We start from the raw sequence: 225,531 nt of genomic DNA on the forward strand, positions 1-225,531 counted from the left end.
ACTACATCGAGATGTTCTACAACCCGGTTCGTCGGCATGGTTCCGCTGGCGATGTCTCACCGGTAGAGTTCGAAAGGCGCTACGCGCAAAGCGGCCGATGAGTGTCTATGAAAATCTGGGCGGTCCACAATGCCGTAAGGAGCTTCCGGTCAACTCCGAGTGCATGAGCGCCGCGCCTGAGCGTTGAGGCATTTGCTGTTTTCCTGTTGTCGGTATTGCAGGAACACTCGCCAGAGTGATGGGTGATCGAAGCGTTGCCAGACTGCATTTCCGTAATCGGTCTTGCTGGATCGGTGTTGCTGATCCGGACCAGGGTAAAAACCGCACCCGAAGGCCTCTCTCATTCATCGGATTCGCCCATGCACGGGGATCAGCCGTGCCATGCGGGACGGCATTCGCCCGCTGCAAGCTGCTTCTCGCCCTGGATCAGCAACGTGCGCAGGTAGCTGTCGCCGCGGCGGCTGATCTCGCCCAGCCGTTGTTTGCCGCCGCTGGAGTGTTGCGTGGGGGTCAGGCCCCGATGCCGCCGGCATGCCCGCTTTCCCAAGCCCTCGGGCTTGCGCGAGGTGATGCCCGGAGGCTGGTGGTGCCCGGCATGCAATGCGAGGATTGCTCGGGATGGCCTGCTGCTCCCGGACTGACGCGTGTTCGACGGCCCGGGTGCCGGGCCAACTGACCGCCTCCGCAATCCAGCCTCGCGCATGAACCAGACACTCGTTCTCATCTTCTTTTTCGCGACCGCGCCGGTCGCGCTGATGCCCAGCGTGATCGCACTTGCAACCCGTCACCGCTCCCGCTTCCTGATTGCCGCCGCGAACGTGGCCCTGTGGGCCTGCATTTTCTTCCTGGCGCGGAGTTTTTCGCTCGACACATCGAGTGTGTTCCGTCTGCCGACCTATCTCGCGCTTCTGTCGTGGCTGGTGCTGTTGGGCTGGTCTGTCCGCCAGCGCCCGGCTGCGCCGCGGGGCGGGAAAACGTAACGCTGGGCCCGGGTTCGCCATGCAGCAGGCACTTGCCCACGTCTCGCTCCTGGTCCGTGATTACGACGAGGCCTTGGCGTTCTACGTCGGCACGCTCGGGTTCCGTCTGGTCGAGGACTCGCCACGCCCCGACGAAGGCAAGCGCTGGGTGGTGGTGGGACTGTGGCCGTATTCCGGGATCTGTATGGCAATCTCCGGGATCTGTTGCAGTACAACGGGTCGGCTGCGTCGAGCGTATCGACGGGGTGACCTCCCATCAGACCGGTGCCATGCATGGCGCCGCGGATCAGAGACCAGACCCGGGAGCCTCCATGTCATCGCCAGAGAAGCGTCGACTGACCCGGTCCCGGGACAAGTGGTTGTTCGGCGTCTGCGGTGGAATCGCCAGCCACTTCGGCTGGCGGCCCGGAAGCGTCCGGATCGCATGGTGTTTCGGCACACTGCTTACGGCCGGCGCCGGCGGAATCGTCGTCTATCTGTTGTTGGCGGCTGTCATGCCACCGCCGCCGCGGGGATTCGATATCAATGACTTCCGGGTGCAGTAGGCCGCCGCGATGAACCTGGCCAGACCACGTCGCTTTCCCGGACTCGCAGCACTCGTCCTGGCCGCGGGTATCGCTCTCACCGGCGGCATTGCCTCGGCTGCCGGCTACCAGCATCTCGAGATCCCGGGGTCGGATGGACAGCCGCCTGTCGAAGCCATCGTGTGGAGCCCCTGCGCGGCCGCTGCGGAAACGCAGCAGCTTGGGCCCTACGTGGTTCGAGGCATCCGGGATTGCGCGGTGTCGGGCGAGTCGCTGCCCTTGATCGTCGTGTCGCATGGACAGGGGGGCACGTCCCTCGGGCACCACGATACGGCGGAGGCGTTGGCCGATGCCGGTTTCGTGGTCGTGACCCTCAACCATCCCGGAGATACCTTCGGTGACGACTCCGGGGCGCAGCGACTGGACATCTTCGAGTCGCGGCCACGCGATGTGAGTCGTCGCCTATCTGGCGCCATGTCCACCTGCCTTCGAACACTCGGCGCGACGCATCTGCGAGGATCCGGACGGCTTCGACCGGCATGCGTGGCACCAGGCGATGAATGCCGCGGTGACGGCGTTCTCAGGCATCATCTGCAGGCCGAAGCCAGTCCATAAGCCTGCGCGTGGCATGCCCGTCTGACGGCACGGGCTGATTTTCCCGGGGAGGTGCGATGGACACGTTCTGGTTCGACGGCAATTCGCTCGCTGCACTCGCGATCGCTGGTGGTTTCATTTTCGCCGGCGCTCGGTTCCTCACTGCGAGGCATGCGTCGCGATCGACGCGCGTCGTGCTCGGATTGGCGCTCCTGGGCATCGGCCTGGGTTGCTGTTATCACCTGATCCATGTGATTGGCGATCCGACCGGCCGCCCGGTGTACCTGGGACTGGTTGCCGGCCTGGTGGGGCTCGGCATCAACCAGGCAATGGCGCCGCTGCGGGCAGCCGCCGGCCATGCCGACTGACCGTCCCGCCTCTGCGCACCACGACCCCGCCACACCTCCAATCCAAAGGTTCGACGATGGGAATTCTTGATGGGCTGCTCGGCAATGCGTCGAAGATCGACCCTGCGCGGATCCAGCAGGAGTTCGGCCGGGTGCTGGCGCCGGGGGAAACGGTGGAGCACGCGTACAAGCTCATCCGCGACTACTTCGTGTTCACCGACAAGCGCCTGGTGCTGGTCGACAAGCAGGGCCTGACCGGAAGCAAGGTGTCCTACCACTCGATCCCCTACCGCAGCGTGGTCCATTTCAGCGTGGAAACCGCTGGCTCGTTCGACCTCGATGCGGAGCTGAAGATCTGGCTGTCGGGCAATCCGGTGCCGATCCAGAGGCAGTTCAACAAGCAGCTCGACATCCACGAAGTGCAGAGCGTGCTCGCTTCGTATGTGCTGCGCTGACGCCTGCTGCGGGGCCGCCCGGCACCGCCGACTTTGTCAGCGCGTGCCGGCGCCGGCATCATGCACGGGCTGCCCCGATCCGGAACCCCGATGCGCCGCCTGCTGCTGTTGCCGCTGCTGATCCTCCTGTCCGCCTGTGCCGGCCTGCCGAAGCCGGGGTCGGACACCGTGTTCATCGTGGTGCGCCACGCGGAAAAGGCCGAGGCCCCGGCCGAGGATCCACCGTTGACCGCGGCCGGGCGCGCACGCGCGCAGGCGCTGGCGACACTGCTGGCCGATGTTCCGCTGTCGGCGATCTATTCCACGGCCACCCGCCGCACCCGCGAGACGGCACGCCCGCTGGCGGATGCCAAGGGGCTCGAGGTCCGCGAATACGACGGCAGCGCACCGCCCACGGAGACGGTGACGGTGATGCACCTGCGCCACGTCGGCCAGCAGGTGCTGGTGGTCGGCCACAGCAATACGGTGCCGATGCTGGTGTCCACCCTGTGCGCGTGCCCGGTGCGGCCGATCGACGAGAGCGTGTACGGCGAGGTCTACGAGGTCCGCATCCGCGCCGATGGCGATGCCCGGCTGTCGAAGCGCGAATTCTGAGTTGAGGGCGGCCGCGCGGCGCGATCCCGCTTCCGCGCCATGACGATGCTTGAAGGCCTGCCTGCGGTCGCCGCCGCGGATGCGCGCGTGCTGGTGCTGGGCAGCATGCCGGGCGCCGCCTCGCTCACGGCGCAGCAGTACTACGCGCATCCGCGCAACGCGTTCTGGCCGATCATGGGTGCGATCGCCGGCGCTGGCCCGCAACTGCCGTACCTGCAGCGCCTGCCGCGGCTGACCGATGCCGGTATCGCGCTGTGGGACGTGCTGGCCCACTGCGTGCGCGACGGCAGCCTGGATGCGCGGATCGACCCCGGCAGCATCGTGGTCAATGACTTCGACGCCTTCCTCGCCGCGCATCCACGGATCACGCTGGTGGCACTCAACGGCGGGACGGCGGCTCGCATGTTCGCCCGGCATGTGGCGCCGTCGCTGCGGCGGTACGTCACCACCACCACCCTGCCCTCCACCAGCCCGGCCCATGCCGCGATGCGCCTCGAGGAGAAGCTGGCCGCATGGCGGTCGGCGATCATGCCGCATCTGCAACCACGCTAGCGGCGGTGTCCTGCGCTCACGTGTGACCGATCTGGCCGAAAGTGCGACGCAGTTCGCAATTTGTAATGGCGCCCGCACAGGTCTAAGGTCGTGAGCGGGAAGGTCCGATGCGCGATGGGGATCGCGCGGTGACCAACAAGGGGGAATGTCGAATGACCAGAACCACACGCCGGCTGCCGCGCGCCGCTGCCGCCATCCTGCTGTCCACGCTGTTCGCGCCGCTGGCATACGCCCAGCAGGCCGACGAATGCCCTCGCCTGCCCGGCGATGCGGCGCTCACCTGGACGCAGCGCAGCAGCGATTCATTCCTGATCTGCCGGGCCACCGATGCCGACGGCCGCGAGGCATTCGGCCTGTACCTGGCCGGCAGTTCGCCGTTCGAGCCGGCACGCAGCAACCGCGAGGAGCGCGGCGTGGTGGCCGGGCAGGAGATCCGCTGGTATCGCGGCGAGGTGGCGGCGGACCCGTCGACCCTGGTGCGCGAGACGCTGGTGGAACTCGACAACGGCCAGGTCATGCACGTGTGGCTGCATGCGCGCACCAGCGAGCAGCTGCAGGAGAACCAGCGGCTGGTGGAATCGCTGCGCTTCGACGAGGCGCGGTTCTCGGCGAACTGAGGGCTGCGGCGACCGCGATACGGTCGCCTTGCAGCCCGCTAGAAGCGGCCTTCCTGGAAGTCGACGAAGGCCTGCATCAGTTCCTCGCGGGTGTTCATGACGAAGGGGCCGTGGCGGGCGACCGGCTCGCGCAGCGGCCGACCGGCGACGATGATCGCGCGCGTCGCGACGTCCGCCCGTAGGCGCAGCACATCACCACCGCCCAGCACCGCGAGTTCCTGCGCCGGCAGCGGCCGCGCGTCATCGCCCTCGCCCACGGTCAGCGCGCCTTCGTAGACATAGACGAAGGCGTTGTGGCCTTCCGGCAGCAGGTGCGTCCAGTCACGGCCTGCGTCCAGGGCGAGGTCGAGATACAGCGGGTCGGTGGCCGGCTGGGCGATCGGGCCCGCGACACCGTCGACCTCGCCGGCGATCACCCTGACCTCGACGCCTTCGGCCGGGCGCACCAGCGGGATGCGCTCGGGGCCGAACTCCTGGTAGCGCGGAGCGGTCATCTTGTCCCTCGCCGGCAGGTTCACCCACAACTGGAAGCCGCGCATGCGGCCGGCTTCCTGCTCGGGCATTTCCGAATGCACCAGGCCGCTGCCGGCGGTCATCCACTGCACGCCGCCGGGTACCAGCAGCCCCTCATGGCCCTTGTTGTCGCGATGGCGCATGCGGCCGTCGAGCATGTAGGTCACGGTCTCGAAGCCGCGGTGCGGATGTTCCGGGAAGCCGGCGATGTAGTCCTCGGCGCGATCGGTACCGAATTCGTCGAGCAGCAGGAACGGATCGAGGTCGGGAAGCTGGGGGCTGCCGATCACGCGGGTCAGGCGTACGCCGGCGCCGTCCGAGGCGGGCATGCCGCGCAGCCGGCCGGCAACACGGGCGTAGCGGATCGGGTCGATGGCGCTCATGTGCGGATCCGGTGGATGGACATGCCGCAAGGATGGGGTCGCCCCGGGTCTTGGGCAGGGGCAGGCATGGAACGCAGGGTTGCAGAACGCGGGCCGACGCAGCGTGACCCGTGCCGTCAGTGCCCACCGGCGCTGGCGAAGCGCTCCATGGCCTCGCGCAACAGCGCGCGCGCCTGCGCTGCGTCGCCCCAGCCGCCCAGCTCGATACGGCGACTGTCCTCGCGCGAGGGCAGATCCTTGTAGACGCGGAAGAAGCCCTCGATCCGCTGCAACTCGGCAGACGGCAGGTCGCCGAGGTCGCGGATGCCGGAATACGTGGGATCCACCGCGTCGACCGGAACGCCGATGAGCTTCTCGTCGTCCTCGCCACCGTCGCGCATGCGCAGCACGCCGACCGGACGCATCCGCACCAGCACGCCGGGCTGCAGCGGAACGCGGGTGAGGACGAGCGCGTCGAGCGGGTCGCCATCGCCGCCCAGCGTCGACGGCAGCGATCCGTAGTTGGCCGGATATGCAACCGCCATCGACATGAAGCGGTCGGCGTACAGGAGGCCATCCCCGCCCAGCTCGTACTTGACCTGGCCACCGGTGGGGATCTCCACCGCCAACAGCGCTTCGGCCGGAGCCGCTTCCGGCTGCGCCACGTGCAGCGGGTGCGCAGCCTGCGCGGATGCCAGCGGTGCGGCCAGCGTGACGAGCAACGCCAGCACGACACCGGCTGGCGTCACTCCCAGCATCGGTCCGCCCGGCCCTTGGGCGTTGCGTCGCGCGGGCAGTCGCGCTGCGGAATGCGCGCGTCCGGATGCTCGACCAGGCGCGTGTGGTCGCCCTCGCGGTGCAGTTCGAACGCGTCGTAGAGGCGGCCGGTGGCCGTGCGTGCCTCGTACGCCAACCGGGCACCATCCATACGCAGCACCTGGAACAGCTGGGTATCCTCCGCCACCGGATCCATGTCGCGACGCGCCTGCGGCGAGACCCGGTACTGCTTGGCGCCGGCCACGCTCACCACGTACTGCGGCGTCGCCTGGTCAGTCAGCCCGCCGCGGCGCCCGTAGACATGGTCGTGGCCCTGCAGCACCAGATCGACGCGATGCGCTTCCAGCACCGGCAGGATGTGCTCGCGCAGCAGCGCGTTGTCGCGGTCCTGCCGCGGCGAGAACATCGGCTGGTGGATCGTCACGATCGTCCACGTGCGGGTGTTGGCGCGCAGCACGCCGTCGAGCCAGGCCGCCTGCGCCTGCGCGGTCCCGAGGTCGAGCGCCGAGGTGCCGTCGAGCACCACCACGCGTGCATCGTGGGCATCGAACCAGTAGGTCGTCGCCTCCGTCCCCGGGGCGCCATTGTCCGGCAGAACAAAGGTGCGCGGCCAGTGCGCGCCAAGCACGCGCCGCTCCTGCGGGGTGTCCTCGAACTCCTTGAAGTACTCGTGGTTGCCCGCCGTCGGTGCGATGGCCGTGGTTGAGGCCACCGGCCCCACGGCATCGAACCACTCTCCCCATTCGTTGTCGTCCTCGCCGCCGCCGCCGCTGACCAGGTCGCCTGCATACAGCGCGAGCCGCGCGTCCGGTGCGTGCCGCAGCGCTTCGAGCATTACGCGCGAGACCAGGCTGGCGTTCTGGTTCTGGGTGTCGCCGAAGTAGAGGAGCGTGAGTGGCGCGCCGGGGTCGGCCGCGGTGCGCATCTGTCGCCACGGGCTCCACGTGCCCTGCCCCTGCACGCGCCACGCATAGAGCGTGTCGGGTTCGAGGCCGTCGATGTGAACTTGGTGATGGTGCGCGGGGCCGTTCTCGGTCGCCAATGCCTGCGTCGCGGCGCGCACCCGGCGCACCGCGCCCGGGTCGGGCGAGTCGGTCGCGACCGCAAGCTCCACCCACGGCGATTCCACCCCGGCGCCGGTCCGCCATGCGATGCCGAGCCCGCGCGCGGCATCCTGCGAGGGCGCGGCGATGATCCGGTCGGGAAAGGCACCTGGGGCATAGCGCATCACGCCCTTTGGCACCAGCGTGTTCGGTTCCGACCGCGGTGCAGCGTCCTGTGTCGCCGCCTGCAGCGGCAACACCGCCAGCAGCGCCACCGCGAGCGCATGGCGAATGCCTCGGGCGCGGATCATGGCGCCACCTCGCAGGCCGGCAGGTCGAGCGCCGAGGCGACGTCACGCCAGTCGAACGCGACCAGGCCCTGGTCGTCGTGCACCGCGTACAGCGCGCCCTGCGGGAAGCGCTGCGTCGCGCGCTGCTCGAGCCAGATGCCGTCGGTGTTGGCCACCGTGCCGCCGACGAAGCCGCCGGTGTAGTCCAGCGTGCGGCGGTCGAACAGGTGGAACACGGTCGCGTCCCTGGCCTGCTCGGTGGTGATCCACCAGCCTTCTCCATCCGCACATCGCGCCAGCGCGATGCCCTCGGCCTGCGCGGAGAAACGTTCGCCGCCCAGCCGCTGCCCGCTGTAGTGGCCGTCGAGCGAATAGACCTTGAACTCGTTGGCGTAGCGCTCGTCCTCCTCGGCGATCAGCAGTCGGTCGTTCTCCGCGTCACCCCAGATCGACTCGACCACCCGCAACGCACCTTCCGGCGATGTGTCGCCGAACGTGCCAGCCAGGCGCGCATGGTAGCCCTCGCCCTCGCGGCGCAGTTCGTAGCGCTTCACCCGGCGATCGAGCTCTTCCAGCGGCGGCAGGATGTCCTCGCCGTCGGCGTCCTCGCCGGCCATGTAGGCGTCGGTGACGTAGAGCACGTAGCCGCCATCGCCGGGCACCACCAGCTACCGCTTCGACAGCGGATGGGCCGTGTTCGGCGAAGTCAACAACATCACCGACACGCGCCAGGTCCGCTTCCAGGGCCAGCGCAACCGCGTGCTGGAGATGGAAGGGTTCGGCCGGTCCTGGCTGGCGGGCGTGCGTTACCAGTTCTGATCCACGTCCGGCGACGCGGAGGGGCCGGGAGACCGGCCCTTCCGCGACGGGGCGGGAGAAAGGCGGCATGCGGGGATGCAATCGGCCGGAGTCCTGCGCCACACTGGCGGCCGCACTCTCGTCGGGCCGTCCATGAAGATCGTCGAAATCCGCCATCCCCTCGTCCAGCACAAGATCGGCCTGCTGCGCGATGCCGACCTGCCCACCAAAGGTTTCCGCGAGCTGGTCACCGAACTGGGCATGCTGCTGGCCTACGAGGCCACCGCCGACCTCGAGACCGAGCCTGCGGTACAGCGCGGATGGGCGGGTGAGGTGGAGGTGCGGCGCATCGCCGGTGCCAAGATCACCCTGGTGCCGATCCTGCGTGCCGGCCTGGGCATGTTGAACGGCGTGCTGTCGCTGATTCCGGCGGCCAAGGTGAGCGTGGTCGGCCTGCAGCGCGACGAGGAAACGCTGCAGCCGGTGCCCTATTTCGAGCGTCTTACCGGGCGGCTGGACGAGCGCGATGCGCTGATCCTCGACCCGATGCTGGCAACGGGCGGCACCCTGATCGCCACCGTCGACATGCTCAAGCGCGCCGGCGCGCGACGCATCCGCGCGATCTTCCTGGTGGCGGCGCCTGAAGGTCTGCGCGCCCTCGAGGCGGCGCACCCGGATGTGGAGGTCTACACGGCAGCGATCGATGAGCGCCTCAACGAGAAGGGCTACATTCTTCCGGGCCTCGGCGACGCGGGGGACCGCATCTTCGGGACGCGGGTGGGGTGAGCGGACGGCGTCCAACGCAGGCCCGCGCGCACTCTTGCGGCGGCCCGGCATAACGCATGCGCTGAACGCGAGGGTATTCACGCGCAGACGCGGTCAGGGATTCCGGTGTGGGCTGCCGTCCGTACGACCGGGACCGCAGCCCGTGCTCGTGGGCCTGGTCCCTTTGCTGCGATTTCACCGTCGCCGCTGCTGCCGCCAGGCCAGGGCGGCGAGGATTACGAGCAGCAAGGCCGCGGCCAGCCAATAGCGGCGCGGTCCCGGATCGTTGAGGGGCGCGGGCGTCGCTGGCGCCACGGAAGGGACCGTCACCTGCTCGCTATCGGCCGCAACAGGAATCCAGCCGCCGTCTCTTTCGATGAAGCCCACGCCGTCGGGCAGCACCAGCTCCGACCAGCGCAGTCGCAGGTCGCCCGGTTGCGGCGCCATCGGATCGGCCGCGGTGGTGAGCACTTCGCCGGCGGACTGGAAGGTCGCCGCCAGGTTCGGTGGCAGACGCGCCGTATCCGGATGCAGCAGCCGCCACTCGCCCAGCTCTGCGACCAGCGCATGCGGCAGCTCGCCGCCATCGGGCATTCGCGCATCCGCATGCCATTCCACCGCGACGAACGGCAGCGCGGCGGGATTGCGGTGCCCGGCCGCGAGCCCGGTGGACGGCACCACGGCGTCGCGCCAGTCGAGCCGGTCGCCCTGTGTGCCCGGCACCCACTGCAGCATCTGGACTTCGCGGCGCAACGCGTAGGCGTCGCTGGTGATGCCGAATTCGGGATCGACCAGCCGCTCCGACGACCGCGGCCGGACCGGCGTATCCGGCGCCTGCGCCTGCGCGGTGCCAAGCGCCACCAGCAGGAGCAGGCAGGCGATACGCATGCTCAGCCGCCGAGCGGCCGCGCCTGCAGCGAGGCGACCTCGTTGCTGGTCGCGTAGCGGCCACGTTCGTCGCGCACCACGCGCGCAAGCGCGATATCCGGATCGTGGGTAAAGAACAGATGCACGTTGCGCGCCAGCGCGTCGGCCAGCAGCGCATCCTTTTCGTCGATCAGGAGCTCGGGATTGCGGTCGTATCCCATGGTGATCGGTACATGCACCCACGGGCGACCGGGCACCAGATCGGCGCAGAACACCACGCCACCGTGCGGCTGGCCGTCGACGCGCTCGGGACCGACGATCTCGGCCAGCATCATCCCCGGCGTGTGGCCATCGCTGTAGCGGAAGCGCACCGCATCGCCCAGCAGCGGCGAACGATCGCCTTCGACGAACTGCAGGCGGCCGCTGGCTTTCAGCAGGCCCGGCAGCTCGGGAATGAAGCTTGCGCGGTCGCGCGCGTGCGGCTTCGTGGCGCGCGCCCAGTGCGGGCGGCTGGTCAGGAAGGTGGCGTTCGGAAACAGCAGCTCCGGCGCCCGGCCTTCGCTCCACGCCGACAGCAGGCCGCCGGCGTGGTCGAAGTGCAGGTGCGACAGCACCACCACGTCGATGTCCTCGTGCGAGAAGCCGGCATCGGCCAGCGAATCGAGCAGCACGTGGTGCTCCTCGACCACGCCGTAGCGGTCGCGCAGTGCGGGGTCGAAGAACGCACCGATGCCGGTCTCGAACAGCACGGTCTTTCCGTTGAGCGGCGTTGCCAGCAGCGCGCGCGTGGCCAGCGGGATACGGTTGCGCTCGTCGGGCTGCGACCAGCGCGTCCACAGCGCGCGCGGCGCGTTGCCGAACATCGCGCCGCCATCGAGCTGCTGGGAATTGCCCTGCAGGGACCAGAGCTTCATGGCGCAGGCGTGGTCGCGCGCAGCTCCACCCTCGCCTCGCCGACTTCGTTGCGTGGGTCGGTGCCGCCTTCCAGGGTGTTGTCGACGCGGTTCCACAGCACCGTCTGCAGGTTGCCCCACACATGGCTGGAGCCGCGACCGCCTTCGGCCTCGTCGGGCGGCAGGTTGAGCTCGTGGCCCATCGCGCGCAGCGCAGTCGCGGTCGGGGCATCGAACATGCCGCGTTCGGCCGAGACCACGTCGGGCATCCACTGGTGGTGGAAGCGCGGCAGGGCGGCCACCTCCTGCGCACCGAGGCCGGCGTCGTAGCCGAGCATGCCCAGCAGCACCATGGTGATGATGCGCGAGCCGCCCGGCGTGCCGAGCACGGCGATGCGGTCCGGAAGCACCATGAAGCTGGGCGTCATCGAACTCAGCATGCGCTTGCCCGGTGCCGGCGCATTGGCCTCGAAACCCATTACCCCGAACGCGTTCGGCGTGCCGGGCTTGAGCGCGAAGTCGTCCATCTCGTTGTTGAGCAGCACGCCCGTGCCCGGCGGGATCAGCCCGGAGCCGTACAGCAGGTTGACGGTCTGCGTGCCGGCCACGCGGTTGCCGTCGGCATCGATGATCGAGAAATGGGTGGTTTCCTCGTCCTCGAGCGGGGTGGGCTCACCGGAAAGCAGGTCGCTGGGCGTGGCCTTCGACGGATGGATGGTGGCGCGCAGGCCGGCGGCGTAGTCGCGACTGGTCAGCACGCCCTGCGGGATGTCGACGAAGTCCGGATCGCCCAGGTAGAAGGTGCGGTCGCGGAACGCGCGACGCATCGACTCGATGGTGAGGTGGGCACGGGTGGCCGGCTCGAGCGCGGTGAGATCGTAGGGTTCGAGGATCTGCAGCATCTGCGCCAGCGCGATGCCACCCGATGACGGCGGCGGCGCGGTCACGATCTCCCAGCCGCGATAGCCGAAGCGGATCGGCTCACGCTCGACCACGTGGTAGGCGGCAAGCTCGTCGGCGGTCCACTCGCCGCCTTCGGCACGCACGCCGTCGATCAGCAGCTTCGCGGTTTCCCCGCGGTAGAAACCGTCGAAGCCTTCGACGGCCAGCCGCTCCAGGGTGCGGGCGAGATCGGGCTGGCGGAAGATGTCGCCGTCACGCAGCGGCCGGCCGTTGGCGAGGAACACCTCGCGGGTACCGGGGTAGCGCTCCATGACCGCCCGGCGGCGCTCGTAGCCGCGGGTCATGCGCCCGTAGGCGGGGAAACCCTCGCGCGCGGCGTGGATGGCCGGCGCCAGCGACCGCGCCAGCGGCAGCTTCCCGTAGCGCTCGGCGAGGTGGACGAAGGCGGCGGGAAGCCCCGGGATGCCGGCAGCCCACGGGCCGTTCTCGGCGCGGTCGCGGTCGAATTCGCCATCGGCGGTGAGGTAGCGGTCCGGGGTGGCCGCGGCCGGCGCGGTCTCGCGCGCGTCGATGAAGATGTCGCGGCCGCTGGCGGCGTCGTGCAGCAGGAAGAACCCGCCGCCGCCGATGCCGGAGCTGATCGGCTCGACCACCGACAGCGTGGCCGACACCGCGATCGCGGCGTCGAACGCATTGCCGCCCTCGCGCAGGATGCGCAGGCCGGCGTCGGTGGCCAGCGAATGCGCCGATGCCACGGCGGCGCCGGGCGGGCGCTCCGCGAGCGGCGTACGGCTGCCGTCAGCGGCGGCCAGCGGGGCGACGAACAGGCACAGCGTCAGCAGCAGCCACCAGGCTGCCGGGCGCCGGATGGCGTGGGTCATTCGGAATCCTCCAGCCGTCGCAGCTTGGCCAGCAGCTGCTCCGGGGTCTCGGGAAATGCGGGGTCCGGGTCGATGCATTCGACCGGGCATACCATCACGCACTGCGGCTCATCGTGATGGCCCACGCACTCGGTGCACAGGGCGGGGTCGATCACGTAGATCGCCGCACCCATGGTGATCGCCTTGTTGGGGCAGACCGGCTCGCAGACGTCGCAGTTGACGCAGAGCTCGTTGATCTTCAGCGCCATGGCGGCGCCTCCGTGCTCACCCGCCGCGGGCGGGCGGTGCCGACCTCCCCGGCGCGGGCCGGGGAGGCGACAGCGGATGTGGGACGGTGGCCTGCGGTCACTTCGCCTCGACGAAGCGGTACTCGACGCCGGCCGGCGCCACCGCTGCCTCGACGCGCGGGTTCTCTTCCGCGGAACCGAGATACACCACGCGCACGCCCTGCATCGTGTTCTCCGGAACGCCCTCGAACGCGGCGACCACGAGATCCGCGACGCGGTTCGGGTTCGGACCGGCATAGGCCAGCAGGTTGCCGCGGATGATGCCGCGCTGCAGGTCGAGGCGGGCCTTGTCGAGCAGGCGCTCGTAGTTGCCCTCGAAGTCCTCGGTGGTCTCGCCGGGGACCAGGTAGATGTAGGGCTGGTTGGTGATGCCTTCCATGTGGCGCGGCACCTGGTCCTGCAGGTAGGTGCGCCAGGACGCGCTGTCCTCGGTGGTCGGCACCGGCACCGCGGCGCGCTCGACCTGCTGCGGCGCCTCTTCCTTCTGGCACGCGGCCAGCGGCAGGGCCAGGCAGGCGGCCAGCAGCATGTTGTTGATGGTCTTCATGGTGGAGTTCCCCGTGGATGGATGGTTCGGCATGTGGGTGGTGATCACTTCTCGTTGCGCCGCCATTCGGCCTGCAGCGCGTCGGCCACCGCCGCCGGCACGAACCCCGAGACGTCGCCGCCGAGGCGGGAGATCTCGCGTACCAGCGACGAGGAAATGAAGCCGTACTGCTCGGCCGGAGCCAGGAACAGCGTCTCGACCTCGGGAATGAGATGCCGGTTCATGCTGGCGAGCTGGAATTCGTACTCGAAGTCGGACACCGCGCGCAGGCCCCGCAGCAGCACCCCGCCCTCCACCTCGCGCACGAAATGCGCCAGCAGCGAGGCGAAGCCGCGCACTTCGATGTTGGGAAACTGCGCCAGCGCCTCGCGGGCAAGGTCGACGCGCAGCGCCAACGGCAGTGTCGGGCCCTTGGCCGGGCTTTCCGCCACGCCGACGATCACCTTCTCGAACAGCAACGACGCCCGGCCGACCAGGTCGACATGGCCGTTGGTGATCGGGTCGAAGGTGCCCGGATAGACCGCGGTGCGGCTGCGGGGCGCGCTCATGACAGGCGGGGCTCGGCGTGCGGCGACAGGGCCGTCAGTGTATCAGTGTCGCTGCGACCGCCGCCGCTCAGCCGGCGCCGCGCCGGTACAGCGCGTGGCGTGCGTCGCGGGTGCCACCCTCGCGATGCAGGTGCCAGTCGCCGACGGGCTCCACCGGCGCCACAGCCGCTGATTCCACATACAGCCAGGCATCGTCGGCAAGCCACGGCCCCAGCCGCTCCAATGCGGTGGCCCACAACCCGGCGTCGAACGGCGGATCGCAGAACACCCCGTCGAAACGGCCGAAGATCGGCGCGCGCAGCAGCTCCAGCGCGTCGGCACGCACCACCTGCACGCTGTCGGCTGCATCGAGCCTGCGCACGCTCGCCTCGAGCGCCCCGGCCAGCGCGGGGTCGCGTTCCACCAGCATCGCGTGCGCGGCGCCACGCGACACCGCTTCGAAGCCCAGCGCGCCGCTGCCCGCGAACAGGTCCAGCACGCGCGCGCCGGGCAGCCACGGCTGCAGCCAGTTGAACAGTGTTTCTCGGGCGCGGTCGGACGTGGGACGCAGGCCGGGCGCATCGGGCACCGGAAGCCGGGTGCCCCGCCAGCGCCCGCCAACGATGCGCACCGAGCCCATTCCCGGCCCTCGCGCTAAGCGCGACGCACCGGAACCGGGACTGTTTCGATGGGCCATAAAAGGTCCTGCTGACGCGACGGAGCAGGATCATAGACCAGCCATCACGTGCGCCCGCCCTTGATTGCGGCGGCAGCGGCCCTCATCTGCCCGCTGTCGCCGTGCCCTGCGCGGCCCGCACACCAACCCTTCTGTCGACGGAACCACGATGACCACGGACACCCACAAGGAAACCCTGGGCTTCCAGACCGAGGTGAAGCAGCTGCTGCACCTCATGATCCACTCGCTGTACTCCAACAAGGAGATCTTCCTCCGGGAGCTGGTGTCGAACGCGGCCGACGCCGCCGACAAGCTGCGCTTCGAGGCGATCGGCCAGCCGGCGCTGCTCGAGGAAGACCCCACGCTGCGCATCCGCATCGACTTCGATGCAGACGCACGCACGGTCACCATCGATGACAACGGCATCGGCATGAGCCGCGACGAGGCGATTGCGCATCTCGGCACGATCGCGAAATCCGGCACCGGCGACTTCCTCAAGGCGCTGTCGGGCGACCAGAAGAAGGACGCCAACCTGATCGGCCAGTTCGGCGTCGGCTTCTACAGCGCCTTCATCGTTGCCGACCGGGTTGACGTGTACAGCCGCCGCGCCGGCCTGCCCGCGTCCGAAGGCGTGCACTGGTCGTCGGCCGGCGAAGGCGAATTCGAAGTCGCCACCATCGACAAGCCGGAACGCGGCACCCGCATCGTGCTGCAGCTCAAGGACGGCGAGGACAGCTTCGCCAATGGGTGGACGTTGCGCAACATCGTCAAGAAATACTCCGACCACATCGGCCTGCCGATCGAGATGCGCGCCGAGCGCCACGGCGAGGACGACAAGGATGCGGCAGCGCCGGAATGGGAGGCCGTCAACGAGGCCAGTGCGCTGTGGACGCGACCCAAGACCGAGCTCGAGGACGAGGACTACCAGGCCTTCTACAAGCACATCGCCCACGACTTCAGCGACCCGCTCGCCTGGAGCCACAACCGGGTCGAGGGCAAGCTGGAATACACCTCGCTGCTGTACCTGCCCGGCCGCGCACCCTTCGACCTCTACCACCGCGACGGTGCCAAGGGCCTGAAGCTCTACGTGCAGCGCGTTTTCATCATGGACCAGGCCGAGCAGTTCCTGCCGATGTACCTGCGTTTCGTGCGCGGCGTGGTCGATTCGGCCGACCTTTCGCTCAACGTCTCGCGCGAGATCCTGCAGGCCGGCCCGGTGATCGACTCGATGAAGGCCGCGCTGACGAAGCGCAGCCTCGACATGCTGGAGAAGCTGGCGAAGGACAAGCCGGATGCCTACCGCACGTTCTGGCGCGAGTTCGGCCAGGTGCTCAAGGAAGGCCCGGCCGAGGACTTCTCCAACCGCGAGAAGATCGCCGGCCTGCTGCGCTTCGCGTCCACGCATGACATTACCGGCGAGCAGTCGGTGGCGCTTGCCGACTACGTGGCGCGGATGAAGGAGGGCCAGGACCGCATCTACTACCTCACCGGCGAAACCCATGCGCAGGTCAAGGACAGCCCGCACCTGGAGGTGTTCCGCAAGAAGGGCATCGAGGTGCTGCTGCTGACCGACCGCATCGACGAGTGGCTGATGGGCTACCTCACCGAGTTCGACGGCCGGCAGTTCGCCGACATCGCGCGCGGCGACCTCGACCTCGGCAAGCTCGCCACCGACGAGGAGAAGCAGGCGCAGGAAGCCTCGTCGAAGGCGAAGGAAGCACTGGCCGGCCGGCTCAAGGCGATCCTGGGCGAAGACGTGCAGGAAGTGCGCGTCTCGCACCGGCTGACCGATTCCCCCGCGATCCTCGCGCTCACCGACGGTGCCGTGAGCCCGCAGCTGCGGCAGCTGCTCGAAGCCAGCGGACAGCAGGTGCCGGAGTCGAAGCCGGTATTCGAGTTCAACCCGGAGCATCCGCTGATCGCCAAGCTCGATGCCGAGCAGGATCCGCAGCGCTTCAGCGACCTGTCGCGGGTGCTGTTCGACCAGGCCGCGCTCGCTGCCGGCGACGGCATCAAGGACCCGGCCGCCTACGTGAAGCGGCTCAACAAGCTGCTGCTGGAACTGGCCGGCTGACGCTGCCGGGGCGCCGGCTGCAGACGCCGGCGCCCTCTTCCCGCCCTCCCGTCGCCGGGTCGTCGCGGACCCCGGTGATAGCATGTCGCCCCCACGTCGAGCCCCCACGCATGGCCAGTTTCTTCCGTCGCAAACCCGAGGAAAGTCCGAAGCCGCGCCGCGGCTTCAGCGCCGAGGAGCTTGCGGCCGCGTTCCCCACGACGGCGCCGGCGGACAGCACCAGCAACCGTGTCGACGAGGTGGCGTCGCAGTCGCCCGCGCCGACGCCGGCGGTCGATCCTGCCGTGCAGGCCGCTGCCACCAGCGACACGGCAGCAGTGCCATCGTCCGCCACGGAAGCACCGGGCAGCGGCGCTCCGACGTCCACGGCAACCGCGACGCCGGCTCCGGGCGCCGCGCCCGCCACCGCCGCCGCCGCCGCCGCTCAAACGACGGCAACACACGCGCCGGCCAGGGCCACCGCTCAGGCGACCGCCGCAACGCCAGCCGCAGGTGCGGCGCCCGCGTCGCCGATCCCGCATGCATCGGCGTTGCCGACGGCTGCCGCCCCTTCGCCTTCCCCGGCGGCTGCGGCCAGCGCCCCGATGTCGCCCGACGCGATCATAGCCGCGATGTCGGCACCGCGCCCGAAGCCGGAACCGGCCCCCGCGGCAGCCAGCTGGCGTGAGCGCCTGCGTGGTACCGGCTTCGCACGCAGCCTGGGCGGCGTGTTCTCGCGCAACCCACGGCTGGACGACGACCTTCTCGACGAGATCGAGACCGCACTGCTGACTGCCGACGTCGGCGTGACCGCCAGCACCGCGCTGGTGGAAGGCATGCGCAAGCGCATGAAGGCCCGTGAATTCGCCGACGCCAACGCACTGCTCGCGGCCCTGCGCACCGAACTGGTGGAGATGCTCAAGCCGGTGGCACGTCCGCTGGAGATCGACCCTGCCGCCAGGCCGTTCGTGATCCTCACCGTCGGCGTCAACGGCGTCGGCAAGACCACCACCATCGGCAAGCTGGCCCACCGCTACAAGGACGAGGGCCACAGCCTGATGCTGGCCGCGGGCGATACCTTCCGCGCCGCCGCGGTGGCGCAGCTGCAGGCCTGGGGTGATCGCAACGATGTCCAGGTGATCGCCCAGGGCCAGGAGGCCGACCCCGCCGCGGTGGCGTTCGACGCGCTGCAGGCCGCGAAGGCACGCGGCACCACCGTGCTGATCGCCGACACTGCCGGCCGCCTGCACACGCAGCAGGGGCTGATGGCCGAACTCGGCAAGATCCGCCGCGTGCTGGCCAAGGTCGACCCCGCCGCGCCGCACGAGGTGCTGATGGTGGTCGACGGCACCACCGGCCAGAACGCGATCTCGCAGCTGCGCCAGTTCAATGCCGCGGTGAACGTCACCGGCCTGGTGGTGACCAAGCTCGACGGCACCGCCAAGGGCGGCGTGGTGTTCGCACTCGCGCGCGAGTTCGGCATCCCGATCCGTTATGCCGGCATCGGCGAGCGCCCGGAGGACCTGCGCGTATTCGATGCCCAGGCCTTTGTCGACGCGTTGCTGCCGGCATCGCTGGGCAGCGAAGGCACGGCCACGCAGTGAGCCGCCGGCGCGCGGTCGCGCTGGTCGTGATCGTGGCGCTGCTGCTGGTGGCGCTGATGGCGTTGCGCTGGGCCACGCGGGCCGAGACCGTCGGTCGCTTCCTGCTGGAAATGGCAGGCACCGCCAGCGGTCTCGAAATCGAGGCATCCGGTTTCGAATACCGCCTGCGCGGCACCCCGGAGCTGGTGGCGCGCGACGTGGTGGCGCGCGTACCGGGAAACCCGACGCCGCTGCTGGGCGCCGACCGCGTGCGGCTGTCGGTGCCCTGGTCGACGCTGCGCGCCCGCGGCGCGGTGCTCGACGTGCAGCGGCTGGAACTGGATGCGCCGGTGCTCGACCTTCCCGCCTTTCAGCGCTGGTGGTCGCAGCGCCCGCCCGGAGATGGTGCAGCGCCCGTGTTCGTCGACGGCATCGGCATCACCGGTGGCCGCATCGATGCCGATGGTTGGCGGCTGGACGCGCTGTCTATCGAGCTGCCGGAGTTCGCGATGAACGCCCCGCTGCGTGCGCATGTGCGCGGACGCTATGTGGCGGCTGCGTTGCGTGCGCCGTTCGACCTGCGCGTGGCGATGACACGTGCTTCCGCGCAGGCCGGCATCGGCATTGCCGGCACGGTGGCGCCCACGGCTGCGAACTGGCGGTTGCCGGCGTGGCTGCGCCTGTCCGGCCGCCTCGACACGGTCGGTGGGCGCATCGCGGTGAAACGCACGGCGCTGTCCCTGCGCGGCAATCTGCAACTGGACGATTCCACCCATCCGCTGGTGGTGGGGCTTGCCGGCGAAGTGCTGATCGCCGCGGGCGGGCTGCGCATCGATCCGCTGGCGGTGACCCTGCGCGGCCAGGGGCTGCTGCCGCGGTTGCGCGCCGGTGGCGGACTGGTGCTGCGCGACGGGCTGTCGCTTGCCATGCATGGCAGCCTCGCCGAATGGCCGTCTGCCTGGCCGGTGCTGCCGGCGCCGCTCGACCGCGCGCAGGAGCCGACGCCCTTCGCGATAGGCTATGACGGCGCACCCGACCTCTCCACACCGCTGGCGCTGCGGCTGTCACGCGGCGACGCCCGTTTCGAAGGCCATGTGCACACCGACGCGATCCCCGGCTGGCTCGCGCAGCTCGGTGCCGGTACCCCGCTGCCGCCGGTCTCCGGCACCGTGCACGCACCGGTGCTGGAAATCCCCGGCGCGACGCTGCACGGCGTGGAGATCCGCATCGACGACCAGCCGTCCGACGACGACAGACGGATGCAACCATGAGCGCCGACGCCTTCGCCACGCGTCTGCTGGCCTGGTTCGACCGTAGCGGCCGTCACGACCTGCCCTGGCAGCACCCGCGCACGCCGTACCGCGTGTGGCTGTCGGAAATCATGCTGCAGCAGACCCAGGTCGCCGTGGTGGTGCCCTACTTCGAGCGCTTCGTTGCAGCGTTGCCGGATGTTCGCGCGCTCGCCTCCGCGCCGCAGGACGAGGTGCTCGCACTGTGGTCGGGCCTGGGCTACTACGCACGCGCGCGCAACCTGCACGCGGCCGCGCGCGCCTGCGTCGAACTGCATGGCGGCGACCTGCCGCGCGATTTCGCCGCCCTGCTCGCCCTGCCCGGCATCGGCCGCAGCACCGCCGGGGCGATCCTGTCGCAGGCCTGGGGCGACCGTTTCCCGATCCTTGATGGCAACGTCAAGCGCGTGCTTGCCCGTTGGCACGGCGTGGGCGGCTGGCCGGGGCAGCCCGCGGTCGAACGCGTGCTGTGGGCGCACGCCGCCTCCCACCTGCCGGATGCGCGCATGGCCGACTACACGCAGGCGCAGATGGATCTCGGCGCGACGGTGTGCGTGCGCCACGCCCCGCACTGCCTGCTGTGCCCGGTGGCCGACGGCTGCACCGCGCGCCGCGAGGGCCGCACCGCGGAGCTGCCGACGCCGCGGCCTGGCAAGGCATTGCCGGAGCGCCAGACCCACATGGTGGTGCTGGAAGACGATCAGGGCCGCATCCTGCTGCAGCGACGTCCGCCGATCGGCATCTGGGCAGCGCTGTGGTCCCTGCCCGAAGCCGGCGACGCGCATGCGGCACACGCGCTTGCCGACAGCCATGCACGGCTTGCATGCGGCGAAGCACTTGCGCCGGTGCCGCATGGCTTCAGCCACTACCGGTTGCTGATCCACCCTCACCGCTGGCGCGGCGTCACCCCGCGCACCCGGGTGGGCGACAATGACGATCTGCGCTGGGTGCCGCCCGCGGCGTTCGATGCCATCGGCCTGCCGGCGCCCATCCGCCGCCTGCTCGATGCCGCCGCCCAGCGCCCATCCCCCGCCCCAGGAGCGACCCGATGACCCGACAGGTGTTCTGCCAGTACGAACAGCGCGAGACCGAAGGTCTGGATTTCGTGCCGTGGCCCGGCGAGCTCGGCAAGCGCGTGTACGCCGGTGTCGGCAAGACCGCATGGTCGGCGTGGCTGGCCCACCAGACCATGCTGATCAACGAGAACCGGCTGTCGCCGCTGGATCCCAAGCACCGCGCGTTCCTGGAAACCGAGATGGAGAAATTCCTCTTCGGCGGCGGCGCGGAAAAACCCGGCGGCTACGTGCCGGCGTCCCCCGAGGGCTGATCCGCCACCACCTCGCCCTCGCGCAGCTCGCGCTCGGCCGTGCGCAGCGCGCGGGTGTCCAATGGCCGGATCGCCGCGATATGGCAGGGGATCCGGTGCGGATTGCTGCTGAGCGGGATCACCTTGTCGAAGCGCGCATGCACGCGGTTCTGCGTGCTGGTCAACGAGATCGCCTGCGCGAAATCGAGGTCCGGACAGCGGCCGGTGAGCTCGAGCAGGAACGCCTCGCCCGGTCGCGTCCATACCGCCAGCGCGCTGTCGCCCAGTGGCGTCCAGCCATTGAGGCGGCCGAAGAAGTTGAAGCTGCTGACCGGCTCGCCGGCATGGCTGCGGTGCAGGTCGAGCTTCTGCGCATCGGGAATCGAGCCGGTGGCGCAGCCGGCGAGTACGAGCAGCGCCAGCGCCAGCGCCGGGGCGGGAAACGGTGCGGCCTTGCGGATCGTCATGGCGTGCTCCAGCAACGTGGCAATGCGGTAGCCGCAACATGCCGGTGCGACTGGCGGGCTGCAAGCATCGCCACATGTTGATTCAGCCGCCGGAACGCTTGCCGCGGACGCCTGCGATCCGTATCATGCCGCCCTCGCACACGGCTCGGCCGCGTCGCGTGACCTGGCCGGGTAGCTCAGTTGGTAGAGCAGGGGATTGAAAATCCCCGTGTCGGGGGTTCGATTCCCTCCCCGGCCACCATCGCTTCACGGGCGGTTAGCTCAGCGGTAGAGCATTGCCTTCACACGGCAAGGGTCGCAGGTTCGATCCCTGCACCGCCCACCAGCGTACGAACAGCCACCTCCGGGTGGTTTTTTCGTTTCTGCGGCCGGTAGTTTCCGTGTCCCGCCTTCGGACTTTTCCTACCCGTAGACGCGTCCTGCGCCGACGGCGCCATCGCGCGCCAGCGTCCATGCTGCTTCGACCGCAGCAGCCTGTCCATGCGATGGCAGGCGACGCCACTCTGCAACGGAACGGCCGGGGATCCCGGGCAGATCCCTGGAGCTGGCCGGGGCACTTCAAACGGGGCCTTGATGAAACGCACGTTGATCATGGTGGAACCGGACCAGCCCGGGTGGCTGATCCGCATCGGCGGGATCGCGCTGGAGCGCAATCTCGACAAGATCATCGCCATCGACCGTGCCACGCGCCTGGCACGTTCCCGCCACGACTCGACGGGTCACCCCACCGGCGTGGAAGTGCACATGTTGTGCGGCAAGACCATCGCCATCGGCCTGCATGGCTGAGGCCCCGCAAGGCGGGTTGCCGACCGTTGCTTCCCGCACCGCCAGCAGCACAGCCGCTCGACGCGCACTGCGCTACCGCTGCGGCCCAGATGCTGTGACGCAATACGCTACCGGCACGCACCCACGCGCCGGAACGCCAGGTCCTCGAAGTCGTAGCTGAAATCCGCTTGCGGATCGACCTTTGCCATCGTAATGCCGGCGACGTCGCCATCCATGGTGAACTCCACCCAGGCATCGGTGCCGATGCTGTCGTCGAACCAGTCCACGAACATGCGCCCGTCGAGCCGCATGAGCAGCCCGGTGAGCGTGGGCGACTGGGCCGAAGCAAAGACCACCCCACGGGGATCCGGACAGAGCCGGGCCTCGCCGAACCACGGGTCTCGGTAAAGCCCGGTCGGGACGGTGGGATCATCGGCTGCGACCGTGGTCCGCGCGGAGGTATCAGGGGCACGTCGTGCCGGAGGCGCCCCGTCGCGCTCACGCTGCAGCACCTCCGCATACGCGGCCACCGGCATGGCCCCGCCCGGGCGCACGAGCAGGTCGGAGAGCGCCTGCACCAGCACCGTGCGCGCATCCTCGCCCGAGCCATTGGTCATCATGACGAAGCCGGCGTCGAGTTCCGGAAGCAGCGTCAGTGCGGAATACATGCCCGACAGCGTGCCGGTATGCGAGACCTTCAGGTGGCCATGCGCGTCGTTGAGGCGCCAGCCGTAACCGTACCCGTAGAAGCGGCTGCCATCCCACTCGCGCATGCGGCTGCCCAGCGGCATCGGCATGTGCAGCGTCCACAGTTCGCGGCGGCGCGCGTCCGACAACCACGGGTGCCCGTCGACAAGGCCATGTTGCGCGGGCTGCAGCCACATGCGCGTCCACACCAGCATGTCCTCGAGGCTGCAGCGCACGCCGCCGGCCGCGGCCATCGGCACGGCGTCGACGATGGCCCCGTCCTCGCGATACACCAGGTTGCGCCCGCCCGCGCGCCGGTGCGGCTGGGCGACATCGCCGACCACGTCGCGGTCGAAGCCACCGGCCTCGCAACGCGACATGCCCAGCGGCGCGAACAGCTCGCGCTCCATCAACTCCTCGTAGGACGCACCGCCGACAGCAGCGGCGACTTCCCCGGCAACGATGTAGAGCGTGTTGTCATAGGCGTAGCGCGAACGGAAGCTGTGCAACGGCTTGAGATGCGCGAGGCCGGCGACCACGTCCGCGCGGGTGAAATGGTTGGGTTCCGGCCATAGCATGAGATCGCCCGCGCCGGGCCCGAGGCCGCTGTTGTGGATCAGCAGGTCACGCACCTGGATCTCGCGCGTGACCCACGGGTCGTGCATGCGGAATTCCGGCAGGTGCCTGATCACCGGGTCGTCCCAGGCCAGCAGGCCGCGATCGACCAGCCGCGCCAGCAACGCGGTGGTCATCGCCTTGGTGTTGGAGGCCACCTTGAACAGCGAGCGCGGGGTGATCGCCTCGCCCTCCCCGGCCCGCAACTCGCCGGCGGTGCGCTGGTAGACGACCTTGCCATCGACCACCACGCCCACTGCAAGCCCGGGCAGGTGGTAGCGCGACATGGTGTCGTCGAACAGGGTGTCGACGGCTGCCGCGTCCACGGTGATGGCGGGCCGGTCGCCGGCAGCGCCGGCCGATGGCGCCAGGTATAGCGCCAGCAGGCAGGCGAGCGCCGGGAAGGATCTACGGGTGGTCATGGTCTACGTCGTTTCCGTCTGCGATGCGCGGTTGCCGTGACGCCACGCCCGCAGGCGCATATCGACGTCATGCGGTGCGCATGGACATGCGGCGGGGCCCGCGATGTTCCGCGGACCCCCGCAGTGGAGGCGCAGCACGGCTGCGCCGCGGTTGACCGGTCCGCCGCGGAGGCGGACCGGGTACATCCGGCGGTCAGAAGTTCCAGGTCACGACCAGCTGCGCCGAACGCGGTGCCTGCCAGCCGGTCGCAGTGCCGAAGTACGGACGCACCACGCCCGGGTTGCCCTCGTAGCGACCACGCACGTTGACCTCGCGCTGGTGGTTGAGCAGGTTGAACACCGAGAAGCGCGCGCGCAGGTCGATGCCCTCGACCGGCAGCGTCCAGGTCACGCTGGCGCCGACGTCGAAGATCCACGGCATGCGTCCGAATGCGCCACGCGGCGAGAACTCGTAGACGCGCTGGTCCCAGGCGCCGGCACAGTTCTGCACGCACAGCCAGCCGGTGCCGCCGCCACTGCCTTCGCTGGTGTAGCCGGCGACGGCGAAGTTCTCGTCCGGCCAGGTCACGCCGAACGCGGTGATCGGGCCGCCCGACAGCGCGGTGAAGGTACCGCCCACCGACCACATCTCGTTGAACCTGTAGCTGCCGCGCAGCTTGAGCTGGTGGCGGCGGTCGTTGAAGAGATAGCCGTAACGGTCGTTGTTGGCAGGATGGTCCCAGTGCTGGACCATGCCGGTGTCACCGTAGTTGGTGTCGGAGTTCACCGGGCCCTCGTGGTTGCCCTCCGACTTCGACCACAGGTACGACGCGTTGAAGGCCCACTTGTCGTCCCAGGCGCGATCGATCTGGAACTCGAGCGCCTTGTAGGTGCGCTTCGGATCGGCGTAACCGATGATCCGGTTGCTGCCGACGGTGATATAGCCCTCCTTCGAGGTGTCGATGGTGACCCAGCCATCCTGCGCGCAGCCCATCTCGGTGGTGCCCCACAGGGTGAGCTCGTCGCCGGGGTTGGCGATCGGCCACAACGTGCCGTGGCGCTGCCCGCACAGTGCGTTGATGCGCACGTCGTCCATCGCGTTGGGCATGCGCCGGTAGGTGGCATTGACGCCCCACGACCAGGCCTGGTTGATCATCGACTGGAAGCCGAGGATGGCCTCGTCCTGGTACACCGCGTCGATGTCCTGGTCCACGCTCTGGCGGTAGTCACGCACGCTGATGTTGAACTGGTCATCCACCGGGCCGATCTGCGCGCCCATGATCGGCGCCATGTACGTCGCGCCGGTCACCGGATTGGTCTCCTGGCGCCAGCCCTCCAGCGGATAGAACCGGCGCTCGTCGAGCAAGCCGCCGGCGAAGTTGTAGCTGATGATGCTGGTGACCGGCATGTAGTAGCGGCCGAGGTTGCCGAACAGCTTGGTGGTGCCGTCGCCACGGGTATCCCAGGAGAAGCCGAAGCGCGGCGACACGAGGTTGTCGAGCTCGATGAAGCTGTCGCCTGTAGCGGTCTTGTTGTTGAAGTTGTCAACGCGCACGCCGAGGTTGATCAGCAGGTTCGGCGTGATGTTCCAGATGTCCTCGAGGTAATACGCGGTGGCGGTGATGTCGAACACGCCGCCATCGGCGCGCTCGCGCCCCATCAGGAACGCATTGACGCCCGGCGGCAGCGGCACGCCGTTGTCGAGCACCTGGGTGGCGCTGGTGCGTCCATAGGCGGTGTACTGCACGCCGCTGCCCGGGTATGCGGTGACGCGGTCGGTGGTCATCAGCTCGTGGTCGACGCCGAAACGCAGCAGGTGGTCACCCAGTGCCCACTCGAAATCCAGCCGGCCGACCTCGCGCTCGTCCTCGTGGGAGACCACCGATGCGCCGGGGTGGCAGCCCAGCACCGGCGAGCCCATCGCACGGTAGGCGGCGCCGTACGACGCGGTGTTGTAGGTGACCCAGTCGCAGGGCGTGTCCGCGGGTGAGCGCGAGTAGCTCTGGCTGCGGTTGATGCCGTACATGGCCTTGGCGGTGAAGTTCTCGCCGAAATGGCCGGTGTAGGTGACCGAACCGCTCTTGCCGCCGGTTTCCACCGTGCGCTCGCCGGACAGGGCACCGCGTTCGTTGGTGTCCCAGTTGTAGCCGAAATTGTCGTAGCCGGTTTCGCTCTCGTCCGAGAACGCCAGCAGTTCGAGCGAATGGTCGTCGTTGATGTTCCAGTCCATCTTGGCGCCCCAGAACCCGTCATCCGCGCCGCTGTTGGTCCAGGTGGAACCGGTCGAGTTGGTGTAGCGCGACTCGTTGTCGCGCTGCTCGTACATCGCGAACAGGAACAGGCGGTCGCGGATCAGCGGGCCGGACGCCCACACGTTGGCCTTGGTGAAGCTCTGGCGGTCGCGGCTGCCGCGGGTGTTGATGGTGCCGTCGTCGTAGTAGCGGTCCTGGAAGTCGGCGCGCCATGCGTCGGGCTGGAAGGTCACTTCAACGCCGCCTTCGAGCTCGTTGGTACCGGAGCGTGTGACCGCGTTGATGACACCACCGGTGCTGCGGCCGAACTCCACCGAATAGCCACCGGTCTTGACCTGGAACTCGCGGAAGAATGCGAATGGCGCGGTGGAGAAGCTCTGGCGACGGTAGAAGTCGGTGACGTTGAGGCCGTTGATGAAAACCGAGTTCTCGGCGATCGACGAGCCGCCGAAGGACATGCCGCCCAGGCTGGAGTTGCCGCTGATGACGCCGGGCGCAAGCATCGCCACCGAACTCAGGCTCTGCGCTACCGGAAGCCGCGCGATCTCCTCGCGGTTGACGGTGGTGGCGGTCTCGGTCGAGCGCACGTCCACGCGGTTGACCACGCGTGATCCCACGACCTGCACCGCGGCAAGGTTGGCCACCCCGCCGCCGGAACCCAGGTTCACCGTGGTGGTGCCGCCGAGCGCGACGTTGACGGTGACCGGCTCGCCCACTGGCCGGCCGTCGCGCAGGGTCTGCAACTGGTAATCACCCACCGGAAGCTGGCCGAGACGGTAGCTGCCGTCGGCCGAGACCGTGGCTGTCCGGGTCAGGCCGGTGGCGCGGTGGGTCACGCTGATCTGGTCGCCCGCCGTGGCACGGCCGGCGACCGCACCAGTGACCTGCTGCGCCATCACCGAGGGCGCCATCGCGCCCAGGCAGGCGCCCAGCGCCAGATACAGGGCCGCCTTGCGAATCGTCTTGCTCCCCATGCCACTTTCTCCCCAGCGTGATAGTCGTTGTGTTGAATCCATTCCGGATGTCACTCGACGGCGGGCAGCATCTGCCAGTCGAATGCGTAGTCCCATTGATCGAAGTACAGGTTGCCGCCGCGCCACTCCGCCTCGCCGCGCTGCGAGTCGACGGTCTCGGAACGGAAATGGGTCTTGGCCGGCACGAACGGCCGGCCGAAATCGTCGTTGAACGCGATGCGGTAGGCGTCCAGTCCACCGAGATAGAACCAGCGCAGGTCCTCGTCGTCCGTCGCCAGCAGGCCGGTGGTCACGTCCATCGGCACCCAGCCGTAGGGCGCGAGATACAGCCAGCCCCAGTCGTGCATGGTGTCGTGGCCTTCGTGGTCCTCGGAATACACCCAGCCCGACTGCCAGCGCGCGGGAATGCCGTTCATGCGCAGCAGGGTCATCAGCAGCAGGGTCACCTGGCCGCAGTCGGCGTGACCGGCGTGCAGTGCGTGTTCGCCGAGGTTGCCGATGGTCGAGTACTCGCGCGCAACCCCCCAGGGGATGTCGTCGACCGCCGCGAACAGCTTCTGCGCGATCCGGTAGGGATTGGTCTCGTCGCCGACCACGCGCTCGGAGAACGCGCGCATCTCAGGCGAGAACACGATATGCGGCGCGCGCTCGGCCACGTGCGCCGCAAGTTCGGGGTGGGCGGCGGCGTCGATGCGCTGCACGCGCTCCGGGTCGATGTGGACATGCCGCGCGTGCACGCTGAGGTCGTAGCTCACCGAGAAGCGCGTGGGTTCGCCGGCGACCGCCTCCTGTTCCATGTACACGGTGCGCTGCAGGGTGTCGGGCGGGGCGATGTGGTGCGACGTCGGCACGCTCGCGACCAGCCGCAGGTCGTCCTGCTGTCCGTCGATCTCGCGCGGATACGGGATCCAGGCGCGGATGGTCTCGCCTGCTGGCACCGCGTCCGGCTTCACCGTCAGCGACTGGGTGACGCGCACGCGGCGCGGCGCCACGCTGGTGCTGCCCGACGCGTGCGCGGCCCCGATGACGTCGCGATGGTGTGGATGCGGGCGTGCGTACGGGCCGGAACCGAACGTCCGCGCGGGTGGTGCGCGCCGCGCGGCGATATCCGGGTGCAGCCGGAACATGTTGGAGACCGAACGGTTGAAGTAACGGGTCTCGCCATCGATCCGCATCGATTCGAGTTTGCCGCCGGCGGTCCACTCCGCGAATTCGGCGTCCGCGAGATCGGGCACCTGGCGGCGGATGGATTCGCGCGCGGCCGCGGTGTCGAGGCTGAAATCCAGGCGGATGCGGCGCATGCGTTCGCGCTGGAACTCGAGGCCGCGGCGCTCTTCCGGCAACAACCCGTCCGTCGCCAGCAGTGCGGCGATACGGGCCTCGGCGGCAGCGAAATCACCACGCTCCACCAGTGCATGGACCTCGGGAGCTGCCGGCGGCGGGAGGTCATCCTGCGCATGGCCGGCCAGCGACAACAGGCACAGGATGCCCGTGACCACCACCAGAACCGGAACTCCCAGGCGTACCCTGACCTGCAGCATGCTGCCCCCTTGCCGGACCTATCCCCTGTGAGGCGGTATGTAGCATGGGCGTCACAACCGGTCAATAATTTATTCTGTTGGCCTTGATATCGGGAAGAATCTATTCCATAACTTCCGGACAGGGCGTGCACCGGGCACGCCGGGGAAATGCCCATGAGCCTTCGGCCGACCATTCCGTTGCCGGCGCGCGCGCTGTGTATCGCACTGCTGCTGGTCACCGGCGCGCTGGCGCACGCCCGCGCTCCGTCGCCCCCGACACCTTCCGTGCCGACTCCCGCGCACGGCATCGTCGGCGTGGAGGACCGCCACCTGGACCCGGAATACTGGGTGCAGCAGGCCGGAGCGCATGCCCATCGTGCGTATCTCGACCCCGACGCCATCCAGGCGCAGAACGCCCGCCTGTTGGCCGAGGACGAGAGCGTGCGCGACATGGCCGCGTTCCCCGGCGAACTCGACGGGGCGCAGCTTCGCGCATGGATCGAGGCGCTGTCCGAGCGCCCCACTGCCCAACGCTTCGACGTCCAGGGCGCTCCGGTTGAACCGGCTTTCTTCGACACGCTCGAACGCGAAATGGCGCTCGATGCCATCCCGCCCCGGGTGCAGCCACGCTTCGGACTCGCGGTGGAGCGCGCCGACCTGCGCGCCTTCCCGACCACGCGGCGCATCTTCTCCACTGCCGGCGATATCGACATCGACCGCCTGCAGGAAAGCGGGCTGTTCCCGGGCGATGCGCTGGCGGTGCTGCACACGACCGCGGACGGCAGCTGGTCGTTCGTGGCGAGCGACCGCTACCTCGCGTGGATGGAGACCTCGCGCCTTGCCACCGGCACCCGCGAGCAGATGGCCGCCTACCGCACCCGCACGCCGTCGCTGCTGGTGACCGGCGCCACCGCGCGCACGGTATTCAATCCGGTGCGCCCGGACATCTCCGAGTTGCAGCTCGACATGGGCGTGCGCGTGCCGCTGCTGGAGGACTGGCCGGCACAGGACCAGGTCCATGGCCAGCACCCTGCGTTCGGCCACGTCATCGAACTGCCGGCGCGGCGCGCCAACGGCAGCCTGGAGTTCGTGCCGGCGCTGCTGCCGCGTACGGCAGAGGTCTCGGCCGAGCCGCTGCCGCTGACGCCGGCCAACCTGATCCGCCAGGGCTTCAGGTTCCTGGGCGAGCGTTACGGCTGGGGGCATTCGTTCAACGCCCGCGACTGCAGCGGCTTCGTGTCCGAGATCTATCGCAGCATGGGCGTGCAGCTGCCGCGCAACACCCGCGACCAGGCGGTGAGCCCGGCGCTGGCCAAGACCGTGCTGACCGCTGAATCCACCCGCGACGAGCGGCTGGCGGCGGTGGCCGACATGCAGGTCGGCGACCTGATCTACATCCCTGGCCACGTGATGATGATGATCGGCCGCGACGACGGCATGACCTACGTCATCCACGACACCTCGGGTACCGGCTATCGCGGCGCCGATGGCGGATACGTACGCATGTCGCTGTCGGGCGTGGTGGTGACCGCGCTCGAACCGATGATGTCGGGCCGCGATACCGACACCATCGACCGCATCACCAGCATCGTGCGCATCCGCTGACCTCCGAAGAGACCCAATGAAGATCGAAAGGATCGAGCTCGGCCTGCTGCGCGTGCCGCTGAAAACCCCGTTCAAGACCGCACTGCGCACCATCGACGCGGTCGAGGACGTGGTGGTGCGGCTGCATACCGACACCGGCCATATCGGCCATGGCGAGGCCGCGCCCACCGCGGTCATCACCGGCGAGACACGCGGCTCGATCATCGCCGCGGTCGAGCAGGTGATCGCGCCGCGCATCATCGGCATGGAGGTCGCCGACCTCAACCGCATCCTGCAGCTGATCCACACCAGCGCCGAGCGCAACACCAGCGCCAAGGCGGCGGTGGAAATCGCCGTCTACGACCTGTGGGCGCAGCTCTACGACGCGCCGCTGTACCGCATGCTCGGCGGTGGCGACCCGGTGATCACCACCGACATCACCATCAGCGTCGACTACATCGACAAGATGGTCGCCGACTCGCTGGCGGCGATCGACCGCGGCTTCGAATCGCTCAAGATCAAGGTCGGCAAGGAGATCGGCGTCGACATCGAGCGGGTCAAGGCGATCTACGCCGCGGTCGAAGGCCGCGCCCGCCTGCGCCTGGATGCCAACCAGGGGTGGAGCGCCAAGCAGGCGGTGTGGGCGATCCGCAACCTCGAGGATGCCGGCGTCGAACTCGAACTGGTCGAGCAGCCGGTGCGCGCCCGCGACATCGAGGGCATGCGCTATGTCACCGAACGCGTGCACACGCCGATCATGGCCGACGAGAGCGTATTCGGGCCGGCGGAGGTCATCGACCTGCTGCGCATGCGCGCGGCCGACATCGTCAACATCAAGCTGATGAAGACCGGCGGCATCTCCAATGCGATCCGCGTCGCCGACATCGCCGCCCTGCACGGGGTGGAGTGCATGATCGGCTGCATGATCGAATCCAGCATCAGCGTGGCCGCAGCGGTGCACGTGGCGGTCGCCAAGGCCGACATCATCCGCAAGGTCGACCTCGACGGCCCGTCGCTTGCGCAGTACGACCCGGTCGATGGCGGGGTCACGTTCAACGAATCGGAAATCTCGATCGGCGATGCGCCGGGGCTGGGCATCCGCGAAATCCGCGGCCTGCAACCCCTGGCCGCCTGAGCGCGATGTCGGCGCTGCTGAAGATCCGCTCCGAGCGTGACCAGATGTCCGCGATCGAGCGACGCATCGGCGACTTCGTGCTCGACAACGCCCACCTGCTGCGCGACTACTCCTCGCTGCAGTTGGCCAACGCGCTGGAGATCAGCCAGTCGAGCGTGGTGAAGTTCAGCCAGAAGCTCGGCTACAAGGGCTGGCCGGACCTCAAGTTCGCGGTCGGCGAGGATGTCGCCCGCGGGGATGGCAACGGTTCGTCGGAAGTGCCCTCGGCGGCGCCGCCGGCCGGGCGCCACGCCGCACTGGCCGAGGCGCTGTGGCAGGCGAAGTCGGCGGCGGAGCAGGAAACGCGATCGCTCAATTCGCCGGAAACGCTGGATGCGATCGCCGCCACGCTGCGCACCGCACACACCGTCTACGTGATCGGGCTGGGCGAGGACAGTGTCGGTGCGCGCGCGTTCGCGCTGCGGCTGGTGCAGGCCGGGGTGCTCGCGGTGTACCTGTCGGATCCGGCGCTGATGCCGATCGGGCTGTCGCGGGTGCGTCGCGAGGACGTGCTGGTGGTGCTGTCCGAGCACGGCCGCCGCAGTGCGCTGTGCGAACTCGGGCGCATCTTCCGCGAACGTGCCGGCCGCGTGGTCAGCATCACCCGGCACACCGCCAACCCGCTGCGCACGCTGGCCGACCAGGCGCTGCTGGTATCGGCCCATGACGACCGCGCCCATGTGGAGCCCCTGCTCTACCAGGCGGCCCTGCAGCACCTGCTGGACCTGCTGTTCCTGCTGCTGTGCGCGGACGGGGACGAGCGCATGCCGCTGCTCGACCGCGGCACCGCGCGGATGCGACAGTTGCTCGAATCCTGACCGGTGCCGTCCACATGCCGATGATCCGCCAACAGCTGCTGCTGCCCCTGCTCGCCTTCGGTTGCGCCGTGCTGTCGGCCTGCGGCGGACGGGTGGCCGAGGAAGATCCCGCGCCACTGACCGTCGCCAACCAGCTGGTGCTGGTGGTGACGCCCGACTGGAACGCGACTACGGGCACGCTGCGCAGCTACGAACGGCTGGCCGACGGTGGCTGGCGCGAGGTCGACCGCGCTGCCGACGTCACCGTGGGCCGCAACGGTTCGGCCTGGGGCCGCGGCCTGCATCCGCAGCAGCCCGGCAAGATCAAACAGGAAGGCGATGGCCGCGCACCGGCCGGTGCGTTCGCCATCGGCATCGCGTTCGGCTATCCCGGGCAGCTGCGCACCGCCCTCGACTACCGGCCGATGCAGGCCTCGCACTGGTGTGTCGACGTGCCGGCCTCGCCGCACTACAACCGCATCGTCGATAGCCGCGACGTTGGCGAGGACGCGGTCACCGGCTCCACCGAGCCGATGCGTCGCGACCTGCATGCCAACGGCGACCAGCGCTACAAGCTCGGCTTCGTGATCGAGCACAACGCCGATGCGCAACCCGGCGGTGGCAGCTGCATCTTCGCGCACCTGTGGGATGCCCCCGAGGTGCCCACCGCCGGCTGCACCGCGATGGGCGAAGGGCGCATGCACGAGCTGCTGGACTGGCTGGATCCGCAGCTGCGCCCGGTATTCGTGCTGCTGCCGGCCCACGAACACGCCCGCCTGCGCGAAGCCTGGGACCTGCCGGCGGCCGCACCGTGACGCCTGCGGTCTCCGGCGCGTTGCGCATTCCCCAGCCGCCCCCGCCTCCGGGATTTCCCGACGCATGACCACGCACGACACGCCGCCCCGCCGTCGGTTCCGCCTGTCGGCCCCGGCACGGGTACTGATCGGCCTGCTGGCGGGTGCCGCCGTCGGCCTCGGCCTGGCGGCACGCGATCCGGCAACCGCCGTACAGGTGGCCGATGCGGTGCAGCCGATCGGCCGGCTGTGGCTCAACGCCCTGCAGATGACCGTGGTGCCGCTGGTGGTGGCGCTGGTGGTGGTCGGCATCAACTCCGCAAGCGATGCCGCAGCCTCCGGGCGCACCGCGCGCATGGCGATGATCGTGTTCGCGGTCCTGCTGGTGGCATCCGGCAGCTTCGCGGCGGTCGCCGCGCCCACGCTGCTGTCGCTGATGCCGCGCGCCGACACCATGGCGGAAACCTTCCGCGCCGCGATCGCGGGCCCGGCCACGCTGTCCACGCCGCCGCCGCTGGGCGAGTGGCTGTCGGCGGTGATCCCCAACAATGCGCTGGCAGCCGCTGCGGCAAGCGCGATGCTGCCGCTGGTGGTGTTCGCGATGTTCTTCGGCTTCGCGCTGACCCGGCTCGAGGCCGACCGCCGTGCGCGCATGCTGGAGCTGGTGCGCACCGTGGGCGACGCCATGATCGTCATCGTGCACTGGGTGTTGTGGGCGGCGCCGGTCGGCGTGTTCGCACTCGTGCTTGCGGTGTGCGCACGCGTGGGCCTGAGCGTACTTGGCGCGCTGGGCACCTATATCGCCGTGCAGTGCCTGCTCTACATCAGCGTGACCATCGCGCTGTACGCGGTGGCGGTGCTGGTGGCCGGCGAGAAGCTGCGACGGTTCGCGAGCGCGCTGGTGCCGGTGCAGGCGATCGCCGCCAGCACCCAGTCCTCGTTGGCCTCACTGCCGGTAATGATCGATTCCGCACGCCAGCGCCTGGGCTATCCGCTTGCGGTCACGTCGCTGGTGCTGCCGATGGCGGTATCGCTGTTCCGCATCACCAGCCCGGTGCAGTACATCGGCGTGGCCTGTTTCATCGCCTGGATGTACGGCGTCGACCTCACCGCGACACAACTGGCGACTGCGGTGGGCTTGAGCCTGGTGATCAGCATGGGCGCGGTGGGCCTGCCCGGCCAGGTGAGTTTCATGACCAACAACATGCCGGTCACCCAGGCGATGGGCCTGCCGGTGGAACCGCTGGGCGTGCTGCTGGCGGTCGATACGATCCCGGACGTGTTCTCCACCGTCGGCAACACCACCGCGCAGGTCACCGCCACCGCCATCGTGGCGCGGCGCAGCGGTGCAATGCCCGCCCCAGGCGACGACCCCGCGATCGCCCCTTGAAGATCTCCGCGTGCGCCCGGGTACCTTGGCCCACATCATCCTGGAGGCCGCGATGAGCGAGTATGTGCTCTACCACAACCCGCGCTGTTCGAAATCACGCGCGGCGCTCGATCTGCTGCAGACGCGCGGTATCGCACCGCGCGTGGTGCATTACCTCGACACACCCCCGGACGCCGCCACGCTGCGTGCCGTGGTCACTGCACTGGGAATCCCCGCACGCGCCCTGCTGCGCGCCGGCGAGGAGGAATACGCCGCGCTCGGCCTGGGCGACCCGGCCCTGGATGACGCGCGCGCCGTCGCTGCGATGGTCGCGTACCCGAAGCTGATCGAGCGGCCGATCCTTGTCCACCGCGACCGGGCGGTAATCGGGCGACCGCCGGAACGGGTGCTGGAGCTGGTCCAACCGCAGGGCTGAGTGCCGGCGGCTACGGGTCATGGCTGCCGGGCCGGTGCTTGACTGCATCCCCGCCAGCACCGATACCAGCGTGATGACCAGTTCCCCCGAACGCGCCATGCGCGCGGCGCCCTGTCCATCGCGGAGCCGTCGATGAGCGCCCCGCGGCCCCCGGCGTGGCGGCGCGAGTTCGAGCCCAAGCTGTGGACCGTGCTGCGCGGAGGCTACGGCTGGGGCGACCTGCGTGCCGATGCGGTGGCTGGCCTCACCGTCGCCATCGTCGCGCTGCCACTGGCGATGGCGCTGGCGATCGCCTCGGGCACGACGCCGGACAAGGGCCTGCACACGGCGATCGTTGCCGGCTTCCTGATCTCGGCGCTCGGCGGTTCGCGGGTGCAGATCGGCGGGCCGACCGCGGCGTTCATCCCGGTGGTGTTCGTGGTGATCGAGCGCTTCGGCTATGGCGGGCTGATCCTGTGCACGCTGCTGGCCGGCCTGATGCTGATCGCCGCGGGGCTGCTGCGGCTGGGCGCGCTGATGCGCTACATGCCGCAGCCGGTGATCACCGGCTTCACCGCCGGCATCGCAGTGAGCATCTTCTCAAGCCAGGTCAAGGATGCACTGGGCCTGCGGATGGGCGAAGTGCCGGCCGGCTTCGTCGAACGCTGGACCGCCTACGCGCAGCACCTTGCGACCACGCAGCCGGCGGCAGTGGCGCTGACGGCGATCGGCCTTGCAGTGATCATCGCGCTGCGGCGCTGGCGGCCGCGCTGGCCAGGGTTCCTGTTCGCGCTGCTCACCTGCACGATGGTCGCGCTCGCGTTGGCCCTGCCGGCGGAAACCGTGGGTACGCGCTTCGGTGCCCTGCCCTCGTCGCTGCCGGACTTCGCGATCCCGCATATCCCGCTCGAGCGCACCTTCGAATTGCTGCCGAGCGCGTTCACCATCGCCTTCCTGGCCGGCGTGGAATCGCTGCTGTCGGCCGTGGTCGCCGATGGCATGACCGGCGGCCGCCACCGTTCGAACGGCGAGCTGGTCGCGCAGGGCGTGGCCAATGTCGGCTCGGCGCTGTTCGGCGGGCTGCCGGCGACCGGTGCGCTTGCACGCACGGCCACCAATATCCGCGCCGGCGCACGCTCGCCAGTGTCGGGGATCCTGCATGCAGGGTTCCTGCTGGTGTTCATGCTGGCGCTGTCGCCGCTGATGTCGTACGTGCCGCTGGCGGCGCTCGCCGCCGTGCTCCTGGTGGTGGCCTGGAACATGAGCGAGGTGCAGCAGTTCCCCCACACCCTGTCGGCGCCATGGGGCGATCGCGTGGTCCTGCTGCTCACTTTCGCGGTGACCGTGCTGGTCGACCTCACCTTGGCGATCCAGGCCGGCGTGGTGGCGGCCGCCTTCGTCTTCATGCACCGCATGGCGCAATCGGTGGACGTCGGGCCCGGCGCCCCGGAGGACGAGGACGAGGGACAGCGCACGCTGTTGCCGCCGGGCGTGGAAGCGTTCCGCATCAACGGTCCGCTGTTCTTCGGGGCCAGCAACCGCGTCGACACCCTGCTCGACCGCCTGCCCGACACCCCGCGGGTGTTCATCCTGCGCATGCGGCTGGTGCCGATCATCGATGCCAGTGGCGTGCATGCGCTGGAGAACCTTGCCGCACGCTGCCGTCGGCAGGACATCGCGCTGGTGATTTCCGGCCTGCAGCCCCAGCCGCGACGGATCCTGGCCGACATGGGCTTCGAGCGGAGTGCCGGCGATGTCCGCTTCGCCGACGACTACGCCGAGGCGATCGCGGTTGCACGTGCCCTGCTGGCATCGGCGCGCGCGGCCGGGCCGGTGACGGACGCCGGATCGTAGAATGCGCCCCATGCAGACCCCATCGATCGTTTCCGCACTCACCATCGCCGGTTCCGATTCCGGCGGCGGCGCCGGCATCCAGGCCGACCTCAAGACCTTTGCCGCGCACGGCGTGCATGGCCTGTCGGCGATCGCGGCGCTGACCGCCCAGCACACCCGCGCGGTGACCGCGGTGCACGCGCCGCCACCGGAGTTCCTGCGCGCGCAGATCGATGCCTGCTTCGACGACTTCGACATCGGCGCGGTCAAGCTGGGCATGCTCGCCCACCCGGGCCTCATCCATGCCGTCGCCGATGCGCTGGATGCACATGCACCGGCACACATCGTGCTCGATCCGGTGATGGTGGCGACCTCCGGCGCACGTCTCCTCGAATCCGACGCGCTGGACGCACTGCGCACCCGGCTGATTCCCCTCTCGACCCTGGTCACCCCCAACCTGCCCGAAGCCGAGTTGCTTCTGGGACATGCCATCGCATCGCGCGAGGCCATGCATGCGGCCGCAGCCGAACTGCTGGCGCTCGGCGCGCGCGCGGTGCTGCTCAAGGGTGGCCATATCGAGGACGCCGCGGACGACGTCATCGACCTGTACGCCGATGCCAACGGCGTGCGCGTGCTGCGCCATCCGCGCCTGGCCGAGAGTGCCCACGGCACCGGTTGCACGCTGGCATCGGCGGTCGCCGCGCGGCTGAGCACTGGCATGGCAATGGCCGAATCGGCCGAAGCGGCCACCGACTACGTGCATCGTGCGCTGCGCGGGGGCTACCGGCCCGGCCGTGGCGACGTGCGCGTGCTCGACCATTTCGGCGCCGGCCTGGCATGACCCCAGCGGCGTTCGAGGTGCACGCGCTCGCGGTCCACGCCGAAGATGGCCATCGCAGCGAACTGCTGGCCTGCGTGCCCGATTCGCCGCGCGCGAGCCTGCTGTGGCTGCCGGCGCTCGGGGTGGCGGCGCGCCACTACCTGCCGTTTGCCGAAGCGCTGGCCGCGCGCGGTGTCGCGGTGTTCCTGCACGAATGGCGCGGCCATGGCAGCAGCAGCGTGCGCGCGACCCGCGGCTGCGACTGGAACTACCGCACCCTGCTGTGCACCGACCTGCCGGCCGCCGAAGCCGTGGTCGACGCCGCGCTCCCGGGGCGGCCGCGCATCGTCGGCGGCCACAGTCTGGGCGGGCAGCTGGCGTGCTGCCGTCTGGCGATCGCGCCAATGCCGGCATCCCGCCTGTGGCTGGTGGCCAGCGGCGCACCCTGGTGGCGCGCCTTTCCGGCGCCGCGACGGTACGTGTTGCCGCTGGTCTACCGTTTCCTGCCATGGCTTGCGGCGCGCCGTGGCGCACTGCCGGGTCGCGCCATCGGCTTCGGTGGCAACGAGGCGCGCGGCCTCATCGCCGACTGGGCACGCACCGGGCTGAGCGGACGCTACGCGGCCGCCGGGCTCGAAACCGATCTGGAAGCCCGACTTCGCGACGTGGACGTGGACGCCACCGCGGTGGTGATGGCGCAGGACTGGCTGGGCCCCGAGCCGTCGCTGCGCTTCCTGCTCGACAAGCTCGGCAGCGGCCACCGCGCGCAGGTCACGACCCTCGACGCCGAAATGCTTGGCACCCGTGCGGACCATTTCGCCTGGATGCGCACGCCCGCAGCGGTGGCGGCGGTGCTGGCCGGCCCATTCGGGCATTTCGACGACTGACGCCACGTGTGAGCTGCCGGCCGCGAACGACACGCCCGTACGCGGCGCCGCGCCGGATGCTCGACAGCAAGCACGCGATGGCAAGGCCCGGTGGCCTCGGATCAAGCGGCAGCCGGGGCCGGACGACTCGCGCACGCAAGACGGGTCGTCCCGACCCTGGCGTCCATGACTGCATCGACGCTGCGCACCCGCCCGGTACGCATCGCAGGCACCTGCTGCCGCTGCTATGGCGTGGACGCAACCGTGCGGTGTCCGCGGCCATCGGCCCCCGCCAGCTGCCCGTAGGCCTGGCGCACCATCTCCGGCCCGTACTTGCGCTCCAGGCGGCGCACGCTGAAATGCCCGTGTGCCGCGCGCTGGAAGTGGCGCATGAACAGTGTATTGAGAGTCGCCCCGGTGGCCGCGCCGATCACCGGCACGCTCTGCGCCGCCAGCTTGTGGCTGATCCGGACCGAGAATCCCGACGCCACCGTACTCATCAGCTGCACCAGTGCCGGTGCGCCGCTGCTGACCAGCCCGTGCGCCGCCACGTACTCGGTCGCCGCCACCACCTGCTGCGCGAGCACCGCACGCGCGGCGAAGTAACCCGACTCCGCGCCATCATCGGCGGAACTGCTCCCGCCCATCGTCAGCACTTCATAGCAGGCGAGCATCGTCTCCGGATCGTCGAGCCGTTCGCCCTCGCTGCGTGCGATCTCCGCCACCGAGCGCAGGATCAGCGTGGTGGTGAGCGGCAACTCCGCCACCAGGCCGACCAGCCCGAACGCACCTCCGGCCGCACCGGTGGCAGCCACCGCGGCCGTATGCAGGCGCTCGTGGGTGGGGCGCACCTGTCCACCATTGCCCAGGGTGGCGGTGGCCACGCGCAACGACTGCCGCAACGCAAGGCGCACGGCGGTGTTGATGGCACGGCTGGCACCGCGCGGAAGCCTGTACGCCAGCAGATATTCCACCGGCGCACCCACCAGGTTGGCCAGCTGCGCGGCGATACCGGGGCTTTCGAGCAGTGCGCGTGCCCCGGCCAGGGTGGCGAGGTCCTGTGGCGACATCGCGCCGGATGGTGCGGGTACGAGAGCGTGCATGCGTCGACGATAGCGCGCGCACCCCATGCCTGCGTGAGCGGAGGATGTCCGCCGCAGCCATCGGCCAGCATGCAGGCACAAAAAAAGAAGCCACCCGTGAGGGTGGCTTCTTCGATATGGCGCGCCCGGAAGGATTCGAACCTCCGACCCCCAAGTTCGTAGCCTGGTGCTCTATCCAGCTGAGCTACGGGCGCGTGAGGCGCGGAATTATGACCGCCGTGTCCGATGTCGTCAATGCATTCATCGCATCGATTTCATCGTCATGACGCTCGTTCCACGCTGCGGAAAAACAGCCCGGATGAGCGGTTTTTCCAGCCGACCCGATGCACGGATGCACAGGATCGGGCGGAACACATTTCCCTTGCACGAGTGCTGTGGAAATGGCGGAGAGTGAGGGATTCGAACCCTCGATGGAGCTTTTGACCCCATACTCCCTTAGCAGGGGAGCCCCTTCGGCCTCTCGGGCAACTCTCCGTTCACCGGGCCGGCACGTTGGCCGTGCGACCCGGGCGGTGAAGGATACCGGTTCGGCCCGGACGCGGCAAACTCAATTTTCGTCCGTGTCGCCTTCCATGCCCTCGGCGCCTTCGCCACGGCGGATGCGCTGGTAGATCTCTTCGCGATGCACGGCGACGTCCTTCGGTGCAGTGATGCCGATGCGCACCTGGTTCCCCTTCACACCGAGCACGGTCACGGTGACGGAGTCGCCGATCATCAGGGTTTCGCCGACACGCCGGGTCAGAATCAACATGAGTACTTCTCCATGGACTGGCAGGCTTTCCTGCCAGCGGCGATCCGGGCGATCCAGCCCGACCTCGCACTTGCAATTTGGTTACGACAATCCGACATGATACCGGCCGCTGGCTGAAGGATAAGTAGGTCGGAAGTCACGCCTGCGCTTATTGCAGGCGCGACGACACCCACGCCGCCACGCCCGCGAGCGCCGTTGCAAGACCCGGGCCATCGTCGCCGCCGCCTTGGGCGAGATCCGGACGGCCGCCGCCCTTGCCACCGGCCTGGCTGGCCACGTGCGCGAGCAGTTCGCCCGCCTTGATGCGGCCGGCCGCGGCGCCGCTCACGCCTGCCACCAGCGCGGCCTTGCCGCCACTGGCACCGGCAAGCACCACCACGGCATCGCCGAGCTGCTGCTTGAGGCGGTCCATCGCATCGCGCAGCGCGCGCGCATCGAGGCCTTCGATGCGTGCAGCGAGGACGCTGATGCCGCCCACGTCGACCGCGGCACCGGCAAGGTCGGCGGTCGCGCCGCTGGCGGCTTTCGCCTTCAGCGATTCGAGCTCGCGTTCGAGCTTCTTCTGCCGGTCGAGCACGCTCTTCAGCTTGTCGGCCACCTCGGCGGTGGTGGTGCCGAGCAGGCCTGCCACCTGTTGCAGCTGCCGCTGTTCGGCCGCCACGTGCTCGAGCGCGGCCTGGCCGGTGAGTGCCTCGACGCGACGCACGCCGGCCGACACGCCACCTTCGGACACCAGCTTGAACAGGCCGATCTCGCCGGTGCGCGCCACGTGCGTGCCGCCGCAGAGTTCGACGGATTCGCCCATCGTCACCACCCGCACGCGTTCGCCGTACTTCTCGCCGAACAGCGCGATCGCGCCGGCGTCCAGCGCTTCCTGCATGTCCATCTCGCGGATGGTCACCGCGTGGTCGCCACGCACCTGGGCGTTGACCTCGCGCTCGATCGCGATCAGCTGGTCCGCAGTGAGCGCTTCGAAATGCGAGAAATCGAAGCGCAGGCGATCGGGCGCCACCAGCGAACCCTTCTGCGCGACATGCGTCCCCAGCTGGTCGCGCAGCGCACCATGCAGCAGGTGGGTCGCGCTGTGGTTGAGGATGATCGTGCCGCGACGTGCCGCATCCACCCGACCGCCCAGGCGCTGGCCGCGTTCAAGCGCACCGCTTGCAAGACGGCCGATATGGCCATGGAACTGCCCCGCGAACTTGCGCGTGTCGGTGACCTCGAAGCGCAGCCCGCCCTCGCCTTCCAGCGCCCCGGTATCACCCACCTGGCCGCCGGACTCGGCATAGAACGGCGTGCGGTCGAGGATCACCACCGCGTCCTCGCCTGCTTCGATGCGCTCGACCGGGCGGCCGTCGCGCAGCAGCGCAACGACTTCCAGGCCTTCGGCCTCGAGCTGCTGGTAGCCGAGGAAGGTCGTCGGCAGGATCTGCGCGACGAGGTCGGCGGGCAGCCCTGTCCCGGAACCGAACTTGCCGGCGGCGCGTGCGGTCTCGCGCTGCTTCTCCATCGCCGCGTCGAAGCCTGCGGTGTCGACCTGCAGGCCGCGCTCGCGGGCGATGTCGGCGGTGAGGTCGAGCGGGAAGCCGTAGGTGTCGTACAGGCGGAATGCATCCTCGCCCGGAATGGTGCCGCTGCTGCGCGCGGCGACGTCGTCGAAGATGCGCATGCCGGCATCGAGGGTCTCGGCGAAGCGTTCCTCCTCGGCACGCAGGCTGCGCTCGACCAGGTTGCGCTGCGCGCGCAGCTCCGGATAGGCGTCGCCCATCAGCCCGTCGAGCGTGGCCACCATCGCCGAGAAGAACGGCTGGCGCACGCCGAGCATCCAGCCATGGCGCAACGCGCGGCGGATGATCCGCCGCAGCACGTAGCCACGGCCTTCGTTGGATGGCAGCACGCCGTCGACGATCAGGAAACTGCAGGCGCGGATGTGGTCGGCGATGACGCGCAGCGACTTGTTGGAGAGGTCAGCGGTGCCGGTGAGTTCGGATGCCTTGCGGATCAGCGCATCGAAGACATCGATCTCGTAGTTGCTGTGCACGCCCTGCAGGATCGCCGCCAGGCGTTCCAGGCCCATGCCGGTGTCCACGCACGGCGCCGGCAGCGGCAGCAGGGTGCCGTCGGGCTGACGGTCGAACTGCATGAACACCAGGTTCCAGATCTCGATGAAACGGTCGCCGTCCTCGTCGGGCGAACCCGGCGGCCCACCGGCGATATGCGCGCCGTGGTCGTAGAAGATCTCCGTGCACGGGCCGCAGGGGCCGGTGTCGGCCATCTGCCAGAAGTTGTCGGACGCGAACGGCGCACCCTTGTTGTCGCCGATGCGGATGATGCGGTCCTCGGGCAGGCCGATCACGTCGCGCCAGATGGCGTAGGCCTCGTCGTCGGTGTGGTAGACCGTCGCCAGCAGGCGTTCCGGTGCGAGCTTCCAGACTTCGGTCAGCAGTTCCCACGCCCACGCGATCGCGTCCTTCTTGAAGTAGTCGCCGAACGACCAGTTGCCCAGCATCTCGAAGAAGGTGTGGTGGCGCGCGGTGTAGCCGACCTGGTCGAGGTCGTTGTGCTTGCCGCCGGCGCGCAGGCAGCGCTGCACGTCTGCCGCGCGCACGTAGCTGCGCTTCTCGGCACCCAGGAACACGTCCTTGAACTGGACCATGCCGGAGTTGGTGAACAGCAGGGTCGGGTCGTTGCCCGGCACCAGCGGGGCGGAGGGCACGATGGTGTGGCCCTTGCCCAGGAAGAATTCGAGGAAGTCGGAACGGATATCGGCTGTGGTCTTCATGCGTGCGGGCTGCGGCGTGGACGGGCACCCATCCGGCGCCAGCCACAACGCATGCGGCCACGACGAGGAACAGACAACCCGGGGCCGGGAAGGTTAACAGGGCGACAGGCACCGATGCAGGCGTGCGCATGCCCGCGCCTGCCGGCAGCGGGCCACAGGTCAGTTCCGGTACACGACCTGGCTCCGGTCTGCCCGTGCCTGGGTCAACGCAATCCCTGTCGAACGCCCGGCGCACCCGGATGTGTGGAGCAAGGAAATCGCGCAACGGCAGCCCCGCTGCCATGACCCGTTCGCGCGACACCAGGAGCAGGCCGACGCTCATTAATCCTCGAGCTCGAACGCGCTGGCGCGGCGCACGGTGTCCATGTCGAAACCGCGGCGGACCAGGAAATCGGCCGCCTTGCGACGCCGCTTCCACATGGCCTCGGTGTCCTCGTCGGCGGCGACCGGGAACCGGCGCCGGACCTGGTCGCAGGCCTGTTCCAGCCAGCCGTCATCGCCGGCCTCGGCCAGCGCGCGGAAGGCATCGTCGATCACCTCGGCACCCAGGCCGTGGCTTTCGAGTTCGACGCGGATGCGCAGCGGCCCGTATCCGGAGACCGCCCGCGAACGCGCCAGCAACGCGGCAAAACGTCCGTCGTCCTGCCAGCCCGCCTCGGCCATCCGGTCCACCGCCGCCCTGGCGTCATCGCGCTCGACCCCGCGGGCCGTGAGCTTGCGCTCCAGCTCACGACGCGAGTGCTCGCGACGTACCAGCAATGCCAGTGCACGCTGCGCCGGTGTCTGCTCCCTGCGCGGGCGGGACTTCTTCCGTGCCGATGCATCGTCCGTTGACACTGCATCGGGGCCCTGCGCCGGCAGCACCGGGTCCGCGGACCCGGCGTCTTCAGCAGGCGTCGCCGGCGGGCGGCGTGGCCGCCCCATGGTCAACGCTTCGTCCGCCGGCGCTTCGGCGCGGCGGCATCGGCGTCAGCGACAACCGCGCCCATCGTCGTGCGTGCGGAATCGTCAGCGTCGTCAGTCGTCCTCCGCGGCGTCTTCGGCTTCCTTGCGCGGAATCTCCGCCGGCACGAACTGTGCACGCAGCGCGGTTTCCAGACGCACCGCGACCGTGGGGTTCTCCTTCAGGTACTGGCGCGCGTTCTCCTTGCCCTGGCCAATGCGCTCGCCGTCGTAGCTGTACCAGGCACCGGCCTTGTCGACGATCTTGGCATCCACGCCCATGTCGATCAGCTCGCCCTCGCGGCTGATGCCCTCGCCGTACAGGATCTCGGTGATGACCTGCTTGAAGGGCGGCGCCATCTTGTTCTTGACGACCTTGATCTTGGTCTGGTTGCCGATGATCTCGTCGCCCTTCTTGATCGCGCCGATGCGGCGGATGTCCAGGCGCACGGAGGCGTAGAACTTCAGCGCATTGCCGCCGGTGGTGGTCTCCGGGCTCTGGCCCGGCATCATGATCCCGATCTTGTGTCGCAGCTGGTTGATGAACACCACCAGGGTGTTGGAGCGCTTGATGTTGCCGGTGAGCTTGCGCAGCGCCTGGCTCATCAGGCGCGCCTGCAGGCCGGGGAGCTGGTCGCCCATCTCGCCCTCGATCTCCGCCTTGGGGGTCAGTGCGGCGACCGAGTCGACCACCACGATGTCCACCGCGGCCGAGCGCACCAGCATGTCGGCGATCTCCAGCGCCTGCTCACCGGTGTCGGGCTGGCTGAGCAGCAGGTCGTCGACGTTCACGCCGAGCTTGGCGGCGTAGATCGGGTCGAGCGCATGCTCGGCGTCGATGAAGGCCGCGGTACCGCCGTTCTTCTGGCACTCGGCGATCGCCTGCAGCGTCAGCGTGGTCTTGCCCGAGGATTCCGGGCCGTAGATCTCGACCACGCGGCCCTTGGGCAGGCCGCCGATGCCCAGCGCGATGTCGAGCATCAGCGAACCGGTGCCGATGACCTCCGCGGCCTCGACCACCCGGTCCCCCATACGCATCACCGAGCCCTTGCCGAACTGCTTTTCGATCTGGCCCAGCGCGGCGGCGAGCGCGCGCTTCTTGTTCTCGTCCATCGTGGTCTCCGGAAAGTGGGAAATCTGTTGAAGAGGAACTGTTGAAGAGGATCTGTCGGGACGCAGCCTAGGTGGCGGCGGTCGCACAGGCTGCGACCACGTCCGCCTGCCCTGCATCGTCGGCTGCTGGCCCGGGCACCGCGATCGGCCGGCGGCGACCGCGACTGTCAGGAAACGCCCCGTGAATCGAGCGGAAAAGGTGCAACTCGCTTCGCATCAGCGGTTGGGCCGGACCAGGCCGCAGTACAGGCCCTCGATCGCGAAGTCCTGCCCGGGCTGCACTTCGATCGGCGCGAAATCGGGATTGCGCGGCAGCAGGCGGATGCGGTCCTTGCCGATGCGCAGCAGCTTGACGGTGATCTCGTCATCGATGCGCGCCACCACAATCTCGCCGGAGCGCGCCTGCGGCGTGCGGTGCACGCCAATGAGGTCGCCATCGAAGATGCCCTCGTCGCGCATCGAGTCGCCTTTCACCTTCAACAGGTAGTCGGGCGCCGGCGAGAACAGCACGCGGTCGAGGACCACGTGATCCTCGGCCGCGGCAAGCACGTCGGGTGCACCTGCGCCGATCGGCAGGCCGGCCGCCACCTGCCCGAGCACCGGCAACCGCAGCGCCTGGGATGCGAGGTCACCGGCGAGGTCGAGGCTGTCCTGGCGCGGCGCCGGCGCCTGCACCAGCAGGCGGATCCCACGGGCTCGGCCGCGCACGCGCTCGATCGCGCCGGCGGCTTCCAGTGCTTCGAGGTGGTACTGCGCCGCGCGCACGCTGCTGAAACCCAGCGCGCGGGCGATCTCGGTCTGCGAGGGCGGCATGCCTTCGGCCTCGATGCGCTCGGCGATGAGCGCGAGAACGGCGTGCTGGGTGGCGGTGAGTTTCATGGTTAGTAGTATTACTACTAACCCGGCCACGGTCAACGATGACGACCGCTGCGCCAGATCGACAGCACGATCCAGATGCCGGTGATGGCGGCACCAATGAAGCCGAGCACGCCGATCGCCATCAGCCAGCGGTTGGGCACCCCGCCGACGCTGTTCATGACGATCGACGAGCCGATGATCAGCGCAGCGGTGATCACGCCGATGGTCAGCCGGTTCGCCGCGGCATTGAGCTGGTCGCCGAAGGCCTTGAGCGAGGTGATCTCGATCTGCCCGCGCAGCCGACCGTGCCGCGCGGCCTGCATCACCCGCCGCAGGTCGCGTGGCAGGTCGCCGAGCAGATCCAGCGCGCCGGACACCGTGCGTCGCCCGCGCCGGGCCAGGATCCGCGGCGACCAGCGTTCCAGCATCGCCCGGCGCAGGAACGGCCGCGCCTCGGTGGCCATGTCGAAGTCCGGGTCCAGCTGCCGGCCCAGCCCTTCCAGGGTCAGGAAGGCCTTGATCATCAGCGCGAGGTCGGGCGGCAGGGTCAGTGCGTGCCGGCGCAGCAGGCCGGCGACGTCGGCCAGCATCGAGGCGATCCGCAGTTCCTTCAGCGGCAGGCCGCGGTACTGGTCGATCAGGGTGCCGACCTCGACCTGCAGCCGGCCCTCGTCCACGCCGCTGGTACCTTCGGTCCAGTCCAGCAGGATGTCGGTGACCGCCTCGGTGTCCTGGTCGACCAGACCGTACAGCAGCTGCGCCACCTGCATGCGCCGGCGCTCCGAGACATGACCGACCATGCCGAAATCGATCAGGCCGATGCCGCCGTTCTCGAGATAGAAGATATTGCCGGGGTGCGGATCGGCGTGGAACAGGCCGTCCTCGAGCACCATCTTCAGCACGATCGCCGCGCCGGCACGCGCAAGCGCGTGGCGGTCGAGGCCCAGCGCATCGACGCCGGCGAGATCGCGCCCGGCCACCCCGTCCATGAAGCCCTGCACGTTGAGCCGCTCCGACGTCCAGTGCCAGTACACGATCGGGATCTCGATCCCGTCGTACCCGGCGAAGTTGGCGGCGATGCGCTCGGCGTGGCGGCATTCCGCGGCGAAGTCGAGCTCGCCACGCAGCGAGGTGGCGAACTGCGCGACCACGTCGCCCGGGCGGTAACGGCGCAGGTCGGGCGCCTGGGCCTCGATGATGTCGGCCAGCCTCGCCAGCAGGCGCAGGTCGGCTTCCACCACCTCGCGGATGCCCGGCCGCCGCACCTTGAGCACGACCGGCGTGCCGTCCTCGAGCCAGGCGCGATGGGTCTGCGCCAGCGAGGCGGCGGCCAGCGGGCGCGTGTCGATGCGCGCGAAGATGTCCTCCGGCTCGGCACCGAGGTCGGCGACCAGCTGCGGGCGGATGGTCTCGAACGGCAGCGCCGGCACCGCGTTCTGCAGTTCCGACAGTTCGCGGATCCACTCCGGCGGCAGCAGGTCGACGCGGGTGGCCAGCACCTGGCCGAGCTTGACGAACGTCGGGCCGAGATCCTGGAATGCGTGGCGCAGCCGTTCGGGCGGCGACATCCGTGGCTTCTCGTTGGCGTGTTGCCGGTGCAGCAGGCGCCCGGCGCGTTCGAGTGCGCCAGCCAGGCCGATGCGCTGGACGACATCACCGAACCCGTAGCGCACCAGCACCACGGCGATCTCCTGCAGACGCCCGAGATCGCGCACCGTGCCGAGGGTCTCCCACATCAGCGGCGACCTCCGGCAGCGACGGGCATCACAGCGCTTCCAGCCCGTGCAGTGCGGCGGCCACGGTCTGCCGCCGCACGGCTTCGCGATCGCCATCGAAGTGGAACAATTCCGCGCGCGGGTAGCCGCCACGCCGCTTCCAGGCGATCCATACCGTGCCGACCGGCTTGTCGGCAGTGCTGCCGCCCGGGCCTGCAATGCCGGTCACCGCGACAGCGAGGGTGGCGCCGGAATGCACCAGCCCGCCGGCGACCATTTCCAGCACGGTCTCGCGGCTCACCGCACCGTGGTCTTCCAGCGTCTGAGGGCGCACGCCAAGGAGCGCCTGCTTGGCCTCGTAGCTGTAGACCGCCATCCCGCAGTCGAACCAGGCCGACGAGCCGGCGATATCCGTCACCACCTTGGCGATCCAGCCACCGGTGCAGCTCTCGGCGGTCACCAGGGTGTCGTGCGTGGACGTCAGACGCTCGCCGGTGGCGGCAGCCAGCGCCTGCAGCTCGGCATCGGAGGGAACGGGCATCGCGGATCCGGGTTCGGCGGGGAGGCCTGTTGTAAACCATCCGCCGGGCGAAGTCTTTCCGCGGCCGGTGCGTAGCCGATGCCGGGCCCTGGAAACAGGAAGGCCCGCCATCGGGCGGGCCTTCCACGGCGGTGCGGATGGATCAGTAGCGCATGCGCAGGGTCATGCCGTAGGTGCGCGGCGCGCCCAGGAAGGCGTTCCACGAACCGGCCTGGATCGGCGCATCGATGCCGACCTGCGTATAGGTCTCGTCGGTGAGGTTCTGGCCCCAGAATTCCAGCATCCAGCGCTGGTCCTGGCGACCGAAGCCGACGCGCGCGTTGACCAGCGCATAGCCGTCCTGCAACTTTTGCGGGTCAAGGTCGGAGCCGGTGTTGTATTCCGACATGTACTTGGCACCGACGTTGAAGCGGCCCAGCAGGTTGGAGCCGATGTCCCATTCGTAGGTCACCGAGGCGTTGCCCGACCACTTCGGCGCGAAGCTCATCTGGTTGCCCGGCAGCTCCACCAGTTCCGGATCCGGCAGCAGGTCGTTGCCGTACTTGGTGTCTGCATAGGTCACGCCACCCTGCACCATCAGCCCCTCGATGGTGGGCTGCCACAGCACCTCGGCCTCGATACCGGTCGAGGTCACCTTCGGGATCGAGCGCACCACGAACGCGGTGCCGAGGAAGCTGTTGAGCTGGAAGTCCTCGTACTCCTGGTGGAACAGTGCGGTGTTGAACACCAGGTTGCCGTCGGCCCAGGCGGTCTTCAGGCCCAGCTCGTAGCTGTCGACGAACTCGCCCGGGAACGAGGTGTCGTCGACCGGGGTGATGCCGCCGACACCCGACGACAGCCCGTTGGAGGACTGCACGCGGTCAAGATTGAAACCACCGGACTTGTAGCCGCGTGCGGCGGATACATAGCCCATCACGTCGTCGGAGAAGTCATAGGCGACCTTCACCGTGCCCGACCATTCCTTCTCGGTGCGCTCCTGCCAGGTGCTGCGGCCGTTGTGCTGCACGTTGGCCCAGGGCAGGCACATGAAGCCCGCCACCTGCGGTGCGACCACCGGAACCAGCTGGCCCAGCAGCTGTTGCTGCAACCCCGGCGGCAGGCTGGCGAATCCGTTGATGCGTTGCGCGAGCGCCCCGCCCACGCGAGCGGCCGGATTGGACAGCGCCGCACCGCAGGCCAGGCTGCCGTTGGGGTTGGAGAAGTCGGACTGCAGCGTCTTCTTCTCGCGGGTGTAACGCAGGCCCAGGGTGACGTCGAGCTCGTCGTTGATGTGGATGGTGTTGTTGGTGAACAGCGCCGCGCTCTTCGCGTTCTGTTCGTAGCGGTCGAGCACACCGACACCGGTGTAGTTGGTGCCGAACGGGCGGCCGCTCACCTGCGAGAGGAAGGTCGCGGGGTTGGCGGTGTTCACCGTCAGCCCCAGCGGCGCCAGCTGCTGCGCCAGCCCGCCCAGCACCTGTGTGCCGACGAGGGTCGACAGGTAGGGCTCGTACGCGGCTCCCATGTAGTAGGAATCGTTGCGGGCCAGGTCCTCGTCGGAATAGAACAGGCCTACCATCCAGTCGACGCGGTCGCTGGAGCCGGTCAGCCGCAGTTCCTGGCTGAAATTCTCTAACGCCGCCAGCGAGACATCCTCCTGCGGCGGGCGGTACATGATGTCGGCGCCGCTGTAGTCGAAGTCGATGCTGGTGATCGCATCCCAGTTGCGCAATGCGGTGATCGAGGTCAGCACCGCCTCGTTGGCCCAGGGCGAGGTCCAGTTGACCTCCATCGACACGCCCTTGTCCTTGATGTCCTGCTCGGTGGTGCGGTTGGCGTAGGACAGGCGACGGTCGATGTCCGGCACCGGGATGATCCCCTGCCCGCCCGGCGTCAGCGCATCGATGATCGCCGCGGTCGGGCCGCGGTGGGTGGTGACGGTGACGCAGCAGTTCTCCTCGCGACTGGTGTAGTCGGCGATGAAGTTGATGTTGAGCGCCTCGCTGGGCTCCAGCAGCAGCTGGCCGCGCAGTGAGTGGTAGTTCTGGTCGCCGTCGTCGGTCTCGCGGCGCGGGCCGCCGGCGGTGTTGACGTCGTCCACGCCATCGCGCGCGCGCTTGGTGGCGTAGATGCGGAAGGCGGCATTGTCGTTGAGCGCGTCGTTGTAGGACCCGGACACGCCCACCAGCCCGTAGTTGCCGACGGTGACCTCACCCTCCACGGCCTGGGTGTAGCTCGGGCGGCGGGTGATCACGTTGATCACGCCGGCCGAGGTGTTCTTGCCGAACACCGTGCCCTGCGGGCCCTTCAACACCTCGATGCGCTCCATCTCGCCGAGGTCACCGAAGCCGACGCTGTTGCGTGCGCGGTAGACGCCGTCGATCACCACGCCCACCGACGACTCGAGGCCCGGGTTGTCGCCGACGGTGCCGATGCCGCGGATACGCGCGGTGGTCTGCGCGGCGGACTGCGTGCTGGTCACGGTGAGGCCGGGTACCAGCACCTGCATGTCCTTGATGTCGCGAACACCGGTGTCCTGCAGCAGCTGCTCGGGCAGCACGTTGACCACGATCGGCACGTCCTGCAGCGCTTCCTCGCGCTTCTGCGCGGTCACGGTGATGGTCGAAAGGGTGGTGGGGGTTTCGGCGGGCGGCGCGTCCTGCGCCAGCGCGGTGCCGCTGAACGTGAGCGAGACGAGTACGGCGAACACGGCGGTGCTGAGCGGATGGCGTTGCAGGTCGCAAGAGCGCATCGGGGGTCCCCCTGTAGTGATGGTCGACTGGGCCAAGCGCCACGCGCCGCGGGGCGACGATCGTGGCAAGCCGGGTCGGTGGGGGACGAGCCGGGCTACGCCGGCACTGTACGCGTAACGCAATGCCGACAAAAGGCCGCCGCGGCCGCGGCACTGACGTGGGCAACGGCCAGCGGCGGGGCGGACGACTGCGCCGCGTTGACGCCGGCTGTAGTCGAGTGGGCCCACGCGCCGGCTGTTGTCCTCCGCCCCCTCCACGGATTCCCCATGAGTCGTGTCCATCCTATTCGCGCCTGCTACCTCCCTCCGTCGCAGCTGAGCCCGCTGGCCGGCATGGCCGCGGTCTTCGAGCGATGCGCCGCACTCGGCTTTTCCCACGCCGTGATTCCCTCGCCCTTCGCTGGCGGGGACGATGTCCTCGCCGCGCGGCTTGGCGATCCGTCCCGGCTCGGCGCTGCCTGGAACTGGACCGGGACGGCGCGCGAAGGACTCGCGCGGCTGGCTGCCGATGCCCGCAAGGCGGGGCTCGAACTGGTCATCGACCTGCGGCTCGACGAGGTGGAGGCGACGTCGCCCCTGGTCGCCGCGCATCCGGACTGCTTCCGGCCGCGGCGCAGCAGCGACGGGCCGCCGCCGGACCCACGCCAGGCGCCGACGGCACCAAGCGCTGCGGTCGCCCGCTTCCGCAGCCACCCCGCCGCCCTCACGGACTGGTGGTGCGGCACGCTTGCCGACTGGCGCGATGCGGGCGTCGCCGGGTTCCGCTGCCTGTGGGCGCAGCGCGTCCCGGCACAGGCCTGGCGCGACCTGATCGCCGCGCTCGCCGGCGACCGCGGACCGGAGTTCTGGCTGTGGACCCCGGGCCTGGCCCCGGCCGAGCTCGACGCCCTCGCCGGCTGCGGCTTCACCGCCGGCTTTTCGTCCCTGACGTGGTGGGATTTCCGCTCGACCTGGTATGTGGAGGAGGACGCGCGCCTGGGCCGCCTGCCCACGGTGATCCCGGTCGTCGACGACCCGCTCCAGCTGGCGGCCACCACCCCCGCCACCCGGGCACGCGCACTGGCCTTCGCGGCGCAGAGCGGCGACAGCCTCTTCGCTGTCCTGCCTGACGCCGCCGATATGCAGGCCGACGCGGCCCTGCGCGAGGCGAACGACCTGCTGGCCGATCGCGACGGCGCAGAGGCCGGGCGACGGCGCACCCTGCGGCCGGTGCTGGGCAGCAGCACCTCCGCCGCCGCGGCCTGGCTGGTCGAACCGATGGCCGCCGCGGGACCGGGGCCGGCGCCCGGCACGCGCCTGCTCCTGGTCAACACCGATGCCGAGCACGTGGCGATGGTCGACACGCGCGCGCTGTTGCGCAACACCGCCTGCGGCGGCAGCTTCGAGGCATGCCGCCCGGCGGGCGCACCGCGCATCGAACCGGACTGCGGCCTTGCCCTCGAACCGGCCGAAGTCCGCAGCTACGCGATCACGCCCAACCCGCCGGTGCAGCGCGCCCGCCAGCCCGTGGACAAGGGTGCTGCCGGCCCCCGGGTGGCGGTGGAATCGGTGACGCCGACGCTGGACGGCGGCCGTTTCCCGGTCAAACGCATCGTCGGCGACCAGGTCACGGTCCAGGCCGACATCCTCTGTGACGGGCATGACCGTGTCGCCGCGGCGGTGCTGTGGCGGCTCGCTGGACAGCGACAGTGGCGCCGCGAGCCGATGCGGCACCTGGGCAACGACCGCTGGTGCGGCGGGTTCACCCTCGATCGCATCGGCCGCTACGAGTTCACCGTCGAGGCCTGGCGCGACGAGTTCGCGACCGCTCGGATGGACCTCGAGAAGCGCCTCGCAGCCGGCAACCTCACCGCCGTCGACCTCGACGAGGTCGTCCAGCTGGTGCGTGCCACCGCCGAGGCCGCCGGAGATACCGCGCTGCGCGACATCGCCGCAGCGCTGGAGGCGAGCGGGGATGCCCAGGCGCGCAGCGCGATCCTGCTGGCGCCGGACACCGCGAAGGCGATGGCGCGCTGCGACCGCAAGCCTTTCCTCAATCGCTGCACGACGGCATTCGCTGTCGACTCGGAACGCCTGGGCGCCGGCTTCTCCAGCTGGTACGAGCTGTTCCCGCGCTCGATGGGCGTTGCGGGCGCGGATGGCCTGCAGCCGCACGGCACCTTCGACGACGTGATTGCACGCCTGCCGGCGATCCGCGCGATGGGCTTCGACGTGCTGTACATGCCGCCGATCCATCCGATCGGGCGGCGCAACCGCAAGGGCCGCAACAACTCCGTCACCGCCGAGCCCGGCGAACCCGGCAGCCCCTATGCCATCGGCGCCGACGAGGGTGGCCACGACGCGGTGCATCCGGAGCTTGGCACGCTGGACGACTTCCGCCGGCTGGTGGCCGCAGCGGCCGCGGAAGGCCTCGAAGTCGCGCTCGACTTCGCGATCCAGTGCTCGCCCGACCACCCCTGGCTGCGCGAGCACCCGGACTGGTTCGCCTGGCGCGCCGACGGCAGCATCCGCTATGCGGAGAACCCGCCGAAGAAGTACGAGGACATCGTCAACGTCGACTTCTACGCCAGCGGCTCGATCCCCGGCCTGTGGCAGGCGCTGCGCGACGTGGTGGCGTTCTGGGTGAACGAGGGCGTGCGCCTGTTCCGCGTCGACAACCCGCACACCAAGCCGTTCCCGTTCTGGGAATGGATGATCGGCGACATCCGCGCCACCCACCCGGACGTGGTGTTCCTGTCGGAGGCCTTTACCCGGCCGAAGCTGATGTACCGGCTGGCCAAGGTCGGCTATTCCCAGTCCTACACCTACTTCACCTGGCGCAACACCAAGGCCGAGCTGATCGAATACATGACCGAACTGGCCGACGGCCCGCCGGCGGATTTCTTCCGGCCGCACTTCTTCGTCAACACCCCCGACATCAACCCGGTGTTCCTGCACCACTCCGGCCGCGCCGGGCACCTGATCCGTGCCGCGCTGGCGACCACCCTGTCGGGATTGTGGGGCATGTACAGCGGCTTCGAGCTCTGCGAGGCGACGCCGCTCAAGCCCGGCAAGGAGGAGTACCTGGATTCCGAGAAGTACCAGCTGCGCCAATGGGACTGGGACCGCCCCGGCAACATCGTGGCCGAGATCACCCGGCTCAACCTGCTGCGCCGCCTCAACCCGGCGCTGCAGACGCACCTTGGGATCACGTTCTACAACGCCTTCAACGACAACATCCTCTACTTCGGCAAGCGCCGCAGCGCGCGCGACGACATGGTGCTGGTCGCGATCAACCTCGACCCGTACAACGCCCACGAAGCGGACTTCGAGCTGCCGCTGTGGGAGTGGGGCCTGCCGGACCACGCGTCCGTACACGTCGAAGACCTCTGGCGCGGCACGCGCAGCACCTGGCACGGCAAGCACCAGCACCTGCGCCTCGACCCCGCCGACCTGCCGTTCGCGATCTGGCGAGTAGGCCCCGGCCCCATCAACGACGGCCACGCGCCGGAGGCAGCACCATGAGCGCCACCGAAATCACCACCACGGGGGGCGACGCGATCCCGCGCTCCAGCCATGTCGCCGGCGACCCGCTGTGGTTCAAGGACGCGGTGATCTACCAGCTGCACGTGAAGTCGTTCTTCGATGCCAACGACGACGGCGTGGGCGACTTCGCGGGGCTGATGCAGAAGCTGGACTACATCGCCGGGCTGGGCGTCAACACCCTGTGGCTGCTGCCGTTCTACCCATCACCGCGACGCGATGACGGCTACGACATCGCCGAGTACTGCGGCGTGCACCCGGACTACGGCGACATGGACGACGTGCGCCGCTTCTTCGACGAGGCGCACCGGCGTGGCCTGCGGATCATCACCGAGCTGGTGATCAACCACACCTCCGACCAGCACGAATGGTTCCAGCGCGCGCGCCAGGCGCCGAAAGGCTCGCCGGAACGCGGGTTCTACGTGTGGTCGGACAGCGACCATGCGCTGGCCGGCACCCGCATCATCTTCTGCGACACCGAGAAATCGAACTGGACCTGGGACCCGGTGGCCGGCCAGTACTACTGGCACCGCTTCTATTCGCACCAGCCCGACCTCAACTTCGACAACCCGGAGGTGCTCGAGGCAGTGCTGCGGGTGATGCGCTTCTGGCTCGACCTCGGCGTGGACGGCCTGCGCCTGGACGCGGTGCCGTACCTGATCGAGCGCGAAGGCACCAGCAACGAGAACCTGCCGGAGACCCACGCGATCCTGAAGAAGATCCGCGCCGAGGTCGACGCGCACTACCCCGACCGCCTGCTGCTGGCCGAAGCCAACATGTGGCCGGAGGACACCCAGCAGTACTTCGGCGACGGCGACGAATGCCACATGGCGTTCCACTTCCCGCTGATGCCGCGCATGTACATGGCGATCGCGCGCGAGGACCGCTTTCCGATCAGCGACATCCTGCGCCAGACCCCGGCCATCCCGGACAACTGCCAGTGGGCGATCTTCCTGCGCAACCACGACGAGCTCACGCTGGAGATGGTCACCGACAGCGAGCGCGACTACCTGTGGCAGACCTACGCCGCCGACCAGCGCGCGCGCATCAACCTCGGCATCCGCCGCCGGCTTGCACCGCTGCTCGAGCGCGACCGCCGCCGCATCGAGCTGATGAACTCGCTGCTGCTGACCATGCCCGGGACGCCGGTGTTGTACTACGGCGACGAGATCGGCATGGGCGACAACATCCACCTCGGCGACCGCGACGGCGTGCGCACGCCGATGCAGTGGTCGATCGACCGCAACGGCGGGTTCTCGCGCGCCGATCCCGCGCGGCTGGTGCTGCCGCCGCTGATGGATCCGCTGTACGGCTTCCAGACCATCAACGTCGAGTCCCAGCAGCGCGACCTGCATTCCCTGCTCAACTGGACCCGGCGCATGCTGGAGGTGCGCAACCGCTACCGCGCCTTCGGCCGCGGCACGCTCACCTTCCTCTACCCGGGCAACCGCAAGATCCTGGCCTACCTGCGCGAATTCGAGGACGAGCTGGTGCTGTGCGTGGCCAACCTGTCACGCACGCTGCAGGCGGTGGAACTCGACCTGACGATGTACGACGGCCGCATCCCGGTGGAGATCGTCGGCGGCACCTCGTTCCCGCCGATCGGCCACGAGTTCTCCTACCTCCTCACCCTGCCCGCCTACGGCTTCTATGCCTTCCAGCTGGTCACCGACGGCGCCATGCCGGACTGGCACGTCCCGCCGGTACAGGCGATGCCCGAGTTCGAGACCCTGGTGCTGCGCGGCACGCTGGCCGAGGAAGGGCTGGAACGCCCGCGCGAACTGCTCGAGCGCAAGGTGCTGCCGGTGTACCTGTGCAACCGGCGCTGGTTCGCCGCCAAGGACCAGGGCATCGACGCGGTGCGCATCGCCTACAGCCTGCCGCTGGCGGGTGCCGACGGCGACCTGCTCATGTCGGAGGTGGATGTTGCCCTTGGTCCGGACGGCAGCCGCCACGAGCGCTACCTGCTTCCGCTCGGCATCGCCTGGGAGGCCGAGGACCTGCCCGCGCTGCCGCAGCAGCTCGCGCTGACGCGGGTGCGGCGCGGACGCAACGTCGGCTTCCTCACCGACGCCTTCGCCGCGCCCACGCTGGCCAGCGCGGTGGTGACGGCTATGAAGGCAGGTACCCGCCTGCAGACGCCCGACGGCGAGATCCGCTTCGAGGCCACCGACTGGATGGCCCGCATCGGCATGGACGGCGAGCAGCCGGTGCGCTGGCTGTCGGCCGAGCAGTCCAACAGCTCGCTGGTCATCGGCAACACCGCGGTGCTGAAACTGGTGCGCCGGATCACCCCGGGCATCAACCCCGAGACCGAGATGGGCCGGCACCTCACCACCCTGGGCTACGGCAACATCGCGCCGCTGCTGGGCGAGGTCGTGCGCGTGGACGACCAAGGCGTGCCGTCGACGCTGATGGTGCTGCAGGGCTTCCTGCAGAACCAGGGCGACGCCTGGCGCTGGACGCTCGAATATCTGCACCGCACCTTCGACGAGTTCCGCCTGACCCCGCCCGACGAGGACCGGCACGAGGAACTGCTGTGCGGCTACGACGCCTTCGCCACGGCGGTCGGGCGCCGGCTGGGCGAGCTGCACCAGGCGCTGGCGCTGCCGAGCGATGACCCGGCGTTCGCGCCGGAGGACGCCGGTGACGCGCAGATCACCGACTGGGTCGAGAGTGCTCGCACCCAGCTGGAGCGCGCGTTCAGGGCGCTGGGCGGCGTGGAATCACCCTCGCCGGCCCAGCAGCACCTGATGTCGCTGCGCCCGCGCCTGGAACCGCTGTTGCGACGCCTCGCGAGTGCCGCGCCCTGTGCGCTGCTCACCCGCGTGCATGGCGATTTCCACCTCGGCCAGATCCTCGTCGTGCAGGACGATGCCTACCTGATCGACTTCGAGGGCGAGCCTGCGCGACCACCGGAGGAACGGCGCGCCAGGAGCAGCCCCCTGCGTGACGTGGCCGGCTTCCTGCGCTCGCTCGACTATGCAGCGGCCATGCTGGAGCGCGGCGAGGAGGGTGTCGCGCCCGCGGTCGACGAACGCTCGGCGGAGTTCCTGGCCGCCTTCCGCCAGCGCTCCGGCGGGCACTTCCGTGCCGCCTACCTCAAGGTGCTGCAGGAGACCGCCAGGCCGTGGGCGCAGCCCGACGCGGTGGGCCCGCTGCTGGCGCTGTTCCTGATCGAGAAGGGCGCCTACGAGATCGCCTACGAGGCCGCCAACCGCCCCGCGTGGATCGACGTGCCAGTGCGCGGCCTGGCCACGCTGCTCGACGAACTGCTGGAGGATGGCCATGACTGACGCCGGCATCCCCACCCCGGGCGCGTCCGTGGACGACGACGGTCTGACGGCGGAGGCGCTGCAGGCGCTGGTCGAATCGCGCCACGGCGATCCGTTCGCGATCCTCGGCCCGCACGACGCCGGCGGCCGGCGCGTCGTGCGCGTGTGGATGCCAGGCGCGGCGGAGGTCCAGGTGCTCGCGTCCGGCGATGCCGGCGCGCAACCGGTGACGCTGCACCCGCACCCGCAGGCCCCCGGCCTGTTCGAGGCCGAGATCGCGCACACGGGCAGGTACGAGTTGTTGCTGCGCTGGCCGGATGGCAGCGAGCAGCGCACCGCCGATCCGTATGCGTTCGGGCCGATCCTCGGTGATCTCGACCTCCACCTCATCGCCGAAGGTCGCCATCTCCGCCTTGGCGACGCGCTCGGGTCGCACGTCGCGCGGATCGACGGCGTGGACGGCGTGCGCTTTGCCGTATGGGCACCGAATGCCGCACGCGTGGCCGTGGTCGGCGACTTCAACGGCTGGGACGGGCGGCGGCACGGTATGCGCCTGCGGCCGGACGCCGGCATCTGGGAGATCTTCATTCCCGGCGTCGGCCCCGGGGCGCGCTACAAGTACCAGCTGCTGGCGGCCGACGGCACCCTGCTGCCGCTGAAGGCGGACCCGGTCGCGCGCGCCAGCGAGGCGCCGCCGCTCACGGCGTCGGTCGTGCCTGCCGCCGATGTCTTCAGCTGGTCCGACGACGACTGGATGGCCGAGCGCGCACAGCGCGACCCCTTCGCCTCGCCGATGAGCATCTACGAGGTGCACGCGGCCTCGTGGATGCATGGCGACGATGGCGGCGCGCTCGACTGGGATGCGCTGGCCGACCGCCTGGTGCCCTACGTGGCGTCGATGGGCTTCACCCACGTCGAACTGCTGCCGATCACCGAGCACCCGTTCGGCGGCTCCTGGGGCTACCAGCCGCTCGGGCTGTTCACCCCCACCGGGCGCCACGGCGCGCCAGAGGGCTTCGCGCGCTTCGTCGACCGCTGCCACCGCGAAGGCATCGGCGTGCTGCTGGACTGGGTGCCGGCGCACTTCCCCTCCGACGCCCACGGCCTCGCCCGCTTCGACGGCACTGCGCTGTACGAGCACGCCGACCCGCGCGAGGGCTTCCACAAGGACTGGAACACGCTCATCTACAACCACGGCCGCAACGAGGTCAGCGGCTTCCTGATCGCCAGCGCGCTGGAGTGGCTGCAGCGCTACCACGTCGACGGCCTGCGCGTGGACGCGGTGGCGTCGATGCTCTACCGCGACTACAGCCGCGAGCCCGGCGAGTGGATCCCCAACGTCCACGGCGGCCGCGAGAACTACGAGAGCGTGGCCTTCCTGCGCCGCCTCAACGAGGTGGTGGCCGCGCAGTGTCCGGGCGCGCTGGTGATCGCCGAGGAATCCACCGCCTGGCCCGGCGTGAGTGCGCCGGTGTCACAGGGCGGCCTGGGTTTCAGCCACAAATGGAACATGGGGTGGATGCACGACACCCTGGCCTACATGGCCGAGGATCCGCTGTACCGGCGCTACCACCACGACAGGATGACGTTCGGGATGGTCTACGCCTATTCGGAGCGTTTCGTGCTGCCGGTCTCGCACGACGAGGTGGTGCACGGCAAGGGTTCGCTGCTGGGCAAGATGCCCGGCGACCGCTGGCAGAAGCTCGCCAACCTGCGCGCCTACCTCGCCTTCATGTGGGCGCACCCGGGCAAGAAGCTGCTGTTCATGGGCTGCGAGATCGCCCAGGACGGCGAGTGGAACCACGATGGCCAGGTCGACTGGCACCTGCTCGACGAGCCCCCGCACCGCGGCGTGCAGCAACTGGTGCGCGACCTCAACAGCCTGCACGCGTCGAGGCCCGCACTGCATGCACGCGATGCCGACCCGGGCGGCTTCGAGTGGCTCGTGGGCGACGATGCAGCCAACAGTGTCTTCGCCTTCCTGCGTCGCGGCCACGGTGACGACGTGCCGGTCCTCGTGGTGTTGAACCTGACCCCGTTGCGCCACGCCGCATACACGGTCGGCGTGCCTGCGGGCGGCTACTGGCGCGAGCTGCTCAACACCGACGCCGCCACGTACGGCGGCTCCGGTGCGGGCAACCTGGGTGGCGTGCACGCCGAGGCGCAGCCCGCGCACGGGCAGCCGTTCCGGCTGTCGGTTGCGCTGCCACCGCTGTCGGCGCTGTTCTTCGCCCCGGGCGACCGGCAGGACTGAGCGCCCCGCGCCGGCGCCGTCCGTCGGCCCCGGCGCGCGCGATACACTGGACGACGGCGCCACGCGCCTGTCTGTCCTGTTGGAACCTGTCGAGTTGAGCGAACACACCGCGCCTGCCGAGGCCGCCCCGACCCAGCACACGCCCCTGATGCGGCAGTTCTTCGCCGCCAAGGCCGAGCACCCCGACGTGCTGCTGTTCTTCCGGATGGGCGATTTCTACGAACTGTTCTATGACGACGCGCGCAAGGCCGCGCGCCTGCTCGACATCACCCTGACCCAGCGCGGCAGCTCCGGCGGCGCGCCGATCCCGATGGCCGGCGTGCCGCATCACTCGGCCGAGGGGTACCTGGCACGGCTGGTGGCGCTGGGCGAGTCGGTGGCGATCTGCGAGCAGATCGGTGATCCCGCACAGGCCAAGGGCCTGGTCGAGCGCAAGGTGGTGCGCATCGTCACTCCGGGCACGGTCACCGACGAGGCCCTGCTCGACGAGCGCCGCGACACCCTGCTGCTGGCGCTGTCGCGCGGAGGCACTTCATCCAGAGGCAGCGGCTACGGGCTGGCCTGGGCGGATCTCGCCGGTGGCCGCTTCCTGGTCAATGAGGTCGCCAACGACGACCAGCTGGAAGCCGAGCTTGCACGCCTGGACCCGGCCGAGCTGCTGGTGCCCGACGAGGACGGCTGGCCCGCGTTCCTCGCCGAACGCCGTGGCCTGCGCCGCCGAGCGCCGTGGCTGTTCGATGCCGACAGCGGGCGTCGCCAGCTGCTGCGCTTCTTCGGCCTGCATGACCTCACCGGCTTCGGCATGGAAGACCGGCCGCTGGCCACTGCCGCGGCGGGCGCGCTGCTGGGTTATGTCGAGGAGACCCAGAAGCAGCGGCTGCCGCACCTGACCTCGATCGCGGTCGAGACCAGTGACGGCGCGATCGCGATGAATGCCGCGACCCGCCGTCATCTCGAACTCTACAGCCGTGTCGACGGCGACGCGCGGCATACCCTGCTGGGCGTGCTGGACACGTCGGTGACGCCGATGGGCGGACGCCTGCTCAGGCGCTGGCTGCATCGCCCGCTGCGCGACCGCAGCGTGCTCGACCAGCGCCTGCATGCGGTCGACACCCTGATCACGCGCGGCGCCGACACCGACATCCGCGAGCGCTTCCGCGCACTGGGTGACCTGGAACGCATCCTGTCACGCATCGCGCTGCGCTCGGCGCGACCGCGCGACCTGTCCACGCTGCGCGACGGCCTTGCGATGCTCCCCGGGCTGCGCGCACTGCTGGCCACGCTCGATTCGCCACGCCTGCAGGCGCTTGCCGACTCACTCGGCGAGCACGATGCCGAGGCGCACATGCTGGGCAGTGCGGTGGTCGAGCAGCCGCCGGTCCTCGCGCGCGATGGCGGCGTGTTCGCCGACGGCTACGACGCCGAACTCGACGAGTTGCGCGCGCTGTCGGCCAATGCCGACGGTTTCCTGGTCGACCTCGAGGCGCGTGAGCGCGAGGCCAGCGGGATCCCCACGCTGAAGCTCGGCTACAACCGCGTGCACGGCTACTACATCGAGATCAGCAAGGCGCAGGCGGCGAAGGCGCCGGTGCACTACACCCGCCGGCAGACGCTGACCAATGCCGAGCGCTACATCACCGAGGAACTGAAGGCCTTCGAGGACAAGGTGCTGTCGGCGCGCGAGCGCGCACTGGCCCGCGAACGGCTGCTGTACGAGCAACTGCTGGATGCCCTCAACGCGCGCCTGGAACCGCTGCGGCAGTGCGCCGGCGCGCTCGCGGAACTCGACGTGCTGGCCTGTTTCGCCGAGCGCGCGCAGGCGCTGGACTGGTCACGCCCGGAACTCGAATCCGCGCCGTGCCTGAAGATCGAGCGCGGACGCCACCCGGTGGTGGAGGCGGTGCGCGACGAACCGTTCGAGCCCAACGACCTGGTGCTCGACCCCGACCGCCGCATGCTGGTGATCACCGGCCCGAACATGGGCGGCAAGAGCACCTACATGCGCCAGAACGCGCTGATCGTGCTGCTGGCGCATATCGGCAGCTTCGTGCCGGCGACGCGCGCGGTGATCGGCCCGATCGACCGCATCCTCACCCGCATCGGCGCCGGCGACGACCTCGCCCGCGGGCAGTCGACCTTCATGGTCGAGATGAGCGAGACCAGCTACATCCTCCACCACGCCACCGCGCAGTCGCTGGTGCTGATGGACGAGATCGGCCGCGGCACCTCCACCTACGACGGGCTGGCGCTGGCCGATGCGGTGGCGCGGCACCTGGCGGACGTCAACCGCAGCTACGTGCTGTTCGCGACCCATTATTTCGAGCTCACCACGCTGGCCGGCGAAGCCGGCAGCGGCATCGCCAACGTGCACCTGGACGCGGTCGAGCATGGCGACAGCCTGGTGTTCATGCATGCGGTCAAGGAAGGCGCCGCCAACCGCAGTTTCGGCCTGCAGGTGGCCGCGCTGGCCGGGTTGCCCAGGGCCACGTTGCAGCAGGCCAGGCGGCGACTGGCGGAACTCGAGCAGCGCAGTGGCGAGAGCCAGTCCGCGGCGATGTCGCCACCGGCGCTGGACGCGCCGCAGCAGTTCGGGCTGTTCTCGGCAGCGCCGTCCGCGGCGCTCGATGCACTGACGGCGCTGGACCCGGACGAGCTCACGCCGAAGCAGGCGCTGGAGGCACTGTACCGGCTGAAGTCATTGGTGTGACACCCGCTTGGGGCCGGGGCAGTGCTGGTGAAGCCGGACGACTTCCGGGAATGCGGCTACCACGGCTACGGCGCGTAGCCGGCTGACGCATGGGCCTTCTTCGGCGCGCGGTCGTCTGGCGCCATTGCAGAGCTGTCGCACCATTGATGTGCCATCGATCCCGGCAACCCCGGACGCTGGAGGATGCTGGAGGGACCGACGCCCTGTCGCAGCGACTTACCGGCGTGGTGGATCCACCAGCTCGCGGGCACGCGCTTCGCGTACCGCCGCCTCGCGTTCGCGCAGCAACGCCGCATCCCGGCGTGCATCGGCTTCGCGCAGCCGGGACGCCGCCAGCTCGGTCTCCCTCGCCTGCGGTGTGGCACCGAGCGTCTGCAGCCGCTGCTCGTGCTGGCGGTCGGACTCGATCACGCGGCGGCGGGTATCCAGCCGATCCTGTGCCTGCCGCACCCGCGGATCGGTCAGCGCCGGGCGCACATGGGCGGGCGGCGGCGGCGGCGTCTGCAGCCGGGTGCCCTCGACCTGGCGGGGCATCGGCTCGGGTGCACGTACCTGGGCGCCCGCTGACGACCAGGCGGTAACGCCCAGAAACAGGGTGGCTGCGACTCGGTGCAGGGCTCGGGAGGTATGGATGGACGCGGACATGTCTGCAGCCTACGCCCGTGCACATCGCCGGGGACTGAACCCGGACAGGGCGGTTCAGGGGCACTGCCATATGCGCCGGGTCGCGCACGGGACATGCCGACAGTGCGGCACGCCGCCGGCGCGGAACCCCGTGACCGACGCTGGCCACACCACGCTCAGCTGGCGTCGATATCGCCCAGCGCACGGATCAGCCGGCGCGCCCGCTTGTCGGGGCGGGTTTCCGGCGCGCTGTAGCCGGCGCGCTGTGCGCGCAGCTCGGCCAGGCGCGCCTCGCGGGCCTGGCGCGAGGCCTCGGACTCGCTGTACAGCAGCCGCGCGACGCTGGCCGGGCCGCGGGTATCCGATAGCCCCATGACCTCGATCTCGAACGCTTCCTCGCCACGCTCGATGCGCAGGGCGTCGCCCACGCGGACCGCGCGCGAAGGCTTGGGCCGTTCGCCGCCAATGGCGACCTTGCCGTTCTCCACCGCCTGGCGGGCGATGCTGCGGGTCCTGAAGAAGCGCGCCGCCCACAGCCACAGGTCCAGCCGCACGCTGGTCGGGGCATCCGCCACTGCGGGCGCGGCGCTGGCTCGGGTCATCATCTGTCACGGGCTCCAGCGGGGCGAAGGTCAGGGGTCGCTGACGGGCCGACGGAAGTCCGGGGCCGGGACGGTCTCGCGACGCGTCGACCAGGTGGCGCCGGTTTCGCAGCGACGGTGGTCCTCCATCGAGATGGAGCCATCGGCGAGGCGCTCGGCCTCGCCTGCACGCACCGCCGCACACTCGCGAAGGTCGGTGGCGCGGACGTGGCCATCGGCCAGCCGCGCGGTGTTCGCCGCGCAGGCGGCCAGCAGCAGGATGACCGGCACGGCCAGGCCCGTGCGAACGGCAGTGGGGGACATGATCCTCACCGCAGAAACCCGGCAACGATTCTATGCCCGGGGAGTGGGCGCCGCGTCATCGCCGCAAACGCAAACGGCCACCGGGAGGTGGCCGTCGTGCGCGCTTGCCGGACCGGTTTACTCGGTGGCGGCTGCAGCTGCTGCGGCTTCCGCCTTGGCAGCTTCCGCAGCCTGCGCGGCTGCGGCGAGGTCGGCGGCGGCCTTGGCATTCTTGGCCTTGGCGCCCGCGGACAGGTCTTCCCTGATGCGCGCCTTCTTGCCTTCCAGGCCACGCAGGTAGTACAGCTTGCCGGCGCGGACCTTGCCGCGGCGCTTCACTTCCAGCGATTCGATCGACGGGCTGTGCGACTGGAACACGCGCTCCACGCCGAAGCCGTGGGAGATCTTGCGCACGGTGAATGCGGAATTGAGGCCGGCGTTCTTGATGCCGATGACCACGCCCTCGTAGGCCTGCACGCGCTCGCGGTTGCCTTCCTTGACCTTGACGTTGACGACGACGGTGTCGCCGGGGCCGAATTCGGGAAGGGTGCGCTGCGCCTGGTCTTTCTCGAAGTCCTGCAGCAGGGTGTTCAGGGAGGGCTTGGTGGTCATGTTCTTGGCCTGTTGGAGTCGTTGTAGGCGTGGTGCACGTGGACGCACGCTCTGGCGGGTAAAACTAGCCGGGCATTGTAACCGGATGCGGGCGGGCGATGCCAGCGCCGCTCAGGCGTCCGGTTCACCCGCCGCGACCCGGGCACGGTACTCCGCCAGCAGGCGCCGGTCGGCAGCCGACAGCCTGGTCTCGTCCAGCAGGTCCGGTCGCCGCTCCAGGGTGCGGCCGAGAGACTGCATCCGCCGCCAGCGGGCGATGGCGGCATGGTTGCCGCCCATCAGCACCTCGGGCACGTCGCCCAGCGCATGCTGCGGCGGACGGGTGTAGTGCGGGCAGTCCAGCAGCACGCCCCCCTCGATACCCGCGTCGGGCTCGAAGCTGTCCTGGACCGCCGAGTCGGCATCATTGAGCACCCCTTCGCGCAGGCGCGCCACCGCGTCCACCAGCACCGCCGCCGGCAGTTCACCGCCAGACAGCACGTAGTCGCCAATGGAGAGTTCCTCGTCGACCTCGGCGGCGATCAGGCGCTCGTCCACGCCCTCGTAGCGGCCACACAGAAGGATCATCCGCGGCAGCGCGGCCAGTTCGCGCACCCGCGCCTGGTCGAGCAGCCTGCCCTGCGGGCTCATGTAGACCACATGCGCGGGCTGCGGATCGGCGTCGCGCGCGGCAGCGATCGCCGCACGTAGCGGATCGACCAGCATCACCATGCCCGGCCCGCCACCGAACGGGCGGTCATCGACACGGCGGTAGTTGCCCTCGGCGTAATCGCGCGGATTCCAGCCATGCATCGACAGCAGGCCGCGCTCGCGCGCACGCCCGACCACGCCGAAGCCGGCGCAGGCATCGACGAACTCGGGAAACAGGCTGATCACATCGATGCGCATGGATGGCGGGCCCGGGGCCGGATTGCAGACCGCGCACGATACCAAGGCGGTCGAAGGTGCCGCCGACGGCGCGGCTCAGGGTGCAGCCGCGCAGCGGCCACCTGCGATCAGAAGTCCGGGTCCCAGTCGACCAGGATGGTGCCGGCGTCCATGTCGATCCCGCGCACGTAGTCGGGCCGCACGAACGGCACCATGCGTTCGCGGGCATCGTCGCGTACCACCAGCACGTCGTTGGCGCCGGTGGAGAACACGAATGCCACCGTGCCGAAATCGACGCCCTCGACATTGCGCACGCGCATGCCCTCGAGGTCGACCCAGTAGAACTCGTCCGCGCTGGGCGGCGGCAGCGCGCTGCGCGGCACCCAGATCTCGGTGCCGCGCATGGCGTCGGCACCCTCGCGATCCTCGACGCCGGGCAACGTGGCGACCACGCCCTTCGGGCCGGGACGGCCACGCGCACCTTCCACTACCCGCTCGCGGCCCTGCGCATCACGCAGGGTCCAGGGCTGGTAGCGGAAGAGCTCGGTCTCGGGATCGGTGAACGATTCCACGCGCAGCTCGCCACGCACGCCGAAGGCGCCGTGGATCCTGCCCAGCAGGATGCGACGGGTGGGATCGGTCATCGTTCGTACGAAAAAGGCCGCGCCCGGGGCGCGGCCGTCAGCTTCAGGCAGCGGCCGGCTGGGCCTTGCCCGCTTCCTTGTACAGCGCACGGACCTTGTCGGTCATCTGCGCACCCTGCTTGACCCAATGGTCGACGCGGGCGGTGTCGAGCACGACACGCTGTTCGGCACCCTGTGCCACCGGGTTGTAGTAACCCACGCGCTCGATGTTGCGGCCGTCGCGGGCGCTGCGCGAGTCGGTGACGATGATGTGGTAGAACGGGCGCTTCTTGGCGCCGCCGCGGGTGAGACGGATCTTGACCATGGAGTTTCTCGGTGTTGCCCAGTCGCCAGGATGGCGCGGTAAGCCGGAAATTATAGCGAAGCCGTTCCGGCGACGGTAGGGGCCCGGCGCTCGCCCACGTCCAGCAGGTCCCAGGCGATCCGCGTGCTCGCCGCGGCGGCCAGTTCCAGCAGTGACGCGGGATCCCCCATTTCACGGCCATCGACCGACGCCAGCGGCTGCACGCCGCGCGAGTTGCAACTGATGCCGGCCAGGGCCGGCAGCTCGTCCAGCAGGACCGTGCGGGCCTGCTGGGCCACCCCGGCACGGCGGAATTCACGCTGCAGCAGCTGCTCCCGGGTTCCGCGCAGCGCCGGGCCCTGCGGCCAGATCACCGCGCTGCCATCCCAGAGCGCGAGGTTCCAGACCGAGCCTTCGCAGACGAGACCGTCCGTCGTGACGAACAGTGCATCGTCGCACCCGGCGGCCCGCGCCAGCCGGCGGTAGTGCAGCAACGGAAACGTGCCGACGTGCTTCACGTCCGGCAGTACGCGCACGTAGGCGAACGATTTCAGGCGCAGGCCGCCGGTACCGGGGTGTGCGGGCGACGCCAGCGAGACCAGCACGGTCGGATCGGGCTCGCCAGGGTGGACCGTCACCCGCAGGGTCGCATCGGCGAGTCCACTGGCCGTGATTGCGGCAGCGCAGTCGGCGCGGGCGCGCGCCGTATCCAGATCCCGCGAGAACAGTGTGCGGTGCGCGTCGGCGAGACGCTGCAGATGCAGCTCCAGCCCCTGCACCGCGCCACCACGGACCTGCATCGTGGTGAAGTGGCCATCGTTGACCAGCGCCGGAAGCGCGAGATCGGCCGCGGTGGCCGGGTGGTCGTTGCGGAAGATCAGCATGGCATCCGCCCGGTCCGGAACATGGGGCGGATGCCGCCGCGACTCAGCGGAACGGCATCCCGCCGCGCCCGCCCATCATGCCCTGCAGTCCGCGCATCATCCCCTTCATCCCGCCGCGGGCCATCTTCGACATCATCTTCTCCATCTGCTGGTACTGCTTGATCAGCTTGTTGACGTCGGAGGGATGGGTGCCGGAGCCGGCGGCGATGCGGGCGCGGCGCGAGCCGTTGAGCAGCGCCGGGTTGCGACGCTCCTTCTTGGTCATCGAGTTGATGATCGCGATCATCCGCGGCACTTCCTTGCCGGTGACCTGGTTCTTGACGGTGTCCGGGATCTGGCCCATGCCCGGCAGCTTGTCCATCAGGCCATGGATGCCGCCCATGCCCTGCATCTGCTCGAGCTGGTCGCGCATGTCGTTGAGGTCGAACTTCTTGCCCTTGGCGACCTTCTCCGCAAGCTTCTGCGCCTTGTCCTTGTCGACCTGGCTCTCGACCTGCTCGACCAGCGACAGCACATCGCCCATGTCGAGGATGCGGCTGGCGACGCGGTCCGGGTGGAAGACGTCGAGGCCGTCGGTCTTCTCGCCGGTGCCGATGAACTTGATCGGCCGCCCGGTGATGTAGCGCACCGAGAGCGCGGCACCGCCCCGGGCGTCGCCGTCGGTCTTGGTCAGCACCACGCCGGTCAGCGGCAGCGCTTCGGAGAACGCCTTGGCGGTGGTCGCGGCATCCTGGCCGGTCATGGAGTCGACGACGAACAGCGTTTCGACCGGGTTGACCGCGGCATGCAGCGCCTTGATCTCGGCCATCATCGCCTCGTCGATGGCGAGGCGGCCGGCGGTATCGACCAGCAGCACGTCGACATAGGACCGGCGGGCGTCGTCGATCGCCGCACGCACGATGTCGACCGGCTGCTGCGAGGCATCGGACGGGAAGAACGTCACCCCCACCTGGTCGGCCAGGGTCTTCAGCTGCTCGATCGCGGCCGGGCGGTAGACGTCCGCGCTGACCACCATCACCTTCTTCCTGCGCTTTTCCTTCAGCAGCTTCGCAAGCTTGCCGACCGTGGTGGTCTTGCCCGCGCCCTGCAGGCCGGCCATCAGGATCACCGCCGGCGCCGGCACGTTGAGGTTGAGCTCGGTCGCCTGCGCGCCCATCACCGTGGTGAGTTCGTCGCGCACGACCTTGATCAGCGCCTGGCCCGGGGTCAGCGACTTCAGCACTTCCTGGCCGACCGCGCGCACCTTGATGCGCTCGATCAGGGCCTGCACCACCGGCAGGGCGACGTCGGCCTCCAGCAGCGCGATGCGTACCTCGCGGGTGGCTTCGCGGATGTTCTCCTCGGTCAGCCGCCCGCGGCCGCGCAGGCGCTCCATGGTGCCGGACAGGCGCTGGGTGAGGGACTCGAACATGCAGGTTCCGCGCTTGGAAAGAAGGGGCCGCCGATTATACCCGCGACCTCCGCGACGGCCCGGAACAGCCCGGAAAACACCGTACGACGCACCGGTGCGTATGCGACACTTCCGCGATGACAATCGTTCTCATTGCGGCCCTGCTCTACCTCGTCGCAGCCGGCATGCTGGTGCGCAGGCTGGCGCGCGAAACGCCGGTGACCGGCGCGGCCTGGGCCGTGCCCGCGGTGGTCGCCGCCATTCTGCACGGCATCGCACACCTGCTCGCCTGGCGCGACCTGGGCGGCGCCGACCTGCACTTCTTCTCGGCGCTGTCGCTGGTGGGTCTCGGCATGGCCGGGGCCACGCTGCTGTTCGGGCTCCGCGGCCGCACGGCGGCATTGGGGGTGGTGGTGTTTCCGCTGGCGACGGCGTCACTTCTGGTCTATGCCCTCACCGGCCACCACGATCCGGAAGGCCTGGACTGGCGCCTGCAACTGCATGCGGGCTTCGCGCTTCTGGCCTATGCCACCCTCGCCATCGCCGCACTGCTTGCGCTGATGCTGGGGGCGCAGGAACGCGCGTTGCGGCGGCGCGAGTTCCACCGCTGGCTGCGTGCGCTGCCGCCGCTGACCGAACTGGAAACGCTGCTGTTCCGCACCATCACGGTCGGCTTCGTGCTGCTGACGGCCACCCTGCTGACCGGCGTGCTGTTCGTGCATGACTTCTTCGCCCAGCACCTGATCCACAAGTCGGTGCTGAGCGTGCTGTCGTGGCTGGTGTTCGGCGCGCTGCTGGTCGGCCGCTGGCGGTACGGCTGGCGCGGGCCGTCCGCCGTGCGCTGGACGCTGGCCGCGATGGTGTTGCTGGTGCTGGCGTTCTTCGGCAGCAAGTTCGTGCTGGAACTGGTGCTGCAACGCCCGCGCTGAGCCTGCCGCAACCGCTACAGCGCGTCGATCGCGTCGGCCAGCCGTTCGACGGCGATCACCTCGAGGCCCTTCACCGATCCCGACTTCGGCGCGTTCGCCTTCGGCACGATCGCGCGGCGGAAGCCGTGGGTGGCCGCCTCGCGCAGGCGTTCCTCGCCATTGGGCACCGGGCGGATCTCCCCCGACAGGCCGACCTCACCGAAGGCGATGGTCTTGTCCGGCAACGGCGCGTCGCGCAGGCTCGACAGCACCGCCAGCAGCACCGGCAGGTCGGCCGCGGTCTCCTGCACGCGGATGCCGCCCACCACGTTGACGAACACGTCCTGGTCGCCGACCAGCACCCCACCGTGCCGGTGCAGCACCGCCAGCAGCATCGCCAGCCGGTTGCCTTCCAGGCCGACCGCCACGCGCCGTGGATTGGACAGCGGCGAGCTGTCGACCAGCGCCTGCACCTCCACCAGCAGCGGCCGTGTGCCCTCGCGGGTCACCATCACGCAGCTGCCGGGCTGCCGGGTGCTGCCGCCCGACAGGAAGATCGCCGAAGGATTCGGCACTTCCTTCAGGCCCTTGTCGCCCATCGCGAACACGCCGAGCTCGTTGACTGCGCCGAAGCGGTTCTTGAACGCGCGCAGTACCCGGAAGCGGCTACCGCTCTCGCCCTCGAAATACAGCACCGCATCGACCATGTGCTCGAGCACGCGCGGGCCGGCGATGCCGCCTTCCTTGGTGACGTGGCCGACCAGGAACACCGCGGTGCCGGTCTCCTTGGCATAGCGCACCAGCCGTGCGGCGGACTCGCGCACCTGGCTCACCGAGCCCGGCGCTGCGGTCAGCGATTCAGTCCACAGGGTCTGCACCGAGTCGGCGACGATCAGCTTCGGCCGCATGGCCGCGGCGTGCTCGAGGATGGTTTCCACGCCGGTTTCCGCCAGCGCCTGCAGCCCGTCGAGCGGCAGGTCCAGGCGGGCTGCGCGCCCGGCCACCTGGCCCAGCGATTCCTCGCCGGTAACGTACAGCGCCGGCAGCGTCGCCGCCATCCGCGCCACCGCCTGCAACAACAGGGTGGACTTGCCGATACCCGGGTCCCCACCGACCAGCACCACCGCGCCCTCGACCAGGCCGCCCCCGAGCACGCGGTCGAGCTCGCCGATGCCTGTGGACACCCGCGCGTCCTCCATATGGCGCACATCCTTGAGCGCGGTGACCTTCGGCGCCTCGACGGCACCCGCCCAGCCGGCGCGCCGGGTCGCACCACCGCTGGCCGCCGCCTTTGCCGCAGGCTCGATCACGAACTCCGACAGGGTGTTCCATGCGCCGCAGCCGGCGCACTGGCCCTGCCACTTGCCGTGGTCGGTGCCGCACTCGGCACACACATAGGCGGTGCGCGCGCGGCCGACCTTGGCCGTGGCTGGTGCTTTCGACATTGCCGGAGGATCCGCGAAAAGGATCGACAGGGTAGCGGGCGCCCGTCGCGCAGCGCGAGACCCGCGCAGCGCGACGGTATGCGGCGGCACCCGGCCCGCTATGCTCGCGGCGAGCTCCGGACGATGGAACCCGTATGGACACAAGGGCACTGCTGTTGTCCGCGCTGCTGTCGCTCTCCGGGGCCGCGGCCGGCCGTCCGCCGCCGCATGGGCATATCGAGTTCCTGTGGGAAGCACGCGACCCCGCCATGCACATGCGACCGGTGGCACTGGGCCTGATCCTGCAGCCCGACCGCCCGCACCAGCTGTGCTGGAAATCCTCGCGGTTCCCGGAAGCCGACGTGACCGTGCGGCTGCTGGCGGAGCGCGATGGGACTACGGTGACGCTGGTGGAGGAGACGGTGGCCGCGTCTGCGCCGATCGTGCGCTGCCATCCATTCGAACCCGCGCGCCATGGCCTGTCCGCCGGCGAACACGACGTGGTGCTGAGCTATGACGGTGTCGAGGTCGCGCGTGAGCCGGTGGAGATCGCAGCCGATCTCGCCAGTGCCGGGTTCCATCGCCGCGACGCGGTGTTCGTGCAGGGCCGCACCAACTACCCGTCGGGCGTGGCGCCCGAGGATTACCGCGGACACTTCCTGTGGACATTGACCTTCGGTGCGGACGGCCGGGTGATCGACGTCGAGACGGTGGAGGTCGAGGGGATCGCCACGTCGTTGCGCGACGCCGGGAACCAGGCCGCGTGGTTGTACCGGATCGGCGCTGCCGACGATCCCGCAGCCGCGCCGGTGCGTTACCGGCTGCGCTACGACCTGTCCCCCTGAGTTGGCCCGCTCCGGTCAGGCCGCTGCTGCTGCCGCCACGGCGCCGGCACCCGGCTGCATGCGCAGTGGCGTGGGCGGCGGCGCGAGTTCACCCGGCAGCAGCAGTGCCACGAAATCCTCATCCGACAGCACGCTGTAGCCGCAGGCATCGATATCGCGGCACACGCCCCGCCAGCCCGGCAGTCGCGCCGCCTCGCCGACCTGCTGCATCCAGCCGTGCACCACCCCGCCCAGCGCCGCCATCGCGTCCTCGGGCAACGCGCTGCCCGCAGGCGCGACCACGTATCCGTCGACGTCGCGGGTGATGTAGATATCGATGCAGCTGTGGTCCATGGTGCGCCGGCCGGGGTCTGGTGGGGAGCCGGAAGTCTGGTACGCGCACTGCGTACAACCGGTGAAACGGCGATGGCTGTGCGATGACAGCGCGCCGCAAAACGACGACGCCCCGCTTGCGCGGGGCGTCTGGACCCTGGTGCCGGAAATAGGAATCGAACCTACGACCTACGCATTACGAATGCGCCGCTCTACCAACTGAGCTATTCCGGCGGGCCGCAGATTCTAGGGGCAGCGGGGGGCGCGGTCAAAGGCCCTCACTCCACCAGCTGCAGCCGCAACTCCTTGGGCAGCGCGAACACCATGTTCTCGGGTTCGCCATCGAGCTCGGCGACCGTGCCCGCGCCGAGGATGCGCAGGCGCGCGATCACGCCTTCCACCAGCACGTCGGGGGCGGAGGCACCGGCGGTCACGCCGATGCGCTGGCGGCCGGCGATCCAGGCCGGGTCGATCTCGTCGGCGCCGTCGATCAGGTAGGACTCCACGCCGTCGCGCTCGGCAAGCTCGCGCAGGCGGTTGGAATTGGAACTGTTCGGTGAACCGACCACCAGCACCAGGTCGCAGCGCCGCGCGAGGTCGCGCACCGCGTCCTGGCGATTCTGCGTGGCGTAGCAGATGTCGTCGTTCTTCGGGCCCTGCAGCGCCGGGAAGCGCGCGCGCAGCGCGGCGATCACGCTGCGGGTGTCGTCGACCGACAGCGTGGTCTGCGTGGTGTAGGCGAGGTTCTCCGGCTGCGCGACCTCCAGCCTGGCCACATCGGCCTCGTCCTCGACCAGATAGATATGGCCGTTGCCGCCTTCGCGGCTCCACTGCCCCATCGTGCCTTCGACTTCCGGATGGCCGGCATGGCCGATCAGCACCACGTCGCGGCCCGCGCGGCAGTGGCGCGCGACTTCCAGATGCACCTTGGTCACCAGCGGGCAGGTCGCATCGAACACCTTGAGGCCACGGCGGTCGGCTTCCGCACGGACCGCCTGCGACACGCCGTGGGCGCTGAAGATCACCGTGTTGCCGTCGGGCACCTCGTCGAGTTCCTCGACGAAGATCGCCCCGCGCGCGCGCAGGTCCTCGACCACGTAACGGTTGTGGACCACCTCGTGGCGCACGTAGATCGGCGCGCCCAGGGTCTCGATGGCGCGCTTGACGATCTCGATCGCACGGTCGACGCCCGCGCAGAAGCCACGGGGATTGGCGAGGATGATTTCCATGAGAAACGCATTCTAGCGGAGCCGCGCGCGGTCAGCCTGAAGCGCAGTCGCCACGCCCGCTCCCGCCCGGCACGATCGCCCCTCTCCCGTCTACCCCCGCCCCTACCGCTTCTTCCCGCTGTCCTGGAACAGCCCGAACAACGCGATCCCGATCGCGCCGCCCACCACCGCCATGTCGGCGATGTTGAACGCGGGCCAGTAATGGTCGCGCCAGTGCCACTGGATGAAATCCACCACGTGGCCGTGGATCTGGCGGTCGATCACGTTGCCGATGGCACCGCCGATGACCAGCGCGAACGGCAGCGCGGTCTTCCAGTCATGGCGCGGCGTGCGCGACAGCCAGAACGCCAGCAGGCCGCTGATGCCGATGGCGAGAGCTGTGAAGAACCACTTCTGCCAGCCGCCGGCGTCGGCGAGGAAGCTGAACGCCGCGCCGGTGTTGTAGGTGCGGTACCAGTTCCAGAAGCCCTCGATCACCGGGATCGCGGTGTACTCCGGCAGGCTGGTCAGCACCCAGTACTTGGTGAGCTGGTCGAGCGCGATCACCAGCAGCGACAGCAGCAGCCAGGCCAGGGCATCGGGTTTCGGGCGCGTGGTTGTCATCGGTGATCGTGCACTCGTGTGGTTCATCGGGCCGGCATCATGCCGCACCGGCGGGCTGCGGAACGATGCGGCGGGCGACCGGGCTTCAGAACCAGTGCCGGTCCTCGCCCTCGCCTTCGATATTGGTCACGCAGCGACCGCAGATCTGCGGATGCGTGGCGACGGCGCCGACGTCCGCGCGGTGCTGCCAGCAGCGCACGCACTTCGGCCTGGTGGTCGGCGTGGCCACGATGCGCAGCGCATCGGTGGCCTCGTCGGCGTCCACCACGGTGACGTCGCCGCTGATCAGGAAGAAGCGAAGTTCGTCGACCAGCGGGCCGACACGGTTCTGGTCGGCGACGCCGGCGCGCAGTTCGATCTCGGCCTCGAGTGCGGCACCGATCTCGCCGCTGGCGCGCATCGGCTCCAGCACCTTGGCGACCTGCTCGCGCAGCGCCAGCAGGCGCTCGAAGTCGTCCTCCGACAGCGGCGCATCGGCGGGCAGTGGTGCCAGGCCGTCGTACCAGGTGGCGAACAGCACGTGCTCCGGGCGCGGGCCCTCCGCCGTGGCCGCCGGGAGATGGCGCCACAGCTCGTCTGCGGTGAACGCCAGAATCGGTGCGATCCAGCGCACGAAACCTTCCACGATGCGGTACATCGCGCTCTGCGCGCTGCGGCGCCCGCGCGAATCCTCCGGCATCGTGTACAGCCGGTCCTTGGTGACGTCGAGATACAGCGAGCCGAGGTCGACGCTGCAGAAGTTCGACAGCGCCTGCACGACCTCCGGGAAGTCGTAGCGCTCGTAGGCGTCGACGATGCGCTCCTGCAGGCGGTACGCGCGGTGCACGATCCAGCGGTCCAGCGCGACCATGTCCTCGAGCGGACGCAGGTGCTGCGCGGGTTCGAAGCCGTTGAGGTTGCCCAGCAGGAAGCGCGCGGTATTGCGGATGCGGCGGTAGGCATCGGCGCTGCGCTTGAGGATCTCGTCGGAAACCGACATCTCGTTGCGGTAGTCGGCCGCGGCGATCCACAGCCGCAGCACGTCGGCACCCATCGCGTCGACCACCTGCTGCGGCGCGACCACGTTGCCCAGCGACTTGGACATCTTGCGGCCGTCGGCATCCACGGTGAAGCCGTGGGTCAGCACCTGCCGGTACGGAGCGACCCCATCCATCGCCACGCCCGACAGCAGCGACGACTGGAACCAGCCGCGATGCTGGTCGGAGCCTTCGAGATACAGGTCGGCCGGCTTGCGCAGGCCGTCATCGGCACGTTGCGCGAGCACGCATTCGTGGCTGACGCCGGAGTCGAACCAGACGTCGAGGATGTCGGTGACCTTGTCGTAGCGCGCGGCGTCATCGCCGAGCAGCTCGGCGGCATCCAGCGTGTACCACGCGTCCACGCCGTCGCGCTCCACGCGCGCGGCGACCTCGCGCATCAGTTCCGCGGAGCGCGGGTGCGGCTGCTGGGTCTCGCGGTCGACAAACAGGGCGATCGGCACGCCCCAGTAACGCTGCCGTGAGATCGTCCAGTCGGGCCGTCCCTCGACCATGCCGGTGATGCGCGCCTGGCCCCAGTCCGGCACCCAGCGCACGTCCTCGACGGCCTTGAGCGCATCCGCACGCAGCTGCGCCTGTTCCATCGAGATGAACCACTGCGGGGTGGCGCGGAACACCACCGGCGTCTTGTGCCGCCAGCAGTGCGGGTAGCTGTGGTTGATGTCCGCGTGCGCCAGCAGCGCGCCCCGTGCCCGCAGCGCATCGACGATCAGGGGGTTGGCCTTCCACAGGTGCACGCCGGCCAGCGCCGCGTCACCCATCGCCGGCGTGGTCGGCAGATACACGCCGCGGCCGTCGACCGGATTCAGCACGTTGGCCGGCGTGCCCTCCACCAGTCCGTAGCGCTGGGACACGGCGAAGTCCTCCTGGCCGTGGCCGGGCGCGGTATGCACCGCACCGGTGCCGTCCTCGTCGGACACGTGCTCACCCAGCAGCAGCGGGATCTCGCGGTCGGCGTAGAACGGATGGCGCAGGCGCAGGCCATCGAGCGCCGCGCCGCGCTCGCGCCCGTGCACGGTCACCGTGTCGACGCCGTAGCGCACGAGCACCTTCGCCGCCAGGGCCTCGGCCACCACCAACCACTGGCGTGCGCCGTCGCGCAGCGGGCCTTCGACCAGGACGTACTCGATATCCGCGCCAATCGAGACCGCAAGCGATGCCGGCAGCGTCCACGGCGTGGTGGTCCAGATCGGCACCGCCACCGTCGTGCCCTCCTCCAGCGCGGCACCGAAGCGGCCGGCGAGCGTGGACGCATCGATCGCCACGTAGGCGACGTCGATCGCCGGCGACTGCTTGTCCTGGTATTCGATCTCGGCCTCGGCCAGCGCCGACTGGCAGTCGAAGCACCAGTGCACCGGCTTGAAGCCGCGGGTCACGTGGCCGCGCTCGACGATCTTGGCAAGCGCGCGCAGCATGTCCGCCTCGTAGCGGAAATCCATCGTCAGGTACGGCCGGTCCCAGTCGCCGGTCACGCCGAGGCGCTTGAAGCCGGCACGCTGCAGTTCGACCTGGCTGGCGGCGTATTCGCGGCATTTCGCGCGGAACGCGGCGGCATCGAGCTTCTCGCCGACCTTGCCGTGGGTCTTCTCCACCGCATGTTCGATCGGCAGCCCGTGGCAGTCCCAGCCGGGCACATAGGGCGCATCGAAGCCGGCCAGCAGCTTCGACTTCACCACCATGTCCTTGAGCACCTTGTTCACCGCATGGCCGATGTGGATCACGCCGTTGGCATACGGCGGACCATCGTGCAGTACCCATTGCGGGCGCCCGCGCGCGGCTTCACGGATGCGCTGGTACAGCCCGTCCGCCTCCCAGCGCGCCAGCGTCTGCGGCTCACGTTTGGGCAGGTCCCCGCGCATCGGGAAGTCCGTCGCGGGCAGGTGGATGGTGGCTTTGTAGCGGTTGGCGTCGTCGCTCACGCGGTGACCCTATGGTGTGGCTGCAATTGGGGATGATCGTCGGCGGCTGCCAGCGCGGCGCGTGCCTGCGCGGCGTCGAGGTCCATCTGTGCGACCAGGCTGTCGAGATCGGGGAATTTCTCCTCGTCGCGCAGGCGCGCGACGAATTCGACCTCGATGCGGCGCCCGTAGAGGTCGCCCTCGAAATCGAAAAGATGGGCTTCGAGCAACGGCTCGACGCCATCGACCGTCGGCCGGGTGCCGAAGCTCGAGACCGATGGCCAGGGCCGGCTTTGACCGGCGTCGCCGCCGATGCCGTGCACGCGGGTGGCGTAGATGCCACGCAGTGCCGGCACCTTGCCGCCGAAGCGCAGGTTGGCGGTGGGATAACCGAGCGTGCGCCCGAGCTGGCGCCCGTGCACGACCCGCCCGGCAACCGCGTACGGGCGGCCGAGCAGACGCGCGGCGCGGGCGAAGTCGCCTTCCACCAGCGCCTGCCGGATCGCGGTGCTCGACACGCGCTCGCCTTCGTGCAGGTAGGGTGCGATTTCACCGGCCGCGAAGCCGAGCCCAGCGCCCATGCGTTGCAGCAGGGCGAGATCGCCGCCGCGGCGATGGCCGAAGCGGAAGCCCGGCCCGACCCACACCTCGCGCACCGCCAGCCGGCGCACCAGCACGTCGCGGACGAATTCCGCGGCCTCCATCGATGCCATCGCGGCGTTGAAACGCAGCAGGCCGACGGTGGCCACGCCCAGCGCGCGCAGGCCTTCGACCTTGGCACGCGGCAACATCAGGCGCGGCGGAGGGGCATCGGCACCGAAGAATTCGCGGGGCAGCGGCTCGAAGCTCAGCGCCGCCGGCTGGACATCCAGGTCCCGGGCACGCGCGACCGCATGCCGCACCAGCGTCCGATGACCCAGGTGCAGGCCGTCGAACGCGCCGATGCACACCACGCTGCCGCCCGGACATACCGGACCGCCGCCAACGTCGCGGAATAGATGTCGAGGGCTGGGCCTGCTCATAGAAGCCCGGCAGTATACGGCCTGCCTGCCCTCGACCCGGCCACCGCGCTCAAGCGCTCCACAGCGGGCAAGGACGTCAGTGCCGCAGGTGCCGCGGCCGCAGACCCAGCATCAGCAGCACCAGCGCGTAGCAGCCCGCACCCGCACCGATCGTCAGCACCAGCCAGCCGACCCGCACGACCGCGCCGTCGATCGCCGTCCACGCGCCGATGCCATGGCGCAGCAGCAGCACCACTGCCGCCATCACCGCGCAGCCGGCCGCCAGCCGCAGCAGGAAACGGCCCCAACCCGCCTCCGGGCGGTACAGCCCGGAACGCCGCAGCGATCGCCACAGCAGCAGTGCATTGAGGCCGCCGGCAAGTGCGGTGGCGAGGGCAATGCCGCCGTGGGCACCGGCCACGCCGCCCAGCCACATCGGCGTGGTGATCGCCGCGGTCAGCACGATATTGGCGACCACGGTCCAGATCGCGGCGCGCATCGGGGTCTTCGTGTCCTGGCGCGCGTAGAAGGCCGGCGCCAGCACCTTGGTCAGCATGAAGGCCGGCACGCCGAGGCTCATCGCGCTCAGGCTCACCGCGGCCATCCGCGTGTCGAGCGCGCTGAACTGCCCGTAGTTGTAGACCGTCGCGACGATCGGCTCGGCCAGCAACAGCAGCCCGAGCCCGGCAGGCACGCCGGCAAGCAGCGACATCCGCAGGCCCCAGTCGAGCGCACCGTTGTACCCGGCGGCGTCCTCGGCCGCGTGCCGGCGCGACAGGTGCGGCAGGATCACCGTGCCCAGCGCCACGCCGAACAGGCCCAGCGGGAACTCGATCAGGCGGTCGGAGTAGTACAGCCAGTCCACGCTGCCCGCGGCCAGCACCGAAGCGAACGCGGTGCCGACGATCAGGTTCACCTGTGCCACCGACGAGGAGAACAGCGTCGGCAGCATCAGCCGGCCGACCTTGCGGACCTCGGGATGGCGGAAACCCGGCCGCAGCCGCGGCCGCAGGCCCAGCCGGCCCAGCGACGGCCACAGCAGTGCCAGCTGCAGGAATCCCGCTGCCAGCACACCCCAGGCCAGGCCCACCGGCGGCACCTCGAAGCGCGGCGCCAGCCACAGCATTGCCGCGATCATCGTCAGGTTGTGCAGCACCGGGGTGAATGCCGGCAGCCCGAAGCGGCCGGTGCTGTTGAGGATCGATGCCGCCAGCGACATCATCGAGATGAAGAGCAGGTACGGGAAAGTGATCCGCAGCATCTGCGCGGTCTGCGCCAGCAGCTCCGGCTGATCCGCCCAGCCCGGCGCGAACAGGCGCGCCACCAGCGGCGCGGCCAGCATGCCGGCGGCGCAGACGACCAGCACCACCGCGCACAGCGCACCGGCCATGTGATCGATGAAGGACTTCAGCGCCGCGCGATCGCCGCGCTCGCGGATCTCGTTGAGCACCGGCACGAAGGCCATCGCCATCGAGCCTTCCGCGAACACCCGACGCAGGAAATTGGGCACCCGGTAGGCGACGATGAACGCACTCATGGCACCACCGGTGCCGAACAGCGTCGCCTGCAGCATGTCGCGGGCGAACCCGGCGACGCGCGACAGCAGGGTCATGCCGCTGAAGACCGCGGTCGAACGCAGCAGGCCGCCGCGGCGGCCCCTGGGTGGGTCTCCCGGCGATGGCGCAGGGGCGGAGGGATCGGGCGCGCTCATCGGCAGGCCTGGCGGAATGGCGTGGTCATTGCGGCTGAACAGGGTTCCAGCGGATCACCGCCCATGATGCCGCATTGTTGACCCGCGGCGCTGCTTCCCCCATAATTTCCGGCTCGTTTGTCAAGCCTCCCGGATACCCGGGCGCCGACACCCCAGTTTCCGTCTCCCGATTTCCAGGATTCCATCGTGGCCAACATCAAGTCCGCAAAGAAGCGCGCGAAGCAGACCATCGTGCGCAACCAGCGCAACAGCAGCCAGCGCTCCATGCTGCGTACCTATGTCAGGAAGGTCCTCAAGGCCCTCGAAGCCAACGACGCCGCCGGCGCGCAGGAGGCTTTCAATGCAGCACAGCCGATCCTCGACCGGTTCAGCGCACGCGGCCTGATCCACAAGAACAAGGCAGCCCGTCACAAGAGCCGCCTGACCGCCCGCATCAAGGCACTCAAGGCCGCTGCCTGAGTCCTTGCCGCAAGGCGTTCCGCAGAAACCCGGCCCCGGCCGGGTTTTTTGTTGTCCGGAACCCGCCCCTACCGAAAGCCGCACTGGCGACGGCCGTCGCCGCCCGACGAAACGACTCTCGCCGGCGCGACCAGCCGCAGCCGGGATCGGCAGGATCAAGGACAGGCGACACCGGGACCAGGAGAGCGGACCAACGAAGCGAGGCCTGCGCCGCGGCCGCCGCGTTCAGTACCCTTCCGCGTCCGCCGCCTCGGCGGCCTGGCGGGCCTGCTCGTCGAGCTCGGCCTGTACCCGGCGCATCACGTCGCGCGTGCCCTCATGGGCAAGGCCGGAGACCAGGAACCACGGCCCCTGCCATTCCAGTGCCGCGATGATCCGCTCGGCCTCGGCGCGGGCGTCTTCCGGCGGCAGCAGGTCGGCCTTGTTGATCAGCAGCCAGCGCGGTTTGTCGAGCAGCCCGGCATCGAATTTCTCCAGCTCGCGCTCGATCGCGCGCACCTGGTCGACCGGGTCGCCACCGTCGAGCGGCTGGATCTCGACGAGATGCAGCAGCAGGCGGGTGCGCTGGATATGGCGCAGGAACAATGCACCCAGGCCTGCACCATCGGCGGCACCCTCGATCAGCCCGGGAATGTCGGCCACCACGAAGCTGCGGTGAGGCTCGGTGCTGACCACGCCAAGGTTCGGGTAGAGCGTGGTGAACGGATAGTCCGCCACCTTCGGCGTTGCCGCCGACACCGCGCGGATCAACGTGCTCTTGCCGGCATTGGGGAAACCGAGCAGGCCAACGTCGGCCAGCAGCTTGAGCTCGAGGCGCAGCAGGCGCTCCTCGCCCTCCTCGCCCGGCGTGGCCTTGCGCGGCGAGCGGTTGACCGAACTCTTGAAATGCATGTTGCCCAGGCCGCCCTGGCCACCGCGCGCGACCAGCAGGCGCTGGCCATGCGCGGTGAGGTCGCCGATGACCTCGTCGGTGGCGACGTTGGTGACCACGGTGCCGACCGGCACGCTGATGGCCAGGTCATCGCCGCCCTTGCCGTACATCTGCCGGCCCATGCCGTTCTCGCCGCGCTGCGCGCGGAAGCGCGTCTCGTGGCGGAAGTCGACCAGCGTGTTGAGGTTCTCGTCGGCCACCAGCCACACGCTGCCGCCGTTGCCGCCATCGCCGCCATCGGGCCCGCCCAGCGGGATGAATTTCTCGCGCCGGAAGCCGATGCAGCCATGGCCGCCATTGCCGGCACTGACAGTGATTTCTACTTCGTCGACGAGTTTCATGGGATGCGGTTTCGCGATTGATTGAAGCAATGGGCGCGGGCAAGTCTACCCGCGCGGGCCGGAGGACCCGGCAATGACGCATGCGCGGCGGCCGCGTGTCCACGGCAGGCCTTGCGCGGCCGCAATGAAAAGCCCCGCCGGAGCGGGGCCTTCGATACGGCAGTGTCGCGGGTGGTCAGGCCACTTCGACGACGCTGACGGTACGACGCTTCTTCGGACCCTTCACCGCGAATTCCACGGTGCCGTCGACCAGTGCGAACAGCGTGTGGTCGCGGCCGAGGCCCACGCCCGGACCCGGATGGAACTGGGTGCCGCGCTGGCGGACGATGATGTTGCCGGCCTCGATGGCCTGGCCGCCGAACATCTTCACGCCGAGGTACTTGGGATTGGAGTCGCGGCCGTTGCGCGAGGAGCCTACGCCCTTTTTATGTGCCATGACTGCTTCTCCTTACTTCTTGTCGCCGGCGTTGATGCCGGTGATCTCGATTTCGGTGTAGTGCTGCCGATGCCCCATGCGCTTCATGTGGTGCTTGCGGCGGCGGAACTTGATGATGCGGATCTTGTCGGCGCGGCCGTGGGCCTTGACGGTGGCGGCGACGGTGGCACCCTTGAGTGCGTCACCGAGCGTCACACCTTCGCCGTCGCCGAGCATGAGGACGTTGTCGAACGTGACCTCGTTGCCGGCTTCGATGTCGAGCTTTTCGACGCGAAGCGTCTCACCCGCCATCACGCGGTATTGCTTACCGCCGGTGACGATAACTGCGTACATGACCAATGCTTCCTTTGGTAGTTATTGTGGTCGCTGCCGGCATCGAGGCCGGACAGAAGCGGAATTCTAGGGCTTTCAGCAAGTTACGGTCAAGCCGCGGGAACCTGCCGGCACCGGGCCGGACGGCTGCCGGTCAGCTCGCCCCGATCGGCGTCCCGGCGCTGGGAATCCGCGGGTTTGCCCCCATCTCGGGGGCTCGGTAGGCTGCCCGATTGGCTCCCCGCCCGGCTGCATTCCCCCACCCCAGGCCCGGCCAGCCTGATCGTGACCCCGGATCCCCGACCCGATGGCGATGGACTTCATCCGCATCCGCGGTGCCCGTACCCACAACCTCAAGAACATCGATCTCGACCTGCCGCGCGACAAGCTGATCGTGATCACCGGCCTGTCCGGCTCCGGCAAGTCGTCGCTGGCGTTCGACACCATCTACGCCGAAGGCCAGCGCCGTTACGTCGAATCGCTGTCGGCGTACGCGCGGCAGTTCCTGAGCGTGATGGAAAAGCCCGACATCGACACGATCGAAGGCCTGAGCCCGGCGATCTCGATCGAGCAGAAGTCGACCTCGCACAACCCGCGCTCGACCGTCGGCACCATCACCGAGGTCTACGATTACCTGCGCCTGCTGTACGCACGCGTGGGCATTCCGCGTTGCCCGCTGCACGGCTATCCGCTGGAGGCGCAGACGGTCAGCCAGATGGTCGACCAGGTGCTGGCGCTGGGCGCGACCGACGAAGGCAGCGAGCAGCGCTGGATGCTGCTGGCGCCGGTGGTGCGCGAGCGCAAGGGCGAGCACGCGCAGGTGTTCGAGCAGCTGCGTGCGCAGGGTTACGTGCGCGTACGCGTGGACGGCGAGGTCTACGAGATCGACGCGGTGCCGCCACTGGCGCTGCGCGTCAAGCACACCATCGAAGCGGTGATCGACCGCTTCAAGGTGCGCGAGGACATCAAGCAGCGCCTCGCCGAATCCTTCGAGACCGCGCTCAAGCTCGGCGACGGCATGGCCGCGGTGCGCTCGCTGGATACGCCCGATGCCGAGCCGATGCTGTTCTCGTCGCGCTACAGCTGTCCGGTGTGCGACTACGCGCTGCCCGAGCTGGAACCGCGCCTGTTCTCGTTCAACGCGCCCATGGGCGCCTGCCCGACCTGCGACGGCCTCGGCGTCAGCCAGTTCTTCGACCCCGCCCGCGTGGTGGTGCACCCGGAACTCTCGCTGGCCGCCGGCGCCGTGCGCGGCTGGGACCGCCGCAACCACTACTACTTCCAGCTGATCGCATCACTGGCAAAGCACTACGGCTTCGACGTCGACACGCCCTGGCAGGAGCTCGATGCGAAGACCCGCGAGGCGGTGCTGTTCGGCAGCGGCAACGAGACCATCGGCTTCACCTACTACACCGAAGGCGGCAAGCGCAGCCAGCGCCGGCACCGCTTCGAAGGCATCGTGCCCAACCTCGAGCGGCGTTACCGCGAGACCGAGTCCTCCGCGGTGCGCGAGGAACTGGCGAAGTACATCAGCGAACGCCCCTGCACCGAGTGCAGTGGCGCGCGCCTCAACGCCGCGGCGCGCAACGTGTTCGTTGCCGACCGCCCGCTGCCTGAGCTGGTGGTGCTGCCGATCGGCGATGCGCTGAAGTTCTTCGGCGAGCTAGCCCTGCCCGGCTGGCGCGGCGAGATCGCGGCGAAGATCGTCAAGGAGATCCGCGAGCGGCTGAGCTTCCTGGTGGACGTCGGCCTCGACTACCTGACGCTCGAACGCAAGGCGGACTCGCTGTCCGGCGGCGAGGCGCAGCGCATCCGCCTGGCCTCGCAGATCGGCGCCGGCCTGGTCGGCGTGATGTACGTGCTCGACGAGCCGTCGATCGGCCTGCACCAGCGAGACAACGAGCGCCTGCTGGAGACGCTTACCCGCCTGCGCGATCTCGGCAACACGGTGATCGTGGTCGAACACGACGAGGACGCGATCCGCCTCGCCGACCACATCGTCGACATCGGTCCAGGCGCCGGCGTGCACGGTGGCGAGGTGGTGGCCGAGGGCAGCTACGAGCAGATCCTCGAAGCACCGCGCTCGCTGACCGGCCAGTACCTGTCGGGCCGCAAGAAGATCGAGATCCCGAAGAAGCGCCACCGCGCCAACCCGAAGATGGTGCTGAAGCTGGAGGGCGCGTCCGGCAACAACCTGCAGGGCGTGGACCTGAGGATTCCGTCCGGTCTGTTCACCGCGATCACCGGCGTGTCGGGCTCGGGCAAGTCGACGCTGATCAACGACACCCTGTACGCGCTGGCCGCCAACGAGATCAACGGCGCTTCGCATTCGCCGGCGCCGCACCGCGAGATCAAGGGGCTGGACCTGTTCGACAAGGTGGTCGACATCGACCAGTCGCCGATCGGCCGCACCCCGCGTTCCAACCCGGCCACCTACACCGGCCTGTTCACGCCGCTGCGCGAGATCTTCGCGCAGGTGCCGGAAGCGCGTGCGCGCGGCTACTCGCCGGGGCGTTTCAGCTTCAACGTGCGCGGTGGCCGCTGCGAGGCCTGCCAGGGCGACGGCCTGATCAAGGTGGAGATGCACTTCCTGCCCGACGTCTACGTGCCCTGCGACGTCTGCGGCGCCAAGCGCTACAACCGCGAGACGCTGGAGATCCTCTACAAGGGCCACAGCATCCACGACGTGCTCGAGCTCACCGTCGAGGACGCGCTTGAGCTGTTCCAGCCGGTGCCGTCGATCGCGCGCAAATTGGAAACACTGCTCGACGTGGGCCTGGGCTACATCAAGCTCGGCCAGCCGGCGACCACGCTGTCGGGCGGCGAGGCCCAGCGCGTCAAACTGTCGAAGGAGCTGTCGCGCCGCGACACCGGACGCACGTTGTACATCCTCGACGAGCCGACCACCGGCCTGCACTTCCACGACATCGAGCACCTGCTGGCGGTGCTGCACAAGCTGCGCGACGACGGCAACACCGTGGTGGTCATCGAGCACAACCTCGACGTCATCAAGACCGCGGACTGGGTGATCGACCTCGGCCCCGAGGGCGGCCATCGCGGCGGCCGGATCATCGCCGAGGGCACGCCGGAACAGGTGGCCACGGTGCCGGGCTCCTACACCGGGCAGTTCCTGGCGCGGATGCTGGATCCCGACAGCGTCGCGGCCGCCGCACAGGGCACGCAGGGAAGCGATGCCGACGGCCCCGTTGCCAGCCTCCGCCCGGATGCCCGGCTTGCCGGCAGGCCGCCCGCGAAGAAGAATGCGGCCAAGAAGGCGGCCAGGAAGACCCGCACCGCCGGCTGACCCTCCACGAAGGACAGAACAACCCGATGAGCGACGCCCCCACCCCGCTGTTCCGCATGCCGATCGCCCTGCGCTGGCGCGATCTCGACGCGTTCAACCACGTCAACAACTCGAACTTCATGACCTACCTCGAGGAGGCGCGGATCCGCTGGTTCGATTCGCTGGGCGAGGCGTGGGTGACCGACACCACCGCGCCGCTGCTGGCGGCGGTGCAGATGAACTACCGGGTGCCGATTCCCTATCCCGCCAACGTGATGGTGGAGCTGGGCTGCGAGCGGCTGGGCACCAGCAGCGTGACGCTGTCGCACCGCATCGTCGGCGAGGACGGCACCCCGCTGTACGCCGACGGCAACGTGGTGATGGTGTGGATCGACCGCGCCACCGGGCGGCCTACGCCGCTGCCGGATGCGGTGAGGCGCGCGGCGGGGGGCTGAAGAGCGCCCGCGGTCGAATCAACCGCCGGCAAGCCCCCCACCCACGCGGCCGGGCAGGGCGCCGTCGTCGCTGTCTTCGCCGGCTTCTCCCTCGTCGATATCGCCGACCTCGCGGTCCAGGCCGCCCTTGTCGATCGGCATGCCGGTCTCGGTGGAGGGGCCTCGTTCGGGCGCTTTCGGGGTGACGTCGGGCTGGCGCTCGCGGTCTTGGAGATCGTGCTCTTTCATCGCGGTGTCCTCGCAAACAGGGGAAGCCACGCTAGCGCTGCGCCGGTGAAGCCGATGCAGCCGCGGGCAATCCGCCTTCTGCGGAGACGTGCCTCACGTGCCCCTGGACGCGTGGGTGCGGCCTGCTACAGGCGCTCGGCGCGCACCGCGCGCACCAGCACCTCGTCCTGCTGGAAGCGTTGTTCCAGTTGCGCGCGGTACGCCGCCCACCAGCCGTGGTCGACGTGGTCGGCCATCACCTCGAACAGCACCACGTCGTCGCGCTGCACATCGCCGCTGTGGTCCTCCCAGGCGCCGACCGCGGGTGAGCGCACGAACGCGGTCACGCCGCCGAAGCGCTCGGTGAGTTCGCCACGCACGGTGTCGAACAGCGGCTTCGCGAACGCCTGCCCGTCATTGTCGTAGAGCGGAAGAAACAGCTGGATCAGGTGCATCGGAATTCCGCTCCTTCAGGACAACCGCAAGGCCGCAACGCCCCCTTGCGGGAGCGCGCTCGCGTGCAAGAAACGGCCTCCCACCCCACCCGACGCGGGCCGCCCCACGCCTCGCACAATCCGCTGCCAGGGGCCCGCCCACGCACCGCTACAGCCCGTGCATCAGCGCCGGGATCTCGCCGCTGATCTCGCGGGCGAGGAAACCGACCTGGCCATGCCGGCGCGTCAGCCGCGCACCGGCCCGCGCATGCAGCGACACGCCCCACACCGCCGCCTGCTCCGCGCCCGCACCGCGCGCGGCCAGGCCCGCGATCACGCCGGCGAGCACGTCGCCGGAGCCGGAGGTGCCGAGCCCCACGCTGCCGGCGGTGTTGACCCACAGGCGGCCATCGGGCGCTGCGATCCACGTGGTCGGGCCTTTCAGCACCAGCACCACGTTCCAGGCCCGTGCGTATTCGCGGGCGATCGCTTCCGCGTTGGCCCTGACGGTGTCCTCATCGGTCTCGAGCAGGCTGGCCATCTCGCCGGCGTGCGGCGTCATCACCATGGCCACGCCGGTGCTGCGCCGGCGCCGGAACGCGGCCACCGCCGAGGCGTCGAGCGCGCCGGCATCGAGCACGATGGTGGCGCGTGCATCGGCGATGACGGCCCTGGCGACGCGCTGCGTGGCCGTGCTGCGTTCCATGCCCGGGCCCACCACCACCGCGTCCGCGTTTTGCACCGAACGGGTGGCATCGGCATCGAGATCGCGGAGCGCGCCCGTGCGCCCACCCGGCAGCCCGATCACGCGCGCCTCCGGCAGCGACATCACCAGCGACATCGCCGCATCGGCCACCGTGGCCACCTGCAGCTTGCCGGCGCCTGCGCGCAGCGCCGCGATGCCGGTCAGCAGCACCGCGCCGGGCAGCTGCCGGCTGCCACCGACCACCAGCACGCGGCCGCGATCCTCCTTGCTGCTGCCGCCACCCGGGTCCGGCAGCGGCCAGGCCTTCAGCAGCGCGGGCGTGATCCTGCGCGCGGCCGAACCTTCCGCACGGCCCGCGCGTTGCGCGCTCATCGCGGCCCGACCGGCACGTCCGCGTCCGCCGTCACCGGTTCACCGGCCTCTTCCAGCGGCAACGCGAAGTTGGCCACCTGCAGTTCAAAGCGCGCATCCGGCCGGTCGCGCTCGATGGCGTACTCGGTCACCGAACAGTTGGGCACGTCGTTCTGCCGGTCGATGTCGAGGATCTGCTTCTCGTCCATGCATTCGAGCAGGTAGCGGAAGCAGTTGACGATGACCTGGTGGCCGACGATCAGCACGCGATCGCCCACGTGGTCGCGGCGCAGCACCTCCACCACGCTGCGCAGGCGCAGGATCACGTCGCACCAGCTCTCGCCACCCGGTGGGCGGAAGTAGAACTTGCCGACCAGCGAGCGCTGCTCCGCAAGGTCGGGGAACGTCGCGCGGATGCCGGCCACGGTATAGCGGTCGAGTACGCCGAACTCCTTCTCGCGCAGGCGTTCGTCCACGCCGATCTCGTCGTGGTCGATGCCCAGTGCATCGGCGACCGCATGCACGGTCTGCTGCGCCCGCACGAACGGCGAGGTCAGCAGCACGTTGGGCCGCCGGTTGTGCGGCATGTCGGCGAACCACTCGCCAAGCGCACGCGCCTGGCGGTGACCGAGGTCGGACAGGGGCGTGTCCGCATCGCGGGTATCGATGTCGATCAGGTGGGAATCGCCGGCCTCCGCGAGATCGCGGGCGACGTTGCCTGCACTCTGGCCATGGCGGACGATCCACAGGCGGTCCGGCCAGTCGCTATGGCGAAGACGCGCCATCAGCAATCGCCTCCATGTGCAGCCAGGTCGGCCGCGCGCGTATCGGCTGTCGTCGTACTGGTCCGCGTGTGCATGCGCCGCCCCGATCGAGTGGTGCGGCCCAGACTCGCCAGACAGGCGTCAAAGCAACGCGAATCCGGCTACCAGATCAGATCGTCCGGCACCTGGAACTGGGCGTAATACGCATCGTCCTCCGAGCTCGCCTCCGCCGTCGCGCCTGCGTCCTGCCCGTGGTCGAGCACGATCATCGCGGCGTCGCGCTCGCGCACCTTGTCGGCAGCGGCGCGCGGCAGCAGCTCATAGCCATCGCCGCCGTTGGCGATCACCAGCGCGCCGGATGCCAGCTTCCTGCGGAGGTCGTCGTTGACCAGCAGGGTGCGGATCGCGCCGTCGGCGGTGAAGCGGTACTCGCTGTCGCCCGCTCGCGGCACCTTCTTGTCGCGGATGATCTGCCGCGCCTGCGCGCGCAGTTCGGCAACCCGCGCCGCCGCCTTGCGCTCGGCCTCCAGCGCGCGGTCGCGGTCGGCCTTCTCCTCGCGTGCGCGCTGGGCATCGCGCGCGACATCGGCCGCGGTGGGCGCGGCCTTGCCAATGCGCGCCTTCGCCTGCTCGCGGGCCACCTCGGCCACCTTCGACTTCTTCACCAGGCCGGCCTTGAGCAGCTGTTCCTGGAGGGGATTGGCCTTGGCCATGGGCGCACCGTTTGCAGGCGAGGAGTGCCGCACATGATAGCGGCGCCACCGCCACGCGCCGTGGATTCAGGCGCCGCCGGTGTCCTCGTCGGAGGCCGGGCCCTTCAGCTGCGTCTCCAGCAGCCGCCGTGCCCGGCTGTTGCGCGCGGTGCCGCGCGCCACCTCCGCCACCACCGCGCGCATGTCCTCGAGCACCTGTCGCCGCGCAGGCGAGCGGGTCACGCCATGCACCTGGTCGACCGCGCGCAGCATCCGCAGCAGCACCGTGGTGTTGCCTTCGGCGTTCTCCAGGATCTGTTCGAATGCCAGCGCCACCAGACGCTCGAACGACGGCCCCGCCGGCAGCACGCGCAGCGTGTCGCCGTCGTACAGCGGCCGCGGCTCGATCCGCCGCACCGCCAGCCGCCGCAGCAACAGGGAGATGTAGTCGAGGCTGGTGACCGCACTGGTGAAATCGTTGATCGCCGGCGACAGCGCCTTCAGCGCCACGTCCACCAGCTGGCGGATGCCGAAGGCCACGTCCTGGTCGATGGTGCGGTAGGAATCCACCGCGAACAGGCAGGCCAGGTCGCGCATCGCCCGTGCATCGGGCTCGCGGGTGGCGCCGATGCTTGCGAGGCGGCGGTCGGGTGCGGCGAACTCGCCGACCTTGGCATCCATGCGCACCACCACGTCGTGCGCGCGCGCCGCGGTCGCGCATGAAGTTGCGCAGCACGCGCGAGGTGTACTGGGTGGCTGCCTGCGCCAGCGCGGCGATGGTGATGGAGAACACCACGCCGGCCACGGTGATCATCGAACCGGCGATGGTCGCCAGCACTTCGCGTGCGCCATCGGCGTCCAGCGTGAACAGCCACGGCAGGCGTTCGGCGGGCGCCGTGCCCAGCGCACGGTCCAGCGCCACCAGCGCCAGCGCCAGCGCGATCGCCGCCGAGACCATCATTGCCGGCAGGAACCAGAAGCTCGAACGCAGGCTGATCGCCAGCCGGCTCACCGTGCCGCTTGAAATGCGCTTGCCCATCCCGCCTCCTGTCAGGCGGCCGAAGGTCACGATGTCGCGGTCGAAACCGTGCGAAGCCGCCCCCCACGCGGGCTACATGCTGCAGCCGACGGCGCGTGCACGGTGTCCGGCGCGTACATCAGCCGGGCGCGCCCTTTCTGCTGAAGCACCCAGGCCGCGCTACAGCCCGGTCGGCCAGGTCTCGGGTGGTCCGGCGGCGGGGTGCTGCGCGCCCAGCGGGGTCACCGCGGTGGTGCGGTCGAACCACACATATGCATCGAACTGCTCCAGCAGCGACACGCCGGCGTAATGGCTGTAACGCTCGGTCGCCGGCCGGTAGACCACGCCGATAAAGCGCTCCAGCCGTTCCTCGCCCAGCACGCGACGCAGCGTGGAATCGCGGCGCGCCGCCTCGAGGTCCAGCAGCCCACGCGCGATGCCGGTGTCATGCAACAGCCGCTCCACGCTGCCGGCAAGCGAGGGCCGCACGCGCATCACCTCCATGTCGTCGCCCCAGTCGTCGGCGGCCGCCACCTCGCCCTCGTGGGTGCCGAAGCCGACCAGCGCGCAGTCGTCGCCGAAACGCTCGCGGCACAGCTGGCCGATGTTGAGCTCGCCACGCGAACGGCCCATCTCGGTCGCGCGGGCGTCGCCGATATGCGAGTTGTGCGCCCAGACCACCGCGCGTGCGCCGGGCCGTGACTCCAGCAGCTGGCACAGGGTCTCGAACATGTGGGTGTCGCGCAGGTTCCAGCTTTCCGCACCGCCGTAGTACATGGTGCGGTAGTAGCGTTCGGCCGAGGCCACCAGCCGCGCGTTCTGGGCGGCATCGAGGAGGTCCTCGCTGGCCGCGGCGCCGTCATCACCATCGGCAGCGTCGTGCCTGCGCGAGAGCAGCTCGCGGCACTGGCGCACCACGGCGTCCTCGCAGCCGCGATAGCCCCGGGCCGTCACCGCGTGGCCATAGCCCGCCGGGTCCTGCTGCCAGGGCGTCAGGCAGCCGTAGCGCTTGCGCGCCTCGGCCGCCGCTTCCGGGTCGATGTCATCCAGATACGCGAGCACAGCCTCGATCGAGGCGCCCAGGCTGTACATGTCGAGCCCGTAGAAGCCGGCACGTTCCGCCTCGGGAAGCCCCGCGTTGCGCGCGCGCAGCCAGCCGACCAGCTCGGCGACTTCCGCATTGCGCCACATCCAGGTCGGGAAGCGCTGGAATACCGGCGGCTGGCCCTCACGCTGCGGCAGCCCGCGCACATGGCGGTTGACCGCCGCCGCATCGGGCCAGTCCGCCTCCACGGCGACGATGCCGAAGCCGTGGCGCTCGACCAGCCTGCGGGTGATCGCCGCACGCGCGCGATAGAACTCCGAGGTGCCGTGGCTGGCCTCGCCGAGCAGCACCACGCGGCGTTCGGCGTAGCGGTCGAAGGCCGCGGCGAAGGCGTCGTCGAAATCGTCCGGCAGCGGCTCCATCGCCGCGGCGACGCGCGCGGCGGGATCATCAGCGTTCCCGGGCGCGCTGGGCTGGTTGCTCATCGCGCACTCCTGGCGGGCGGGCGGGGCCGCGCCTCAGCCCATGCCATCACCCTGGGAGCCGCCGCCCTGCTGGCGCGTACCGGTCTCACCGCCACCGCCATCGCGGTCCACGTCGGCCACGTTGCGGCCGGCATCGCTGCGCGCACCGCCGTCCTCGCCGGCATCGCGCAGCTGCTCGTCGGCACTGCCGCCCTCGCCCTTGCGCTGCGCGTGACCGCCGGGCGGCGCCACCTCGGTGTTCGCACTGGCGTGGCCACCCTTGGGCGCGACGTCCTCGCGGCGCTCGTCGGTGTTGTTGGCCATGTCGTCCTCCTGCTGTGGGTGTGCAACCCACGCTACCCCCGGGGGCATGAAGACCGGGCGCAGCCGCGCGCGCCCGCAGGCAGGGCCCTCAGATATTGCTGACCTCGGGCGGCAGCACGGTGCCCAGTTCGGCGGCTTCCGGTTTGGCATCGGACCGCGGCGGGCAGTCGGCGCCCACCGCGTAGCTGGTCATCGACAGCGAGCCGTAGGCGGGGCCTTCCACCAGCACGTTGGCGCCGCGGTCGGTCGCCGCGGCGAAGCCGGCCAGGTACATCAGCGGCAGGAAGTGTTCGGCGGTGGGCGCCGACGCCGCGTAGTCGCGATGGTCGACCAGCGCCGCGGCATCGCCCGGGCGTTCGGCCAGCAGCTGCTTCGCGGCCTCGTCGAAGCGCGTGTTCCAGTCGAACGCGGCACCCGGCTGCTTCCAGTCCATCGCGCGCAGGTTGTGCACCACGTTGCCGCTGCCCACCAGCAGCACCCCGCGCTCGCGCAGCGCGGCCAGCTTCGCACCCATGGCCACGTGCCACTCGGCCGGCTTCTGCGCATTGATCGAGAGCTGCACCACCGGGATGTCGGCATCCGGGAACGCATGCACCAGCACCGACCAGGTGCCGTGGTCCAGGCCCCAGCCGTCGTGGTCGGCGCCGACCGAATCCGGCTTGGCCACCTCTGCCACTTCCTCCGCCAGTTCCGGCAGCCCCGGCGCCGGGTACTGCACCTCGAACAGCGGCTTCGGGAAGCCGTAGAAGTCGTGGATGGTGCGCGGCCGCGGCATCGCGGTGACCGCGGTGGCGTTGATGTACCAGTGCGCGGAGACCACCAGGATCGCCCGCGGCCGCGGCACCGACGCCCCGAACGCCCGCCAGGCATCGGTGAAGCGGTTGCGCTCGAGTGCGTTCATCGGGCTGCCGTGGCCGAGGAAGGCGGCGGGCATCTGCGGGTCACGGGCCATGGGGGCTCTCCGGGGTGGCGGAGCCCGCAGTCTAGGCCGCCCCCGGTTTCCGCCGCGCGATCATCCCGCCGCGGCATGGCGCCACAGGGCGGTCAGTTGCGCAGTTTCAGCGTGGACTGTTCGTCCAGGGTGCCGTCTTCGAGGATCACCACGTGGCGCGTGCCCGCCTGGTCGAACAGCACCGGGATCGGCGCCTGGAACAGCGGACGGCGCACGAAGGCCAGGCGCCAGCCGAAGATCTCCAGCGCTTCCAGGGTGACGCGCTGTGCCTGCGCCAGGCCGTCGCGCAGGCGCGCGGCATCGGCCGACGGGGCGGCGCGACGACGCTCCGGCGTGCGGGTGGCCGGTGCATGGGGCCGGCCCGTCCAGGGCCCGGCGATGACAGTGGACTGCGCGGTGTGCGACATGCGGTTACTCAGGGGGTGGATCGACGCCCTCCCTGCAAGCCGCGTGCCGGACTGCCGGGCCGACGGCAGCCCCCATCACCCGGGATCACCATGCCCCGCCCCGGGGCCGCCCCGCACCGCATCCGACGGGTGCCTGCCGCATGGCGACGGCACGTCCACGGGCCTGCAGGCATGGTCGGGCCACGCACCGACGGGAGAACCCCCATGCATCACGACCACGGCACCGCGCAGTCCGGCCATCTCGACGACTGCATCCAGGCCTGCACCGAGTGCCACGCCATCTGCCTGGAAACCATCGCCCATTGCCTGCGCCAGGGCGGCCGGCACGTGGAACACACGCACATGACCCTGATGATGGCCTGCGCCGATATCTGCAGGACCAGCGCCGACACCATGCTGCGCGGCGCCGACGTTCACGTGCACACCTGCGCGGCCTGCGCCGCGATCTGCCGCGCCTGCGCCGAAAGCTGCGCCGCGATGGCCAAGGACGACCCCGCCATGCAGCGCTGCGCCGACGCCTGCGCCGAGTGCGCACGCCACTGCGAGGAAATGGCGGCCTGAGCCAACGGACCGGCCGCTCCGCGCTGTTCGATCAAAGCCAACAGCGCCGGAGCCGGGAGCCAGCAGGAGCGGGCCGCCGCCTGCCGGGGCCACCGGTCGACCCGCGCCTGCCAGCGGATATCAGTGCACCGATGCGATGCCGATGCCGCCCGGCCCCGCGCGCCAGCCGCGGCCCGCGGTGCCATCTAGAGGGCCGACGCAGTACGCCGCGCGCGCCTCGGCGACGCCGGGCCGCGCGGGCGCGGCGAGCCCCTGGTCCTCCACCTGGTCGAGGATGGCGCGCAGCGCATCGGCGGCATCGCAGATCGCCTGCCCCAATTGCGGCAGCGTGCCATCGGCCAGATCGTCCAACGGCCCCACGGCCACCACGTCGCCATGCGCGGACACCGCCTGGATCAGGCGGGCCAGCGCATCCACCTGCGAGAGGGTGATGCCGAAGGTGTAACGAGGGCGGGCCTCGGCATCGGGCGCCCCGTCCATGGGTGCAGCCTGCGCTGCCATGGCCTGCCCCGTGGCGCTTTGAAGCGACGAGCACGACACTCGATGGCTGCACTCCACCAGGACTTCGCATCCCGCCTGCGACACGCGCTGGACCGCGCACATTTCCCGGAAGGTCGCGCGAGGACCGGCGCGCTCGCCGACCGCTACGCGGTCTCGCGCGAGACCGCCCGCAAATGGCTCACCGGTCTCGCCCTGCCCGAACTGTCGCGCATCATCGAACTCGCGATCGACTTCGACGTCAGCTTCGAGTGGCTCGCCACCGGACGCGGGCAGTTCCAGCTGGGCGCCGGCGAGCCGCCTCCCACCTCGCGGCGCCTCAGCGACAAGGAGGCCAGCCTGCTCGCCGCTTTCCGCAAGCTGCCGGTCGACAAGCGCAAATTGCTGGTGGATTTCCTGTCCTGAGTCGACAGCTGCGCCGCGCTGCCGAGGACGACTCCCGCCATGCAGCGCTGCGCCGACGCCAGCGCACACGACTGCGAGCAAAGGGCGGTAAATGGCGGCCTGAGCACGCCCGTCGGGCCGGTCGTCACTGCCACGCTGCACGTGGATCAGGCAGCGACATCCGCCTCATATAGCAGCGCATGTGGCGTGGCGCGGCCAGTTCGCACCACCTCACATCAGGGCTGGGCGGGATCGATGGGTCTGGCTGACGGCCGCCCCCGTTGTGCAGGTGGCGGGAACGACGGGGGCTCCCTCCCCTCCTCCTGCACCCAGCGCAGCGACAGCACGTCCAGAGCTCTCTGTTCGTGGCGGTAGTGACCGCGAACGGCCACCAGACGGCCCTCGACTGCATCGAGATACCAGCCTTCTGCATGCTCTGGATTGATCTGCGTGATCGGCACGGCACCGGAACCGTCTGGTGACGGAGCAACAGAAAGCACGCCCCCTGGCCCGCGTTTCAGGTATCCCCGAACCTCGACAGCCACGTCGTCGTGAATCCCGGCGAGTTCCCGAAGTTCGTATCTGCACAGCGGTACTTCGAAGCCGCCTGCCTGGGTGCAGTAGCGGGGCTCCTCGGTTACGGGGCCATGGGTCGAAGCTGGCGCGACAGCGTCCACACCCGCCACCGGACCACCGCAGGCAACCAGGGCGAGCAAGCCCGCGAGCACGACCAACTTCATGGTCCCAGGCTCCTGAAAGCGTCGCCCAGGCGCACGCCGCCAGCGTTTTGGCGCTGCAGTTCCACGTATCGCCTGTAATCGAACTGGTGCAGGCCGGCACTGTCGGCGATGTATGCGTTGAGCTGCTCACTGTAGGCGGACACGAGATCGCCAGCGACGTCCGGTCCCATGTTGGTCCCACCCAGGAGACCACTTCGGGTGATGTCCGGTTCCTCACCGAACGCGAACGACCGGTCAGCACCCACCCAACCGCCTGGGTAGGGATGCGTGTGGATGTAGGCGGTGGTTGTACCGGCGACCTGCTGGCCATTCTCGAGGAGGCCGTTGACGTTGTCGTAAGCGCCGTTCGAGAACGCAGGCCCCAGGTGGTACTGCCCCGAGGCATCTCGGGTGATCAGGGCACCGATCTCTACACCGTGTTTGTCCGCCACGGGGCAGCACGTGCTGCCTCCAGGCGTGCGCTGCCTCGAGTTCCGTGTCATAGGACCGGTAGGCCCCAGCTTCGCGGGGCGCCGTATTGGCGTCGCGCACGGCGTCCCGGGCCTTGGACGGATCTACGACGCCGGCAGCAGTCCTTCGCCCATCGAACCCAACCGCAGCTGTGTGCTCCTCCTGCTCCTGCTTGGCTCGTGCAACTGCACCCATCACTGCAGCGGTGGCAGTGCCCACCGCAGATGCATCAGCCCGGCGGGCAAACGATGGCGCGGATTCCACTGAGGTCGACATCTGTCTTACCGCCAACAGTGAGCACCCGCAGGCGCACTTGTCACCGTGGCGCGCCACAAGTGCGCCGTCGATGATCAGAGTGCTGTCGCCCGATGCAATGGATGTCGGCCCGTGCAGGCCGCACACGACAGCGTCACCTATCCTGGCGACGGGCTTGCCGTGCACATCCGTGAAAGGGGAACCCGCGATCACGGCGCCCCCGTTCGTGGTCGTATCGCCAACGACGATCCAAAGTGTCGACATCCTTGTCTCCCGCATCCATTCAGGCCCTGAATCTACACAGCGCTGCGGCGGGTGTCATGACTGTCAACCTTCCCACATGCACCAACTCAGCCCGCGGCGTCGCAGCGCGCCGCGCCGTCAGCGTCGCGCGCATCGGCCACGCAGCGCTCGCGCGCCAGTCGCCCACGCACCTCGCCCTCCAGCCCGCGCAGGCCCCAGCGCCGCCCTTCCTCCACGGCAGCATCCTCGTCCGCACCGTGCAGCCACGCCGCACGCAGCGCCGCCAGCGCGCCCACCCGGTTGCCGCTGGCGCAATACACCAGCGTCGGCCCGTCGGCCGCCTGCAGCAGCCGGTCGAAGACCACCACCGTCTCGCGGTCCAGATCACCCGCGCCGGCAATGGGCAGGGTGTCGTAGCGCATCCCCGCCGCACGTACCGCGCCCGCCTCGTCGAAGCCGGGCGTCTCCGCCGCCGGGGCCAGATTGATCACATGGCGGATGCCCGCCGCGCGCAGCGCCGGCAGATCGTCGGCAGTGATCCGGCCGCCGCTGTGGATACCGTCGACGGGGGTGGCGAAGCGTTCGAGTACCGGGGATTGCATGGTTGTCTCGTCGTGGGTCGGCGAGGCCGCCGAAGCCGCAGGCGTGGTGCAGGCGGAGAGTGCGAGGGCCAGGGCGATTGGCAGCGCAACCCTGATCTGCAGGGAGGAAGATGTGGACATGGAGATCTCCGCAGTCGCCGGTCAGCTTGGTGCTCTCGGCCATGTGTGGATGATGCCGGTTGCGAGCTTCCGACACTGACTTCGCGGGAAGCTGCCTGGATCTCATGTGTCGCGGTGGACTGACATACTCACCCGTGATCGTCAAAGACCCAACATCTCAATCGACCTGCCGTCACGAGCGAGCTACGAGTCCGAGGCTCGCGGGAATCAATCGGAGCCTTGTATGGCGCTTTATACCTATCACCACGACGCCCCGACCATCACGGCCGCCGGCCGCGAGTGGGTTCAGCGGTGCCTTGTGAGGGATGGCAGCATCCTCGGGGAAGGCGCGATCAGTACGGCCGCAAACTACGACGTGCTGGATCGCCATTTCCTGCAGCGTCTGGATGTGGGCAGCGGCAACTTCTTCGAGAAGCTGCGGACTCAGCTCGAGGATGCGCCACCCCCTGCCCGCAAGCTGATGGCTGAATTGCTGTGGGCTCTGTTCCTGTTCCCAAGCAACATCACGGAAGACACTAAGCGGGCAAAGGTCCTTCAGGTATGGGGCTGGTCCGGGGAGACGCTCGACCCCTCACACCCGATGCTGACCGACAAGATGCTGGACGGCATCGGATCCGGCGGGATGGGGGTAAACACCAATCGCTGGCGGGAAATGGTTTACCTGGTGAGACTGGGTCAGTCGATCAAGTCGCTGCCCATCGAGGAGCGGGCCGGGATATTCGCGGACTACGACCGGTTCCTCGCCTGGATAGACACGATCCCGGAAAGCGGCGATCGCCAGTTCCGTCACATGCTCCGGTACTTCCTGTTTCCAGAGCGCGTGGAACGCATGTCGAGCAATGGCGACCGATACAAGGTCCTGCAGGGATTCGGGGTGGCGACGGCGAGGGAAACCCGCCGCTGGACCGACCGTCAACTGGATGACGCGCTGCTCGAACTGCGCCGTAACCTGGAGCAACGCTACGGGACGACAGAGATCGACTTCTATGTCGAGCCGCTGCGTGACCAGTGGAAGAAGCCCAACGAACCGGATGACACCGGTACGGACGAAGAGGTCGATACACGTGTCGTCGCCGAGCCCGTACCTGCGTACTCACGAAAGCACGGGGCTGCCCGCAACCTGATCCTGTACGGACCGCCTGGGACGGGGAAGACCTGGAAACTCCAGCAGTTGTTTGCCAGGTACACGGATCAACCGGCAGATGTAGACAGGGCCACCTGGGAACTCGGGCTGGTCGCGAGATTCGGCTGGCGAGCGGTGATTGCGGCCGCACTTGCAGACCTCGCTCACCCGATCAAGGTCACATCGCTCGAGCAGCACGCCCTGATCAAGGCCAAGGCCTCCCAGCGCAAGCGAAGCAACGTTCGGGCCACCGTCTGGGGATACCTGCAGAGTCACACCCCCCTCGAGGTGACCACGGTCAACGTCGCAGACCGCCGCCCGCCCTTCCTCTTTACGAAGAACGAGGCGTCCGACTGGACTGTCCTGCCTGAGTGGCGGGACGGCGACAGCGACGCCGCCGAGCTCCTGGATAGTTGGAAAGCAGGCCCGGGCGTTTCAGGCCGAGCGGTGGCGAGATATCGCGTGGTGACCTTCCATCCTTCGTACTCGTACGAAGACTTCGTGATCGGCCTGCGTCCGGTGGTCATGGAGAACAGCGGTGAAAGAGGGACGACCGGTTTTCGGATGATGGATGGCGTGTTCAAACAGATCTGCGCCGAGGCTCGCGCCAACCCCGGGAAGCCGTATGCGCTGTTCATCGACGAGATCAACCGGGCCAACATCGCGAAGGTCTTCGGTGAACTCATCACGCTCATCGAACCCGACAAGCGTGCCCGCTATGACGCTGAGGGCGCGCTGGTGGGTGGCATGGAAGTCCAGCTGCCAGGCACGGGGGATGAAGACGGCGATGGCGAACGCTTCGGTGTGCCGGAGAACCTCGATCTCTACGGCACCATGAACACCGCCGACAGGTCCATCGCCCTACTCGATATCGCATTGCGGCGGCGGTTCGAGTTCGAAGAGATGCCACCGGACTACAGGGTGCTGCAGCGGCGGATAGAAGGCGTGGAGCTGGCCAGGCTTCTCCAGGCCATCAACGAACGGCTCGAGTTCCTGGCGGACCGCGATCGCCTCATCGGCCATGCCTACTTCACTCGCGTCGCTAGCCTTGAAGATCTGCGCACTGCGTTCCGATTGCAGGTCATCCCACTGTTGCAGGAATACTTCTTCGACGACTGGAGCCGCATTGCACTCGTACTCGCCGCACGCAGCGGAGGTTCTCCGTTCCTGCGCGCCGAGTCGCTGGCGGCAGCCGACGTTTTCGGTGGCCATGCCGACATCAGCGCGCAGGAACGTGTGCGTTATACGTTGACCGACTCGGCCACCTGGACTGCCGAGACGTTCCGATCGATCTACGACACTTCAGACGCGCCCGCCTGACCCATGGAGTTCCGGACGTTGACTGCCCTCGAGCACGAGATGCTTCCCGTGGGGAGCGGCGAGTCGGCGCTTTCCGCTGTCGAGGCCGAGCGGCTCGCGTCCATGGCCCAACAGCGGCCGGGATTCTGTACCCTCGGTCATCGTTCGGTACGCCTCTCGCAGTTCGTGGGGCTGGTGAGCCTCGGCAGCGGGCGTTTCCTCGAAGTACTGCCGAAGGTGGGTGAACACGTCGACCCTGCCTTGGCACGCGGGACCTTGCTCCGGCTGCTGCGGTGGGCATACGACCTGCCCATCTTCGCGGGCGGTAGCGTGGGCCACGGCCTGCAGCAGCGGGAACTCCTGGATGTGTTCGTGCTTGCCTATCTGCAGGCCTTGGCGCGATTGGTCCGAGTCGGGCTGGTGCGCCGTTACGGCACCAACGAAGAAGATCTAAGGGTCATCCGTGGGCGATTGCTCTTGCAGCGCCAGGCCACCACCCATGCGATGCGGGTGGATCGGATTGCATGTCGTTTCGACGAACTGACCGCCGACAATCCCTGGAACCAGGTCCTCAAAGCAGCGCTGATTGCAGCCCGCCCCTGGGCACGAGGCGTGGAGTCGGGACGGCTTTGGCTGGAGATGGCAGCCGCCTTTGATGAAATACCGTCGCGCAGGGATGGCCTGTCGCTGCATGGCCGACTGACCAAAGACCGACAGGTCGATCACTACGCGCCGGCCCTGCGATGGGCCGGCTGGATCCTGCGGTTGCTGTCACCCGACATTCGCCAGGGCACGAACTCCGCTCCAGAACTGCTGTTCGACATGAACAGGCTGTTCGAAGCCGCCGTGGCAACGAGGCTGCGGCAGCGCGCCGGGTCGAAGGGGCTGCAGCTGCACTCGCAACACACCGGGCGGCACCTGGCCGATCTAATGGGCGATCCCGACAGGAAGTTCTTCCGCCTGAGGCCCGACCTCGTCCTAAACGCCGGGACCGAAGTGCTGGCCGTGGCGGATACCAAATGGAGCCGGGTCGATATCGATCGACGCGGGCGACTCGCACCCCCAGACGCGCATGCGTACCAACTCAATGCCTACGCCGCCGTCTACCCCTGCAATGAGGCCGTGTTGATCTATCCCTGGCACACGGGGCTTGCGGACGCGCGGGAGACTGCCTATCAGCTATCGGCAGCCGAAGGCCGGCGACCCGTCCTGCGTGTCATCTGCGCAGACGTCGCGGCCGAAGGCTTGCCATTGCACTTCGTCGCCGACGGGAGTTCGTTCGTCCATTTCCGCTGATCGCACGCGGCGCACGCCCGGGACGCGACCTTCGCCCCATAAGGACAAAGCGTCTTGGTGAACGCCTGGCACGGCCCCGTCCGTCAGGTCGCGGCGTACACCGGCGAAGGCAGGGTCGGATAGGCCCTCCACACGTGCCGGAACACATCGTCTGTCAAGGTCTCTATGTCATCTTCCTCATAAGCATCCACCGGCAGGCCTGTGGCATCGGCATACAGGTAGTCATGGATGACCACGCGAACCGTATCCCGGTTGCCCTCGGTGGCCTGCCAGTCGGCGATCTGCGAAAGGCACGCCTTCAGGGTTGCCAGCAGTCCCGTGGAAACGCTTTTGAGCTTCTCGACGTCGACCTTGGGAAGGTCTGATCAAAGCGCGCTGATGCCTAGATTTCAGCGCCAAGGCGCCTGATCGACCTCGATGTGATCACTTTCTCGCCACTTCTGGCGCTTTTCGACGGGTTTCCCCGTCCACCAGGCGGATTTACCCCGCCGGCAGCAACAAGTGTCGTCGCGCCATCCACAGGTTCGACAACGCGAACAATGTCAGCACCTGCGCCGCGTTCTTCGCCAAGCCGCGGTAGCGCACCTTGGTGTAGCCGAACTGCCGCTTCACCACCCGGAACGGGTGCTCCACCTTTGCCCGCACGCTGGCCTTGAAGTGCTCCCAGCGCTCGGCGTATTTGCGCTCGCGCGTGTTCTTCATCGCCCGCAGCTTCGACGGCTTCTCCGCGATCCGGAACGCGGCCTGCACCTGCTGCAGTTCCTCGCGCTTGTCCGCACCGGTGTAGCCGCTGTCGCCACTGATCGTGTCCTCCCGGCCGTGCAGCAGCTTGTGCACCTGCGTCACGTCGGCCACGTTCGCCGCCGTGCACTCCACGTGGTGCACCAGGCCCGACTCCTCGTCCACGCCAATGTGCGCCTTCATCCCGAAGTGCCACTGGTTGCCCTTCTTCGTCTGCTGCATCTGCGGGTCGCGCTGGCCGTCCTTGTTCTTGGTCGAACTCGGCGCCGCGATGATCGTGGCGTCCACGATCGTGCCCGCACGCAAGCTCTGGCCCTTGCGGGCCAGGTGCGCGTTCACCCGCTCCAGCAGCTGCGGCGCAAGTTCGTGCGTTTCCAGCAGCCGACGGAAGTTGAGGATCGTGGTCTCGTCGGGAATGTTGTCCAGCCCGCTGAGGCCGGCGAATCGCCGCAGCACCGCCGTGTCGTACAGCGCCTCTTCCATGGCCGGATCACTGAGCGCGTACCACTGCTGCAGGAAGTGGATGCGCAGCATCGTCGCGACCGCATAGGGCTGCCGGCCGGGACGGCCCATCTTCGGATAGTGCGGCTCGATCAGCTTCAGCAGCGCATTCCACGGCACCACCTGCTCCATCTCCGCCAGGAAGATCTCCTTGCGGGTCCGCTTGCGCTGGCCCAGGCCTTCGGCATCACCGAACGTCAGTTGCATCGATCGTCATCCAATTCAGGTCGCGCTATTGTCGCCCAGTTGGGTCGAGTTGCTCAGACCTTCCCTTGTCCAGATTCGGCTTGCGCAGCAGGTCGAACAGGGCCAAGGACTCCTCGTCGAGCCCCAGCTCGACGGCACGCTGCTCCTCCTCGCTCATGGCTTGCGTGATGATTGTGAGATGCTGGAAGGTCGCCTCGATGCTGGCTCGATCCTTCTCGCGGTTGTATTCGGCGACGATTTCCTCGTAGCGCGCCTGCAGGTCAGCGCGCATCGGGTTCTTCTCCAGCAGACGGGCGAGACGCGACTCGATCATCGCTTTCAGGCTCTGCACCACGGTGTTCTTCCGGGCGCTCCGCTTGAACTCTTCCGCCAGGGCAGCGAAATCGATCCTGCTGATATCGAAGAGAGGGCGGTCCTGGATTCCAGCAGGAGCGGCGGGCGGCACTTCGGCGTCCGCAGTTGCGATGGCAGCGTCCACCTCGGCGCGCAGTGCGTGGATGATGTGGCTGATGTCGCGCCTGTCCACGTCTTCCTGCAGGCTGCGGTAGACCAGCCCGATGGCATCCACGTGCGGCCGGCGCGCGTTCACGCCCTCCACGTGCACGCAGGCCCGGAAGCGGGCGAGCACGTCGCGCGCCATCAGCTGGTAACGCTTGCGGACCTCGTCGTTCTCGTTGATCGATTCCTTGGTGACGACGATCGCCTTGTTGCGCTCGAAACCGGCGCTGTCGAGGATCGCGCCCAGCGGAATCCCGCGCCCGGCCATCCAGCCCTCGACCTCGGCCAGCGAGGCGTCCAGCCGCTCCAGCAGCGCATCCTGCGGCTGCGCAGGATCGGTCCCGTCTGCATCGCCGGCCTCGCCGCCTGTCTGTGTGCCCGCGAATGTCGCCAGCGCGCGGCGCAGGTTCTTCAGGATGCCGCAGTAGTCCACGATCAGACCGTTGGTCTTGCCCTCGGCCACGCGGTTGGCGCGGGCGATGGCCTGCATCAGCGTGTGGGCCCTGAGCGGCTTGTCCAAGTACAGCGTACCCAGGCTGGGTACGTCGAAGCCGGTGAGCCACATGGCACAGACGATCGCCACCCGGAAGGGATGGTCCGGCTTCTTGAACGCGTCCTCCATGGTCAACGGCCTGGGCGCGCCCGGCACGCTCCAGCCGTCCTTCATGCGCCGGCGGTGCGGAATGATGTCCAGGCCGAGGTTGCGGAATCGCTCGACCTCGCCCTGCTCCTCGCTCACCACCACGGCAAACTGCGTCTGGGCCATCCACTTGAGCTGGCGCTCGCGCCGGGCCAGGTCCTGCGGGTCGCTCAGCCGGTTCCTCTCGAGCGTCAGCGCGTGGATGAGCTCCGTCCAGTACGTCTCGATCAGGCCGTGCATGCGCACGCAGGTCGGCTTGTCGATGCACACGAACATCGCCTTGCCGCTTTCCCAGCCTTCCGCGTAGTGCCGCACGAAGTCGCGGGCGATGCGGTCCAGCCGCTCGCCCGCGGTGATGACGTGGTAGTCGCGTCCCATGGCCTGCTGCAGCCTGCGCTCGGCATCCGGGTCGTCCGCCAGTTCGTCCTCGAACTCGGCCAGCCTGTCGGCGATGCGCTGGTTGAGGTCGTCGGTGGCAACCTTCAGCTTCTCGCCGCGCGCGTCGTAGTACAGGGGCACCGTGGCGCCGTCGTCGACTGCGCGCTGGAAGTCGTAGGTGGACACGTAGTCGCCGAACACCCGCCGCGTCACCTCGTCGTCGCCCATCAACGGCGTGCCGGTGAAGCCGATGTAGCTGGCGCCCGGCAGCGCGTTGCGCATGTTCAGCGCCAGCGTGCCGTACTGGGTGCGGTGCGCCTCGTCGCTGATGACGATGATGTCCTCGCGCCGGGAGTACGGCTCTTCGGGGTCGACCTGCTCGTTGAACTTCTGCACCAGGCTGAAGACATGGCCCTTGTGCTCACCCAGCAGTCGCCTCAGGTGCGCGCCGCTCGCCGCGCGCGCATCGTCCCCTTCGCCCACCACGCCGCAGCCGACGTACGTCTGGTAGATCTGGCCATCGAGGTCGTCGCGATCAGTGATGATCAGGAAGGTGTAGTTGCCGCCGATGCGCCGGTGCACCTTGCGGGTGAAGAACAGCATCGAATAGCTCTTGCCCGATCCTTGCGTGTGCCAGAACACGCCCAGCCGGCCCAGGTTGCGATCACGCTCGCCCACCGCGCGGACGGCACGATTCACCCCCAGGAACTGGTGGTTGCGGGCGACGATCTTGATGCTGCGATCGCCCACGTCGTCGAACAGGATGAAGTTCTCGAACAGGTCGAGGAAGTTGCGTTTGTCGCACACGCCCTTGAGCAGGGTTTCCATGTCCACCACGCCCGGCTCGGCCTCGTCCAGCCGCTTCCAGTTGTGGAAATGCTCGTAGCGGCCACCCAGCGCGCCGATCTTCGCCTCGTTGCCATTGGCCAGCAGCAGGAATGCGTTGTGGTGGAACAGCTGCGGGATGGTGTCCTGGTAGTCCTTCAGGTTCTGGTCGAAGGCCTTGCGCAGGTTGCGGTGGATCGTCTTGCATTCGACGAACAGCAGCGGGATGCCATTGACGAAGCCGATGATGTCCGGGCGGCGGCGGTAGAGGTCGCCCCTGACCCACAGCTCGCGCACGGCGAGGAAGTCGTTGTTCTCCGGCACGTCGAAGTCGAACACGCGCAGCGTGCGCGCATCGAGGCTGCCGTCGGGCTTGCGGAACGTGACCTTCACCCCGTCGCGCAGCTGCCGGTACTTGTCGCGGTTGGCCGCCATGCCGGCCAGGCCGGCGCCCACCTCCACGATCTGTCGCAGCGCATCCCGGTAGGCCGCGTCCGGGAGACCAGGATTCAGCGTCACGAGCTTCTCGCCCAGGATGCGGGTCAGCACCACCTCGTGTTCGGTCCTGCGACCGAAGCTGCCTTCCGGGCCGAGCACTTCGGTGTTGTAGGCGTATTCGCTGCGCCAGCCGAGCACTTCGCGCAGGTAGTCGGCGGCGGTCTGCTGGACCAGCGTGTCCTCGTTCAACGCCATGCGGCCCCTGCCCCTTCAGGTGTCCCCGTAGCCCTGCAGTGCGAACGGGTTGAGGAACTGGCGCCCCCACAGCGCGTTGCGCTCCGCTTCGCCCAGCCCGGCCTCGTCGCAGACATCCCGCCAATGGGCGTGGAGCACCTGCAGTTGCGCATCGATGATGCCCCGGGCCTGCGCCGCCGACAACTGGAAGCGCGGCGCAGCCTCCACGCACAGGGCCAGGCGGCTGAAGCGCTGCTCGCCCAGGATCTTCATCGCCTGGGTCGCCTCCTGCCCGGCGCGCGCCTGCGGGCAGATGTCGTACGCAGGCGTCAGCGAGAGCCGCGCGCCGTCCCAGAATGCGGCGTGGTTGCGCGCGTGGTCGTCGGTATTGCCGCACAGGATGTTGAACACCAGCCGCCCGAACAGCTCGCGCAGCGTGGCCCGCGGCGCCTCGAAGCGGTGGCGGACGATCTCGGCCAGGTCCTCGTAGCTGGCGTAGGCGGCCATCATCTCGTCCAGCGCCAGCAGGGTCAGCGCCGAGACCAGCCCGCGCCGCCGCCAGTGGCCGTCGGCGTGCAAGACCCGGTCGAAGCGCTCCACCAGCAGCACGTCCTTGCCCGCGGCCTGCACCAGCTTCACCGGCGCCACGTCCAGCCCGGCCAGCGCGGCCAGGCGCATCGCCACGAACTCCAGCTTCACCAGCGGCTGCACGTCCCCGCTGCTGGAGAACTTGGCGATCCAGCGACGGCCATCGTCGGCCAGCGTGGCCTTGGGCCGTGCCCCGCCGATCGACGTGCCGTGCTGCAGCGCCTGGGCCAGCGCCGGCGACAGCGGCAGGCCGCGCTCCACGCGCGCGGCGCTGTCGAGCAGTTCCTCCAGCGAGGCGCCATCACCCTCGCGCGGCGCGTATTCGGAAGGCGAGGCCTGGAAATCCAGCGCACCGATCCGGTCCGAGCCCGACTGCAGCAGATAGCTCAGCTCGTCGAGCACGGCGGTATCGGCATCGCGGCCCGCGCCGCCCAGCGCGCGGTTGAGGATCACCCGCCGCCCCCAGGCATCGGGCGCGGCATCGCGCAGGCAGCCGGGCATGGCCAGGCCGGTTGGCAGCGGCAGCAGGCCGGGCTGAAGCGGCAGCTCGGGCAGGTACAGCGGCACCACGTCGCCCCGCTCCAGCCAGCTGCGGCCGTAGTTGAACTGCAGTCCCTGCGGCGTGGGCGCCAGGCGCCCGGCCACCACCGGCTCGACCCGGCCCGGCAGCCAGGTCCAGACATAGGCCTCGCGCGGCGGCGCCTGCGGCTCAGAAGTCATCCTTCACCTCGCCGCGCGGCGCGTGCACGGCCCTGGGCAGCAGCGCCAGCCGGTCCTCGACCTCGCGGCTGCGCTGCTGCAGCGCGCCGAGCTCGGGCTCGAACAGCGGCACGCCGAGGATCGCAGCCAGTTCGAACACCACCCCGATCTCGCAGCGGGGGTCGCCCTTCTCGATCCGGTAGAGCATGTCGCGCGAGATGCCCACGCGCTCGGCCAACGGGGCGGCGCCGAGCTTGCGTTCGATCCGCGCGGCGCGCAGCAGCGCCCCCAGCAGGCTCAGCGCCTGCAGGCTGTAACGGGAGTAGGTGCGGACGGACGTCGAACGGGCCATGGGGCCAGACTAGTCTTATGCATAAGACATATCAAGCATTACGTCTTATGCATAAGACGTATCGTTCGGCTGGATCTGGCCGCTCATGAGCCGCGGGAGCAGGAGGTCGCGGGCTTGGCGGAGCTTCGCGTTCTGACGCAGAAGAACTGTTATCTGCCCTCGCAAGGGCTTGATTGAATCTTCAAACTCCATCTGCAACGCGACTGTCGGCACGCAGAGCGGAAAAGAAGTCAGCAGACTCGCGTTTGCGGTCTTTCGCGTTGCACCAGTGCTTGACCCTCCTACGAACGCTTGATAGTCCTCAGAGTCAAGCGAAAAGAACAAGTAGTACGGCCGAAGGTTATCCGACACCAGATTGAAGCGGATCAGGTACGAGGCGAAAACCGCATCGACATCTTCCTCAATAATCGCAACCTTCCCCGGGTCGGCCATTCGAATGACCACGATATCCCCGCGCTTCAGCGCGTACTTTCTTTTCTGCTGATCATCGATAGGACAGAAGGGGACGCTGCTCCAGTCGACGTAACTTCTCTTATTGATGTCAGTGCCACGAAGAAATTTTGGACCGATCATGTCGGTCGAAGCAGTTTCGGTGAACCCGTACTGGGGCGAAACAAGCTCTGCTAAACGTTTCCGAGACCAACCTTCAGGCAAACCCTCAACCATCTTGACATGCTCGTGGCCGGGGAAGCGCAGGTGCACGAACCATTCGCGGTACAGCAGGCGGGCGGATTCCTCCAGCAGCGCAATGCGGCGGCGGTTGTTCTCGATCAGGTCGTCGTAGGCCGAAAGCACCTCGGCAATACGCTCCTGCTCCGACCTGGAGGGATAGCTGACCTCAACTTTTGCGAGATTCTGTCCGGGCAGGTGTTTGATGGTTGAGCCCGTAAACAGACCGCTGAACCCATCTGCCCGGCCCTTCAGAAGGAACTGGTAGTACAGAAATCGATGGTCCAGTTCTTCGCGTGGCCTGATCCGATGAAGCGCCTTCTGGATCATCATCCCAGGCACTTCATCCTTCCAGATCGCGCAGCGGCCTGGCTCGCCGCCTTCGCACATCACGATGTCGCCACTCTTTAAACCGTAGCGCTCCCGTTCGTGAGGCTCAAAGCGCATCTCACGCAATCCGTCGAGATCGAACTTTCCCCAGCGAACATTGACGTTCGCCAGGTAAGGCATCAGCTCGCCCTTGTTCTTTTTCTCATCCAGCATCTTCCCGAGGCATAGCTCCGCGACCTCGGCGAGCGGCTTCTGCGTCCAACTCACGCACCCAGCCCCTCGAAACTGCGCGCAATCCTCGCCGCCAGCTCCACCGCCTCCTCGTTCAGGCCCTTCAGCTCGACATGGATGTCGCGCAGCGCGGCTTCGAAGTCGAACTCCTCGTCCACTTCCTCCGGGGCCACGCCCACGTAGCGGCCAGGCGTGAGCGACCAGTCGTTGGCTTCGATCTCGGCGCGGCTGACCAGCTTCACCAGTCCCGGCACGTCGCGCAGCTGCGCGTCCGGGAAGCGCTCCTGCAGCCACAGCGCCTGGCGGTGGAAGTAGCGCACGGGCTTGAGCGCTTCGACCGCGGCACGACGGGCTTCGTCGGCGGATTTGCGCTGGCGGTTGAGGTCGCGGGTCCTGCCCTCGCCGTCCAGTGCGTCCAGCACGTGCCCGGCAAGCTTGTAGAGGTGGTCGACGGCTTTGAGCAGGTCGCGGCTGGTCTTGGCCAGTGGCGCCAGGCGGGCGCTGGCCTGGTGCAGGGTGGTGTTGTCTGCTTCTACAGCGATGGGACCGGCCGACTCGGCCCGCACGCGGATAGCGTAGGCGTCCACGTCGTTGGCGAAGGTTGCCAAGGCATCCTCAAGGATCTTCTGCGCCTCCAAAGACGCTGGATTCCCGCTTCCGCGGGAATGACGGCCAAGGGATTCCGCCAGCGCCGCCGCCTGCGCCAGCGCTTCCTGCAGCGGCGCGACGCTGGCCTCCGCCACCGACACGCTGTCCAGCAGGTGCCGGCGCACCAGCGCAAGGAAGCGTTCGGGCTGACCGCGGTAGAGCCAGACGATGCTGGTCAGGTTGGCCAGCTGCTCGGGGCTGAAGTCGAAGATCTTGCGCGTGACCTTGCGGTAGACGTTGCGCGCGTCGAGCATCAACACGTGGTCGCGGCGCGCCTCGGGCTTGGCCCGGTCGAAGAACCACAGTTCGCAGGGCACGGTGCGGGTGTAGAAGAAGTTGCCGCGGATGGCGACCATCACGTCGACGTCGCCGGTTTCCACCAGGCGCCGGCGCACCGCGGCCTCGTCGCGGCCGGCGCTGGAGGCCTGCGAGGACATCACGAAGCCGGCGCGGCCGCGCGGCGAGAGGTAGCTGTGGAAGTAGGAGATCCACAGGTAGTTGCCATTGCTGACCTTGCCCGCCTTGTTCACGCCGGGCAGGCCGAAGGGCAGGCGCGGGTCGTTGCGGACCTTCTCGGCGTCGACTTCGTCGACGTTGAACGGCGGGTTGGCCATCACGTAGTCGGCCTTGCCCAGCAGCTCGTGCGGGTCGGCGTAGTAGCTGATGGCCTCGGCGATGTTGCCCTGCAGCCCGTGCACGGCCAGGTTCATCTGCGCCAGCTTGATGGTGGTGGCGTTCTTCTCCATGCCGTAGAAGGTCAGCGCCCTGGCCGGGTCGCCGTGGTTGCGCTCGACCAGGTTGGCGCTCTGCACGAACATGCCGCCCGAGCCGCAGGCCGGGTCCAGCACGGTGCCGCGCTCGGGTTCGATCAGGTTGGCGATCATCTGCACGATGGAGATCGGCGTGAAGAACTCGCCGCCGTCGTGCGCGCCCTGGTCGGCGAACTGGGTGAGGAAGTACTCGTAGATGCGGCCGAAGATGTCGCCGTCGGCGGTCTTCAACTCCTCGGGGTTGAGCCTGCGCAGCAGCTCGCCCAGGTCGTCGTTGGCGATCTTCTGGTACTCGCCCTTTGGCAGCACGCCGCGCAGGGCGGTGTAGTCGGCTTCGATGCCCTCCATGGCGGCGATGATGGCGGCGGCGCGGTCGGCCGAATCGGGCAGGCTGACCAGATGGTCGAACTGCGCCTCGGGCCGCAGGAAGATCGCGCCCTGCTGGCTGAAGTCTTCCTTCTTGAGCGGCCGGATGTTGCCGCCGCGGCTGGGCAGGCCGGCCTCGATCTGCGGCTTCACCGCCAGGTAGCGGCTGTAGGCGTGGCGCAGGAAGATCAGGCCCATGACGGGCATGAAGTATTCGTTGCTGGCGAGGCCGGAGTTGGCGCGCAGCAGGTCTGCGGCGCTCCACAGGCGCTTTTCGATGGCTTCGATGGTCTGGAGTTGGCTCATCCCGGCATTGTCGCAGTTGGCCCACCACCCTCCAACGCTCACCGCATACGTCGCCGTCATCTCGGCGATCGGCTCGAGTCGTGCTCCTCGGCGTTGCCCATCTTGGCCCTCATGCAGTCGCCAAGGTCCCGGGGCAAGCGCCGGCGATTGGCGAGAAATTCGCCAACCACGCGTGATGGCCCGCGTCGCCCCCTCACCCCTCACCCCTCACCCCACACTCAACCTCACCGCCAGCGCCGCCAGCGTGACCAGCAGCACCGGCAGGGTCAGCACGATGCCCACCCTGAAGTAGTAGCCCCAGGTGATGCGGATGCCCTTGCGCGCCAGCACGTGCAGCCACAGCAGGGTGGCGAGGCTGCCGATGGGGGTGAACTTCGGCCCGAGGTCGCTGCCGATGACGTTGGCGTAGATCATCGCCTCGCGCACCACGCCCTCGGCCTGGCTGGCATCGATGGACAGGGCACCCACCAGCACGGTGGGCATGTTGTTCATCACCGAGGAGAGGAACGCAGTGAGGAGGCCCGTACCCATCGTGGCACTCCACAGGCCGTGGCCGGCGAAGGCGTCCAGCAGCACGGCGAGGTGGTCGGTGAGGCCCTGGTTGCGCAGGCCGTACACCACCAGGTACATGCCCAGCGAGAACACCACCACCTGCCACGGCGCCTCGCGCAGCACCTTGCGGGTGGGGATGACATGGCCCCGCGCCGCCACCGCCAGCAGCACCAGCGCGCCGGCGCCGGCGACGGCGCTGATCGGCACGCCCACGCGCTCCAGCCCGAAGAAGCCCACCAGCAGCATCGCCAGCACGCCCCAGCCGGCATTGAAGGTGGTGCGGTCGAGGATGGCGGTGCGCGGGTCCTTGAGCTGGCTGACGTCGTAGCGCTCCGGGATCTCGCGACGGAAGAACCACAACAGCATCAGCAACGTGGCGGCCACCGAGACCAGGTTCACCGGCACCATCACCGCGGCGTATTCGGCGAAGCCGATGCCGAAGTAGTCCGCCGAGACGATGTTGACCAGGTTGGACACCACCAGCGGCAGGCTGGCGGTATCGGCGATGAAGCCGGCCGCCATCACGAAGGCCAGCGTGGCCGCGGGGCTGAAGCGCAGCGCCAGCAGCATGGCGATGACGATCGGGGTGAGGATGAGGGCGGCGCCGTCGTTTGCGAACAGCGCCGAGACCGCCGCGCCGAGAAGCACCAGCAGCACGAACAGCGTGCGCCCGCGGCCCCCACCCCAGCGCGCGACATGCAGCGCGGCCCATTCGAAGAAGCCGGCCTCGTCCAGCAACAGGCTGATGAGGATCACCGCGACGAAGGTGAGCGTGGCGTTCCAGACGATGCCCCAGACCACCGGGATGTCCGCGAGGCCGACCACGCCGGTGGCCAGCGCCAGCAACGCGCCGAAACTCGCGCTCCAGCCCACGCTCAGGCCCCGTGGCTGCCAGATCACCAGCACGATGGTGACGACGAAGATCGCAAGCGCCAGCAGCATGGATCAGGCCTTGCGCGCCGGCGCGCGTTTGGTCGACGGGGACGAGGCAGGCGCGCAACGGCCGGCATCGCCACCGCAGCAGTTGCGGGTCAGGAATTCGAGCAGGGCGTTCATGGCGTCGAAGTCGGCGCGGTAGGAGATGTTGCGGCCGTGCGCTTCGCCCTCGATCAGCCCGGCGGCGGCGAGTTCCTTGAGGTGGAACGACAGCGTTGCCCCGGGCAGCGACAGCGCCCCGGCGATCTGCCCGGGCGTGCGCCCCTCGGGGCCGGCCTCCACCAGCTGGCGGAAGATCGACAGGCGGGTGACATGGCCCAGCGCGGAGAGCGCGGCGCTTGCGTCGTTCAATTCCATGTTTCTAGAATAGTCGAATGAATTTCGAACGCGCAATCACCGCGGTCCCCGACGACCTGCCCAACATCGACCCCGCCGCACTCGAGGTGCCCGATGCCGCCCGCCTCGGTGTCGACGGCGGCCACCCGCCGCGGATCCTGATCCTCTACGGCTCGCTGCGCCCGGAGTCCTACAGCCGCAAGCTGGCGCTGGAAACCGAGCGCCTGCTGCGCCACTTCGGCGCCGAGACGCGGGTGTTCGATCCGCGCGACCTGCCCGTGCAGGGCAGTTGCGAGGCCGACCACCCGAAGGTGCGTGAGCTGCGGGCGCTGTCGCTGTGGTCCGAGGGCCAGGTATGGGTGAGCCCCGAGCGCCACGGCACCCTCACCGCGGTGTTCAAGAACCAGATCGACTGGCTGCCGCTCGAGGATGGCGGCATGCGCCCCACCCAGGGCCGCACGCTTGCGGTGATGCAGGTCAGCGGCGGCTCGCAGTCGTTCAACGCCGTCAACGCCATGCGCGTGCTCGGGCGCTGGATGCGCATGGTCACCATCCCCAACCAGTCGTCGGTGCCCAAGGCCTGGCAGGAGTTCGACGACGCCGGCCGCATGAAGCCTTCGGCGCTGTACGACCGCGTGGTCGACGTGATCGAGGAGCTGGTGAAGTTCACCCTGCTGGTGCGCGGCCACAGCGACTACCTGACCAGCCGCTACAGCGAACGCAAGGGCCACCTGGTCGCCGCCGCGCTGGCAGCGGCCGCCACCTCCACCGGAACCTGAAGGCCACCCATGGACGCGACCATCTGGCACAACCCTTCCTGCGGCACCTCGCGCAATACCCTGGCGCTGATCCGCCATTCCGGCATCGAGCCGACGGTGGTCGAGTACCTGCGCGATCCGCCGTCGCGCGAGCAGCTTGTGGCGATGATCGCCGCCGCCGGCATCGGCGTGCGCGATGCGCTGCGCCGCAAGGGCACGCCCTACGACGACCTGGGCCTCGACGATCCGACGCTGACCGACGACCAGTTGCTCGACGCGATGCTCGCGCACCCGGTGCTGATCAACCGCCCGTTCGTGGTCACCGACACCGGCACCCGGCTGTGCCGGCCTTCCGAAGTGGTGCTGGAGATCCTGCCGCCGCTGGCGCAGCCGTTCACCAAGGAAGACGGTGAGGTGGTCGGCCCGACGGACCGGGGGCCATCGGTGCGATGACCTGGGCCGCGGGGCCGGTTTCGTGGGTACGAGCGTGCCGCTTAAGGTCACTTTGTGCTCCTTCATCGCTATTGCACGACATGGAACGTCAGCTGAAGGCGGGTCACGGCGTCGCCGCAAACGCCGCTATATTCGAGGCCCCCGACAGAGGAGATGGTCATGTTCCTGAAGAAGAAGCATCTGGTGGTGGCACGTACGCTCGGTGTGGCACTGCTCGCCACCGTGGGCCTTTCCGCCTGCGCCACCTATGACGACGAGTTCGCAGGCATCAATTCGCGCCTCGACCAGGTCGATACGCGGGTGCAGAGCGCGGCCCAGAGCGCGGAATCCGCAAACCAGGCCGCCCAGCGCGCCAACCAGCGGCTGGACCAGATCGAAGGCCGCGTGCAGCAGCTGGAATCGGCCCCGCGCCGCGTGCCGCGCGGCTGATCGCGTTGCCCGGGCCGTGACCCACGGCCCGATCCCGGGACCCGATGGCCTGCATGGGCGTCGGGTCCCGGCGTTTGCCTGATCCGTTTTTCGAGGAATCCCCATCCGTATGTGCACCCTTCCCACCAAGCGCGCCCTGCATGGCGCCCTGGTGCTGGCCCTGGCGTTCGCGGGCGTCGGCATGGCCAGCGCAGAAGATGCCGCCAGGCCCGCTGCCGCGGTCGACCAGCTGCCGCAGGGCCAGGACGTCTCCGACACCGTGATCGAACTCGCCGGCCGGGTGGTCGCGGCCAATGACCACCAGGGCTATCCGTTCGCGGTGATCGACAAGGCGGCGGCGCAGATCCTGGTGTTCGGCGGTGACGGCCGGCTTCGCGGCGCCGCGCCCGGGCTGTTCGGCTCGGCGGTCGGCGACCACACCGCGCCCGGCATCGCCGGCCTGGCACTGCGCGAGATCCCGGGCCGCGACCGCACCACCCCTGCCGGCCGCTTCGTGGGCGGTTACGGCCCATCGATCGACGCCGGGCGCGTGCTCTGGGTCGATTACGAGTCCGCGGTGTCCATCCACCCCACCGCCACCGGGGCTCCGGACGAGAGGCGCGCCGAACGCCTGGCCTCGCCCACGCCCGACGACAACCGCGTCACCCACGGCTGCATCAACGTGTCGCCGGAGTTCTACGAGGACGTCGTGCGCCCGACCTTCGAACGCGGCGGGGTCTTCTACATCCTGCCCGACGAGGGCTCGCTCGCCGAGACCTTCCCCGACCTGGCCGGTTAGGTCCGGGCGGCGTCCGACGGCGGCGCCGCTGCTTCCAAGGCACCCGCGCCCGTCCGGAAAGAAGGCGACCCGGTTGCCCGGGTCGCCTCTTTTCATCGCCGCTGGCGGTGGATCACTTCAGGCCGCGGTTGCGCAGCAGCGCCTCCGCCGTCGGCATGCGGCCGCGGAACGCCTTGTAGCTCTCGGCGGGGTCGCGGGTGTTGCCGACCTCGTACACCTCGCGGCGCAGCCTCGCGGCAAGTTCCGGGTCGAACACATTGCCGGCTTCCTTGAACGCATCGAAGCCGTCGGCGTCCATCGCTTCCGCCCAGGTGTAGGCGTAGTAGCTGGCCGAATAGCCGCCATCGAAGATGTGGCTGAAGTGCGGCAGGCGGTGGCGCATGCCGATCTCCTCCGGCACGCCCAGCTCGCGCAGCTGCGCGGCTTCCCACTCGCCGGCATCGAAATCGGCCGGCAGTTCGGTCAGCTGGTGCAGGCGCATGTCGAGGATCGCCGACGACAGCTGCTGCACGGTGAAGAAGCCCTGGTTGAAGGTCTGCGCCTTCAGCAGCGACTCGAGCATCTCCGTAGGCATCGCCTCGCCGTCGGCATTGCGGGCATGCGCCTGCAGCACGGTCGGCTCGGTGATCCAGTGCTCGTAGACCTGCGAGGGGAACTCGACGAAGTCACGCGAGACCGCGGTGCCCGACAGGCTCGGGTAATGCGCGGTCGACAGCAGGCCGTGCAGGCCATGGCCGAATTCGTGGAACAGGGTCTGCGCTTCGTCGAGCGAGATCAGCGCGCGCTCGCCGGCCGCGGGCCGCGTGATGTTCTGGTTGTTGACCACGATCGGGCTTTCGCCCAGCAGCCCGTTGGGCACGCGGATGCTGTTCATCCAGGCGCCCGGGCGCTTGGTGGAGCGGCCGAACCAGTCGGCGTAGAACAGGCCGACCTTCTGGCCATCCGCCTCGCGGATCTCGAACACGCGCACGCCGTCGGCGTAGACCGGGATGTCGTTGCGTTCGTGCGCGGTCAGGCCGAACAGCTGATGAAGTCCGGGTAGTGCGCCTGCACTAGCGCGTACAGCAGCGTGCGCTCGGGCAGGTGGCGCGCGTAACGCGCAGCGGCGTGGGCGGCCGGCAGTGGCGCGCACACCTCGGCCTGCCGCCGGGGTGCGGTCAGGCGCGGCACGCAGCGCTCCGTTGCAGGGACGGCTGCTCAGGGTTGCGCCCGCGTGCACGCGTTCATATCGGCGTTTTCTGATCTTCGCGTCGGACATTGCCGCGGGGCGGGTAGGAAGTCTCCCGCCTCGGACGCCAGAACGCACAAAGCCCGGCACGAGGCCGGGCTTTGTGGTCTTGCTTGATGGATCGCGGGGCTTAGAAATCCATGCCGCCCATGCCACCCATGCCGCCCGGCGGCATTGCCGGCTCTTCCTTCTTCGGCAGCTCGCCGACCATCGCCTCGGTCGTGATCATCAGGCCGGCGATCGACGCGGCGTTCTGCAGCGCGGTACGCGTGACCTTGGTCGGGTCGAGGATGCCGGCCTCGAGCATGTCGACGTACTCGCCGGTGGCGGCGTTGTAGCCGAACGCGCCCTGGCCATCGGCGGCGGTGCTGTACGTGCCGCGCATCCTCGTGAACCTGGCCGAGGCAGGCGAACACCCGGCCGTGCGCGAGCGACTGGTGTTGATGGGGCGCAGGCTCTCCCGCTTCGGGCACGTGCTGTTCGGCATCGCGCTGCTGATGGGGCTCACGCTGTGGCTGCACTTCGGTTTCGCCGGCGGCTGGCTGCACGCCAAGCTGTTGCTGGTCACGCTGGTGTTCGTCTTCAGCATCGTCATCGGGCGTTGGCTGAAGGCTGCCGAAGCCGGGCGTCCGCTGCCGTCGGCACGTGCATTGCGCTGGATCAACGAGATCCCGCTGGTGCTCCTGGTCGGCATCGTCTATCTGGTGGTCGGCAAGCCGTTCTGAGGCGGGCCCGAACCGATCAGAAGCGCGTCAGATGCTTCTTCTGCGTGACGCGGTGCACGTCGTGTACCGCGTAGCCGTGGTCGCGGTCGGGCAGGTCGAACCAGCCGGGGTGTGACAGCGTCTGCCGGGTATCGGCCAGCCCGCTCTGCCAATGGCTCTCCATGCTGATGCGGCCGAACGCATAGTCCTTGAACTGCTGTTCGTGCGGCTTGGCCTGGTAGATCAGGTGGACGATGTTGATGACGCGATCGTCCAGCCACGGCGCCAGTGCCTCGCGGGCGCTCTCCGGCAGGCCGCCTTCGGGCAGGCGGGCGATGAGGTCGTTGAGCGCCGTCCGCAGCTGCTGGGTGCGGGCGACGTTATCGGTGCCGTGGCGGGTGCGGCTGGAATACTGGATGTCCTTGCCGCGTTCGAGCACGTCCATCATCGTCTGCGGGCGCTGACCGCGCGCGCTCCACAGATCCACCTGGAAGGCCAGCGTGTCCTCGCGCGGCCATTCGTCGAGGATGTGTTCCAGCGGCGTGTTCGACACCACGCCTCCATCCCAGTAATGGCGGCCCTCGATCTCCACCGGCGCGAAGGCCGGCGGCAGCGAGCCTGAGGCCAGGATGTGCTTCGGCCCGATCCGGGTGTCGCGGCTGTCGAAATAGCGGAAGTTGCCGCTCTCCACGTCGGTGACGCCGACGGTCAGGCGCACCGTGCGGTCATCGTTGATGCGGTCGAAATCCACCAGCCGCTCGAGCGTTGCCAACAGCGGCGTGGTGTCATAGAAACTGGTGGCCTGCGGCGTGCCGTCGCAGCGCATGAAGGGCGAGGCCGGCCACGGGGTGAAGAAGCCGCGCTGGCCCTGCCACAAGGCGGCCAGGGCGCTCATCGTCGCGGCCCAGGTTTCCAGAGCCGGGTTCATCGGCAGCATCGAAAGCCCGGCGCGCACGACCATCGCCGGCCAGCTGGCGAGGCCCGCGGGTTCGCAGATCGTTTCCCAGAAATCACGCAGCCGTTCGATGCGATCCTGCGGCCGGTTGCCGGCGATGATCGCCGCGTTGATCGCGCCGATCGAGATGCCGGCGTACCAGTTGGGGCGGATGCCGGCCTCGTTGAGCGCCTGATAGACGCCGCACTGGTAGGCGCCGAGCGCGCCGCCGCCCTGGAGCACCAGGGCGATGGCGGGATATTGAGCGACCTTCTCGAGCAGTTGCGGGGACGTGTCCATGGCGAGGGATCATGCCACGGCGTGCGTGGCCGACCGCTTCACTGCATGAACCAGCCGTGGCTCACCACGATGCTCTGGCCGGTGAGCGCGTTGGTCTCGAAAGCGGCCAGGGTCAGCGCCACGTTGGCCACGTCGTCGAGCGTGGTGAATTCGCCATCGACGGTGTCCTTCAGCATGATCTTCTGGATCACTTCCTCTTCGCTGATGCCGAACTCCTTGGCCTGCTCCGGGATCTGCTTGTCCACCAGCGGGGTGCGCACGAAGCCCGGGCAGATCACGTTGGAGCGGATGCCGAGCTTGCCGCCTTCCTTGGCGATGGTGCGGGCGAGGCCGAGCAGGCCGTGCTTGGCGGTGACGTAGGGCGCCTTCAGCGGCGAGGCCAGATGCGAGTGCACCGAGCCCATCAGGATGATCGCGCCGGGCGCACCGCGCTTCTCCATGTCCTTCATGCACTCGCGGGTGGTCAGGAAGGCGCCGTCGAGGTGGATGGCGAGCATCTTCTTCCAGTCCTCGAACGAGAACTCGGTGATCTTGTTGATGATCTGGATGCCGGCATTGGAGACCAGCACGTCCACCCGGCCCCATTCGGCGGCGATCTGCGCGACGCCTTCGACCACCTGCGATTCGCTGGTGACGTCCATCGCCACGGCCATCGCCTGGCCGCCGGATTCGCGGATCGCGGCGGCGGTGGCTTCCGCGGCGTCCAGCTTCAGGTCGGCGATCGCGACGCGGCCACCGGCGGCGGCATAGGTTTCGGCGATGTGCTTGCCGATGCCGCTGGCGGCACCGGTGACCAGGCAGACCTTGCCATCAAGTTCGATTCGGGACATGGGGCTCTCCTCAGGCTGGGTATAGGAAGTTCAACCGCCTTTTTTGCGAGTCTGGCGGGTAGGAAGCGGCCGCGCAAGCGCCGCTTTGGGCACAGATCGGGCACAGATCGGGGGTTCATGCGTGGGTTTTCGACATCGCGGGGCCACGCAGCGGCTCAGTGCGTAGCCATTTCTCACCGAATCCCGGCACAGGGCCGAGCGCAGCCCTGCGGGGTCGTGGCCGCATTGGATCGGACTCTGGCTTGGCTGCCGGCTGCGTGGCCGGCGCCTCATCACGCGGCCGGCGGCGGGGCGCGCGCTGCGGGCCGGTAGTGCGCTTGCTCCAGCGCGCCGTGTTTCTCGAAGTGGGCGAGGATGGCGCGAATGGCCTTGGGGTCTTCGATGCTGGCGACGATCCGTACCGCGCCGCCGCAGTGGGCGCAGGTGGTGATGTCGATGGAAAAGACCCGCTTGATCCGTTGCGCCCAGCTCATCGCACGGCGCTTCTGCTCGGGGCTGCGCGGCTCGTCGTGGGCGCTGACGTCCACTGGCACCGCATCGCCCGCAGGCCGCTTGCCGCGCCCCGAGGGCGTCAGCTGCGCACGCAGGTTTGCATTCGGGGCGAATACGCCGTGGAAGCGGGTGAGATGCGCGCGAGGTGGCGGGACCAGTGCCGCCAGCTTGGCGATGAAGTCCACCGCATCCCATTCGACATGGGTGGTGCCATTGCGCCACGGCGTCTTGAGCTGATACCGCACCCTACCCTGCGGTGAGATCGACAGCCGCTGCTCGCTGATCGCCGGGCGCGTGATGTAGCGGCACAGCTTTTCGAGCTTGTGGCTTTCGTGTGCTTCCGCGGCCACGCCGGCATGCAGCGAGAAGCCGCCGACCTTGCCGGCATCGCCCTCCAGCGAGCCTGCGTCACCGGGCAATGTTTGCAGCGTGACGACCTTGCGGCCAGCGTCGCGACCGGTGGCGATGCGGTAGGTCATCGAACTCATCCGCAGCCCATCCATGCCGTCGTCGCTACCCGCGCTGTCGGACAGGAACACGGATTCGTCTTCGCCTTCGAGCCAGCCGCGGCGCGACAGGTGCCGGCACACGCGATGCGCGATGGTGTTGGCCAGTTCCGTCAGTTGCGCCGATGTGGGCGCACGGGTGCGGTGCAGGCGCGGCTTGCGCCGCGGGGGCTCGACGTTCGCGTCGTACACGCCGTCGAGCCACAGCATGTGGAAGTGAACATTCAGGTTCAGCGCGCTGCCGAAGCGCTGGATCAGGGTCACCGCGCCGCATTGCGCCGTATCCCGCGGCACGCCGGCCTGATCGGCAAGCCAACCGGCGATCACACGATGCACGATGCCCAGCACCGGGCCGATCGCCTCAGGCTTGCTGGCGAACAGGAAGCGCAACGGGTACGGGAAACTCAGCACCCATTGCCGCACCGGCCGCGGGCCGAACACCTCGTCCACCAGATGCCGCGCCGACTCGGCCATGCGCCGTGCGCCGCAAGCTCGGATCTCAGGACGAAGGTCTCCGCGAATGTCCGGTCGATCCGCGCGACGTCCCAGGCGGGCGTTCCCTTGGCGGACATCCACGCCGCAGCGTCGTGCATCAGCCGCACAACCTCGTCGATATCACCCGAGCAGGCGACCCGAACGTTCGGAGGCTCCTCGCTGTCCATTCGCTCCCCTGGCGCGGTATGAACCGCCGCCTCATAGTGCAGTTTGATCCTGACGAGCCCAGCATGTCTGCGCCCACCTTCGCGGAACCTGACCAGGTCCGCTAGCGGGCGGCCGGAAGGTGAATGCTAGGCATGATCTAACCCTCGGTCTCTGGCGTCGCGACTGCGAAATTTCGCGAGGGTTTCCGAGAAGGTGATTGCGCTTCGCAGATCTCCAGGCGCGTGGGTGCGGACGTAGTCAGCGCCATTGCCGATCGCGTGAAGTTCCGCCGCAAGGCTCGCTGGACCCAGATCCTTTACAGGAAGGCCAACGGTGGCGCCCAAGAAGGATTTCCGCGACACCGAGACCAATAGCGGAAGCCCCAACGCCGACTTCAGCTTTTGAAGGTTCGACAGCACGTGCAGCGATGTTTCCGGTGCGGGGCTCAAGAAAAATCCCATCCCCGGATCGAGGATGAGCCGGTCGGCAGCGACCCCGCTCCGTCGCAAGGCGGAAACCCGCGCCTCGAAGAACCGCACAATCTCGTCGAGCGCGTCTTCGGGTCGAAGGTGACCGGTGCGGGTGGCGATGCCATCCCGCTGCGCTGAGTGCATAACCACCAGCCTGCAGTCCGCCTCAGCAATATCGGGATAGAGCGCAGGGTCAGGAAATCCTTGGATATCGTTCAGGTAGCCCACGCCGCGCTTGAGCGCATAGCGCTGGGTTTCCGGTTGGAAGCTGTCGATTGAAACACGGTGCATCTGATCGGACAGGGCGTCTAAGAGCGGCGCAATACGTCTGATCTCATCGGCCGGCGATACAGGCCTCGCGTCCGGATGGCTGGCGGCCGGTCCGACATCCACGACGTCTGATCCGACTCGCAGCATTTCGATCGCCGCGGTGACAGCGCCGGCGGGGTCTAGCCGCCGGCTCTCATCGAAGAAGGAGTCCTCGGTGAGATTCAGAATGCCGAACACCGTCACCATGGCGTCGGCCTCCGCAGCGTCGTCCAACGGACCGGCGACAAAACTCGGCTGGAGCATGGGCTTGGTCATGATGCGGTCCTTCGAGTCGAAAAGCCCGGCAACCGATAATGGCTTCCGGGCAACCTTATATGAAGAAATGTCGCATGAACGGCCGACTATGGCAAACATAAACGCCAATTTGGTAGCAAAAAGCCCGCGCGAGAGTAGCGTCGCAACTGTTTGAGATTCATGATGAAAGGCGTCGCGTTAATGAAGACTCACCGTGGCGCAGCGGCAACGCATCCAACACCCAGCGACGAACAGGCGACCGCCGTCAGGGCGTCAGGTAACGGATCACTGGATCGGCATAGGCGAACGGTGATCGGCCATAGCGCCGGTCCGCAAACGCCCAGGACTTCCAGACCCGGGCGTCGGCGCAGTGGCCCACAAACAGCCACGGCCACCCGCGCATCGCCCGGGCGGTGAGGCCTGATAGTCGATGTCGATCAGCGGCCGAAGCGGTCTCGATCTGCTTGGCGGCGTAGGGCGCGGGATCACCGCCCCAACTGCGCGCGACCTCGTCGCGCAGACCCTGCGACCGCTCGCCGCCGCTGAGCACGGTCATCACCTGACGAACCAGGCCGAAATAGGCCAGCGGGTGAATGGCCTCCAAGTCGGTCCGCGGGACGACGTCGGGCGCGAGCATTTCGCTGAGCCGAAACTCGAACTGTAGGGGTATAGGAAGTTCAACCGCCCTTTTTGGCGAGTCTGGCGGGTAGGAAGCGGCCGCGCAAGCGCCGCTTTGGGCACAGATCGGGCACAGATCGGGGGTTCATGCGTGGGTTTTCGACATCGCGGGGCCACGCAGCGGCTCAGTGCGTAGCCATTTCTCACCGAATCCCGGCACAGGGCCGAGCGCAGCCCTGCGGGGTCGTGGCCGCATTGGATCGGACTCTGGTTTCGCTACCGGCTGTGTGGCCGGCACCTCGTCACACGGCCGGCGGCGGCGCGCGCGCTGCGGGCCGGTAGTGCGCTTGCTCCAGCGCGCCGTGCTTCTCGAAGTGGGCGAGGATGGCGCGGATGGCGGTGGGTTCCTCGATGCTGGCGACAATCCGTACCGCGCCGCCGCAGTGGGCGCAGGTGGTGATGTCGATGGAAAAGACCCGCTTGAGCCGTTGCGCCCAGCTCATCGCATGGCGCTTCTGCTCGGGGCTGCGCGGCTCGTCGTGGGCGCTGACGTCCACCGGCACTGCATCGCTCGCAGGCCGCTTGCCGCGCCCCGATGGCGTCACCTGCGCGCGCAGATTCGCGTTCGGGGCGAATACGCCGTGGAAGCGGGTGAGATGCGCGCGAGGTGGCGGGACCAGTGCCGCCAGCTTGGCGATGAAGTCCACCGCATCCCATTCGACATGGGTGGTGCCATTGCGCCACGGCGTCTTGAGCTGATACCGCACCCTGCCCTGCGGTGAGATCGATAGCCGCTGCTCGCTGATCGCCGGGCGCGTGATGTAGCGGCACAGCTTTTCGAGCTTGTGGCTCTCGTGTGCTTCCGCGGCCACGCCGGCATGCAGCGAGAAGCCGCCGACCTTGCCGGCGTCGCCCTCCAGCGAGCCTGCGTCACCGGGCAATGTTTGCAGCGTGACGACCTTGCGGCCAGCGTCGCGACCGGTGGCGATGCGGTAGGTCATCGAACTCATCCGCAGCCCATCCATGCCGTCGTCGCTACCCGCGCTGTCGGACAGGAACACGGATTCGTCTTCGCCTTCGAGCCAGCCGCGGCGCGACAGGTGCCGGCACACGCGATGCGCGATGGTGTTGGCGAGCTGCGTCAGTTGCGCAGAGGTGGGGGCGCGGCGCAGGCGCGGCTTGCGCCGCGGGGGCTCGACGTTCGCGTCGTACACGCCGTCGAGCCACAGCATGTGGAAGTGAACATTCAGGTTCAGCGCGCTGCCGAAGCGCTGGATCAGGGTCACCACGCCGCATTGCGCCGTATCCCGCGGCACGCCGGCCTGATCGGCAAGCCAACCGGCGATCACACGATGCACGATGCCCAGCACCGGGCCGATCGCCTCAGGCTTGCTGGCGAACAGGAAGCGCAACGGGTAGGGGAAACTCAGCACCCATTGCCGCACCGGCCGCGGGCCGAACACCTCGTCCACCAGATGCCGCGCCGACTCGGCCATGCGCCGTGCGCCGCAGCTCGGGCACAGCCCGCGCTTCTTGCAGGAATACGCCACCAGCCTCTCGGCACGACAGTGCTCGCAGACCACGCGCAGGAAGCCGTGCTCGAGCACGCCGCAGCGCAGGTAGGTCTCGAACGCCTCGCGCACATACTCGGGCAGCGGGCGGTCTTCGGCCTCAAGACGCGCGATGAAGTCCGGGTAGTGCGCCTGCACTAGCGCGTACAGCAGCGTGCGCTCGGGCAGGTGGCGCGCGTAACGCGCAGCGGCGTGGGCGGCCGGCAGTGGCGCGCACACCTCGGCCTGCCGCCGGGATGTGGCGAGGCGCGGCACGCAGCGCTCCGTTGCAGGGACGGCTGCTCAGGGTTGCGCCTGTGTTCGCACGTTCGTATCGGTGCGTTCTGATCTTCGCGTCAGACATTGCCGCGGCGACTCCCGCCTCGACCGCCTCGACACCCAGGTGCAGGGCGCGGCCCAGAGCGCCGAATCCGCCAATCAGGGCGCCCAGCGCGCCAACCAGCGCCTCGACCAGATCGAAGGCCGCGTGCAGCAGCTGGAATCGTCGCCGCGCCGCGTGCCGCGCGGGTGAGCACGCACTCCGCTTGACCGACCGGCGCGGGGATCCGTCGCCTGCGCGGCGCGGATCCCCGCGTTGGATGGTGTTCCGCCCCCGAGGAGCTTCCCATCCGTACTTTCCCCCACTCCCTCCCTCACCAGCGCCGGCGCGCGGTTGCGCTGGCCTTGGCGCTGGCGCTGGCCAGCGTGGGCGCCACCGCCAGCGCGCGCGACGACGGCACCCGGCCGGTGACGTCACTGGACGAACTGCCCCGCGGCCAGGACGTCTCCGACACGGTGATCGAACTGGCCGGCTGGGTCGTCGCCTCCGGCGACAGCCAGGGCTATCCCTTCGCGATCATGGACAAGGCCGCCGCCCAGATCCTCGTGTTCGGCGGCGATGGCCGCCTGCGCGGCGCCGCGCCCGGCCTGTTCGGCTCCGCCGTGGGCGACCACACCGCCCCCGGCATCGCGGGCCTCGCCCTGCGCGAGATCCCCGGCCGCGACCGCACCACCCCGGCGGGCCGCTTCGTCGGCGGCTACGGTCCGTCCATCGATGCCGGCCGCGTGCTGTGGGTCGACTACGACTCCGCGGTCTCGATCCACCCGACCGCGACCGGCGTGCCGGAGGAAAAGCGCCCCGAGCGCCTGGCCTCGCCAACGCCGGATGACAACCGGGTCACCCACGGCTGCATCAACGTGTCTCCGGCGTTCTACGAGCAGGTCGTCAGCCCCACCTTCGCGCGCGGCGGCGTGTTCTACGTGCTGCCGGACGAGGGCTCGCTGGAGGAGGCGTTTCCGGAGTTCGCGGGCGCCGGCACCCGGAAGACCGCCGGCGACTGAGCGCCGGTGCGTGGCCGCGCGGCGGATGACGCGGCGGCTCCGGTGCGGCGCCCGCAGCATGAAAAAGGCGACCCGGTCGCCCGGGTCGCCTTTTGGTTACCGCACCCGCCGAAGGGTCAGTTCAGGCCGCGGTTGCGCAGCAGGGCATCGGCGCTCGGCATGCGGCCGCGGAAGGCCTTGCAGCTTTCGGCCGGATCGATATTGTCGGCCAGCACATCCAGCGCGCAGACGATCTCCGATACCCGCGCAGAAGCCGCCCCGGCCCCGTGCTCCGTGACCGGCCCGTCAGGCGCCGTCCCGCCCCGGGGCGTAGCGCCATACCGCCAGCGCGCCATACAGCAGTGTCAAAAAAGCGAGGTTGCACAACTCGGGAAGCGCCTCGGCGAAGCTTGCGCCCATCTGGTTGAACTTCACCATCAGGTTGATGCCGGGCGTGGAGGGAACCAGCTTCGCCAGCCACGCCAGGGGCTGTGGCATCGCCACGGCCGGCCATGACAGCCCGGACAGGAAGAACAGTGGCAGCGCGGTGACGAGCATCAGCTGGAAGGGCCGTTCGCGGGTGCGGAAGAAACTGCCCGCAAACAGCGCGAACGCCACCACCGCGGCCACGTACAGCACTCCGCCCACCAGCGTACCGGGCGGATTGCCGCCACGCGGATAGTCCTGGAGCCACATCACCAGACCGTTGTAGTACAGCATGCTGCACACGCCGATCAGCGCGAACGCGGCGGCGATGCCGAGCAGGCCGCGGCGCGAGAACGCCAGCCGACCCAGGCGTTCGCGACGCGTGCCGGCCATGACCAGCATGCCGATCAGCAGTGTCTGCTGCACGATCAGCTGTGCCACGCCCGGCACCACGGCGCTGCCGTAACCCTCGCGGGTGTTGAACAGCGGCCGCGCCACCACCTGCAGCGGCGCTGCGCCGGGCGCACCTGCGAAACCTGCCTGCACCACGGCGGCCTCGCGCGCGAACGCGGCGGCGGCCTCGCCCAGGCCCTCCAGCACCACGCCGCCGCGACCGAGGAACGCACCACTGCCGTACAGCGCCAGTTGCCCCTGCCCGCCGCGCAGGATCCCGCGTTCGAACCCCGCGGGCACCACCAGCAGGCCCTGCGCTTCACCGCGGGCGATCCTTGGCCGGGCCTCCTCCACCGAGGTCGCATCGCCGACGATCCTCACCGCGCGCACCGCGCCCGCCTTGCGCACCAGGGCGCGGCTCATGGCGCTATGGTCGAGGTCGACCACCAGCACCGGATACTGCGAAGCCACCTGGTGCCGGTAGGCGACCGGGTAGAAGAACGAGTACAGCACCACGGCGCCGATCAGCGTCACCACCGCGTAGCGGTCCGAGAACACGGCGCGCAGGGTCTCCAGGAAGGCGGCCCTGACCTGGTTCATCGCTGCCCCCAGGAGGCCGGATCGCGCGCTCCGCGCGCATACAGGCGCAGCCCCGCGCCGCCGGCCACCAGCACGAACAGCAGCAAGGTCCCCAGCAACGACAGCGAGGCCGTCCATGCCGCATCCATGTCGAGCTGCTGCGCCTGCAGCTTGAGGTAGGCGGTGAAGGGAAGCAGCTGGCTCCAGGCCTGTGCGAACAGCGGCGCTCCCTGCACCGGGAACGTCGCGCCCGAGAACGCCAGCGACGTGCCCGCATACAGTCCGGTCAGCGACAGCGACGTGCCCATGTTGCGGGTGGCCCCGACCAGCAGCAGCGCGATGCCGCCGTAGGCCAGGTACATCGCCGCCTGCGCGGCGACCAGCAGTACCGCGCTGCCGGCCACACCGCCGCGGATCGCCGCCAGCCAGAGCAGCGACAGCGTGCCGTAGGCGGTGAACAGCAGCAGGTACGGCGCCAGCTTGCCGGCCACCGCCGGCAGCAGGCGATCGCCGCACTCGGCCAGCCATGTGCCCGCGCTGCCGTCACGCAGTTCGCGCCCGAGCGCGCCGACCATCGCCAGGCAGGCGGCGAGGTGCAGCAGTGCCGGGAACAGCAGGCCGAGCAGGAAGTGCTCGTAGCTGCGTGCGGCGTTGGCCAGCACGGTGGCCTGCACCCGCAGCGGCGGCTGGCGAACCGCCTGCGCCCCACCGACCCGCGCCACCTCACCGCGTACGAGATGCGCACTGGTCGCCTGCGCTGCCTCTCCGATCCCCCGCAGCGCCGCCTGCCCTGCCGTCTGGTGGCTGGCGTTGTAGTAGGCGAAAACAACGGCGCTGCCGCCACGCAGGACCTGGCGCTCGGCGCCCGCAGGCACGTGCACCACCGCGAACGCCCGGACCGCGCGCACCTCCGACCAGGCCTGCGTCAGGTCCGCCGGCCGCGCGGCCACCCGCAAGGCCGGCACGGCATCGAGCCTGCGCACCAGTTCGCGGCTGACCGCACTGTTGTCATGATCGACCACCGCCACTGGCAGCTCGCGCGGCACGCCGGCCGAGAACGTCCAGGCCAGCAGCGCCAGCGCCAGCAGCGGGACCCACGTGGCCAACGCCAGATCCCAGGGATCGGCGCGCAGCCGTGCGCACTCGCGCAACGCCGAACGGACGAACGCCTCGCGTGCCGTGGGCCGCGTCAGCGTTGCGGCCATGCGAACAGCACGCTCATGCCCGGCCGGAAGCCTGCGACTTCCGCGACCGGCCTCGCGCGCACTTCGAAACTCCTCACGTCGTAGCCGGCCGACTGCCGGGTCGCGCGCCAGGTCGCGAAATCGCCGGCCGGGCTGATGTGGTAGACCTCGAACTCGACGTCCTCGCGCTCCAGCGCCGGGATCGAACCGCGCAGGCGGCGGCCCACCTCCAGGCCCGCGAACTGGTCCTCGCGCAGGTGGAACGCCACCCACATGTGGTCGAGGTCGACCAGGGTGAAGACCGGATAGCCGGCCGCCACCAGCTCGCCGGTTTCGACCAGGCGCTTGGACACCTCGCCGGCCGTCGGCGCGCGGCCGCGCACTTCGCTTTCGGCCGCCTGTACTTCGGCCACGGCGCCTTCGGCCTGCCGCACCTGCGCCTGCGCGGCGCTCCTGTCCTGTTCGCGGGCGCCGGCCTGCGCCTGTTCGTACAGCGCCTGCGCTGCGCGCGCCTGCTGCTCGGCATCGATCGCCTTCGCACGGGCCTCGTCGCGCTGCTGCCGGGTGACCACGCCCTCGGCATGCAGCCGCTCCAGGCGCTGGAAGGTGGAACGCGCCAGTTCGTGTCCGGCCTGGGCGCGCCGCCAGTTGGCCTCCGCTGCGCGGATGTCCTCCACGCGCGCGCCTTCCTCGGCCTTGTCCGCCAGCGCCTGCGCGCCCGCGAGCGCGGCTTCGGCCTGTCGCTGCTTCGCGGCGATCTCGGGGCTGTCCAGCTCGAACAGTACCTGCCCCGCCTCGACCCGCTCGCCCTCGGCCACCAGCAGCGCCGACACCCGCGCGGTCACCTTGGCCGACACGTTGATGCTGTCGGCATCGGCCATGCCCTGCACCAGATCCGCCGGGCTGCGGAACGCCAGCCACAGGCCGCCAACCAGGATCACGGCAATCACGCCCAGGGCAATGAGGCGCAGGCGACGGCGGCCGGACGGTGCATCCGCAGCCACGGGTGGCGGCGGCGGCGGCGACGGCGCGGTTTCATTCATGGGGGAATACCCTGTGGTCTGCCTTGCGGATGTACTCGCCAAAGTGCGCCGACTGGCCGCCCAGCTCGAGCAGGTGCGCCAATGCCACGCAATAGTCGTAGGCGGCGTGCGCGTGTTCGACCCGTGCGGCGCCAAGGCCGAGCCTGGCGTCCATGACATCGAGCGAGGTCGACTGCCCCTCGCGGAACGCCAGTTCCTGCAGGCGCAGGTTCTCACGCGCCTGTTCGATGCTGCTGTCGAGCAGCAGGAACTGCTGGCGTGCCGTTTCCAGCGCATTCCAGGCCTGTGCCACGCCGATCCTGATCTGGTTCTGCGCTTCGCGCAGTGCGGCCTGCGCCTGCTCCTGCTGCGCGCGCGCGGCACTGATCTGGCGCGGGCGATCCCGCCCGGACAGGAAGGTGTACTTCAGGCCAATGCCGAAGGCCCAATCGGTGTCGGTCAGTAGCGCATCCTCACGGTACAGGTCGTACTGGCCGAACAGGTACACCTGCGGTTTCAGTGACGCCTCCTGCACACGCACGCCTGCGCCCGCCTGGTCGTCAAGCGCCCGCAGCTGCGCCAGCTGCGGGTGCCGCTCAAGCGCGGCCCGGGTGAACGCCTCCAGCGTGCCCGGCGATGTGCCGACCACGAACAGCGGCGTGATCGGCGTCACCGGCCCATCGCTGCGCAACAGCAGCGCCAGGGCCTGGGCGGCGGCGTCGCGGTCGTTGAGCGCCTTCTGGTACTCGCGCTCGCTGGCATCACGCGCGACGACCGCCTGCAACACCTGCGCGCGCGTGGCGAAGCCTTCGCGTTCAAGCGATTCGGCATGGGCCAGGTGTTGGCGCATGCCGTCGCGCACCTCGCGGCGCACACTCAGCGCCTGCTCGGCCAGGCCCTGGCCGAAGTAGGCCTGGACCAGTTGCGATGTCAGCTTCTGGGACTGCTGCGCCCGTTCCGCGTCCGCCCCACGCAGGGCGGCCGCGGCCGCCGCCTGCGCGGCCGGGATCTGCCCGCCCGTGTACAGGGGCAGCACCGTGGTCAACACCGGACGAAATCGCCGGTCGCGCTCCTGGAACCGCAACGGGCTTTCGATGCCGAACGCCTCGCCCACTGGCGCCAGCGAACCCATCGGCAAGCTCAGCGTCTTCTGGAACTCCAGATAGCGCGCTTCGAGCGAAATCTCCGGCAGCCGCAGGCGCGCGGTCGCATCGGACAGGTCCTGCCGGGCGCGCAGGTTGGCGTCCGCGGCAGCCAGCGCGTCGGAGACCCGTTCCATCCGCTCGCGCGCCTGATCGAAGCTGAGTGCGTCCGCATCCTGCGCGAGTGCCGAGGTGGCCGGTACAAGCAGGACCAGACCCAACGCCAGACCGAATGCCCGTCCGTGCGCGGCGCGGGATCGCCGACGGTATGCCCCACCCCGCCTGCCAGCCTTGCCTGTCGACACCTGCCACTCCATTGCACCGGCCGCCGCCATCGTGATGCCAGTCATGGTGGCGCCGCAACCTCACTGGCGTCTGCGGCCCCCCGCCGCAACCTCCCGAGCACCCGCTCCTCCACATCATCCACCAGCGTGTACGCCGCCGGCACCACCACCAGGCTCAATACCGTCGAGGTGATCAACCCACCGATCACCGCCACCGCCATCGGCATGCGGAAGCTTGAATCCGCCGTCAGACCCAGCGCGATCGGCATCATGCCCGCACCCATCGCCAGCGTGGTCATGATCACCGGCCGCGCGCGCTTGTGGCAGGCGTCCATCAGCGCCTCGTGGCGACTCATCCCCTGCTCCTCGGCCATGACCGCGTAGTCCACCAGCAGGATCGAGTTCTTCACCGCGATGCCGATCAGCAGGATCAGCCCGATCAGCACCGGCAGCGAGATGTCCAGGCCGGTGACCAGCAGCGCGCCGAACGCGCCGCCCGCGGCCAGCGGCACCGCGACGAGGATGGTGATGGGCTGGCTGGCGTGGTTGAACAGCAGCAGCAGCACGCCGTAGACGCAGAAGATGCCGGCCACCATGGCCATCGCGAAGCCGCCGAACATCTCCGCGAAGATCTCGCTGTCGCCGGCGGCCTGGCGCTCCACGCCCACCGGCAGGTTGACCAGCGAGGGCAGCGCGTCGATCTGGCCTTCCACCTCGCCCATCGCCATGCCGTTGAGATCGACGGTGATGGTGACGTTGCGGCGGCGGTCGAAGCGGTCGATCTGCGAAGGGCCGCTGGCGGTGGTGATCCCGGCCACCGACGACAGCGGCACGCTGCCGCCGGTGGCGGTGGGCACGCGCAGCTGGCCGAGCAGCGACGGGTCCGACAGCGCCTTCTCGTCGAGCTGCACGCGGATCGGCACCTGGCGCTCGGGCAGGTTCAACTTGGCGAGGAACTGCTCGTAATCGCCGCGCGTCGCCACCCGGGTGGCGGCGGCGATATCGGCGGTGGACACGCCGAGGTCGGCGGCACGCGCGGGATCGGGCCGCACGATCACCTCCGGGCGCACCAGCGAGGCCGATGACCCCACCGTGCCCAGGCCCGGCAGCTGGCGGATCTCGCGCTCCACATCGCGCGCGGCGGCGGCCAGTGCCACCGGGTCGTCGCCGGCCAGCACCAGCTGCAGGGCGCGGCCCGGTTCGCCGCCCTGGAAGCTCAGGCGCGCACCGGGGATGTCGGCCAGGCGCCCGCGCACCACCGACTCCAGCTCGTACTGGGTGAGGTCGCGGTCGTCCTTCCAGCGGATGGTCAGCGTGGCCTTGCGCAGCTCGGCACTGGTGAGGTCGCCGGCCGGGCCGTTCGCGCCGGAATTGCTGCCGGCGGTCACGAACACGTGCTCGATCTCCGGGATGTCGGCAATGCGCTGGCGCGCGGTTTCGGCCACCTCTTCGGTGGTGGCGAGCGGGGTGCCGGGCGGCAGCTCGATCAGTACGTTGCTCTGGATGCCATCGGTGGGCGGGATGAAGGTGACCTTGAGCAGCGGCAGCAGCGCCAGCGAGCCGATGAAGATCGCCAGTGCGATCACCAGCGTGCGGTTGCGGTGCTTGAGCGCGTCGTCGACGAAGCGCAGGTACCACTGCATCAGCTTCGAATCGCCCTTGTGCTCGGGCAGCGGCTTCAGCATGTACGCCGCCATCATCGGCGTGATCAGGCGCGCCACCAGCAGCGAGAACATCACCGCCGCGGCCGCGGTCCAGCCGAACTCGCGGAAGAACTTGCCCGGGATGCCGGGCATGAAGGCCACGGGGATGAACACGGCCGCCAGCGTGCAAGAGGTCGCGATCACCGCCAGGCCGATCTCGTCGGCTGCCTCGAGCGCGGCCTGCTTCGGCGCCTTGCCCATGCGCAGGTGGCGGTCGATGTTCTCGACCTCGACGATGGCATCGTCGACCAGGATGCCCACCACCACGGCGAGTGCCAGCAGGGTGATCATGTTGAGGCTGAAGCCCAGCCAGTACATCACCGCGAAGGTCGGGATGATCGACAGCGGCAGCGCCACGGCGCTGATGAAGGTGGCGCGGAAGTCGCGCAGGAACAGGAATACCACCAGCACCGCCAGCGCCGCGCCCTCGTAGAGCATGTGCATCGAGGAGTCGAACGAGTCCTCGGCCACCTGGGTGGTCGAGGCCACCTCGACCACGCGCACGCGCGGCTGCTCCTGCTGCAGCTTCGCCACGCTCTCGCGCACGGCGTTGCCGACGTCGACCTCGCTGGTGTTGGTGGTGCGCTGCACGGCGAAGCCGATCACCGGCCGGCCATCGAGCGTGGTGCGCTGGCTGACGGTGGCGTGGCCGTCGCTCACGGTGGCCAGCGTCGACAGGCGCACGCTGCGGCCGTCCGGCATGGAGATGGGGAAGTCGGCGAGGTCGGCGGCGGAATCGACGGTGCCGAGGGTGCGCACCGCCTGCTCGCTGCCGCCCACGGTGGTGCGCCCGCCCGGCTGTTCCTGCTGGATGCGCGCGAGCTGCTGGCTGATCAGCGCCGGGCTGACGCCGAAGCCCTGCACGGCCTCGGGCCGCAGGGCGACGCGGATCTCGCGGTCGACGCCGCCGATACGCCGCACCGCGCCCACGCCGGGCACCGCGAACAGCCGCTTGGCCACGGTGTCGTCGATGAACCAGCTGAGCTCCTCGTCGCTCCAGCCATCGGCGGTGACGGCGTAATGCAGCATGTCGCCGCCGGTGACGTTGACCAGCGACACGATCGGCGGCTCGACGTCGGCCGGCAGGTCGATGCGCACGCGGTCGATGGCGTCGCGCACCTCGTCCTTGGCCAGCGTGCCGTCCTTCTCGATCTCGAAGGTGAGGATGGTGGTCGATACGCCTTCGTTGACGATGGACGCCATGTTGCGCAGCGCGGGGATGCTGGCGGTGGCGTCCTCGATCTTGCGGGTGACCTGGGTCTCGAGCGTGCTGGGGCTGGCGCCGGGCAGCATCACGGTGACATTGACCACCGGTACGGTGAGGTCCGGGAACTGCGACACCGCCAGCCGGTTGAAGGCGACCAGGCCGGCGGCGGTGAGCAGGATGAACACCAGGATCGCAGGTAACGGCCGGTGGATCGACCACGCGGAGAAGTTCATTCGGCGAGCGTCCCGGTGGCGGCGTCGTGGGTGGCCTCGCGGGTGGCGCCGGCGCCGGAAGGCGCTGCAGGTGCGCTCGCGGGCGCGGCCCCTGCATCGCTGCCCGCATCAGCGGCGGGCTGCGCGTTGGCGGCATCGGCGCCTGCCGGGCTGTCGACCACGCGCACGAGATCGCCATCGCCGAGGAACCCGGCGCCGCGTGCGACCACGCGGTCATCGGCGGTGAGGCCGTCGCGCACTTCGTTCATGTCGCCGTGGGTGCTGCCCACCGACACGCCGCGCTCGCGCACGCGGCCATCGGGTTCCACGGTGAAGGCATAGGCACGGCCGTCGCGGCGCACGATGGCCTCGTTGGGCACCAGCAGCGCCTGCGCGCGGCCGAGCGCCAGCCGCCCCTGCGCGAACATGCCCGCGCGCAGCGGGCCGGGATCGGGCAGGTCCACGTAGACGGTGCCGGTGCGGCGCTGCGGATCGAGCGCCGGCGACACCGTGCGCACGCTGCCTTCGACCGCGCCGATCGGCGTATCCACCTGCACCAGGGTGCCCGTGCCGACGCGCAGCAGATCGGCCTCGGCGAGTTCGGCGCGCCATTCCAGGCGGCCATCGCGGATCAGCCGCAGCAGCTCGCCACCGGCGCCGACCACCTGCCCGGGCTGCACGCTGCGCGCCGACACCACGCCGGATACCGGCGCGCGCACCACGGTGAAGTCGCGCTGCACGCGCGCGGCATCGCGGCTCGCGATCGCGGTATTGAGCCGCGCCTGCGCGTTGTCGCGCTCGGCCTCGGCCTGCTCGGCATCCTGCAGCGCGACCAGGCGCTCGCCGGCGAGTTCGCGCACGCGCGCGGCACGGCGGCGCGCGGTCTCGAGATTGGTCTCGGCCTCGCGCACCGAGGCTTCCGACTGCTGCAGCTGCGACGCCAGCGTGCGGTCGTCGACACGCAGCAGCACGTCGCCGGCGGCCACCGCGTTGCCCACCTCGACCTCGACGCTGGCCACCCGCAGCCCGGAGAGCTCCACGCCCACCGAGACCTCTTCCCACGCTTCCACCGCACCCGAGGCGACCACCTCGCGGGTGACCTCCTGCTGCTGCGGGATGGCCAGCACGACCGCGAGGCTGGGAACGGCCTCGGGAGGTGCGTCCTCGCCGCAGGCAACCAGGGCCAGCAACACAAGCGGAACGGCGACAAGACGCGGGAATCGGCGCATCGGCAGCGGAAGCCTATTCAGGGAGCGGGCACGCTAGCAGCCCCGCGATAACTCTGCGATGACGAAGCGCGAGGCGGAGCGGCAACGTGTCATCGACCGCCACAGGCCAGCGATCGCTAGGGCGCCGGTTCCCGTGCGCCCGGCGGACGCAACTCCAGCCCGGTGAGATACAGCCGCAGGTCGAACTCCAGCTGGTGGTAGTCCGGCGCCATATGCGTGCACAGCTGGTAGAAGGCCTTGTTGTGCTCGGCCTCTTTCATGTGCGCGAGCTCGTGCACGACGATCATCTTCAGGAAGTCCGCGGGGGCGTCGCGGAACACGCTGGCGATGCGGATCTCGCGGCTGGCCCTGAGCCGCGCGCCCTGCACGCGCGAGATGGTGGTGTGGGTGCCCAGCGCATGCTTCAGTACCTGCAGCCTGCCGTCGTAGAGCACCTTGCCCAGCGGCGGCGCCTTGCGCATGTGGCGCTCTTTCAGCGCCTGCACGTAGGCGTAGAGCTGGCCGTCCTTGCGCACGGCGTGGGCGTCGCGGTACTTCGCCGCCAGCAGCGCGCCCAGCCGGTCCTGCGCGATCAGCTCTCGCACCTGGGCCTGCACCTGCGGCGGATAGCCGCCGAGGTATTTCAGCGGTTGCATCGGCAAAAACCCCGCTTGCGCGGGGTCTTCTGCTGCGGGGCGAACGCTGCGGTCAAGCGAAAGGATCCTGCAGCACCATGGTGTGGGCGCGGTCGGGGCCGGTGCTGACGATGCTGATCGGGCAGCCGGCAAGCTCCTCGAGTGCGCGCAGGTAGGCACGCGCCGCGGCGGGCAGCCTGTCCCATTCGGTGATGCCGTGGGTGCTTTCCTCCCAGCCCGGGAACTCCAGGTACACGGGGGTGCACTCGTCCCAGCCCTGGGCGTCGAGCGGGGCGTATTCGGTGCGCTTGCCGTGGTACTCGTAGGCGATGCAGATCTTGAGCGTCTTCATGCCGTCGAGCACGTCGAGCTTGGTGATGCACAGGCCGGAGATGCCGTTGATGGCCACCGCGCGCTTGAGCGCGACGATGTCCATCCAGCCGCAGCGGCGGGGCCGACCGGTGGAGGCGCCGTATTCCTGGCCGCGGTCGCGCAGGCCCTGGCCGATGTCGTCGTCGAGCTCGGTCGGGAACGGGCCGCCACCCACGCGCGTGGCATAGGCCTTGGCGATGCCGAGCACGTAGTCGATCGCATCCGCGCCGACGCCTGCACCGGCCAGCGCGCCACCGACGGTGGTGTTGGAGCTGGTGACGTACGGGTAGGTGCCGTGGTCGATGTCGAGCAGTGCGCCCTGCGCGCCCTCGAACAGCACGCGCTTGCCCTGCCTGCGGAGGTCATGAAGGATGCCGGCGACGTCGGACTTCATCGGCTCGACGTACTCGCCGAATGCCAGCGCCTCGTCATAGGTCTTCTGGAAGTCGACCGCCTCGACACCGAGGTACTCCGTCAACACGAAGTTGTGGTAGTCGAGCGCGGTGCGCAGCAGCTCCTCGAGCTGCTTCGGGTAGTGCAGGTCGGCCACGCGGATGCCGCGACGCGCGACCTTGTCTTCGTACGCCGGGCCGATGCCGCGGCCGGTGGTGCCGATGGCCTTGCCGCCGGCCGCCTTCTCGCGGGCCTGATCGAGTGCGATGTGGTACGGCATGATCAAGGGCGTCGCCGGGCTGATCTTCAGCCGCGAACGCACTTCGACGCCGGCGGCCTCGAGCTCGCCGATCTCCTTGATCAGCGCCGCGGGCGAGAGCACCACGCCGTTGCCGATCAGGCACAGCGCGTCGTCGCGCAGGATGCCGGAGGGGATGAGGTGCAGCACGGTCTTCTTGCCGCCGATCACCAGCGTGTGGCCGGCGTTGTGGCCGCCCTGGAAGCGGACGACGCCGCCGATGTCCTGGGTGAGCAGGTCGACGATCTTGCCCTTGCCCTCGTCGCCCCACTGCGCGCCGATCACCACCACTGACTGACCCATCTCGAAACTCCTGCATTGCGTGCGGCCATCGGGGCCGCGGAAGGGCCGTGCCGGGCGATGCGGGGTCATCTGCGGCCTGCTCCATCGGGGAGCCGCCGCCACGCAGTGGCCAGACACGGAAAAAGCCGGGGGGCTGCGACGCCCCTGCCGGCTTTTGCGCATTATCCGGGTTTGCGGGGCGGGTGCCAGCCCGCCGGGGCCCGGGTTGGGCGGCGGGTCAGCCGCCGCGCACGAAGTACAGCGCCACCAACCCGAGCGCGAGGGTGATGCCACCCAGCCCGCGCACCTGGTTGTCCGGCAACTGCAGGATCTGGACCATGGTGCGCTTCCAGCCGCCCGGCATCGCGAACAGGATCAGCCCTTCGAGCACTGCGACCAGGCACAGTGCGGCCCACAGATCGCTCATCGGTCGCTGCGCATGTACTGCAGGAACGGATCGTCGCGCTCGAGCACGATCACCGAGTTGCCGTCCTCGAACGAGCGGCGATACGCCTCGAGGCTGCGCTGGAAGGCGAAGAATGCCGGATCGCGGTTGGCCGCCTCGCCGTACAGGCGGGTGGCCTCGGCATCGCCCTCGCCTCGCAGCGTCTGCGCATCGCGCTCGGCCTCGGCCAGGATCACCGCCTGGTCGCGATCGGCCTGGGCGCGGATCAGGCGTGCCTGCTCCTCACCTTCGGCGCGCAGCCGGCTGGCCACCTGCTTGCGCTCGGCGCGCATGCGGTTGTAGACCTGCTGGATGACGTCGCTGTCGGTGGGCAGGTCGATCTGCTTCAGGCGGATGTCGATGATCCGCATGCCGAGAGTGCGTGCACCGTTGTTGATCGTCTCCAGCTGCTTGGCGATGACCTCGCCGCGGTCGCCGGACACCAGCTGTGTCAGGGTGCGGGCGTTGATCTCGTTGCGCAGCGAATCCTTGATGATCGGCGCCATGCGCTCGGCCGCCAGGCGCTCGTCGCCGCCGGTGGCACGGTAGAAGTCACCGACGTCGGCGATCGCCACGATGGCGACGAAGTCGACGGCCACGTCCTTGCGCTCGGAGGTCAGGTAACGCTCGGGGGAGAAGTCGACCGCGTTGAAGCGGCGGTCGAACACCCGCACCGACTGCACCAGCGGGATCTTGAAGTGCAGGCCCGGCGGGATGTCGGTGCGGCTGACGCGGCCAAGGTGCAGGACCAGGCCGACCTGGCCTTCGCGCACCACGTACACCGAGCCCATCAGGCCCAGCACCAGCACCACCGCCAGCAGCGGAATGAGTGCGCGGAACTTCATCGCGAACCTCCTTCACCACGGGCGGGCCGCGGGGTATTGCGGGGCGGGCGCGGGGGGTTGCCCTCGTTACCCGTGGCCGGGGCCAGGATTTCCGGCGGCAGCACGGCCGGGCCGCTGTTGGCGGTATTGCCGGTGGACGACGTATTGCCGCTGCCGCCCGTGCCGGTGCCGCCCTGCCCCATCGGCACGTAGATCAGCTGGCGCCCATCGCCACCGACGACCGTGCGGTTGTCGGCCAGCACGCCGGACACGGTGTCCAGCCACAGGCGCTTGCGGGTGACTTCGGGGGCGTTGCGGTATTCGTCGAGCAGCAGGCTGAAGCGGGTGGCGTCACCGGTGGCGCGCGCGATCGAGGCGGTCTTGTAACCCTCGGCCACGGTGCGGGTGCGCGAGGCCTCGCCTCGTGCCTCCGGCACGATGCGCGCGGCGTAGGCGCGGGCCTCGTTGACCAGGCTTTCCTGGATCTGCTGGGCGCTGTTGACCTCGTCGAACGCGGGCTTGACCTCTTCCGGCGGACGCGCGTCCTGCAGGTTGAGTTCGGTCACGACCAGGCCGGTGCGGTAGATGTCGAGCGAATCCTGCAGCTGCTTCGACGCCAGCGCCGACAGCGGGCCACGCGCACCGAGCACGGTGTCGAGGTCGGAGCGGCCGACCTGTTCGCGCACCACGCCCTGGGCGACCTGCTCGAGCATGCGGTCGGCATCGCGGGTGCCAAACAGGTAGAGCTCCGGATCACCGACGCGGTACTGCACGTTGAGCGACACGATGACGATGTTCTCGTCGCGGGTCAGCACCGGCACGGTGTTGGTGAAGGTCTTGATCGCCGTGGCGTTGACCTTGTTCACCCGCTCGATCGGCCACGGCAGCTTGAAGTTCGGGCCGGGCTGCATCACGCGCACCGCGGTCCCGAAGCGCAGCACCACGCCGCGCTGCTGTTCGCCGATCAGGGTGAAGCTGCTCATCAGCAGGAGCACCACGATCGCCATGCCGACCCAGCGCAGCGGGTTGCCGCCACCGCCGCCGCCGAACAGGTTGCGCAGCTGGTTGATCAGGCCATCGAGCCCGCCACCGCCGCCGCGACCACCGCCTGAAGGCTTCCACGGACCGCGGTTGTTACCGCCGGACCCGCCGCTGTTGTTCTTGCCGGGGATATTCCAGGCCATGCCTGCTCCAATCTGGGGTGCACCCCGCGCGGACGCGGGGGACGCACATTCTACAAGGTGTCCGGGAGGGGGTGCCGGCGGATGTGGCGGCAGGGCCGGCCGTGCCGCGGCGTCACCACTCGGCTTCGACGGGTTCCACCAGCCCGCGCAGCGGCTCGCCACCCTCGTCGGCGGCGAGACGTGCAAGGTCCGCGTGTGCGAGGTCGATGGTGAGCTGCCAGCCGTTCTCGTCGTGGGTCTCGGCCTTCACCGCGTCGAGCTCGTGCAGGCGCGCGCGCAGGCGGCCGGCGGACGCGGGCAAGGCGATGTCGGCGACGATCCGGCGCAGGTCCAGGCGCAATGCCAGCGCATCGCGCAGCAGGTCGAGGCCGAGCCCGTCGCGGGCGGAGATCCACACCCGCTCATGGTGCACCGCCTCGTCGGCCGCGGCGTTCTCCGGTCGCTCGTGGCGCGGCTGCGCGCCCTCGATGCGGTCGATCTTGTTGAAGACGAGGACCTGCGGGATTTCGCCGGCCCCGATCTCCTCGAGCACCTCGTCGACCTGGGCGATGCGTTCGGCGCTGAGCGGATCGGCGGCGTCGATGACGTGCAGCAGCAGGTCGGCCTCGCGCGCCTCGCTCAGGGTGGAGCGGAACGCGGCCACCAGTTCGTGCGGCAGGTCGCGAACGAAGCCGACGGTGTCGGCCAGCACCACGTTGCCGCCGGGCAGGCCGATGCGCCGCACGGTGGGGTCGAGGGTGGCGAACAGCTGGTCGGCGGCGTAGGCATCGGCACCAGTGAGTGCATTGAACAGCGTCGACTTGCCGGCGTTGGTGTAGCCCACCAGGGCCACGCGCGGCAGCTCGCTGCGCACGCGGGCGCGGCGCATCTGCGTGCGCTGCACCTCGACCTTTTCCAGGCGCTTCTGCAGCTGCTCGACGCGCTTCTGCAGCAGCCGGCGGTCGGTCTCGAGCTGGGTCTCGCCCGGGCCGCGCAGGCCGATCGAACCACCGCGCTGGCGCTCGAGGTGGGTCCAGCCGCGCACCAGCCGGGTGGCCATGTGGCGCAGCTGGGCCAGCTCGACCTGCAGCTTGCCTTCGTGGCTGCGGGCGCGCTGGGCGAAGATGTCCAGGATCAGCCCGGTGCGATCGACCACGCGGCGCTCGAGGAACTTCTCGAGGTTGCGTTCCTGGCCGGGCGACAGCGGATGGTTGACCAGCACCAGGTCGGCACCGGTGGCATCGGCGGCGGCCTTGATCTCGTCGAGCTTGCCGCTGCCGATCAGCGTGGCCGGATTGGGCTTGTCGATGCGGGCGGTCAGCACATGCACCACGGCCGCGCCGGCGGAGCGGGCGAGTTCGGCGAACTCCTCCAGCGCGCCATCATCGGGCGGACCACCGGCATGCGGCTGGACCAGCAACGCGTGCTCGCCTTTCTTGCTGCGTTCAAACACGCGGTGCGTGCTCCGGGAAACGGGGACGAAGCAGCAAGATGCGGGCGGCAGGCCACCGGTTCAAGGCCGGCGAGGCAGGTGCCGCGACTCCCGGCAGTCAGCTGGCTTTTCCGGCTGGAGCTGCGGTCTCGGGACGAACCCGGTGAGGCCGCCCCCACACGAGCGCCCGCAGGACGCCCAATGCGCCGCGGGATCGCGCCTGCGCGCGATCCCTGCGGGCGAGAGGCTATTCGGCCTCGTCGGCGGCGCCTTCGGCACCGTCCGACTGCACGTGGCCACCACCCGGCCCCACGCGCACATTGCGCGCCGGCACCACGGTGGAAATGGCGTGCTTGTAGACCATCTGGCTGACGGTATTGCGCAGCAGGACGACGAACTGGTCGAACGATTCGATGGTGCCCTGCAACTTGATGCCGTTGACGAGGTAGATCGAGACCGGCACACGCTCGCGCCGGAGTGCATTCAGGAAAGGGTCCTGCAAGGACTGCCCCTTGGACATGGTGTTTCCCCAACGTGTTTGTTGTTGTGGTTGCGTGGTGCCCTGCCCGACCCATCTCCCCGGAAACGGCGGCAGGCGGCCGATGGTACACAAGTCTTCACCCGCGAAACCGGGGCCTGCGGTGCGGAAGCACGCATCTCAGCGTTGCAGTGCACGCACCACCGCTTCGTGCAAAGCAGCCGCATCGGTGGCCGGGTCGAACCAGGCCAGGTGCGGGTCGCCACGCAGCCAGGTGTACTGGCGCTTGGCGAGCTGGCGGGTGGCGGCAATGGCGCGCTCGCGGAAGCCGGCGGCATCGCAGAGCCCGTCGAGGTGCTCCCAGGCCTGCCGGTAACCGACCGCGCGCAATGCCGGCAGGTCCAGCGGCGCGGGATGCGCGCGCAGTTGCGGCAGTGCACGCAGCCGCTGCACCTCGTCGAGGAAGCCGGCCGCGAGCATGGCGTCGAAGCGCCGGGCGATACGCGCGTGCAGCACGCTGCGATCGGCGGGCGCCACCACAAGCCGTTGCACGCGGCACGGCAGGCCCGGCCCCGTGGGGCGCTCGCGCTGCCATGCGCTGATCGGCCGTCCGCTGATGCGGTGGACTTCGAGTGCGCGCTGGATGCGCTGCGGGTCGGTGGCATGGATGCGCGCGGCGGCGTCGGGGTCCACGTCGGCGAGCCGCGCATGCATGGCCGGCCAGCCGATCACGGCCGCCTCGCCGCCAAGCTCCGCGCGCACTGCCGGATCCGCCGGCGGCATGTCGGACAGGCCGTCGAGCAGCGCGCGGAAATACAGCCCGGTGCCGCCGGCAAGGACCGGCAGGCGCCCTCGGGCGAGGATGCCGTCGATCGCCCTGCGCGCATCAGTGGCGAACTCGGCCGCGGAGTAGCCCTGCCACGGCTCGCGCAGGTCGAGCATGTGGTGCGGCACCCGCGCCTGCTCGGCGGCGTCGGGCTTCGCCGCGCCGATGTCGAGGCCGCGATAGACCAGCGCGGAATCCACGCTGACGATCTCGCCGCCATGGCGCTCGGCCAGTTCCAGCGCCAGCGCGGTCTTGCCCGACGCGGTCGGGCCCATGATCGCAAGCGCGGGTGGGCGGCGGTCGTGAGCGGACATGGCCCGGCGTCAGTGCCCGGTTTCGCGCAGCGACGCGCGCACCTGCATGTGGCGGGCCTGCACCTCGGCCCCCGGCGCCGGACCGAGCAGGCTGACCACGATCGCCGCGACGGTGCCGGCGATGAAACCCGGGATCATCTCGTACAGGCCGGAGTCCAACCGGTTGACCATGATCTCCTTCCAGAAGATCACCATGACCGCACCCGCGACCATGCCCGCCACCGCGCCGTTGCGGGTCATCCGCTGCCAGAACAGCGACAGCAGCAGCACCGGGCCGAACGCCGAACCGAAGCCCGCCCAGGCGTAGGACACCAGCCCGAGCACGCGGCTGTCGGGGTCGCGGGCGATCCAGATCGCCACCATCGACACCAGCAGCACCGCCGAGCGGCCGACCCACACCAGCTCGCGCTGCGAGGCCGCCTTGCGCAGGAAGCCGCGGTAGAAGTCCTCCGACAGCACGCTGGCGCAGACCAGCAGCTGGCTCGACAGCGTGCTCATCACCGCGGCGAGGATCGCGGCGAGGATCAGCCCGGCCACCCAGGGGTTGAACAGCAGTTCCACCAGGGTGATGAACACCCGCTCCGGGTTGGCGGCCACCGGGCCGGCCTGATCCGGATGCGCCTGGAAGTAGGCGATGCCAAGGAAGCCCACGATCACCGAGCCGGCCAGGCACAGCAGCATCCAGCCCATGGCGATGCGCCGCGCGGACGGGATCGTCTCGACGCTCTGCGCGGCCATGAAGCGCACCAGGATGTGCGGCTGGCCGAAGTAGCCCAGCGCCCAGGCCAGCAGCGAGATGATGCCGACCAGGCCCAGCTGGCCGCCGCGGAACCAGTCGAGATGCAGCGGGTCCTGCACGCGGATGAGATCGATGCTGGCCTCGAAGCCGCCGGTGTGCATGAACACCAGCACCGGCGCCAGCAGCAGCGCGAACAGCATCAGCATGCCCTGCACCACGTCGGTCCAGCTCACCGCGAGGAAGCCGCCGATCAGGGTGTAGAGCACGGTGACCGACGCCCCCCACCAGATCGCCTCGGCATAGCCGAGCCCGAACACGCTCTCGAACAGCCGCGCACCGGCCACCACGCCGGAGGCGCAGTAGATCGCGAAGAACACCAGGATCACCACCGCGGTGAACACGCGCAGGATGCGGCTGTGGTCCTCGAAGCGGTTGGTGAAGAAGTCCGGCAGGGTCAGTGCGTTGCCGGTGCGCTCGGTGTACACGCGCAACGGCCCCGCCACGTAGCGCCAGTTGAGCCACGCACCGAGGATCAGGCCGATGGCGATCCACGACTCCGACAGGCCACTGAGAAAGATCGCGCCGGGCAGGCCCATCAGCAGCCAGCCGCTCATGTCCGAGGCACCCGCCGACAACGCGGTCACGCCCGGCCCAAGGCTGCGGCCGCCGAGGATGTAGTCGTCGAAGTTCCTGGTCGAACGCCAGGCGGCGATCCCGATCACGACCATCGCCGCGAGGTACACGAGGAACATGACGATGGTGGGTGTGTTGGCTCTGAGCACGCGGTTTCCCCCGGATGTAGCAGGACATGCCGTGGGCCCACGGCAAGCGCGCCAGCCTAGCGCACCACGCCCGGCCGGGTCATATGTCGTTCGGGCTGGTGCCGGCGCGGTGCGCTTATGCACAGAGCCTGTGGACAAGCGTCCGGGACAGCCTGTGGACAACATCGAACGGCCCTGCAGCAGCGCGGCCGCGCGCCGTCGTGGTCAAGAATTGACCAGTGCACCTGCGAGATGCGGATCGCGGCAACACCGCGATCTGTCAAGCGTTTTCCGCGCTGAGTGCGCTGCGGATCAGAGCTCGTCCGGCCAGCGGATCGCCGGTGCTGCCGGCGACCCACCGCGCGGCATCGGCACCGCGGCCACCGCGTTCCAGACCTTCAGCGCATCGACGGTGGCCGCGACGTCATGCACGCGCAGCAGCAGCGCACCACGCTGCGCGGCGATCAGGTGCGCGGCCACCGAACCGGCCACGCGCGCGTCGGGCACCTCGCGGCCGGTGAGTTCGCCGATGCTGCGCTTGCGCGACAGCCCCGCCAGCACCGGAACGCCCAGCTCGAGGAACTTCTCCAGCCGCGCCAGCAGCGTGAGGTTGTGCTCGAGGGTCTTGCCGAAGCCGAAGCCCGGATCGACGACGATGCGCCTGCGCTCGATGCCGGCCATCTCGGCGGCGAAGATGCGCTCGGCAAGGAAGCGGTGCACGTCGCCGACCACATCGTCGTAGTGCGGTGCGTCCTGCATCGATCGCGGCTCGCCGAGCATGTGCATCAGCACCACGACCGCGCCGGTTTGCGCCGCGGCGTCGAGCGCGCCCTCGCGGCGCAGGCCGTAGACATCGTTGATGATGCCGGCGCCGGCGGCGACCGCGGCGCGCATGACCTCCGGCTTCGAGGTGTCGATGCTGATCGGCACGCTGGTGCGCGCATGCAGCTGCTCGATCACCGGCAGCACGCGGCGGAGTTCCTCCTCCACCGGGACACCAGCGGCCCCGGGGCGGGTCGACTCGCCGCCGATGTCGAGGACGTCCGCACCCTCCTCCACCAGCTTAAGTCCGTGCGCGACGGCGGCCTCGACCTCGTCGTGGCGGCCACCATCGGAGAACGAATCCGGGGTGACGTTGACGATGCCCATCACCTGCGGGCGATCGAGCCGCAGCACGCGGCCGCGGCAGTCGAGCTGCGCGACGGTGTCGAACATCAGCGCCGCCGTGCGACGCCGGAGCGGGTCGGTTCGATGCGGCGCAGGCGGCGGCTGCGCGCCACCACCCCGGCCATGATCCCGCACGGAAGGCCGAACACCATGCCCAGCACGATATTGCCGGCGAACCAGCCCAGTGCCGCGCCCAGCAGCAGGCCCAGGACCAGCCACATGGGATCCATGACCGCTTCGTCGTTGCTCATGCGCATGCTCCAGATGGCAGAAAGGCCAGAGGTCGACTCTGGCCTTTTGCCCTGCGTGATGCAACCGTGAAAGTCACGGTTCGCGGCTGCGTGCAGCCTCCGCTCAGGTCTGCTCGGCAGCCCCGCCGATCGGCGGCACCGGGCGCGTCTCGCCACCACGGCCATCGCCATCATCGCCACCGCGGCCGGACTTGCCCCAGCCCATCGGCGGCGGCGGCTCGCGACCTTCCATGATCGCGTCGATCTGCGGCACGTCGATGGTCTCGTACTCGAGCAGCAGCTTCGACATCGCATGCAGCTTGTCGATGTTGGCGGTGAGGATCTCGGTGGTGCGGGCGTAGGCCTTGTCGAGGATCGAACGCACCACCTCGTCGATGCGCCGCGCGGTGTCGTCCGACACGCTCTTGTGCTGGGTGACCGAGCGGCCCAGGAACACCTCGTCGTCCTCCTCGCCATAGGCGATCGGGCCGAGTTCGTCCGACAGGCCCCACTTGGTGACCATGTTGCGGGCCATCTTGGTGGCGCGCTCGATGTCGTTGGACGCGCCGGTGGTGACCTTGTCCTCGCCGAAGATCAGCTCCTCGGCAACGCGGCCGCCATACAGCGAGCACAGCTGCGACTCGATCGCGACCTTGTTCATCGAGTACTTGTCGCCTTCGGGCAGGTACATGGTCACGCCCAGCGCGCGGCCGCGCGGAATGATGGTGACCTTGTAGACCGGGTCGTGCTCGGGCACCAGGCGGCCGACGATGGCGTGGCCGGCCTCGTGGTAGGCGGTGAGGGTCTTCTCTTCCTCGCTCATCGCCATCGAACGGCGCTCGGCACCCATCAGGATCTTGTCGCGGGCACGGTCGAAGTGGTCCATGCGGACTTCCTTCGCGTTCTCGCGCGCGGCGAACAGCGCCGCCTCGTTGACCAGGTTGGCGAGATCGGCACCGGAGAAGCCAGGCGTGCCGCGCGCCACGATCAGCGCATCGACGTCCTCGTCGAGCGGCACTTTGCGCATGTGCACCTTGAGGATCTGCTCGCGGCCCTTGACGTCGGGCAGGCCCACCACGACCTGGCGGTCGAAGCGGCCCGGGCGCAGCAGCGCGGGGTCGAGCACGTCGGGGCGGTTGGTCGCGGCGATCACGATCACGCCCTCGCCGCCCTCGAAACCGTCCATCTCCACCAGCAGCTGGTTGAGCGTCTGCTCGCGCTCGTCATGACCGCCGCCGAGGCCGGCGCCGCGATGGCGGCCGACGGCGTCGATCTCGTCGATGAAGATGATGCACGGCGCCTGCTTCTTGGCCTGCTCGAACATGTCGCGCACGCGGCTGGCACCGACGCCGACGAACATCTCGACGAAGTCGGAACCCGAGATCGAGAAGAACGGCACCTTGGCCTCGCCCGCAATCGCCTTGGCGAGCAGGGTCTTGCCGGTGCCCGGCGGGCCGACCATCAGCACGCCGCGCGGGATCTTGCCGCCGAGGCGCTGGAAGCGCGACGGATCACGCAGGAACTCGACCAGCTCCGACACTTCCTCCTTGGCCTCGTCGCAACCGGCGACGTCGGCAAAGGTGACCTTGGTCTGGTCCTCGGACAGCAGCTTCGCGCGCGACTTGCCGAAGGACATCGCGCCCTTGCCGCCGCCCTGCTGCATCTGCCGCATCATGAACAGGAAGAACCCGATGATCAGCAGCACCGGCAGGAAGTTGATCAGGATGTAGAGCAGCGACGGCCCGCTCGACGGCGGCGCCTGGCGGATCTCGACCCCGTGGTTGATCAGGTCGTTCATCAGGCCTTCGTCGCGACGCGGCGCGATCACCGTGCCGCGCGAGCCGTCGGCGCGCTCGAAACTGATCGTGCGCTCGTCCTCGGCGATGTCGACCTTGTTGACGCGGTCGCGCCGCACTTCCTCCATGAACTGCGAGTACACGACTTCCTGGGTACCCACCGTGCGCGGGCTGAAACTCTGGAACACCACCATCAGTACGACGGCGACGATCACCCAGAGCATCAGATTCTTGACGAGATCGTTCATGGAGTTGTCTGCATTCCGAAATTGAGCGGTGGAACCGCGTGTCGCCGGCCGATGTTACTACCGCCGGTCGCCTCGCCCCGGCGCAGGACGCAACGTGCCGTCCCGCCGTTCACTTCATCACCGCGCGCTTTCCCTGCGCGAGCGCGTAGACCTCGGGCGAGCGCTGCCGCGATGCCGCCGGCTTGCGGATGGCGAGCCTGTCGTAGCGGCGGCGCAGGTCACGGACGTAATCGTCGAAACCCACGCCCTGGAACAGCTTGATGAGGAAGGTGCCACCGGGGCGCAGGTGGTCGTCGGCGAATGTCGTCGCCAGCTCGGCCAGGTGCATCGCGCGGGGCTGGTCGACGGCGTCCATACCGCTCTTGTTGGGGGCCATGTCCGACAACACAAGGTCTACCGGGCGACCATCGAGCATGGCCTCGAGGGCCGATAACACCGCATCCTCCCTGAAATCCCCATGAAGAAACTCGACGCCGGCCAGCGGCGGCATCTCGAGGATGTCCAGGGCGATGACCCGGCCGCTGTCGCCGAGTGCCTGGCGGACCCATTGCGACCAGCCGCCGGGTGCGGCGCCGAGATCGACCACGGTCATCCCCGGCTTGAGCAGGCGGTCCCGCTCCACCAGCTCCTCCAGCTTGTAGGCCGCGCGCGAGCGCATGCCCTCCGACTGCGCCCGCTTCACGAACGGATCGGAGAAGTGTTCCTTGAGCCAGCGTTGACTGCTTTTGCTGCGCGAGGGCATGGGGACGGCGGCGCGGGGCGCCGGCGGGTCCGGAGGAGGCGGGCCGGCATGATACCCTGCGCTCCCTTAAGCCGCCCGCCCCCGCACTGCATGAGTATCGCGCTTACCGCCTCCCAGATCCGATTCCTGCGCGGCCAGGCGCACGAACTGCGCACCGTGCTCCAGGTGGGAGGCAAGGGCGTCACCGATCCATTGCTTGCGGAACTCGACGGCCTGCTCGAACACCACGAACTGCTGAAGGTGAAGGTGGCCGCCGCCGACCGCGAGGAGCGCGACGCGCTGGTGGATACGCTGGTTGCCGGCAGCGGCGCGGCGCTGGTGCAGCGCATCGGCAACGTCGCCATCCTCTACCGCCCGGCCAAGGACAAGCGCCGCATCGTGCTGCCGCGCGCCTGACCGCGCCGGCCGGGCAGCGTTCCGGTTCCATCGCAGCGGGCTGATCCCATGCAGCTGACCCTCGAAAATCCCGACTTCGACTACTTCCTCCGCGGTGCCAACGGCAGCGCGGCGCTGGTCAACGACCGTCGCCTGGAGCGCAGCTTCATCGTCGCGCCGGATGCGCTGGTGGAGGAGTGGGGCGTGGCATCGGTGGATGCACTGACCGTGGCGGACCTCGAGGCCGTGCTGGCCCTCGATCCCGAAGTGGTGCTGCTGGGGTCGGGCGACCGCCAGGTGTTTCCGCCGGCCCAGGTGCTGGCCGCGTGCCTGGCGCGCGGAATCGGCATGGACACGATGACCAACGACGCGGTGGCGCGCACCTACCAGGTGCTGGCCGGCGAAGGCCGCCGGGTGGTGGCCGCGTTCGTGCTCTCCGCCGGGTGAACCGGCCGCCGCGGCTTCAGCGTCGCGGCAGGTACGACAGCGGATCCACCGGCCGCCCGTTGTGGCGGATCTCGAAGTGCAGCATGTCGCGCGCGGCGCCGCTGCGGCCCATCTCGGCGATCTGCTGCCCGACGCGCACGCGCTCGCCCTCATTGACCAGCCGCGAGCGGTTGTGGCCATAGGCGGAGAGCCAGTTGTCGTCGTGCTTGACGATGATCAGCTCGCCATAGCCGACCAGGCCGGAACCCGAATACACCACCACGCCGTCGCCGGCGGCGCGCACCGCCTGGCCACCGGTACCGGCGATGCCGATGCCCTGCCTGGTCGGATCGCCCTCGGTGAAGCGGCTGATCAGCTGGCCGTCGGCCGGCCAGCGCCAGGCGATATTGCTGCGCACCGGGGCCGGAGGTGGCGTGGCCGCGGTGCCCGACGACGGACGCGTGGTGCCGCTGCCCTGCGTGGGCGACGGACGCGATGCGGTGGCGCCCCCCGGATACAGCCGAAGCCGTTGGCCGGGATAGATCGTGTACGGAGCGGCGATGCCGTTCCAGGTCGCGAGGTCGAGGGCGCTGACGCCGTTGCTGGTGGCGATGCGGTACAGGGTGTCACCGCGCTGCACGGTCACCGACTGCCCGGGACGCGGCACCGAGCTCCCCGGCCGCACCGGGCCGCTGCCGCCTTCGCGCACCACCCGGCTGCTGCCGCACGCGCTCAACAGGGCGAGCACCGCGATGGTGGCGATGATCCGGATGGCGTGGCGTGGCATCAGGGCGTTGTCCTCACGGCGATGGCGGATGGAAGGCGGGCGCGCCGAAGAGTGCCGTGACGCGGATGAACGCGGCGGCGACATGCTCAGCCGAGCACGCCCGACAGCAGCGGAACGAAACTCACGGGCGCGAGGTCGGTGCGCTCGATGCTGTCGTCGGCGAGCCGGCGCAGGCGCACCAGCGTCTGCCCGCCACTGCCGCCCACCGGCGCGACCAGCACGCCGCCGGGTGCCAGCTGCGCGGTCAGCGCATCGACCAGCGCGGGCGCAGCGGCGGTCACGATGATGCCGTCGAACGGGCCGTTCTCCGCCCAGCCGATGCGCCCGTCGTCGTGTTTGCTGCGCACGTTGAGGCCCAGCGAGCGGAAGCGCTTGCGGGCGATGCGCAGCAGTTCGCCGATGCGCTCGACGGTGTGCACCTCGACGCCGAGCGCGGCGAGGATCGCCGCCTGGTAGCCGGAGCCGGTGCCGATCTCGAGCACCTTCTGCGGCATCGCGGTCTCCAGCAGCACCTCGGTCATGCGCGCGACCACCCACGGCTGCGAGATGGTCTGGCCATGGCCGATGGGCAGCGCGGTGTCCTCGTAGGCGCGGGTGGCCAGCGCCTCGTCGACGAACAGGTGGCGTGGCACGGTGCGGATCGCGTTGAGCACGCGCTCGTCGGCGATGCCATCGTCGCGCAGACGCTCGATCAGGCGGTCGCGCACGCGCTGCGAGGTCATGCCGACCCCGAGGGCCTCGGGCTGCAGGCGCAGGCGCGGGGTCATCATGACCTGCCGTTCCGCAGTTCGTCGGCGAGCCCGCCGACCCAGCTCGCCACCTGCTCGAGCGCCTGGTAGCGCGTGAGGTCGACGTGGATCGGGGTGATCGCGATGTTGCCGGTGCGCACGGCGTGGAAATCGGTGCCGGGGCCGGCATCGAGCTCGGCGCCGGCCGGGCCGATCCACCACCACATGCGCCCGCGCGGGTCTTCCAGCGGTACGCAGGGCTCGGCGCGGTGGCGGTTGCCCAGGCGGGTGACTTCGAAACCGGCGACCTCCGACCATGGCAGGTCGGGCACGTTGACGTTGAGGATGGTGTCGGCCGGCAGCGGATCCGCCTTCAGGCGCTCGACGATCTCGACCGCGGCGCGCGCGGCGGTCTCGTAGTGTTGGCCGACGTGGTCGCGGGTGACCAGCGACATCGCCACCGCGGGCAGGCCCAGGAAGCGCCCTTCCATCGCCGCGGCCACGGTGCCGGAATAGATGACGTCATCGCCGAGGTTGGCGGTGTTGTTGATGCCGGAGACCACGATGTCGGGCTCGATCTCGAGCATCCCGGTGATCGCCACGTGCACGCAATCGGTGGGCGTGCCGTGCACGCGCCAGGTGGTGTCGTCGACCTGGATCACCCGCAGCGGCATGTCGAGCGTCAGCGAATTGCTGGCGCCGGAGCGGTCGCGGTCGGGGGCGACGATCAGGACGTCGTGGCCGGCGCCACGCAGGCCCTCGGCAAGGATGCGGATGCCCGGCGCGTCCACGCCGTCATCGTTGCTCACCAGTACTCGCATGAACCCGCTCTGCCGTGCCTCGCATCGTATGGATGCGCGACATGATAGCGGATGTGGACACTGCCGCCCCGGACGCGGACGCCCGATGCCGTTGCCTGAAGCGGGTCACACGGCTTCTGTCTGGCGTGCAGTCGACCGCGGGGGTCACCGCACGCAGCGGGATAGACTGCGCGCGTGACCGCCGATCGACCGCCACCGCCTGACGACGACGATGCCGCGCTGTTCCGTGCGGCGATCGGGCCGGTGCGCGAGCACACGCCGGAGCCGGCGGCACCCGGACTGCAGCGCCCCCGCCCGCGTCCGCGCGCGCGCATGGCCGAGCGCGACGAGATCGACGCGCGTGGCGAATTCCGCAGGCTGCTCGAGGATGGCCCGCTGGAAGCCGGGCTGCTGGCCGGCGACAGCCTGAGCTACCGCCGCGACGATGTCCCGCCGCGTGTGCTCAAGCGGCTGGCGCGCGGACAGTACGCCGCCCAGGACGAACTCGACCTGCATTTCGCCAACGTCACCCAGGCCGAGGCGATGCTGCGGCAATTCCTTGGCGAGGCACGCGACCACGGTTACGGCTGCGTGCGGGTGATCCACGGCAAGGGCCGGCACGCCGATGGCACCCCGGTGATCAAGAACCTGGTCGACCGGCTGCTGCGGCATCGGGGCGATGTGATCGCCTACCACTCGGCGCCGGCCGCCCAGGGCGGAACCGGCGCGGTGCTGGTGCTGTTGCGGCCGCGCTAGCCCACGGTGGAACCGGCGCTCATGGCTCGAACGGCGGCCGGGCCAGTCACGCCAGCACGCGGCCGCCCGGCCCGATCACTCGATGCTGCGCGGGGCGGTGTTCTTCGGCGGCGGGTTGATCCAGTGCACCAGCAGGCCGCGGCGTCGCGCTTCCGCATTGACGCGGCCGATGTACTCGGCGTCGTCGTGCATCAGGTTGTGTTGCGACGTGGGCGCGGACGACCGCGCCATCGGCTGGCTGCTGGCACAGGCGGCGAGCGCGAGGACCAGCAGCAACGGGACCAGGCGATACAGGGTGCGCATGACGGCTCCTCCTGCCCCGCCCCTGCGGGGCCACGCCTCCGCTTATACGCCGACGGCCATCGTGCTCCAGTGCCCTGCCCCCATATTCCGACAGACGGTGCACGCACGCGCCGGTCCGGCCGGAAACCCGCGATCCGCTCAGTCGAGCGTGCCCACTGTGGTCGCCAGTTCGCGCAAGACCGTGGTCGCATATGCACCGGGCGGCAGTGCGAACCGCACCTCCAGCACATCATCGGCGCGCCAGTCCCAGGCGAGCCCCTGCGGACGCAGCCGGGTGGCGCGGCGCTCCTGCCTGAGGCCTTCGCGTTCGAGCCCGGCGCGCAGTGCCAGTGCGTCATCGTCGCCCAGCGCGGCGACTTCGAGCTGCAGCGCCGCGCCGGTCGCGCGTGGTTCGCCGCGGCCCCACAGCGGTGCGGTCGGATGGATATCGCCTGCCTGCAGGCGCGCAGCCAATGCGTCGTCCATGGGTTCCGGGCCGAACACGCTGCGACTGCCGTCGAGCATCCACACCTCGCCGTCGAGCGCGGCGTCCCAGCAGTCCTGTTCGACACGCCGGGCGAGCACGCGGTTGAAGAGTTCCGAGCGCGCGGCCGACAGCAGCATCGAACGTTCCTCCCGTCGCATGCGCCGCCCCGACCGGGCGCCGGCGGCAGCGAACATCGCCAGCGCCTGCGCCACGTTGGACCCGCCGCGGCCGAAACGCTGCTCGCCGAAGTAGTTGGGCACGCCACGCGCCGCGATCGCCGCCAGCCGCGCCTGCGCGGCTTCGCGATCGCCCTGCACGTCGCGCAGTACCAGCACGAACGCGTTGCCGGCCAGCGCGCCGCGCGGCAGCTTGCGCGAGTGCCGGTGCATCGCGAGCACCCGCAATCCTTCCACCTGCAGCGTGTCGAGCGCCGGCGCCTCGCGACCGGGCAGATGCAGGGTGAAACGCTGGCGGGTGACCGCGTGGCGGTCCTTGAGGCCCGCGTAACCGATCGCATCCACGTCGATGCCCGCCCATGCCGCAAGCGCGCGCGCGGCGAAGGCGGTGTTCATGCCGCGCTTCTCGATGGTCACCAGCAGATGCTCGCCGGCGCCGCTGGCCTCGAAGGCATCGACCTCGTCGACGCGGAAGTCCTCGTCCTGTGCGCGGATGCGCGCATCGATGACGGGGCCACCCAGCGCGTACGGCAGCGGCGCGGCCGTGCTCACGCCGCGACCAGCAGGCAGACCGCCTGTGCGGCGATGCCTTCGCCGCGACCGATGAACCCCATCTTCTCGCTGGTGGTGGCCTTGACGCTGACCGCGTCCACATCGATGCCGAGATCGGACGCCATCGCCTCGCGCATCGCCTGCGCGTGCGGGCCGATCTTCGGCCGTTCGCAGATCACGGTGATGTCGGCGTTGCCGACGCACCAGCCACGCTCACCGATCAACGCGTTGCAGTGGCGCAGGAACGCGCGGCTGTCGGCGCCCTTCCACTGCGGGTCGGACGGCGGGAAATGCACGCCGATATCGCCAAGCGCCAGCGCGCCCAGCATCGCGTCGCACAGCGCGTGGATGGCGACGTCGCCGTCGCTGTGCGCGACCAGGCCGCGCTCGTGGGCAATGCGCACGCCACCGACCACGACGTGGTCGCCCTCGCCGAAGGCGTGGACGTCGTAACCCTGGCCGATGCGGATCTTAGGTAATGCTGGCATGGCGTGCGTGGTGTCCTTTGTCGATTGCGGGCGGCAGCTTGCCATGCGCCGCCGTGGTTTGCTGCGGGCACCCATCCGCGTTGATCGGCGAAATCCGCCGCAGGAACGCGCGTTACCGTCGCCGTGACAGCACGAACTCGAAGCGTTCGAGATCGGCGCGCGTGGTGATCTTGAAGTTGTCCTCGGCGCCTTCCACCAGCAGCGGGCGTGCGCCCTGGCGCTCCATCGCCATTGCCTCGTCGGTGATCGCGAAGCCGGCGTCCTCGGCAGCGGCAAGCGCACGGGACAGTTGCAGGCGGCGGAACAGCTGCGGGGTCAGCGCGCGCCACAGGCGCTCGCGTGGCTCGGTGCCGTCGATGCCACCGTCGTCGCCGGCGCGCTTGAGGGTGTCGCGCACCGGCGCGGCGAGGATCGCGCCGACCGGATCCTCGCGACCGCGTTCGAGCAGCGCGGCGAGATCGGCCAGAGCGAGGTTGGGCCGCGCGGCATCGTGCACCAGCACGAAATCATCGGCGCGCACGTCGGCGGGCAATGCCTGCAGGCCGGCAAGCACCGAGGCGGCACGCGAATCGCCACCCGTGCAGGTCAGCAGCGGGCGGCCATCGATCTCGTGCCAGCCCTGCCACAGGGTATCGTCCGCGGCCAGTACCACCACCGCGCCCTGCACCGACGGATGCGCGAACAGCGCGCGCAGCGTGTGCATGAGCAACAGTTGGCCGGCGGCTTCGAGGTACTGCTTGGGGCGTTCGCCGCCGAAGCGCGTGCCCCTGCCCGCGGCCGGCACCACCGCCCAGATCCCGCGCGGATGTTCCAGGCTCATGGCAGCGGCGACTCCTGCAGCGGCGCTTCGCCCGGTTCGGGATCCTCCGGGTCGGCGGGGTCGCGCGGTGCCGCTGGCGGGATCGCCGGGGCGGGCGCGTCGACGACCCGGTAGAAGACCTCCCCGGGGCGCACCATGCCGAGTTCGCTGCGCGCGCGCTCCTCCACGGCGGCCTCGCCGGTGGGAGATTTCAGGTCGGCGACTTCCGCGGCCAGCGCGGCGTTGCGCTGGGCCAGCCCGGAGTTCTGCCGCGCCTGCTGGTCCACGCGCGCCTGCAGTTCGGCCACGTCACGGTTGCCGCCGGTGCCGAACCACAGCCGGTACTGCAGCCATCCCAGCAGGACGACCAGCAGTACCAGCAGGATGCGCAGGACGCGCATGCAAGGCTCCGGTCAGCGCCTGAGCGAGACGAACGCGTCGCGACCGGCGAAACGGGCCTGCGCCCCCAGCGCCTCCTCGATGCGCAGCAGCTGGTTGTACTTCGCCACGCGGTCACTGCGGCACAGCGAACCGGTCTTGATCTGCGTGGCCGTGGTGGCCACGGCGATATCGGCGATCGTGGTGTCCTCGGTCTCGCCGGAGCGGTGCGAGACCACCGCCGCGTAGTTGGCGGCATCGGCCATCGCGATGGCTTCCAGGGTCTCGGTCAGGGTGCCGATCTGGTTGACCTTGATCAGGATCGCATTGGCGGTCTTCGAGTCGATGCCTTCCTTGAAGATGCGCGGATTGGTCACGAACAGGTCGTCGCCCACCAGCTGCACGCGGTCGCCGACGCGCTCGGTCAGCTGCTTCCAGCCGGCCCAGTCGTCCTCGGCCATGCCGTCCTCGATGGTGATGATCGGGTACTGCGCGACCCAGTCGGCGAGGAAGTCGACGAACTGCTCGCCGGTCAGGCGCCTGTTCTCGCCGACCAGGTGGTACTTGCCGTTGTCGTGGAACTCGCTCGAGGCGACATCCAGGCCCAGCAGCACGTCGTCGCCGGCGCTGTAGCCGGCCTTGCCGATCGCCTCGAGGATGGTGTCGAGCGCTTCGACGTTGCTGCGGAAGTCCGGCGCGAAGCCGCCTTCGTCGCCGACCGCGGTCGACAGGCCCTGGCCCTTCAGCACCGCCTTCAACGCATGGAAGATCTCGGTGCCGGCGCGCAGCGATTCGGCGAACGAGCCGAAGCCCACCGGCAGCACCATGAACTCCTGGAAGTCGACGTTGTTGTCGGCATGCGCACCGCCGTTGATGATGTTCATCATCGGCACCGGCAGCACCGGGGCGCGGTCGCCGGCCAGCAGCTTCCACAGCGGGATCTTCTTCGCCGCCGCTACCGCATGCGCGTTCGCCATCGACACGCCGAGCAGCGCGTTCGCACCCAGCCGGGCCTTGTTCTCGGTGCCGTCGAGGTCGATCAGGCGGCGGTCGAGGCCGACCTGGTCCGCGGCGTCGAAGCCCTTGAGCGCATCGGCGATCGAGCCATTGACGTTGGCGACCGCGCGGCTGACGCCCTTGCCCAGGTAGCGGGTCCTGTCGCCATCGCGCAGCTCCACCGCCTCGCGGGCGCCGGTGGAGGCCCCCGAGGGCACGGCGGCGCGGCCGAAGCTGCCGTCCTCCAGGGTGACTTCGGCTTCGAGGGTGGGGTTGCCGCGGCTGTCGAGGATCTCGCGGGCATGGACGGATGCGATTTTCATTTCAGCTCAGCGCTTTGTGGTAGTTGGAGAGGAAATCGGCCGACGGCAGGCAGGCGCCTGCGGTGGCCTGTGCTTCGAAATGGTAGACGTAGGCCAGTGCGCGCGCCTGGTCGATCGGACGCGACGGCTCCCAGGCGGAGATCGCCTGGAAGGATCGCATGATCGCCTGCGCGTCGTCCTCGGCCGCAGCGAGTGCGGCGCGCGACGGTGCATCGGCGGGGAGCAGCAGCAGCGCCTGCGCGCGCATCTCGCCGGCAAGGTCAAGCGCCTGCAGCGTGGCCACCGCCTGCGCGGGCGTGCGGCGGTCGCGGCTGCGCTCCACGCATTCGCGCAGCGCGTCGATCGCCACGGCGAAGCGGTTCCACTCATTGGCGTCGAGGGGCGCGGTGTCGGCGGGGGTGGGCGCGGTGACCGCCGGCAACCCGGCGGGCTGGGCCTGCACGGCGAACACGGCAGCGGCCGCGACCAGCGCGGCCAGCGCGCGCATCACGCGCCCGCGGTGCGGCTCAGCCCAGGGTCGACTCAAGGAAGCCACCCTGCTTGGCGACACGGTCGAGTGCCTGCATGGTTTCCAGCAGCGCGCGCATGCTCGCCAGCGGCCACGCGTTGGGGCCGTCGGACAGCGCGTTGGCCGGATCCGGATGGGTTTCCATGAACACCCCGGCCACGCCCACCGCCACCGCCGCGCGCGCCAGCACCGGCACGAATTCGCGCTGGCCGCCGCTGGAGCTGCCCTGTCCGCCGGGCAACTGCACCGAGTGGGTGGCATCGAACACCACCGGGCAGCCGGTGTCGCGCATCACGCTCAGCGAGCGCATGTCGCTGACCAGGTTGTTGTAGCCGAAGCTCGCGCCGCGCTCGCAGACCATGATCTGCTCGTTGCCGGTGGACTTCGCCTTCTCGACGACCGGCTTCATGTCCCACGGCGACAGGAACTGGCCTTTCTTGATGTTGACCGGCTTGCCGGCGGCGCAGACCTTGCGGATGAAATCGGTCTGGCGCACCAGGAAGGCCGGCGTCTGCAGGACGTCGACGACCGAGGCGACCTCGTCCATCGGCGTGTACTCGTGCACGTCGGTCAGCACCGGCACGCCGATCTGGCGCTTCACCTCCGCCAGCACGCGCAGGCCCTCCTCCATGCCCGGGCCGCGGAACGCGGTGCCGGAGGTGCGGTTGGCCTTGTCGAAGCTCGACTTGAAGATGAAGTTGATCCCGAGCGCGTCGGTGATCTCCTTCAGCTGCCCGGCGACGTCGAGCTGCAGCTGCTCGCTTTCGATGACGCAGGGGCCGGCGATCAGGAAAAACGGCTGGTCGAGACCGACTTCGAATCCACAGAGGTTCATGAGGGAGCCCTTGTTTGCCGCGAACTGGCGCGGATGGACACGGATGGAGCAGATGCGGGTGCAGGCATGGAACATCGCGCCACGGCAGGCCCCGTGAACGGAGTCCGTTCCTGGTCCGCATCGATCCGCGTGGATCGGTGGCAGAACCGGCTCATGCGGTGGCTTCTTCCAGCCGCGTGCCGCCGGCGGTCGCCTTGCAGTCGCGTGCGGCGCGGATGAAGCCGACGAACAGCGGATGCCCGGTGCGCGGGGTGGACAGGAACTCCGGATGCGCCTGGCAGGCCAGGAACCACGGGTGGTCGGGCAGCTCCACCATCTCAACCAGCAGGTCGTCCATCGACTTGGCCGAGATCACCAGGCCGGCGTCCTCAAGCTGGGTGCGGTAGCGGTTGTTGAATTCATAGCGGTGGCGATGGCGCTCGCCGACCACGTCGCGGCCGTACATGCGGTGCGCCAGCGTGCCCGGCTTCAGGCGTTGCTCCTGCAGGCCCAGGCGCATGGTGCCGCCGAGGTCGGAGTCCTCGCTGCGCAGCTCGACCTCGCCGGTGCGGGTGCGCCATTCGGTGATCAGGCCGATCACCGGATGCGGCGTCTGGCGGTCGTTCTCGGTGCTGTTGGCACCCTCGAGCCCGGCGAGGTTGCGGGCGACGTCGACCACCGCCGCCTGCATGCCGTAGCAGATGCCGAAATACGGAATGCCGGTCTCACGTGCGTGCTTCGACGCCAGCACCTTGCCTTCGAACCCACGGTCGCCGAAGCCGCCCGGCACCAGGATGCCGTCCACGCCCTCGAGCACCTTGCCCGCGCCATGGCGCTCGAGGTCCTGCGATTCCACCCACTTCAGGTTCACGCGGGTGCGCTGGCGGATACCGCCGTGCTTGAGCGCCTCGCCGACCGACTTGTAGGCGTCCTTGTGGTCGACGTACTTGCCGACCACGGCGATGGTGACCTCGTCGACCGGGTTCTCGGCGGCATCGACCACGTCGATCCATTCCGACAGGTCGGCAGGATCGGTGGCCTGGTTGCCCAGCTGCAGGCGTTCGACGATCAGCTGGTCGAGACCCTGCGCATGCAGCCACATCGGCAGCTTGTGGATGTTGTCGAGATCCACCGCCGAGACCACCGCACGCTCGGGCACGTTGGTGAACGAGGCGATCTTGCGGCGCTCGCCGTCGGGCAAAGGCTGTTCGCTGCGGCACACCAGGATGTCGGGCTGGATGCCGATCGACCGCAGCTCCTTGACGGAGTGCTGGGTCGGCTTGGTCTTGAGCTCACCGGCGGCGGCGATGTACGGCACCAGCGTGAGGTGCATGAACACCGCCTTCTCGCCACCGCGATCGGTGCGGATCTGGCGGATCGCCTCGAGGAACGGCAGCGATTCGATATCGCCCACGGTGCCGCCGATCTCCACCAGCGCCACGTCGTAGCCCTGGGTGGCCTCGTCGATGGCGCGCTTGATGGCATCGGTGATATGCGGGATCACCTGCACGGTGGCGCCGAGATAGTCGCCGCGGCGCTCCTTGCGGATCACCGACTCGTAGATCTTGCCGGTGGTGATCGAGTTCTTGCCCGACAGGCGCACGTTGACGTAGCGCTCGTAATGGCCGAGGTCGAGGTCGGTCTCCGCACCGTCGTCGGTGACGTACACCTCGCCATGCTGGAACGGGCTCATCGTGCCCGGATCGACGTTGATGTAGGGATCGAGCTTCATCATCGTCACCCGCAACCCGCGCGCCTCGAGGATGGCGGCAAGCGAGGCGGCGGCGATGCCCTTCCCGAGGGAAGACACCACGCCGCCGGTGACGAAGACAAGCGGAGTGACGGAACGCAGAGGGGAAGTCATGGGCACAGCGGTCGCTGGAAAGCCCCATTCTACAGGTTGCCGGCACGGCCCGCCCGACCGCCCGCTGTCCGGCCGGAAACAGCGCGGGCGCCATCGCTGGATGGCGCCCGCAGCTTCGACCGGTTGCAGCGCGAACGGCTGCGATGGCGCGTCAGGCCGGATCTTCTTCCTCGAGCTCCTCGCGCACCTGCTCGCTGTCTTCGGCCTGCTGCTCGGCGAGGTCGGCCTGCATCTGCGCCTGCTCCGCCTGCTGCGTGGCGTCCAGTGCCGACTGCTCGGCCTGCACTTCGGCAGCGGTCGCGGCCTCGGCGGACTGCGCCGCGGCACGCTCGGCGTCACGCAGGGCGCTCTCGTCGACCTCCTGGGCAAACGCCAGCGGCGAGGCAAGCGCGGCGCCCACCAGGGCGGTCAGGAGGATGTTGTGCTTTTTCATGAGGTGTCTCCGTTTGGCAGTCATGCAGCATTTGCGGCGGGAAGTGCCGTGCTGCGGCAGCGACAAAGGAGCACAGCCAATCCCGCCCCCGACTGAACAACGGTCCCTTAACGCGGCCGCGATCCGCCGCTTACAAAAAAAGGCGAAAACGGCCGGAAAACACGGGTCCACCCGGGTTGTACTGCAAGCGATTTCCGTGCTGGACCGCCGGACGTGTGCGCGAAACCGTGGCCGCCCAGTACCATGCGCGACTGCCTCACCGGTCGCCGCAACGCATGAACAACCGCTACAACGCCGCCGACATCGAAGTGCTGTCCGGGCTCGATCCGGTCAAGCGCCGACCCGGCATGTACACCGACACCACGCGTCCCAACCACCTCGCGCAGGAAGTCATCGACAACGCCGTCGACGAGGCACTCGCCGGGCATGCGCGCGGTATCGAGGTGATCCTCTACAGGGATGGCAGCTGCGAGGTCTCCGACGACGGCCGCGGCATGCCGGTCGACATCCATCCCGAGGAGGGCGTGCCGGGCGTGGAGCTGATCCTCACCCGCCTGCACGCGGGCGGAAAATTCAACAACCGCAACTACACCTTCTCCGGCGGCCTGCACGGCGTGGGCGTGAGCGTGGTCAATGCGCTGTCGACCCTGGTGGAAGTGCATATCAAGCGCGATGGCCAGGAACACCGCATCACGTTCCGCAACGGCGATCGCGACACCGCGCTCGAGGTGGTGGGCACGGTCGGAAAAAAGAACACCGGTACCCGCGTGCGCTTCTGGCCGGACCCGAAGTACTTCGACACCGCGAAATTCAACCTGCGGGCGCTGCGCCACCTCCTGCGCGCCAAGGCGGTGCTGTGCCCCGGCCTGACGGTGAAGCTCACCGACGAGGCCACCGGCGAGCAGGACAGCTGGTACTACGAAGATGGCCTGCGCGACTATCTGCGCGGCGAACTTGCCGGACGCGACGTGCTGCCGGTGGAGCTGTTCGTCGGCCGGCTGGCGCGCGAGACCGAGGCCGCGGACTGGGCGGTGGGCTGGGTGCCCGAAGGCGAGCTGGTGCAGGAGAGCTACGTCAACCTGATCCCCACCGCACAGCACGGCACCCACGTCAACGGGCTGCGCACCGGGTTCACCGATGCGCTGCGCGAGTTCTGCGACTTCCGCAACCTGCTGCCGCGCGGAGTGAAGCTTGCTCCCGAGGATGTCTGGGACCGGGTGTCGTTCGTGCTGTCGATGAAGATGACCGACCCGCAGTTCTCCGGGCAGACCAAGGAGCGGCTGTCATCGCGCCAGGCCGCGGGCTTCGTCGAGGGCGCCGCGCACGATGCCTTCAGCCTGTGGCTCAACCAGCACGTCGAACTCGGCGAGAAGATCGCCCAGCTGGCGATCGAACGCGCCAGCGCGCGCCTGAAGACCGAGAAGCAGATCGTCCGCAAGAAGGTCACCCAGGGTCCCGCCCTGCCCGGCAAGCTCGCCGACTGCATCAGCCAGGACCTGTCGCGCACCGAACTGTTCCTGGTCGAGGGCGATTCGGCCGGTGGCAGTGCCCGCCAGGCACGCGACAAGGATTTCCAGGCGATCCTTCCGCTGCGCGGCAAGATCCTCAACACCTGGGAAGTGGCGAGCACCTCGGTGCTCGCCTCCGACGAGGTGCACAACCTCGCCATCGCCATCGGCTGCGACCCCGGCAAGGACGACATCTCCGGGCTGCGCTACGGCAAGGTCGTCATCCTCGCCGACGCTGATTCCGACGGCCTGCATATCGCCACGCTGCTGGCGGCGCTGTTCCTGCGTCACTTCCCGGCGCTGGTCGCGGCCGGCCACATCTTCGTGGCGATGCCGCCGCTGTTCCGCGTCGACGTGGGCAAGCAGGTGTTCTATGCGCTTGATGAAGAAGAAAAGCGCCTGCTGCTGGAGAAGATCGAGCGCGAGAAGATCAAGGGCCATGTCAACGTGACCCGCTTCAAGGGCCTGGGCGAGATGAACCCCTCGCAGCTGCGCGAATCGGCGATCCATCCCGATACCCGCCGGCTGGTGCAGCTGACCAACGACGACGACCTCGCCACCCGCGGGCTGATGGACATGCTGCTGGCGAAGAAGCGCGCGGGTGATCGTAAAGCGTGGCTGGAGACCAAGGGCGACCTGGCGACGCTGGAGGTCTGAGTGCGGCTGCGTCATTGGCGCCGGCCGCGGCGACGGCGCGCACCGCACGGCGGCGGAACGTCATGGGACGACCTGGCGACGCCGGAGGCCTGGGCGCCGGCATCGGGGCTGCCAGGGGATCACCGGCCTGCTGGTGGTCCCACGATCTAGAGCATCCGTCGCAGCACGCCATCCCGGCGGACGAAGTGGTGCCACAGCGCCATCACCACATGGCCGGCGATCATCGCCAGCAGCAACCACGCGACCGGTGAGTGCAGCGTGCCGCCGAATGTAGCGAGCCATGGGATCTCGCCGCCGCCGGCCACCAGCTCCATGCCGAACACGGTCAGCCCGTAGCCGTTGCCGATCATGATGCTGATGCCGGTCACCGGCATCAGCACGAGCGCCGCGTACAGGGCGACATGACCGGCCTTGGCCAGGAAACCGAGCCAGGCCGGCTGCGGCCCCGGCGGGCGATTGCCCTGGTTGCGCAGCGCCCACGCGATGCGCGGCACCACGAGCAGCAGGACCAGCACGCCGACCGAGATATGCCAGGGCACCAGCGTCTGCCCCACCCAGTGCTCGCCGTCATCGATGCGGTCGAAGATCTTCAACGCCTGCCAAAACACCAGGACTGCGATCGCCCAGTGGAACAGCCGCGACAGCGTGCCGTAACGTTGCGGGGTATCGCTCTTCATGTGGACCCTCCCGGTGTGGAAGGCCCCATCATCCCGCAATCCCGCGATGACCGCCGTGGCTCCGCGGTCAGGCAATGCTCTCGACGATGCCGCCCTCCACGCGCAGGGCCGCACCCGTGGTCGCGCTGGCCTGCGGCGATGCGGCGTACACGCTCATCGCCGCGACTTCCTCCGGGCTGGCGAAGCGACGCAACAGTGTCGACGGACGGTTCTCGGCGAGGAACAGCGCTTCCATTGCTCCCTCGTCGACACCGCGTTCGGCAGCCAGCGTCGCCATCATCTCCGCGGCCCCGGCGGTGCGGGTCGGCCCGGGCAGGATGGTGTTGACGGTGACGCCAGTGCCGGCCAACACCTTGGCCAGTCCTCGCGACAGCCCCTGTACGGCGGCCTTGGTCACCCCGTAATGAACCATTTCGGCCGGGATATTGAGGGCAGACTCGCTGAAAATGAACTGGATCCGACCCCAGCCGCGATCGCGCATGCCCCGCGCGTAATGCCGCGACAGGCGCACGCCACTCATCACGTTGACTTCGTGGAACCGGCTCCACAACGCATCGTCGATATCGAAGAATTCGTGCGCGCCATAGATGCCGAGGTTGTTGACGAGGATGTCGGCATCCGGCCGCGCGGCGATCAGCGCGTCACAGCCGGAGGCTGTGCCGACGTCGGCCACCACGCCGCCGGCATCGGCGCCATCGGCGTCAGCGCGAAGCTGCGCCAGCGCCGCGTCCACGCGCTGCCGGTCGCGGCCGACAAGAGTCACGCACGCCCCCGCCCCGGCAAGGCCGGTCGCGATGGCAAGGCCGATACCGCCGGTGGACCCGGTGACGATGGCGGATTTTCCTGACAGATCGATCTTCATGTGCAGCTCCTGTGGGCGGCCGGGGCGGATGCGGACGGACGGCCTCGTACCCGTGAGCCAGATATGGCGACGCCGAGCCCGACGCGGAAGCACGTGTCCCGGAACGCGCATTCCCACCCGGGCCGGACGGGTACGCCCCGCGGTTCGCGATCAACGCTGCTCGGTGGTTTCCACAACCCGGTCGGGGATGCGCCGGGTGTTGCCGATCTGCGCGAAGATCGCCGCGGACGCCGCGGTCACCGCGCCGATGCAGATGAAGGTCCAGCGGAATGCCGCCAGCACCGGCTCGCTGGCCTGCGCGCCGACATCGGCCGAGAACGCCGCCAGCAGGCCGCCGGCGGTGGCCACACCGAGGCTCATCGCCAGCATCATCACCATCGACAGCAGGCTGTTGCCGGCGCTGGCCTGCTCGCCGCCGAGATCACGCAGGGTCAGGGTGTTCATCGCGGTGAACTGCAGCGAATTGACCGCACCGAAGCAGGCGAACTGCACGATCAGCAGCCACAGCGGCTGCCCAGGGCCGATGAACCAGAAGCTCGCCATCGCCGCGCCGGTCAGCACGGTATTGACCACCAGCACCCTGCGGTAGCCGAAGCGATGCACCAGCGGCACCACGATGCGCTTGGACGACATGCCTGCAAGCACCACCGGGATCATCATCATGCCGGCCTGCGCCGGCGGGTAGCCGAGCGCCACCTGCAACAGCAGCGGGATCAGGTACGGCATGCCGCCGCTGCCCAGCCGCGAGAACAGGTTGCCGATCACGCCCACCGCATAGGTGCGCACGCGGAACAGCGCCAGCGGAAACAGCGGCGCCTTCGCCCGCGCGGCATGCAGCCAGTAGGCGACCAGCGCGACCAGCCCTGATACCAGCAGCACCACGATCGCACCCCGCCGTGGCGTTTCGCCGGCCAGCGCATCGACGGACACCGACACCGCGATCATGCCGAACGCCAGCAGGCCGTAGCCGACGCCATCGAAGCGCGCGACCGGCGCGCGCAGGTCGGGCATCAACCGCATGGCCGCAAACGCGCCGGCGACGCCCAGCGGCAGGTTGATCAGGAAGATCCAGTGCCATGAGGCCACCTGCACCAGCCAGCCGCCCAGCGACGGCCCGATCAGCGGGCCCATCAGCCCCGGCACGGTGACGAAGGTCATCGCGGCGAGGAAATCCTGCCGCGGCACCGAACGCAGCACCGCCAGCCGCCCCACCGGCAACAGCATCGAACCGCCAACGCCCTGCAGCACGCGCGCGGCGACCAGCGTGTCCAGGCTCTGCGCCAGCGCGCAGGCCAGCGAGCCGAGGGTGAACACCACGATGGCGATCAGGAACAGGCGTCGGGTGCCGAAGCGATCGGCCAGCCAGCCCGACGCGGGAATCAGCGTCGCCACGGTCAGCGCATAGGCCACCACCACCGCCTGCATGCGCAGCGGGGACTGGCCGAGATCGGCCGCCATCGACGGCAGCGCGGTATTGACGATGGTGGTGTCCAGCATCTGCATGAACACCGCCGCGGCCACCAGCCACAGCATCGGCTTGTGGACGCGCAGGATCTCGGAATCGGTCATCGCGCGAAGGATGGCGACGGCCGCGTGCGCCGCGTGTTAACGCGATCGCGGGCTACGGATGCAACGCGGCCGACAACAGCCCGCGCAGCAGCGGCTGCAGGCGCGCCGCACGCGCGGCGTCCCACTCGAACGTGGCCTCGTCCATGTAGCAGCGCTGGCTGATCTCCAGCTGCACCGCGTCGACCCCGGCCTGCGGTCGCCCGTAGTGGCGGGTGATATGGCCGCCCTTGAAGCGGCCGTTCACGGCGACGTCGTAGTCGTGCTGTGCGGCAAGCACCGCGTCGAGCCGCCCCTGCAACGTCGCCGAGCAGCTCGCGCCATTGGCGGTGCCGAGGTTGAGGTCCGGCAGGCGGCCGTCGAACAGCCACGGCAGGGTGCCGCGGATCGAATGCGCTTCCCACAGCACGGCCCGGCCGTGCGCGGCATGCAGCCGCTGCAGTTCACCGGCCAGCGCGTCGTGATAGGGCCGCCACCAGGTTTCGACCCGCGCGGCGATCTCGTCGGGCGTCGGCTCCTGCCCTGGCAGGTAGACCGGGCCGCCATCGAAGCGCCGCACCGGGCACAGGCCGGTGGTGTTCTGGCCGGGATACAGCGAGGTGTCGTCCTCGGAGCGGTTGAGGTCGATGACATAGCGCGAGTGCGTGGGCACGAGCACCGAGGCACCCAGCTCGCGCGCGAACGCGTACAGGCGCTCGACATGCCAGTCGGTATCCGGCACCTGCCGGGCTTCGGGTGTGAGCCGTGCGGCGATCGCCTCCGGCACGCGCGTGCCGTTGTGCGGGATGCTCACCAGCAGCGGTGCATCACCGCGGTGCAGATGGAAGATGTCGTGGTCCATCGCACGAGTGTAGGCGAGCACGGCCCGCTTCCGCAGCGCTCAGCGCAGCAGCACGAGTTCCTCGGCGCTGGTGGGATGCAGCGCCACCGTGTCGTGCAGGTCGGCAAGCGTCGCGCCCATCTTCAGCGCCACCGCGAAGCCCTGCAGGATCTCGTCGGCCGCATCGCCCAGCAGGTGGATGCCGACCACGCGCTGCTGCGCGGGGGCCTCGCCGTCCGCCACGCAGACCAGTTTGAACAGGCTGCACAGCGGGCTGTCGGCCAGCGCCTGCAGCATCGGCCGGAATTTGGTGCGATAGACGCGCACCGCATCGCCATGCGCCTCGCGGGCCTGCGCCTCGGTCAGCCCCACCGCACCCATCGGCGGATGCGAGAACACCACCGTCGGGATATTGCGGTAGTCGAGCCTGGCATCCTTCTGACCGCCGAACAGGCGGTCCATCAGCCGGCGCGCAGCGGCGATCGCCACCGGCGTGAGCGCGACCCTGCCGGTGACGTCGCCCACGGCGTGTACGCGTTCGGCACTGGTGTCCTGCGCGTCATCGACCTCGATGCTGCCACGGTCGTCGAGGCGCACGCCGGCCGCGTCGAGCCCGAGCCCTTCCGTGCACGCGCGGCGGCCGATGGCGAACAGCACCTTGTCATACGGTCCGCTGCGCGCACCGTCGTCGCCGCACACCACGATGCCGTCGCCGTCGTGCTCGAGCGCCGTCGGCTCCGCGCCCAGATGCAGGCCGATGCCGAGATGCCGGTAGTGCTCCTGCAGCTGTTCGATGATTCCAGCGTCCGACGACGTCAGCAGCCGCGTCGACCGCGCGTGGATGTCCACACTGCTGCCCAGTGCCTGCAGCACCGCGGCCAGTTCCACCGAGATGTAACCACCACCGACCAGGGCCACGCGGCGCGGCGCCTCGGTCCAGTGGAAGAAATCGTCGGAAACCACCCCGAGTTCCGCGCCAGGGAAGTCCGGGCGCACCGGATACGAACCGGTGGCGACCAGCACATGGCGCGCCTCGAGCCGCACGCCCTCGCCGGTCTCGACCGTGCGTGGGTCGAGCAACCGGCCGCGCTGCGGCATCCACACGATGCCCGCCTCGTCCAGGCGACGCCGGTAACTGGCATGGATGCCGGCGATATAGCGCTGGCGGTCGGTCATGAACTCGCGCCAGGCGAACGCCGGCCGCGGTGGCACGTCGAAGCCGAGATCGGCGGCCTGGTCGATACGGTTGGCGAGCTCGGCGGCCAGCCACATCGCCTTCTTGGGTACGCAACCGGCGTTGACGCAGGTGCCGCCGAGCTCCGAAGGCTCCAGCAGCGCCACGCGCGCACCCAGCGCGGCCGCGCGGAACGCCCCGGCCAGCCCGCCGGAGCCACCCCCGATGACGACGAGGTCGAAGCCCAGCGGGTCGCGCGCACTCATCCGAACCGCGCCGGGTCGAACGGCTTCGGATCCAGGTGCGGTTCGCCGCCGGTGACCAGTTCGGCGATCAGCCGCCCGGTCGCCGCGCTCATGCTGACGCCGAGCATGCCGTGGCCGGTGGCCAGCCAGACATGCCGATGCGCGGGGGCACGCCCGATCAGCGGCATGTCGTCGATCGACAGCGGACGCCAGCCATACCACTCCTCCAGCTTCTGCGGGCCGACCGGTTCGTGCATGTATTCGGCCGCGCCGCGTTCGAGCGCATCCAGCCGGCGACGGTTGAGGCTGGTGTCGTAGCCGGAGAATTCCATGGTGCTGCCGAGGCGATAGCCGCTGTCCCACACGGTCACGCAGACGCTGCGTTCCTTGAGCACGATCGGCCGTCGCGGCGCCAGCGCAGGTCGGGTGTAGGTGATCGAATAACCCTTGCCGGGCTGCACCGGGATCCGCAGCCCCAGCGAGCGGCCGACCGCGGGCGACCACGAGCCGGCGGCGAGCACGACGTCCTGCCCGTGGAAGCTGCCGCGCGGGGTGCTGACGGCGACGCCACTGGCATCCGGGTTGATCGCCTGCACCGCGCAGTTCTCCTCGATGACGCCACCAGCAGCGCGCACCACGCGCGCCAGTTCCGCGACGTAGCGGTCCGGGCGCAGGCGCGCATCGCCGGGGAAGCGCACCACCCCGGCCACGCCGTCGCGCAAGGCCGGTTCGCCGCGCAGGTAGGTCGGCCCGTCGATGATGTCGACGTCGATACCGAGCGCACGCAGGTCGCCGGCCTCGTGCTCGAAGGCCAGCAGGTCGCGCTCGCTGCGGTAGACGTAGTCGACACCCGAGGCCTCGAACTCGCAGTCCAGGCCGAACCGCGACATCCACTCCTCGAGTGCCTGCCGCGATGCCTGCAGCATGCCGGCACGTGCGGCCATGGCGCGGCGCCAGTCGTTGGGATTGCAGCGCCAGGCGAAGCCCAGCATCCAGCGCCACAGCACCGGGTCGAGCCGCGGCTTCACGTAGAACGGCGCGTCCGGCGTGAACATCCACCCCAGCGCCTTGCCCACCGCGCCCGGGGCCGCCAGCGGCGCGGCGTGGCTGGGGGTGATGGTGCCGCAGTTGCCGTGCGAGCTGCCGCAGCCGACGCTGCCGGCCTCCAGGATGCGCACGCCGCGGCCGGCTTCCAGCAGTGACAGCGCGCAGGCAAGGCCCACCACGCCACCGCCCACGATCAGTACGTCGTCGCTTCGTTCCATCGCACAAGTCTACGCGTCGACCGGCATGCGCCGCAGCGGCGGACGATGGCCATAGGTCCACCAGCGCCATAGCCACTCGACCGGCCCGAAACGGAATCGCGCAAGCCACCAGTGGCTCGCCAGCACCTGCAGCGCGAACACCACGACCGCCAGCGCCAGCAGCATCGCCGGGCCCCACTGGCCGAACTGCCCGAGGCCGTAGCCATAGAACAGCGTGGAGGCGACCAGCGACTGCATGAGGTAGTGCGTGAGCGCCATCCGCCCGGCCGGCGCCAGCCGATCGAGCGCGCCGCGCCAGCGCGGCCTGCGCCAGGCCAGCACCACCAGCGACAGCATGCCCAGCGCCGTCGGCAGCGCGGCAACCTGCAGCAGCGCAAGCGCCAGCATCCAGCGGCCGAACCCGCCGGCCTGGGTCACGTTGAGGCCGACCGTCGAAACGATCGCCACCGACGCCAGCAGCCCCACGGGCAGCGCGACCCCTGCCGTCAACCGGTGCCAGCGAAGGTGGGCGTCGGCATCACGGATGCGCCCGCTGCGCAGCAGCCACCCTCCGATCAGAAACATGCCAAGTGCCGCCGGTACCGACATCAGGTCGGAGCCGAGCATCGTCGACAGGTCGCGCACGCGCTGCACCGTCACCGCGGCCCACCCGCCCTCGGCGTACACGCGGCCCGCGATGGCCGCAGCGTCGTCAGCTGGCAGCTCGATGTCGCCGGCCAACGCCATCAGCGCGGCGAACATCGCCCAGATGCCGAGATACAGCATCAGCCCGAGGTCGCGCTGCCGGGGCGGCGGCAGCCCACGCAACGCAAGCAGCAGGAACGCCGCCAGCGCATAGGTGCGCAGGATGTCGCCCGGCCACAGCAGCACCCCATGCAGCAGGCCGATCACCAGCAGCCCCCAGGTGCGGCGCTTCCAGACCGCTCCAGAGACCCCACGCTGCTGCACGAGCGCGAAGCCGATCCCGAAGAGCAGCGAGAACAGCAGCCAGGCCTTGCCCGTCACCAGGACCTGGATGCACCACGCCACGGCCACGTCCGCACCCGCCAGCCCCTCGCGCATGCCATCGGCCAGCGTGTCCCACGGCCGGTTGAACGTCTCCAGGTTGACCACGAAGATGCCCAGCAGGGCCAGCGCGCGCAGCGCATCGAGCACGCCGATCCGCGCGCGCTCGTCGATTGGCGCCCATTGCGTCATGTGATCTCCCCGGCCGAGCGGCGACCTTGCCGGAGCACCGCGGTGCCGGCAAGCCCACCCGCACATACGAAGGGCCCGCACTGGCGGGCCCTTCGTGAAAACGCTGCGTGGCGGCGACGCCTCAGTGGTGGTGGCCACCGTCGCCGTGCACGTGGCCGTGCTCGACCTCTTCGGCCGAAGCCTCGCGCACTTCGACGATCTCGATGTCGAACTGCAGGTCCTTACCGGCCATCGGGTGGTTGAGGTCGACATCGACCACGCTCATGCCGACCTTCTGCACGGTGACCGCGCGCGGGCCGAAGTTGGTGTTGAGCACCACCTGCATGCCGGCGGTCAGGCGCTGGTTGCCGAAGTGCTTCTTGGGCACGCGCTGGGTCAGCCCGTCGCGACGCTCGCCGTAGGCATCTTCCGCCTTGACGTCGGCCTTGAAGCTGTCGCCGGTCTCGCGCCCGTCCATGGCCTTCTCCAGGCCCGGAATGATGTTGCCGTGGCCGAACAGGATCGCCAGCGGCTCGCCGCGGTCGCGCGAGCTCTCCACCGGTTCCTGGCCGGCCTCGGCGACGGTGTAATGGAAGCGGACGACACGGTCTTTCTCGATCTTCATGGGCGATCCTGCTGGCGCGGCCTGTGCCGCGTGGGATGGAAGGGCGGGGATACACGGCGCCGCGGCTTCAAATCGCCACGCCGATCGGCCAAGATGCGGCCTCGATGAGTGACGATTATCCCGGCTTCCGCCGCGCCACGCCAACCCGCGCCCCCCGTTCGCTGCTGGCCTGGGCTACCGCGGCCTCGATCCTGTCGCTGCTGGCGGGCTGTGGGGGCCGCGATGTCCGCCCCGCCTCCGCCCCCGCGCCCTCACGCCATTACGCGCTGGTCGCCCCGTCCGATCCCGCAGCCGCCAACTCGGTGGTGATCCGCGCGATCAGCCTGGTGGGCACGCCCTACCGGTTCGGCGGCAACACACCGGAGGGCGGCTTCGACTGCAGCGGCCTGGTGAACTACGTCTACCGCGACATGCTGGACCTGCGCCTGCCACGCTCGTCGCGTGAACTGGCGGGGGTGCAGGGGCCGCGCATCGAACCGGGCCGCCTGGCGTCCGGCGACCTGGTGTTCTTCGGCAGCCGCGGAAACGTGACCCATGTCGGCATCTACGTCGGCGAAGGCCGTTTCGTGCATGCGCCGAGCAGCGGCGGCACCGTCCGGCTCGATCACCTCGACGGCCATTACTGGCGCGACAATTACTCAGGCGCACGTCGCATTCTTTGACGCCAGTCGTATTCATTCAGGAAATCTCTCGCATTCATTGACGGGCTCTTAACAAACCGCCCGGCCCCGTCGTGCACCATCACGCCACCGCTACATTCCTGACTTGACGCGTGACGACAGCCAAAACCCAGCTTCAAGGCCAAACCGCCGCCACCGCGCCCCGTCGAGCCCGACGGATTTCCTCTTTCATCCTCATCGGCCTGCTGTCCGGCCTCGCTCTGCCTGCCCTTGCGGCGCCCGGCCTGGCAGGCGACTCCGCGGACCAGTCGCCGATGGTGGCCACCGTGAGCCAGCAGCTGGCCGACCCGCTGCCCGCCGGTGGCCCGGAGGTGCTGTTCGCCTCCGACGTCAACCAGCTGATCGCCGCTGCCGACCTGGTGCGCCAGGAATCGAAGGCGCAGCCGCGCGGCGGCGTGCAGGTGCTGCTGCAGCGCGCGATGACCCTGCTCGGGACCCCGTACCGTTGGGGTGGCACCTCGCCCGAGCGCGGCTTCGACTGCAGCGGGCTGGTGAGCTACGTCTTCAGCACCGCACTGGGTATCGAGCTTCCGCGCGTCTCGCGCGACATGGCCAACTCCGGCCAGCGGGTCAACCGCGACCAGCTCGACGCCGGTGACCTGGTGTTCTTCAGCCGCCGCGGCGGCCGCATCGACCACGTCGGCATCTACGTCGGCGAGGGCCGCTTCCTGCACGCACCGCGCAGCGGCCGTGACGTCACCGTGTCCGAACTCGATACCGGCTACTGGGCCGGCAAGTTCATGCAGGCCCGGCGCGTCGCCGGCGTCTGACCAGCGCATCTCCTCGTACAGGCCGCCTCCGGGCGGCCTTTTTTTTGGATCGCGTCGCTACGCTGCACTGCGGCTTGCCCGGGCCCGGCGCGCGAAGCGATGCTCGCCGACTGCCCGGGGAGAACTCGCCATGATCCGCACGGTCCTCGCCATCCTGGCCGGCCTGGTCGTCGCCATCGCATTGATGCTGGCCATGGAAGCGCTGGGTGCGTGGCTGTTTCCATTGCCACTCGACGCCCGCATCGCCGGCGAGGAGGACCTCGCGCGGCTGGTCGCACAGGCGCCGCCGGCCAAGCTCGCACTGGTGCTGCTGGGCTGGTGCCTGGCGGCGCTGGCGGGCGGCTGGGTCGCGGCGCGCCTGTCGCTGGCACGGACCAGCATGGCGGCGCTGGCGGTGGGTGCACTCATCGTTGGCGGCGTGATCCTCAACGTGATGGCGCTGCCGCATCCGGCCTGGATGATCGCCGGCGGCCTGTTGCTGCCATTGCCGCTGGCCTGGGTGGGCGGCCTGCTGGCACGCCGCACCCGGCCTGTTCACCCGCGGCGCTGATCGCCACAGCACTTCACCGTTCCCGGGAGGGGAACCACATGCAATCCACGCTGATCACCACGCTGCTGCTGCCACTCGCGCTGGGCGTGATCATGCTCGGCCTCGGCCTCGGGCTCACCATCGACGACTTCCGCCGCGTGGCGCGCTACCCGCGGGCGGTGATCACCGGACTGCTGCTGCAGACCGGCGTGCTGCCCTGGGTCGCGCTGGGCCTGGCCCTGCTGTTCCGCCTGCCGCCGGAACTCGCGGTGGGCCTGATGCTGCTGGCGGCCTCACCCGGCGGCGCCACCGCGAACATCTACAGCCATCTCGCCCGTGGTGATGTCGCGCTCAACATCACCCTGACCGCCATCAACAGCGTGCTGTGCCTGGTCACGCTGCCGGTGATCCTGGACCTCTCGTTGCGGTTCTTCCTCGGCGAAGGCCAGTACGTGCCGCCGCCGGTGCAGAAGATCATCGAGGTGGCGGCGATCATCATCCTGCCGGTGGCGATCGGCATGACCGTGCGCGCACTCGCGCCGGCGTTCGCCGCGCGCATGGAGAAGCCCATCCGCGTGCTCTCGGTGCTGGTGCTGGTGCTGCTGATCGTCGCCGCCGTGGCGCAGGCCTGGGAGACCCTGCTCACCTGGTTCGCCGCGGTCGGCCTGGCCTGCCTGCTGTTCAACCTCGCCAGCATGGGCATCGGTTATGCCGCGCCGGTCGGCCTGAAGCTGCCACGGCGGCAGGCCATCGCCATCGCGATGGAAATCGGCATCCACAACGGCACGCTCGCGATCTTCATCGCGCTCAACGTGCTCGGCAACGCGACGATGTCGGTGCCCGCAGCGGTCTACAGCCTGCTGATGTTCTTCACCGCGGCGGCCTTCGCCGGGTGGGCGGCGCGACGCCCGGCGGAGATGGCGGCGCAGCCGGGCTGAATCCCGCGATGCCGGCGACGGTGTCCCGCCGCCGGCATGGCACCGCCGTCAATCGGCGCTGAAGTCGCCGTACGGCGCGAGCTGGTCGGCGACACCGGCATCGCCGACGACGACGATGCTCTGCCGCGCCGGATCGAAGAACTCGCGCGCGACCGCCTGCACCTGCGCGGCGGTCACCCGGCTGGTGCGGTCGACATAGCTGCTCAGGTAGTCGGCAGGGCGGCCGAGCACCCAGTTCGACGCCAGCGCCGAAGCCACTGCGCCCTGCAGCTGGTTCTGGAACAGATAGGTGCCGGCGGTGTAGCGCTTGGCACGCTGCAGCTCGTCGGCCTGCACCGCGGACGTACGCATCGCCTCGAACTCCTTGAGGAATTCGCCGATGGCGGCACCGGTCACTTCATTGCGCACGTCGGCCTGGGCCTGGAACGCGCCACCCTGCGCGCGCAGGCCGAAACTGCTGCCGGCGCCGTAGGTGTAGCCCTTGTCCTCGCGCAGGTTGCGCATCAGCCGGCTGTCGAAGCCGCCACCGAGGATGGTGTTGGCCAGCGCTGCAGGGATCGCACGGTCGTCGTCGGCATCGAAGGCGGGGCGGCCGATGCGCACCGCCGACTGCACGCTGCCCGCCCGCGGGATCAGCACGAACTGCGCCTGTGTCGGGTAGTCAGGCGCGGGCACGGCGGCGACCCCCTCGCCCTCGCCGCGCCAGTCGCCGAACGCGCTGCGCGCCAGCGCCAGCGCCTGGTCGCCATCGACCGGACCGGCGATCACCAGCAGCGCCTGGTCCGGACGGAATCGCGCCGTGTGCGCCGCCTGCAGGCCTGTGACGTCGGTCGCGGTGATGCCGGCTTCGGTCGGCAGCGTATTGCCGTAGGGATGGTCGCCGAACAGCAACCGGCCCATCGCGCGGTTGGCCTGGTAGCCGGGCTGGGCTTCCATCGCTTTCAGTGACTGCAGCGCATTGGTCTTCGCCAGCTGCACCTCGTTGGCCGGGAACGCCGGATTGCGCACCACGTCGGCGAACAGGTCCGCCAGCGGCTGCGCCGACGAGGACAGGCCCGACGCCATGACCAGCAGTCCGTCGCTGCTGGCGCTGGCGCCCATCGAGGCGCCCAGCCGCTGCAGCTCCTCGGCGATCTGCACCGAGCTGCGGGTGGCGGTGCCTTCCTGCAGCAGCCCTGCCAGCAGGTTGGACATGCCGGGCAACCCTTTCGGGTCGCTGGCGAGGCCGCCGCGCACGGCGAGCACGTAGTTGACCTTGGGCAGCCCGCCCTGGCGCGGCAGCACCCAGACGGTCAGGCCGTTGTCGAGGCGATGCTCGATCAGGCCGAGCTCGGGCAGTGCGCGGTCGGCGTCGTAATCGGGCAGCCCGGCGGGCAGTTCTGTCGGCGGCGCGGCCACCGGAGCCGTGCCAGGCTGCTGTGCGTGGGCCATGCCGGCGAACAGGCAGGCGCCGAGGGCAAGGGCGAGCGGGCGCAGGATGGCGCCACGGGCGGAACGGTTGTGGATAGCCATGGCGGTGTCCTCAGTCCTGCGTCGGGGCGGCGGCGGGCGCGGACGCTGCCGGCGCGGCGATGCCGCGTGCGGGCGCCATCGCGGCCGGCACGCGGTCGATGACGGTGCGGTTGCCTTCGGTGAGATAGGTGCGTGCCACGCGCTGCACCTCAGCCACGGTCACCGCCTGCACCCATTCCGGCACCCGGTTGAGGGTCTGCGCATCGCCCCACAGCAGCTGCGCCTTGGCCAGCTCGTCGGCGCGCGAGATGAAGGGCTCCAGCGCATTGACGTAGTCGGCCAGCATCTTGGTCTTGGCGGCGGCCAGCGTCTCTTCCGGCACGCCCTCGGCAACGATGCGCGCGATCTCCTCGTCGATCGCCGCCAGCACCGCGTCCGGATCCACGTTCGGCTTGTACAGCGCGAACAGCGTCATCAGGGTGGGACCGTCGTAGTCCCAGGCATGGCCCAGCGGCCAGCCCATGCCGCCGTCGAGGTTGATCAGCTGCTCGCGGCCCTTCACCAGACCCTGGTAGAGCCGCGAGGCGTCGCCGCCCGCCAGCAGCTGCGACAGCACCGCCATCGGTGCATGGTCGGCACTGCCGCGCCCGGGCATCTTCCAGCCGACCGCAAGCGCCGGCACCTGCGCCAGCGCATCGGCCTGCGCCTCGCGCCGGCTTTCGGTATTGAGCGGCTCGGAGACGTCCGGGCGGTCGGGCGTGGGCCGCGCCGGGATGCCACCGAAATACTCCTCCACCAGCGCGAACGCCTCGTCGGCGGACACATCGCCGACGATGCCGATGACCGCGTTGTTGGGCCCGTAGTAGTCGCGATGGAAGCCCTCGACATCGGCCAGCGTGGCGCCCTCGAGATCCTTGAAGCTGCCGTAGCCGTCGTGGGCATTGGCCCAGTTCGAGAACGCCAGGCGGTTCATGTCGAACACGAAGAACAGGCCGTAGGGCTGGTTCTGCACGTTGACGCGGATCTCCTCCTTGACCACGTCCTGCTGGTTCTTCAGGTTCGCCGGGGAGAAGTCCAGCGTCTTCATGCGGTCCGCTTCCAGCCACAGGATCGGCTTCAACGCCGACACCGGTGCGGTCTCGATGTAGTTGGTGTAATCCGGACGCGTCGAGCCGTTGAGCATGCCGCCGCCGCCCTGGATCACGCGGTCGAAGGTTCCTTTGGGAGCAACCGGCGTGCCCTGGAACATCAGGTGCTCGAACAGGTGGGCGAAGCCGGTGCGGTTTTCCGGCTCCAGCCGCATGCCGACGTGGTAGACCACGCTCACGCCGACGGTCGGCGAGCTGCGGTCCTCGGACACGACCACGGTCAGCCCGTTGTCGAGGGTGTGGGTGCGGATCGGCATCGTCCAGCGGTCAGGCTGCTGTGCGGCAGCCGGGATCGCCAGCCATGCCAGCAGCGCGAGCGCGCCGCCCAGGACTGTTCTGCAACGCATACGTCGTCTCCCTGGCCCTCCCCAGGGCCCGAGCGCCGACTATAGCGCGGGGCCTGCGGTGGCCGGAATCCGGCAGCCGTCAGCCCTTGCGCTCGACGGGGACGGCCGGCGCGTCGGCGTCCTCGCCGCCGATACCGAGGTTGCTGCCGGCACGCTCGTAGACCTCGCGATCGAGCAGGCCGGTCTCGCGCGCGACCAGCACCGGCACCAGCATCTGCCCGGTGACGTTGGTCATCGTGCGCATCATGTCGAGGATGCGGTCGATCGCGAGCAGGATGCCGAGCACCTCCAGCGGCAAACCGGCCGCACTGAGCACCACGGTCGCCATCACCACCGCGGTGCCGGGGACGCCGGCGGTGCCGAAACTGCCCAGCACCGAGGCCAGCAGGATCGCCACGTACTGGGCGAAGCTGAGTTCGATGCCGTAGTACTGCGCGGCGAAGATCGCCGCCAGCGTCGGGTAGATCGCGCCGCAGCCATCCATCTTGATGCTGGCGCCCAGCGGCACCGCGAACGCGGCGTAGTCGCGGTTCACGCCGAGGCCATGGGTGACCGAACGGATGGCCGCCGGCATCGCCGCGAAGCTCGACGAACTGACGAATGCCACCTGCATCGCCGGCCCGGCCCCGCGGAAGAACTTCAGCGGGTTGAGCCCGTGGGTCAGCAGCAGGCCGCCGTACACCACCACGATGTGGAAGGCGCAGGCCACGTACAGCGCGATGACGAAGTTGCCCAGCGGCAGCAGGCGCTCGAAGCCGTAGGTGCCGACCAGACCCGCGATCAGGCCGAAGGTGCCGATCGGGGTGATCTCGAGCACGAAGCGGGTGACCTGGATCATCACGTCACTGGCCTGCCCGACCAGGCGGCGCAGGCCTTCGGTGCGGTCGCCCAGCTTCACCAGGGCGAAACCGACCAGGCCGGCGAAGAAGATCACCTGCAGGATGCGCCCTTCCGCCAGCGCCGCGAACGGGTTGGTCGGCACGATGTCGAGCAGCACCTGCACCGGCGTGGGGACATCGCGCGGCTGGTAGTCGACCGGCGCGGTCAGCGTCACCCCGACACCGGGGTTGAACAGGAAGGCCGCGCCCAGCGCAACGCCGACCGCGATCGTCGCGGTCACCGCGAACCAGCCGAAGGTGCGTCCGCCCAGGGTCGCCATCGACTGCTGCCCGTGCAGGGCGGACACGGCATTCATCACCGCGAAGAACACCAGCGGCACCGCGATCATGCGGATCAGGTTGACGTACAGCGTGCCCAGCGGCTGCAGCCAGGTCTCGGCGGCGGGGCCGAGCAGCCAGCCGGCCAGGGCGCCGAGCACGAAGCCGCCCGCCACCCGCTTCCAGAACGCGATACGGAACCACCAGTCCAACATTCGGGGCATCCCGGGCACCGGGCCCGACAGCAGACAAGGGGGCGACGATACCGGAGCGATTGCCATGATGCAGTCGTCTGGCTGCAACACTGAAGAACACTACCGGCGGCATAATGGGCGGCTTCCCCGCGTCGACGTTCCATTTTCAGCCAATGCACAAGCTTTCCCTGTTCTGCGTGGCGGCCCTGCTGGCCGCCTGCGCCGCTCCGCAGCGTGCGCCCCATCCGGAGACGCCGATTGCACCGGTGACGGTCCCGGCGATCGACCGCCCGGACGGCGAAACCGCCGCCTGGTGGTTCCGCAGTGGCGCCGCCGCGGCCGCGCAACGCGGCGCGATGGAGGGCCGCGCGCGCAACGTGATCCTGTTCGTAGGCGACGGCATGAGCCTGACCACCGTCGCCGCGGCGCGCATCCTGGCCGGGCAGCGTGAGGGCGGCTCCGGCGAGGAGCGGCTGCTGAGCTGGGAGGCATTCCCGCACACCGCATTCGCGCGTACCTACAACACCGACATGCAGACGCCCGATTCCGCCGGCACCATGACCGCGATGGCCACCGGCGCCAAGACCCGCGCCGGTGTCATCGGCGTCGGCCAGGCGCGTGCGCGTGGCGACTGCAGCGACCTTGCAGGCAATGCGCTGCTGTCGATCCGCGACCTCGCCGAGAGCGCCGGCATGGCCACCGGCATCGTCACCACCACCCGCATCACCCACGCCACGCCGGCGGCGACCTATGGCCATTCGCCCGACCGCAACTGGGAAGGCGACGTACACCTGCCGCAGGATGCGATCGATACCGGCTGTACGGACCTCGCCCGCCAGCTGGTGGAAATGCCGGGGCGCGGGCCGGACGTGGTGTTCGGCGGCGGCCGCCGCTATTTCATGCCCGCAGGCCAGCGTGATCCCGAGTGGGACGACAAGGTCGGCCTGCGCCTGGACGGCCGCGACCTGATCGCCGACTGGCAGGCCCGGAACCCCGATGGCGCCTATGTCTGGAACCGGGAGCAACTCGAGGCCGCGCGCGGGCGCACCCCGGTGCTGGGGCTGTTCGAATACGACCACCTGCACTTCGAACACGACCGCGCGGGGGATACCGGCGAGCCCAGTCTGGCCGAACTGACCTCGGAAGCCATCGACCGCCTGCGCGACGCCGGCGACGGCTACTTCCTGCTGGTGGAAGGTGGCCGCATCGACCATGCCCACCACTACGGCAATGCGCACCGCGCGCTGACCGACACCATCGCGCTGGCGGCTGCGGTGCAGGCAGCCGTGGATGCGACCGACGCAGCGGACACGCTGATCCTGGTCACCGCCGACCACGCCCATACCCTCACCTTTGCCGGCTACCCGGCACGCGGCAATCCGATCCTGGGCAAGGTGGTCGGCAGCAGCGGCGAGGACGCGACCACCGGCTACGCCCGCGACGCACTGGGCCTGCCCTACACCACGCTGGGTTATGCCAACGGCCCCGGCTATACCGGCGCCAGCGGTGCGCAGGCCGAAGGTCCGAAGACCTTCTTCCATGTCGGCAGCGGCTTCGAGGCCGCGCATGGCCGCCCGGACCTGAGCGACGTGGACACCACGCATCCGGATTACATGCAGGAAGCCACGCTGCCGTTGTCGAGCGAGACCCACGGCGGTGAGGACGTCGGCATCTGGGCCCGCGGCCCGGGTGCGCAGGCGGTGCGTGGCAACGTCGAACAGCACGTGCTGTTCCACTTCATGGTGCAGGCCACCCCGCGCCTGCGCGAGCGGCTGTGCGCGCAGGGCCTGTGCACGGACGACGGCGTGCCGGTGGTACTGCCGGATCCGGCGGACTTCGGGTTCGGGCCGCGCGCGCGGCTGGATTGAGCGGGTGACGCATCGGCCGTGAACCGGCATTCCCCTCGGCGGAAATCCATTGACGATGGTGCCGGGCTGCCGATCCCCGGACTCCCGCCTTCGCGGGAGTGACGGCCGGGTCCGCCGCTTCGCGAGGCCGGCTGCGGCCCCAGGTCCTGCCCTTTGGTACGACAGGCCCCCGGACGCCGCTTCGCTATCCTCGCCACATACCTGTGAGGAGCGAATGCGATGAACCGACTCGACGGCAAGGTCTGCGTGGTCACCGGCGCCGCCAGCGGCATAGGCCTGCGCATTGCCGAGGTGTATGCGCAGGCGGGCGGCAGGGTCGCCATCGCCGATCTGCGCTACGACAGTGCCGAAGCGGCCGCTGCTCGCATCCGCGCGGACGGCGGCCACGCGATGGCGGTGGCGATGGACGTCACCGATGAACAGCAGGTCGTCGACGGCATCGCCTGCGTGGTCGATGCCTGGGGCAGGGTCGACGTGCTGGTCGCCAATGCCGGCATCCAGATCGTCAACCGGATCACCGACTTCAGCTACGCCGACTGGAAGAAGCTGCTGGCGATCCACCTCGACGGATCCTTCCTCACCACCCGCGAATGCCTGCGCGACATGGAGAAGCGCCGCGACGGCGGCGCGATCATCTACATGGGCTCGGTGCACTCGCACCTGGCGTCGAAGCTCAAGGCACCCTACGTCACCGCCAAGCACGGGCTGCTCGGGCTGGCACGCACGGTGGCGAAGGAAGGCGCCGAATACGGCGTGCGCGCCAATGTCATCTGCCCCGGCTTCGTGCGCACCCCGCTGGTGGAGAAGCAGATCCCCGAACAGGCGCGCGAGTTCGGCATCAGCGAGGACGAAGTGGTGAAGAACATCATGCTCAAGGACACCGTGGATGGCGAGTTCACCACCGTCGACGACGTCGCCAATGTGGCACTGATGCTCGCCGCGTTCGAGACCAACGCACTGACCGGCCAGAGCATCACCGTGAGCCACGGCTGGTTCATGCAGTAGCGGGCGCGCTTCGCGGCAGTGCAACAACACGCGTGGCGCGAGCCGGTTAGGATCGGACGGGTGGACCCGTCACGGACAGACCGGCGCTCCCGCCGCTCGCTGACGGCCCGAGACGAGGGAGGAGTTGGGTATGGGAGGTTTCGACCCCTGGAATGGGCTCGTTCTGCTGTTGCTGGTCGCGATCCCCGCGGCAGTCATCCTGGCGATGGTGTGGCTGCTGCGCCGCAACCGCCACGCGCTTCGTCCCGGAATGAAGCGGGAGCGCGCACCGCTCGGCACGCAGCGACGGGCGACCGGGATCTCCCACGCGACGGACTGATCCGCACCCGGCTTCAACCGGAAACCCCTGCACCCGCAGGGGTTTTTCATTTCCGGCCGGACGTGGCGTCAGAACGGCTTGGCCAGCACCAGCCAGACCACCACGATCAACCCCAGCACCGGCAGTTCGTTGAACCAGCGCAGCGCGCGCGACGACGGCACGGCACGCCCCGCCCCGGCGCCCTTGAGCCAGCGCCCGGCAATGACGAAGTGCACCATCAGCAGCACCACCAGCAGCAACTTGGCGTGCAGCCAGCCGGTGCCCGGCCCGACCATCGTCGGGAAACCGTCGAACATGCGGTAGCCCAACCACAGCACCAGCCCCAGCACGAACGCGAAGCCGAACATGGAATGGCCGAAGCGGTACAGCCGCCGGCCCATCAGCACCAGGCGATCGCGCACTGCGGATTCGGCACCTGCCTCGGCAATGTTGACGAGGATGCGCGGCAGGTAGAACGCCGCCGCCATGAAGGCAACCACGAACACGATGTGGAAGGTCTTGACCCAGAAATAGGCTTGCATGCGCGGTGTCCTTTACGACGACGTTCGGGCCCGTGCCCGGTGCCGGTATCGTACCGGCATGGACAAGACATACGACCGTGCCGACTTCGACCGCTGGTACCGCAATGGCGGCATCGGCGGCACGCAACGCCTGATGCGCAAGGTGGCGCTCGCCGTGGCCACTGCCGAATACCACCTGGAACGCCCGCTGCGCAGCGTGCTCGACATCGGCTGCGGCGAAGGCGCATGGCGCGCACCATTGCTGAAGTTGCGGCCGAAACTGCGCTACATCGGCTTCGACAGCAGCAGCTATGCGGTCGAACGCTACGGCGCCCGGCGCAACCTGCACCTGGCGCGCTTCGCCGACTTCGAATACCTGCGCCCCTGCCCGCCCGCCGACCTGGTGGTGTGCAGCGACGTGCTGCATTACCTGCCGGCGCGCGAGATCGATCGCGGGCTGGGTGGCGTGGCGGAACTCTGCGGCGGGATCGCCTTCCTGGAGACGTTCACGCGGGAGGACGACGCCGAAGGTGACGATGACGGCTACCTGCGCCGGCCAGCCGGCTTCTACCGCGGGCGTTTCATGGCCGCCGGGTTCCGCCCGCTGGGCTCGCATTGCTGGCTGTCACCGGCGCTCGCCGACAGCGCCACGGCGCTCGAAGTCATCGACTGAGCCCCGGACAGGCGCAATGCAGGTACATCCGATATGCTGCGACGCAGCATCCTGACGCCTGCGAGGCGCGATCCGCCCATGTTTCTTTACCAGCTCCACGAATTCGGCCGCGCCTTCCTGGCACCGCATGCCTACTGGGCGGAAGCCAATGCGCGGGCCTTTTCCGCACCCGGCAGCCTGCTGGCGATGCTTCCGGGCGCCGACCAGGTATCGGCGGCCAGCGAGCTGTTCCATCGCGTTGCCAAGGACTACGAGAAGCCGGAGTTCGGCATCCACTCGGTCGAGGTCGACGGCAGCGTGTATCCGGTGGTCGAACGCGAGGTAGCGCACAAGCCGTTCTGCCGGCTGCTGCGCTTCAAGCGTTTCAGCGACGACGCCGGTGCCATCGGCGAGATGAAGGGCCAACCGCCGGTGCTGGTGGTGGCACCGCTGTCCGGTCACCACGCCACCCTGCTGCGCGACACCGTGCGCACCCTGCTGCGCGACCACAAGGTCTATATCACCGACTGGGTTGACGCGCGCATGGTGCCGGGCGAGGAAGGTGCGTTCACGCTGGACGACTATGTCGCCTATATCGAGGACTTCATCCGCCTGATCGGCGCCGACGACCTGCACGTGATCAGCGTCTGCCAGCCGACGGTGCCGGTGCTTGCCGCGGTGTCGCTGATGGCCGCGCGCGGCGAAACCACGCCGCGCTCGCTGGTGCTGATGGGCGGGCCGATCGATGCGCGCGAATCCCCGACCTCGGTCAACAACCTCGCCACCCAGCGCCCGCTGTGGTGGTTCGAGAACAACCTCATCCACCAGGTGCCGGCCAACTATCCCGGCCGCGGCCGGCGTGTCTACCCGGGCTTCCTGCAGCATTCCGGCTTCATGGCGATGAACCCGGAACGGCATTTCATGTCGCACTGGGATTTCTACCGCAACCTCGTCAAGGGCGACCTCGACGACGCGCAGTCGCACCGCCGCTTCTACGACGAATACAACGCGGTGCTCGACATGCCGGCCGAGTACTACCTGGACACCGTGCGCATCGTGTTCCAGCAGCACCTGCTGCCGCGCGGGGAGTGGGACGTGGGCGGCGAACGGGTGACGCCGGCGGCGATCGGCGATACCGCCATCCTGACCATCGAGGGCGAGCTCGACGACATCTCCGGCCTCGGCCAGACGCGCGCCGCGCACACGCTGTGCACCGGCGTGCCGCAAGCGCATCGGGCACACATCACCGTCGACGGCGCCGGCCATTACGGGATCTTCAGCGGCCGCCGCTGGCGCACCCGCGTCTATCCGCAGGTGCGTGACTTCATTGCGCGCTACGCGGGCAAACGGGTTGCGTCGACGACACCGGCGGCGCATTCATCCCGCTCCGGCGCGACCTGACGGCGCTGCAGTCACCGGCCTGCATGAGTCCCTCTCCGGTTCACGGGGAGAGGGTCGCGGTGCGGGCAGAAGGCGCGTGCAGCGGCTCGAAGACGCCCTCATCCGGCGCTACGCGCCACCTTCTCCCGCGAGCGGGAGAAGGGCGGAGACGACGCTTGCTCATGCGTACTGCGCGGTCCTGACCAGCAGGTGCTTGGCCAGCAGGCCGTGCATGCGGCCGATCGCGCGGGCCAGGTGCAGGGTGACGAACAGCAGCAGTGCGCCGACGAGCGCTACCAGCGGCAGCAGCCAGGCGGCGTCCTCGACGAGATCGACACCCCAGAACCACACTGCATAGTCGACGCCCGGCAGCAGGGCCAGTGGCGACAGCAGCATCGTCAGCGACAGGCTGCCCAGCGTCACCGCGATGGTGAAGTAGATGACGCCCAGCGGCAGCATCAGCAGCATGTACAGCAGCGTGCTCCAGCTGCGCGGGTCGGTGAACATGTCGCCGATGCGCTGCAGGATGCTGCGCCCGCGTGCGTTGTACAGCGGCCGCCGCGGCATGCGCTCGCCGAGCATCACCTCGACGATGCGGCCTTCCACCAGCGACAGGATCCGCACCGAACCGAAGAACAGGATGACGAACGGGATGCCGATGATCAGGATCGCCAGGCCTGCGGAAAGCGACAGCCCGGTCACCACCCAGGTGAAGTAGAAGATGCCCGTCGCCAGCGCCAGCACCATGTAGAACAGCGATGCATAGGCGCGCGGATCGGCGGCAACGCCGAAGAACCGGCCGAGGAGCGAATCGCGGGACTTCGGCGGCGGTGCGCGCAGCGCGGTCTGCACGGTGACCTCGGTGTCGCGATAGATGTCGGCGACCTCCTCCGGCGCCCCGTAGCTCGAGGCCACGGCGGCGATCACCTCGGCCTCGCTGCGACCGGGATTCTCGGCAAGCTCGGAACGCAGGTATTCCTCGGCGTCGTACAGCGCGTCCTGGATCAGCGCGGGATCGGCCCCGGCCAGCGAGCGCCGGAGATGCTCGAGGTATTCGGGGATCGTCGTCGGCAACCGGTTGGCGTTCATTCGGGCACTCCCTTGAGGACGGAATCGACGGAATCGCGGGTGGCGGTCCAGGCCTCGATCCAGCGGCCCAGCACCCCGCGCCCGGCGGTGGTGATGCGGTAGTAGCGACGCGGCGGGCCCGACACCGAAGGCTCGACATGGCTGGCCAGCAACCCCGCCGCCTCGAGGTTGCGCAGCACCGGGTACAGCGCGCTCTGCTTGCCGGCCAGCGCCCCGCCATCCACGCCTTCGAGCTGCTTGGCGATCTGGTAGCCGTACATCGGCGCCGGCGCCGTGGCCAGTACCGCCAGCAGCACCAGCGACACCGTGCCCGCGCTCAGTTCCTTCTGGAACTTGCGCAGCTGCAGGTCGATGGCGGATTCGTAGCTGGTCATGGCACGGGGCTTCGCTATGTCGAGATGCATGCTATTGGCAACTTCGCACTAGTGGATGTGCCGGAAGTACGGGGCGCGCGCTCGGGCGCGGTTGCGGCGAGAATCGACGGTCACCGTTCCAGGGGATTCCGAAGATGCCGCGACCTGTCCTGCGCCTGTCCATGCTGTGCGCCGCCCTGGTGCTCGCACCCGCCTTCGCGGCGGACCCGCCGCCGCCGCCGACCACGCAGGCCCTGCTCGATGCCTCGCAGGCGTCGGACTGGCGCACGCCCGATCCGGGCGACCTGCTCTATATCGATCTCGAGGCCGGCCGCGTGGTCGTGGAGCTGGCGCCACGTTTCGCGCCCGAGCATGTTGCCAACATCCTCACGCTGGCCCGCCAGCGCTTCTGGGACGGGCAGACCATCTACCGCTCGCACGACAACTTCGTGGTGCAGTTCGGGGCGAATGTCGAGGACGAGGCCGCGGGTCCGCCGCTGGGTGATGCGCGTGCCACGCTTCCGGCGGAGTTCGAACGTCCTGCCGACGGGCTCGCCTTCCACCGCCTGCCCGATCCGGACGGCTGGGCGCCGGAAGCCGGCTTTGTCGACGGCATGCCGGCGGCGCGCGATCCGGCCGCGGGGCTGGCGTGGATGGCGCACTGCTACGGCGTGCTGGGCGCAGGCCGCGGCGCGGCTGCGGATTCAAGCAACGGCACCGAGCTGTACGTGGTGATCGGCCAGGCCCCGCGCCAGCTCGACCGCAACATCACCCAGGTGGGCCGGGTGCTGCAGGGCATGGAACTGCTGAGTGCGCTGCCGCGCGGCAGTGGACCGCTGGGCTTCTACGAGGAGCCGTCGCAGGCGACGCCGATCCGCTCGATCCGCCTCGCGTCGAACGTGCCGGAGTCCGAACGCACCGCGCTCGAGGTGCTGCGCACGGATACGCCGTTGTTCGATGCGGTGGTGGAATCGCGCCGCAACCGCCGCGACACGTGGTACCTGCATCCGGCCGGGCACATCGATCTGTGCAACGTGCCGGTGCCGGTGCGCACGCCGCCGGAGGGTTGAGCCGCAGGCCTGCAATCCCCTCACGCCGCCTTCCCGGATGCGTGCCTAGCCTGCCGATCCATCCCGAACGAGAGAGTTGTCGTCCATGCCCATGCTCCGCATCCGCATCACCGGCGAGGACGATACCGTCCGCGGCATCATGAACCTGCTGCAGAGCCTGGACGGTATCGAACACGTCGAGGAGATCGCAGACCTCATGCCGCACATGGATGACGACGACTCCAGTTCCGCCGGCCTTGCCGAGGAACGCGGGCCGAACATGCACGAGATCGAGATCGACGCGCCCAACGATTCCACCGCCCGCAAGGTGCGCGAGGCGGTGACCGAGCTGGCCTACCAGATGGGCGCGATCGTCGAGTTCGAGGACGACGAGGAAGACACCCGCTGATGCGCCGCGGCGCGGAGGTCAGAACTCCGCGCCGTTGACCTGCACGACAGTGAGCGCGCCCGGGTCGACCCCGTCCAGGCAGCGCACGTTGACCGCGACCGTGGCATTGCCCTGCGGGTCGGTGCCCTCGCTGAAGGGCGCAATCCCGCAGGTGGCGCAGAAGTGATGCTGCAGCTGCCGCCTGTTGAAACGGTAGGTGCCGAGGTCGCCGGAGTCGGTCGTCAGCTCCAGCGCCTCGCGCGGAAAGAACGCCAGCAGGCCGCCGCGCCGGCGGCACATCGAACAGTTGCAGTCATAGACCTCGCCGAGGCCTTCGCCGGCGTCGAGCGAATAGGCGATGCGTCCGCAATGACAGCTGCCTGCGTAATGCATGAGGGCGTACCGGGGATGGGATGCCGGGAGTCTACGGCGCGCCCCGGGCTGGTGGGCCGCCGCCGTCGTCATGCCGGCGTCCGTGACGGCTGCGTTCGAACCACCACAGCGATGCGGAGACCGCCAGCCAGGCGAGCCACCACGGCCATGCCGGGCCCGGCACGGGCTGCGCCGGTTGCGCCACGGGCGTGCCCGCGCAGCCGCCTTCGCAGTGGCTGACCAGGTCCAGGGTGGCAGTGGCCCGTCGCGCCGCACGCAGTGCCGGCCAGGCATCCACGGGATGGACATGGAACGCCGTGCGCACGGTGTCGCCCTCCAGTACGCGATGCCAGCCCGGCTGGCGCGGCCAGTAGCCGGCGCAGCTGTCGCCGCCCACGGCCCGGGGCCACAGCCGCGAGGCGCCGCCATTCGGCGCGAGCACCCGCGCCTGCGCACCGGCACCACAGATCCGCACCCGCTGGTCGGCGAATGCCGGTGCATCGATGCGCACTGCCGGCATCGCCTGCGCGCGCGCGACCGTCGCCACCGCCTCGCTCCACAGCGCACCGTGCAGGTCCGCACGGCCCGCGAGCACCAGCCGGTAGCTGTCCTGCAGCGTCCACACCAGCACCCGGCCCTGCCCGTGCGGGCGCCACCATGCCCATGGCCCGCCCTCGCCCGCGACGCCGAGCGCAATCGCGTGCGCGCCCTCGACCTGCAACTGCCGCGCCAGCAGCGCAGGCACCGCTGCCTGCGCCTGCTCGAGATCGAACGGCGCATCGGCGGTGCCGGGCCCGAGACGCGCACGCAGGGCCTCGGCGTCGCCGGCACCAGCCAGCGGCAACCGCAGCGGCACGGTGCCCTGCCCGCCCGACAGGCGGAAGCCGGCACCCGCCAGGCCGGCAGGCGTACCGGGCGCGTCGGCGCGCAGCACCAGCCCCATGCCGGACTCCACCGCAGTCAGCACCGAAGCGCGACCGCCGGCGCCGAGACCCGCCCAGCTGCGGGCATCCACCACCAGCACATCGGTCTGCGCGAGGCTCGCCGCATCGATGCCGCCGCCTGCGCCCAGTGCCATGCCTGCACCCAGCGTGATCCGCATCTGCAGCGGCAGCCCGGCATCCACCGCCCAGCGCCGCAGGAAACGTGTTTCCGCATTCGCAGCGCCAGCCAGCATCCGCAGCCGTGGCGCGGCCGCTGCGTCGATCCAGAGGTGCAGCGGCGCCTCCTCGACGAGGACATCGGCGGGGTCGCGCAGGCGCAGCTGGAAGCGTGCGGGACCGGCCGCAAACGTCGGCGCCTGCACGACGAAACGGCCACTGTCGTCCAGGACCGTGCTGTCCACGCGCACGCCCGCGGGATCGACGAGCTCGACCGCGCCGCCGACCACGCCATGTACGCGGCCACTCACCCGCAGGGCGTCGCCGGCCACCGTCGAGCCCGGCCAGGTGATGTCGGCGAAGCCCCGCACCGGCGGTGGCGGATCGAACTCCACCGCGACCACGGGCGGCACGTCGAGGTCGCGCGCGACCAGGCCATCGCCGAACACCCGCAGCACCCGGGTGTCCGGATGCAGACGCAACGCGGTGGCGAGATCGGGCACCCTGCGCACCCCAGCGGCCGCCTCGGCTTCCGGCAGAGCGACGACAGCGCTGCCGGGCCGGACCGCCGGCGCGTCGGCACGGCCGCCGGTCAGCACCGTCAGCGTGGCGTCCGGCTGCAGGCCTGCCGGCGGATGGATGGCGAGGACCAGCAGCACCGCCCACGCGGGTTGCGCCAGCAACAGCAGCGCCAGCCGCCACCCACGCGAACGCGAGCCGGGCGGCGCACGCCGCTGCCAGAGCACGATGCGCACGCCCGCCAGCAGCGCAAGCGCCGCGGTGATGGTGGCGGTGACCGCCAGCGAAGGCGTCGACAGCATCATTCCGCCGGCTCCGCTGCGTCGCGCAACGCACGCAGGTAACGCGCACCGCTGTCGTCGACCGCGCGCGGCGCGATGCCGCCGGCGGGACGACGCATCGCATGCCACAGCAGGCCGCGCAAGGTGTCGCGGCAGTCGTCGCATCCGGGATCGTTGCGCACGGCATCGATCGCGGCGACCAGCGCCAGCGGATCGTCGAGCGGCGCGCTGCCCGACCAGGCCTGCAACGCATCCAGCAGCGGCAGCGGATCGGCCGCGTTATCGGCCAGCGCCCACCACGCTTCGTGCAGCCGTGCGTCATCGGCGGGGCCTGCCAGTGCCGGCAGCGCGCGCGAGGCCAGACCCTCGCGATCACCACCGAGACGCCGGCTCTCGTCGATCGGCGGCAACTGCGCACCGACCCGCGCCAGATAGATGCGGTCGGCCTCCTGCACCTGCTTGATCAGCTCCAGTGCGCGGTTGGCATACGGCAACGCCGCCGACGGCTCGGCCTGCCGCAGGTGCAGTTCCGACTGCCACATCTCGTTGAGCGCACGACGCAGGGTTTCGCGGGTTCTGGGATCGAGCAGGGTCGCCGCCTCGGGAATGTCATGGGTGTGGCCGAATGCGGCGACCACATCGCCGGCGCGGCCGAACACGCCGTCATCGGGGGCGGCGTCGGCGTGGTCGTGGTCGTCGTGGGCTGCCGGGGTGTCGGGCGACGCGGCGTCGTCGTCGGTATGGGCATGCCCGTGCCCGTGCGCGTCGGCAGTCGCGCCGGCCTCGGGCAGCGCATCGGAGCCGTCGGCGAAGATCCCGCCCGGCGACACCGCCGGGCGCGGCGGTGGCGCGGGTGCCTCACCGGCCACCGGTGGCGGTTGCGGCGCACCCTCGGATTCCTCGCCGAGGAACTGGCCATAGCGCAGCCGCAGCAGCCGCTGGTCGACACCCAGCGAATCCGAACGCTCGGCGAAGCGCGCTGCATCCAGCTGCGCACGTTCGGCGATCAGCGCCTCGGCATCGATGATGATCTGCCGCTGGCTGCGGAAGTACGCCGGCAGCACCTGTCGGGCGAGGCCTTCCAGCCCGGCGACATCCGGTGGCGCCGGCGGCGGCCAGCGCAGGATGACGCTGGCGCTGCGACCGGTCTGCGCTTGCGGCTGGCGCTGGTCGCGCACCTCGAGCCGGGCGACGAGGTCTTCGCCCGGCTGCAGGCCGAACTCCGCGATATCGAGCGTGACCGTAAAGCGTCGCAACCGTGGCTCCCCCTGCCCGGCCAGTGTGCGCAGGTGCTCGTGGAAGGTCTGGTTCTCGCCGCTGCCCTCGGTACGCACGATCCGCAGCTGCGCCTGCGCGGCGACACCGTGGTCGTCACTGGCTTCGAAGAGCAGCCGCCACTGTCGCTGGCCGTCGGCGCGCAACTGCAGCGTCGTTTCGGGTTCCAGCACGCGCACCTGCGGCGCGCGGTCGGCCACCGCATCCAGCCTGTGCAACGGCGGCATCGGTTGCGCAGCGGCGCCGGCAATGCGCAGCCGGTACAGGCGCGAGCGTTCCAGCCGCTGCGACACCGTCCAGTGCTCACCGTCGCGCTGCAGCGCGACGCGCTCGCCATCGAGGAATTCCAGCGCGACCGCTGCCGGTTGCGGGGCGATGCGCAGCCGCCAGCCCAGCTGCGAGCCGGCCGGCGCCTTCGCATCCAGCACGGCCACTGTGTGCGGTTCGATGCCGGTGTACGCCGGTGGCTCGATCCGCAGCGTGGATGCCTCGAGGCGTGGCACCGCCGCAGCAGCGCGCGGATCGCGCTGCGCCGGCGCCGTCGCGGTGCGCAGCGTGTCGGTGGATGGCCACCACGCCAGCAACGCCAGCCCGAGGACAGCGACGCCCCAGGACAATGCCAGTGCGCGCCACGGCCATGGAGCACGCAGATCCGGCGGCGGCTGGCTGCGCAGCCGCTCGTCGAGCCGCGCACGTTGCAGGCGCTGCAGCGGGCGCAATGCCTCCGCATCGACGAACAGCAGCGCAGCACTGTCGTCCATATCCGCGCGTCGCGTATCGAGCATCGACGCCAGCCAGCCACGGTCGAAGCGCCGCAGCCGGTGCGCCATCGTGGCGACCAGCGCGCCTATGGCAATCGACGCGAGCACCAGCGCGGCGATCGGCCCGCCCACCCGCCACGCGAGCACGGCCAGCACCGCCAGCCAGGGCAACGCGATGAGCGATGCCACCAGCGCAGCGCGCATGCGCGCCTGCCGCAACCTTGCCAGCGCCGCTGCACTCATGGTGCGGAAGCCCGGCGTGGCGAGGTGGCGAGCCAGCGCTCGGCCAGCAACAGCAGCAGGATCAGCCACAGCAGCGGCGCGCGCAGATCACGCAGCGCCGCCGGCCAGTGCAGGTCGGCCCGCACCGGCGTGTAGTCGGCTGCGGGGGCACGCATTGGCGCCGGCATGGGCTGCAGCTGTCGGCGCAGCTCCGCGGGGAACGCCGCATCGGCCAGCTGCGGCCAGTCGGCCAGGCGCAGTGCGCGTTCGAGATGCAGGATGCGCCCGCGGCCATGGCGCGCGCCGTGCGCCAGCACCGCACCGTCGCCATCGCGCCAGGCCGGCACCATCACCGGTGCGTCGGCCCATGTCGCATCCGCGGCGAGCAGCACGGTGCCGCCGGCCGCGGCGAAGTCACCCACGGCCGGCGGCACCTCGCCGGCGACCAGCCACGCCAGCGCGTCCGCGGTGGCCGGCACCGCGAGTTCGGGGCCACCGGTATCGAGCTCGTTGCCGGCGTCCGGTGTGCGCCATGCGAGCACCGCCGCGCGCAGGTAGCGCACCGCGGGCGCATGCTCCGGGTCATGGCGGATCGCCAGCCGTGGCGGTCCGGTGGCGGCGGGCGTGTCGACGGCGGCGTGCGGCACCGGACGCCATTCGATCGCGCGCGACAGCTGTGGGCGTTGCGCATCGGCACCATCCAGCGGGTCGGGCACATGGACCGTGAGCGCCACGTTCGCCGGCAGCTCCATGTCGAGCTGGCGCAGCAGGCTGCCAGCCGGCGCAGCCGCAGCCGCGCGATCATCCCTACCCTCGACCAGCGGCCAGCCCGGCGCCAACCAGCGACGTTCCTCCCCGGCCTCGACCGGCGGCAGCGAGGCGGGATCGACGCCAGGCACCAGCACGCTCCAGCGCTGCACCGCCGGTGCATCGGGTACCGCCGGATGGGCGAGCCAGAGCGCGAACAGCACCAGCAGCAGCAGGCGTAGCAGCAGCAGCGGCCATTCGTCCAGCCGCACCTGCCGCCGCGGACGCGCCTTCGCGCGCAGCCAGCGCAACGCGGCGAACGGCGTTGGCAGCAGCGTCTGCCGGCGTGCCAGGTGTACCAGCAACGGCAGCAGCAGCGCCGCCAGTGCGAACAGGCCGGCCGGCAGCAGCAGGGTCGGCATCAGCCGCGGCCCTGCGGTGCGAACAGCGTCCGCAGCGGCGCATCGAGCGGCTCGTCCAGCACATGCCGCACATGGCGGATGCCGGCCGCGTCCAGCCGTGCGGCGAGCGCCGCCTGCGCGACGCCGAAACGTTCGAAAAAGCCAGTACGCAGGGCGGCGCCATCGCCGGGCAGCACCTCGCCGGTTTCCGGATCCTCGAAGCGGCGGCCACCGCGATAGTTGAAATCCCGCTCGCCAACGGTCAGCAGCTGGATCGCCAGCACCTCGCGGCGCGCTGCGGCCAGCCGTGTGACCAGATCGACAGACGCGGGATCGAACAGGTCGCCGAGCAGCACCACGATGTCTTCGGCCCCGATGCGCTCCCACACCGGAGCCAGCCGCTCGCTGCCGGGCCAGGCACCGGTGGCGCGAACGCCATCGAGCACCAGCAACTGGCGGTCGCGCTGGCGTGGGCCGCTGCCGGCGTCCACGCCATCGACGCGGTCGTTGCCGACCACCAGCAGGCCGCTGCGATCCCCCTGCGCGATCGCCAGCTCGGCGATGGCAAGCGCAAGCTGGCGGGCGGCGTCGAGCCGGGCGAAGCCCGGACGCGATTCGTCGGCCTGCCCCATCGACGCGCTGGCATCCAGCAGCAGCCACACGGTGAGCGGGCTCTCGCGCTCGGCCTCGCGCACGAACAGGCGGTCGCTGCGCGCATAGAGCTTCCAGTCGATCGCCTTCAGTTCGTCACCTGGCTCGTAGGCGCGGTACTGCGCGAACTCCATGCCGCTGCCGCGCTCACGGCCGCGGTGCTGGCCGATGCCGCCACGCGCACGTGCGCGGCGTGGGGCGATGCGCAGGCCGCGAAGGCGTGCGCGCAGTTCGGGCGACAGCGTCAGCACGTCGGAGGTCAGCGCGTGCCCGGGAACGGCACGCTGTCGAGCAGCGCGGTGACGATGTCGTCGGTGCTGCGCTGCTCGGCCTCGGCGGCGAACGACAGCAGCAGGCGATGGCGCATCACCGGCGCCGCCAGCGCGACCACATCCTCGCGGGTGGCCGCCAGCCGTCCACGCAGCAACGCACGGGCCTTGGCCGCGAGCACCAGCGACTGCCCGGCACGCGGGCCGGCGCCCCAGCGCACGTAGTCGCGCACCGCCTGCGGCGCGTCCGCGCCCGGGCGGCTTGCGCGCACCAGCCGGGCGATCCACGCCAGCAGTTCGTCGCCGACATGCACCTCGCGCACCAGCGCCTGCAGCGCCAGCACGTCGTCGCCACCCATCACCTGCGGCACCGCCGCCTTCGCGCTGCCGGTGGTGCGCAGCAGGATGTCGCGTTCCTCGGCCTCGTCCGGATAGCCGAGCACGATCTGCAGCAGGAAGCGATCGAGCTGCGCCTCCGGCAGCGGATAGGTGCCGGCCTGCTCGATCGGGTTCTGGGTGGCCAGCACGAAGAACGGCGCCGGCAGCCGGTGGGTGGTGCCGGCGTAGCTCACGGTGTGCTCGGCCATCGCCTCCAGCAGCGCGGCCTGGGTCTTGGGCGGGGTGCGGTTGAGCTCGTCGGCCAGCAGCAGGTTGGTGAACACCGGCCCGGGCTGGAAGCGGAACGCGCGGTGGCCGGTGCCGTGGTCCTCTTCCAGCAGCCCGGTGCCGAGCAGGTCGCTGGGCATCAGGTCGGGGGTGAACTGCACCCGGCGGAAGTCCAGCGCCAGCGCGTCGCCCAGCGTGCGCACCAGCAGGGTCTTGCCGAGGCCGGGCACGCCTTCCAGCAGCGCGTGGCCACCGGCCAGCAGCGCGACCAGCAGTTGCTCGACGACATCGGCTTGGCCGACCACGGCCTGGCCGATGGCGGCGCGCAGGTTGTCGAGGCGGCCACGCCAGGCGTCGAGGTCGGATTCGGTGATCGGTGTGCTCATGTCGGGAATCCTCTATGGAGAGAGCGCCGGTGGCGGAGCGGCGTATGCGGGCACCGTGCAGGAGCACCGCCGGTACGGGCCTCATGCGGTCAGTGCGTAGACGACGATGTTGACCGCGAACTTCGTGTTGTCCTCGGCCAGGAAGCGCTTGTTGCGCCAGTCGTAGTCCCATTCGCAGCCGTAGTCCTTGTTGCTGTAGAGCACGCCCAGGCGCCCATCGATGCTGATGCCCTTGAGGTAGTCGTGCACCAGGTCGTCGCCCCAGCCGTTGAGCTCGAAGCTGGTGGCGGGCGGGCCGTCGGGGAACTGGAAGAAACTGCGGTAGATGCCATGGTTGCCGGGCAGTCGGCGCAATGCGTCATTGCCGAAGATCGACGCCATCTGCGCCTCGAAGGACTTCGCGAACAGGCCGTCGATGTCGTGGTTGCAGTCGTCGACGAAGACGAAGCCACCGTTGCGCACATAGCGCTCGAAGTTGCGCCGTTCCGCCGGGCTGAACTCCACCAGCTTGTGCCCGGCGAGGTAGCAGAACGGCGCCGACAGCATCTTCGGGTCGGCCAGCTCGACCACGTGTTCTTCCGGGTCGACGCGCAGGCTGGTGTAGTCGATCAGCGAGGTGATGACGTTGGACGGCATCCGTGCGTCGACGTCCCAGTCGCCGGAGTCGTACTTCAGGCGGGTGAACCAGAAATCGTAGCTGGTCGACTGCGCGCGCAGGCCGGGCGGCAGCGCCAGCAACGCGGCGCCGCCGAGCATGGCCTTGAGGAACTGCGAACGGTTCATGGGTAACGCCGGTCAGGCACCGAAGCGCCCTCATCCGCCCTTCGGGCACCTTCTCCCGTGAACGGGAGAAGGGTTCTGGCATGCATGCGAGCCGTCTGGAGCGGCGCCGTCACGGCCGCCGTCCCGCGTAACAGACCCTTCTCCCGCCTGCGGGAGACAGATCGGCAGGATTGCCGATCTGGACGGCGGAGCCGCCCGGAGGGTGAGCGCCATGGACGGCGCGAATCCAGGTGGCGCGAAGCGCCGGATGAGGGCAGCGCGCCCCCGCATCACACCGCGTCGGAGAGCGAGCTGAAGGTGAAGTCGCGCAGGCGCATCGGCGGCAGCAGCATCGCGAAGCTCGACTCGTCACCGGAGACCAGCACCGGGCGGCCGAGCTCGTCGATGTTGTTGAGCATGATCACCGGCGATTCGTTGAAGCGGAAGTTCTTCACCGGATGCACGATACGGCCGTTCTCGATGTAGAAGGTGCCGTCGCGGGTCAGGCCGGTCAGCAGCACGGTCTGCGGATCGACCATGCGGATGTACCAGGTGCGGGTGACCAGGATGCCGCGGTCGGTGCCCGCCACGAGATCCGCGGTGGTGCCCTCGCCACCGGCCATGATCAGGTTGCCCGGGCTGCCCACCGCGCGCTGGCCCTGCTGCTGCGCCCAGTAACGCGAGTAATTGAGGTTGACGACCTTGCCGTCCTGGATGATCGGCATCGCTTCGCGCGGCAGGCCCTCCCCGTCCCAGGGCATCACCGGTGCATCCGGATGCCACGGGTCGGCGGAAATGTTCACCCGCGGGTCGTAGATCTGCTCGCCGAGCTTGTTGCCGCCGCCGGCCTTCGACAGGAAGCTGCGGCCCTCGTCGGCCGTGCGCGCATCGAAGAAACGCATCATGAAGGAGATCAGGCCGGCGGCCGCGTGCGGCTCCAGGATCACCGTGTACTTGCCCGGCTCCAGTGCCCTGGCATCGGCGGATTCGGACGCCTTGCGCATCGCCACGCGGATGTCGCGGCTGGCGTCGAAGTCGCTGGCGTTCTTGAGGCTGCGGCCGACCCAGCCCGAGCCGGTGCCGTCGGCGGTACGCACGGTGCAGGTGTAGTTGAAGTTGGTGCCCTGCTGGTAGCCGAAGTTGCCGTTGGAATTGGCGAAGGCGGTGAAGTTGCGGCTGTCGAGCAGGAAGCCGGCGGCCACCAGGTCCGCCTCGCGGCACGGCAGGATCGAATCCGCGGCCACCTGCGCGCGGAATTCCGGCGTGATCGCCGCGGTGGATTCGCTGAAGGTCGGGCTCGGGCGGTAGTTCTGCTTGCCGATCGCCGGCATGAACTCCGGGTTCTCCGGCGCCAGCCGGGCCAGGTCCTCGGCGCGGCGCACCACGCGCTCGAGCGCGGCATCGTCGAACTCGTTGACGGTGGCGGTGCCCACGCGCCGGCCGAACGCGACCTGCACGGCGAGCTCCACATTGCTGACGATGCCGCTGGTGGACACGTTGTTGAGGGCGAAGCGGATATTGCCGTCGATGCCGCCATTGAGGGTGGCGGTGCACTCGTCGGCGGTGGACAGTGCGACGACCTTCTCGAGGATGGTGCGCGCCTGCTCTTCGGTATAGATGGTCATGTTGCGGAGTCTCCTGGTCAGCCGAGCGAGCGGGCGGTGTTGATGATGTTGATGCCGTTGAAGCGGGTCGTTGCCGAACCGTGCGAGACCGCCGAGACCTGGCTCGGCTGGCCCTTGCCGTCGAAGAACGAGCCGCCGAGGCGGTAGTCACGCTCGTCGCAGATGGCCGCGCACGCGCCCCAGAATTCCGGCGTGCGGATCTGATAGGCGACGTCCTCGACCATGCCGGTGATCTCGCCGTTCCTGATCTCGTAGTACAGCTGGCCGCCGAACTGCGCGTTGTAGCGCTGCTGGTCGATCGAGAACGAACCGTCGCCGACGATGTAGATGCCGTCCTCGACGTCGGCGATCATCTCGGCCACCGTCAGCGGCGTCCTGCCTGCCGCCAGCGACACATTGGCCATGCGCTGGAACTGCACGCTCGACCAGGAATCGGCATAGCAGCAGCCATCGGACTCGGTCTTGCCGACGATATGCGCCTGGTCGCGGATGGTCTGGTAGTCGACCAGGGTGCCGTCGCGCACCAGATCCCAGCGCTTGGTCGGCACGCCCTCGTCGTCGTAGGCCACCGCGCCGAGGCTGCCCGGCTGGGTCTTGTCGGCGAACAGGGTGACGATGTCGCTGCCGTACTGCAGGCTGCCGCGCTTGTCGAGCGTGGCGAAGCTGGTACCGGCGTAGTTGGCCTCGTAGCCGAGCACGCGGTCGAGTTCCAGCGGGTGGCCGACGTTCTCGTGGATGGTCAGCCACAGGTTGGACGGATCGAGCACCAGGTCGTAGCGGCCCGGCTTCACCGACGGCGCGCGCAGTTTTTCCTGTGCCTGCTTCGCGGCGGCGATGGCGTCCTCGCGCATGTCGTAGGAGGTGCCGTAGTTCACCACCCCGTTGGGCGAAACGTACTTCTGCGACGCGTCGCCATCGAGGTACTCGTAGCCCATGCCCATCGGTGACGACAGACCGGCACGGGTGCGGAACTTGCCGCTGGTCTTGTCGATCGCGGTGACGGTCATCGGCACCCAGATGCGGTGGACGTCCTGGTCGATGTAGGAGCCGTCGGTGGAGGCGAAATATTTCTGCTCGTTGACCAGGAACATCATCGAGTTGACGAAGCTGGCACCGGCGCCGAGCGCCGCGGCGTTGACGCCGAGCAGCAGGTCGACCTTGTCCTTGACCGGCACGTCCATGCTGTTCTTGCGGATCGGCGTACGCCACGAGACCTCGCCCAGCGACGGCGCCGGCGCAAGCCGCACCGGCTCGGTCTGGATCTTCGCGTTGGCACGTGCGATGGCGGTGGCCTGGCGAGCGGCCTCGGCCACGCCGTCATCGGTGAGCGTGTTGGTGGCGGCGAAGCCCCAGGCGCCGTTGGCGATGACGCGCACGCCGACACCGGTCGACTCGGTGTTGACCACGTTCTGCACCTTGTCCTCGCGGGTCATCACGAACTGGCGCAGGTAGCGGCCGATGCGCACGTCGCAGTAGCTGGCGCCGGAGCCGGTGGCCGCCTGCAGCGCGGCGTCGGCGAGCCGTTTCTTCGTGGCCACGTCGATAGTGGTGACGAGTTCGTCGGCGGCGATCGCGCGCCCGAACACCGATGGCAGGACGAGCCCGCCGATGCCAAGGCCGCCAAGGGCCAGGAAGTCGCGTCGTTGCAAGGCAGTTCTCCCCAAATATGCACGCGACGGCTGCCGCGGCGGTGGTACAGCGGTGGTCGCGATGGCCGTACGTGGCTGCTCGCGACGCTCGTTGGTTCCGGCATGGTGCACGGATCGGGCTGGTGGCGCCTGCGGCGACGGCCGCCGGCAAGGTGGATCGCCTACAGGCTCCTCGCCGTGTTGATGATGTTGATGCCGTCGAAACGCGTGGTGGCCGAGCCGTGCGACACCGCCGACACCTGCCCCGGCTGCCCCTTGCCGTCGAAGAACGAGCCGCCGAGCCGGAAATCGCGTTCGTCGCAGATCGCCGAACACGCGTTCCAGAACTCCGGCGTGCGGATCTGGTAGGCGGCGTCCTCGACCATGCCGGCGATCTCGCCGTTCCTGATCTCGAAGAACAGCTGGCCGCCGAACTGCGAGTTGTAGCGCTGCTGGTCGATCGAGTACGAACCGCGGCCGTGCACGTACAGGCCGCGATCCACACCGGCGATCATCTGGTCCACCGTCAGCGGCGCCTTGCCCGGTGCGAGCGAGACATTGGGCATGCGCTGGAACTGCACGCTCGACCACGAATCGGCATAGGAGCAGCCATCGGATTCGGTCTTGCCGAGGATATGCGCCTGGTCGCGGGTGGCCTGGTAGTCGACGAGGATGCCGTCGCGCACCAGGTCCCACTGCTTGGTGGGCACGCCCTCGTCGTCGTAGCCGACCGCGCCGAGGCTGCCCGGCCGGGTCCTGTCGGCAAACAGGGTGACGATGTCGCTGCCCCACTGGTAGCTGCCGCGTTTGTCGAGCGTGGCGAAGCTGGTGCCGGCGTAGTTGGCCTCGTATCCGAGCACACGGTCGAGCTCGAGCGGGTGGCCGACGTTCTCGTGGATGGTGAGGAACAGGTTCGACGGATCCACCACCAGGTCGTACTTGCCCGGCTGCACGGAGGGCGCGCGCAGCTTCTCCTGCGCCTGGCGCGCGGCCGCGATCGCGTCCTCGCGCATGTCGTAGCTGCGGCCGTAGGCGACCACGCCGCCGGGCAGTTCGAAGCGCTGCGAGCGGTCGCCGTCGAGATATTCGTAGCCCATGCCCATCGGTGCCGACAGCCCGTCGCGGGTGCGGAACTTCCCGCTGGCCTTGTCGATCGCGGTCACCGTGAACGGCACCCAGATGCGGTGCACATCCTGGTCGATGTAGGAGCCGTCGGTGGAGGCGAAGTACTTCTGCTCGTTGATGACGAACATCCGCGAGCTGACGAAGCTGGCACCGGCCCCCATCGCCGCGGCATTGACGCCCAGCAGCAGGTCCACCTTCTCCTCGACCGGCACTTCCATGCCATTGCGCACGACCGGGGTGCGCCAGGCCACTTCGCCGAGCGCCGGCGCCGGTGCCAGCCGCACCGGTTCGACCTGCAGCCTGGCATTGGCGCGTGCGATCGCCGCCGCCTGGCGTGCGGCATCGGCGACCGCCTGCGTGGTCAGGGTGTTGGTGGCGGCGAAGCCCCAGGCGCCGTCGACGATGACCCGGATGCCGGCGCCGATCGACTCGCCATTCACGACGTTCTCGACCCTGTCCTCGCGGGTCATCACGTACTGGCGCAGGTAGCGGCCGATGCGCACGTCGCAGTAACTGGCACCGGCATCGCGCGCGGCCTGCAGGCCGGCGTCGGCCAGCGGCTTCTTCATCGCCGCGTCGAGCGGCGTGGCCAGCACCTCGGCGGCAACGGCGCGGCCGAACCAGCCCGGCACCAGGACACCGGCGGCGCCCAGGCCACCGAGGGCGATGAAGTCGCGTCGTTTCAAGGCAGTGCTCCAGCGTGCATCACGGCGATGCGGGTATGTCACCGACACATGCCGGCCCTGCCCGATTCTCGACAGTGTGGTGCGTGAAAGGCATAGGCCGATGGTCATGCATCGCCTGCAGGTGCGCACATCGGGCGCGGCGACTACGCTTGCCGCCCTGCCGTCCCACGTTCGCGGAGTGCTTCGATGCGCCACAGCCTGCTTGCCCTGTCGCTGATCGCTGTCCTCGCCGGCTGCCAGCCGTCGACCACCCCCGCCGCCACGGACAACCCTGCTGCCACGACCACCGTGGACGCACAGGGCGAAGCCGACCAGGCCTTTGCCGCACTCGCCGACCGCGCGTTGGCCACCTGGTTCGAGCAGTCGCCGATCAGCGCCACCCGCACCGGCGAGCATCGCCACGATGCGCGCATCGACGACCTCAGCGCGGAAGGACGCCAGCGCGCCGTGGATGCCAACCGCGCCCTGCTCGCCGAACTCGATGGCATCGATGGCAGCCAGCTGTCACGCGAGAACCAGGTCGATGCGCTGCTGCTGCGCAACCGCCTGGAAGCCACTATCTGGAACGTGGAGACGCTGCAGTCATGGGCCTGGGACCCGCTGCTCTACAACGGCCTGGCCGGTGGCGCGATCTACAACCTGATGGCGCGTGAGTTCGCGCCGCTGCCCGAGCGCCTGGCCTCGGCGACCGCGCGCATGGAAGCGCTGCCCACGCTGTTTGCACAGATGCGCGAAAACCTCGATCCGGCGCGGGTGCCGAAGGTGCATGCGGACACCGTGGCACGGCAGAACCGCGGCCTGCTGTCGCTGGTGGACCAGTTCATCACTCCTCACGCCGGCAGCCTCGATGGCGACGCACGCTCGCGCCTGGATGCCGCGGTAGCCGGTCTGCGCGCCGCGGTCGAGGAGCACCAGGCCTGGATCGACGGCACCCTCGTGCCGAATGCCGCAGGCGACTTCCGCATCGGTGCGGAGCTGTTCGACCAGAAGCTGCGCTACTCGCTCAACGCCTCGCTGTCGCGCGAGGAGATCCGCCAGCGCGCCGAGGCCGATATCGCGCGCGTGCGCAGCGAGATGTACACCATCGCCCGGAACGTGCTGGAGGACCGCGACGGCGCCCCGGCGTTGCCGGCGACACCCGACGATGCGCAGCAGCAGGCGGCGATCGAGGCGGCGCTCGAACTCGCCTATGCCGAACGCCCCGCCCGCGACCAGGTGTTCGACTTCGCGCGGCAGACGCTCGACGTGGCCACCGCGTTCACCCGCGAGCACGACCTGGTCACCGTGCCGGATGCGCCGGTGCGCATCATCGAGATGCCGGAGTTCCAGCGTGGCGTGGCCGTGGCCTATTGCGACTCGCCCGGCCCGCTCGACAAGGGCCTGGAGACCTACTACGCGATCTCGCCGATCCCCGACGAATGGAGCGACGCGCAGGCGACCTCGTTCCTGCGCGAGTACAACGACCGCATGATCCACCTGCTGTCGATCCACGAGGGCGTGCCCGGGCATTACCTGGAAGGCGCGCATTCGGTGGACCACCCGTCGACGTTGCGCGCGGTGCTGCGATCCGGACCGTTCGCCGAAGGCTGGGCGGTGTACACCGAGGAGGTGATGGCGCAGGCCGGCTATCTCGACCACGACCCGCTGTTCCGGCTGGTGCAGCTGAAGTTCTACCTGCGCTCTGTGGCCAACGCGATCCTCGACATCGGCGTGCACGTCGAGGGCTGGGAGCGCGAGCAGGCGATGGAACTGATGGTACGCACCACCTTCCAGCAGGAGAGCGAGGCCGCCGGCAAGTGGGTCCGCGCGCAGGTCAGCTCCGCCCAGCTGCCGACCTACTTCGTCGGTGCGCAGGAACACTTCGACATGCGCCGTGCGGTCGAGGAGAAGCGCGGCGATGCGTTCGACCTCAAGGCCTACCACGACGAGGTGCTGTCGAAGGGCGCGCCGCCGGTGCGCTTCGTGCGCCAGCTGATCCTCGACGAGCCGATCGGTTGACCCGCAGCCGGTACCGGCGCGGCCGTCGCCGGATGCCGCGCTCAGACCCCGGCGGCGGACACGATGTCGGTCGCCGGGCGCGGGCGGCCGATCACGTAGCCCTGCGCGCGATCGCAACCGAGGTCGCGCAGCAGTGCCAGCGTGGCCTCGTCCTCCACCCCCTCGGCGACCACCTCGAGGCCCAGGTTGTGCCCGAGATCGACCATCGTGCCGACGAGATGGCGGGCGCGGTCGCTGGTGGCGATGTCGATCACGAAGCTGCGGTCGATCTTCAGCTCGTCGGTGGGCAGCCGCTGCAGGTAGGCCATCGACGAATAGCCGGTGCCGAAATCATCGATGGAGATGCGGATGCCCTCGTCGTGCAGCTCCGCCAGCACGCCCTGCGCGCGCACGACGTCGCGCATCAGCGCACTCTCCGTCACTTCCAGCGCCAGCGCCGCCGGCGGCACCTGCCAGACCCGCAGCAGATCCATGACCTGCAGCGCGAAGCCGGGCATCTGCAGTGCCACCACCGACAGGTTCACGTTCATGCGCACCATATGGCCCTCGCGCCGCAGCTGCGCGAGATGGCGCAGCGCCACGGTGAGGCTCCAGCGCGTGAGTTCACCGATCAGGCCCGTGTGTTCGGCCTCGCCGACGAATGCCGGTGGCGGCACCATGCCGATGCGCGGGTGGTTCCAGCGGGCCAGCGCTTCGTAGCCGGAGATGCGGCTGCCGTGCAGGTCTAGGACCGGCTGCAGGTAGAGCTCCAGCTGGTTGCGCGCCAGGGCATCGCGCAACTCGTCATGGGTGAAGCTGTCGGCATGCACCGGCCGGTGCCAGAAGGCGAACCCGTCCGCCTCGTTGCGTGCTTCGTGGCAGGCCTGGTCGGCGTGCAGGCACAGCGTGTCGGCGTCGGCACCATCGGAGGGGTACAACGCCAGCCCGACGGTCACCGACGGATGCAGCTGCCAGCCTTCCAGCATCAACGGCTGCCCCAGCGCGCGCACCAGCTTGGCCGCCGCAAGCGCGGCGTGCTGGCGCCCGCGCACACCGGGCAGCAGCACCACGAACGCGTGTTCGCCGATCCGCAGCACCGTGTCCTGGGCACGCAGGCTGGCGACCAGCTTCGCTTCCATCGCGGCGGCGAGCGCATCGGCCACCGCGTAGCCCAGCGACAGCTCGGTCTCGCGCGTGCGCCGGCCCCGCACCACCAGCACGGCAAGCTCCTCGTCGCCGCTGCCGGCGGCGATCGCCTGCGCCACCGCCTGCATGGTGGCGCCGCGGTTCAGCACCGCTCGCGCGCCACCCGCGCGGTTGCCGGGTTCACAGGAACAGCTCGACCGGATCGAGGCCGCACTCGTCCGGCGACAGCGCCCCGACGATGCGGATGGCGGCATCGCGATCGCCCTGCATCATCAGATCCAGCGTGCCGAAATGGTCGAGCACCTCGCGGTCGGGCGTGGTCAGCACCATCACCCGTGGCATCAGCCGGCGTGCGGCGTTCTGCGCCATCACGATCGCCACTTCGCCGGTATTGAGCTCGACCAGCGAGCCCACCGGATACACGCTCATGCACTGCATGAACTGCTCGACGACCTCGCCGGCATACGCGGTGCTCCGGCCCCGGTAGAGCTGCTGCAGCGCGACGTGCTGCGCCATCGCCGGCCGGTGCGGGCGGGGGCTGGTCATCGCGTGGTAGGAGTCGATCACCGCGGCGATGCGCCCCAGCAGCGGAATGCGATCGCCTTCCAGCGCGTGCGGATAGCCGCTGCCATCGATGCGTTCGTGGTGGGTGGCGATCATCTCGCAGACATGCGCCGGCACCGCCGTGCCATGGTCGAGCAGGTCCAGCGCATGCTGCACATGGGCCTGCACCTCGCGCATCTCCTGCGCGTCCAGCGATCCGGGACGCACCAGCAGCTCGGGCGGCACCCGCAGCTTGCCGATGTCGAGCAGCAGCGCGCCCGCCGCCAGGTCCACCAGCAGGGGCTCGGGCAGGCCGAGGTGGCGGCCGAGCGCGGCGGCCAGCGCGCTGCAGCCCAGCGCGTGGTCGTAGGCGTAGTCGCCACGCTCGCGCAGCCGGTCCACCCACAGGAAGGCGTCGGCATTGCGCACCATGCTGCGCACCATCGGTTCCACCGCCTCGCGGACCTCGCCGGCGGCGATCGGCCGGCCGGCACGGACCTCGTCGAGGATGCGCGTGGCCAGGCGCACCACTTCGGCCTGCGCCTCGCGCGCCTGCGGCAGTTCGGTGTCGAACGCCGCCAGCTGCGGATACGCCTGGCTGTGCTGCAGTGCCTCGATCTCGCTGTTGTCGAACACCGGGCCCACGTCGCGTGCCGGTGCGGCGACCACCACGGGTTCGGGCGGTGCCACGCCCAGCAGGGTGTCGACATAGACCCACTCGCACAGCGACGCCAGCAGGTCGATGTCGGCCTGGTCGGCGATCATCACCCCCTGCAGCGGGAACGGCGTACCTTCCCAGTCGCGATCGAGCCGGCAGACATACATGCCCTCGACGAGGTCCGCGACGGCGACCTTGCGTTCCTCAACCCTCAGGGCCATTCCCTCGTTCTCCGGATCCGTTGCTGACAGTGACCCACATGAGCCCCACGGACACGCCTGGCGCCCTGCCCGCTATCCCGGTGAGATCGGCCACTCGCGCGGTTTCTTGAGGGCCACCGGTCCCGCGCGCGGGCCGCCACGACGCGCCCCGTACAGCCTGGACACCAGGCCGGAGTATGCGCGAACCGCGGCGCGGGCCGTGAGGCCCGGGTGGCGATCAGCGGACCCTCCCGCGGCTGCACCGCCGGGCCGCCCCCCCGGTCCGGCTCAGGCCCGCAGGGTGGCGCCACCGTCCACGTAGAGGTCGCTCATCGCGATATGCCCGGCCTGCTCGGAGAGCAGGAACATCACCGCGTTGGCGATATCACCGGGTTCGGCGAGCTTGCCCAGCGGGATCCCGCTCTTGAAGTTCTCCAGGGTGCCGGCGATGACCCGGGCCTCGCCCCCGTCGTCGGCCCACATGCCGGTCTGCATGGGGGTCCGGGTCGAGCCGGGAGCAACGACGTTGCAGCGCACGCCGTGTGGTGCCAGTTCGAGGCCGAGGCAGCGCACGAACATCGTGGCCGCGGCCTTCGACGCGGCATACGCGGCCATGGCCTGGCGGGGAATCCCGGCGGCATTGGAGCCGACCACCACCAGGGCGCCACGCCGGCGCGGCGCCATCACGCGGGCCAGGGCGCGGCCGACGTGGAAGACCCCGTCGGTGTTGACGGCGAACGTGCGGCGCCATTCGGCGTCGGAGGTCCCGGTGACGGCAGTGGTGGACAGTACCCCGGCGACATGGGCGGCGAGGTCGATCGGGCCGATGTCGGCTTCGACCCGCGCGACCAGTGCATCGACCGCGGCGGAATCGGTGACGTCGAGGGCGAAGGCATGGACGTGGTCGACGTCGATTGCCGGTGCGGCGAGGTCGGTGGCGATCACGTTCGCGCCGCTGTCGCGCAGCAGGGCGACGACCGCAGCGCCGATGCCGCCGGCGGCGCCTGTGACCAGCGCGATCCTGCCTTCAAAGCCGGTGAGATGCATGGCGGGTCCTGGGGGTGGTCGACTGAGAGGTTGCCTCACCCCTGCCCTTCTCCCGTCGACGGGAGAGGGGTGGCGGAGTGCGGGCGTTGCGCGGGCAAGCGATCGTGCGTGCGGTCCGATTCGAACCACCGCAACCGGGCATCGAGCAGCGGGGCGATGCGCGTGGTGGCATCGCGGCCGGTGAGTTCGGCATGCAGGAACGGCAGCTCCAACCCTTCGACGAGCGCGGCGTGCGGCGCCCACAGCGAGGACTGCAGCTGCGGACGGTTGGCGTGGTCGTTGCCGGCGCGCACATGCAGCAGGGTGCCGTCGTAGCGCGCGTGGTGGTGCTGGCGCACCAGCCGGTTGGTGTCGGTGACCGTGCGCACCACCCCGTCGAGCACCCCGCCCGGCAGGTTGCCGAGCGCGCTGTCGCCACGGCGCAGGAAGTCGACGATGGCCTCGCGGGTGGTGAGTTCCGGATGCCCCTCCGGGTCGTAGCCGGCGATCGCCAGCAGGGCGCGCAGGGCGGCGACGGGATCGGGTTCCGGCTCGGCGCGCCAGCACTCCGCCGGATAGGCATCGAGCAGTGCCAGCACGCCGACCTCGCGCCCGAGCGCGCGCAGGCGCACCGCCATCGCATGGGCGAGGATGCCGCCGACCGACCAGCCGAGCAGGTGAACCGGCCCTTCGGGTTGCAGCATGGCCACGCGTTCGACATAGCCCGCCGCCAGTGCATCGATGCTGGCCGGCAACGGCTGCGCCGTGTCCAGCGCCGGTGACTGCAGGCCATGCACGTCGCGCGCGGGCGACAGCGCACGCGCGAGTTCGCGGTAGCACCAGCTGATACCGCCGGCGGGATGCACCACGAACAGCGGTGCCCGCCCCGGATCGCCACGGCGCAGGCGCACCAGCGGCGCGAGACCGTGGTCCGGCGCTTCTTCGTCGGCGTCGATGCGCGCGGCGAGCGCGGCGACGGTGGGCGTCGCGAACAGTGCGCCGAGGCCGGGATCGCGGCCGAAGCGGCGCTGGATCGCCATCAGCAGGTGCACCGCGGAGAGCGAATCGCCGCCCAGGGCGAAGAAGTCGGCGTCGGCGGGAACCGCACCGGCGTCCAGGCCCAGTGCCTGCGCGAACAGCGCGGCCAGCGCCTGTCCGGTGGGCGAACGCGGCGCCTCGCCTGCGGCCGCCCCGTGCACCGGTGCCGGCAACGCGCCGCGGTCGAGCTTGCCGTTGGCGGTCACCGGCCAGTCGTCCAGCACCACGAATGCGGCCGGCACCATGTAGTCGGGCACGCGTGCGGCCACCGCGGTGCGCAGCGCGGCGAGGTCCACCGCGCCTTCCGGTTGCAGGTAGGCGACCAGGCGGCGGTCACCCGGCCGGTCCTCGCGCACGATCACGCCGGCACGGCGGACGGCAGCGCTGGCGAGGATCGCGGACTCGATCTCGCCGAGTTCGATGCGCAGGCCGCGCAGCTTGACCTGGTGGTCGCTGCGGCCGAGGAACTCCACCGCGCCATCGCGCCTCCAGCGTGCGACGTCGCCGGTGCGGTAGAGGCGCGCGCCGGGCACGTGTGGATCGTCGATGAAGCGCTCGGCGGTGAGGTCGTCGCGGCCGAGGTAGCCGCGTGCGAGCTGCACGCCGCCAAGGTAGAGATCACCGACCACGCCCGCCGGCAATGGCCGCATCCGCGCATCGAGCACGTACAGCCGCGTGTTCCACACCGGAAAACCGATCGGCACAGGGCGCGAGATGTCGTCCGCCGACGCCGGCCAGTAACTGACGTCCACCGCCGCCTCGGTAGGACCGTAGAGGTTGTGCAGTTCCGCCTGCACGGTGGTGTGGAAGCGGTCACGCAGGTCGGCGCCGAGTTCCTCGCCACTGCAGAACACGCGCCGGACTGCCAGCCCCTGCGCCTGCGGCGCGGCGAGGAAGGCTTCCAGCATCGACGGCACGAAGTGCAGCGTGGTCACGCCGCGGTCGCGGATCAGCCGGGCCAGCGCCAGCGGGTCGCGGTGCGCGTCGGGCGCCGCCACTACCAGCCGCGCGCCGGCCAGCAGCGGCAGGAAGAACTCCCACACCGACACGTCGAAGGTGGCCGGGGTCTTCTGCAGGATGCGGTCGGAGGCGTCGATGCCGTAGTGGGTGCGCATCCATTCCAGGCGATTGACGATCGCGCGGTGCTCCACCACCACGCCCTTCGGCTCGCCGGTGGAGCCGGAGGTGTAGATCACGTAGGCGGCGTCGCCCGGTTGCGGCATGCCTGCGAGCGCGGCATCGGTGTCGGTGCCCCAGGCGTCCGGCACCAGCACCGGCGCGGTATTGCCGAAACGCGGTGCATCGCCCTGGCCCGCCAGCACGCAGACCGGCTTCGCCGACTGCAGGATGCGCTGCAGCCGCGCGTCCGGATGGGCGCGGTCCAGCGGCAGGTAGGCGGCACCGGCACGCAGCGTGGCGACCAGTGCGACGATCAGTTCGAGCGAACGCGGCAGCGCCACCGCGACCACCGCATCGGCGGCCGCACCCAGCGCCTGCAACTGCCGCGCGAGCGCGCGCGTGCGGCGTTCGAGCTCGCCGTAGGTCAGCGACGCACCTTCGAACTCCACGGCCACCGCATCCGGGGTGGCCTGCATGCTGTGTTCGATCAGCGCGGCGAGGGTGGTATCGGGCACCGCGTGCGCGGTGGCATTGACCTCGAACAGGTAGCGCCGGGCCTCGTCCGGAGTGGCCAGCGGCACGTCGTCCATGTGCTCCGCACTGCAGGCGGCGGCAAGGAAGGCCAGCAGGCGCGTGGCATGCGCGGCCACGTCGTCGGCGTCGTAGAGCGCGGGGTTGGCCTCGATCTCCAGGTCGAGCGCATGGGTCGCGTCGCCACGGAAACCGATGGTGACATCGTCGACCGGGCCGGTGCCGAGGATCTCCAGCGAGACCTGCAGAGCCCCCAGTCGCGGCGCGCGGTAGAACGGCTGCACGTTGACCAGCGGGCCGTGCAGGCGGCGCTGGCCACCGAGCAGGCCGAGGTCACGCCGCAGCTGTTCGCCACGGTAGCGGCCATGCCGGCGGCCACGCACCAGCGCGCGCGCGATCGCCTGCACGAAAGCGGCGGCGTCCGTCTCCGGCGTCGCCGGTACGCGCAGCGGCAGCACGTTCATCACCATCGCCGGCACCCGCGCCGACGCGCTGCCCAGGCGGCCCATGAACGGCACGCCGACCACGGCTTCCTGCTGGCCGGACATGCGCCGGCAGTATTCGGCGGTGAACGCGGTCAGCACGTCCGGCCACGGCTGGCCGATGCGCTGCGCGCTGGCCAGCAGTGCCGCGCGCAGGTCCCCGTCGACGGCGACGACATGGCGGTGGCAGTGATGCGCGGCCGCGGCGAAACCGCCGCCGAGGCCGGTCGCCGCGGGCATGCCGGCCATGGCCTCACGCCAGAAGGCGGCGTCCTTCCCGCGACGCTCCGAGACACGGTACGCGGCGTCCTCCTCGAACACCGGCGGCAATGCCGCAAGCGGCGCACCGGCGTCTGCATCGCCGCTTGCGCCATACAGCGCGCAGACCCGATCGGCGAACAGCGCCATGCCGTAACCGTCGGTGGCGAGGTGATGCACGCGGAAGTACCAGACGAAGCGATCCGCACCCAGCCGGTACAGGTGCTGCACCGCGAGGCGGTCGCGCACCGGATCGACGGGGGTGCCGCGGTCGCGCCGCATGGCGTCGCGCGCGGCGGCCGCGGGATCGACGGCCACGGACAGGTCGATGAATTCAAGCCGCGGCAGGTGCGCGTCGTCGACGACCTGCCGGGGGCCGTCGTCGCCATCACGCATGCGCAGCCGCAGCGCAGTGGCTTCGTGCGCGGCGCGGTCGGCAGCGCTGGCGAACGCCGCGACATCGAGCGCGCCATCGATCCACAGCGCATGCGCGGTATTGAACGCCGGGTTGTCCGGCGCCAGCCGCTGCGCGTACCACAGGCCGGACTGGGCCTCGGTCAGCGGCCAGCCGGTGTCGGCAGCGACCTGCGGCATGGCCTCACCGGCATCGGGAACGACGCTCATGGCAAGCCGGATCCGACGCCGTTACCGCGGGTCACGCACATGGCGGCAGACGCTCCTGACGGACATCCGCGATCGCGCGCGAGCGCGCTTCCGCGGTGAACCGGGTCCACTGCACGGGGCGGCAGGCGCGTACCACTACCGCCATCAGCCCTGCCCCGCCTGCTTCTGCAGCTGCTGCACGGTCGCCCACCATCCCGCCAGGGTGACGTGCTCGGCCAGGTGCGGGAATTCCAGCGCGATGCCGGTCTCGCCCCAGCGCATCACCAGGCCGAGCACGCGCATCGAATCCAGGCCCAGGTCCATCAGGTTGTCGTCGTCGCCGATGTCGGCGGGCGATTCGCCGAGCAGGTCGGCGACGTCGGCGCGCATGCGCTCAAGCGTGAGGGCGTTCGGTGCGTTCACTGCAGGATCTCCAGGAGACGGTCGGTGGCCAGCGGCACGCCGCAGGTGCGGGCGATCCACGCCAGCGCCATATCGTGATCGGCGCGCGAGAAATCGGCCACCGCATCGGCGGCGACAAAGGTCTCGATGTCGCGCTGGAAGGCTTCTGTCGCGGTCGACAGCAGGCCGATGTGGGCGTAGACGCCGGTGATCAGCAACTGGTCGCGGCCGCGCACGCGCATCAGCTGCTCGAGGTTGCTGCGCTGGAAGGCGCTGTAGCGGTGCTTGACCAGCACATGGTCGCCCGGCGCGGGCGCCAGTGCGTCGATGATCGCCTCGTGCGCCTCGATCGCCTGCATGCCCGGGCCCCACAGGTCGGCCTGCAGGCCGCGGTCACGGCGATCCTGGTCGCCGCGCTGCGCGGTGTAGAACACGGGGATACCGAGCGCGCGGCTGCGTTCGAGCAGCCGTGCCAGGTTGGCGACGGCCGGCGCCAGCGGCGCGGCATCGGCGTCGAAGCGCGACAGGAAATAGCGCTGCATGTCGTGCACCAGCAGCGCGATGCGCTGCGTTTCCGGTTGCCAGGCGCCACGCGGCGTCGGCAGCTCGTCGGCGCGCGGGAGTTGATACGTGGGGATGGTGGGGAGTGCCATGCTTGTCTTCAAATCGGGAGTGGCGCCCAGCGGCTGCGCCGGCCGCCGGGCGTCGCGGCAGGCGCGCCGGCACGCAGGTCCTGCGGGAAATACAAACGGTGCGCTCGCGCGGTCATGGTGTCGGCGCCTCCTGCGCCGCCAGAAAGCGCGCGCGAAGCTGCGCGCGCAGTTCGCGGCGGCTGATCTTGCCGACCGCGGTGGTGTCGAACGCATCCACGAACACGACCTGGTCGGGCACCTTGAACGCGGCCAGGCCGCGTCCGCGCACCCAGGCCTTCAGCGCCGCCGGCTTCGGTTGTTCGCCACGCGCGATCACGAAGGCACAGCTGCGCTCGCCGAGAAAGTCATCCGGGATCGACACCACCGCGGCATCGAACACCTGCGGGTGCGCCAGCAGATGGTCCTCGATCTCCTCGGCGGAGATCTTCTCGCCGGCGCGGTTGATGTGGTCGGTGGCGCGGCCCTGCACGACGAGGCAGCCCCCGGGCAGCCGCTGCACCATGTCGCCGGTGCGGTAGTAGCCGTCGTCGGTGAACGAGCGCGTGTTGGCGGCGTCGTCGTTGTGGTAGCGGCGGATGGTGTACGGCCCGCGGGTGAGCAGGTGGCCGACCTCGCCATCCGGCACCGGGTTGCCGTGGTCGTCGACCACCAGCACCTCGTCGTCGGGGCTGATCGGGCGGCCCTGGGTCCCGAGCACGATGTCGTCGGGGTCGTCCAGGCGGGTGTAGTTCACCAGCCCCTCGGCCATCCCGAACACCTGCTGCAGGGTGCAGCCCAGTCCCGCGACCACGCGCCGCGCGGCTTCGGGCACCAGCTTGGCGCCACCCACCTGCACCACCTGCAGGCTGGAAAGGTCATGCATGGTCTTCGCCGCGGCGTCCGCCCACAGCAGCGCCAGCGGCGGCACCAGGCCGACACAGGTCACCCGTTCGCGCGCGATCAGCGGGAACGCCGCGTCCGGCCCGGGCCCCGGGCTCAGCACCACCCGCGCGCCGGCGTACAGCGCACCGAAGAAGCCGGGCGAACTCATCGGGAAGTTGTGCGCGACCGGCAACGCGACCATGTACACGCTGTCGCGGCCGATGCCGCACAGCGCGTTGCTGGCGCGGAAGCTGTAGATGTAGTCGTCGTGGGTGCGCGGGATCAGCTTCGACAGCCCGGTGCTGCCGCCGGAGATCTGCAGGAACGCCACCGACTGCGGATCGGGATCACCGGGCAGCGTGGCGCGGTCGCCATCGAGCGCGGATACCGCGGTGAACTCCTGCGCATCGCCGACCACGAACACGTGCTGGACCGACGGCACTTCGGCCTGCAGTTCACGCGCCAGCGTGCGGTAGTCGAAACCCTCGTAGCGCTCGGCCACCACGTAGCCGCTGGCCTCGGCCTTGCGCGCGAAGTGCGCGACCTCGGTGATGCGGTGTGCCGGCAGCGCATACACCGGCACCAGCTGCGCGCGGAACAGCGCGCAGGCCACGGCGATGAATTCCGGGATATTGCCGAGCTGCACGATCACGCGGTCGCCGGGCACCAGGCCCTGTGCGAGGAAGCCTGCGGCGATGCGCTCGACCTCCTGCCACAGTTGTGCATAGGTCCAGCGGATATCGCCACCCACCACCGCGACTTCGCCGGCATGGCGCTGCGCGCGATCGCGCAGGAAGCCGGGGAAGGTCTCGCCGCGCCAGTAGCCGGCCGCGCGGTAGCGGGCCACGAACGCATCGGGCCAGGCCTGGCGCAATGGAAGTCGGGTTGAAGCGTGCGGTTGGCTCATCGTGCGTCGTCGTCGGTCATGGCGCGCGCACGTCGTCGATGCCCAGCGCATCGAGCATGGCGCGGAACTTGGCGGCGGTCTCGTCGACCTCCAGTGCGGGCTCGGAGCCGGCGACGATGCCGGCGCCGGCGAACAGCCGCAGCACCCGCCCCTGCACGCGTGCGCAGCGGATCGACACATGCCACTCGCCATCGCCCGCGGCATCCGTCCACCCGACCGCGCCGGCGTAGAAGCCGCGGTCGACAGGCTCCAGCGCGCGGATCGCCTCCAGCGCGGGCAGCCGCGGGGTTCCGCAGACGGCGGGGGTGGGATGCAGCAGGCCGGCCAGCATCGCCGACGACACCGCCGGATCCTTCAGCGTGCCCTCGATGCGGGTGCCGAGATGCCACATGGTGCGGGTGGCATGCAGCGACGGCGCCACCGGTGCGTGCAGGCGGCTGCACAGCGGTGCCAGCGTGTCGAGGATCGCCTCGACCACATGGCGGTGTTCGTCGTGGTCCTTGGCGGACGCCAGCAGCGCCTTCGCCGCGGCGGCGTCGCGCGCCGGGTCATGCCAGCGCCGCGCCGACCCGGCCAGTGGATGCGAGACCACCGCGGTGCCACGCCGCGATACCAGCAGTTCCGGGGTCGCCCCGACCAGCCATGCGGGCGCCTCGCCGGCGGTGACCGGAAGCGGCACCACGTAGGTGGTCACGCTGGCGTCCTCGCCCAGCCGCGCCGCCAGCCGTTGCGGATCCACCGGGGTGGCGGTTTCCACCCGCAGGCTGCGCGCCAGCACCACCTTGTGCAGGGCCTGTGGATCGTCCGCCTGCCCCAGGCGGGCCATGCAACGTGACACCGCCGCGGCATAGTCGGCTTCGGACGGCTCGGCCACCGCCGCGCTCGGCTGCAGCCACGCACCGTTGTCGCGACCAGGCATCCCGACGGCCAGCCGCCGCTCCGGCTGGTAGAGCGCGTCGTCGGCGTGCGGGTCGAACGGCAGCGCGCCCACCAGCAATGCCGGCCCGGCCGGGCGCGCCGCGAAGAATGCATCGACCCGCGCACCCAGGGTCCCGGCGGGGCCCGACGGCAGCCGCGTCAGGCAGCCCTCGGCGTCGAGCCGTTCGGCAGGGGTGTGCAGGCGGAATGCGCCGGAGGGGGCCGGCCCGCACCAGGGGGCCGCCGTGACCGGGTCGGGCGCAGCCGACATTGGGCCTTCGCTCATCACGCCAACCCCGGGCGGTGCCGCACCGCCGCCAGCGCCAGCACCGCAAGCACCGCACCGACCATCAGATAGGGCGCCCCGGGCGACACCCTGTAGAGCAGCGTGCCCAGCAGCGGCCCGATGACCATGCCGAACCCCTGCACCGAGGCCACCGTGCCCTGGGCCGCGCCCTGCTCATGGGCCTCGACGGAATCCGCCGCCAGCGCCTGGAACGACGGGAACACGAAGCCCATCCCGAACGACGACACCGCATAGGCCAGCAGCAGTTGCCACTGCACGTCGATCAGCGCCAGCGAGGCGAAGCCGATCGCGCTGATCGCGGCGCCGAGCGCGATCCAGCGCGACGGCGGCACCGACTTCAGCCGCATCACCAGCATCTGCGACACCATCAGCCCGACACCGACCGCGGTCAGCGACAGGCCAGCCACGCGGGCGCCATCGGCCGGAGACAGGCCGAGCCGGTCGATCGCGAAGAAGCCCACCATCACCTGGGCGATGGTCACCGACACCATCGCCGCGAACACCGCGCCCACCGGCAGCCGCAGCCGCGGGTCGCGCCAGGTCAGCGCCTGCCGGGGCGGCCGCGGCGCGTCGCCCACCAGCGGTCCGTCGAGCGGAAGCCGCCACCACACCACCAGCAGCGACAGCAGTGGCAGGGCCGCCGCCACGTACAGCGCCAGCGACAGGTCGTGGAAGGCGATCCAGCCCGCCGCGGCCGGTCCGACCGCCATGCCGAGGGCATTGGCGGCACCCAGCCGTGCCATCACCGCGGCACGGTGGCCCGGGCGCGCGCCATCGGCGACCAGCGCGGCCGCAGTGGGCGGCACCGCCGCATAGAACAGACCCACCAGCGCCCGGGTGCCGACCAGCGCCAGCACCGAGACCAGCACCACCGGTGGATTGCGCAGCGCGACATCGACGAACACCGCCATCGCCAGGTACACCGCGGCATATGCGGCCAGCGCGATCAGCAGCACGCGCCGGCGGCCGATACGGTCGCTCAGCAGGCCCCAGCGCCGGGCGGCGAGCATCCACAGCAGGCCGGCCGCGGTGACCGCAAGACCGGCATGCCACTCCGCCAGCCCCAGCAAGCGGACCACGGGCCCGACGACGGCCACGAAGGCCATCATCGCCATGGTGCCGGCAAGCGCGGTGAACACCAGCGCGGGCAGCCCGGGAATGGTGTGGGTTGGAGGACTGACGGCGGACATGCGGCTCCGGATCGGTACCCCAGTCGCGTCATCGACGCTCGGGCTCGGGTGCAGGCAGCGCCAAGCTGCTGCGCAGCCGTGAATGATAACAGGTCTCATTCACTGCCATGCACGGCGTCGATGGCGAACGCGAACACAGTTGATAACGATTCTCAGTCGCCCTAGGATGGACGGCTGCCGGCGGCGGGATCAGCCGCCGCAGCGACGCCCGACAACCCGTGCCGGAACCCGAGATGCCCTGCCCACGCCGCGTGTCCCTGTCCGCTTCGACCATCGCGCTGATGATCCTGTGTGCGCCGCTGGCCGCACAGGACGTCTCTCCGGCGACAGGGGAACCTGCGGACTCCACCGACGTACGCACGTTCGACACCGTGCACGTCACCGCCGAGGCCATCGCGCGCCAGGCGCTGGGTGCATCCACCATCCTCGCCGACGATATCGAGCGCCTGCCCCCGCGCAACGACATCGCCGAGTTCCTGCGCACGCTGCCCGGCGTGAATCTGACCGGCAACTCGACCAGTGGCCAGCGTGGCAACCAGCGGCAGATCGATATCCGCGGCATGGGCCCGGAAAACACCCTGATCCTGGTCGACGGGATTCCGGTCTCGAGCCGCAATGCGGTGCGCTACGGCTGGCGCGGCGAGCGCGATTCGCGCGGCGACACCGGCTGGGTGGCGCCCGAGCAGATCGAACGCGTCGAGGTGCTGCGCGGGCCGGCCGCGGCACGCTATGGCAACGGCGCCGCTGGCGGCGTGGTCAACATCATCACCCGGGCGCCATCCGATGCGTTCACCGGCTCGCTGAACCTCTATGGATCGGTGCCGACCCACGCCGTCGACGGTGGCAGCCAGCGCGCCGGCCTGCAGATGAGCGGCCCGTTGTCCGACCGCCTCTCGTTCCGCGTGTCCGGCACGGTCGGCAAGGCCGATGCGGACGATTTCGGGATCAACCGTGACCACGCGTCGGTGCGCACCGGCAGCAACGCCGGCACCTTCCCGGCCGGCCGCGAAGGCGTGCGCAACCGCAACGTCTCCACCCGCCTGCTGTGGGAACTGGTGCCCGGCCACCGCATCGACATCGGCGCCGGCTTCAGCCGCCAGGGCAACATCTATACCGGCGACAGCCAGAACACCAACCGCAATGCCGAAGTGCTGAAGTGGATCGGCGCGGAGACCAACCGCAGCTACCGCCGCACCTTCGACATCAGCCACCGTGGCGAGTACGGCGATTCCACGCGCTCGCTGGTGTACGCCGCGCTGGAGGACACCCGCAACACGCGGCTGCTCGAAGGCCTGGCCGGCGGCACCGAAGGCATCTTCATCGTCGATGGCGGCTTCGGCGACATCGACCTGCGCACGCTGACGCTTCATGGTGAGCTCAACCACACCGTCATCGGCGACAGCGTCGACCATGTGGTCACCGTCGGTGCGGAATGGGTCGACAGCCGGCTGCATGACGCCGCCTCCGGCCTCAAGGACCGCAACCCGCAGCCCAGCGTGCCGGTGCCGCCGGGGACATGGGACGGCCGAGCCGATGCGCGCATCGCCTCGGTGTTCGTCGAGGACAACATCTACATCGGCGAGCGCCTGACGGTGACTCCGACGCTGCGTTACGACCACCACGACCGCCACGGCGGCAACCTGGGCCCCGCGCTCAACGCCGCGTTCGGGTTCCTGCCCGACTGGACCCTGCGCGCCGGCATCGCCCGCGCCTACAAGGCACCCAATCTCTACCAGAGCAATGCCGGCTATTCGCTCTACAGCAACGGCATCGGCTGCTGGGGCGGGGGTGGCCCCTGCTTCCTGGTCGGCAACGACGCGCTCGAGGCCGAGACCAGCATCAACAAGGAGCTCGGCGTGCAGTTCGCGGACGGCCGCATGCAGGCCGGACTGACCTGGTTCCACAACGATTACCGCGACAAGGTGGAAGCGGGCCGCGTCGCCGTCGACCGCGGGAGCAACGTCGACGTGTTCCGCTGGGACAACGTACCCAGGGCGGTGATCGAGGGCCTGGAAGGCAGCCTGGAACTGCCGTTGGCTGATTCGCTGCGCTGGAATACCAACGTCACCTGGATGCTGGAATCGGAGAACCGCACGACCGGCGATGCGCTGTCGACGATCCCCGAATACACCGTCAACACCGCCTTCGACTGGCAGGCAAGCGAACGCCTGGCGCTGCTGGCGCGCGCCACGTTCTACGGCGAGCAGGTGCCGCAGCGCCTCGACTACCAGGGCCGCCCGGTCACCGGCAGTGCCGCGGACCGCATGCCGCCCTACGCGCTGGTCGGCCTGAGTGGCCGCTACCGGATCACCGACCGTGTGAGCGTGGTCCTGGGCGTGGACAACCTGCTCGACAAGCGCATCTTCCGCCGCGGCAACGCATCCGGCGTCAACCTCGGCACGCCGAACGCCATCGAGGGCGCCGGCGCCTACACCTACAACGAACCGGGACGCGCCTGGTTCGTCAGCACCCACATCGGCTTCTGACGTGTTCGACGGTCCCCGCATGACAGCCCGCTTCCATCCTGTGAGTTCCCGACCGGCCAGCTGCCGGACAACCCTGCGCTGCCGTGCCGCGGCCACCGCCGCGGCCGGCCTGCTGCTCCTCGCCTCGCTCGCCATGACAACGCCCGTCTCCGCCCAGCAGCGCAATCCGCTGCAGACCATCGGCCAGACCGTGGCCGATCGCGCGTCGCAGGCTTACGCCTTCGAGCGCTTCACCGTGACCAGCGACGACGGCAGCCGCAGCTGGCGCGTCCATGTGGCGGTGCCGAAGAGCCCCGTGCCCGCGGCGGGTTGGCCGACGTTCTGGATGCTCGACGGCAACGCCGCGCTGATCGAGTTCGACGATGCACTGCTCGACGAACTGGCGGCGCAGCCGGAGCCGCACGCACTGGTGTTCATCGGCTACGACAACGACCTGCGCATCGATTCCCCCCAACGCAACCGCGACTACACCCCGGCGGTACTGCCCCCCGAGGATGCGGAGACCGCGCCACTGGGCAGTGGCGGCGCCGATGCGCTGGCCGAACTCATCGAGCGCCGCATCCGCCCGCAGCTGGCAGAGCGCCTGGCGATCGATCCGCAGCGGCAGACGCTGTGGGGCCATTCGCTGGGCGGTCTGTTCGTGCTGCATACGCTGTACACGCGCACCGGCGCGTTCCAGACCTACGTCGCCGGCAGTCCGTCGATGTGGTGGGGCAACGCGCATGCCGTGCGCGAGAGCGAGCGCTTCATCGCCCACAACACGGGGCATCCGGCGCGGGTGATGATCCACCTCGGCGGCGCCGAGCGCGTTGGCGACCGCGGCAAGCGCGACCTCAGCAACCCGCGCGTGGTCGCCCACCTCAAGCGCATCCAGGCGGCGACGCCGGATGCCGCGATGCGGCTCGCCGAAACGCTGGCGACCGTGCCCGGGGTCGATGCCTCCTACCGCGAGTTTCCCGGCCTCGGCCACGGCCCGATGTTCCGCGCCTCGCTGATGGGCGCGCTGCACGCGGTGACCGGCGTCGCCGACCGCAGCGACACGCCGCGACCGCCCGCCGGCGAATGAGCACCCTGGCCGGCCTGTCGAACACGTCCTCCCATCGCGGCCGTGCCCATCGCGGGCCGACCCCACTAAATCCCCGGCGTAGGCCATCGACCGTCCGCGCCGCCAGTGGCCGGCCCGACGCCGGATGTTCCGCTCTCGCCAATGCAGCAGCCCCCGCCGCACCGCCACCCACACCCCATCACTCCCGGCCCGGGCCGGCATCCATCGCAAGGAGTCCGCAATGAGCAGCACGCGTTCCCGTAATTCCCGTCTGCGCCTGGCGGCGCTGGGCCTGGCCCTGACGATGGCCGCCGGCATCGCCGGCGCGCAGGTGTTCGGCACCCCCGACAGCGACTTCCGCGGCAGCGTGCGGGCGACTACCCCGCTGGTGCTGCCCGGCAGCGAGGCGGAGATCGCCGGCAGTGGCTTCAAGCCCGGACAGTCGGTCACGCTGCTGCGCGGCGAGACGGTGCTCAACCCGCAGCCCTACATCGCCGATGGCGAGGGCGGCTTCAAGGCCACGCTGGCGATCCCCGCCGATGCCGCCGCCGGCCAGCATCCGGTCGTGGTGCGCGTCGCCAACCCGGATGCGGCGGCGGTGTTCGATCTCAAGGTGTCGAAGGAGATCCCGCTGTCGGCCCAGGACCGCTTCGATGTCAGCGCGAAGCCGCTGGTGCGCGGGCTCTACCAGGTCGCGCACGGCACGGCCAGCGACGCGCTGTTCGTGACCGCCGCGGTGGGCCGGCCGCCGGTGACGCAGTCGGAACTGCTCAGGCTCGACCCGCAGACGCTGGAAGTCACCGCACGCATCACCCCGGCCGCGGTACCCGGCCACGAGGACGGCCGCGTGTTCGCGGTGTACGGCGTCGGCGTCGACGACACCCACGGCAATGTCTGGGTCACCAACACCCACGACGACACCGTGGCCGTCTACCGCCAGTCCGACCTGTCGCTGGTCAAGCAGTTCGACCCCGGGGTGATCGCGCACCCGCGCGACGTGGTGGTGGATGCCGCCACCGGCCGCGCCTGGGCGAGCAGCTTCGGCGGCGGCGTACTGGTCGCGTTCGACACCAGGACGCTCGAGGTGGTGCAGGAAGTGACGATCCCGTCCGGCGAGCGCGGCGAGACCTTCAGCCCGATGGCGCTGGCGCTGGATCCGGTCGCACACAAGCTGTACTCCGTGAGCCTGTCCACCGGCGAGGTCGCCGTGCTCGACGTCGCCACCGGCACCGTCGACAGGGTGTTCCGCGTGCCGGGCGTCAAGGGCGCGATCGGTGTGGCGGTCGACCCGCGGAAGCGTCGCGTCTACGTCGCCGCGCAGGGCAGCGACAACCTGGTCATCGCCGACGCCGACAGCGGCGAGGTGCTGCATGACGTCTACGTGGGCGCCGGCGCGGTGTATGTCGCGGTCGACCCGCAGTCGGGCCTGGCCTACGTGCCGACCCGGGTGGCAGGCACCATCGCGGTGGTGGACAGCGACGGCAACATCGTCGCCAACCTCGACGGTGGCACCTTCCCGAACCACGTGTTCCCCGACGGCCGCGGCCACATCTTCGCCACCAACAAGTCGCGCGGCGAGAACGACCCCGCCGGCGACCATATCCGCCGCATCACCCCGAAGACGCGCTGAGGGCCCTGCCGGGACCGGTAAAATGCGCGCTTCCGCCTGCAGGACGCCCCGTCCTGCAGGCAATGATGGATTCCTCCATGCCTGACCGCCGTATGCCCCGACTGTCCATCCCTGCCCTCGCCGCCTGCCTGGCGCTGGCGCTGGCCGCGTGCTCGCCTGCACCGACGTCTACAGGCGCGGAGGGTGCCGCGTCGGCCGATACCGCCGGCGCCACGGCATTGCCACGGGGCTGGCAGCACGTGGTCGGGGTCGACGTGCCGGACGCCGGCCCGGTGGTCCAGCAGCTGCCGGCGACGGTGCGTTCCGACGACGGCGTCGAGGTCACCGTGACCGACAGCCGCCGCACGATTGCCGGGGGCGACGACGTGATCTCGGTGATGGAGGCGCTCGACCTCGACGCGCACGTGTTCGCCGCGCCGATCAACACCGCCACCGCGGCCGGGCGCGCCGCGCCGAAGCAGTTCCTGTTCAACCGCACCACCGGTGCCGAGGGCGTGCTGAGCCTGGACGCCACGCTGTTCGTCGGCAACAGCCTGCGCCGCCACGGCAACAGCGGCCTGGCCGCCAAGCTGCGCGATGCCGGCCTGCCGGCGGTGATCGTCGACGACCTGCAGCCCGCACCCGACAAGGTGCGCAAGACCGCGGCGCTGTTCGGTGCCGACGAGGCCGGCGAACGACTGGCCGTGCAGGTGCAGGCGCAGCTGGACGAGGCGGCGCGGATCGCCAGCGGCCACGCACGGCGCCCGAAAGTGATCCACGTGTCGGCCACCGGTGCCGGCGGCCAGCCGACCGTCGGCGGCGCCGACACCGCGGCCGCGGCGCTGATCCGCCTCGCCGGCGGCGACAACATCGGCGATGCCGCCGGGGTGCGCGACTACTCGGTGCTCAGCCAGGAAGGCATCGTCGCCGCGGCACCGGACGTCATCCTGGTCAGCGAACACGACCTCGAACTGTTCGGCGGCGCCGACGCGCTGTGGTCGCAGTACCCCACCCTGCGGCAGACGCCCGCCGGTGCGGCAGGCCGGGTCTGGGTGATGCCCGACGTCCAGCTGAAGTACACCAGCGTCGCGTCGGGCGCCGGCGCGATCGCGCTGGCACGGGCGCTGTCGGCACTGGCGGACCAGGCGCCTTGAGCACGCCGTACGCGGCGTCCGCTCCGGGCCCGCGCCGCGCACGCCCGGCGATGGTGCGGCAGCTGGCGGTGCCGGTGGCCCTGTTCGCGCTGCTGGCCGGCATCCTGCTGTCGTTCGGCGTCGGCCCGCTGAAGGTGGCTCCCGTGGACGTGCTGCAGGCCATCGGCGTGCAGCTGGGGCTGGTGGCACCCGGCGACCTCAGCACCCGCGATATCTCGGTGGTGTGGAACCTGCGCATCCCGCGTGCCCTGCTCGGCGCGATGGTGGGCGCCAGCCTCGCGCTTGCCGGTGCCAGCCTGCAGGGGCTGTTCGGCAACCCGCTGGCCGACCCCGGCATCGTCGGCGTGACCCAGGGGGCGTCGCTCGGCGCGGTGTCGGCGATCGTGCTCGGCGCCTCGGCACTGGGCTACTGGACGATCCCGGTCGCGGCCTTCCTCGGCGGTGCGCTGGCGACCACCCTGATCTACCTGCTGGCACGCCCCGGTCGCGGCGAGGGCACCGCCACCCTGCTGCTGGTCGGCATCGCCATCGGCGCGGCATGTTCGGCGGCGATCGGCCTGCTGACCTATGTCGCCGATTCCGCCGAGCTGCAGTCGCTGGTGTTCTGGCAGATGGGCTCGCTGGCGCGCGTGGGCTGGACCGACGTGGCCGCCGCCGCGCCGGTGTTCGCGGTCGGCGTGGGCGCGCTGCTGACGATGGCCACGCCGCTGGACATGCTGGCGCTGGGCGAACGCCAGGCGCGACATATCGGCCTGGACGTGCGCAGCGCGCGGTTGCGGCTGATCACCTTCAGCGCGTTGCTGGTCGGCTCGGCGGTGGCCTTCGCCGGTTCGATCGGCTTCGTCGGTCTGGTGGTGCCGCACGTGGTGCGGCTGATCGTCGGCCCGGGCCATCGCCTGCTGCTGCCGCTGTCGGCGCTGCTGGGCGGGCTGCTGGTGGTACTGGCCGATACCGCGGCGCGCACGCTGGACCCGCCGTCGGAGATCCCGCTGGGGCTGTTCACCGCGGCGATCGGCGCGCCGTTCTTCCTGTGGCTGGTGCTGCGCCGCAAGCCACGGGGCGCGCCGTGAGCGCCGCCGTCGACCGTGCACCCGCGCTCGCGCTGGAGCACGCAGCGCTGGTGATCGATGGCCGGGTGATCGTCGACCATGTCGATCTGCGCTTCGCACCGGGCACGCTGACCGCGCTGGTCGGGCCGAATGGCGCGGGCAAGTCATCGTTGCTGTCGCTTGCCGCCGGTGACCGCAGGCCCAGCGAAGGCCTGGTGTCGGTGGGTGGCCGCGCGCTGCCGGAGTGGCGCGTGCGCGAACTTGCGCGCGAGCGCGCGGTGATGCCGCAGGACCACAGCGTGCGTTTCGGCTTCGGCGTGCGTGAGGTGGTGGCGATGGGCCGGCTGCCGCACGACAGCGACCCCGCACGCGACGACGACATCGTCGAAGCCTCGCTCGCCACTGCCGACCTGCTCGCGCTGACAGAACGCAACGTGCAGACGCTTTCCGGTGGCGAAGCCGCGCGCACCGCCTTCGCGCGCGTGCTGGCGCAGGACACGCCGGTGGTGCTGCTCGACGAGCCCACCGCCGCGCTCGACCTGCACCACCAGGAGCGCCTGCTGCAGCACGCGCGCCGGCTGGCCGATGACGGCGCCTGCGTGCTGGCGGTGCTGCACGACCTCAACCTCGCCTCGGCGTACTCCGACCGCATCGTGATGCTGTGCGAAGGCCGGGTGGTCGCCGACGGCACCCCGCGCGAGGTGCTGCAGCGCGAGACCATCGAGCGCGTATACCGGCAGCCGGTGCTGGTGATCGAGCACCCCACCCGCGGGGTGCCGCTGGTACTGACCGACATGCCGCGCGAGATCGCCGCCGGCACGCCGATGCCGCCGCGCTGAGCGCAACGCTGCTGCGCTGCGTCGCCGGGCACCGACACGGCGCGGTTAGTATCGGCGCGGACATCACACCGGAGCCCGCCATGCGCACACGCCGCGATTTCCTGACCACCGTTTCGCTGGCCGCCAGCGGCCTTGCGCTGGCACCGCTGGTGGCGTGCACCGGCAACGGTGCCGCGCAGCCCGCTCAGCCGGTGCAGTCGACCTCCATCCCACACGCGACCGGCGCCCTGATCATGCGCACCATCCCCGCTACCGGCGAGCAGGTGCCGGCGATCGGGGCGGGCACGTCCGGCAGCTACGAGGTGCCGCTGGGGTCCGCCGACTACAACACCCTGCAGGAGACCATCCGGGTGTTCTTCGAGGGCGGCGGCCGGGTGTTCGACACCTCGCCCAACTACACCAACGCCGACGAGGTGCTGGGCGCGCTGCTCGACGAAGGTGGTTGGCGCGAGCGCTGCTTCCTGGCCACCAAGATCGCCGCTGACAGCCGCGCGGAGATGGAAGCGCAGTGGGCCGAGAGCAGGCGCCGCCTGCGGACCGACCGGGTCGAGCTGCTGCAGGTCCACAACCTGCGCGCCTGGGAGATCGCACTCCCCTACGCGCGCGAGCTCAAGGCGCAGGGCGCGACGAAGTACATCGGCCTCACCCACTTCGTCGAACGCAGCCATGCCGATCTCGAGCGGGTGATGCGCGCGGAAAAGCCCGACTTCATCCAGGTCAACTACTCCGTCAACGCACCGGAAGCCGCGCGCTCGCTGCTGCCGGCCGCGCAGGAACTGGGCGTGGCAGTGCTGGTCAACCGCGCCTTCGACGACGGCAAGCTGTTCGCCGAGGTGCAGGGCCGTGCGCTGCCGGGCTGGGCGGCGGAGCTCGGCATCACCTCGTGGGCGCAGATGTTCCTGAAGTTCGCGATCAGCCACCCGGCGGTGACCGCGGTGATCCCCGCCACCGGCAAGCCGGACCGCCAGGCCGACAACCTGCAGGCCGGTCGCGGCGAGCTGTTGAGCCGCGCGCAGCAGGAGGAACTGGTGGCGACGTTCGCCTGACCACAGTTGCCGCAGGCCGCGTCGCCTGCGGCGCCCTCAGCGTGCGCCGCCGCGCTGGCTGGCGGCGACGCTGCCGAGGATGATCGCGCCGGCCAGCGCCATCGACCAGGTCAGCGGCTCGTCCAGCAGCAGCCACGCCCAGGCGACGCCGAACAACGGCACCAGGTAGGTCACGGTCGATGCGCGGCTGGCGCCGATGCGCGCGATCAGCCGGTAGTACATGACGAACGCAATGCCGGTGCACACCACGCCCAGCGCGGCGGCTGACAGCCATGCGGCCATCGGGACGGGCACCGTGGGCCAGTGCGCCACGGCCAGCGGTGCCAGCAGCAGCGACGCCATCCCCAGCGTGGCCGACGCGACCGCGGCAGGCGGCAGCCCGGTGAGGTGCCGTCGCACCAGGTTGATGCCCAGCCCGTAAAACAGCGATGCGCTGGCACCCGCCAGCACCGCGCCGCCGACGCTCATCCCCGCGACCTTGCCGCTGGCCAGCACCACCACGCCGGCAAACCCTGCCAGCAGTGCGGTACCACGGCGCGAGCCGATCCGCTCGCCGAAGAACATCGCGCCCACCAGTGCGGTGAACAGCACGGTCATCGCGTTGGCGATCGCGCCGATGCCGGCCGGCGCGCGCTGGGCCGCCCATGCGAACAGCACGAACGGAATCGCCGAATTGATCGCGCCGATCAGCGCGAGCTTCGGCCACAGCTGCAACGGAAACGCGCCACGGTGATGCCAGAGGAACGGCAGCAGCACCAGCGAGCCCAGCGCCAGCCGCACCTCGACCAGTGGCACTGCGCCGAAGTCGTTCGCGGCCACCCGCATGAAGAGAAACGAAGCCCCCCAGATCGCGCCCAGCAGGCACAGTTCGACCAGCGTGCGGCCATCGGTGCCGGCATCCCGGCGTACGGCCCGTTGCACCCATGCGTTCAACGGCTGCGATCCGTTGGAGTAGGACCGGATTCTCCGCTTGCCGCCGGCGCGCACAAGCGCATAGTTTGGGCGCCAGCCACAAACAGGATTCGCGTCCCGATGGCAACGCGCAGCGACTGGCTGTCCGCACTGGCGGCGTTCGAAACCGCAGCGCGTTACCAGAACTTCGCCCACGCGGCCGAGGAACTGCACCTCTCACCGCCAGCGCGGTCAGCCACCAGGTGCGCAAGCTCGAGGCGCGCCTGGGCGTCACCCTGTTCCAGCGTCATGCACGCGGTGTCTCGCTGACCGCCGAAGGTCGCCGACTCGCCGATTCCGCGAGCCACGCCATCGGCGATCTCGACAGCGTGATGCGCGAGCTGCGCGCCGGCCCCGATGCCCGCGACACCGTGGCGATCACCACGCTGCATTCGTTCGTCCACGGCTGGCTGATCCCGCGGCTGCCGCGCTTCACCACGGCGCATCCCGGGATCCGCCTGCGCATCGACACCGGATTCGCACTCACCCGTTTCGACGACGGCGGCCCGGATTTCGGCATCCGCTTCGGGCCCGGCAGCTGGCCCGGCCTGTCGTCGCAACTGCTGCTGGAGGAACGCCTGTTCGCCGCCGCGGCGCCGACGTACGCGGGCCTGGCGCGCATCCGCTCGGTGGCCGACATCCCCGTGCACCCATTGCTCGCCGACCTGTCGCACTTCGGCTGGCACGACTGGCTGCGTGCCAATGGCGTGCATGGCGCCGACGCCGATGCGCGCATCGTCTTCAGCGACAGCACCGCGATGCTGGAAGCCGCTGCCCACGGCCTGGGCATCGCGCTGGCGCGCGAGCACGTGGCGGCGCCGTGGCTCGGGAACGGGCGCCTGCGCGCGCTGCCCGGGCAATGGGTGTCCGGGCGCCGGGCCTATCACCTGGTGCACCCGGGACACCGCCGGCTGCGGCCGCCGGCGCGCCTGTTCCGCGACTGGTTGCTTGCGGAAGCGGCGGCCACCCCAGCGGCCGCTGACGCGATGGATAATGCGCGCCCCTGACGTGCCGGATATCCACCGATGACCCCCGCCACCAAGGCGCACTGGCAGATCCATTTCTGCGTCCTGCTGTGGGGATTCACCGCGATCCTCGGCAAGCTGATCACCCTGCCGGCGCTGCCGCTGGTGTGGTGGCGGATGCTGCTGGTGGCCGGCACGCTGCTGCTGGTGCCGCGCGTCTGGCGTGGCCTGCGCGCACTGCCGCGGCGGCTGGCCTGGAGCTACGCCGGCGTCGGTGCCCTGGTGGGCCTGCACTGGCTCACGTTCTACGGGGCGGTGAAGCTCGCCAACGCCTCGGTGGCGGCGACCTGCATGGCGCTGGCCACGGTGTTCGTGGCGGTGATCGAGCCACGTCTGGCCGGGCGCCGGCTGTCGATGCGCGACCTCGCGCTCGGGATCGCGGTGCTGCCGGGTGTGGCGCTGGTGGTCGGCGGCGTGCCGGGCGAGATGCGGGCCGGTGTGGC

208 protein-coding genes, 5 tRNA genes and 7 pseudogenes (1 of these 220 only partly in view) are annotated in these 225,531 nt (G+C 69.6%); 73 read left to right on the forward strand and 147 right to left on the reverse strand.

Annotated features, from left to right (window positions below; translation table 11 throughout):
• Positions 1-412 precede the first annotated feature (412 nt).
• Positions 413-517 (reverse strand): annotated as a pseudogene (locus tag LDO11_RS05615) (transposase); the annotation flags it as partial.
• Between the two features lie 184 nt (positions 518-701).
• On the opposite strand from LDO11_RS05615, the gene LDO11_RS05620 reads away from it, so the two are divergent.
• The 9 genes and pseudogenes from LDO11_RS05620 (at position 702) to LDO11_RS05660 (ending at position 4,663) form a co-directional block, all read left to right on the forward strand.
• On the forward strand, positions 702-980 hold the full coding sequence (locus LDO11_RS05620) for a hypothetical protein (protein ID WP_232140682.1): 279 nt from the start codon (positions 702-704) through the stop codon (positions 978-980).
• 19 nt (positions 981-999) lie between these two features.
• A pseudogene (locus tag LDO11_RS15915) lies at positions 1,000-1,229 on the forward strand (VOC family protein).
• A 62-nt stretch (positions 1,230-1,291) separates the two neighbouring features.
• On the forward strand, positions 1,292-1,525 hold the full coding sequence (locus LDO11_RS05630; protein ID WP_232140683.1) for a PspC domain-containing protein: 234 nt from the start codon (positions 1,292-1,294) through the stop codon (positions 1,523-1,525).
• A 9-nt stretch (positions 1,526-1,534) separates the two neighbouring features.
• Positions 1,535-2,119, forward strand: coding sequence for an alpha/beta hydrolase (locus tag LDO11_RS05635; protein WP_232140684.1), 585 nt, complete (start codon positions 1,535-1,537; stop codon positions 2,117-2,119).
• 56 nt (positions 2,120-2,175) lie between these two features.
• Positions 2,176-2,466, forward strand: coding sequence for a hypothetical protein (locus tag LDO11_RS05640; protein WP_232140685.1), 291 nt, complete (start codon positions 2,176-2,178; stop codon positions 2,464-2,466).
• 56 nt (positions 2,467-2,522) lie between these two features.
• Positions 2,523-2,900: a PH domain-containing protein gene (locus LDO11_RS05645; RefSeq protein ID WP_129135513.1), complete on the forward strand. Its 378-nt coding sequence runs from the start codon at positions 2,523-2,525 to the stop codon at positions 2,898-2,900.
• 90 nt (positions 2,901-2,990) lie between these two features.
• Entirely contained in the window at positions 2,991-3,494 is a 504-nt protein-coding gene (locus tag LDO11_RS05650) for a SixA phosphatase family protein (RefSeq protein WP_232140686.1), read from the forward strand.
• A 39-nt stretch (positions 3,495-3,533) separates the two neighbouring features.
• Positions 3,534-4,046, forward strand: coding sequence for a DNA-deoxyinosine glycosylase (locus LDO11_RS05655; RefSeq protein WP_232140687.1), 513 nt, complete (start codon positions 3,534-3,536; stop codon positions 4,044-4,046).
• Between the two features lie 152 nt (positions 4,047-4,198).
• A complete protein-coding gene (locus LDO11_RS05660) occupies positions 4,199-4,663 on the forward strand; it encodes a hypothetical protein (protein WP_129135510.1) in 465 nt (154 codons plus the stop codon).
• 38 nt (positions 4,664-4,701) lie between these two features.
• On the opposite strand, the gene LDO11_RS05665 is transcribed toward LDO11_RS05660, so the two are convergent.
• The 4 genes and pseudogenes from LDO11_RS05665 to LDO11_RS05680 form a co-directional block, all read right to left on the reverse strand.
• Entirely contained in the window at positions 4,702-5,559 is an 858-nt protein-coding gene (locus LDO11_RS05665; RefSeq protein ID WP_232140688.1) for a pirin family protein, read from the reverse strand.
• A gap of 116 nt (positions 5,560-5,675) precedes the next feature.
• Complete coding sequence (locus LDO11_RS05670; protein ID WP_232140689.1) at positions 5,676-6,287, reverse strand: inorganic diphosphatase; 612 nt, start codon at positions 6,285-6,287, stop codon at positions 5,676-5,678.
• On the reverse strand, positions 6,284-7,669 hold the full coding sequence (locus LDO11_RS05675; RefSeq protein ID WP_232140690.1) for a purple acid phosphatase family protein: 1,386 nt from the start codon (positions 7,667-7,669) through the stop codon (positions 6,284-6,286). The genes LDO11_RS05670 and LDO11_RS05675 overlap by 4 nt, the downstream gene beginning before the upstream one ends.
• A pseudogene (locus LDO11_RS05680) lies at positions 7,666-8,295 on the reverse strand (phytase); the annotation flags it as partial. The pseudogene LDO11_RS05680 and the gene LDO11_RS05675, both read right to left, overlap by 4 nt.
• A gap of 46 nt (positions 8,296-8,341) precedes the next feature.
• Here LDO11_RS05680 and LDO11_RS15690 point away from each other — a divergent pair.
• Positions 8,342-8,467 (forward strand): hypothetical protein, encoded by a 126-nt coding sequence (locus LDO11_RS15690; protein WP_255683302.1) that lies wholly within the window; start codon positions 8,342-8,344, stop codon positions 8,465-8,467.
• 132 nt (positions 8,468-8,599) lie between these two features.
• Positions 8,600-9,232 carry a uracil phosphoribosyltransferase gene (gene upp / locus LDO11_RS05685; protein WP_232140691.1) on the forward strand — a complete coding sequence of 211 codons (633 nt, stop codon included), beginning with the start codon at positions 8,600-8,602 and terminating at the stop codon, positions 9,230-9,232.
• A 174-nt stretch (positions 9,233-9,406) separates the two neighbouring features.
• Here the strand turns inward: upp and LDO11_RS05690 are convergent, their stop codons facing one another.
• The 7 genes from LDO11_RS05690 to rsmD all read right to left on the reverse strand — a co-directional run bounded on the left by LDO11_RS05690 (position 9,407) and on the right by rsmD (position 14,813).
• Entirely contained in the window at positions 9,407-10,099 is a 693-nt protein-coding gene (locus tag LDO11_RS05690) for a TMEM43 family protein (protein WP_232140692.1), read from the reverse strand.
• A 2-nt stretch (positions 10,100-10,101) separates the two neighbouring features.
• Positions 10,102-10,992 (reverse strand): MBL fold metallo-hydrolase, encoded by an 891-nt coding sequence (locus tag LDO11_RS05695; protein WP_232140693.1) that lies wholly within the window; start codon positions 10,990-10,992, stop codon positions 10,102-10,104.
• The gene (ggt, locus tag LDO11_RS05700) at positions 10,989-12,755 is read right to left on the reverse strand and encodes a gamma-glutamyltransferase (protein ID WP_232140694.1); all 1,767 of its coding nucleotides are present in this window, start codon (positions 12,753-12,755) and stop codon (positions 10,989-10,991) included. Before ggt ends, LDO11_RS05695 begins: the two co-directional genes overlap by 4 nt.
• On the reverse strand, positions 12,752-13,003 hold the full coding sequence (locus tag LDO11_RS05705; protein ID WP_232140695.1) for a YfhL family 4Fe-4S dicluster ferredoxin: 252 nt from the start codon (positions 13,001-13,003) through the stop codon (positions 12,752-12,754). The genes ggt and LDO11_RS05705 overlap by 4 nt, the downstream gene beginning before the upstream one ends.
• A 97-nt stretch (positions 13,004-13,100) precedes the next feature.
• Entirely contained in the window at positions 13,101-13,589 is a 489-nt protein-coding gene (locus tag LDO11_RS05710) for a hypothetical protein (RefSeq protein ID WP_232140696.1), read from the reverse strand.
• 44 nt (positions 13,590-13,633) lie between these two features.
• Entirely contained in the window at positions 13,634-14,137 is a 504-nt protein-coding gene (gene coaD / locus LDO11_RS05715) for a pantetheine-phosphate adenylyltransferase (RefSeq protein WP_232140697.1), read from the reverse strand.
• 67 nt (positions 14,138-14,204) lie between these two features.
• Positions 14,205-14,813 (reverse strand): 16S rRNA (guanine(966)-N(2))-methyltransferase RsmD, encoded by a 609-nt coding sequence (gene rsmD, locus LDO11_RS05720; protein ID WP_232140698.1) that lies wholly within the window; start codon positions 14,811-14,813, stop codon positions 14,205-14,207.
• A 148-nt stretch (positions 14,814-14,961) separates the two neighbouring features.
• Between rsmD and htpG the strand changes: the two genes are divergently transcribed.
• The 5 genes from htpG to LDO11_RS05745 all read left to right on the forward strand — a co-directional run bounded on the left by htpG (position 14,962) and on the right by LDO11_RS05745 (position 21,044).
• A complete protein-coding gene (gene htpG, locus LDO11_RS05725; protein ID WP_232140699.1) occupies positions 14,962-16,866 on the forward strand; it encodes a molecular chaperone HtpG in 1,905 nt (634 codons plus the stop codon).
• 110 nt (positions 16,867-16,976) lie between these two features.
• Complete coding sequence (gene ftsY, locus LDO11_RS05730; protein ID WP_232140700.1) at positions 16,977-18,449, forward strand: signal recognition particle-docking protein FtsY; 1,473 nt, start codon at positions 16,977-16,979, stop codon at positions 18,447-18,449.
• Complete coding sequence (locus LDO11_RS05735) at positions 18,446-19,699, forward strand: hypothetical protein (protein ID WP_232140701.1); 1,254 nt, start codon at positions 18,446-18,448, stop codon at positions 19,697-19,699. Before ftsY ends, LDO11_RS05735 begins: the two co-directional genes overlap by 4 nt.
• Positions 19,696-20,769 (forward strand): A/G-specific adenine glycosylase, encoded by a 1,074-nt coding sequence (gene mutY, locus LDO11_RS05740; RefSeq protein ID WP_232140702.1) that lies wholly within the window; start codon positions 19,696-19,698, stop codon positions 20,767-20,769. The genes LDO11_RS05735 and mutY overlap by 4 nt, the downstream gene beginning before the upstream one ends.
• Positions 20,766-21,044, forward strand: coding sequence for an oxidative damage protection protein (locus LDO11_RS05745; RefSeq protein WP_232140703.1), 279 nt, complete (start codon positions 20,766-20,768; stop codon positions 21,042-21,044). Before mutY ends, LDO11_RS05745 begins: the two co-directional genes overlap by 4 nt.
• On the opposite strand, the gene LDO11_RS05750 is transcribed toward LDO11_RS05745, so the two are convergent.
• Positions 21,017-21,490 (reverse strand): DUF6491 family protein, encoded by a 474-nt coding sequence (locus LDO11_RS05750; protein ID WP_232140704.1) that lies wholly within the window; start codon positions 21,488-21,490, stop codon positions 21,017-21,019. The genes LDO11_RS05745 and LDO11_RS05750 overlap by 28 nt on opposite strands.
• 165 nt (positions 21,491-21,655) lie before the next feature.
• Between LDO11_RS05750 and LDO11_RS05755 the strand changes: the two genes are divergently transcribed.
• From LDO11_RS05755 to LDO11_RS05765, 3 genes are all read left to right on the forward strand, one after another.
• Positions 21,656-21,731 (forward strand) — tRNA-Phe (locus LDO11_RS05755).
• Positions 21,732-21,740: 9 nt separating this feature from the next.
• Positions 21,741-21,815 (forward strand) — tRNA-Val (locus tag LDO11_RS05760).
• Between the two features lie 248 nt (positions 21,816-22,063).
• Positions 22,064-22,276 carry a hypothetical protein gene (locus LDO11_RS05765; RefSeq protein WP_232140705.1) on the forward strand — a complete coding sequence of 71 codons (213 nt, stop codon included), beginning with the start codon at positions 22,064-22,066 and terminating at the stop codon, positions 22,274-22,276.
• Positions 22,277-22,383: 107 nt separating this feature from the next.
• Here the strand turns inward: LDO11_RS05765 and LDO11_RS05770 are convergent, their stop codons facing one another.
• From LDO11_RS05770 to LDO11_RS05780, 3 genes are all read right to left on the reverse strand, one after another.
• Positions 22,384-23,979: a serine hydrolase domain-containing protein gene (locus LDO11_RS05770; RefSeq protein WP_232140706.1), complete on the reverse strand. Its 1,596-nt coding sequence runs from the start codon at positions 23,977-23,979 to the stop codon at positions 22,384-22,386.
• 193 nt (positions 23,980-24,172) lie between these two features.
• Positions 24,173-27,184: a TonB-dependent receptor gene (locus LDO11_RS05775; RefSeq protein WP_232140707.1), complete on the reverse strand. Its 3,012-nt coding sequence runs from the start codon at positions 27,182-27,184 to the stop codon at positions 24,173-24,175.
• A 50-nt stretch (positions 27,185-27,234) separates the two neighbouring features.
• Complete coding sequence (locus LDO11_RS05780; protein ID WP_232140708.1) at positions 27,235-28,725, reverse strand: transglutaminase-like domain-containing protein; 1,491 nt, start codon at positions 28,723-28,725, stop codon at positions 27,235-27,237.
• 153 nt (positions 28,726-28,878) lie between these two features.
• Here LDO11_RS05780 and LDO11_RS05785 point away from each other — a divergent pair, with 153 nt between their 5' ends.
• The 9 genes from LDO11_RS05785 (at position 28,879) to LDO11_RS05825 (ending at position 38,377) form a co-directional block, all read left to right on the forward strand.
• Complete coding sequence (locus LDO11_RS05785; protein WP_232140709.1) at positions 28,879-30,309, forward strand: SH3 domain-containing protein; 1,431 nt, start codon at positions 28,879-28,881, stop codon at positions 30,307-30,309.
• A 16-nt stretch (positions 30,310-30,325) separates the two neighbouring features.
• Positions 30,326-31,423 (forward strand): dipeptide epimerase, encoded by a 1,098-nt coding sequence (locus tag LDO11_RS05790; protein ID WP_232140710.1) that lies wholly within the window; start codon positions 30,326-30,328, stop codon positions 31,421-31,423.
• A gap of 5 nt (positions 31,424-31,428) precedes the next feature.
• A complete protein-coding gene (locus tag LDO11_RS05795) occupies positions 31,429-32,280 on the forward strand; it encodes a MurR/RpiR family transcriptional regulator (protein ID WP_232140711.1) in 852 nt (283 codons plus the stop codon).
• Between the two features lie 14 nt (positions 32,281-32,294).
• Positions 32,295-33,074, forward strand: coding sequence for a L,D-transpeptidase family protein (locus tag LDO11_RS05800; RefSeq protein ID WP_232140712.1), 780 nt, complete (start codon positions 32,295-32,297; stop codon positions 33,072-33,074).
• A 64-nt stretch (positions 33,075-33,138) separates the two neighbouring features.
• On the forward strand, positions 33,139-34,443 hold the full coding sequence (locus tag LDO11_RS05805; RefSeq protein WP_232140713.1) for a dicarboxylate/amino acid:cation symporter: 1,305 nt from the start codon (positions 33,139-33,141) through the stop codon (positions 34,441-34,443).
• 52 nt (positions 34,444-34,495) lie between these two features.
• On the forward strand, positions 34,496-34,858 hold the full coding sequence (gene arsC, locus LDO11_RS05810; protein ID WP_232140714.1) for an arsenate reductase (glutaredoxin): 363 nt from the start codon (positions 34,496-34,498) through the stop codon (positions 34,856-34,858).
• Between the two features lie 132 nt (positions 34,859-34,990).
• Positions 34,991-36,691 (forward strand): SulP family inorganic anion transporter, encoded by a 1,701-nt coding sequence (locus tag LDO11_RS05815; protein WP_232140715.1) that lies wholly within the window; start codon positions 34,991-34,993, stop codon positions 36,689-36,691.
• Between the two features lie 10 nt (positions 36,692-36,701).
• Entirely contained in the window at positions 36,702-37,511 is an 810-nt protein-coding gene (gene thiD / locus LDO11_RS05820; RefSeq protein ID WP_232140716.1) for a bifunctional hydroxymethylpyrimidine kinase/phosphomethylpyrimidine kinase, read from the forward strand.
• Complete coding sequence (locus LDO11_RS05825) at positions 37,508-38,377, forward strand: alpha/beta hydrolase family protein (RefSeq protein ID WP_232140717.1); 870 nt, start codon at positions 37,508-37,510, stop codon at positions 38,375-38,377. The genes thiD and LDO11_RS05825 overlap by 4 nt, the downstream gene beginning before the upstream one ends.
• Positions 38,378-38,601: 224 nt before the next feature.
• On the opposite strand, the gene LDO11_RS05830 is transcribed toward LDO11_RS05825, so the two are convergent.
• The 11 genes from LDO11_RS05830 to LDO11_RS05880 form a co-directional block, all read right to left on the reverse strand.
• The gene (locus tag LDO11_RS05830; RefSeq protein ID WP_232140718.1) at positions 38,602-39,459 is read right to left on the reverse strand and encodes an EcsC family protein; all 858 of its coding nucleotides are present in this window, start codon (positions 39,457-39,459) and stop codon (positions 38,602-38,604) included.
• Positions 39,460-39,576: 117 nt separating this feature from the next.
• A tRNA-Arg gene (locus LDO11_RS05835) sits at positions 39,577-39,653 on the reverse strand.
• A gap of 187 nt (positions 39,654-39,840) precedes the next feature.
• Positions 39,841-39,933, reverse strand: a tRNA-Ser gene (locus tag LDO11_RS05840).
• Positions 39,934-40,006: 73 nt separating this feature from the next.
• On the reverse strand, positions 40,007-40,210 hold the full coding sequence (gene csrA / locus LDO11_RS05845) for a carbon storage regulator CsrA (RefSeq protein ID WP_100322859.1): 204 nt from the start codon (positions 40,208-40,210) through the stop codon (positions 40,007-40,009).
• A 148-nt stretch (positions 40,211-40,358) separates the two neighbouring features.
• Positions 40,359-42,992: an alanine--tRNA ligase gene (alaS, locus tag LDO11_RS05850; RefSeq protein WP_232140719.1), complete on the reverse strand. Its 2,634-nt coding sequence runs from the start codon at positions 42,990-42,992 to the stop codon at positions 40,359-40,361.
• Positions 42,993-43,313: 321 nt separating this feature from the next.
• Positions 43,314-43,829 carry a regulatory protein RecX gene (locus LDO11_RS05855; protein ID WP_232140720.1) on the reverse strand — a complete coding sequence of 172 codons (516 nt, stop codon included), beginning with the start codon at positions 43,827-43,829 and terminating at the stop codon, positions 43,314-43,316.
• Between the two features lie 180 nt (positions 43,830-44,009).
• Positions 44,010-45,047, reverse strand: coding sequence for a recombinase RecA (gene recA, locus LDO11_RS05860; protein ID WP_129135480.1), 1,038 nt, complete (start codon positions 45,045-45,047; stop codon positions 44,010-44,012).
• A gap of 216 nt (positions 45,048-45,263) precedes the next feature.
• Entirely contained in the window at positions 45,264-45,926 is a 663-nt protein-coding gene (gene lexA, locus LDO11_RS05865) for a transcriptional repressor LexA (protein WP_232140721.1), read from the reverse strand.
• A gap of 32 nt (positions 45,927-45,958) precedes the next feature.
• Positions 45,959-47,641: an ABC1 kinase family protein gene (locus tag LDO11_RS05870; RefSeq protein ID WP_232140722.1), complete on the reverse strand. Its 1,683-nt coding sequence runs from the start codon at positions 47,639-47,641 to the stop codon at positions 45,959-45,961.
• Between the two features lie 28 nt (positions 47,642-47,669).
• Positions 47,670-48,161: a CinA family protein gene (locus tag LDO11_RS05875; RefSeq protein ID WP_129135477.1), complete on the reverse strand. Its 492-nt coding sequence runs from the start codon at positions 48,159-48,161 to the stop codon at positions 47,670-47,672.
• Between the two features lie 142 nt (positions 48,162-48,303).
• Positions 48,304-50,892: a TonB-dependent receptor gene (locus tag LDO11_RS05880; RefSeq protein WP_232140723.1), complete on the reverse strand. Its 2,589-nt coding sequence runs from the start codon at positions 50,890-50,892 to the stop codon at positions 48,304-48,306.
• A 267-nt stretch (positions 50,893-51,159) separates the two neighbouring features.
• On the opposite strand from LDO11_RS05880, the gene LDO11_RS05885 reads away from it, so the two are divergent.
• The 4 genes from LDO11_RS05885 (at position 51,160) to mutS (ending at position 62,650) form a co-directional block, all read left to right on the forward strand.
• Positions 51,160-54,396: an alpha-1,4-glucan--maltose-1-phosphate maltosyltransferase gene (locus LDO11_RS05885; protein ID WP_232140724.1), complete on the forward strand. Its 3,237-nt coding sequence runs from the start codon at positions 51,160-51,162 to the stop codon at positions 54,394-54,396.
• Positions 54,393-57,710, forward strand: a complete 3,318-nt coding sequence (treS, locus tag LDO11_RS05890; RefSeq protein ID WP_232140725.1) for a maltose alpha-D-glucosyltransferase — start codon at positions 54,393-54,395, stop codon at positions 57,708-57,710. The genes LDO11_RS05885 and treS overlap by 4 nt, the downstream gene beginning before the upstream one ends.
• Positions 57,703-59,943: a 1,4-alpha-glucan branching protein GlgB gene (glgB, locus tag LDO11_RS05895; protein WP_232140726.1), complete on the forward strand. Its 2,241-nt coding sequence runs from the start codon at positions 57,703-57,705 to the stop codon at positions 59,941-59,943. Before treS ends, glgB begins: the two co-directional genes overlap by 8 nt.
• A 148-nt stretch (positions 59,944-60,091) precedes the next feature.
• A complete protein-coding gene (gene mutS, locus LDO11_RS05900) occupies positions 60,092-62,650 on the forward strand; it encodes a DNA mismatch repair protein MutS (RefSeq protein ID WP_232140905.1) in 2,559 nt (852 codons plus the stop codon).
• Between the two features lie 216 nt (positions 62,651-62,866).
• Here the strand turns inward: mutS and LDO11_RS05905 are convergent, their stop codons facing one another.
• From LDO11_RS05905 to ffh, 9 genes are all read right to left on the reverse strand, one after another.
• Positions 62,867-63,295 carry a hypothetical protein gene (locus tag LDO11_RS05905; RefSeq protein ID WP_206733369.1) on the reverse strand — a complete coding sequence of 143 codons (429 nt, stop codon included), beginning with the start codon at positions 63,293-63,295 and terminating at the stop codon, positions 62,867-62,869.
• A 155-nt stretch (positions 63,296-63,450) separates the two neighbouring features.
• Positions 63,451-63,876 (reverse strand): RNA-binding S4 domain-containing protein, encoded by a 426-nt coding sequence (locus LDO11_RS05910; RefSeq protein WP_232140727.1) that lies wholly within the window; start codon positions 63,874-63,876, stop codon positions 63,451-63,453.
• Between the two features lie 30 nt (positions 63,877-63,906).
• Positions 63,907-64,179 (reverse strand): hypothetical protein, encoded by a 273-nt coding sequence (locus LDO11_RS05915; RefSeq protein WP_232140728.1) that lies wholly within the window; start codon positions 64,177-64,179, stop codon positions 63,907-63,909.
• A 117-nt stretch (positions 64,180-64,296) separates the two neighbouring features.
• Positions 64,297-64,770, reverse strand: a complete 474-nt coding sequence (gene rplS / locus LDO11_RS05920) for a 50S ribosomal protein L19 (RefSeq protein WP_129135470.1) — start codon at positions 64,768-64,770, stop codon at positions 64,297-64,299.
• Positions 64,771-64,881: 111 nt separating this feature from the next.
• Positions 64,882-65,658 carry a tRNA (guanosine(37)-N1)-methyltransferase TrmD gene (trmD, locus tag LDO11_RS05925; RefSeq protein WP_232140729.1) on the reverse strand — a complete coding sequence of 259 codons (777 nt, stop codon included), beginning with the start codon at positions 65,656-65,658 and terminating at the stop codon, positions 64,882-64,884.
• A gap of 107 nt (positions 65,659-65,765) precedes the next feature.
• The gene (rimM, locus tag LDO11_RS05930; RefSeq protein ID WP_232140730.1) at positions 65,766-66,281 is read right to left on the reverse strand and encodes a ribosome maturation factor RimM; all 516 of its coding nucleotides are present in this window, start codon (positions 66,279-66,281) and stop codon (positions 65,766-65,768) included.
• Between the two features lie 43 nt (positions 66,282-66,324).
• On the reverse strand, positions 66,325-66,585 hold the full coding sequence (gene rpsP, locus LDO11_RS05935; RefSeq protein ID WP_129135467.1) for a 30S ribosomal protein S16: 261 nt from the start codon (positions 66,583-66,585) through the stop codon (positions 66,325-66,327).
• 50 nt (positions 66,586-66,635) lie between these two features.
• Positions 66,636-67,448, reverse strand: a complete 813-nt coding sequence (locus LDO11_RS05940) for an aminotransferase class IV (RefSeq protein ID WP_232140731.1) — start codon at positions 67,446-67,448, stop codon at positions 66,636-66,638.
• Between the two features lie 43 nt (positions 67,449-67,491).
• On the reverse strand, positions 67,492-68,859 hold the full coding sequence (gene ffh / locus LDO11_RS05945; protein WP_232140732.1) for a signal recognition particle protein: 1,368 nt from the start codon (positions 68,857-68,859) through the stop codon (positions 67,492-67,494).
• A 116-nt stretch (positions 68,860-68,975) separates the two neighbouring features.
• Between ffh and LDO11_RS05950 the strand changes: the two genes are divergently transcribed.
• Entirely contained in the window at positions 68,976-69,767 is a 792-nt protein-coding gene (locus LDO11_RS05950; RefSeq protein ID WP_232140733.1) for a cytochrome C assembly family protein, read from the forward strand.
• Between the two features lie 14 nt (positions 69,768-69,781).
• On the opposite strand, the gene radA is transcribed toward LDO11_RS05950, so the two are convergent.
• A complete protein-coding gene (gene radA / locus LDO11_RS05955) occupies positions 69,782-71,191 on the reverse strand; it encodes a DNA repair protein RadA (protein ID WP_232140734.1) in 1,410 nt (469 codons plus the stop codon).
• Positions 71,192-71,325: 134 nt separating this feature from the next.
• On the opposite strand from radA, the gene LDO11_RS05960 reads away from it, so the two are divergent.
• Positions 71,326-72,015, forward strand: coding sequence for a hypothetical protein (locus tag LDO11_RS05960; RefSeq protein WP_232140735.1), 690 nt, complete (start codon positions 71,326-71,328; stop codon positions 72,013-72,015).
• Positions 72,016-72,030: 15 nt separating this feature from the next.
• Here LDO11_RS05960 and LDO11_RS05965 read toward each other — a convergent pair whose 3' ends face one another.
• The 7 genes from LDO11_RS05965 to murJ all read right to left on the reverse strand — a co-directional run bounded on the left by LDO11_RS05965 (position 72,031) and on the right by murJ (position 79,806).
• On the reverse strand, positions 72,031-72,348 hold the full coding sequence (locus LDO11_RS05965; protein WP_232140736.1) for a hypothetical protein: 318 nt from the start codon (positions 72,346-72,348) through the stop codon (positions 72,031-72,033).
• Between the two features lie 137 nt (positions 72,349-72,485).
• Positions 72,486-72,561: transfer RNA gene (locus LDO11_RS05970), tRNA-Thr, on the reverse strand.
• A 44-nt stretch (positions 72,562-72,605) separates the two neighbouring features.
• Positions 72,606-73,556, reverse strand: coding sequence for a 4-hydroxy-3-methylbut-2-enyl diphosphate reductase (ispH, locus tag LDO11_RS05975; protein ID WP_232140737.1), 951 nt, complete (start codon positions 73,554-73,556; stop codon positions 72,606-72,608).
• Between the two features lie 102 nt (positions 73,557-73,658).
• A complete protein-coding gene (gene lspA, locus LDO11_RS05980) occupies positions 73,659-74,159 on the reverse strand; it encodes a signal peptidase II (RefSeq protein WP_232140738.1) in 501 nt (166 codons plus the stop codon).
• 85 nt (positions 74,160-74,244) lie between these two features.
• Positions 74,245-77,055 carry an isoleucine--tRNA ligase gene (gene ileS, locus LDO11_RS05985; RefSeq protein ID WP_232140906.1) on the reverse strand — a complete coding sequence of 937 codons (2,811 nt, stop codon included), beginning with the start codon at positions 77,053-77,055 and terminating at the stop codon, positions 74,245-74,247.
• A 56-nt stretch (positions 77,056-77,111) separates the two neighbouring features.
• On the reverse strand, positions 77,112-78,116 hold the full coding sequence (locus LDO11_RS05990; protein ID WP_232140739.1) for a bifunctional riboflavin kinase/FAD synthetase: 1,005 nt from the start codon (positions 78,114-78,116) through the stop codon (positions 77,112-77,114).
• Between the two features lie 76 nt (positions 78,117-78,192).
• The gene (gene murJ, locus LDO11_RS05995; protein WP_232140740.1) at positions 78,193-79,806 is read right to left on the reverse strand and encodes a murein biosynthesis integral membrane protein MurJ; all 1,614 of its coding nucleotides are present in this window, start codon (positions 79,804-79,806) and stop codon (positions 78,193-78,195) included.
• Positions 79,807-79,992: 186 nt separating this feature from the next.
• On the opposite strand from murJ, the gene rpsT reads away from it, so the two are divergent.
• Entirely contained in the window at positions 79,993-80,265 is a 273-nt protein-coding gene (gene rpsT / locus LDO11_RS06000) for a 30S ribosomal protein S20 (protein WP_129135455.1), read from the forward strand.
• Between the two features lie 225 nt (positions 80,266-80,490).
• Here rpsT and cgtA read toward each other — a convergent pair whose 3' ends face one another.
• From cgtA to rplU, 3 genes are all read right to left on the reverse strand, one after another.
• Positions 80,491-81,537, reverse strand: a complete 1,047-nt coding sequence (gene cgtA / locus LDO11_RS06005; protein ID WP_232140741.1) for an Obg family GTPase CgtA — start codon at positions 81,535-81,537, stop codon at positions 80,491-80,493.
• A gap of 175 nt (positions 81,538-81,712) precedes the next feature.
• Positions 81,713-81,973 (reverse strand): 50S ribosomal protein L27, encoded by a 261-nt coding sequence (rpmA, locus tag LDO11_RS06010; protein WP_100322887.1) that lies wholly within the window; start codon positions 81,971-81,973, stop codon positions 81,713-81,715.
• 12 nt (positions 81,974-81,985) lie between these two features.
• The gene (gene rplU / locus LDO11_RS06015) at positions 81,986-82,306 is read right to left on the reverse strand and encodes a 50S ribosomal protein L21 (RefSeq protein ID WP_129135453.1); all 321 of its coding nucleotides are present in this window, start codon (positions 82,304-82,306) and stop codon (positions 81,986-81,988) included.
• 286 nt (positions 82,307-82,592) lie between these two features.
• Between rplU and uvrA the strand changes: the two genes are divergently transcribed.
• Together uvrA and LDO11_RS06025 are read left to right on the forward strand one after the other, a co-directional pair.
• Positions 82,593-85,589 carry an excinuclease ABC subunit UvrA gene (gene uvrA / locus LDO11_RS06020; protein WP_232140742.1) on the forward strand — a complete coding sequence of 999 codons (2,997 nt, stop codon included), beginning with the start codon at positions 82,593-82,595 and terminating at the stop codon, positions 85,587-85,589.
• Positions 85,590-85,615: 26 nt separating this feature from the next.
• Positions 85,616-86,023, forward strand: a complete 408-nt coding sequence (locus tag LDO11_RS06025; RefSeq protein ID WP_232140743.1) for an acyl-CoA thioesterase — start codon at positions 85,616-85,618, stop codon at positions 86,021-86,023.
• Positions 86,024-86,041: 18 nt separating this feature from the next.
• Here the strand turns inward: LDO11_RS06025 and LDO11_RS06030 are convergent, their stop codons facing one another.
• The 11 genes and pseudogenes from LDO11_RS06030 to LDO11_RS06075 all read right to left on the reverse strand — a co-directional run bounded on the left by LDO11_RS06030 (position 86,042) and on the right by LDO11_RS06075 (position 93,387).
• Positions 86,042-86,251, reverse strand: coding sequence for a hypothetical protein (locus LDO11_RS06030; protein WP_129135450.1), 210 nt, complete (start codon positions 86,249-86,251; stop codon positions 86,042-86,044).
• A 125-nt stretch (positions 86,252-86,376) separates the two neighbouring features.
• Positions 86,377-86,685: a hypothetical protein gene (locus tag LDO11_RS06035; RefSeq protein ID WP_129135449.1), complete on the reverse strand. Its 309-nt coding sequence runs from the start codon at positions 86,683-86,685 to the stop codon at positions 86,377-86,379.
• Between the two features lie 148 nt (positions 86,686-86,833).
• Positions 86,834-87,742, reverse strand: a complete 909-nt coding sequence (locus LDO11_RS06040) for an NAD(P)H-hydrate dehydratase (protein WP_232140744.1) — start codon at positions 87,740-87,742, stop codon at positions 86,834-86,836.
• The gene (locus LDO11_RS06045) at positions 87,739-88,506 is read right to left on the reverse strand and encodes a histidine phosphatase family protein (RefSeq protein WP_129135447.1); all 768 of its coding nucleotides are present in this window, start codon (positions 88,504-88,506) and stop codon (positions 87,739-87,741) included. The genes LDO11_RS06040 and LDO11_RS06045 overlap by 4 nt, the downstream gene beginning before the upstream one ends.
• A 140-nt stretch (positions 88,507-88,646) precedes the next feature.
• Positions 88,647-89,198 carry a DUF2058 domain-containing protein gene (locus LDO11_RS06050; RefSeq protein ID WP_232140745.1) on the reverse strand — a complete coding sequence of 184 codons (552 nt, stop codon included), beginning with the start codon at positions 89,196-89,198 and terminating at the stop codon, positions 88,647-88,649.
• A gap of 66 nt (positions 89,199-89,264) precedes the next feature.
• Positions 89,265-89,858, reverse strand: a complete 594-nt coding sequence (locus LDO11_RS06055) for a DUF2254 family protein (protein WP_232140746.1) — start codon at positions 89,856-89,858, stop codon at positions 89,265-89,267.
• Between the two features lie 31 nt (positions 89,859-89,889).
• Positions 89,890-90,216, reverse strand: a pseudogene (locus LDO11_RS15920) (DUF2254 family protein); the annotation flags it as partial.
• Between the two features lie 159 nt (positions 90,217-90,375).
• A complete protein-coding gene (locus tag LDO11_RS06060; RefSeq protein WP_232140747.1) occupies positions 90,376-91,725 on the reverse strand; it encodes an erythromycin esterase family protein in 1,350 nt (449 codons plus the stop codon).
• A 33-nt stretch (positions 91,726-91,758) separates the two neighbouring features.
• Positions 91,759-92,028 (reverse strand): hypothetical protein, encoded by a 270-nt coding sequence (locus tag LDO11_RS06065; RefSeq protein ID WP_232140748.1) that lies wholly within the window; start codon positions 92,026-92,028, stop codon positions 91,759-91,761.
• An 88-nt stretch (positions 92,029-92,116) separates the two neighbouring features.
• Positions 92,117-92,980, reverse strand: coding sequence for a 4,5-DOPA-extradiol-dioxygenase (ygiD, locus tag LDO11_RS06070; protein ID WP_232140749.1), 864 nt, complete (start codon positions 92,978-92,980; stop codon positions 92,117-92,119).
• A gap of 92 nt (positions 92,981-93,072) precedes the next feature.
• Positions 93,073-93,387, reverse strand: a complete 315-nt coding sequence (locus LDO11_RS06075) for a hypothetical protein (protein WP_232140750.1) — start codon at positions 93,385-93,387, stop codon at positions 93,073-93,075.
• Between the two features lie 204 nt (positions 93,388-93,591).
• Here LDO11_RS06075 and LDO11_RS06080 point away from each other — a divergent pair, with 204 nt between their 5' ends.
• Entirely contained in the window at positions 93,592-93,948 is a 357-nt protein-coding gene (locus tag LDO11_RS06080; RefSeq protein ID WP_232140751.1) for a four-helix bundle copper-binding protein, read from the forward strand.
• 120 nt (positions 93,949-94,068) lie between these two features.
• Here the strand turns inward: LDO11_RS06080 and LDO11_RS06085 are convergent, their stop codons facing one another.
• The gene (locus LDO11_RS06085) at positions 94,069-94,428 is read right to left on the reverse strand and encodes a hypothetical protein (RefSeq protein ID WP_232140752.1); all 360 of its coding nucleotides are present in this window, start codon (positions 94,426-94,428) and stop codon (positions 94,069-94,071) included.
• Between the two features lie 63 nt (positions 94,429-94,491).
• Between LDO11_RS06085 and LDO11_RS06090 the strand changes: the two genes are divergently transcribed.
• Positions 94,492-94,851: a helix-turn-helix domain-containing protein gene (locus tag LDO11_RS06090; RefSeq protein WP_232140753.1), complete on the forward strand. Its 360-nt coding sequence runs from the start codon at positions 94,492-94,494 to the stop codon at positions 94,849-94,851.
• Positions 94,852-95,066: 215 nt separating this feature from the next.
• Here the strand turns inward: LDO11_RS06090 and LDO11_RS06095 are convergent, their stop codons facing one another.
• The 4 genes and pseudogenes from LDO11_RS06095 to LDO11_RS06110 all read right to left on the reverse strand — a co-directional run bounded on the left by LDO11_RS06095 (position 95,067) and on the right by LDO11_RS06110 (position 97,240).
• Positions 95,067-95,570 carry a hypothetical protein gene (locus tag LDO11_RS06095; protein WP_129135440.1) on the reverse strand — a complete coding sequence of 168 codons (504 nt, stop codon included), beginning with the start codon at positions 95,568-95,570 and terminating at the stop codon, positions 95,067-95,069.
• Positions 95,567-96,001 (reverse strand): hypothetical protein, encoded by a 435-nt coding sequence (locus LDO11_RS15835; protein ID WP_232140921.1) that lies wholly within the window; start codon positions 95,999-96,001, stop codon positions 95,567-95,569. The genes LDO11_RS06095 and LDO11_RS15835 overlap by 4 nt, the downstream gene beginning before the upstream one ends.
• A 319-nt stretch (positions 96,002-96,320) precedes the next feature.
• Positions 96,321-96,554 (reverse strand): annotated as a pseudogene (locus tag LDO11_RS15840) (PAAR domain-containing protein); the annotation flags it as partial.
• A gap of 71 nt (positions 96,555-96,625) precedes the next feature.
• Complete coding sequence (locus tag LDO11_RS06110; RefSeq protein WP_232140754.1) at positions 96,626-97,240, reverse strand: protein tyrosine phosphatase family protein; 615 nt, start codon at positions 97,238-97,240, stop codon at positions 96,626-96,628.
• 223 nt (positions 97,241-97,463) lie between these two features.
• Here LDO11_RS06110 and LDO11_RS06115 point away from each other — a divergent pair, with 223 nt between their 5' ends.
• Positions 97,464-99,683 carry an AAA family ATPase gene (locus LDO11_RS06115; RefSeq protein WP_232140755.1) on the forward strand — a complete coding sequence of 740 codons (2,220 nt, stop codon included), beginning with the start codon at positions 97,464-97,466 and terminating at the stop codon, positions 99,681-99,683.
• 3 nt (positions 99,684-99,686) lie between these two features.
• Complete coding sequence (locus tag LDO11_RS06120) at positions 99,687-100,958, forward strand: McrC family protein (protein WP_232140756.1); 1,272 nt, start codon at positions 99,687-99,689, stop codon at positions 100,956-100,958.
• Positions 100,959-101,041: 83 nt separating this feature from the next.
• On the opposite strand, the gene LDO11_RS06125 is transcribed toward LDO11_RS06120, so the two are convergent.
• From LDO11_RS06125 to LDO11_RS06165, 9 genes are all read right to left on the reverse strand, one after another.
• Positions 101,042-101,194 (reverse strand): hypothetical protein, encoded by a 153-nt coding sequence (locus tag LDO11_RS06125; RefSeq protein ID WP_232140757.1) that lies wholly within the window; start codon positions 101,192-101,194, stop codon positions 101,042-101,044.
• Between the two features lie 244 nt (positions 101,195-101,438).
• Complete coding sequence (locus LDO11_RS06130) at positions 101,439-102,407, reverse strand: IS5 family transposase (RefSeq protein ID WP_232140758.1); 969 nt, start codon at positions 102,405-102,407, stop codon at positions 101,439-101,441.
• 25 nt (positions 102,408-102,432) lie between these two features.
• Positions 102,433-105,441: a type I restriction endonuclease subunit R gene (locus LDO11_RS06135; RefSeq protein WP_232140759.1), complete on the reverse strand. Its 3,009-nt coding sequence runs from the start codon at positions 105,439-105,441 to the stop codon at positions 102,433-102,435.
• A gap of 15 nt (positions 105,442-105,456) precedes the next feature.
• The gene (locus tag LDO11_RS06140; protein ID WP_232140760.1) at positions 105,457-106,728 is read right to left on the reverse strand and encodes a type II toxin-antitoxin system HipA family toxin; all 1,272 of its coding nucleotides are present in this window, start codon (positions 106,726-106,728) and stop codon (positions 105,457-105,459) included.
• Positions 106,718-107,059 carry a helix-turn-helix transcriptional regulator gene (locus LDO11_RS06145; RefSeq protein WP_232140761.1) on the reverse strand — a complete coding sequence of 114 codons (342 nt, stop codon included), beginning with the start codon at positions 107,057-107,059 and terminating at the stop codon, positions 106,718-106,720. The genes LDO11_RS06140 and LDO11_RS06145 overlap by 11 nt, the downstream gene beginning before the upstream one ends.
• Before the next feature lie 45 nt (positions 107,060-107,104).
• Positions 107,105-108,325 carry a restriction endonuclease subunit S gene (locus LDO11_RS15845; protein WP_232140762.1) on the reverse strand — a complete coding sequence of 407 codons (1,221 nt, stop codon included), beginning with the start codon at positions 108,323-108,325 and terminating at the stop codon, positions 107,105-107,107.
• A complete protein-coding gene (locus LDO11_RS06155) occupies positions 108,322-110,379 on the reverse strand; it encodes a class I SAM-dependent DNA methyltransferase (protein ID WP_232140763.1) in 2,058 nt (685 codons plus the stop codon). The genes LDO11_RS15845 and LDO11_RS06155 overlap by 4 nt, the downstream gene beginning before the upstream one ends.
• Before the next feature lie 207 nt (positions 110,380-110,586).
• Positions 110,587-111,873, reverse strand: coding sequence for an arsenic transporter (locus tag LDO11_RS06160; RefSeq protein ID WP_129135430.1), 1,287 nt, complete (start codon positions 111,871-111,873; stop codon positions 110,587-110,589).
• Positions 111,874-111,876: 3 nt separating this feature from the next.
• Positions 111,877-112,224: an ArsR/SmtB family transcription factor gene (locus tag LDO11_RS06165; protein WP_232140764.1), complete on the reverse strand. Its 348-nt coding sequence runs from the start codon at positions 112,222-112,224 to the stop codon at positions 111,877-111,879.
• 17 nt (positions 112,225-112,241) lie between these two features.
• Between LDO11_RS06165 and arsH the strand changes: the two genes are divergently transcribed.
• The 4 genes from arsH to LDO11_RS06185 all read left to right on the forward strand — a co-directional run bounded on the left by arsH (position 112,242) and on the right by LDO11_RS06185 (position 114,621).
• Positions 112,242-112,982 (forward strand): arsenical resistance protein ArsH, encoded by a 741-nt coding sequence (arsH, locus tag LDO11_RS06170; RefSeq protein WP_232140765.1) that lies wholly within the window; start codon positions 112,242-112,244, stop codon positions 112,980-112,982.
• A 9-nt stretch (positions 112,983-112,991) separates the two neighbouring features.
• A complete protein-coding gene (arsC, locus tag LDO11_RS06175; protein WP_129135427.1) occupies positions 112,992-113,414 on the forward strand; it encodes an arsenate reductase (glutaredoxin) in 423 nt (140 codons plus the stop codon).
• Positions 113,415-113,573: 159 nt separating this feature from the next.
• Positions 113,574-113,843, forward strand: a complete 270-nt coding sequence (locus LDO11_RS06180) for a hypothetical protein (protein WP_129135426.1) — start codon at positions 113,574-113,576, stop codon at positions 113,841-113,843.
• Positions 113,844-113,952: 109 nt separating this feature from the next.
• Positions 113,953-114,621: a hypothetical protein gene (locus LDO11_RS06185; protein WP_435574610.1), complete on the forward strand. Its 669-nt coding sequence runs from the start codon at positions 113,953-113,955 to the stop codon at positions 114,619-114,621.
• 112 nt (positions 114,622-114,733) lie between these two features.
• On the opposite strand, the gene LDO11_RS06190 is transcribed toward LDO11_RS06185, so the two are convergent.
• From LDO11_RS06190 to groEL, 3 genes and pseudogenes are all read right to left on the reverse strand, one after another.
• Positions 114,734-115,645, reverse strand: a complete 912-nt coding sequence (locus LDO11_RS06190; RefSeq protein ID WP_232140908.1) for a M3 family metallopeptidase — start codon at positions 115,643-115,645, stop codon at positions 114,734-114,736.
• Positions 115,633-115,791: a hypothetical protein gene (locus LDO11_RS06195; RefSeq protein ID WP_232140922.1), complete on the reverse strand. Its 159-nt coding sequence runs from the start codon at positions 115,789-115,791 to the stop codon at positions 115,633-115,635. The genes LDO11_RS06190 and LDO11_RS06195 overlap by 13 nt, the downstream gene beginning before the upstream one ends.
• Before the next feature lie 188 nt (positions 115,792-115,979).
• Positions 115,980-116,207 (reverse strand): annotated as a pseudogene (gene groEL, locus LDO11_RS06200) (chaperonin GroEL); the annotation flags it as partial.
• Positions 116,208-116,214: 7 nt separating this feature from the next.
• Between groEL and LDO11_RS06205 the strand changes: the two are divergent.
• Positions 116,215-116,574 carry a CopD family protein gene (locus tag LDO11_RS06205; RefSeq protein ID WP_232140766.1) on the forward strand — a complete coding sequence of 120 codons (360 nt, stop codon included), beginning with the start codon at positions 116,215-116,217 and terminating at the stop codon, positions 116,572-116,574.
• Between the two features lie 16 nt (positions 116,575-116,590).
• On the opposite strand, the gene LDO11_RS06210 is transcribed toward LDO11_RS06205, so the two are convergent.
• The 6 genes and pseudogenes from LDO11_RS06210 to LDO11_RS06235 form a co-directional block, all read right to left on the reverse strand.
• Positions 116,591-117,787 (reverse strand): patatin-like phospholipase family protein, encoded by a 1,197-nt coding sequence (locus LDO11_RS06210; RefSeq protein WP_232140767.1) that lies wholly within the window; start codon positions 117,785-117,787, stop codon positions 116,591-116,593.
• Between the two features lie 38 nt (positions 117,788-117,825).
• Entirely contained in the window at positions 117,826-118,617 is a 792-nt protein-coding gene (locus tag LDO11_RS06215) for a 3-hydroxybutyrate dehydrogenase (protein WP_023124372.1), read from the reverse strand.
• A gap of 272 nt (positions 118,618-118,889) precedes the next feature.
• Positions 118,890-120,107 (reverse strand): annotated as a pseudogene (locus LDO11_RS06220) (transposase); the annotation flags it as partial.
• 296 nt (positions 120,108-120,403) lie between these two features.
• Positions 120,404-121,243 carry a sulfonamide-resistant dihydropteroate synthase Sul1 gene (gene sul1, locus LDO11_RS06225; protein ID WP_000259031.1) on the reverse strand — a complete coding sequence of 280 codons (840 nt, stop codon included), beginning with the start codon at positions 121,241-121,243 and terminating at the stop codon, positions 120,404-120,406.
• Positions 121,244-121,556: 313 nt separating this feature from the next.
• Positions 121,557-121,928 carry a hypothetical protein gene (locus LDO11_RS06230; protein WP_232140768.1) on the reverse strand — a complete coding sequence of 124 codons (372 nt, stop codon included), beginning with the start codon at positions 121,926-121,928 and terminating at the stop codon, positions 121,557-121,559.
• Between the two features lie 283 nt (positions 121,929-122,211).
• Complete coding sequence (locus LDO11_RS06235; protein WP_494337144.1) at positions 122,212-123,735, reverse strand: ISCR element clade Ia family transposase; 1,524 nt, start codon at positions 123,733-123,735, stop codon at positions 122,212-122,214.
• On the opposite strand from LDO11_RS06235, the gene LDO11_RS06240 reads away from it, so the two are divergent.
• Together LDO11_RS06240 and LDO11_RS06245 are read left to right on the forward strand one after the other, a co-directional pair.
• Complete coding sequence (locus LDO11_RS06240) at positions 123,719-123,991, forward strand: hypothetical protein (RefSeq protein WP_435574611.1); 273 nt, start codon at positions 123,719-123,721, stop codon at positions 123,989-123,991. The genes LDO11_RS06235 and LDO11_RS06240 overlap by 17 nt on opposite strands.
• A 152-nt stretch (positions 123,992-124,143) precedes the next feature.
• Positions 124,144-124,800 (forward strand): hypothetical protein, encoded by a 657-nt coding sequence (locus LDO11_RS06245; protein ID WP_435574612.1) that lies wholly within the window; start codon positions 124,144-124,146, stop codon positions 124,798-124,800.
• A 285-nt stretch (positions 124,801-125,085) separates the two neighbouring features.
• Here the strand turns inward: LDO11_RS06245 and LDO11_RS06250 are convergent, their stop codons facing one another.
• The 19 genes from LDO11_RS06250 to rlmE all read right to left on the reverse strand — a co-directional run bounded on the left by LDO11_RS06250 (position 125,086) and on the right by rlmE (position 147,284).
• Positions 125,086-126,198 carry an ABC transporter permease gene (locus LDO11_RS06250; protein WP_232140769.1) on the reverse strand — a complete coding sequence of 371 codons (1,113 nt, stop codon included), beginning with the start codon at positions 126,196-126,198 and terminating at the stop codon, positions 125,086-125,088.
• Entirely contained in the window at positions 126,195-127,382 is a 1,188-nt protein-coding gene (locus tag LDO11_RS06255) for an ABC transporter permease (protein WP_232140770.1), read from the reverse strand. Before LDO11_RS06255 ends, LDO11_RS06250 begins: the two co-directional genes overlap by 4 nt.
• Positions 127,367-128,404, reverse strand: a complete 1,038-nt coding sequence (locus LDO11_RS06260) for an HlyD family secretion protein (RefSeq protein ID WP_232140771.1) — start codon at positions 128,402-128,404, stop codon at positions 127,367-127,369. Before LDO11_RS06260 ends, LDO11_RS06255 begins: the two co-directional genes overlap by 16 nt.
• Positions 128,397-129,842, reverse strand: a complete 1,446-nt coding sequence (locus LDO11_RS06265) for a TolC family protein (protein WP_435574616.1) — start codon at positions 129,840-129,842, stop codon at positions 128,397-128,399. Before LDO11_RS06265 ends, LDO11_RS06260 begins: the two co-directional genes overlap by 8 nt.
• Before the next feature lie 29 nt (positions 129,843-129,871).
• Positions 129,872-132,952: an efflux RND transporter permease subunit gene (locus LDO11_RS06270; RefSeq protein ID WP_232140773.1), complete on the reverse strand. Its 3,081-nt coding sequence runs from the start codon at positions 132,950-132,952 to the stop codon at positions 129,872-129,874.
• The gene (locus tag LDO11_RS06275) at positions 132,949-134,160 is read right to left on the reverse strand and encodes an efflux RND transporter periplasmic adaptor subunit (protein ID WP_232140774.1); all 1,212 of its coding nucleotides are present in this window, start codon (positions 134,158-134,160) and stop codon (positions 132,949-132,951) included. Before LDO11_RS06275 ends, LDO11_RS06270 begins: the two co-directional genes overlap by 4 nt.
• A gap of 116 nt (positions 134,161-134,276) precedes the next feature.
• The gene (locus tag LDO11_RS06280) at positions 134,277-134,795 is read right to left on the reverse strand and encodes a M48 metallopeptidase family protein (RefSeq protein WP_232140775.1); all 519 of its coding nucleotides are present in this window, start codon (positions 134,793-134,795) and stop codon (positions 134,277-134,279) included.
• A gap of 52 nt (positions 134,796-134,847) precedes the next feature.
• Entirely contained in the window at positions 134,848-136,140 is a 1,293-nt protein-coding gene (locus LDO11_RS06285; RefSeq protein ID WP_232140776.1) for an adenylosuccinate synthase, read from the reverse strand.
• Between the two features lie 217 nt (positions 136,141-136,357).
• Positions 136,358-136,546, reverse strand: coding sequence for a DUF2065 domain-containing protein (locus tag LDO11_RS06290; RefSeq protein WP_232140777.1), 189 nt, complete (start codon positions 136,544-136,546; stop codon positions 136,358-136,360).
• The gene (hflC, locus tag LDO11_RS06295; RefSeq protein WP_129135416.1) at positions 136,543-137,409 is read right to left on the reverse strand and encodes a protease modulator HflC; all 867 of its coding nucleotides are present in this window, start codon (positions 137,407-137,409) and stop codon (positions 136,543-136,545) included. The genes LDO11_RS06290 and hflC overlap by 4 nt, the downstream gene beginning before the upstream one ends.
• Positions 137,406-138,572 (reverse strand): FtsH protease activity modulator HflK, encoded by a 1,167-nt coding sequence (hflK, locus tag LDO11_RS06300; protein WP_232140778.1) that lies wholly within the window; start codon positions 138,570-138,572, stop codon positions 137,406-137,408. The genes hflC and hflK overlap by 4 nt, the downstream gene beginning before the upstream one ends.
• 112 nt (positions 138,573-138,684) lie before the next feature.
• Entirely contained in the window at positions 138,685-140,004 is a 1,320-nt protein-coding gene (gene hflX / locus LDO11_RS06305) for a ribosome rescue GTPase HflX (RefSeq protein ID WP_232140779.1), read from the reverse strand.
• A gap of 226 nt (positions 140,005-140,230) precedes the next feature.
• Entirely contained in the window at positions 140,231-140,503 is a 273-nt protein-coding gene (gene hfq, locus LDO11_RS06310) for an RNA chaperone Hfq (protein WP_129135413.1), read from the reverse strand.
• 138 nt (positions 140,504-140,641) lie between these two features.
• A complete protein-coding gene (gene miaA / locus LDO11_RS06315; protein WP_232140780.1) occupies positions 140,642-141,601 on the reverse strand; it encodes a tRNA (adenosine(37)-N6)-dimethylallyltransferase MiaA in 960 nt (319 codons plus the stop codon).
• A gap of 9 nt (positions 141,602-141,610) precedes the next feature.
• Positions 141,611-143,122: a sodium/proline symporter PutP gene (gene putP / locus LDO11_RS06320; RefSeq protein ID WP_232140781.1), complete on the reverse strand. Its 1,512-nt coding sequence runs from the start codon at positions 143,120-143,122 to the stop codon at positions 141,611-141,613.
• A gap of 291 nt (positions 143,123-143,413) precedes the next feature.
• Positions 143,414-144,316, reverse strand: a complete 903-nt coding sequence (folP, locus tag LDO11_RS06325) for a dihydropteroate synthase (protein WP_232140782.1) — start codon at positions 144,314-144,316, stop codon at positions 143,414-143,416.
• A complete protein-coding gene (locus tag LDO11_RS06330) occupies positions 144,316-144,519 on the reverse strand; it encodes a hypothetical protein (protein ID WP_129135410.1) in 204 nt (67 codons plus the stop codon). Before LDO11_RS06330 ends, folP begins: the two co-directional genes overlap by 1 nt.
• A gap of 103 nt (positions 144,520-144,622) precedes the next feature.
• A complete protein-coding gene (gene ftsH / locus LDO11_RS06335; RefSeq protein WP_232140783.1) occupies positions 144,623-146,542 on the reverse strand; it encodes an ATP-dependent zinc metalloprotease FtsH in 1,920 nt (639 codons plus the stop codon).
• Positions 146,543-146,651: 109 nt separating this feature from the next.
• Complete coding sequence (gene rlmE / locus LDO11_RS06340) at positions 146,652-147,284, reverse strand: 23S rRNA (uridine(2552)-2'-O)-methyltransferase RlmE (protein WP_232140784.1); 633 nt, start codon at positions 147,282-147,284, stop codon at positions 146,652-146,654.
• A gap of 90 nt (positions 147,285-147,374) precedes the next feature.
• Between rlmE and yhbY the strand changes: the two genes are divergently transcribed.
• Entirely contained in the window at positions 147,375-147,680 is a 306-nt protein-coding gene (yhbY, locus tag LDO11_RS06345) for a ribosome assembly RNA-binding protein YhbY (protein WP_232140785.1), read from the forward strand.
• A 48-nt stretch (positions 147,681-147,728) separates the two neighbouring features.
• Positions 147,729-148,106 carry an Mth938-like domain-containing protein gene (locus LDO11_RS06350; protein ID WP_232140786.1) on the forward strand — a complete coding sequence of 126 codons (378 nt, stop codon included), beginning with the start codon at positions 147,729-147,731 and terminating at the stop codon, positions 148,104-148,106.
• A gap of 16 nt (positions 148,107-148,122) precedes the next feature.
• On the opposite strand, the gene LDO11_RS06355 is transcribed toward LDO11_RS06350, so the two are convergent.
• The 3 genes from LDO11_RS06355 to surE form a co-directional block, all read right to left on the reverse strand.
• A complete protein-coding gene (locus LDO11_RS06355; protein WP_232140787.1) occupies positions 148,123-148,872 on the reverse strand; it encodes a peptidoglycan DD-metalloendopeptidase family protein in 750 nt (249 codons plus the stop codon).
• Between the two features lie 86 nt (positions 148,873-148,958).
• Positions 148,959-149,639: a protein-L-isoaspartate(D-aspartate) O-methyltransferase gene (locus LDO11_RS06360; protein ID WP_129137210.1), complete on the reverse strand. Its 681-nt coding sequence runs from the start codon at positions 149,637-149,639 to the stop codon at positions 148,959-148,961.
• Positions 149,639-150,421 (reverse strand): 5'/3'-nucleotidase SurE, encoded by a 783-nt coding sequence (gene surE / locus LDO11_RS06365; RefSeq protein WP_129135404.1) that lies wholly within the window; start codon positions 150,419-150,421, stop codon positions 149,639-149,641. The genes LDO11_RS06360 and surE overlap by 1 nt, the downstream gene beginning before the upstream one ends.
• 174 nt (positions 150,422-150,595) lie before the next feature.
• On the opposite strand from surE, the gene LDO11_RS06370 reads away from it, so the two are divergent.
• Positions 150,596-151,156, forward strand: coding sequence for a Smr/MutS family protein (locus LDO11_RS06370; protein WP_232140788.1), 561 nt, complete (start codon positions 150,596-150,598; stop codon positions 151,154-151,156).
• 75 nt (positions 151,157-151,231) lie between these two features.
• Here LDO11_RS06370 and LDO11_RS06375 read toward each other — a convergent pair whose 3' ends face one another.
• From LDO11_RS06375 to LDO11_RS06420, 10 genes are all read right to left on the reverse strand, one after another.
• Positions 151,232-151,459 (reverse strand): hypothetical protein, encoded by a 228-nt coding sequence (locus LDO11_RS06375; protein ID WP_129135402.1) that lies wholly within the window; start codon positions 151,457-151,459, stop codon positions 151,232-151,234.
• Positions 151,460-151,597: 138 nt separating this feature from the next.
• Positions 151,598-152,653: a tRNA pseudouridine(13) synthase TruD gene (gene truD / locus LDO11_RS06380; RefSeq protein WP_129135401.1), complete on the reverse strand. Its 1,056-nt coding sequence runs from the start codon at positions 152,651-152,653 to the stop codon at positions 151,598-151,600.
• Positions 152,650-153,141: a 2-C-methyl-D-erythritol 2,4-cyclodiphosphate synthase gene (ispF, locus tag LDO11_RS06385; RefSeq protein WP_232140789.1), complete on the reverse strand. Its 492-nt coding sequence runs from the start codon at positions 153,139-153,141 to the stop codon at positions 152,650-152,652. Before ispF ends, truD begins: the two co-directional genes overlap by 4 nt.
• Positions 153,142-153,253: 112 nt before the next feature.
• The gene (gene ispD / locus LDO11_RS06390) at positions 153,254-153,961 is read right to left on the reverse strand and encodes a 2-C-methyl-D-erythritol 4-phosphate cytidylyltransferase (RefSeq protein WP_129135399.1); all 708 of its coding nucleotides are present in this window, start codon (positions 153,959-153,961) and stop codon (positions 153,254-153,256) included.
• Positions 153,958-154,341 carry a cell division protein FtsB gene (ftsB, locus tag LDO11_RS06395; protein WP_129135398.1) on the reverse strand — a complete coding sequence of 128 codons (384 nt, stop codon included), beginning with the start codon at positions 154,339-154,341 and terminating at the stop codon, positions 153,958-153,960. The genes ispD and ftsB overlap by 4 nt, the downstream gene beginning before the upstream one ends.
• Before the next feature lie 12 nt (positions 154,342-154,353).
• Positions 154,354-155,637: a phosphopyruvate hydratase gene (gene eno, locus LDO11_RS06400; RefSeq protein ID WP_232140790.1), complete on the reverse strand. Its 1,284-nt coding sequence runs from the start codon at positions 155,635-155,637 to the stop codon at positions 154,354-154,356.
• A 1-nt stretch (position 155,638) separates the two neighbouring features.
• The gene (locus tag LDO11_RS06405; RefSeq protein ID WP_232140791.1) at positions 155,639-156,163 is read right to left on the reverse strand and encodes a hypothetical protein; all 525 of its coding nucleotides are present in this window, start codon (positions 156,161-156,163) and stop codon (positions 155,639-155,641) included.
• Positions 156,144-156,980, reverse strand: coding sequence for a 3-deoxy-8-phosphooctulonate synthase (kdsA, locus tag LDO11_RS06410; RefSeq protein ID WP_232140792.1), 837 nt, complete (start codon positions 156,978-156,980; stop codon positions 156,144-156,146). The genes LDO11_RS06405 and kdsA overlap by 20 nt, the downstream gene beginning before the upstream one ends.
• 151 nt (positions 156,981-157,131) lie before the next feature.
• Positions 157,132-158,823 (reverse strand): CTP synthase, encoded by a 1,692-nt coding sequence (gene pyrG, locus LDO11_RS06415; protein ID WP_232140793.1) that lies wholly within the window; start codon positions 158,821-158,823, stop codon positions 157,132-157,134.
• A 151-nt stretch (positions 158,824-158,974) separates the two neighbouring features.
• The gene (locus LDO11_RS06420) at positions 158,975-159,256 is read right to left on the reverse strand and encodes a hypothetical protein (RefSeq protein WP_129135393.1); all 282 of its coding nucleotides are present in this window, start codon (positions 159,254-159,256) and stop codon (positions 158,975-158,977) included.
• A 275-nt stretch (positions 159,257-159,531) separates the two neighbouring features.
• Here LDO11_RS06420 and parE point away from each other — a divergent pair, with 275 nt between their 5' ends.
• Positions 159,532-161,421, forward strand: a complete 1,890-nt coding sequence (gene parE / locus LDO11_RS06425) for a DNA topoisomerase IV subunit B (protein WP_129135392.1) — start codon at positions 159,532-159,534, stop codon at positions 161,419-161,421.
• Positions 161,422-161,567: 146 nt separating this feature from the next.
• Here parE and LDO11_RS06430 read toward each other — a convergent pair whose 3' ends face one another.
• The 8 genes from LDO11_RS06430 to LDO11_RS06465 all read right to left on the reverse strand — a co-directional run bounded on the left by LDO11_RS06430 (position 161,568) and on the right by LDO11_RS06465 (position 169,831).
• A complete protein-coding gene (locus LDO11_RS06430; protein ID WP_232140794.1) occupies positions 161,568-162,098 on the reverse strand; it encodes a cytochrome b in 531 nt (176 codons plus the stop codon).
• Between the two features lie 67 nt (positions 162,099-162,165).
• Entirely contained in the window at positions 162,166-162,960 is a 795-nt protein-coding gene (locus tag LDO11_RS06435) for an SDR family NAD(P)-dependent oxidoreductase (protein WP_232140795.1), read from the reverse strand.
• 150 nt (positions 162,961-163,110) lie between these two features.
• Positions 163,111-164,529, reverse strand: a complete 1,419-nt coding sequence (gene mdtD, locus LDO11_RS06440; RefSeq protein ID WP_232140796.1) for a multidrug transporter subunit MdtD — start codon at positions 164,527-164,529, stop codon at positions 163,111-163,113.
• Between the two features lie 52 nt (positions 164,530-164,581).
• The gene (gene hutG, locus LDO11_RS06445; RefSeq protein ID WP_232140797.1) at positions 164,582-165,367 is read right to left on the reverse strand and encodes an N-formylglutamate deformylase; all 786 of its coding nucleotides are present in this window, start codon (positions 165,365-165,367) and stop codon (positions 164,582-164,584) included.
• Positions 165,368-165,406: 39 nt separating this feature from the next.
• Positions 165,407-166,786: a glutathione-disulfide reductase gene (gene gorA, locus LDO11_RS06450; protein ID WP_232140798.1), complete on the reverse strand. Its 1,380-nt coding sequence runs from the start codon at positions 166,784-166,786 to the stop codon at positions 165,407-165,409.
• Positions 166,783-168,030 (reverse strand): NAD(P)/FAD-dependent oxidoreductase, encoded by a 1,248-nt coding sequence (locus LDO11_RS06455; protein ID WP_232140799.1) that lies wholly within the window; start codon positions 168,028-168,030, stop codon positions 166,783-166,785. Before LDO11_RS06455 ends, gorA begins: the two co-directional genes overlap by 4 nt.
• 9 nt (positions 168,031-168,039) lie before the next feature.
• Entirely contained in the window at positions 168,040-169,227 is a 1,188-nt protein-coding gene (locus LDO11_RS06460; protein ID WP_232140800.1) for a DUF418 domain-containing protein, read from the reverse strand.
• A gap of 121 nt (positions 169,228-169,348) precedes the next feature.
• Positions 169,349-169,831: an FKBP-type peptidyl-prolyl cis-trans isomerase gene (locus tag LDO11_RS06465; protein WP_232140801.1), complete on the reverse strand. Its 483-nt coding sequence runs from the start codon at positions 169,829-169,831 to the stop codon at positions 169,349-169,351.
• Between the two features lie 104 nt (positions 169,832-169,935).
• On the opposite strand from LDO11_RS06465, the gene LDO11_RS06470 reads away from it, so the two are divergent.
• The 4 genes from LDO11_RS06470 (at position 169,936) to LDO11_RS06485 (ending at position 172,748) form a co-directional block, all read left to right on the forward strand.
• Positions 169,936-170,493, forward strand: coding sequence for a C40 family peptidase (locus LDO11_RS06470; RefSeq protein WP_435574613.1), 558 nt, complete (start codon positions 169,936-169,938; stop codon positions 170,491-170,493).
• Between the two features lie 110 nt (positions 170,494-170,603).
• The gene (locus LDO11_RS06475; RefSeq protein WP_232140802.1) at positions 170,604-171,281 is read left to right on the forward strand and encodes a C40 family peptidase; all 678 of its coding nucleotides are present in this window, start codon (positions 170,604-170,606) and stop codon (positions 171,279-171,281) included.
• A 130-nt stretch (positions 171,282-171,411) separates the two neighbouring features.
• Positions 171,412-171,831: a hypothetical protein gene (locus LDO11_RS06480; protein WP_129135382.1), complete on the forward strand. Its 420-nt coding sequence runs from the start codon at positions 171,412-171,414 to the stop codon at positions 171,829-171,831.
• Positions 171,832-171,869: 38 nt separating this feature from the next.
• Positions 171,870-172,748 carry a bile acid:sodium symporter family protein gene (locus tag LDO11_RS06485; protein ID WP_232140803.1) on the forward strand — a complete coding sequence of 293 codons (879 nt, stop codon included), beginning with the start codon at positions 171,870-171,872 and terminating at the stop codon, positions 172,746-172,748.
• A gap of 48 nt (positions 172,749-172,796) precedes the next feature.
• Here LDO11_RS06485 and LDO11_RS06490 read toward each other — a convergent pair whose 3' ends face one another.
• The 3 genes from LDO11_RS06490 to LDO11_RS06500 all read right to left on the reverse strand — a co-directional run bounded on the left by LDO11_RS06490 (position 172,797) and on the right by LDO11_RS06500 (position 177,076).
• Complete coding sequence (locus LDO11_RS06490; RefSeq protein ID WP_232140804.1) at positions 172,797-174,260, reverse strand: M16 family metallopeptidase; 1,464 nt, start codon at positions 174,258-174,260, stop codon at positions 172,797-172,799.
• A gap of 10 nt (positions 174,261-174,270) precedes the next feature.
• Complete coding sequence (locus tag LDO11_RS06495) at positions 174,271-175,695, reverse strand: M16 family metallopeptidase (protein WP_232140805.1); 1,425 nt, start codon at positions 175,693-175,695, stop codon at positions 174,271-174,273.
• A 79-nt stretch (positions 175,696-175,774) separates the two neighbouring features.
• Positions 175,775-177,076 (reverse strand): dicarboxylate/amino acid:cation symporter, encoded by a 1,302-nt coding sequence (locus tag LDO11_RS06500; RefSeq protein ID WP_232140806.1) that lies wholly within the window; start codon positions 177,074-177,076, stop codon positions 175,775-175,777.
• Positions 177,077-177,219: 143 nt separating this feature from the next.
• Here LDO11_RS06500 and LDO11_RS06505 point away from each other — a divergent pair, with 143 nt between their 5' ends.
• The 3 genes from LDO11_RS06505 (at position 177,220) to LDO11_RS06515 (ending at position 180,238) form a co-directional block, all read left to right on the forward strand.
• On the forward strand, positions 177,220-178,914 hold the full coding sequence (locus LDO11_RS06505) for an alkaline phosphatase (RefSeq protein ID WP_232140807.1): 1,695 nt from the start codon (positions 177,220-177,222) through the stop codon (positions 178,912-178,914).
• A gap of 219 nt (positions 178,915-179,133) precedes the next feature.
• The gene (locus LDO11_RS06510; RefSeq protein ID WP_232140808.1) at positions 179,134-179,919 is read left to right on the forward strand and encodes a 3-hydroxybutyrate dehydrogenase; all 786 of its coding nucleotides are present in this window, start codon (positions 179,134-179,136) and stop codon (positions 179,917-179,919) included.
• Positions 179,920-180,049: 130 nt separating this feature from the next.
• A complete protein-coding gene (locus tag LDO11_RS06515) occupies positions 180,050-180,238 on the forward strand; it encodes a hypothetical protein (protein ID WP_232140809.1) in 189 nt (62 codons plus the stop codon).
• Positions 180,239-180,306: 68 nt separating this feature from the next.
• Here the strand turns inward: LDO11_RS06515 and LDO11_RS06520 are convergent, their stop codons facing one another.
• Positions 180,307-180,759: a CopD family protein gene (locus tag LDO11_RS06520; protein WP_129135375.1), complete on the reverse strand. Its 453-nt coding sequence runs from the start codon at positions 180,757-180,759 to the stop codon at positions 180,307-180,309.
• A 58-nt stretch (positions 180,760-180,817) separates the two neighbouring features.
• Here LDO11_RS06520 and LDO11_RS06525 point away from each other — a divergent pair, with 58 nt between their 5' ends.
• On the forward strand, positions 180,818-181,411 hold the full coding sequence (locus tag LDO11_RS06525) for a class I SAM-dependent methyltransferase (protein ID WP_232140810.1): 594 nt from the start codon (positions 180,818-180,820) through the stop codon (positions 181,409-181,411).
• Positions 181,412-181,489: 78 nt separating this feature from the next.
• Complete coding sequence (locus LDO11_RS06530) at positions 181,490-182,791, forward strand: polyhydroxyalkanoate depolymerase (protein WP_232140811.1); 1,302 nt, start codon at positions 181,490-181,492, stop codon at positions 182,789-182,791.
• Between the two features lie 159 nt (positions 182,792-182,950).
• Here the strand turns inward: LDO11_RS06530 and LDO11_RS06535 are convergent, their stop codons facing one another.
• On the reverse strand, positions 182,951-183,859 hold the full coding sequence (locus tag LDO11_RS06535) for a sensor domain-containing protein (protein WP_232140812.1): 909 nt from the start codon (positions 183,857-183,859) through the stop codon (positions 182,951-182,953).
• Positions 183,856-184,233: a PadR family transcriptional regulator gene (locus LDO11_RS06540; RefSeq protein ID WP_232140813.1), complete on the reverse strand. Its 378-nt coding sequence runs from the start codon at positions 184,231-184,233 to the stop codon at positions 183,856-183,858. Before LDO11_RS06540 ends, LDO11_RS06535 begins: the two co-directional genes overlap by 4 nt.
• Positions 184,234-184,367: 134 nt before the next feature.
• Between LDO11_RS06540 and LDO11_RS06545 the strand changes: the two genes are divergently transcribed.
• Entirely contained in the window at positions 184,368-185,282 is a 915-nt protein-coding gene (locus tag LDO11_RS06545; protein ID WP_232140814.1) for a peptidylprolyl isomerase, read from the forward strand.
• 85 nt (positions 185,283-185,367) lie between these two features.
• Complete coding sequence (locus LDO11_RS06550) at positions 185,368-185,670, forward strand: hypothetical protein (protein ID WP_129135369.1); 303 nt, start codon at positions 185,368-185,370, stop codon at positions 185,668-185,670.
• Between the two features lie 18 nt (positions 185,671-185,688).
• On the opposite strand, the gene LDO11_RS06555 is transcribed toward LDO11_RS06550, so the two are convergent.
• The 10 genes from LDO11_RS06555 to LDO11_RS06600 all read right to left on the reverse strand — a co-directional run bounded on the left by LDO11_RS06555 (position 185,689) and on the right by LDO11_RS06600 (position 199,065).
• Positions 185,689-186,042 carry a GFA family protein gene (locus LDO11_RS06555; protein WP_232140815.1) on the reverse strand — a complete coding sequence of 118 codons (354 nt, stop codon included), beginning with the start codon at positions 186,040-186,042 and terminating at the stop codon, positions 185,689-185,691.
• A 31-nt stretch (positions 186,043-186,073) separates the two neighbouring features.
• Entirely contained in the window at positions 186,074-187,942 is a 1,869-nt protein-coding gene (locus LDO11_RS06560; RefSeq protein WP_232140816.1) for an amino acid adenylation domain-containing protein, read from the reverse strand.
• Positions 187,942-190,200, reverse strand: a complete 2,259-nt coding sequence (locus LDO11_RS06565; RefSeq protein WP_232140817.1) for a DUF4175 domain-containing protein — start codon at positions 190,198-190,200, stop codon at positions 187,942-187,944. Before LDO11_RS06565 ends, LDO11_RS06560 begins: the two co-directional genes overlap by 1 nt.
• A complete protein-coding gene (locus tag LDO11_RS06570; protein WP_232140818.1) occupies positions 190,197-191,348 on the reverse strand; it encodes a BatA domain-containing protein in 1,152 nt (383 codons plus the stop codon). Before LDO11_RS06570 ends, LDO11_RS06565 begins: the two co-directional genes overlap by 4 nt.
• Positions 191,348-192,241: a DUF58 domain-containing protein gene (locus tag LDO11_RS06575; RefSeq protein ID WP_232140912.1), complete on the reverse strand. Its 894-nt coding sequence runs from the start codon at positions 192,239-192,241 to the stop codon at positions 191,348-191,350. Before LDO11_RS06575 ends, LDO11_RS06570 begins: the two co-directional genes overlap by 1 nt.
• Complete coding sequence (locus LDO11_RS06580) at positions 192,238-193,227, reverse strand: AAA family ATPase (RefSeq protein ID WP_232140913.1); 990 nt, start codon at positions 193,225-193,227, stop codon at positions 192,238-192,240. Before LDO11_RS06580 ends, LDO11_RS06575 begins: the two co-directional genes overlap by 4 nt.
• A gap of 93 nt (positions 193,228-193,320) precedes the next feature.
• Positions 193,321-194,022 carry a DUF4159 domain-containing protein gene (locus tag LDO11_RS06585; RefSeq protein ID WP_232140819.1) on the reverse strand — a complete coding sequence of 234 codons (702 nt, stop codon included), beginning with the start codon at positions 194,020-194,022 and terminating at the stop codon, positions 193,321-193,323.
• 269 nt (positions 194,023-194,291) lie between these two features.
• Positions 194,292-195,626: a TldD/PmbA family protein gene (locus LDO11_RS06590; RefSeq protein WP_129135363.1), complete on the reverse strand. Its 1,335-nt coding sequence runs from the start codon at positions 195,624-195,626 to the stop codon at positions 194,292-194,294.
• 17 nt (positions 195,627-195,643) lie between these two features.
• Positions 195,644-197,275 carry a TldD/PmbA family protein gene (locus LDO11_RS06595; protein ID WP_232140820.1) on the reverse strand — a complete coding sequence of 544 codons (1,632 nt, stop codon included), beginning with the start codon at positions 197,273-197,275 and terminating at the stop codon, positions 195,644-195,646.
• Between the two features lie 161 nt (positions 197,276-197,436).
• The gene (locus LDO11_RS06600; RefSeq protein WP_232140821.1) at positions 197,437-199,065 is read right to left on the reverse strand and encodes a TldD/PmbA family protein; all 1,629 of its coding nucleotides are present in this window, start codon (positions 199,063-199,065) and stop codon (positions 197,437-197,439) included.
• A 186-nt stretch (positions 199,066-199,251) separates the two neighbouring features.
• On the opposite strand from LDO11_RS06600, the gene LDO11_RS06605 reads away from it, so the two are divergent.
• Positions 199,252-201,063, forward strand: a complete 1,812-nt coding sequence (locus tag LDO11_RS06605; RefSeq protein ID WP_232140822.1) for a DUF885 domain-containing protein — start codon at positions 199,252-199,254, stop codon at positions 201,061-201,063.
• A 41-nt stretch (positions 201,064-201,104) separates the two neighbouring features.
• On the opposite strand, the gene LDO11_RS06610 is transcribed toward LDO11_RS06605, so the two are convergent.
• The 9 genes from LDO11_RS06610 to LDO11_RS06650 all read right to left on the reverse strand — a co-directional run bounded on the left by LDO11_RS06610 (position 201,105) and on the right by LDO11_RS06650 (position 213,884).
• Positions 201,105-202,337 (reverse strand): putative bifunctional diguanylate cyclase/phosphodiesterase, encoded by a 1,233-nt coding sequence (locus LDO11_RS06610; protein WP_232140823.1) that lies wholly within the window; start codon positions 202,335-202,337, stop codon positions 201,105-201,107.
• Between the two features lie 31 nt (positions 202,338-202,368).
• On the reverse strand, positions 202,369-203,610 hold the full coding sequence (locus tag LDO11_RS06615) for a cyclic di-GMP phosphodiesterase (RefSeq protein ID WP_232140824.1): 1,242 nt from the start codon (positions 203,608-203,610) through the stop codon (positions 202,369-202,371).
• 267 nt (positions 203,611-203,877) lie between these two features.
• On the reverse strand, positions 203,878-204,636 hold the full coding sequence (locus LDO11_RS06620; RefSeq protein WP_232140825.1) for a 2,3-dihydro-2,3-dihydroxybenzoate dehydrogenase: 759 nt from the start codon (positions 204,634-204,636) through the stop codon (positions 203,878-203,880).
• A 35-nt stretch (positions 204,637-204,671) separates the two neighbouring features.
• Positions 204,672-208,637, reverse strand: a complete 3,966-nt coding sequence (locus LDO11_RS06625; RefSeq protein ID WP_343226109.1) for a non-ribosomal peptide synthetase — start codon at positions 208,635-208,637, stop codon at positions 204,672-204,674.
• 174 nt (positions 208,638-208,811) lie between these two features.
• Positions 208,812-209,036, reverse strand: coding sequence for a phosphopantetheine-binding protein (locus LDO11_RS06630; RefSeq protein ID WP_232140914.1), 225 nt, complete (start codon positions 209,034-209,036; stop codon positions 208,812-208,814).
• 29 nt (positions 209,037-209,065) lie between these two features.
• Positions 209,066-209,701: an isochorismatase family protein gene (locus LDO11_RS06635; protein ID WP_232140827.1), complete on the reverse strand. Its 636-nt coding sequence runs from the start codon at positions 209,699-209,701 to the stop codon at positions 209,066-209,068.
• A 112-nt stretch (positions 209,702-209,813) separates the two neighbouring features.
• Positions 209,814-211,469: a (2,3-dihydroxybenzoyl)adenylate synthase gene (locus tag LDO11_RS06640; protein WP_232140828.1), complete on the reverse strand. Its 1,656-nt coding sequence runs from the start codon at positions 211,467-211,469 to the stop codon at positions 209,814-209,816.
• Between the two features lie 16 nt (positions 211,470-211,485).
• Positions 211,486-212,673 (reverse strand): isochorismate synthase, encoded by a 1,188-nt coding sequence (locus tag LDO11_RS06645; protein ID WP_232140829.1) that lies wholly within the window; start codon positions 212,671-212,673, stop codon positions 211,486-211,488.
• On the reverse strand, positions 212,673-213,884 hold the full coding sequence (locus LDO11_RS06650) for an MFS transporter (RefSeq protein WP_232140830.1): 1,212 nt from the start codon (positions 213,882-213,884) through the stop codon (positions 212,673-212,675). Before LDO11_RS06650 ends, LDO11_RS06645 begins: the two co-directional genes overlap by 1 nt.
• Positions 213,885-214,135: 251 nt before the next feature.
• Between LDO11_RS06650 and LDO11_RS06655 the strand changes: the two genes are divergently transcribed.
• The 7 genes from LDO11_RS06655 (at position 214,136) to LDO11_RS06685 (ending at position 223,112) form a co-directional block, all read left to right on the forward strand.
• The gene (locus tag LDO11_RS06655; protein WP_232140831.1) at positions 214,136-216,370 is read left to right on the forward strand and encodes a FepA family TonB-dependent siderophore receptor; all 2,235 of its coding nucleotides are present in this window, start codon (positions 214,136-214,138) and stop codon (positions 216,368-216,370) included.
• Positions 216,371-216,503: 133 nt separating this feature from the next.
• Positions 216,504-217,436 carry an alpha/beta hydrolase gene (locus tag LDO11_RS06660; RefSeq protein ID WP_232140832.1) on the forward strand — a complete coding sequence of 311 codons (933 nt, stop codon included), beginning with the start codon at positions 216,504-216,506 and terminating at the stop codon, positions 217,434-217,436.
• 220 nt (positions 217,437-217,656) lie between these two features.
• Positions 217,657-219,045 carry a Vgb family protein gene (locus LDO11_RS06665; RefSeq protein ID WP_232140833.1) on the forward strand — a complete coding sequence of 463 codons (1,389 nt, stop codon included), beginning with the start codon at positions 217,657-217,659 and terminating at the stop codon, positions 219,043-219,045.
• Between the two features lie 77 nt (positions 219,046-219,122).
• Positions 219,123-220,178 (forward strand): heme/hemin ABC transporter substrate-binding protein, encoded by a 1,056-nt coding sequence (locus LDO11_RS06670; protein ID WP_232140834.1) that lies wholly within the window; start codon positions 219,123-219,125, stop codon positions 220,176-220,178.
• A gap of 50 nt (positions 220,179-220,228) precedes the next feature.
• Positions 220,229-221,248, forward strand: a complete 1,020-nt coding sequence (locus tag LDO11_RS06675; protein ID WP_232140915.1) for a FecCD family ABC transporter permease — start codon at positions 220,229-220,231, stop codon at positions 221,246-221,248.
• Entirely contained in the window at positions 221,245-222,066 is an 822-nt protein-coding gene (locus LDO11_RS06680) for a heme ABC transporter ATP-binding protein (RefSeq protein ID WP_232140835.1), read from the forward strand. The genes LDO11_RS06675 and LDO11_RS06680 overlap by 4 nt, the downstream gene beginning before the upstream one ends.
• Positions 222,067-222,146: 80 nt before the next feature.
• The gene (locus LDO11_RS06685; RefSeq protein WP_232140836.1) at positions 222,147-223,112 is read left to right on the forward strand and encodes an aldo/keto reductase; all 966 of its coding nucleotides are present in this window, start codon (positions 222,147-222,149) and stop codon (positions 223,110-223,112) included.
• A gap of 36 nt (positions 223,113-223,148) precedes the next feature.
• On the opposite strand, the gene LDO11_RS06690 is transcribed toward LDO11_RS06685, so the two are convergent.
• Positions 223,149-224,033, reverse strand: coding sequence for a DMT family transporter (locus LDO11_RS06690; protein WP_435574617.1), 885 nt, complete (start codon positions 224,031-224,033; stop codon positions 223,149-223,151).
• Between the two features lie 233 nt (positions 224,034-224,266).
• Here LDO11_RS06690 and LDO11_RS06695 point away from each other — a divergent pair, with 233 nt between their 5' ends.
• Complete coding sequence (locus LDO11_RS06695; protein WP_232140838.1) at positions 224,267-225,070, forward strand: LysR substrate-binding domain-containing protein; 804 nt, start codon at positions 224,267-224,269, stop codon at positions 225,068-225,070.
• Between the two features lie 18 nt (positions 225,071-225,088).
• On the forward strand, positions 225,089-225,531 hold the 5' portion of the coding sequence (locus LDO11_RS06700; RefSeq protein WP_232140839.1) for an EamA family transporter. Its footprint extends 520 nt past the window's final position; 443 of the gene's 963 nt are visible here — the first part of the coding sequence; the start codon lies at positions 225,089-225,091; its stop codon lies off the right edge, out of view.

The organism is Alterluteimonas muca (genome assembly GCF_021191595.1).
Lineage (GTDB): Bacteria > Pseudomonadota > Gammaproteobacteria > Xanthomonadales > Xanthomonadaceae > Luteimonas > Luteimonas muca.

Bases quoted from the DNA above. Each gene is read 5' to 3' on its own strand.
- LDO11_RS05620 (WP_232140682.1), top strand. From the start codon at position 702: ATGAACCAGACACTCGTTCTCATCTTCTTTTTCGCGACCGCGCCGGTC.
- LDO11_RS05630 (WP_232140683.1), top strand. From the start codon at position 1,292: ATGTCATCGCCAGAGAAGCGTCGACTGACCCGGTCCCGGGACAAGTGG.
- LDO11_RS05635 (WP_232140684.1), top strand. From the start codon at position 1,535: ATGAACCTGGCCAGACCACGTCGCTTTCCCGGACTCGCAGCACTCGTC.
- LDO11_RS05640 (WP_232140685.1), top strand. From the start codon at position 2,176: ATGGACACGTTCTGGTTCGACGGCAATTCGCTCGCTGCACTCGCGATC.
- LDO11_RS05645 (WP_129135513.1), top strand. From the start codon at position 2,523: ATGGGAATTCTTGATGGGCTGCTCGGCAATGCGTCGAAGATCGACCCT.
- LDO11_RS05650 (WP_232140686.1), top strand. From the start codon at position 2,991: ATGCGCCGCCTGCTGCTGTTGCCGCTGCTGATCCTCCTGTCCGCCTGT.
- LDO11_RS05655 (WP_232140687.1), top strand. From the start codon at position 3,534: ATGACGATGCTTGAAGGCCTGCCTGCGGTCGCCGCCGCGGATGCGCGC.
- LDO11_RS05660 (WP_129135510.1), top strand. From the start codon at position 4,199: ATGACCAGAACCACACGCCGGCTGCCGCGCGCCGCTGCCGCCATCCTG.
- LDO11_RS05665 (WP_232140688.1), bottom strand. From the start codon at position 5,559: ATGAGCGCCATCGACCCGATCCGCTACGCCCGTGTTGCCGGCCGGCTG.
- LDO11_RS05675 (WP_232140690.1), bottom strand. From the start codon at position 7,669: ATGATCCGCGCCCGAGGCATTCGCCATGCGCTCGCGGTGGCGCTGCTG.
- upp (WP_232140691.1), top strand. From the start codon at position 8,600: ATGAAGATCGTCGAAATCCGCCATCCCCTCGTCCAGCACAAGATCGGC.
- LDO11_RS05690 (WP_232140692.1), bottom strand. From the start codon at position 10,099: ATGCGTATCGCCTGCCTGCTCCTGCTGGTGGCGCTTGGCACCGCGCAG.
- LDO11_RS05695 (WP_232140693.1), bottom strand. From the start codon at position 10,992: ATGAAGCTCTGGTCCCTGCAGGGCAATTCCCAGCAGCTCGATGGCGGC.
- ggt (WP_232140694.1), bottom strand. From the start codon at position 12,755: ATGACCCACGCCATCCGGCGCCCGGCAGCCTGGTGGCTGCTGCTGACG.
- LDO11_RS05705 (WP_232140695.1), bottom strand. From the start codon at position 13,003: ATGGCGCTGAAGATCAACGAGCTCTGCGTCAACTGCGACGTCTGCGAG.
- LDO11_RS05710 (WP_232140696.1), bottom strand. From the start codon at position 13,589: ATGAAGACCATCAACAACATGCTGCTGGCCGCCTGCCTGGCCCTGCCG.
- coaD (WP_232140697.1), bottom strand. From the start codon at position 14,137: ATGAGCGCGCCCCGCAGCCGCACCGCGGTCTATCCGGGCACCTTCGAC.
- rsmD (WP_232140698.1), bottom strand. From the start codon at position 14,813: ATGGCCCATCGAAACAGTCCCGGTTCCGGTGCGTCGCGCTTAGCGCGA.
- htpG (WP_232140699.1), top strand. From the start codon at position 14,962: ATGACCACGGACACCCACAAGGAAACCCTGGGCTTCCAGACCGAGGTG.
- ftsY (WP_232140700.1), top strand. From the start codon at position 16,977: ATGGCCAGTTTCTTCCGTCGCAAACCCGAGGAAAGTCCGAAGCCGCGC.
- mutY (WP_232140702.1), top strand. From the start codon at position 19,696: ATGAGCGCCGACGCCTTCGCCACGCGTCTGCTGGCCTGGTTCGACCGT.
- LDO11_RS05745 (WP_232140703.1), top strand. From the start codon at position 20,766: ATGACCCGACAGGTGTTCTGCCAGTACGAACAGCGCGAGACCGAAGGT.
- LDO11_RS05750 (WP_232140704.1), bottom strand. From the start codon at position 21,490: ATGACGATCCGCAAGGCCGCACCGTTTCCCGCCCCGGCGCTGGCGCTG.
- LDO11_RS05765 (WP_232140705.1), top strand. From the start codon at position 22,064: ATGAAACGCACGTTGATCATGGTGGAACCGGACCAGCCCGGGTGGCTG.
- LDO11_RS05770 (WP_232140706.1), bottom strand. From the start codon at position 23,979: ATGACCACCCGTAGATCCTTCCCGGCGCTCGCCTGCCTGCTGGCGCTA.
- LDO11_RS05775 (WP_232140707.1), bottom strand. From the start codon at position 27,184: ATGGGGAGCAAGACGATTCGCAAGGCGGCCCTGTATCTGGCGCTGGGC.
- LDO11_RS05780 (WP_232140708.1), bottom strand. From the start codon at position 28,725: ATGCTGCAGGTCAGGGTACGCCTGGGAGTTCCGGTTCTGGTGGTGGTC.
- LDO11_RS05785 (WP_232140709.1), top strand. From the start codon at position 28,879: ATGAGCCTTCGGCCGACCATTCCGTTGCCGGCGCGCGCGCTGTGTATC.
- LDO11_RS05790 (WP_232140710.1), top strand. From the start codon at position 30,326: ATGAAGATCGAAAGGATCGAGCTCGGCCTGCTGCGCGTGCCGCTGAAA.
- LDO11_RS05795 (WP_232140711.1), top strand. From the start codon at position 31,429: ATGTCGGCGCTGCTGAAGATCCGCTCCGAGCGTGACCAGATGTCCGCG.
- LDO11_RS05800 (WP_232140712.1), top strand. From the start codon at position 32,295: ATGCCGATGATCCGCCAACAGCTGCTGCTGCCCCTGCTCGCCTTCGGT.
- LDO11_RS05805 (WP_232140713.1), top strand. From the start codon at position 33,139: ATGACCACGCACGACACGCCGCCCCGCCGTCGGTTCCGCCTGTCGGCC.
- arsC (WP_232140714.1), top strand. From the start codon at position 34,496: ATGAGCGAGTATGTGCTCTACCACAACCCGCGCTGTTCGAAATCACGC.
- LDO11_RS05815 (WP_232140715.1), top strand. From the start codon at position 34,991: ATGAGCGCCCCGCGGCCCCCGGCGTGGCGGCGCGAGTTCGAGCCCAAG.
- thiD (WP_232140716.1), top strand. From the start codon at position 36,702: ATGCAGACCCCATCGATCGTTTCCGCACTCACCATCGCCGGTTCCGAT.
- LDO11_RS05825 (WP_232140717.1), top strand. From the start codon at position 37,508: ATGACCCCAGCGGCGTTCGAGGTGCACGCGCTCGCGGTCCACGCCGAA.
- LDO11_RS05830 (WP_232140718.1), bottom strand. From the start codon at position 39,459: ATGCACGCTCTCGTACCCGCACCATCCGGCGCGATGTCGCCACAGGAC.
- csrA (WP_100322859.1), bottom strand. From the start codon at position 40,210: ATGTTGATTCTGACCCGGCGTGTCGGCGAAACCCTGATGATCGGCGAC.
- alaS (WP_232140719.1), bottom strand. From the start codon at position 42,992: ATGAAGACCACAGCCGATATCCGTTCCGACTTCCTCGAATTCTTCCTG.
- recA (WP_129135480.1), bottom strand. From the start codon at position 45,047: ATGGACGAGAACAAGAAGCGCGCGCTCGCCGCCGCGCTGGGCCAGATC.
- lexA (WP_232140721.1), bottom strand. From the start codon at position 45,926: ATGAAACTCACCGCCACCCAGCACGCCGTTCTCGCGCTCATCGCCGAG.
- LDO11_RS05870 (WP_232140722.1), bottom strand. From the start codon at position 47,641: ATGTGGGAGACCCTCGGCACGGTGCGCGATCTCGGGCGTCTGCAGGAG.
- LDO11_RS05875 (WP_129135477.1), bottom strand. From the start codon at position 48,161: ATGCCCGTTCCCTCCGATGCCGAGCTGCAGGCGCTGGCTGCCGCCACC.
- LDO11_RS05880 (WP_232140723.1), bottom strand. From the start codon at position 50,892: ATGCGCTCTTGCGACCTGCAACGCCATCCGCTCAGCACCGCCGTGTTC.
- LDO11_RS05885 (WP_232140724.1), top strand. From the start codon at position 51,160: ATGAGTCGTGTCCATCCTATTCGCGCCTGCTACCTCCCTCCGTCGCAG.
- treS (WP_232140725.1), top strand. From the start codon at position 54,393: ATGAGCGCCACCGAAATCACCACCACGGGGGGCGACGCGATCCCGCGC.
- glgB (WP_232140726.1), top strand. From the start codon at position 57,703: ATGACTGACGCCGGCATCCCCACCCCGGGCGCGTCCGTGGACGACGAC.
- mutS (WP_232140905.1), top strand. From the start codon at position 60,092: ATGCGGCAGTTCTTCGCCGCCAAGGCCGAGCACCCCGACGTGCTGCTG.
- LDO11_RS05905 (WP_206733369.1), bottom strand. From the start codon at position 63,295: ATGTCCGCGTCCATCCATACCTCCCGAGCCCTGCACCGAGTCGCAGCC.
- LDO11_RS05910 (WP_232140727.1), bottom strand. From the start codon at position 63,876: ATGACCCGAGCCAGCGCCGCGCCCGCAGTGGCGGATGCCCCGACCAGC.
- LDO11_RS05915 (WP_232140728.1), bottom strand. From the start codon at position 64,179: ATGTCCCCCACTGCCGTTCGCACGGGCCTGGCCGTGCCGGTCATCCTG.
- rplS (WP_129135470.1), bottom strand. From the start codon at position 64,770: ATGACCACCAAGCCCTCCCTGAACACCCTGCTGCAGGACTTCGAGAAA.
- trmD (WP_232140729.1), bottom strand. From the start codon at position 65,658: ATGCGCATCGATGTGATCAGCCTGTTTCCCGAGTTCGTCGATGCCTGC.
- rimM (WP_232140730.1), bottom strand. From the start codon at position 66,281: ATGACCGATCCCACCCGTCGCATCCTGCTGGGCAGGATCCACGGCGCC.
- rpsP (WP_129135467.1), bottom strand. From the start codon at position 66,585: ATGGTCAAGATCCGTCTCACCCGCGGCGGCGCCAAGAAGCGCCCGTTC.
- LDO11_RS05940 (WP_232140731.1), bottom strand. From the start codon at position 67,448: ATGCTGATCTTCCGCAACGACCACCCGGCCACCGCGGCCGATCTCGCG.
- ffh (WP_232140732.1), bottom strand. From the start codon at position 68,859: ATGTTCGAGTCCCTCACCCAGCGCCTGTCCGGCACCATGGAGCGCCTG.
- LDO11_RS05950 (WP_232140733.1), top strand. From the start codon at position 68,976: ATGACAATCGTTCTCATTGCGGCCCTGCTCTACCTCGTCGCAGCCGGC.
- radA (WP_232140734.1), bottom strand. From the start codon at position 71,191: ATGTCGAAAGCACCAGCCACGGCCAAGGTCGGCCGCGCGCGCACCGCC.
- LDO11_RS05960 (WP_232140735.1), top strand. From the start codon at position 71,326: ATGGACACAAGGGCACTGCTGTTGTCCGCGCTGCTGTCGCTCTCCGGG.
- LDO11_RS05965 (WP_232140736.1), bottom strand. From the start codon at position 72,348: ATGGACCACAGCTGCATCGATATCTACATCACCCGCGACGTCGACGGA.
- ispH (WP_232140737.1), bottom strand. From the start codon at position 73,556: ATGGAAATCATCCTCGCCAATCCCCGTGGCTTCTGCGCGGGCGTCGAC.
- lspA (WP_232140738.1), bottom strand. From the start codon at position 74,159: ATGACAACCACGCGCCCGAAACCCGATGCCCTGGCCTGGCTGCTGCTG.
- ileS (WP_232140906.1), bottom strand. From the start codon at position 77,055: ATGCGCGGGGACCTGCCCAAACGTGAGCCGCAGACGCTGGCGCGCTGG.
- LDO11_RS05990 (WP_232140739.1), bottom strand. From the start codon at position 78,116: ATGAGCAGGCCCAGCCCTCGACATCTATTCCGCGACGTTGGCGGCGGT.
- murJ (WP_232140740.1), bottom strand. From the start codon at position 79,806: ATGAGCGCGCCCGATCCCTCCGCCCCTGCGCCATCGCCGGGAGACCCA.
- cgtA (WP_232140741.1), bottom strand. From the start codon at position 81,537: ATGAAACTCGTCGACGAAGTAGAAATCACTGTCAGTGCCGGCAATGGC.
- rpmA (WP_100322887.1), bottom strand. From the start codon at position 81,973: ATGGCACATAAAAAGGGCGTAGGCTCCTCGCGCAACGGCCGCGACTCC.
- rplU (WP_129135453.1), bottom strand. From the start codon at position 82,306: ATGTACGCAGTTATCGTCACCGGCGGTAAGCAATACCGCGTGATGGCG.
- uvrA (WP_232140742.1), top strand. From the start codon at position 82,593: ATGGCGATGGACTTCATCCGCATCCGCGGTGCCCGTACCCACAACCTC.
- LDO11_RS06025 (WP_232140743.1), top strand. From the start codon at position 85,616: ATGAGCGACGCCCCCACCCCGCTGTTCCGCATGCCGATCGCCCTGCGC.
- LDO11_RS06030 (WP_129135450.1), bottom strand. From the start codon at position 86,251: ATGAAAGAGCACGATCTCCAAGACCGCGAGCGCCAGCCCGACGTCACC.
- LDO11_RS06035 (WP_129135449.1), bottom strand. From the start codon at position 86,685: ATGCACCTGATCCAGCTGTTTCTTCCGCTCTACGACAATGACGGGCAG.
- LDO11_RS06040 (WP_232140744.1), bottom strand. From the start codon at position 87,742: ATGAGCGCGCAACGCGCGGGCCGTGCGGAAGGTTCGGCCGCGCGCAGG.
- LDO11_RS06045 (WP_129135447.1), bottom strand. From the start codon at position 88,506: ATGGCGCGTCTTCGCCATAGCGACTGGCCGGACCGCCTGTGGATCGTC.
- LDO11_RS06050 (WP_232140745.1), bottom strand. From the start codon at position 89,198: ATGGCCAAGGCCAATCCCCTCCAGGAACAGCTGCTCAAGGCCGGCCTG.
- LDO11_RS06055 (WP_232140746.1), bottom strand. From the start codon at position 89,858: ATGGATGCCAAGGTCGGCGAGTTCGCCGCACCCGACCGCCGCCTCGCA.
- LDO11_RS06060 (WP_232140747.1), bottom strand. From the start codon at position 91,725: ATGAGCAACCAGCCCAGCGCGCCCGGGAACGCTGATGATCCCGCCGCG.
- LDO11_RS06065 (WP_232140748.1), bottom strand. From the start codon at position 92,028: ATGGCCAACAACACCGACGAGCGCCGCGAGGACGTCGCGCCCAAGGGT.
- ygiD (WP_232140749.1), bottom strand. From the start codon at position 92,980: ATGGCCCGTGACCCGCAGATGCCCGCCGCCTTCCTCGGCCACGGCAGC.
- LDO11_RS06075 (WP_232140750.1), bottom strand. From the start codon at position 93,387: ATGTCGCACACCGCGCAGTCCACTGTCATCGCCGGGCCCTGGACGGGC.
- LDO11_RS06080 (WP_232140751.1), top strand. From the start codon at position 93,592: ATGCATCACGACCACGGCACCGCGCAGTCCGGCCATCTCGACGACTGC.
- LDO11_RS06085 (WP_232140752.1), bottom strand. From the start codon at position 94,428: ATGGACGGGGCGCCCGATGCCGAGGCCCGCCCTCGTTACACCTTCGGC.
- LDO11_RS06090 (WP_232140753.1), top strand. From the start codon at position 94,492: ATGGCTGCACTCCACCAGGACTTCGCATCCCGCCTGCGACACGCGCTG.
- LDO11_RS06095 (WP_129135440.1), bottom strand. From the start codon at position 95,570: ATGAAGTTGGTCGTGCTCGCGGGCTTGCTCGCCCTGGTTGCCTGCGGT.
- LDO11_RS06110 (WP_232140754.1), bottom strand. From the start codon at position 97,240: ATGTCCACATCTTCCTCCCTGCAGATCAGGGTTGCGCTGCCAATCGCC.
- LDO11_RS06115 (WP_232140755.1), top strand. From the start codon at position 97,464: ATGGCGCTTTATACCTATCACCACGACGCCCCGACCATCACGGCCGCC.
- LDO11_RS06120 (WP_232140756.1), top strand. From the start codon at position 99,687: ATGGAGTTCCGGACGTTGACTGCCCTCGAGCACGAGATGCTTCCCGTG.
- LDO11_RS06130 (WP_232140758.1), bottom strand. From the start codon at position 102,407: ATGCAACTGACGTTCGGTGATGCCGAAGGCCTGGGCCAGCGCAAGCGG.
- LDO11_RS06135 (WP_232140759.1), bottom strand. From the start codon at position 105,441: ATGGCGTTGAACGAGGACACGCTGGTCCAGCAGACCGCCGCCGACTAC.
- LDO11_RS06140 (WP_232140760.1), bottom strand. From the start codon at position 106,728: ATGACTTCTGAGCCGCAGGCGCCGCCGCGCGAGGCCTATGTCTGGACC.
- LDO11_RS06145 (WP_232140761.1), bottom strand. From the start codon at position 107,059: ATGGCCCGTTCGACGTCCGTCCGCACCTACTCCCGTTACAGCCTGCAG.
- LDO11_RS06155 (WP_232140763.1), bottom strand. From the start codon at position 110,379: ATGAGCCAACTCCAGACCATCGAAGCCATCGAAAAGCGCCTGTGGAGC.
- LDO11_RS06160 (WP_129135430.1), bottom strand. From the start codon at position 111,873: ATGCTGCTGGCGCTTGCGATCTTCGTCGTCACCATCGTGCTGGTGATC.
- LDO11_RS06165 (WP_232140764.1), bottom strand. From the start codon at position 112,224: ATGGAATTGAACGACGCAAGCGCCGCGCTCTCCGCGCTGGGCCATGTC.
- arsH (WP_232140765.1), top strand. From the start codon at position 112,242: ATGAATTTCGAACGCGCAATCACCGCGGTCCCCGACGACCTGCCCAAC.
- arsC (WP_129135427.1), top strand. From the start codon at position 112,992: ATGGACGCGACCATCTGGCACAACCCTTCCTGCGGCACCTCGCGCAAT.
- LDO11_RS06180 (WP_129135426.1), top strand. From the start codon at position 113,574: ATGTTCCTGAAGAAGAAGCATCTGGTGGTGGCACGTACGCTCGGTGTG.
- LDO11_RS06185 (WP_435574610.1), top strand. From the start codon at position 113,953: ATGTGCACCCTTCCCACCAAGCGCGCCCTGCATGGCGCCCTGGTGCTG.
- LDO11_RS06210 (WP_232140767.1), bottom strand. From the start codon at position 117,787: ATGGACACGTCCCCGCAACTGCTCGAGAAGGTCGCTCAATATCCCGCC.
- LDO11_RS06215 (WP_023124372.1), bottom strand. From the start codon at position 118,617: ATGTCCCGAATCGAACTTGATGGCAAGGTCTGCCTGGTCACCGGTGCC.
- sul1 (WP_000259031.1), bottom strand. From the start codon at position 121,243: ATGGTGACGGTGTTCGGCATTCTGAATCTCACCGAGGACTCCTTCTTC.
- LDO11_RS06230 (WP_232140768.1), bottom strand. From the start codon at position 121,928: ATGCTCGCGCCCGACGTCGTCCCGCGGACCGACTTGGAGGCCATTCAC.
- LDO11_RS06250 (WP_232140769.1), bottom strand. From the start codon at position 126,198: ATGAACCAGGTCAGGGCCGCCTTCCTGGAGACCCTGCGCGCCGTGTTC.
- LDO11_RS06255 (WP_232140770.1), bottom strand. From the start codon at position 127,382: ATGGCCGCAACGCTGACGCGGCCCACGGCACGCGAGGCGTTCGTCCGT.
- LDO11_RS06260 (WP_232140771.1), bottom strand. From the start codon at position 128,404: ATGAATGAAACCGCGCCGTCGCCGCCGCCGCCGCCACCCGTGGCTGCG.
- LDO11_RS06265 (WP_435574616.1), bottom strand. From the start codon at position 129,842: ATGGAGTGGCAGGTGTCGACAGGCAAGGCTGGCAGGCGGGGTGGGGCA.
- LDO11_RS06270 (WP_232140773.1), bottom strand. From the start codon at position 132,952: ATGAACTTCTCCGCGTGGTCGATCCACCGGCCGTTACCTGCGATCCTG.
- LDO11_RS06275 (WP_232140774.1), bottom strand. From the start codon at position 134,160: ATGCGCCGATTCCCGCGTCTTGTCGCCGTTCCGCTTGTGTTGCTGGCC.
- LDO11_RS06280 (WP_232140775.1), bottom strand. From the start codon at position 134,795: ATGCAACCGCTGAAATACCTCGGCGGCTATCCGCCGCAGGTGCAGGCC.
- LDO11_RS06285 (WP_232140776.1), bottom strand. From the start codon at position 136,140: ATGGGTCAGTCAGTGGTGGTGATCGGCGCGCAGTGGGGCGACGAGGGC.
- LDO11_RS06290 (WP_232140777.1), bottom strand. From the start codon at position 136,546: ATGAGCGATCTGTGGGCCGCACTGTGCCTGGTCGCAGTGCTCGAAGGG.
- hflC (WP_129135416.1), bottom strand. From the start codon at position 137,409: ATGAAGTTCCGCGCACTCATTCCGCTGCTGGCGGTGGTGCTGGTGCTG.
- hflK (WP_232140778.1), bottom strand. From the start codon at position 138,572: ATGGCCTGGAATATCCCCGGCAAGAACAACAGCGGCGGGTCCGGCGGT.
- hfq (WP_129135413.1), bottom strand. From the start codon at position 140,503: ATGTCCAAGGGGCAGTCCTTGCAGGACCCTTTCCTGAATGCACTCCGG.
- miaA (WP_232140780.1), bottom strand. From the start codon at position 141,601: ATGTCCGCTCACGACCGCCGCCCACCCGCGCTTGCGATCATGGGCCCG.
- folP (WP_232140782.1), bottom strand. From the start codon at position 144,316: ATGTTCGACACCGTCGCGCAGCTCGACTGCCGCGGCCGCGTGCTGCGG.
- LDO11_RS06330 (WP_129135410.1), bottom strand. From the start codon at position 144,519: ATGAGCAACGACGAAGCGGTCATGGATCCCATGTGGCTGGTCCTGGGC.
- ftsH (WP_232140783.1), bottom strand. From the start codon at position 146,542: ATGAACGATCTCGTCAAGAATCTGATGCTCTGGGTGATCGTCGCCGTC.
- rlmE (WP_232140784.1), bottom strand. From the start codon at position 147,284: ATGCCCTCGCGCAGCAAAAGCAGTCAACGCTGGCTCAAGGAACACTTC.
- yhbY (WP_232140785.1), top strand. From the start codon at position 147,375: ATGAGTATCGCGCTTACCGCCTCCCAGATCCGATTCCTGCGCGGCCAG.
- LDO11_RS06350 (WP_232140786.1), top strand. From the start codon at position 147,729: ATGCAGCTGACCCTCGAAAATCCCGACTTCGACTACTTCCTCCGCGGT.
- LDO11_RS06355 (WP_232140787.1), bottom strand. From the start codon at position 148,872: ATGCCACGCCACGCCATCCGGATCATCGCCACCATCGCGGTGCTCGCC.
- LDO11_RS06360 (WP_129137210.1), bottom strand. From the start codon at position 149,639: ATGACCCCGCGCCTGCGCCTGCAGCCCGAGGCCCTCGGGGTCGGCATG.
- surE (WP_129135404.1), bottom strand. From the start codon at position 150,421: ATGCGAGTACTGGTGAGCAACGATGACGGCGTGGACGCGCCGGGCATC.
- LDO11_RS06375 (WP_129135402.1), bottom strand. From the start codon at position 151,459: ATGCGCACCCTGTATCGCCTGGTCCCGTTGCTGCTGGTCCTCGCGCTC.
- ispF (WP_232140789.1), bottom strand. From the start codon at position 153,141: ATGCCAGCATTACCTAAGATCCGCATCGGCCAGGGTTACGACGTCCAC.
- ispD (WP_129135399.1), bottom strand. From the start codon at position 153,961: ATGAGCCTGGAACATCCGCGCGGGATCTGGGCGGTGGTGCCGGCCGCG.
- ftsB (WP_129135398.1), bottom strand. From the start codon at position 154,341: ATGCGCGTCCTGCGCATCCTGCTGGTACTGCTGGTCGTCCTGCTGGGA.
- eno (WP_232140790.1), bottom strand. From the start codon at position 155,637: ATGAAAATCGCATCCGTCCATGCCCGCGAGATCCTCGACAGCCGCGGC.
- kdsA (WP_232140792.1), bottom strand. From the start codon at position 156,980: ATGAACCTCTGTGGATTCGAAGTCGGTCTCGACCAGCCGTTTTTCCTG.
- pyrG (WP_232140793.1), bottom strand. From the start codon at position 158,823: ATGACTTCCCCTCTGCGTTCCGTCACTCCGCTTGTCTTCGTCACCGGC.
- LDO11_RS06420 (WP_129135393.1), bottom strand. From the start codon at position 159,256: ATGAAAAAGCACAACATCCTCCTGACCGCCCTGGTGGGCGCCGCGCTT.
- parE (WP_129135392.1), top strand. From the start codon at position 159,532: ATGAACAACCGCTACAACGCCGCCGACATCGAAGTGCTGTCCGGGCTC.
- LDO11_RS06430 (WP_232140794.1), bottom strand. From the start codon at position 162,098: ATGAAGAGCGATACCCCGCAACGTTACGGCACGCTGTCGCGGCTGTTC.
- LDO11_RS06435 (WP_232140795.1), bottom strand. From the start codon at position 162,960: ATGAAGATCGATCTGTCAGGAAAATCCGCCATCGTCACCGGGTCCACC.
- mdtD (WP_232140796.1), bottom strand. From the start codon at position 164,529: ATGACCGATTCCGAGATCCTGCGCGTCCACAAGCCGATGCTGTGGCTG.
- hutG (WP_232140797.1), bottom strand. From the start codon at position 165,367: ATGGACCACGACATCTTCCATCTGCACCGCGGTGATGCACCGCTGCTG.
- gorA (WP_232140798.1), bottom strand. From the start codon at position 166,786: ATGAGTGCGCGCGACCCGCTGGGCTTCGACCTCGTCGTCATCGGGGGT.
- LDO11_RS06455 (WP_232140799.1), bottom strand. From the start codon at position 168,030: ATGGAACGAAGCGACGACGTACTGATCGTGGGCGGTGGCGTGGTGGGC.
- LDO11_RS06460 (WP_232140800.1), bottom strand. From the start codon at position 169,227: ATGACGCAATGGGCGCCAATCGACGAGCGCGCGCGGATCGGCGTGCTC.
- LDO11_RS06465 (WP_232140801.1), bottom strand. From the start codon at position 169,831: ATGAAGATCGAGAAAGACCGTGTCGTCCGCTTCCATTACACCGTCGCC.
- LDO11_RS06470 (WP_435574613.1), top strand. From the start codon at position 169,936: ATGAGTGACGATTATCCCGGCTTCCGCCGCGCCACGCCAACCCGCGCC.
- LDO11_RS06480 (WP_129135382.1), top strand. From the start codon at position 171,412: ATGATCCGCACGGTCCTCGCCATCCTGGCCGGCCTGGTCGTCGCCATC.
- LDO11_RS06485 (WP_232140803.1), top strand. From the start codon at position 171,870: ATGCAATCCACGCTGATCACCACGCTGCTGCTGCCACTCGCGCTGGGC.
- LDO11_RS06490 (WP_232140804.1), bottom strand. From the start codon at position 174,260: ATGGCTATCCACAACCGTTCCGCCCGTGGCGCCATCCTGCGCCCGCTC.
- LDO11_RS06495 (WP_232140805.1), bottom strand. From the start codon at position 175,695: ATGCGTTGCAGAACAGTCCTGGGCGGCGCGCTCGCGCTGCTGGCATGG.
- LDO11_RS06500 (WP_232140806.1), bottom strand. From the start codon at position 177,076: ATGCCCCGAATGTTGGACTGGTGGTTCCGTATCGCGTTCTGGAAGCGG.
- LDO11_RS06505 (WP_232140807.1), top strand. From the start codon at position 177,220: ATGCACAAGCTTTCCCTGTTCTGCGTGGCGGCCCTGCTGGCCGCCTGC.
- LDO11_RS06510 (WP_232140808.1), top strand. From the start codon at position 179,134: ATGAACCGACTCGACGGCAAGGTCTGCGTGGTCACCGGCGCCGCCAGC.
- LDO11_RS06515 (WP_232140809.1), top strand. From the start codon at position 180,050: ATGGGAGGTTTCGACCCCTGGAATGGGCTCGTTCTGCTGTTGCTGGTC.
- LDO11_RS06520 (WP_129135375.1), bottom strand. From the start codon at position 180,759: ATGCAAGCCTATTTCTGGGTCAAGACCTTCCACATCGTGTTCGTGGTT.
- LDO11_RS06525 (WP_232140810.1), top strand. From the start codon at position 180,818: ATGGACAAGACATACGACCGTGCCGACTTCGACCGCTGGTACCGCAAT.
- LDO11_RS06530 (WP_232140811.1), top strand. From the start codon at position 181,490: ATGTTTCTTTACCAGCTCCACGAATTCGGCCGCGCCTTCCTGGCACCG.
- LDO11_RS06535 (WP_232140812.1), bottom strand. From the start codon at position 183,859: ATGAACGCCAACCGGTTGCCGACGACGATCCCCGAATACCTCGAGCAT.
- LDO11_RS06540 (WP_232140813.1), bottom strand. From the start codon at position 184,233: ATGACCAGCTACGAATCCGCCATCGACCTGCAGCTGCGCAAGTTCCAG.
- LDO11_RS06545 (WP_232140814.1), top strand. From the start codon at position 184,368: ATGCCGCGACCTGTCCTGCGCCTGTCCATGCTGTGCGCCGCCCTGGTG.
- LDO11_RS06550 (WP_129135369.1), top strand. From the start codon at position 185,368: ATGCCCATGCTCCGCATCCGCATCACCGGCGAGGACGATACCGTCCGC.
- LDO11_RS06555 (WP_232140815.1), bottom strand. From the start codon at position 186,042: ATGCATTACGCAGGCAGCTGTCATTGCGGACGCATCGCCTATTCGCTC.
- LDO11_RS06560 (WP_232140816.1), bottom strand. From the start codon at position 187,942: ATGCTGTCGACGCCTTCGCTGGCGGTCACCGCCACCATCACCGCGGCG.
- LDO11_RS06565 (WP_232140817.1), bottom strand. From the start codon at position 190,200: ATGAGTGCAGCGGCGCTGGCAAGGTTGCGGCAGGCGCGCATGCGCGCT.
- LDO11_RS06570 (WP_232140818.1), bottom strand. From the start codon at position 191,348: ATGCCGACCCTGCTGCTGCCGGCCGGCCTGTTCGCACTGGCGGCGCTG.
- LDO11_RS06585 (WP_232140819.1), bottom strand. From the start codon at position 194,022: ATGAACCGTTCGCAGTTCCTCAAGGCCATGCTCGGCGGCGCCGCGTTG.
- LDO11_RS06590 (WP_129135363.1), bottom strand. From the start codon at position 195,626: ATGACCATCTATACCGAAGAGCAGGCGCGCACCATCCTCGAGAAGGTC.
- LDO11_RS06605 (WP_232140822.1), top strand. From the start codon at position 199,252: ATGCGCCACAGCCTGCTTGCCCTGTCGCTGATCGCTGTCCTCGCCGGC.
- LDO11_RS06615 (WP_232140824.1), bottom strand. From the start codon at position 203,610: ATGGCCCTGAGGGTTGAGGAACGCAAGGTCGCCGTCGCGGACCTCGTC.
- LDO11_RS06620 (WP_232140825.1), bottom strand. From the start codon at position 204,636: ATGCATCTCACCGGCTTTGAAGGCAGGATCGCGCTGGTCACAGGCGCC.
- LDO11_RS06625 (WP_343226109.1), bottom strand. From the start codon at position 208,637: ATGCCGCAGGTCGCTGCCGACACCGGCTGGCCGCTGACCGAGGCCCAG.
- LDO11_RS06630 (WP_232140914.1), bottom strand. From the start codon at position 209,036: ATGCGCGCCGACGTCGCCGACCTGCTCGGCGAATCGCCCGCCGACATC.
- LDO11_RS06635 (WP_232140827.1), bottom strand. From the start codon at position 209,701: ATGGCACTCCCCACCATCCCCACGTATCAACTCCCGCGCGCCGACGAG.
- LDO11_RS06640 (WP_232140828.1), bottom strand. From the start codon at position 211,469: ATGAGCCAACCGCACGCTTCAACCCGACTTCCATTGCGCCAGGCCTGG.
- LDO11_RS06645 (WP_232140829.1), bottom strand. From the start codon at position 212,673: ATGAGCGAAGGCCCAATGTCGGCTGCGCCCGACCCGGTCACGGCGGCC.
- LDO11_RS06650 (WP_232140830.1), bottom strand. From the start codon at position 213,884: ATGTCCGCCGTCAGTCCTCCAACCCACACCATTCCCGGGCTGCCCGCG.
- LDO11_RS06660 (WP_232140832.1), top strand. From the start codon at position 216,504: ATGACAACGCCCGTCTCCGCCCAGCAGCGCAATCCGCTGCAGACCATC.
- LDO11_RS06665 (WP_232140833.1), top strand. From the start codon at position 217,657: ATGAGCAGCACGCGTTCCCGTAATTCCCGTCTGCGCCTGGCGGCGCTG.
- LDO11_RS06670 (WP_232140834.1), top strand. From the start codon at position 219,123: ATGCCTGACCGCCGTATGCCCCGACTGTCCATCCCTGCCCTCGCCGCC.
- LDO11_RS06675 (WP_232140915.1), top strand. From the start codon at position 220,229: ATGGTGCGGCAGCTGGCGGTGCCGGTGGCCCTGTTCGCGCTGCTGGCC.
- LDO11_RS06685 (WP_232140836.1), top strand. From the start codon at position 222,147: ATGCGCACACGCCGCGATTTCCTGACCACCGTTTCGCTGGCCGCCAGC.